We start from the raw sequence: 230,686 nt of genomic DNA, 5'->3' as shown, positions 1-230,686 counted from the left end.
CTCTAGCGCCCCCCATAATGCCACTCATTGCTGCATAAATCCCGTCAATATCCTTCATCGCCGAGCTTCCAGCAGCATAGGGATCTGAGGATACTTCAGATTTATCAGAGGATTGAGACTCCAATCCGTTGTTAAATGAAACATTGTCCTCATAAAATTGATGAAGGATTTGATAACGTTCCATTGAAGCTGCCGCTCCGCTACCTAGCATTCTAATTTTGTCCAGCAGTGCTCTAACCTCGCCCAGCTTGGATTTGGCTTCCCACTCTACTTGCTTACGTGCTTTATCCGAGCTGCGATGCTCTTCAAGAAAAGCCAAATCACTAGCGATAACACTTCCCTTCTTACCGTATTTTTTATAATAGTTGTCCACTACATGCGAAGCCCCTAGAACAGAGGAAATCATTTGGTAGGAATCGCCGTTGACTCCCAAAGCTTCATGCAACACTCCTGATAATCCTGTTACCGTCGGTTCAATGGACTCGTACGCACTTTGCTGCATAAATAAACCATTCTCCATACTACTAATGTCAGCCGAAGAGAGGATCAAGGCATCTTCCTGTTCATGCAGCTTTTTAAGTGGCTCAGCGCTTATTTCCCCCGAGTTTCCCGGAATATCCCAGTCCTTAGCAGGATCGTCTGCCAGATTTACGCCACTTATTCGGGAAGCTGCCAAAACATCTCTCATCTCGTCATTCAATTGCTGCGCTTTGTTTAACGCATCCTTCGCTTCCTCCATTGATTGTCCATGTTCTTCATGAAAGGTTGTTAATAAGGATGGGAGCCGCGACAACATCTCTGAAGTTCGGCTCTGATAAAGTGCCAACTGATAAGTGTACTTTGCAGGCTTTTTACTATCACGATATAGATCTTCGTAATATTTCCCAAGATAGTCACTATACTGTGCTGGTATATCCGCGGCTGCTTGCATGCTTCCGAGCAAATGGGCCGAGATAGAATCTCCGGGCGGATTCATAATCCATAGCAGTACTCTTCTTCCACTCTCCGCCGCTTGGCTTCTCCGCTCTAACATTAGATCCAAATTCTCTTCACGTTCATCATATAAAGGTTGCAGCTTACTAAGTAATTCAGTAGCTCTTGAGGCCTCTGCCATTACGCCCGACAGCGGCTTGAATTTACCTGCCAGCTCCAAGGCGAAATCAACCGGAGCCTTATATTTCATCTCTTCCAGTATTTGATGACGAAAAACATCATAACTTCCCAGCGGCCGGCTCCATTCCAAAGAGGAGGATTCCAGTGCAAAGGGTAAGAGATTGAACGTATCCCCCCGCCCACTTTTATGCAAATTTTCATTGAGCACTTTGGACAGCAGCATATCACCATCACTATCACCGAATGCAAATAAACCGTATCTCTCACGCAATTCAACATGATATGAAGACATAACAGAGCGGATACTGGCTCTCGCTAATCGTTCCTCCTGAACGTTGAACGCAGCGATTCGCGCATAATCAATCAGCACAGCAGTAAATAGAAAGACGAAAGCCAGCACCATGATTAGAAAAATTGTAACTGAGCCTTCTGTTTTGCCCTTAGCAGGACAACCCGTAATTATACTTTTCATTAAAACCCCCTCCCTTGAACAGAGATTTTACTTATCCTGAAGCTTGGTCAGCATAGCAGAAGCATCCTTCTTATCCATGTAAACTGCAGATCCACTACCCTCAGAGCCCCCTTTAAATTTAGCTCCAAAATAACGCATCAGGTCGACCGTACGAATAAACTCAACAGGCTCGACAATGATAGACTGGGCTTCAACAGTTGGGTTAGCCTCATCCGATAGAACGCTATCAAGCACAGGCAAGCTCAGTAGACGATTTAGCTCGGCCTTTACTCTCCGTCCTGTAAGACTGTGAGCATAACGCATAGTTCCTGGCATATTGTCCGGAATCATAGTAGACGAATGGCCCAGTTTAAGCACTGGCAATTCACTCTTCCCTGATACTTCACCGGGCAACTCTATTGTCACGCCAGCACTGCCAGCTTCTCCACCAAATAATGAGGCTAACAAGGCATCATCCCCAATTCTCCAATAAAGGGAGTCGTACTCACCAGCCATGTAAGAACCAGAGACCTCCTTGTGACTGTTGTCCCAGTTGTAAGCCGCCCGCTCAGTAGCTCCTGAGGCCACTTGCAACAGCATGGACTTCTGATAGCTATACAAGCAAAAAAACAAAAGAAGCATCGTAATAAACATGACGATCGGCAACAGAAGTGACGCTTCAATAGTAAAACTGCCTTGATCACCCTTAAGCTTGTTCAATCGAATACTTCCTGACTCTTTTCACCCGCCGTTTTAATTAAGGCTTCTACTACCTCTTGAATTTTGTCCTTAAACAAAAGAACAACTGCAATCAAGACAGCAATAATCAAAATCATCTCCAAAGTTCCTAAACCTTCCTCGTCTTCCCAAAAGTTCTTCATACTGTCCAACATTGTTGATACCATCAGCTTCAGCCTCCTACATTTTTAACATCAAAAATGCTGGCGTTCCCACCAGTACAATTACTATTAAAAAGATAACTACCATCGGAAAAACTAATTTAGAGGATGCTTGCTCTCCGCGCGTCCGGCTAAGAGCCTTTCGTTTATCCCACAACATCCGCGACAGATCACGTAGCGATAGCACAAAATCCGCTCCACCTCTGCGATAGTTCAGCAAAACTGTCGTTGTGAATACCGATACCTCCTGCACAGCGCATCTCTTGCTGAAATTTTCAAACGCCTGCTGGAAAGAATATCCGCCCTCCCATTCACTAGTCATAGTCATTAGCTCCTTATACAGAGGATGATTCGTATCCCCCCGGTGGCTTTCCACACAGCGAATAATAGCTCGTTGCACGGTCTCTCCTGCGCCAACCAACAACACAATACTGTTCAGCAGCTCTGGCAATTCGAGCATAATATTCTGCTCCCTAACTCTCACCTTTTTGTGCAGATCACTGACCATAGCGGTTGGTAGAGCAATTGCCAAAAACACACCCAATATCATACCTGCCTGTTCGCCACTAAATGCTGTAATCAAGCTTCCACCTACAAGCAACAGCCAGCTGTAACTTAGCATCTCACCCATGAACAGCAGGGTCCGCTCTGCGCTATAACGCATCCCATAACTGCGCTGTAGAGAACGCTGAATTCTGAACAACAGTGAGGGAAACCGACTGGCGATACCACTCTTCTCAATAAGCAGTAATAACGGTTCGCCTAACTTCCGAAGCCGTAATCCTTCCATAGGAAGACTGCGTAACGCGACATATCTGTTGCCGCATTGAATTCGCAGTAGAACCCAGACTATCAGCAAAATAACAGTAACCACCGCACATAGCCAGCGCATGATTTCACCCCCTTCACAGTGGAATGTCCATTATTTTAGTAGTCCAGAGATAACATAGGAATAAAGCAACAAGCGCTAATGTCGATATGGCTATACCCGCTCCTGTATACATTGGCTCCATATATTCTCCAGCCGTCAAACTCATAAACATCACCATGATCAGCGGAGCTATAAGCAGTGCCTTAGCCTCAAATTTCTTCTGAGCAATACTTACAGCAATATCCTGCTGAATATCCAGCTTCTCACCGATAATCGTTGATGTACGGCGCACCACTTCTACAAGATCACCACCAGTACGCTTACAGACCGAGAACACATCCGCGAATCGCTCGATGTCCTCCATTCCCGCTCTTTCACTAAAGTTCCGCAGCGCTTCTTCCACAGGCTGTCCATATTCCATGCGTGCACAGATAATGTTTAACTCGGAGATCATATCACTGCTTCCCTCCGGGTCGAGCATACGTAAATCCTGAACCGCCTCTCGGAATGCATTCTCCACCGAACGCCCAGCTGAAAGGGAGGAAGACAGCGAAAATAACGTCTGCTTAAATTGTAAATTCAGTGCATTTCGACGTCTTTTCAGTAGATAGTTACGCAGCATATGCGGGGCATAAGCTCCGCCAGGCATAAGCAGCAACGACAGCAGCCAATGATGATAAAAAAGATATCCAATTCCATACATCAGCAGTCCACCTGCAGTAAGGGTCAGAATCCTCTGCAGCAAGGTCAATTCGTATACCTTATAATCTGGTAATAACGAAGGACCGTCAGGATCCGCTTCTACAGGCTTTGCAGCAACAAATTTAAACTTAAGCATGACCTCCCCCCTTCTGGAATTTTGAATCTCTATTGAGCCAATGGATAGGAGTTTACACCAGCCATCCTAAGCTTCGTTGTATGCAACAATGGGTTACCACAGGGAAGCAGCCCCCCTTGCACCCTTCCCTCTCGTTCACCAGCTTCTTGAAATTCATATAAGGGATTCAAGATCACTTCCCCGTCTTTCAACCCCGCAACCTCACTGATTTCCATCACCCGCCTGGAACGATCACGGAGACGTGATAAGTGTACGAAGATATCAATTGCGGATGAAATTTGCTGGCGAACAACAGCTACCGGAAGCTCCGCAGCACTTAGCACCATCGTCTCCAGTCGGCTGACCATATCGTGTGCGCTGTTACTATGGCCGGAAGACAAGCTTCCATCGTGTCCGGTGTTCATAGCCTGCAGCATATCGAGACATTCCGCTCCCCGTACCTCCCCCACAACAATCCGGTTAGGGCGCATTCGCAGAGAAGAACGAATCAAATCTCGGATGGAAATCTCCCCTCTACCTTCCGTGTTAGCATTCCTGGTCTCCAGTGAAACAAGGTTCGGCACGGTTACAATCTGCAGTTCAGCGGAATCCTCTATCGTAATGACCCTCTCCTGTGGGGGGATATACTGAGATAATGCATTAAGAAAAGTAGTCTTTCCAGAGCCTGTCCCGCCACTAATAAAAATATTGTATTTAGCAGCCACTAAAATTTGCAGCAACTCTGCGGCTTCCAAGCTTAAAGCTTCACGACGGACTAAATCCTGCATCGTCATCGGTGTTTCAGGAAATTTCCGAATGGTCATCGCCGGGCCTTTCAGAGCTACCGGCGGAAGCACGATATTTACACGCGATCCGTCTTTTAGCCGAGCGTCAACGATAGGAGAAGAGTCATTTACAACCCGGTTCACACCGGATACAACCGTTTGGATAATATCCTCCAACCTGCTGCTGGACTCAAATTCCAAATGGAGACGACGAATCTGCCCCTCCTCTTCTACAAAAATCTCAGTATGGCTGTTAATCATAATCTCAGTGATCGCCGGATTATCCACTAAGGGCTGGAGTACATCCAATCCTCGAAAAGAATCGAACAATCTCTTCACGAGCTCATGTTTCTCCTGTGCTGTTAAATAACGCAGATTTTCGCTGTCCAAAATTGTCCTTTCAATATATTGGGTGAGTTCACGATTTCCAACTGCAGAAGTAACATCTAATCCTGCCCGGATGTCACTGCGAAGTGCCTTAAACATTTCCTCATTCATGTAAACCCTTACCAGTGAATACTTGCGGAAGCGACGGTTCTATAATCTGCTTGCACAGCTGTAAGATCTCCTTTTGGAATTGTGGTGAGTTCAGAAAAAGCTCCTCACGGTGCTGCAGCGTCCAAGATGGGATATACGGAAGTACACCTTCAACGGTAATTCCTTCCGGAGGTGCCCACACCTCTAAACCCTCTGCGGCAAAATTCACGGCAAATCTACTTTTGTCCATCACTTGGCTGGGCATACCAGAATTAGGAGCATTGCAATGGGATAGCCATCTCATGGTCTTATGAATGCTTACCTCGTCATTTCTAACTACCCACAATAGAATTCCGCATTTATGTAACACAGCTTTGGCACGTTCTTCTTCAATACTGCCGGTATCTATTATAACTACGTCAAAATTTCTTTCCGCAACCAACAGCGCCAACAAATCTAGCGTATCCTGCGTAGTCATCTGCAGCATTTCTTTTACATTAATAATTGGCCTAAAAGCAGCACTTCGAAGGTGATCATACCTAATCACGTATTGCCCCAAATCAATCGTATCGGCTCCGCCCTTATCCCGGCTGGCTTTGATTTCATAAAGGAGCCGCTCTAGTCCAGGCGTATTTCCTGCAGGGGGCCGTAAAAATAATCCACTGCTGTCCACACTTTCAAGATTCAAATAAAAGACCGAAAGCCCCAATTCACCTAGCTGCTTAGCCATATTCATAGCTACTGTGGTTTTGCCCGTGTTCCCGCTTGAGGAGACGATACCGAGCAGCAGCGTTTCATCTAATACAGAGGAACCTCTAGCTCGTTTCACTTCACATAGTTGAATAAATGCTCCCAGCAGAGAAGGCAGTGCCTGATATTTCGCAATCATGATGCCTCCAGCCAGGCTTTTAGAACTCCTGCTAAGATAAGCTCCCTCCTCACTCAAAACTGCCCAAGGCACCTTAGTTCTTCCCTCCACAAGCCAAGCCTCGATAAAAGTAACGTCACCTACAACAGCATCCGGCATATCCTCTCCCCTCATAAAATCGATAAAAGCATCCAGCCGACTAAAAGCCGTGATTCGCAGCATTTCTCCATACTCACTATGATGAAGATAGTGTAGCAATGGTTCGATATATTGGCTTTCACGCACTGCGAGTACAATCCTTGCCGCCATAAAACCTCTCTCCTTTCGCAAGAAATTTATAAATATTGTCAAAAAAAAGACAGCAAAAAAGCACCGACAATAACCGTGGATACGGTACATTGAACGGTGCTTCCGTTACTATCCCTTTAATTTACAGCTATAGTAGCATATATATAAGAAGGCAGCAATAAGTTTTTTCGCACATCAAGTGGTTTTTAGACTCTCATCGTATCTTCACGCCAATTCTTGATGGCAGACCGGATATCGGCAGGACTAAGCTTTTCCTTCACCGCCCGCTGACATAGTGCCGGAAACTCTTCATCTCCTGCATACCGAAGTGCAATAATCTGAGCTAATTCAAGCTTTGGATTTAATGCTTCGCCTGTCAATCGGAAATACCGGAACTGCTCCTCCACCCTCACTACTCGATCCTGATTTTTTGTGGCATAAATTCGAATTCGAGTAATCGCAAATAACAGGCATAGAGATAAACCAAATAATAGCAAGGGCACTGTTAAAGCACCATCATCACGTAACACCTGAACGACATAAATTCCCGACCACACAAATATAATCAGCGCTAGCGGCATAGTTACAAAATGATAAGGCCAATCAAAACGCATAAAACCTTTAGGCTTCCCCTTGTTCATCATTCATCTCCATATTTATATGACTTGTATATTGCTTAAAGCTTAGTCTCTCCGGGAATAGCTACGACAAAAGGTTCATTATTCCCCCAGTACAGAGACTGTCCTGAAACTTTAGTAGTTCCATCCGCATTAACCATTCCATAAATAATCTGACTTCCCCAAACACTCGTATAAAAAGAGGCATAGGATGGAGCTAGAACAGGTGCTTTACCATATTCCTTCGCAACTGGGTAACCGAATATCGCGGTAAAATCTTTATTTGTAGCCTCTTTGGACATATCCAGATCAGCTTCCCAAACTACTTTTACAATATTATCCTTGATCTCATAATACTTTACGAAATGTCCATACAATATAAAATAACCATCAGATCTGCCTTCAGGAAAATAATACGTCATTGACAATGCTTCATTATCACCCGTCAATTTGGAGGGTTCTCTTTCTTCAACCGGGAATTGCAGAGCAGCTATGCGGGAAACAACTAAGTCATTACTATTATAATTCTGCACAAGTTTAGCATTGGCCCGTTCCTGAACCCAGACTGTATTCGTAGCAGCATCTACTGTTACTCTCGCTCCAAGAGCCTCCGCAATAAACCGCAGGGGTACCGCTACTCTTCCATCCACTATTTTGGCCGATACATCCAGTTGTACAGCATCCGAGTTCTTCCAAGCCGTCCGTGAGCCAACCGTAAGCTTAATCTTCATAGAATCTCTAGCAATCGTAGCTTGCTTGGTATTGGCATCCCATTGAATAGAAGTATTCTTGAATCTTTCAAAAGCCTTCAGCGGAACCAACGTCTTCCCCGACACGATTTGCACACCAACATCCACACTTGAATTGTTCACCATAATGCGAAGCTTGGGGGCAGCTGAGGCCGTACCGATCATACTTAAAGATAATAACATGACTATAAAAAACAGAAGCCCTTTCCGTTTCACTATTCGTTCACCCCTAGTCATAATATGAAAAAACTATACCCATTTATAGTTTCATTATAACATTCTCCCAAATTATGGATTACAAAAATCTCCGTTTGATCTCTGGGGTAGGGAGCATACACTGCTCATCACGTCCGAACCAACGATAGCGGTTCTTGGCTACATACCGATAAAGGGCATTGCGCAATGGGCGTGGTACTAAGATGAACACGTATGCGGCAGGCCAAGGAAATCTCAATTTACGGGCAATTCTTAGCACAGCGGCCGACTCTGTATAATACACTCCGTTCTCCAGTAAAATCACTGTGTTTAATTGTCCAGGCTGAAGTCCGGACTCTTTCATTAGCTTTGCCGCAATCTCATTCTGTAATGGTGCGAATAGAAATTTAGCGTCGGGGTCACGCGGGATAATGAAACGAACTACCCCCTGGCAAAGATGACACACTCCGTCTATCAACACGATAGACTTATCTTTCATAAGGTTCAGTTCCTCGTTCATGGCTCCCCCTCCGTCTTAAAGGCGTAAATTTCTGCTTTTTTGGGTAAACAAAAACGCGGGATAACCTCCCGCGCCATCAAGTGCCGTTCTTTAATTATTCTGCGATTGCTTTCTCAATCCATTGATCCCCGATCATTTGCCCTTCGAAATCAGCAGTGAATGCCTCCATGCATTTGCAGATGAAATCTTTGCGGCAAATTGGACATGGAGTTTTAAGCAGGCGGCTGATGTTCGTCATTTTCCATTCCGGAAACCGATGATAAAACGCGCGGCACTCCGTTCCATCAGCAAGCTTGATAATGAACTCGTACAATCCTTCCTTATCGTTGCTGCTGGCTTTGGTCACATTCGTAATATTCGGTCTGTAAGACATCTTCATCACCCATTATTTAAATTTTTGGTTGTAAATTGCACACGCAGGCACATTCTCAGATACTTAGACATATTAAAGAATTTTAAGGGTGATGTCAACCAAAGACGCCTAACACGGCAGCTATTTATTACTCTTTTATGATTTACGTCTCTATTTAGCCATTATTTCCATAAAATATATACAGATACATTTAATCGACAATCTTTAATTCAACCTCTATATTACCTCTGGTTGCTTTGGAGTAAGGACAGAATTCGTGAGCCTTCTTCGCCAGTTCCTCTGCTTTGTCGTGTTCAATCCCTGGCAGCTTCACATCCATTCTCACAGCAAGTCTAAAGCCTCCATCGCTGTCATCCTTCCCAATGGACACATTACAAGTTACCTCCACGTCATGGAGTTTCACGCCCTCTTTACGGGCGATATTCGCTAGTGCACTCTCGTAACACGCTCCATAACCAGCCGAGAATAGTTGCTCTGGATTGGTACCGGAACCTCCCGGCCCTCCAAGCTCTTTAGGCATGCTTAGATTATGCTTTAACACGCCATCCGAGGATTCAATGGAGCCTTCACGACCGCCATGGACTGTTGTAGTTGCTGTGTATAATGCTTTCATGAGTCATCTTCTCCTTCATCAAGCTGTATTGGTCATGCTCATACTTTATACTTTAAACAACAGGTATGATTTGAAACGATGATGAGGAATGATTCATAATACTTTCTTATTTGGCTCCAGACCATAAATAGTGTACAATTAAATTGTTAAAAACTTAAATTAGCTATGGAGGTGTCATCCATGAGTATTTATGATTTTGAGGTCAACACTCTTAAGGGTGAAGAGGAATCATTGTCAAAGTACAAGGGTAAAGTACTCCTGGTTGTGAATACTGCCAGCAAATGTGGATTTACTCCCCAGTATAAAGGTCTTCAGGAAGTGTACGAGAAATTCAAGGACCGCGGGTTCGAAGTTTTAGGATTTCCAAGCAATCAATTTGCTGGACAAGAGCCTGGCGAAAGTGATGAAATTGCGGAATACTGCGAGATTAATTATGGGGTAACCTTCCCTATGTTCGAGAAGATTGACGTAAAAGGCGATGAAGCACATCCATTATTCAAATACTTATCCAAAGAAGCCCCTGGTGTCTTAGGCTCAAAAAGCGTGAAATGGAACTTTACGAAGTTTCTGGTTGACCAAGATGGCCGTGTTCTAAAACGGTTTGCTCCTAAAACCACTCCACAGCAGATCGAATCCGATATCTCCAAGCTTTTGAAATAATTCATTAGAAAAAGGATACTCACCACATCACACAGCCCCCTGTTGTTATGCGGTAAAGTATCCTTTTTAACTAGAAAGAACGTCATAATATCGCTATATATCAGCACCCTTTAATCTCTTGGAATATTTTATAATATTGTTGAAATATTTTTGCTGGGAGGGACAATCGGTGACTGTTCAACTGCTTGATATACCCGAACTAAATGTTATTGGCTGGGCAAATGTAAACTCATCCGGGGAGCCATACGCGAATCTTTGGGAATATGTTTTTGGCGAGCTGGATATTGATACAAAATTTGATACTATACCCACAAAAGTTCAAAGCAGCGGTTGTTATCTCGGTCTATTTCAGAACCGTACATCCGTGCCTAAACTGTGGGAGCATACCGCATGGGATATTGATTTTTTCCTTTGTGTTGAAGTCGAGCAGTTAGATTGTATCCCTGAAGGCCTTGTTCATAAGAAACTTCCTGCGTCTACCTATGCTATATTTACTGCTAACGGATTCCCTCAGTTGGCTTTTCAACATACCTGGAATTATATATATAATGAATGGCTGCCGGATTCCGGTTATAAGTTCAACCCTGATGGAGTCTTTTACATCCAATACACGGAAAAGTCCGGTCCGGATGATGAAGGATTCGAAGCCAATCTATGCGTGCCGCTTGTAAAGAAGTAGGTTGTGTGATTGAGGATTGAACAAAAAAAGAAGCCTTGCATCGCAAGGCCTCTTTCTTCATTCTGTATGCGGTAGAGAGGACTCGAACCTCCACGGGTATACACCCACTACCCCCTCAAGATAGCGTGTCTGCCATTCCACCACTACCGCGCGGTGTGTAAAACATAGAACATAAATTTGTTTGAGGTCAACATTCATTATTATAAATGTACTTTTCTCAAAAGTAAAGATGCAGATTTTAAGATTCTTCGTCGACCATTTTCTGTTTACGATATTCAGCAAAAGCTATATATTCCTTGATAAAATTCTTTTCTGCTGGAAGTAATTCATCTACTCGGCTTTCCGATAGCTGAACATCACTCAAATCATAGTCTACGCCGCTCTCTCGTACAGTATCCGGTGTATCTTTGCCGAGAATGAGCCAGTCCAGACTAACATGAAAAAAATCACCGATCTCAATCAGCTTATGTGTTCCTGGAGTAGTCTTTCCCCGCTTCCAATCTCCCATATTACCTGTGCTGATATTTAACTGCTCACAGAATGATTTTTTGGTCAAACCTTTCTGCTTAATCAGGTATTCTATACGTTCGTATATGGTCTGCATCGGTGAATCGCCCTCCATCTAAAAATAAATTACTTATTTACGTAATTGCCTATTGCAAAATAACGTAAAAAAGTATATAATTAGTATTGTTATGTATTATCCGATTATATCATATGGCTGGAGTGACGATAAGAGGCGACTCAGGTGACAAGTATCTGTAGAATACCGTCTGGCCCCCTTTGTTAACTTATCATCCTGAATGATCTCTAGGAGGGAGCGGTGACTTTTGTCAAAATGCTTATCATCTTCCATTATCCATTCACTTGAAGCTTTACCGCACAATGCGGTGGTAATCAACAGTCATGGGATTATCCAGTTCACCAACAGCAGGTGGAAGGCCTTTAGTCATGAATATGGTCTTTCTACTAATAAGAAATGGATTGGCGCGTATTACTCAGAGCTCATGCAAGATGTGATTGTCGATCCCGATCAATGGGCCAAGCTTTATGAATCAGTGAAATATATACTCCGCAGAGAGCATCAGGTTTATACTTCCGAATTCTCCATACAAACCGCTAATAAAGGGAAACGAATCTTCCGTTTGGAGATCTACCCATTTCTCTCAGATCCGCACCCAGAAGCCACTTTTATAATTTCACTATATGATGTGGGCCCCTATAAAGAGCAACCTCTTCATCCGGAGATCATAAACCTCCGTTCAACCTTACCATCATCTTTTGAGCTAATCCCAATCTGTGCTTCCTGTAAATGTATTCGTAATCCTAAGGATGAATGGATCACCATTGAACATTTCTTAAAGCATCAGCTTTCTTTGCAATTCACTCATGATATCTGCCCAGACTGCATAAGACAGCTCTATCCCCAGTATGCTGGGGCTTTTAAGAGATGACCTGACGTCACTGAATTTCACTTCTAATCTTATAAAAAAAAGTAAGAAATCCTCTGCGAACAAAGGGTTTCTTACTTTTTATTTGTATGCGGTAGAGAGGACTCGAACCTCCACGGGTATACACCCACTACCCCCTCAAGATAGCGTGTCTGCCATTCCACCACTACCGCATAATATGACCCGTATGGGATTCGAACCCATGTTACCTCCGTGAAAGGGAGGTGTCTTAACCCCTTGACCAACGGGCCATGCTTTACAAGTTATTTTCTCGTCACAACAAAAATGAGTATATCAAACCATAAGAATTTTGACAAGCCTTTTTTAAAAAAAAGTTTAAACTAAAAGAAACGCGCACCAATAAAGGTACGCGCCTCTAATCACAACGCTTATGGATTTACTTTTGCCTCAAAGGTTTGTACCCCATCTACAAACTTTAGCACCACAGCTGCTTTTACCGGGTCATGCGTTTCATTCATTGTGATTTTACCCGTGGCCAGTTGTAAATCCTTTGTCCCCGCCAGTGCATCCTTCAGCTTCTCAGGTTCTGTGGAATCCGCACGTGTAATCGCGTCTGCCACTAGTTTCACAGCATCATATCCAAGCGCAGCCATCCCATCTGGAACAAGATCACCGTTAGCAGCCTTGAAGGCATCTACGAACGATTTTACTTCTGGCGAGCTATCTTCAGGTGAATAGTGATTGGACATAAACGTATTGTTTAGGGCATCCGCTCCGGCAATCTCAGCCAGCTGAGGTGAATCCCAGCCATCCCCGCCCATAAACGGAACGGTGATCCCCATTTCGCGAGCTTGCTTTACGATTTTTCCGACCTCCTCATAATAGCCTGGAAGATAAATAACATCGGGATTAGCTTCTTTAATACGTGTTAATACGGCTTTAAAATCAGAATCTTTTTGTTGATAGGATTCTTCGCTTAAGATTGAGCCTCCGTTCTTAGTAAACGTTGCTTTAAAGAAGGTCTGCAGCCCTTTGGAATAATCGCTTGAAGCATCCGTATAAATAACAGCCGTCTTCGCTTTAAGTGTATCCTTAGCAAAGTTAGCCATTACTTCACCTTGGAAAGGATCAATAAAAGAGGCCCGGAATACCCATTCGTTCAAATCTCCAGTACGTTCATCAACTGTTACTTTGGGATTGGTGGCTGAGGAGCTAACCAGCGGGATGCCTTTTTCTTGAGCAACGGGAACAATCCCGAGTGTATTCGTAGATGTAGTTGCACCTATAATAGCTACAACTTTATTGGTAGTAATCAGCTTTTGCGCTGCGCGTGTCGCCTCTTCCGACTTGGAAGCATTATCCGCTTCAATCAGCTCAAGTTTTTTGCCGAGTATTCCACCTGCGTCATTAATTTCTTTTACCGCCAGCTTTGCCCCTTTGAGTGCAGAATCACCGAAGGAAGCCTGGCCGCCTGTAAGCTCAAGGTCTGCTCCAATCTTGATGGTCCCTCCACCAGCATTCCCACCTTCAGCAGTAGTGTTGTCTGTCTTGTTCCCACAGCCTGCCAGCAATCCACCAGCCAGCAATGCAGTCAGCAATATGGCCCCGATTTTCTTCATCCTCTTCCAGCCTCCCAAAATAAATATTTTATAGGTTCTTTCTGTGATGCTGTTGTGAACTAGCCGATGAATTAATGTCCCAGATAAGCCATTCTGATCTCTTCCGAATCTGCCAATTCCTTGGCATCTCCCTCAAGCACCACTCTGCCCGTCTCAAGAACGTAAGCCCGATGAGCAATTTTAAGCGCCTGATGGGCATTTTGTTCTACAAGAAGCACTGTTGTTCCAGAGGCATTTACTTCCTGGATGATCCGAAAAATATCCTGAACGAGTAATGGAGCAAGCCCCATCGAGGGTTCATCTAATAATAAAAGCTTGGGATGCCCCATCATCGCGCGCCCCATAGCAAGCATCTGCTGCTCCCCGCCGGATAATGTGCCAGCAAGCTGTTTTTTTCTTTCTAAAAGACGCGGGAAGGTGGAGTAGACCTTGGCAAAATCAGCAGCTAAGCTGCCCGAATCTTGTAAAAAAGCTCCTAGCTCCAGATTTTCTTCCACAGACATATTAGCAAATACACGCCTGCCCTCCGGACAATGAATAAGCCCCTTTTTTACAATAGACTGAACACTCTGATTCGTAATAGATTTATCCATGAAATCTATACTGCCTGTTTTGGGTTTCAGCAGTCCCGAAAGCGTCTTAAGCAACGTGGACTTGCCTGCTCCATTTGCGCCGATTAGAGTTACAATCTCGCCTTTTTTTACATTCATACTTAAATCCTTCAAGGCATGAATAGCCCCATAATATACATTGATCCCCTGTACGCTAAGCATGGTCCACTACGCCTCCTGTCCCAAATAGGCTTCTATGACTTTGGGATGATTCCGTATTTCAACGGGCGTACCTTCAGCAATCAACATTCCGCGATCCAGCACATAAATCCGGTCACACACCCCCATAACCAGGGACATATCGTGCTCGATAAGCAGGATCGTCAGCTCAAACTCTTCACGGATCCAGGCAATAAGATTCATTAGATCCCGAGTTTCATTCGGGTTCATCCCTGCGGCTGGTTCATCCAATAGCAAAAGCTTAGGTCCTGCTGCAAGCGCGCGCGCAATTTCCAAACGCCTTTGATTTCCATAGCTAAGATTCCCGGCACATTCATCACATTGATCGGCAAGATTAAATATTTTGAGAATATCCATAGCCTTTTGCGTAATTTCGTTTTCTTCTACAAAATGCTTAGGCAGACGAAGCATGGAAGTGAACATCGAATGTCTGGCATGCTGGTGAAATGCGATCTTAACGTTATCCAGCACCGTCATAGAAGTAAATAGACGGATATTCTGAAATGTCCGCGCTGCCCCTTTTCGGTTAATCCGATAAGGCTTCATCCCGCCTACTGCCTGATCGCTGAGGATAATATCGCCACTGGAAGGCGGGTATACACCTGTCAGCAAGTTAAAAAGGGTTGTTTTTCCCGCGCCATTAGGTCCGATGAGCCCAATCAACTCGCCTTTATTAATATGGAGAGATACCTCGTTAAGCGCCTTAAGCCCGCCAAATGCACGACTTGCTTGTTGAACATCAAGAAGCACTTCCACTGTTGATGCTGTCACTTGGCTTGACCTCCTTTTTAGACCATTTCAAGAAAGAAAAACCCGTGCTGCCAAGCAGCCCTTTAGGCCGAAAAATCATCATCAGAATTAGAATCGCCGAGTAAATAATCATCCGCAGCTCCGGATATTCCTGAAGCACCGTGAAGAGCACCGTCAGTACAATCGCACCCACGATGGCCCCGCTTGTACTTCCTAGCCCACCTAACACTACCATGACTAGAATTTCGAATGATTTCAGAAAATTAAAGCTGCCAGGATTGATGACGTAGAACTTATGAGCAGAGAGACCACCCGCTATTCCCGCAAATAATGCTCCAAGGGAAAAAGCAATGACTTTGTACAAGGTTGTATTAATCCCCATCGCTTCAGCAGCAATTTCATTCTCCCGAATCGCTATACAAGCCCGGCCGTGAGTGGAACGTATAAAGTTATTGATCACAACAATCGTGACCAATGTGAACAGAAACATAATCGCCCAAGTCGTTTGATTAGGAATGCCGCTTAGGCCTGAAGCTCCGCCCACATATTCTGTATTGAGCAGGACAATCCGGATAATCTCACCAAATCCCAGCGTAGCAATCGCCAGATAGTCTCCATTCAGCCGCAAGGTCGGAATCCCGATAAGTACACCGAAAAATGCAGCAACCAGTCCAGAGATCACTAGCGCCAGCACGAATGGCATCTCAAAGTTCAAAGTTAAAATGGAAGAAACGTAAGCACCAATAGACATAAATCCAGCATGCCCGATTGAGAATTGCCCCGTTATCCCATTAATCAGATTCAAAGACACCGCCAGCATGACATTTATACAAATTAGAATTAGCGTAGACTCCATGACATCATCAAATATTCCCGTTGTTAGAAGAATTTGAATGACGATATATAGCATGACAGAAAATACAATGCCTATCCAAAATGACTTGTTTATCTTCTTCATAGGCATCTCCCTACACTTTCTCGCGGACATTTTTACCAAATAGCCCGGATGGTTTAAAGATAAGGATTAGGATGAGTACAGCAAATGCCACACCATCACGCCAAGAAGAGTATCCCAGAGATGAAACCTCTGTCTCGACTGTGCCCAGCAGAAGTCCCCCTACCAGAGCACCAGGAATACTGCCAATGCCACCTAGAACCGCAGCCACAAAAGCTTTAAGCCCCGGAAGCACCCCCATCATCGGATCCACTGAATTATAAGTCATTCCGAAAATAACGCCTGCTGCTGCCGCAAGTGCAGATCCTATAGCGAAGGTGGCTGAAATGGTCCGATCTACATTAATCCCCATCAACCGTGCTGCTTCCATATCAAAAGAAACGGCCCGCATCGCTTTACCAATCTTTGTTCGGTGCACAATATACTGAAGGATGATCATCAAAATAACCGTCGTCCCCAAGATCATGATTTGATTGGAGTCCACCTGAATCGAGGAACCAAACAAGTTGTATTGCTGCTTATTAAGAATCTCCGGAAATCCTTTAGCCTGAGGACCAAGCACAAACACACCGCTGTATTCCAGCAAAAAAGAAACGCCAATTGCAGTAATCAACACAGCGATTCGCGAAGCTTTTCGTAGAGGTTTGTATGCTAGCCGTTCGATTGACATCCCCAGCAACGCACTGATCGTCATAGAAATCACCAATGAGATAAGTAAGACCAGTATCGGAGGAAGCCCTGCTGAAGCCAAGTACCTGGCACTGAACAATCCAATAAACGACCCAACCATAAACACATCCCCATGGGCGAAATTGATCAATTTAATAATCCCGTAAACCATGGTGTACCCTAGTGCGATCAGAGCATAGATGCTCCCTACAGAAATCCCGTTAATTAACTGTTGAATGAAATACTCCATCGCCGTCCCCCAATCCCCATATTTATTTTTAAAAACACCTTTCTTTAGCTTACATTCATTTTCATCGTTTTATGTCACTTATATTAACACAGTACTATACATGCGTCAGTAAAATTTGTGGTTTTTACTATAATATTCAATATTTAATGTTATATTACATAACATTTTGAGTTAATCCTTTGGGACGTATATAGATAGAAAGTGGGTAAAGAGAAGAAAACAGGAGAATTATGGAGATTTTTAAAGTTTGATTTTCAGAGGGGGAGTCTTTGATTTTACCTACAGATTGCATTTAATGATAAATAATATAACATTTGTCTCTTTGGATATGTGTTTTTCGAGTTTATTATGAGTTCCTGGTCAAGTTGTATCTCTATTTTTGCGAAAAAAAACTCTGTCCCACACAATAATCGAGTGAGAGAAAGCTAATTAGGGTGGTCAGCTCCATTCTTTGCACTTCCGTCACGAGTCAATTACTCATCATTTTCTTGTTTAATTCTTTAATCTGCATCATATGATGTAGGTCATGCGATATAAAATCCTTTAAATAGGACTCAAAGGAAAACCTTCCGTCCACATATTTGCCTGAGTATTTTCCCTCCTCAAGACTACTTATACAATCTAATATTAAGTTACGATACTTCACAGTCAATTCTATTAATTCGTCTTTGGTTTTTGTTTTACCATATGTAACAGCATCATTATTAAATTGATCGAAATCAATAAGTTGAAGTGTTATCGCTTTATCGTATGCTATCGGTTCGATCGTCGATTCATAGAAGTATTTATCCCATAACAAAATATGACTAACAACATCATGAACGGTCCATTTTCCTTCAGCGATGGGTGTTTTCCAATCTAAATCAATAATTTCTAGAACAAATCCATTCCATTCCTTAAACTGATTTAGCAAATCTGATCTGTTATTCATTGGCACATCTCCTTTTTTGGTAAACATCAAAATTCTAACAAAGTCTCTTTAATTCATTCCTATATAGTTCATAGTTCGCTTCATCGAAACATATAAAAACAATCTTATTTATTTCCGACTTATTATTTATAATATATTTTGAAACTTCATCTATAGCTATGCTACAAGCAAGATCTTTCGGAAAATTATATATTCCTGTACTTATATTAGGTATCGCAATACTTGTTACTTCATTAGATTCAGCTAATATTAATAAATTTTTATAGCAATTCCTTAACTTCTCTTCTTCGTTATTCTTTCCACTATTCCAAACAGGACCAACGGTATGAATAACAAATTCACATTTCAGATTTCCTCCTGTTGTTATTACCGCTTCTCCAACCTCACAACCTCCCCTTTGGTTACGAATTTTCATGCAATCCTCTAATATCGCTTTTCCACCAGCTCTATGGATAGCTCCATCTACTCCGCCTCCACCCATTAAGCTTGTGTTTGCTGCATTGACGATAGCATCAACATCTAATTTAGTTATATCTCCTTGAATCAACTGAATCATTGAGTTATTTATAATTACATCCATCTGAAATCCCCCCCGAAGTATAATGGTTGCGAACAAGCATCAAGTGCTGATTGACATTCAAGCGGCTTAAATCACCCTAGGAAACAGTCGCTAGCATTAGACTCGCGGGGTTGTCCACCTAGCTAACTCTTCTTCAAACCTTTACCTTTATCGAACCAACACCTCGTGGTCCACGGCGTGAACGTATTGTTCGCAGCTATCTAGCTTTTTCGGAGCTACTAATATGTTCTTCAGCATCCAGCTATTTTCTATATATGTAATCGATAAATCCTTGTCGTATCCATTCGCCTTCAAACTTTCTTTCCAGTACTCGATCTTCTTTGTATATTAACTGCAAATCATCAAACATAGAATCCGCCTCATGATAATCATAATAAGAGTGTATTACGAATTCATCGTCTTCTATTTGTTCAAACTGATTATCCCCCAAATCAACTCCATCGCCGACTCTAAAATCCTTTAGGGTTAAAAAATTTACAAATAATAATCCATTAGGTTTTAGAACGCGTTTCATTTCATTTATCGCTTTTTTCACATCTTGTTTTCTCATATGAAAAATAGAGTTATATGAATACACAAAACTCATCGACTCATCACTTAGTGCCAACTGTCTCATGTCGCCTTGTTGTATATTTAGATTCTGTCCTCTTTCAGTTGCGAACTGACTAGCTCTTTTAATTTGTTCGTCATTCATCTCAATACCGTATGTACTGTATCCATAGTTTGCAAACAAACTTAGTGGAGGTGAATCCCCTCCCGCCCCGCAGTCTAATATGTTTTTTTCCATACCACTTTCATTGCATAATGCCAAAAATCTGTACAAGGGGATCTGCTTAAACAGTTCCATTTTGATTCCACTCCTCTGACTTATATGGTTTTCCGTCTTCCTTGATATAAACTAATATATTATTAAATGTTTTTTATAGATTGTTAATACAAATTCTTTCTCTACAAAACTATCATCATATCCTTCTATTGGTAGGCCATTATGTAACGGTGAATTTATAAAATCTTCTAAAACTTCTCTTTTATCTCCCGTATATTGAATCGAGCAAGCAAATGGTAGTTCTTTGTTTACATCTGATATTAAGTTGAATCTCAACTGGCTAGCCATTAGATCAAACCACAGGTAAAAGATCATACCATTAGCTGAATTTGATCTATAAATCTGTTCTTGTCTATTTTCAATTACTTTATTTATAAAATTGTCGAAATCATCAATTAAATTTTCTTTCACCAAGTCAGGTTGAATTGTAATTCTCCACATATTTGTCTCAATTTCTTTTTGAATATCAGATTCTGATGCTCCAATGTATATTTGGTCTGTAATTATTTCTGCTAGATTTTTAAAGTACTCATCTTTGTTCATGTAACGTACTCCTTATATTCACGGATTCTCATCAATGAGATCCCATCTTGGCAAACACAGAGCAATAGCAACGAGCAGAAATGTTATAATGTCTCTTTTATAACTTTCTCGTACTCATCCCATTTAAAATAAAAAGGCCCAACATCAATAGCTTTTTTGCTGGGTTCCAGTTTGAAATCTCTCCATATAATAAGATCTTCTTCTCTCTCAATAAACACTGATATAAAGCCACACTCTTCATCGCCACACCAGGGACAGACTAATATTGGGTACCTGTAGTACAAATATTCATGCATTTCGTTTAACAAAAAATAATTAATCATTTTCCTTTGATGCTCTTCACTACCCCACCCGAGGGAAGGAACCCTATCATATTTTTTTAACATTTGGTAAAGAGATCTACCATCAATTATTACGTCGGCAAAAATAGTATTTTTATTCCCCTCTTGATCCGGATCAAAACTATCATATCGGCTTGACGGTTTTGTTTGTATTTGATTTATTGTTTTCATGCTCCCTCCTTTAAACTCTTCACACTTATCAATTAAACATTCGATCCCTCCACACCATTCCCCTTCCAAAATATTGAATACACCGTTTCTCAGAATCGCATATAGCAACCGAAAAATAAATTCACAAACAACAAAAAAGAGCTCCCAGAATGGAAGCTCTTCTATGTAATTCAGAACGGAGAGAGTGGGATTCGAACCCACGCACCGCTTACGCAGTCTAACCCCTTAGCAGAGGGTCCCCTTATAGCCACTTGGGTATCTCTCCATGAAAATGGCTCCCCGAACAGGACTCGAACCTGTGACAACTCGATTAACAGTCGAGTGCTCTACCAACTGAGCTATCAGGGAACATTACAAGTGAACATGAATTAATTTATCATGATTTCAAGGTCTAGTCAAGCGGGCAAAATAATTTTTGTGATCGTTTTCAAATTTATGCTATTATTCGGCCGCTTGCTAGATTTTTTAAAGAGATTTCCATCCCTCTCCGTCTATAGATTACACCATTCTCCATCCTGCGGAAGGTGTACCCGATCCCCCAACGATTCCTTCTCTAAATGAGCTTTTAGCTTATCTCGGGTAACCAAACAATGGTTAATGGCGTCCATGTGCACAGCAATCACTTTAGTAGAAGGAGCATATTCACATAGGTCTACGACATCCTGCTCATTCATTGTAATATGGCATCCGCTTAAAAACTGAGCACCACCAGCATTCACAACGGTCACCTCAGGTTTAAAAACCTCCAATGCCATTCTCACCTTATCACACCAAATCGTATCCCCAGCCACATATAGAACAGGTTCGCCTTCCGCCTGAAATACAAACCCGGATACCTTACCCATAAGTTTACCAGTCACTCCAGTGCCATGCCGTCCATCAGTACGTGTTATAGTTATTCCATTAAACGTCAGTGAACCGCTAATTTCCGTGGTATGCTCAAACCCCTGCTTCGCTAATTTATCTCCATCTCCTTCCTGACATAATAGTGGTAGATCATGCGGCAACAAAGAAATGGCAGCAGCATCCCAATGATCCTGATGAAGATGTGTGACAAGAATTGCATTAGGACTCAGCCATTGTTCTACGGCTCCCGGCAAAGGAACGAGCGGATTGCGGCGATCATTTTCAGTATTAAAAATAGGCGGATTAGCACCCTGTTCACTCAACATAGGATCAATTAAAAATGTACTGCCACCATACTCTAGCCATAGGGTCGCGTTGCGGATATGCTGTATTTTCATCGGAAGCCCTTCTTTCTTTCAGTTATCTTCTGCTACAATTAATTATAGTTGGACCTTAAAACAGAATACATTGAGATTGGAAAAAGATTGGCCTGTTCTACTTTCACGCAGAAAGGATTTTAGATAATAATGAGTTCTTATTTTATAGATGATGTGGATTTTCGCATCCTGCAGCTTCTAATTGAAGATTCCACGATCAGTCACAAAGATATTGGGCAGCAAGTGCATATGACCGGTCAGGCTGTGGGCGCACGTATTCGCAAAATGCAGGACACCGGAGTGATTGAAGGCTACACGGTCCGCTGGAATCCGGATAAGGTTGGGGAGACTATTCATGCCTTTATTACTGTTTTTTTGGGTTCGAATACGGTTCACCCAGCCTTTCAGACATTCGCAAAGCAGCATGATAGTGTAAAAGAAATACATAGGGTCAGCGGAGAAGGCTGCTACTGGATACGTGTTCGTACCGGAAGCCAAAAGGAGTTGAATAGCTTTCTCGACGAACTGCTGAAGTTCGGAAATTACAGAGTCAATCTATCGATGGGAAAACTGAAATAAGTCTGTATCGGAATCGGATATGAAGCTACTATCGGACCCAGTTGACCTTATACTCAGCATAATCGCATATTTGGCATACTATCGGACCCCATTGCCTCTATTGGCACGAAAAACACCAAATATGAGCCTCTTTCGAACGAATAGCATCACTTGAGTCCGAAACCCTGCCCAAAAGGCTAAAAACTTGCCAATAGCGTCATTGGGGTCCGCAAGCCTCAGCCAATGATAGCTCGGCGATGTTGGTGTTGGTGTTTATGCAAGTGATTGGGTTACTCAAAGTCAATGAGCTTTCGCTTGCCCATAAGCTTTTATAGCAGGCCAGCCATCGTCAAAAACGCAGAGCAGCGATTCTCCAATAACCGGAGGATCGCTGCTCTGCTGTCTTTTTACTTATGCCATATTGTAGCTTCTACCGCGGTAGCTAATTCAATAATTCAGCTGCTCTAAGCAACCGTACAAGAATTACGGCGGCTTCTGCACGGCTAGTATCACTGCTAGGTACAAAGCTGCCTGATGGTTGACCTTTCATAATGCCTTTTGCAACCAGGTCAGACACTGCTTCTTTAGCCCATGAGGAAATAGTTGAAGCGTCTGTGAAAACATCTGTAGCAACGATTGCTCTAGATCCTTCAGCTTTTAGATTCAGCAGCTTCATTGCTCTGGCTGCCATAACAGCCAGTTGCTCCCGTGTAATAGGGGCGTTCGGACGGAAGGTTCCATCCTCATAGCCTTGAACCAGTCCTAAGGCTGCAGCAGCTCTGGCGTCCGCTGCATACCAAGATAAATCGGACACATCACTGAAGGTCTTCGTCGTGTTCGCAGCTACAAGACCTAACGATCGAATCAGCATAGCTGCGAACTCGGCACGACTGACAGATTTCTGAGGTGCAAAGGTATCTGTGGATTGTCCGGTCAAGATCAGTCGGCTGGCAAGTCCCTCAATCTCATTTCTCGCCCAATGTGTAGCAATATCCCCAAAAGTCACAGGGTGCAGCGCAGCGACAAATACACCGCTCGCAATACTGCTCTTAACCGTAACCTTGGTCATCCCATTAACGGGCTCATACAATGCAGGTACATAACGGAAGGAACCCGTCTGTTCATCGTAAATAAGGACTACACCTGTCTTCGCATCCAGCGCCTCCTTAAGCATAAATGTACGATCTACATAAGTGGTACCGAACCCGCTTGCTGCTACAGAGGTTTTTCCATCCGTTACCTTTAGAGTGAAATTAGCCGGTGTTCCTTGCACAGTAAAGCCTTGCTGCTTAGCTTTGACAAGCAGTTGTTCCAATCCTTTTCCGCTTAGCGAATTTACATTGAACTCCAGTGTGCCTGCCGGCATTTGTGCGGCTTTGAGCACACTCTCCACAAGCTCTAACGGGAAGCGGTAGCTCATCCCTCCACTTTCAATAACAAGCACAGCTTTGGGGCTAAGTGCCGCCGCCTTACGTAAAGCATCTGCACTAAACCGGGCTGTGCCGTCACCGTTAGCTGATATCTCGATAACAGCCTGCCCTGCAGTCGCCTTAGCTTTTAGCTGCGCATCATGATTAGCTGCTGGCGTAGGTGCTGGTGTAGCCGTCGGTGTGCCGGGTTGAACAGGGTTCACTGACCCTGTAGGGTCTGTTGGACCAGGAGTACTTGTTGGTTCTGGAGTATTCGTTGGACTAGGAGTACTCGTCGGACTGGGAGTACTTGTTGGATCCACAGGATCGATCGGGTCTACAGGATCTGTCCCGCCAGGTGATAGCACCTCAATTGTATATCCCCTCTTATCGCTGCCCACAGTTACCGTGAAGTCTGTGATACCCGCTTTAATTCCATTAAGACTGTCGTTGGTAAATGTAGCAATCTCATTGCTCATAATATTTAGAGTAGCTTGTGCGGTAATATCTCTGCCTTCTTTATCTAGTACCTTAAGCGTAGCTGACTTACCCTGCTCTAATACCACAGGCCCGCTCTGTCCATCTGCTAGTTTGATAGAGAACGGTTTAATGGCTGAGGCTATTCCTTGATTTTGTTCTTTAATGCTTAAGTCAGGAGAGGCATTGGTCAGTAGGTTCATCCGTTCGCCACGAATAATCATGTTGTCGACCAACAGACTCCCTTTCAGATTTTTCGTAACTTCTATACCGCTTGTACCTGCACCATCAAATACATTATTCGTCAGCACAACTCCATCAATGGAAGTGAGAGTATCTCCCTCTAGATCACCTTGAGCAATCAGCCCCGAATAAGTGCTGTCCAGTGCCGTATTGTTGCGAATGAGTACTTTTCCTTTCAGATCACTCTCACCAGCATAAAGCCATAACGCACCCAGATTCACGCCGTAACCGGAATCGTAGCTGCCAGTTCTAAGCAAGGTATTTCGCTCCACAATCGTTGTTCCTTGGAATGGCTCGGCGGTGAAACGGGTGGACACTGCAATCCCGGCTCCATTAGTCACAGTGTCTTTTACCACGTTGTCCTGGACTTTGTTATCTTTCCCCCCAAAGACTACAATGTTATCCGCTAACCAAGGCAAGGATACCGTATTAAAACGTGCCGTGTTGTTATAGCTCGGTGTACGTTCCGTACCATTCACATCCGTCAACTTGCCGTCAGTAAACGACCACATTGCGATTCCATCATCCCCTGGATAGCGGATGTCACTTTGTTCCATCATGCTGTTGCCAGTCCCTACGGCAAAGTTAATTCCGTCTGCCATAAGATTGCGGATCCGCAGACCTGCCATGTACAGACCATTCGTACGCGCCTTTTCACCCATCGGCTGAGTTAACCACAAGCCTGCTTTGGTATGTTCTATCCAAACGTTCTGTATAATCGAACCTTGGCCAAAAGCACCATGAAAAGCGTTGGTGATCGCTTCATCATCCCGTTCGTTAATGCCGCCTTCAATCATCAGATCGTAAACACCAACCTTACCGCCGTGACCATAAAACTTAGCTCCATTCAGAACCGTATACCACATGCCGGCACCACGTATTTCAGCGGTATCCAGATCCAGCAGACCCTCACCGACATTAAAGGTACCCGCCGGGAACCACACACCTTTACCTGTCGCATTCGCTTCGGCAAGGGCTGCCTTGAAGGCTGCGGTATCATCTCCCTCATCATTCGCTGCCGCTCCAAAATCCGTTACGGAAATAAATCCGTCCGGGCGAGCCAACTCAGGGGCAACCTGCTCCATATCCACCAGGTCAATGACGTAAGAAGCTGCGTTGTCTCCTGTTCCCTTCTCTAAGCGAATAGTTGCTCCGGCAGGAGCATCGCCGATCAGAGCATGGATTTCGTCAAAGAAGCGTTGTCCACTGCCTTGGCGAGGGTCATTTGACCATGGGTAGCTGCCATATTCCCAAGCATATTTGGATGTCAGCTTAAGCTGCTTCTTAATTCCATCCACATATAGAGTCAAGGTTTCTTCCGCACCAGCCCCATCTGGACTATCAGGAATAGAATATCGAAGAACGATGGAGTTAGCTGATTCTGCAAGCTTGAACTCTAGATAATCTCCCGTATTCTTTAAGGCCACCGCTTGTCGTCCAGAAGCCTCGGAAGCCATGCTGAGATATTTCCGCGACGAACCAATCAACGTTCCGTTTGTTGCCGCATCCTCAGCTTCATAGCTGATATATGGAACCGTTGCTCCACGGTATGTTTTGTTTACGCTGTTTTTTACGGTCAGGCTATCAAGGGTTACTTTACTCCAATCCACGTTGTCACTGCTTAGAGAAACCGTGTTGATGCCTGCACGAAGCTGCAGTTTTACCGCTACAGTCTTCCAAGAGGCAGACTTGCCAAGACTAACCTTGCCCCCTTCGTTTAATCCATTCACCTCTAGTGCCAGATCCGTTGCGGCAGCAGCGGTATTTTTGTATCGAATAACAGCATCGTATTCCCCAGCCTGCTGGGCGTTGACTGCAAACCGTATAACACGTTCCCCTTTGAATACTTCTCCTCCTGCATAAATTGCATCAGCAGGGATAGGTAAGAAGCTCCAGAGCTCACTATCAGTTCCATTTGCAGCAGAACCAAGCTGAACAGCCGATGCGCTGTGAGAAAGAAGACCTGTTCCATTCGCACTTAGCAGAACAGCATAACCTAACTTCTCTTCCAGCTTCCATTGGGATCTTTCTGTATCTCCAGCAGCTAACAAGACCACTTGGTCCGATTCATTGAGTGAAAGATAATGTTGTGTCTGAACATTCATAATTCGTTTGCGTCCGTTTATCTCCTGCACCAGCCACTGGGATTGAGCCGCCACATCGGAAGCATCTGCATATAGGACAGCCCCCTCTTTTTCGGCCAATACTTTACCAGCCATGCCTTTCGGTACAATGGTTATGATGTTGGTATCATTTTGAACTGGAGTTGTTGTATTGTTATTGCGCAGTTCTCCAGATGGAGTAGTAAACTCCTGTGGAGCCGCCTCAAGTGTCCATAGTGCCGTACCCTCACTTTCTAGCAAAAGCGCACGTTCAGCATATCCTGTCTTATTGGCAATGTTTATTAATTCATCGTCGTATTCTCCAAAGAGACTACGAATGGTGTAATGTGTATAATCGGAAGCCAAGCTTACTTCCCAGGCGGATGCTCCGTCTACAGCAGGATCTGTACTACTGCTCTCCAAATATGAATAATCACCATTCAGCGTTAAAAAATGACCTGTTGCCCGGTTGGTGATCGTCTGTTTACCCTCCTGCACAGATACATTCCAGTGCGAAAATCCATTGTCTGCTGACGGCTGCCCGTACAGAACAACCCCATGCTCATTTTCGTATAAATACTCTCCGCTGCTTGCATTCTTGAATCTTACAGGGTAATCAGGCAGCGGCGGAGCAATCGCTTCAACCGCTTCAGCAGTAAAATGTGCACTGCTTTTTTCCGCTGTATCTGCAGCTTTACTGATTCGGAGAATTGGGTTGCCGTTATCATCAGGCGCACCATAGATATAGTGACCAGCCCATGAGCTCATAATGGTAGTCACACCGGACGGTTGCATATCAACCTTCCACTTAATGCTGGCCCATACATCGTACACTGTTTGCAAAGTCTGAACGCTAACTTTAGGATCAATCTCATCTACAGCCCCACCTATATGCTCAAGGGAGAGATAGCGTCCAGTGCCTTTATTTTTTATCTTCACCGATCCATTGCTGCCGGTTATTTCTTGCAGCTGCCAGACAAAGGAATCGTCATTCAAATCAAGTGGACCATAAGTAGCCTGGCCTACTGTTACATCCTCGTTCTCAGCAGCTAGAGGTGCAAGATTTTCGTTAGAGTGTGCAGATTCCAGGTCAGCATAGACAGCTTCAGTAACCGTCTTGGATTCTGGCAATTCCTCTAGTGCGGCTGAAGAAGTCAGCAAAGGACCATCCTTAAGATATTGATCTTCTCCATTTACAGCATCTAGCTGAAAACGGAACAAATCTTGTTTTTTCTCGGTGACCGGAACAAATCTCCACTGCGGACTGCCCCAACCTGGATTGATCACTCCGTACTCAGCATATTTAGTGAGGTTTTGAAGTGAAATATACTTCTCTGGGATTTTATTAGGTTCCTTGTCGAGAACGCTACTGATTACGTAGGTGTTGTTCCCAACATTTTTGCCTGTCCAGATGTATTCTCGTTCCACATGATTTCTGTCTGGAAGCTCTGTGACCTGAAGATGGCCATTTGGCATATTCATCGTGTTCATGTAATGGCCTGTTTTCTTGTTTTTGAACAGCTTGCGGCCGTTATATTTCTCCACGAGCCACTGATCGGAGCCGTCCTTCTGCATATTTCCATATTTTAAAAGACCATCAACACTCTCATACCAATAAAATGACTTCCAGCCATTCTGAATCCGGTAATAGGGCACTGTGCCGTCAGTCGGTGTGTTAGGATCTAAAAGCTGCCACTGAGCGCTCAAAGAAGTCGCATCCCCAATCGCACCCGCATGTTCTCCACCCAATGTAGACAAATAAATGCCTGTGCTTTCGAGATTCTGAAGCGTCTGGTAATCATCATAATCATCGGAATCATTAAAAATCCATTGATCCGACGGCTGACTTCCGCTAATCTGCAAGGCCTTTGCAGTACCTTCACTATAAGAAACATAATGATCGGTTGCCGCATTACGAATACGCTTATTGCCGTCATAATCTTCTATATACCATAGATAGTTAGAGGTGTTAGCGGCATCTGGTGTAATAATTCCATGCTTAAGCTCGCCGTTTGCGGATTCATATAAGAAATCTGTAGCCACTTGTGCATCCGTATAAGTTGCCAGACGTACAGGCTGTAATTCGGAAATAGGCACAATTCTCCACTGCGCGCTTGGATTAGAGGCTGAGCCCGGCCAGCTGTTAGATCGCACATTATTGTCATCGCTGAATTGTGGATTTAGCCATAATGGACTCCCCTCTTCAGTTAAACCACTGTTACGAAGGGTAATGAAGCCCGTCCCATCAGGGCCTGGTGCATGCTCTTGGACCCATTCACTTAGCTTCACATGATCCATATCGACTTCCTGCGAAAAAACCCCAGCCCAGGTCACTTCATTTTGCTTAATATAATGACCTGTCGCACGGTTGCGAATCATTACTGTTCCGTCATCCGTCCCTGATTCAAGATACCACTGGGCCGCTTCATTGCTGACAGGCTGTTTACCGTAAAGAACATTCCCTTCACTTTCATACATTACCTGACCGGGGCGGAGACGACTCTCTAGCCGTACAGGTGCTGCATTTGGATCTATAAAAGCCCACTGCGGACTCTCAAACGTAACATTGATATCCGAGCTTACTTGCGCATAACCAAGCTGATTCTCCTCGTGGATAACCAATTTCCCCTCTGGCACAGTCGCACTTCGGATGATCATGTATCCATTGCGATTGGAAGTATCGATTAGCCACTGATCCGCAACACTTCCTGAACCTTGGCGTTCTGCCGCCTTAAGTGAATCCTCTTTGCCGTTGTTACCAGCCATTGTAATGTAATGGCCTGTCTTCACATTCTTGATTCGTGACAGCCCGTTCACCGTCTCAACCGTCCAATGCGCTGAAGCATCGGCTGGATTGGTCATGCCATAACGCACGATTCCTGCGGATGTCTCATATAAAAAGTTGTTTTTCCACTTATTCTTGATGAGTACCGTACCTGATGGAATTTGCTCAGCGCCTGTTCCTCCAACCCCTTCTGCTCCCACGGAACCACTACCGGTTCCCATTACAGGCAAGCTTGAAAAAATCAGCAGCAGCGCGAGCAGACCCGCCATTGCGGACCTGATTCGTTTCATACATGTGCCCCCTCTAATTAATATGGACTTCCTTTTCATATTAGTTTGGGAACGCTTACAAAACGATGTGCGATTTTATCCAGAAAAAGGTGTATTTGTACGGATATCCAATCCCTACAACCTTCATGAAGATTGACAAATCGGTTTAACGCGATGATAGTTAGTTTTAGCTACCCGCAAGGAGTAAACAAACGGAGGTACATATGAATTTCAAAATTGATTCGCCAAAAATAGCAGATCCAGACTCTCTTCTTCCTGAGCAAATATATTCGCTGCAAACCAAGGACGAATTCAGCTGTTGCAGCATCAGCGATACGGTTATTGATAATCAAGAGGCTAATAAGGTCAGCTTTGATCGCGTGATTTTTAAAAATGTAACGATTACGGAGTGCTCCCTAACTGGGATCGAGCTTATGGACGTGATATTTGATCGCTGTGATCTATCTAATGTGGATTTTACGAATGGCATTATTCATCGAACTGAATTTAGAAACTGCAAGCTCATTGGCACAGACTTTACAAGAGGCAGATTCCAGAATGTTCGTGTAGTAGATTGTATCGGGGATTTTGCTACGTTTCGATTCGCTAATCTGAAGCAGGTTTCTTTTGAGAACAGCTCATTAATGAGTTCCGACTACTATCAGTCAAATTTCCAAAAAATCAGCTTCAGCGAGTGTAATATGGATCAAGCCACATTGTCAGGATCAAAGCTTAATGGGATCGACCTTAGTGACTGCGAGTTCAGTGGCTTGATCGTGGATATCAAAGATTTAGAAGGATGCATCATTTCGCCTCAGCAAGCTGTTTCTTTTGTCGGATTATTAGGTTTGGTTATAAAATAAATAACTTCAACTTGCCCGAACATTTACCGCAGCGATAACGCTTAGGGTCTACTTTTCGCTTACGCGGATACTCCATGGCACAGGCACTGCATACAAGCTTATATCGATAGGGCAGCGGCTTCCGAGCTTTTGCACCCGGCAGTGTCTGACAGTAGCGGCTTCCGCCGACTTGCGCCAGCAGGCTTTTGAAATCAGCGTCACGATGCATATACCCTCGCTTAGCCAAATGCAAATGATAATGGCAGAGCTCATGCTTTATAATCCGCTCCGTCTCTTCTCTGCCAAACATGGCAAGCTGATGGGGATTAATCTCTATATTATGGCTTTTGGTAAAATATCGGCCACCCGTTGAGGACAACCGGCTGTTAAAGCTCGCCTTATGCCTAAACGGCACGCCAAAGCTGTCCCGTGATACCTGCTCAATCCACAGCTGTAGCTCTTCGTTGCTCATAGTTTCCATAGCGTTCTATCACAAGTCCTTTCCACGGGAAATAAGATCTCTACTTGAATTGTAACTTGTGCATAGGCTAAACTGTCAAGAAGGAAGACAAGTACGGAGGGAGAATGAACAATGCCGAAAATGCGGTATGTAATTTTGCAGCAAAATCAAGAATTACAATTCGTGGAAATGCCTGAGGAATATGCGTACCAACTAAGTGCGCTCAATTTACGCCTGAACAAAGAAATCGACAAGCTGACAGCCGATAATGTTCCGGATCTGCCCTTAGCCATCGCCGAGTGCGATTCGCTGGATCTGTTACGTGAGGATTACTCCCTGGAGTCCGGTCTGGATTATATCAATAGATTGGAACAAGCCTTCGCCTCTGTTCAAGAGCAGAAGAACTACCCACTGATCTCCCTGCTTACTGAGATACGAGCACTACAGGCTCAATTGGAGCAGTGGTACGAAGAGGAAGCAGAAAGCCTACTGTAATCCGCACCTTTAGGCTTATTTCTCCATATTCTAACTTACGTAAGTTGTTAGAGGAGGGATTCGCTTGCCACAGTGGCTCTGCCATCAGCTAATGAAAGCTTATTACAAAAAAGACCGCCGTCAGATCAAGCTGCTGAATGAGTGCTGGTTCTTTTATCGTAATTCTGCGGAATCGAGTAATGAGATGAAGTTATAGCCTCGGATGATTAAGATCTAGGTCATATTTAAAGCAGCGGATACCGTCTTTTAAAAAGACGGTATCCGCTTTTGTTAAGAAAGGGGACTTATAATCATGATCAGTAGAACAAGACATATACAGCTGTCTCCGGAAAGTGAGACTGAGGAAGAGGATAATTATAATCTCTATGTCATAGTCACATTCCCTGACCGCTCCCGCTGGGCATCGGATTTCTACACCTTCAAGAACATCGAAGCGATCCGACAAGACTACATCCAAAGTGGTGCTTGTCTAAATGGGGCCTACTGGAGTGCACCTAATTATCTAACTGTCGTGGATCATATTGATCGCAAGCGAATTGAAGAAATCGTCGATTTATATATTTCGGAAGGTACATTCGAATACGCCTTTGAATACATAGGACAGGTCACGGAGCGGGATCTGAAGATTATCGATTATCCAGAAGGCTTTTTCAACCCTTTAGAAAAGCTTGAGCACAGATACGTTATGCGGCAGTTCGCTGCAATTGAGTTTATGCTGGAGAATGCTGCACCAGAAACTATAGCAGTAATAAAAAAGATCATCGCAGAGAAACAATAAGACTCCGCCTTAAGAATCAATCCTTATTAAAACTTAGGAAATACATATTTAACCAAAAAGAACAGAAAACCAAAAAATATAATAATGTAAGCAGCATATTTAATAAAGGTAGATGCGACAACGCTGGAATCCGATTTCCGTTGTACCTCCCTATGCTCCACCTCAACACTTCTATCCTTATAGCCCGGTTCCATCAGCAATCTCTCCTTTCGAATGTTCATCTTTGATAGCCTCCATTAACCCGAGGCTTTCAAGATTGAATCAAAATTCTAGATTGGATTAAAAAAAAGACCGGAATTCTCTTCAGCTTTTCGAGCTGAGAAATTCAGGTCTTCTTTCTACTTACCCTTTAACCGAACCCGCCGCAATTCCCTCAACGATACGGTTACTGAGGAACAGGAATGTAATCAGAATAGGCAAAATACTGATCATAAGCGTTGCCCCGATCGCACCCCAATCCGTCGTATATTGACCAATGAAGTTTTGCACCCCCACGGTCAGCGTCTTGTAAGAATCAGAACTAATAAATGTGTTTACAAAAATAAATTCGTTCCAGTTATAGATCATATTAATAATGGCTGTAGTCGCGATCACCGAGCTTGTCATAGGAAGTATAATTCTAAAAAACATTCTGTTCACGGAACAACCATCAATTACTGCAGCCTCTTCCACTTCGCGTGGCAGTGCGTAATAGAAGCCCAGCAAAATCATAATCGTTATCGGCATGTTAAAAGCGACATAAGACAAAATAAGTGACAAAGGGTGATCCGTTAAGCCAATCTTATTGAATATACTAAATAACGGAATAAGCGTGGAGTGAACAGGAATCATCATCGCTACCATAAACAATCCCAGTACGAACGAGCTTCCCTTCCATTTCATTCTGGTAACTGCATACGTAACCAAGCTCCCGAAGATAACCGTTAACACCGTAGCCACGATGGTAATCCATACGCTGTTGAAGAAATACACGTTGATGTTCCCTACATTCCAGACCTTCGCGTAATTCTCCCAATGAGGATTCATCGGCAACGATAGAGCAGGAAGGTTGAACACTTCCTGATTATTTTTTAATGAGAAAAACAGCAGCCATACAAGCGGAAACAATTGCAGAACAGCAACGGCAATCAACACGATATATAGCAATGAGTAGCCTAATTTACGTGTGATCTCCGCACCTGCGCCGCCTGGCTTTGGCCCGATTTCTAGCCTTCCTGCAGTTCCAGACATCATGAAGCGCCCCTCCTTATGAGTATTGGATCGAATCTTTCGTAGCAGTTAATTTGCGAATGACCCAAGTAATGACGAGACAGATGACGAGCAGGAAGAAACCAATTGCGCTCCCGTAGCCAAAATCATAAGCCCGAAAAGCCTGATGATACATATAAGACGCCATCACTTCACTAGAGCCATTAGGACCTCCATCCGTCATAACAAAGATTAAGTCAAAATACTTCAGAGAACCTACAACGGCCAGAACAATCGTAACTTTAATGACTTCCATTGCGAGTGGAAGCTTTATTTTCCAAGCGATTTGTAAGGCAGAGGCTCCGTCAATCTTTGCTGCCTCTTCCAGAGAGGTCGGGATATTCTTGAGTGCTGCGTAATAGATCAGAATATAGAAACCAGCATATTGCCACAGAATGGGAATAAATAAAGCAAACAAAACTAATGTAGGCTCTGCAAGCCATGCAGGAGGATTAGCAAAACCAATGGATACTAATAAGCTGTTCACAATTCCGTTCGTCGGATGATAAATTCTTAGCCAAAGCTGCGCAATCGCAACGGACGATAGCAGCATCGGAATCAGATATATTTTGCGAAACAAGTTAGCTCCCTTGATCCGGGCGGCTAATACCATAGCAATTGCCAAATAAATAATGAGACTTAGGGTAGAAAACAACGCTAACTGCAGAGAATGCCAAGCACTATTCCAGAAGGTTTGGTCTGTTAGCAAAGCTTTATAGTTATCAAATCCGATAAAAGTCAGAGCACCTATGCCATTCCATTTATTCAGTCCATAATAACCCGTTAGAACAATCGGAATATATACAATAGCCAGAATTAGAAGCAAGGCGGGAAATACATATAACGCGATTATTTTTTTGTTAGACATCACTTTATCCAAAGTGTCCGACTCCTTTCCTTCATAAACCGTTTGAGGAAAGGCTTATCCGGCATCACGCTGCCGGATAAGCTAATTGTCCCCTTCGCCTAGTTGTCGAAGCTTTAGTTGCCTTTGGAGATGGCCGCGTCATGCTCCTCGGAATACTTCTCTGGCGTCACCGCTTTGCCAAAAAGAGCCTGGATCATATTCAGATGCGTTTCTGCTGCATTGGCACGCATTTGAACATCTGCGAATAAAGTGATGCTGCTAGCTTTGTTCATTTCGTTAAACAAATCGATGTAGAGCTGTGGTAGATCCAGTGTGGCGGTGTCCACCTTCGTAGCTGGAATAACGCCTGCTCCAGTTACGGATTGCTCTCCCCATTTGGATACGAAATACTCGACGAATAATTTTGCTTCTTCTTTTACCTCAGAATTCTCAGCAACAAATAATCCTACACCTGGTCCACCTACCCAGCTGTTAATGTCTCCCTTCCCGCCTTCCACTGTCGGGAATTTGAAGAAACCAACACTATTACGGAATTCCAGTGGAATTTCTTCATTCGTTGTGAAGTTTGGCAGATCCCATGATCCCATCATGTACATTGCCGCCTTGCCATTTACGAACTCTGATTTTGCCTCTTCATTTGATAAACCGTTGAATCCCTTAACAAATGCATTGCTGTCTACAAGTGATTGGACCTCTGATGCCGCCTTTACTAATCCTTCATCCATAAATGAGCCTGATCCACTGATCGCACCTGCAAGTGCCTGTTGGCCTGCGATCCGATCAGCCAGATACATATACCAAAGCGATCCTGTCCAGCGATCCTTATTGCCGAGAGCAATCGGTGCAATGCCCCCATCAGATAGTGTTTTTACAACTTGCTTAAACTGATCGTAGGTTTGTGGAACCTCAAGATTATACTTTTCAAAAATAGCTTTATTGTAGTAGATAGGTGCGATGTTAAACTCAAGTGGAAGCGCATACGTTTTATCGTTAATAGCATAAGCCTCTGTAGTTCCTGCGACGAACTTGTCTTTTAATTCACCATTCAACAAGTCATCTACAGGTGCGAACAGATTTCCTTCAACGTAAGGCTGCAAAAAGCCAGCGGCCCAAGTTACCCCAACGTCTGGCAATTCGTTAGAAGCAGATAATACCTTCAACTTATTTTTGTATTGCTCGTTGTCCAGAACCTCTTGCTTGATTACAACATTGGGATGCTCTGTTTGATATTCTTTAATGATTTGATTAACAATTTTATTTTGTCCGGCAGAAACACCTTCTGGCCATAAATGCATGAAGTTAACGGTGACTTTGTCGCTTCCCCCATTTGCACTACCTTTAGATTCACCTGCATTGTTATCTTTTTGACCACAACCAGCTGTGACAAGAACGAGGCACATCGTTAAGAACAATATTGTCCATTTTTTATTGCGCACGCTTACAACCCCTTTTCTATTGTTGTCTAGCGGCCTTGTAACCGCTTAACTAGATTGTAGCTTGGATCCCATGATGTCGTAAGGTCATAAGGATTGGGACTAATACCACTATTATTGGATTCTTTCCTCCGTGGTCATGACGTTCTGCCGGTATTGCCCTGGACTAACATTTTCGAGTGCACGAAATACCTTCACAAAATATTTGGCTGTTTGATAGCCTACTTGTTCCGCGATTTCAGCAATAGACAACCGTGTGCTCACCAGTAGTTCTTTGGCTCGTTGTACTCTCCTTCTCGTTACATATTCACTGTAAGTCAGTCCCGTCTGCTCTTTGAAAAGGACGCTGAAATAGCTGGCATTCATGTGTAATTGATCCGCTATATCACGCATGGATATCGATTCGTGAAGATGTTCGTCTAAGTATTGGAGTGCCTCACGCACTTGAGTGCTATACACTTTCTCCTGCTGTACCGTTTCCATAAGCTTGGGATCGATCAGCTTCTCCATTTGTTCGATTCGATAAATATCATCCTTGCGTTTCAATGCTAATTCCACTGCTCGGACCAGCTTCGTTTTGTCGAGTGGCTTCAGTAAATATTCAACTACACCAAACTGCAAGGCTTTCTGTGCATAGTCAAATTCAGGATGCCCGGAGATCACAATAACCACTGGAGAATGAGGCATTTCGTTCAGCTTTTCAACTAATTCTAGCCCTCCAATCTCAGGCATGCGCACATCGGTAATAAGCAGATTAACTTCGTTATTTTGCAGCCATGCCAGTGCCTCAACACCGCTTGCTGCGGTTTCGATGCGATATTGACCGGATGACCAGGCTTCTAATGTTTTACGAACCCCTTCTCTTGTTCTCGGTTCATCATCTACGATGAGTATAGTTTTCACGTGTTTTTCCCCTCTCCAGGTTCATTCGGTATTTCAAAAGAGATGCTAGTTCCATAACCTTCTTCACTTCGTATTTCAAGCCCGTCCGTATTGTCTACGTAACTGAGTTTCAGTCTCCGCTCTATATTAGCAATACCAATCCCAGTCCCTTTGGAAGACCTCATGCTCCCCTTCTCCATGGTGTGATAGATAGACGATATCTTTGCTGCATCCATCCCTGGACCATCGTCAGTTACCGTAACCAATGTATATCCCGGACGACTTGAAGGTCTGACAATTAGCATGACTGTCCCCGGTCCAACCCTTTGCTCTACGCCATGAAGAATCGCATTTTCGACCAGAGGCTGGATTAACAGCTTCGGTAGCGGGACACTTCGGCAAGCTTCATCTGACTCAATCCGCCAGGATAACCTGTCGAGCATACGCATCTCCATAATCTTCAAATATCTTTCGGCATGGTCGAGCTCATCGCCGATAGTCACCCATTCATCATCATCAGTTCGATTGATGACATAACGAAAAAGCCCCGACATATCAACCACAATTTGAGCTAATTCCTCCTCACCTTTTTCATCGAGGGCCCAGTAGAATGCTTCTAATGTGTTAAATAGAAAGTGCGGATTGATTTGAGCCTGAAGTGCCTTTAATTCTGTGCGACTCTGGACGATCTCCTTCTGATAGACGACTTCAATTAGTTCATTCAGAGAGTGAACCATCTGGTTGTAAGTATTATTGAGCTCATTGATCTCCATAGTGGTAGAAGTGACTGAAATCGGTTTCAAGGTTCCAAATCGTGAACCGCGCATCACTTTTATCAAATTCAGTATGGGCCGTGTAATCATCGTGGATAAAATAAAAGTAAAGATGAGAAACAATAAACTGCCAACAACACCGGATACGATGATCGCTGTACGAAGGACAGATATCCCCTCTGTCGTATAGTCAACTGGAGTAAGGATTACTAGCCTCCAACCTGTTGCCTTGGACTGCTTCTGAATTACAATGTAGTCTTCTCCGCCAACCTCAACCTTTTCTCCTCCATGATCCAGTATCTTATTTGCATTGACATTTACGGAAAAATCGGAAGAAATTTGCCGTCCCGCTTCATCAAATAATCTCATTAATTCACGCGTTTCCGCCTGTGAGCTGTCCACCTCATCCGTAAGCTGGAAGTAACTTTTCTCAATTTGAACCATAATATAGCCAGCTTTCGTGAATGAATGATCAATCAGCCTAATATTACGAATCGCAATGACGATATCCGAATTCCGCGGGTCAAGTCCAAACCATACGAGACGTCCTTTGCCCTCGTCCACCCGGCTGATCCATTCTTCGGATACTCGATTGTTCAGGCTGGCGTCATCAACCGAAAGTAATTTCTGATAATCACCTGCATACAGCTCAATGGAACGAATCCCTGTCGCATACGCCTCATATTTACGTACTTCCTGCTGGATGGTTTGACGTTCGGCGAAGCTGATCGGCTTTCCTTCAGCCTCTTGAGCGAGCAATCGCTGAATGGAGGCGTTGGTTGCCACTTGCGCCGTCAACGTATTAATCTGCCGGATCAGTACATCCAATTTGCCCGTTGCCTGAACTGCAGTCTGTTCAATGTGCTTCTCCGCACTATTGCGTAATAGAACCGAAACTTGCCCGTACATAAAAAAACCAACCGTGGCTAGTACGATCACCATGACAAACATAAAACCCAGGAAAATTTGATTACGCAATGTGTTTAACTGTCCAAACCTCGTCAATCTTTACACTCCCTTCCGCCTGATAAACTTGATTCCTCATCAAAAAAGATGACCCTTAAATCTTCAGGAATCATCTGCAGCTCTAGTTATTTGTTAATTCAGCCTTTGGATTATATGATATCAGTGATTAGTTTCTGAGCCCATATCCATATCGCGTTTTAATTTATCCAAATCAACCAAAAAAAACAATATAGAATATATACTCGTGCCTACCAGAGTTGCACAAAAAAAAACCGTACCTCCGCTGACCCGGGTATACCGGAATAGCAGTGTACGGCTTGTATTTTTAAATGTGGAGGTTCTAATTAAAACTACGGTTGGACACCCAAGAACCCTGCAATTTACGCAGCATAATAATTTGTCCAGTATGGTAAGAATCGTGTAGGATAAGGCTCATTACTTCTTCCCCTGGCGCATGACCCGAACCGCCCCAATCATACGCGCCTTCTTCCAACGCTTCAATGATTTCTCTAAGAGCAGCATGCACGTCCTTCAGGTCTGCAACGGCTTTCGCCCATGCTTCTTCTCCTTCAGCTGTTACAGTAAAGGTATCATCGTTGCTTTCAGCATCGGGTTGTTTGGGCAACCCCTTTAGCTTTCGCAGCAAACGCACCTTATAATAAGTTAGATGGTTAACCGTTTCCCAGATAGAATTGGCCGCCCCACCCTCTGGCTTCCAGAGAGCCTGTTTGCTATCCACACCTTCCAGCGCATCGCTAAGCGGCGGAGCCCAATCCTCGATATCCATGCAATAATCCCAATTTTGGAGCAAGACCTCACTGATTTTATTTTGCATGTTCAACCTCCTAAAAATTTGTGTAAGCATAAACTTCATGGTGTAGCTTCAAAAAGAACTACTTCAAAGCGAACTAATATGTAACTACTTAAACCATAATATAGTGGTTACAAAAGAAATGTAGCATATTTCCAGATTGTATTCAAGTAACTAGCTAAACTTATTTTTAACTGTTACAATGATTTGTAATGAGCGTTGAATCGGAAAGGATGAACAGACCGTGTTGTGGGAGGATTTCATTAACAGCTACTGGCGGGATTGGCGAACAGGAGATAAGAATAAAGATCGGGACAGGCTCGATGAAGAAGAATGGGTTTTTAAATGGCTGAAGGAGTATTCTCTTTTAGAAACACAGATGCCGAACACGATAGAAATGGCGCAGCTTAAAAAGCTTCGCTCACTACTATGGAACTGGGTACAGGCTATTGTGCAAGGAAACTCGGTGTATGGAGAAATGCTTGAACAGCTCAATATCTATTTGGACAAGGGTCCTGTTACACGGCGAATTGTATGGAAAAGCGACGAGCAAGCGGAAATAAAGCTGTTGCCAATCCATAGCGGTTGGGAGCAGGTGCTGGCGGAGATTGCGGCGTCTTTTGCAGAGGCATTGCTTGAAAAAGAACCCATAAGATTCCGCATCTGCGAGAATCCCGATTGCCTCTGGGTCTATTATGATGATACACGCAACCGCTCCAAGCGGTACTGCGATGACAAAGCTTGTGGCAACCTTATGAAGGTGCGGCGCTTCCGAGCGCGGAAGAAGGCTGAGTCTGAGGGGGAATAGGCGGTTGTAGCAACGATACTCCGGTTTGCGGTGGCTTGCTACGGCAGATTATGGGCAAGTGGAAAAAGGCTGGCAGAGCTTAATGAACTCGTAAAATAACTGCATTTCATACACTTATTCCGCATCCAAAGGGGATCATCAGGACTTTAATTGTATTCTGTACACTTAAAAACTAGAAAATGTGCCCATAGAGTAATAAATCACAAAAATAGATGTACGAAATACAGTTATATCCTTTGGCGGGTTATTTGCAGGATTATAGTTGTACAAAATACAGTTAAAGGCTTCTGCACATCGCTCCCCTTGGCTCTTAATCCCCAACAGTCCCAATATCCCTCCACCCGATCATGATCTCTTCAACAATCTCATTCCTAATCTTCACTTCTTTTGTCGCAACAGATTGCCCACCCACTTTGTGGTAGAAATGAATCGCGGGATTTCCTGTTACCACCCAAGTCATGAACGAGCTATAATTTTTCTCCAATAAATTCTGTGCTACGCTTCTTATGAGTTGCCTTCCAAGACCCTTTCCTTGCTGTTCCTTAAGCAAATAGAGTGCATATAGCTCCGCATCATAGAGATCAGAGAGATCTGACCCTCTTCGCGCACCACCATTTGCAAAACCAATAATCGTCCCAGCCCCATCTTCGGCCACATACATAACCTCGTCTTTATTGGGGTTTTCAAAATTCCGAATCCAGAGCTTTCTTCTTGCTTCCACGGTGATTTTATCGAGAAACTCGTCCGAAATTAGCCCTCTGTACGTGGTTTTCCAACTCGCAGCGTGGACAACAGCGATCCCGTCTATATCACTAGCTGTTGCTTCTCTAATCTTCAATTTATTTCCCCCTCAGATTTCCGATAAAAGCTTCAGCTAGTCCAAGATTGACAGTACTTGCTTATGAATAGTAACTATTTAAGGATTCTCTAAAGACATTAATGGGCTCTTTATAATCAATAGGTTTATATATAATAGTGTTCAACCACTTATTCCTCTCAAGCAAGCTGCTGAAATCACTTTGAGCTACCGAATTGTATAGTGTTATTTCATTCATTGTTCCAAGTACACTTTTATTATTTGTACGGGATATAGTGATTTCTCCGGCCTCTAATAAATACTGATTTATGAGCTGCTTCTTAAAACCCTCCTGCAATAAATACTCCTTAAGTTCTATTCTGAACTTTTCAACCAATTTATCAGCTTGACCGCTTCTTATTCCATCCAATAATATACATAACCGGCTTGCATCATGTACAAATAAAATATGTTTTTTTCTGAGTTGCATAATATTCACATGCCAACTAAAAAAGGAGGAGATGTCTTCTACTTCTACTGGAGCTACTTTCATATCTTTTAATAATTTCTGAGTATATCTTAGTACTAACATCGATGACACGCTCCTTTGTCTTCACCCTGCCTATTAGTCTCAATAGTCCTTCTACCTCAATTTACCCTTGCAGTGCCTTTCGCACGCTTAATATATATTTCGCCTGATCAAGTGGGTTCACGCCCCGGCGGGTGCGCTCAGCAGATACGTCTGGTGGACATTCTTCATAGCCGGCAAAAAAAGAAGTAAACGTGCTGCGCCCCTTCGTGTAGGAGCTTAAGCTGACAGGATAATCGAGTGACGTTGCCAGCGGCAAACGTCCTTCGATAATCATCCGTTCGCCTTGCAGCACGGGAGGCTCGAACGTGCCGCGCATCTGCACGAGGTCGTTCATCACCCGGCCGCCATTCTCCTCAGGGACCACGATGCGAACCTGCAGAATCGGCTCCAGAAGCTTAGTGCCTACCCGAGCGAGTCCGTCCATAATTCCCATCGGAGTCGCCACAGCAAAATCCAGCGGATGGGTATGCCATACATGATGCTGTCCCTCGGTCAAGGTCACTTTAAGGTCGGTAACCTCCCAGCCATACAAACCCTGCTGCAAGGCTTCCGGTACACGGCGTGCGGTTTCGCTCTGGTATTGCGGCAGCAGATCGGAACTCCGCACTATCGAATCGTAGACTAAACCACTGCCCGGAGGTCCAGGCTCAATCTGAAACCGCAAAATCGCCCAGCACGGTTTCGGCATCGTATAGGCGATAAAACCTTCCCCTGCACGGGCTGGCGTTTCTTTATAAATGACAGAAGGCTGACCGAAAGTAACCTTCAGCGCATATCGCTCCTCCAGAACACTGTTCAGAATCTCCAGCTGAATCGGTCCCATTACTTTGATATGTAGCTCCCGCTCATCCTGCAGCCACTGCGCATCCAAAAGCGGATCTTCATCCGCCAGCTCCTGCAGCGCCCCGATAACCTTATGGTCATCCATATCTGGCTCCCAGAATACACGCACCGTTAGCAGAGGTACAGCCAGCTTCGCCTCCTCCGGAATGGCCCCCGGATGGCCGAGCACATCTCCGATGCGCACCCCGGAAAGACCATAGATAACAGCAATATCTCCCGCTTCAAGCGCTCCGACATCCTCGGTCCGACCACCTTCGACCTTGCGGATCTGGGTCACTTTTCCCTGAATATCCTGCGTATAATTCATCAGCGTATCGCGGTTACGGATCGTCCCTTCATACAGGCGGACAAACGCCATCCGTCCCATACTTTTATCACGTTGAATATTGTATACGATGCCTGACACCGGACCCTCCACATTCCCACCAGCGCGCGGAAAATACTCAACCATCGCATCCAGCAAGGCAGTAATCCCAAGCCCCTTGGCGGCGACGCCATAAACCATCGGAAAAAAGCGACCTGATGAGGCGGCTGTTTTCATATATTTTTTCCATTCAGCCAAATCAATCGGACTACCTGACATATACTTCTCCAACAGCTCTTCGTCCCGTTCAGCTAAAGCCTCTAATAATTCTGTTCGCTTGTTAGCATCAGCTTCATTCTCCCATAAATCTCTTGCTCCTATGTACTCCTTCTCTTTGCCGATGGGTTGCTGAACTGGAATAATATCACTAGACAAATAATTTCGCGCCTCTGCCAGCACAGCTTCAGGGTCAGCACCTACACGATCCATTTTGTTCACAAAAATAAGTGTGGGGATTCCCAGCTTGCGCAGCGCGTTCCAGATCATCTCGCTTTGGGCCTGCACACCCTCCACGGCTGAAAGAACAAGCACCGCACAATCCATCACCCGCAAAGACCGCTCAACTTCGGACAGAAAATCGACGTGCCCCGGGGTATCGACCAGATTAATCTGCACACCTTTCCAAGCAAAAGAAGCCAATGCCGCCCGTACGGATATCCCCCGCTGCCGCTCCACATCCATAGAATCCGTCAATGCCGTCCCCGTATCTACGCTGCCAAGCGCTCGAATGCGACCGCTTTCATACAAAATATGCTCCGTTGTTGTTGTCTTCCCGGCGTCCACATGGGCAAATATCCCCACATTAATCCGTTCTGCTCCCTGCTGCTGAATCATCTATAGTTCCCCTATCATGAGCTAGATTTATCTAAATTTATGTGAATTTATATTATTTACATCCTTATGTTCCATAGTAATATATCCATCCACGTTGTTCCACCCTCCAGTTCAAATGGTTAGATTCAGCTATGCCGGGTATGTAATTACTAATATAAGAAATTTAACGCCGAGGAGGAAATTCATCATGACAGATAAACGTTTACAGGATAAAGTTGCAGTGGTTACAGGTGCTGGTTCCGGTATTGGAAAAGCTACAGCGATACGGTTTGCCCAACAGGGAGCTAAGGTATATATGCTTGACCGCACTCCCGAGGATTCCTATGAAACTAAACGTGAGATTGAATCTATTGGCGGTACAGCAACAGTAATTGAATGCGATGTCTCCAATCCAGGTCTGGTCGAAGAAAGTATTCGTAAGGTTGGGGAGGCGGCCCAGAAGATTGATATTATTTTTGCCAATGCTGGCATTAATGGTACATGGTCTCCCATCGAAACACTAGAAATCGAAGATTGGGACCAGACACTGAATACCAACCTACGCAGCACCTTTGCCACAGTAAAATACGCCATCCCCCACATGAAAGAAAATGGCGGCAGCATCATTATCACCAGCTCCATTAACGGCAACCGAGTATTCTCGAACATTGGCGCTTCCGCTTACTCATCTTCCAAGGCAGGACAAGTTGCTTTTATGAAAATGGCTGCACTAGAGCTGGCGCAATACGGCATCCGTGTAAATGCCATCTGTCCTGGATCAATCGATACACAAATTGGAGATAATACGTATAAAAGCGATGATCTTCAAGAAGTGAAGATTCCTGTGGAATTTCCGGAAGGTAATCATCCGCTGGAAAATGCACCAGGTAAGCCTGAGCAGGTTGCCAATCTGGTATTATTTCTCGCATCGGATGAATCTTTTCATGTGACGGGAACTGAAATTTATATAGATGGTGCCGAATCGCTACTGCGTGGATAATATTTTACTTGAACCGTTATAATATTTTAAATTCTATGCAACATTTTGGTCTAATCTACCATCTAAGAGTATGGAGGTGACGCAAATGAAAAAACCATTATTCATAAATAACGCTAAAAAAATGACTATAGCCTGCGGCATTTTGGCAGCGAGTGTGTCTTTTGGGGCATCCGCTTTTGCTTTTTCAGATTTGAAAGGTGATCCTGCGGAAGCAAAAATCAACTCTTTGCATAAAGAGGGGATTATAAACGGAGTAGACAAAGATAAGTTTGCTCCTAAATCTAAAGTAAGCTTTGCGCAAGGGATACAATTCATCGTTGGGGGTCTGAATCTGACTCCGCAACCAGCGGCAGGTAGTAGTTCTTCCAAAGCGAGTGATTATTTTGATAAAGTGAACGACAAGGCCTGGTATGCTTCGGCTTTCCTGACTGCCAAGCAAAATGGCCTTTCACTCGACCGGACAGTGGATCCTAACGGAACCATCACCCGTGCTCAGTTCGCGCACTTATTGACGCAAGCGCTGCAAAGTAAAGGTAACTTCCCTGTTACGCTGATGTATGTAGATATTAAGGATGGCGATAAACTCTCTACTGAGGTTATAAATAGTCTCCAGATTCTGCTGAATACACATATTGCCACACTCGATAAGAACGGTAATTTCCGGCCAAATGATGCTATTACCCGCTCTGAAGCAGCCGCTCTGATCTATGATGCAGCCGCTTTTGCTAAACGTGTAATTGTATCTAATGGCAGTCCCACTACTCCAACCTACGAAACAGAGGTTACGTTGACCAAAGCGGGTGAAGGCGTAAATAAAGCCACCCTTACCGTTAATAATCTACCTAACCCCGGGTATGGGCTGGTGATTGAGCGAATCGAATTTGGTAAAGACAATACAGCTGTGATTTACTTTAACGTGACTGCTCCTGAACCAGGGAAAATGTACGCGCAGGTGATCACAAAAGCATCTGTTGCCACTTATCTGCCAGATGGATACAAAGCTATCGCTCAACCTGTAACTGGCTCCGCCTCTTATTCGTCTAGCGCGGCACAATAATATAAATTGAACTTGAGGGTTTTAGAGTTAAGAGTCAGTCGCAGCTGCGGTGAATATTTGGATTTCCAGCTACCGTTTATGACGGCTGAGATACGGAGAAGCTTATGCTTACGAAGATGGCTTTCCCATGGAAATCTTAGCAGCGGTTGCTATCGCTCCTACAGTCCCAAAGTTCCCCTTCGCCTCTCTTCCCTTTCCTCAGGTATCTAAGTTCATTTTTATAAACAAATAAGGGATGCCTCAAAAGCCATCATATGGCTACTGAAGCATCCCTTGTTGTTCCTTCCCCCTTTATCCCAACTCCAAACTCCGAATGATAAGGTAACGGATGCAGCCGCTATCGAACTACATAATTGCTATTGTCTTAAAAAACATCCAATATGGGCCTATTTCTAACGACTAGCTGCACTGGGCCCGAACTGTGCTCCAATCGCAATAAATTTGCAAATAACGTCGCTGGGTTCGCAAGCTAACTCAGGCTCAGAAATGCTGATTACTTAGCAGTGATGAACATCAGACTTCGAGCGATTAGATCATTTTTGTGTGCATAAAGCTACTTGACGGGGATGAACATCAAACTTCGCGAGATTAGATCATATTTGTGTGCATGAAGCTACTTGATGGGGATGAACATCAAACTTCGAGCGATTAGATCATTTTTGTGTGCATGAAGCTACTTGACGGGGATGAACATCAAACTTCCAGGGATTAGATCATTTTTGTGTGCAAGAGGCTACTTGACGGGATGAACATCAAACTTCGAGCGATTAGATCATATTTGCACGGACGTAGCTTCTATCGGACCCAGATGACCTTATTCGCAGAAAAATGCCAATTTCACGATACTATCGGACTCCACCGTCGCTATTGGCACAAAAAGCACCATAGATATGCCTTTTTCTAATGAATAGCTGCACTGGAGTCCGAAACTATGCCCTAATCGCTAAAAACACGCGAATAGCGTCATCTGGGTCCGTTAGGCTCAGCGTATATCAATGGATATGAAAATCCGCTAAAGCAGGTAGCCAAAAACAAAATACAGGTCAGCGATGCTCCAATGTTTGCGGTATGCGAACGTAGCAGATGGGTGTGTAGCAGTTAGGTATGCAGTAACTAGGTGTTCAGTAACTAGGTATGCAGTAACTAGGTGTTCAGTAACTAGGTGTGCAGCAGTTAGGTGTGCAACAACTAGGTTGCAACAACTAGGTGTGCATCAGAAGGATTTGCAGCGGATGGGGTTGCAGTAGCTATCGGACCCAGATGACCTTATTCGCAGTATAATCGCACATTTGGACTACTAAAGGACTCCATCGTCGCTATCGGCACAAAAAGTACCATAAATGTGCCTTTTTGTAATGAATAGTTGCACTGGAGTCCGAAACTGTGCTCTAATCGCTAAAAACACGCGAATAACGTCATTTGGGTCCGTAAGGATCAGCGTATACCAACGGACGTGAATAATAAGTTGAAGCAGGCAAACAGCGTCCATAATAGCGCCATCTGAGTCCGTAAGCTAAGGCGTCCATAATAGCATCATCTGGGTCCATAAGCTAAGGCGTCCATAATAGCGTCATCTGGGTCCGTAAGCTAAGGCGTCCATTGATCATGAATAATGCCGACTAATGCATGGTCTTCTCCGATCTTTTCGAAGACTAGACGCAGGCTGCGCCAATCCATTCCCTCGACAGAAGGATCGATACCAGCAATATGATATTCAACGAAATCATATTGCTCCTTAGGATACACTTCGTTTAAGTTATTGATCGTCGTCCCTTGCCCAAGCCCCTTGTTCACAGCAATTTCGGCCTTCTGAATGAAGTCCGCATCATAAACAAACCGCTTGTAGTAATCTGCGAATGTCAGCTCGATTAAATCACCGGAGCCAGCAAATGTTCGCCAGACTCTTTTGGTAGAGTCATTCATTAATCCTTCTACTTCCTCCCGGGTGAATACAAGATCATTTTTTGTATCCACGTATGCATATGGAGAGAAACGTAGCCCTTTATCCCGATGTACCCATGCCGCTAATTGCTTCATATCCTTGTTTTTAATTGACCTTATAACCGTCGTCGCTGCTTCCTCAACTGATGGCGGTAATCCCTCTAGATCCTGCGGCTGCCCCGTACTTGATGTCTCAGTCTCCTGTGGTGATTCCGTAGTAGCCGCTGACTGTGCAGTTGATGTCTGCTCTGGCGTCTGCTTTTCCGTCTGCTCTGGTGCCTGCTCGGGTATCGGCTTTTGCGTCTGCACTGGCGTCTGCTCTTGTGAATGCTCTGGCGTCTGCTTCGGCTCCGTCCCTGCTTCTGGCGTTCCGCTACATGCTGTAAGCCATAACATTGCTGCTATCAGCGCCAGCCCACCGATTTTTTTTGCGAAGTACATAAGATCCCTCCTTAGCTTCGATCCTTCACTCTTTAGACTGATTTGAACAAATGAAGGTTGCAAGCTTATACTAAAACTATCAATCATACAACTCTTATGAGAGGGCGGGGTTATCATTCATTTAACAGAAAAACTTAAAAGCCTTCCCCTAACTCCCGGTGTTTATCTCATGAAGGATAATCTCGGTCATATTATATATGTTGGCAAGGCAAAACAGTTAAAACGGAGAGTCCAATCTTATTTTCAAAACTCAAAATCTCATTCCCCAAAGGTTAAGCAGCTTGTAAGAAATATTAAAGATCTGGAAATCATCCTTACGGATACAGAATTCGAAGCCTTTATGCTGGAATGCAAATTAATTAAAGAGATCAAACCCATGTACAATAAAAAAATGAAAAATCCGCAGGCTTATACCTATATCGTAATAGGAGCGGATGAAAAAATACGTTCGTTAGAGATTACCTATGATCCTGCGGTCAAAGAAGGCACTCAGGTTTTGGGTCCCTATACAAGCAGAAGCACGGTGGAACGGGCAGTGCAAGGCATTAAAGAAAGCTCAAAAATCCTTTGCAGCAACCCTAGCTTTAAAAATTCCCTATGCCTAAACCATTCGCTTGGCCTATGCATTGGGATGTGTGCAGGCGGAGATGCCGCTGTTCAATATAATAAAATTATTGATCGGGTCATTGGCTTACTAAACGGCTCAGATTCCAGCATCCTCGAGGAAATGGAGCAACGGATGGCAGTGGCCGCGGAGCACTATGACTTCGAAACCGCCGCCAAATACAGGGATTATATTGGAGCTGTTAGCTTCCTGATTCACAAAGAGAAGGTCATCGAATTCGCTCAAGAGAATCAGAATATTGCAGTTCTTGAGGCCATGAATGAACAGACGCTTAAACTCATTCTGCTCAAGGGCAACCATATCCTGTCCCATACCAAGCTACAATATGATCAACCGGATATCACCCACCTGCAAGCGGCAATAAAGTCAGCGATTATGACCACTTTTCACAGTGAACCCAATCAGACCCCGGCAGCGATCGGCCGCCATGAAATTGACGAAGCACAAATAATATACAGCTATTTAAAAAGCAGCTCCTGCAGCTACATCATCATTCAAGAGGATTGGCTTGCAGCTGAGCAACGTTCCAATATAGAGACTTCGGTAAATGAGCTATTGCAGATTTTTTTAAATGCGCTTCCTTCTCATTCCTATAATTAAAAAGATTTCGTAACTGCGGTAAATGTTTGGACTTCCGGCTGATTATATTAAACGGCGGCCTGCCTTTGCAGGCTGCATTTTTCGGTTTTGCTTCTTCAACAATCTTTTATAGCGTTTTTGAGTGTAAAGCACCTCACCCGCCTCCATTACCGTTTCCTTCGCCTCATTAACAACCAGCTTAGTTTCCTCCACACATTCCTTCATACGATTGATCTCCGATTTGAATCCCCCAGATCTGTCCTTCGCCTGCTCCAACGTGATCTGAGTGTTTCCCTTCATCTCATCTATAGGTTCTTTCAACCCCTCTACTGATTGCTTAACTCCGTCAAGGGATTGCTTCAGGCCATTCACACTATTTTTTAATTCTTTCAATGGATTTCCCACATCTATCTCCTCCTAGTAATAAGCCATTAGTTCAACTGTTACTCTAAACTTACCCAAAGAGTGCACGTCCTTCACTTCTATAATGACAAAAAGGGTTCCAGCTGAAAATAATCAACAAGAAGCCAGTCCCCAATAATGGAGACTGGCTTCTTGTTGTCGTTCTTTGAGGATCACTGCGATCTGTCTACTTTACGCTTCCCGCCTCAACACGCGGCGGACGCATCGTCAAGCTGACCCGGCCCTTCTTCAGGTCAACCCCCATCACCCAGACGGTGACATTGTCTCCTACGGAGACAACGTCCATCGGGTGCTTCACAAAGCTGCCGCTGAGCTGGGAAATATGCACCAGCCCATCGTTTTTGATGCCGATATCGACGAATGCGCCGAAATCGATAACGTTGCGGACGGTTCCCTGCATTTCCATGCCAGGAACCAGGTCCTCGATCTTCAGCACATCGGTGCGGAAGATCGGCAGCGGCAGCTCCTCGCGCGGATCGCGGCCCGGACGCTGCAAGCTCTCCAGGATGTCGCGCAGCGTAGGCACGCCGACATCCAGCTTCACAGCCAGCTCCTCGGCATTTTGCACCTCAAGCTGTGAGGCTACTTCTTTGCTGCCAAGCTTATTCACATCGAGGCTTAGCTCACGGAACAAACGATCCACCACCGGATAGGACTCGGGGTGAATAGGCGTGCGGTCCAAGGTGTTGTCTCCACCTGGAATCCGCAGGAAGCCGATACATTGCTCATAGGACTTGGCACCTAGACGAGGTACCTTTTGCAGCTGCTTCCGAGTCGTGAACTTGCCGTTCTCTTCCCGGAATTTAACGATATTCTTAGCAATTGTTCCATTAACTCCTGCCACATAAGAAAGCAAGGCAGGAGATGCCGTGTTCACATCCACGCCAACATGGTTTACCGCTGATTCCACGACGGCTTTAAGACTCTCCTCCAGATGCTTTTGGGAGACGTCATGCTGGTACTGTCCCACACCAATAGCTTTCGGATCGATTTTCACCAGCTCCGCCAGCGGGTCTTGCACACGACGGGCGATAGAAGCCGCGCTGCGCTCCGCTACATCCAGATCCGGGAATTCCTCCTGCGCCAGCTTGGAAGCCGAATAGACACTCGCTCCCGCTTCATTAACGATCAGGTACGCCAGCTCTGGATTGCCAATCTCGGCAATCACTTCTGCTGTAAACTGCTCCGTTTCACGCGAGCCTGTACCATTGCCGATTACGATGAGCTGAATGCCGTACTTAGCAATCAACTCTTTGAACTTAGCAGCAGCTTCGAGCTTCTTGTTGTTCGGCGGCGTCGGATAGGTCACAGCTACCTCTAGCAGCTTACCTGTATCGTCTACAACAGCCAGCTTACAGCCAGTACGGTATGCAGGGTCAACACCCAGCACACAACGTCCCTTTACTGGCGGTTGCAGCAGCAGGCTACGTAGATTGCCAGAGAAGATCGAAATCGCCTGGTTCTCCCCACGTTCGGTCATCTCTCCACGAACTTCACGCTCTACAGAAGGAGCAATCAAACGTTTGTAGGCATCCTCAGTCACTGCTTCCAGCAGTTCCTTCACCGGGGATGGCCCTTTAATGATCTTCCGTGCGATATAGGCATGAATTTTATCAGTGACGACCTCAATGCCTACCTTTAATATATTTTCACGCTCACCACGGTTAATTGCTAGGATGCGGTGAGGTGGCATTTTGTGTACAGGTTCACGGTAACTATAGTAATTTTCGTATACAGATTCTTGTTCTGCATCCTTTGCTTCAGACACAAGAATACCTTGACTTGCTGTATACTGGCGAACCCAAGAGCGGATCGCAGGATCATCTGCTATGTTCTCGGCAATGATATCCAGTGCGCCTTGCAGCGCTTGGTCTGCGCTCTCTACTCCCTTTTCCACATCAATATATTTCGATGCTTCAGTCTGTGGATCCCCTTGTCTTTGCTGCTCCAAGATCCAGTTAGCAAGCGGCTCAAGTCCTTTTTCCTTCGCAACACTAGCCCGCGTCTTACGCTTTTGCTTGAAGGGACGATACAAGTCCTCTACTTCCTGAAGCTTGACCGCATTGATAATTTGCTCATGAAGCTCTTTGGTCAGCTTGCCCTGCTCTTCAATATTGCGTATAACGTCTTTTTTACGTTCGCCTAGATTGCGAAGATAACCCAGCCGTTCTTCAATATCACGAAGCGCATTTTCGTCCAGCTCACCCGTCATTTCCTTCCGATATCTGGCGATGAACGGAATGGTATTTCCCTCATCCAGCAGTCCTACCGTAGTGCGTACCTGTTTCAGACTAATGTTCAATTCCTTGGCAATCGCTACGGTTATCAATTCCTGCTCCCGCTGTGCGTTTGCCTCATCCGTAATGACTTCCGTATTGCTGTTATCTACCGCCATTAGTATCCCTCTTCCCGTACACAATCTGCTTATACATATCTTGATCTCATAATTAAAATAGTATCACAGATTCGGCTCTGCACCAAAGACCAGCCCGAATAGCGCGCTTTGTACTGAACCGCTGTGCGATAAAGCGAGGCATGGTAGAGTGGTCAGAGCCCGGATTCGGCGATTACGCCCGCTGTCCCATTCCCCGTTTTCCGGAACTCAGTGACAATACAAAACACAAAGCCAGAACGAGCGCGGCTGCCCCATATGGGAAGTTAATACTAAGATCAAACAAATACCCTGCGACGATAGGCCCAGCAATATTTCCGAGACTTGTATAAGCTGAGTTCATTCCCGCTACGAAACCTTGCTGCGATTCTCCGGCCATCTTGGAAAGCTGTGTGCCTACTGCTGGACGCAGAATATCCATTGCAAAGAACACAATAAAGGTAACCGTAATAATCGCCCAAAAGCCGCTTACAAACAAGGTCAGCAGAATAAACAATGATGAGACTATAAGACAAGTGGAGATCACCTTGTTCTCCCCGAATTTATTCAAGATCCAGCCAAACGCGGACACCTGCACCACCGCACCTGCAATAGAACCAAAGGTAATTACAAAAGCGATATCCTTAGGCGTAAAGCCAAATTTATGGTCCACGAACAATCCGAACACCGTTTCATAATTAGCCAGCCCAAAAGCCATGACAAATACAATAATTAAGCCGAAAAAATACGGTTCGCGATAAGAACGCATCAGCTGCGTCAAGAAGCTTTCCTGATTATTTTTTGATAACGTCGCTTCCTTACGTTTCTCTTCAGATAGAGACTCAGGCAAAATTAAAACTGTAATTAGAGCTGCAACTCCAGCTGCACCCGCTGCACAGAAAAAGGGTACCCGCATTCCAAGCTCAGCAAGATAACCGCCAATCCCAGGACCAATAATAAAGCCGGTGGTAATGGCTGCATTAATTAGCCCCATTCCTTTAGCTCTCTCTTCAAAAGAAGTCGTGTCCGCTACATAAGCCATAACTGCCGGCATAATTAAAGCAGCTCCTGCACCACCAAGCAATCTCGAAACGAACAAGAGCCAAGGTACATTGGCCAGACCAAAAATCAGCTCCGATATCGCAAACACGATCAAGCCTGCTACAATCACCTTTTTTCTACCGATTCTGTCGGATAATCTGCCGGCAAATGGCGATATTAATAATTGGGCAAGCGAGAAGGAGGCGACCAAGAGCCCGACAGTACTTCCGCTGATCCCAAGCTCATTCATGTAGGTTGGCATTATTGGGACTACTAGCCCAATTCCAGTAAAAGCCAGAAAAATATTAAGCATAACAAGCAGCATAGCGCCTCTGTTTCTAAGTAACAATGACATTGTATTAACCCTCCGTGTGTTTAAAGCCAAAACTTCGAATATTATGCATGTTAAGACCGACCATCCGGTCTAAATAATAATAAAAAAATAACCCTTCCTATTCCGGTGCCTTTGAGAAGCTTCAGCCTTCATGTTCCTGAATGTAAAGCTTCTTTTCATGCCCCTCGTTATCTTACCCCGTACGGATCCCTTGTAATAATAAATTTACTGCTTCCCGGTAATATTTTTTTATATCCTCCTGGGTCTTCTCATGAATCGAGAATTCAGAAACTCTTCCAATCCCTTCAAGCATGCCACTCACGATGATTACATAGTTCTCTAAGTCGCCTTTTACCAAATATCCCGTTTCAATACCTTCCTTCAAAAGATCACGACAAGCATGTGAGGCTGCTTCATAAAGAAGTGAAAGCCGCTTGCTAATCTCTTCCGGGTGGCATCTGCTTCTGGAGAATTCCTCGAGCGCATGAATCAATGGATTCTGAAAATCATTTGCGTAGTGTTCGGCTAACGCATAAAATCGTTCTTCGATCCCTACAATTTCCTGTTTCTTATCATCCCACGCTTGCAGCCACTCTAACGTATCCACTTCCACTACAAATAGAAAAAGCTCATCCTTGCTCGGAAAATGGTGATACAGACTGCCTTTACTGACATTCGAGGCTACACAAACTTCATTCATAGTTACGGCAGCATAACCCTTCTGTACAAACAGCTGCGTGGCCTTGCGCACAATTCTTTTTTTAGTTTCTTCTCCGTCTGAGCGTCCTTTGATTCTAAGCACCTCCTAAACCGACCGTACGGTCTAATAATATCAGATCATTTTCAAAAAGTGAAGACCTAACGATTCTTTATTTACTATACGCAAAAACGCACATTAAAAGACGCCCGGATTCGTACCCGAGCGCCAATCTCATGAGTTATCTATAACCTAGGGTGATTAAAAATCAATCAGACCAAGGCTGATTTGCAGCGATTCATCCACCTTTTTCATCGTTTCATCATCAAGGTGGGTGATCTTGTCAGTTAAGCGTTGTTTGTCAATCGTCCTAACCTGTTCCAGCAAAATAACAGAATCTCTGTCAAAGCCATGAGCAGCTGCGTCAATTTCCACATGTGTAGGTAACTTAGCCTTCTGGATTTGGGCTGTGATTGCAGCCACAATTACCGTCGGGCTAAAGCGATTGCCAATATCGTTCTGGATGACCAGAACTGGCCTTACTCCGCCTTGTTCAGAACCTACAACCGGCGAAAGATCAGCAAAAAAAACATCGCCACGTTTAACGATCAATGTCTACACCCCGCTTACTAAGCGGCCAAGAGTGCTGTCTGCATCTTCCTCCGCGAGGAAAGCCTCGCATGCCATGGTCAAGTTGATCTTAGCCATTTCCATGTAGCCGCGCTGCATGGACTCCCGGATGGAACGTTTCCTCCGTTCGCTCAAGTACAGCTTCATGGCCTGCCTAATCAATTCACTCCGGTTGGAATTCTCCAATTGAACAATTCCGTCCACTTCCTGCAAGAGATGATCGGGCAAGCTGATCATGATTCTTTTGGTGTTCTGCAAATTAGCCACCTTCTCTTCCACCCCCACAAACCTTCTGCCCTTGTGTTCCAGTGTTACAATATACAAGGAATTTTATACAAGGAATATATGCCGCCAGTATATCAAGTATGCTGCATCCCATTATAAACTAGAAATGGTGGTTCGTATAGGCTTTTAGTCACATCTCCTAATACGATACAATTCCTTCTATTTTCTCCCTTGTATAACATCACTGTCAAGAACTTTCAGTTTGTGAGCAGAGCATTTACTAATTTAGGAAGTGTGCCTTCACTTATATAAACGCGGGGCACCCGATGAGCCAACATGCAGATAACCTCGTAGTGAATTGTTCCAAGCTGGAGAGCCAACTCGTCTGCCGTGATCATCACGTCAGCTTGACGGCCGATGAGAACAACTTCTTCGCCTGCTTTAATTTGTTCCGCTTCTGCAGCGAAAGATTTGAGTGATACCATACACTGATCCATGCAGATTGTTCCGACGACAGGAACGCGGCGTCCACGTATTAGCACCTCCGCTTTGCCAGTTAGCATGCGGGAATATCCATCTGCGTACCCCACAGGTAGCGTTGCAATAATCTCCTCGCTCTCTGTGATGTACCTAGTGCCGTAACTGACGCCCCAACCGGCAGGCAGGCTTTTGACATATACAACCTGCGTCTTCAGCGTCAATACCGGACGTAGTTCTACCAGTTGACGGTTCACCTCTGTGGAGGGATAAAATCCGTACAAGCTGATGCCTACACGCACCATGTTGCTGGATAAATAAGGTGAATCAATGGCCGTAGCGCTATTGCCCGTATGTATGATCGGGATCTGAATGTTCTGCTCCCGCAGCGTTTCCGCCACGCTCATGAACCGTCGATGCTGTTCCAGTGTATAGCTTTTGTCTTGTTCGTCTGCCTTGGCAAAATGGGTAAACATACCCTCCAGCTCCGCCTGCGCAACAGACTGCACTTCAGAGATAAACGCAGGTGCGTCAGCTGGTAAAAGACCCAGTCGTCCCATCCCGCTATCAATCTTGATATGCACCTTCAGCCGATGTTCCGGATCTATAGGAAGCTGTCTTATAGCCTCCAGTACCTCCGGTGTGAACAGTGTTACAGTTACATGGTTCTCCCAGGCAACGGCTATTCCTTCTGGGGAAGTGTAGCCAAGCACCAGTATAGGAATCAGTATTCCCGCCTGACGCAGCTCCAATGCTTCATCCAAAAAAGCCACACTAACATAATCTGCTCCGAGTCTTTCCAGCTCCCGTGTCACTTCCACTGCTCCATGGCCGTACGCATTTCCTTTGACGCATCCCATAAACTTTGTCTCTGCCGGCAAGTAGCGGCGAAAGGCTTCGTAATTGGCACGCAAATCATCCAGATTAATTTCGGCTACTGTCGGTCGATAGCTTGCTTGCACTTCAAGTCACCTTCTTACGTTGTAGTAAAACGTCATTGCTGCATTGCATTAATCATTGTCTTAGTACCAATGGTAATGCTACAGAAGGTGGCTGTCAATGTGTGCTGGAGCCCCGGCAAATAAAGAAAAGCGGATACTACGTTGTAGAGGAAAGAATCCCACAAAACGCAGTATCCGCCTACTTTTTATTATTTACCCGATTGTGCCTCCATAGAAGCGGCAATTTGCATCATTTCATTAGCAGGAAGATTGGCACTTGTAATTCGGTACTCTACTCCCTCAGACATCCAAGTCAATGTCTGCTGCTCATCCCCACTCAGAACTCCCCATGTAAAACCAAGGTCTTTCAGGGTTCCAGGCGCCAGTGCTACCGCACGGTCCAGTGGACGGGATTCCATAATAGTGTACTGATAAATCCCATCATATCGGATGAGAACAGCATGGTCTTTGTTGCCCTCCAATTTATGCGAGTCCTTAAACTCGACACCAGCTGGAATATAATCAGGTTCAATGATCCCAAAGTCTCCAAGCTCTGCAGCCACTGGTTGCTCAGCCGGTTCTTGGCCTTCAGGAGCTGTAATTGGATTACCATTCTCATCAACCTCAGCTACTGTGCTCTCTGCGGACTTACCCGAGGCCATGTTCTTTTCCATATCAAAAGAATCCTTGGTGAAATCCGTATCGAATTTGAAGGTGTCAAACTTCACGTTTACAACTACCTTCGCTTCAGAATCCGAGACTTGAACCTGCTTAGGTTCATAAGTCTTTTTATCAAGCCAAATCTTTTGTCGTACAAGGGCATTGCTTTGATAATTCGCGGCTACCTCGAACACATAGTTATCCCCATCTTCCACAAATTGGCGATTATTATCCGAAACTATGCCACGAACCAACGTCTGATACAGATAGACCTGACCTTGATCATCCGGCCAATCGCTTTGGAAGCGGAAGCTCTTATTCATACTTGGTGTGAGTACGAATACTCCCTCATCATTACGAAGTACGATCTGCGTAATATCCTTCTGAACATTTGCCAAGCTGATCCGGTAGTAGGAAGGATTCTTGTACCATACCTCTACCTTATACTCCTGCGGCTGTTCCCCGGTATACAGGGTCATTGTGCCAGAACCTTGGTACGTTCCCTGCTTACTTTCCAACTTGTCAGCCACATTGTTCAAATCCTTGACTACGGAAGCGGCATCCTTCTTCCCGCACCCCGTCATCACCAGGGCCACGCTCATAATGATCGCGAGTACCCATGTTATCCGGCGCATGACATCATCCCCTTAACCTGTTTTGAATGCATTGATTAGTACATGTCTATGAGGGACTTGGCCGCAATATGCAGACGGGCATGACAAGCGTGCAGCATTGATTTATTTTATGAGCTCCAACAAGCCAAAAAGCCCGCGCACAGCGCTGGCTCTATACTTCATCAGAAGTTGCAATATCATTATGTAGGGTGTTTTAACCATTCTCTTCAATTCTCGTTATCACTATGTACTGCTTTATTGTACTGATTAATTAATTCATCTAATCTCATGGACTGTCTGATCACATTTGGATGCGAAAGCCCTCCATGTTGCCTCTCCATCAAATAAAGTTTGTTTCTAGCACCCTCTATTCTCTTTTGGATAATTTCCTGATCATTCATTAACACTACCTCCCTAATGAAATATTCTAGAGGTATATGTCAAATTCTTAATTTTACATTGAAGTGCATTACTAGAATTCAAAAAAAAAAGCGATACCAGATTTAATTGAGAACTCTCTTTATTGATATCTTCTATGAAACTATCACTACTAAGCACTGTCAATAACAAAGCAATTTTTCTTTTCATTGATTCTAAGCAGATTCTGGTACTCTTTCTGCGTTTCTAAAGATGCAATATGCCGAAGCTGCTCAAACATTCCGACACACTTAATTATACATGATTCGTTATTAATCCTTACAGAATTATCTAAACTATCCATTATATATTTTATACTAAGCTCATATTTTCCTCTTCTTATATAATACAATGCAATTTCAGCCATAAAAAAAGTGTATCTGTCTTCGATAATTTGTCGATTATAACATTTAAGATTTCTCTGCTGATCTCTAAAATCTGATATTTCTGGCTCAAACCGCTGAAGAATATCATCCACATTAAAATCATAGTGGTTGGCTGCCTGAAGGATTTTGAACAGGCCTGGAAGAAATTCTTCTTTTCTATCTTCAATATAGGTCACATATTCCGGAAGCATTGCTGCATCACCTTTTAAAATTTTCAGCAAAAAAATATTAGCCTGCGCCCAACCCATACATTGATTCATGAGTTGCAAATCTTCCTCCGTATCCTCACGAATCCAGCTCATGTCCATGTAAAGGTTGATATAATGCAATGCTCTATCATAATCTCCAAGCTCTCTGTAAACTACTGAACGTAACACATAAGAATATAAAATATATGAAAATAAGGGCATTGCAGGTTCCTTTTGTACCCCGTTTTTTCTGGCTCGCTCATTATTATAATTATATTGAATGGATGCTTTTTTGCCCAATTCCTTAGTCATTACCATTACCTTATCCCAATGCCTCAAAGCGCTATATGTATTCGCCAGAACCTTCAGTGCGTCAAGCTGATCAACTTCATCAAGCCGATTTACAAAGCCCTCAAACTGCACCGCTGCCCGCAAATTTACATCCTGATCGCCCCCTAGAGCAATCGTAAACAATCTGTATTGGCAAAAAGCCAGCCGCTCTGAATGCTGATACTTCTCACTCTCCGCCACACTCCGGTATAACAACGCTGCAGCTTCATATTTCCCTTGTGCAAAGAAATCTTCTGCTGTATCAAACAACGGGTGTGTATAAGATAGGCTGTCCATCATGATTCCAATCACCCGGCTTATACATTCCAGCTTATCTAGTTCAGCACAGCGATATAGAAAAGGTCGAAGACGTCTCCAATTGGGATTGGAATGTATAAAACACTCCTCCACATACATATCGTAAAAGCAGCCTTCCTCTAATCCCATACCTTTTGTAATCCGATCTAATTGCTGCATGGCTATAGGACGATTCCCATTCATAATGTTGCTAATCGTGCCTGAATTTACTTTAGATACCTCTGCGAATTGATTAATTGTTATTCCATTCTTCTTGAGGTAGTCCGCCAGTTCTGCACGAATGGTCATCTGCTTCATGATCAAAGCCACCTTTCGCCATCATGATTCATATATAGATCAATAGTATTTAAATAATAATATGTCTAATTATTCCAGTGGTCAAATACTTTTTTTGACTCAATTGATTATACATTTATTCAATTAGTGATGTATAAAATACAAATTAGCCGAATGTAAAAAACCACCAGAACACAAGGTGTATTAGACCTTTTCTGGTGGCTTTTCTAATGCTACTTCTATCCATCGTTATTCAATACATGCATTTAAATTCAACTAAGAACTAGGTTTAATCATCATGTCCAGCTTATTTATATAAGGGCCGAGCGCTTCAATTAACTTCTCTTGGTTTTGTATCTCCTCTTTCGAAAGCCGATCCATATGAACACTTCCATCTGCATCAAATACCTTGGCATCATAGCTTTGCAACTCATTTATTAATTGTTCGATCTCCGCAAACTCTTCTTTAGTAAGCCTCTGTTCTGCTTTTTCCAGCAAGCCATCCCAGAAAGTATCACGATCAACGACAGCCGCCTTTGCCTTAGGGATTTCCGTTTCATTCATTTTCTCAAAATAAGGTTTAAGCTCAACCTGTAAATCGTTATATGCCTTTTGATCCTTCGCACTTAACTGTTCCAGGTGAAAGACTCCTTCAGCATCGGCCATTTGCAGATTGTAAGCTCCCAATTCCTCTAGTAATGACATCAATTTTGTGAATTCCTCTTCGTTAAAACTTTGCTTCGCGCTCTGCAGCTTGGCTTCAAGCCTGTCATATTGTTGCTGGGTTACTCCAATCGTAGCAGCAGTTGCTTGTGAGCCATACAGGGTATCCGCCAAATAATTATATCCGGCATATGCTCCAGTAGGAATTAATAATGCAGCCGCCAAAATGCTTGCTACAAGCCATTTTTTCATTCGTCTTCCCCCTAACCTAGTCTCGGTCTGATTTAGTATTTGCTCCTTCAGTTCCGGTGGGGCACTTAGATTTCTCGCCTCTTCCTGCAGAACTGTCCGTAACTCTTCATTGAAATTCATGCAGGTCCTCCACCTTTCCCTTAAAAAGAGTATGATTTTCTGGCTTCTGACGAAGCTTATGCAGTGCAGCATGAATACGGGATTTCACCGTACCCAGAGGGATACCCAGTATCGCGGCACTTTCTTCCTGTGAATATTCATTTAAATAGTGCAGAATAATCACCTGCTTCAGCTTAAATGGAAGACGATCAACACTTGCTAGTAGACGGCGGTTAGCTAACCTGTCCACAACATCACTAGTGAAATCAGGTTCCATCCTTAGATCAGTCTGCTCTACTTTTTTGACCATTCGGAGATGCGTCCACCTCTTTCTTCGATAGGCATGAATTTGCCGCATAACCAGCCCCATAAGCCAAGGCCTAAAAGGACGATTGACGTCAAATTGCTCAAGCGACCGGTGCATCTGAATATAAATCTCCTGAACAACATCATCCACATCGGAGGTTTCGCGAACGAGAAAATGAACGGTCTGATACACATCCCGAATCGTTGCTTCATATAGTTCACTGTACGCTTCACGGCTGCCGGCTAGCGTAAGCGCAATGAGCTGAGAATATTCATTTGGATGTTTCATCCCTCTCAATCCCTCCTTCGGTCTTACACTATGTATTGGTAAATAGAAAATAAATCGTTCGATTTATTTTAAAAAAACAACCAGGCAGCGATTTTCCGGTTATTGGAGAATCGCTGCCTGGTGTTTTTACTCTGCAGCGGCTTATTGGAGTAGATGAAGTCGGCGGAAGCTGGTCTTCAGCTTTGCTTGAGCAGATTATGCGCAGGTGGAAGCTGATCTTCAGCTTTGCTTGAGCAGATTATGGGCGGTGGAAGCTGATCTTCAGCTTTTCACACCAGCTTTGGCCGGACCCTGCCGAAATCTATGAGATAACTGCATTCTGTACACTTATTCCGTATGCAAAAGGGTTTACTCTGATTTTAAGTGTATTCTATACAACTAAAAAGCAGAGAAATCTCCTATAGTGGTGTAAATCGTGAAAATAAGTGTACGAAATACAATTATATCCATCGAAGCGTTGTTTCGCAGAAATATAGTTGTACGAAGTACAGCTATATTCTCCCAATCGTTGTTTGCATGTGCCCTCAATAAAGCGAAAAAGGGGAGATCCATATGGATCATCCCCTTACCCGTATATACTCGAATAGTAACCGCCTATCTTTCTAAAAAATCAGTCAGCGGATAGACTCAGCAACTTTGATCAAATCATTCTTGTCCAAGCTAGCAGATGTTACACCGTATAACACTCCATTGGCTTCCCAGTCCAACCCTTTTCCATTAACCAATACAGCATCAACTCCGTTAATCTTCATTTTTTCGATGGTGCCATCCGTCGACATCTCATAAGCCGTTTCGGAATCCGCGTGCCGCTGCTGCATCGAGATGATCTCATCGGTAGCTTCATTAACAAAATATAAATTAATATATTTGCTGTTGATCACATCACCATTGCTATCCTTATAAAACTCTGCACGATCAAAGGTATAACCCTCTGGTAAATACGCCGGTAAGCCCACATCAAAAATCGTATATTCGTTTAGCTTGCTAGAATCCCTCTCAATCAGCAATTCCTCTTTCTCTTGATCCCTCTCAGATTGCGTAACCAGTCTGCCGTCTTCAACTCCGACGATTTTTTCCCCATCAGCATTGTAGATATCACCTGCCTCTTGAGCAGCGTCGAGGGTCACAAGCGCATTTCCTTTGCTATCAAAAATCTTCCCCTTTAAGTCATCCGGAATCACGTTGGAATCCGCAGAAAATTCTACTTCATGGGCTACAATATGGCCTAAGTTTATCGTTTGCAATACTTTCATTAACAGCTCCTGCGCAAATGACGGCTGCACAAAAGTTACACTTAATACGCTAACCACTAGCAAAGTTGCCAGCATAACAGCAGGACGTCTTAATCTATGTTTTGTATGCAATCCTTTCTCCTCCTTTTGGCCGGCATACTTTCTCCGTGCCTTATTCAGAATGGCTGTTTTGTCAGAGCCCTCGCTGAGATCTTTATGGGCCAGAACCCTGCCTAGCTCCAGCAGCTCCTTGTACTCCCCAGCACCCTTTAAATCATTTGCCGCTCCATATATACTTTCATCTAAATCTGCTGAGAACTTCTGCTGTATGTCTTTACTGTTCATAGCTGCTCCACGCTCCCTATTTCAGTCTTCAGCTTTTTCATAGTCCGGTAGAGTATCACACCGATATTGCTCTCCGAAATTCCCGTAACCTGGGCAATCTCTCTATTTCTCAGATTAGCACCAAATTTTAGAGCCACAATATTCCGCTCCTTTGAGCTCAATGTATTTAAGGCTTCGTTAAGCCTTCCACTACGTTCTCCCTGGAGGATCAAGCTTTCCGGATCTTTCCTGCTAGAAACCAGTTCCTTGACGGCATCCAGCGAAAAGAAACTTTTCCTTTTAAAACTCCGGTAATGATCATTGACCACATTTCTGGCAATGGCGAATAGCCATACCTCTAAAGGAGCTTTTTCCTGAGAATAGGTCGATAGTTTCGCCAACGTTTTCTCAAAAACGAGGCTTGTCAGATCCTCAGCCGTATAAAGAGAACTAACCCGGTAAGCGATGTAGTTGAATATTCTTTTATAGTAGGTTTCAAAAACCGTTGTGAACAAAACATCTATGTCAGTATTTTCCTGTATATTCTCTTTTACAAAAGGATGAAGCAATGCGCGCTCATGCATCAATCGAACTCTCCTTTCCCACCACATTTTCACTTAGCTAAGTAAATTCATCAGTTAATACGATACATTTCCAATTTCATTACAAGACATAAAAAAAGAAGAGTTCCAGCGCTAATTTCAGTCTTTCTAACCAAGCTACAGTAACCCGGCAACTTGACAAGCTTATTATAGCTTCTATATATTTTAGTAACTAAAGTAAATTGGAGCGAGGCAATGTTATGAGCACAAAGGAAGAGAAACAAAATGCTATCCATAAGGTCATGGAATCTATGGCAAATGTGCAGCAGAAATCCCAGTTTTTCATTGATATGATCACTAAAAAGGAAACCCTGACTCACAATCAGATCATGCTGCTGTTTCAACTCCGGCTTACCGGAAGCTTGAACATTACTGACATCTCTGAACGCTTCGTGGTTACACCCGGAGCCGCTTCTTCCATGTGCGATAAGCTTGAGGAAGCTGGACTTATTGAACGGGTGCGGACTAAAGAAGACCGCAGAGTTGTCAATATTGTCCTTACAGAACAAGGTGATCAGCGTATCCATACAATATTTGAAGCATTTCCTACCCCTGATCTGAATAAAATCTCCGGAACTTTAGAACAAATAAATAAATTGATGGAACAAATGATGCACTAACAGCCTTCATTTTGCTCCTTATCAGCTATACTATTTTCTATAAACACTGTCTGTCAGGAAACTGACGGCAGTGTTTATTTAGCTTTAACTCCCAAATTATTATATTGACTATATATTATAATGAATATATATTTTAATCATTAAAATATATTTCGAAGGACGGTACTGTAAATGTCCAATAATAACAATACTTATGAACGTACTGACATGATCGATCCACCCTTGAAGGTAAGAGGTTCGCAGTTTGTTCGAGAGAATATTAATGCGGTCACGGTTGATGTGTTTGGCCACTTAAGTACCAAAGGGAGCGTCTCGACTTCTAAACTCAAAGTATCTGGTGACTGTACAATTGGGGGGAATTGTAAGGCCAATCAGGTAAACAATCTAGGGAGTCTGCGCGTTCAAAATATCCAAGCAGATAATCTCCGCTCTTCTGGATACATGTCCGTAGCAGAAAATGCTGCAGCTGGGACTTTTTATGCTGAAGGTGCCGTGAAGATAAAGAGACTAACTGCAGATTCATCGATTGAGATCCGTTTAGGCAATAGAAGCACTGTCGAGGTTATGAGAGCTGGCGGTAACATTATCGTTAAACCCTCTTCCAAGTTGATTAATGCGCTGATGCACCCTTTTCGAAAACTTACCTGCACAACAATTGAAGGAACTAACATAACGTTATACCGGACGACAGCTGACCTTGTGTGCGGTGAAGAAATCATCGTCGGACCGGGTTGTACCATTGGGGAAATCCGCTATAGCAAAAGTCTGACGGTGGATCTTAAGTCGCAAGTTGACCGAACTGTATTTTTAAACCCATAAAGGAGAGTTTACATGGAAAAAAGCACTCATTTGTCAGGAGCCACTGTGCTCAAAAACATCGCCAAAGGAGCCATCATCTTATTCTGTGTACCAATCCTTAGTGTCTGGGCCGTGGGGAGTGTTGTCTGTGCAATCATTGCACCTATCGGTGGTGTACTAGGTATTGTTGGCATCCAAGGAATAGGACTAAATGCCTTTCCAGATTATGATTTACCGAACATTCTCAGCCTTCCAATCGGTCTCTGCCTCTCCTTACTTTTGTTCATTTCTTTCTATTACACTCGTCGTTTATTGCGTGGATGCCTGCATTTTATTAAAAACTAGCGAACTGTAACAAGCTTGTATTCTCTTTGTTAATAGAAAGTGACCTACAACGCGCTGTTTTATTCTATACTTAAGGGGACTGGACTTTATCCTGGAGGTAATTATGAATAAAATCATCGCTATCGGAGCTATCACGCTCTTTTTGGCCGGATGCGGAGCATCGGCAACCATAGATATGGATACAACAATGGCTATTAACCAAACACAAGCTACTTCAGCACCACTGAAACTAATCGTCGACGGCGAAGCCGTTCTTCCTACTCTCTCCCCTTTTTTCCTAGACGATAAGGTCTATGTACCTGCAAAAGTATTAATGGAATACTACACCTCAGAACAAAAATGGGATAATAACTTAAAGACCTTAACCATCTCTGATGGAAGCAGTAGTTATGTTCTGAAACCGGACAATGAGTATATGCAAGCTGACGGATATCAAACCTCGCTTGAAGGACCAGCTATTCTACGAAACGGTATTTTATATATTCCAGCCGATTCCTTAAACTCTCTGTCTGGTGCCACTGCGCAGCTGAATGCAGCTGAAACTGAAGTATTAATAACATCAGGGGATGTTAGTACTACCGTCAGAACACCCAGCGAACCTCTTGCTATTGCTACAGAAAATGACCAAGTGAAGCTGTATGCTGCCCTTAAAGATGGCGGTACCTATGAGGGATTTGTTGTAGAGGTGAACGGTAACAAGCATACATTTGATTGGGAAGCACCCAGATTGCTGAGTTACCCTCCTGAGATTCATTATGCCGACGTCGATCAGGATGGGCAGGAAGAAATCGTTGTCATTCTGTGGCTTGGAACAGGTACGGGCATGTCCATGCAAGAGCTTCACGTGATTAAGCCTAACCAGTGGGAAGAAGTCACTGTCCCTTCTGCAGATAAAGCTGCCTCCGCATTGGTTACGTCAAAAATTTCTAATGAAAAAGGGGACGCCCTGATTCAAATTCAAGTTAAAGGCTCAACTCCATCCATGGTGACTTTGCGATATCCAGATCGTGCTGAGGATGGCAATCTAGGCGAAGAAGCCGGCATTGGTGCTGTTACTCACTACATAGTGGAAGAGGGCAAGCTAAAGGCGGAAACAAATGTTTATATTGGATTTCTGGAGAGTATTGGCACACTAACTTTTGCCTACAAACCGGGAAATGATGGAATGGAACCCGACTCTATTCGCTTTGAGGTTCATGAGGAATTAGCTTCTTACGTGGAGGGTGAACAGTTATGATTGATGCCCATATACATTTAGAGCAATATGAACCTGAAGTTGCCGAACAGATACTGAGTGAACTGCCTGAAATGGGAGTTAAAGCCCTTATCGCTGTCTCTATGAACTTGGACTCTTGTATACGCACCCAAAGACTTGCAGCCATAAATCCCGGCGTGGTCCGTCCAGCTTATGGCTTTCATCCAGAGCAACCCTTGCCGCAGGATGCTGAGCTGGCTGCTCTACTGAAATGGATTGAGAGTCAATCTAGTGAGGATTATATTGCTGTGGGGGAAATCGGGCTACCTTACTATTCGCGTGCTGAAGCCTTAGAACGGGGCGAAACCTTTGATATGGAGCCCTATATTGAGCTGCTGGATCAGTTGCTTGGGTTAGCTTCCCATCTCAATAAACCTGTGGTGCTGCATGCTGTCTATGAAGATGCGCTTATTGCTTGTGATCTCCTGGAGAAACATAACATACAGCATGCCCACTTCCACTGGTTCAAAGGTCCGGAAGAAGCCATTGCCCGCATGATGAAGAACGGCTACTATATCTCCTTCACACCGGATATCCTGTATGAGCCGGAGATACAGGCGCTTGCCCGCCGTTATCCACCAGAACTAATCATGGCTGAAACCGATGGTCCTTGGCCGTTCGAAGGACCTTTTGCAGGGAAAATCACCCATCCGTCTATGATTCGGGAAGTCGCCGCTGCTTGGGGAGCGCTCCATGGTTACACTCCCGGTGAAGCGGAAGAGTTATTGACTGCGAATACTAAGCGATTTTATAGCTTGTAGATGCTCTATAGCTTGTTGATAGGTCTATAGCTTATAGATAGATCTATAGCTCGTAGATAGATCTATTCTAGGAGTAGAGAAAAGTCAGGGCCTTAGCTATCCTAGCCTAACGCCAGACCAACATTATGAATAAACACAGCTTGGCTTGTGAATCCGTATTTTTCATAGTGGAAGTACTGGTCACAAGCCGACCTTACTTAATCCAGATCCCCTTACCCATTTTCGTTTGATTCGGTAATATTTTCGCGTACATATTTTTGCGTATGTATTTACGTGTACGTAGTTACGCGTATGTAGTTACGTGTACTTATACATGCACGTATTTACACAAGCGTATTTACACGTACTTATACCTGTACGCATTTACACAAACGTATTTACACGTACTTATACCTGTACGCATATACACAAACGTATTTACACGTACTTATACCTGTACGTATTTACACAAACGTATTTACACGTACTTATACCTGTACGCATTTATGCGTGCTTATTTACCTGTACATAGTTACGTGTACGTAGTTTACGCGAACTTATTTATCTGTACGTATTTACGTGTACGTAGTTTACGTGCTTATTTACCTGTACGTAGTTACACGTACCCATTTACGTGTATCTATTTATCTGTACGCAATTACACGTGCATATTTACGCGTGTGAAGCCGCTATCGGACACCGCTGACCTTATATGCAGCAATTCCCCACTTTTGGGATGAGAACGGACCCCAGAGTCGCTATTGGTATAAAAAATACCCAATAAGGTGCTCTTTTTAAGGAATAACGACGTTGGAGTCCGAAACCATGCTCCAAAGGCTAATAATCTGTGAATAATGTCAACTGAGTCCGTAAGTCTCAGGTTGATGATGCTCGGGCCGCTTGTTGGCAGCCCCCAATAATCATAACTGCTCCACACCCACTAACGTTCCGCCTGTGAACTCCATTTTATAAATATCCGGCTTTGTGGTTTGAAGTAAAAAATTCAGATCATATTTGGCATCAAAATAGTTCATCATAAGCGTCATGACTGCCCCGTGAGTTCCAATAGCAACCTTTTGACCGCTGTGATTACTCAGAATTTCTGCCAGTACACTAACTGAACGCTTCTGACACGCATGAATGGATTCCCCACCAACTGGGACAAAATCCGGATCTTCAAACATTTTTGCCAGTAATGGATACAGTTCCTGATCAGTCATAATCGTACTTCCGTCCGAGAAATGGATCTCCCGCAGGTCTTCAACACTTTGAATCTCTGCTCCTAACTCCTGCGCCAATCCAGAAATCGTATGTATAGCCCGAAGGTATGGACTTGAATAGAAGACTTGAATTCCTTCCAGACGTAATTTTTCCGTTATCTTGCGGGCATCTGCCTCCCCTTTCGCGGTTAGTCCGCGAGTCCTTTCAGTTCCTCCGGGCAGTTTGGGCGACTCACCGTGCCTCACCATATAAATAAAAGTAGCCATCCTTTCCCTCCTTTACCTCTACAAATTCTAATGTTCTAACCAATCTCCTCTACACACTAAAAAAGCCCTTATGGACGAGAAACTGTCCTATCGGGCTAGGTAATATTGTAACTTATAACGTTTCGTGCAGCAGTTGCTTTAGATCACAAAGTAATAACTTATTGAGAGGTCACTTATTAAGGAGATACTTATTGAGAAATCGCTCACTGAGAAGTCACATATTAAGGCGACTATGACTAAGGAGACTCTTAATTGCACTATATACAACTATTAAGCGGTAAAAGAGGCCTCCTGAGCAAATAAGTGTACTCTGTGCAGCTAAAAATCATCTTTCCTAGACTAAAAGGGAGAAAATCAAATAATAACTGCACAAAGTACAACTAAATCCCAGTTCGATCGCTGAAAGGGAATTTAACTGCACATTCTGCAACTAAATGCTAGCGAGTCACGCTAGGTTGTATTTGCCACTCAAGCTTTCTAGTCCCGCCAGGGATCGGCTAGGGAGTCACGCTAGATTGACTCTGCCACTCAAACTTCCTAGTCTCGCTAAAGATCGGCTAGATTCTCTCTCCCACTCAAGCTTTCTAGTCCAGCTAGCTAGACTAGCGTGCTACCTGCTAGCTACCCTCCATCACCTCAACCGTCCTAGCCTGCTCCGCAGAGCTATCGCTCTTCTCTTTCTGCGTAGGCCACAGTACGCGCCCGAAGGCGATGCCCAGCACACCAATCAGAGCGATTACGATGCCAAAATTCAAAAAGATACGGCTAGGCCCAGCGGCCTGAACCATCATTCCGCCAAGGAGTGGAGCGCCAATCATAACTCCGCTAAGAATGGTACTCTGAATACCGAATACACGCCCTGTCATGTGCGGGGGGGTTTCTTTTTGCAGACAATAATTGAACGTGATAATAAAAATTCCGTTCCCAATACCTAGTAAGAACCCTAATAGCAATACAGAAATACTGGAAGCTCCTGGCTGAAGCAGTCCAAGTCCCCCGACCGATAAACCCATCAGCACATAACCCGTTCCAAGCTTCCAGCCATAACCTGTTCCGCGATTCATTTTGTTCATGACCATAATGATGAATACAGCACCACCTCCGGATGCCGCCACGAGCCAGCCCAGTAAAGATTCATTAGAAGGTGCAAGTACCCTGAATAGACTGGTGAATTGAAAATCAATCATCTGAATAGCCATTGAACAGACTATGCCAAACAGCATGGTATTTAACAGCAACCTACTATGCAGCATAAAGCTCCAGCCTTCCTTCCACATCGTACGGAGGGGGACACGCTCCTCTTGATCCCCCTTACCTTCTGTGCGAACTTGTTCTACATCACTTTTCTTAACTGTAAGTAGGAGCAAATAGGAACAGCCTCTGAGACAAGCATTGATTAATATACACCACTGTGGCGTAAGAACAGACAACGCGAAGCCGCCCAGTAAAGGTCCCGCGATTTTCGAGCCTTGATTCACAAGCCCATTAAGCGAGGTGGCTTGGAGCAGCTGATCTTCTCTAACCATACTACGGGTCATCGACTGCTGAGCAGGCACGTTTAACGTAGAAATGGCAGCACGCAACATCAGTAATGGGAGCAACCACACCATACTGGGTGCAAATAATACGAATACGGTTAACAGTGCCGTAAGCAGATCACACATTCGCATCAGCTTCAGCTTGTTCAGTCGGTCAGCCACTACCCCTGCGAACGAGCCCAGCAAAATCCCCGGCAAAGCTATGGAGACCGGAATCAAAGCCAGCATTAGCGGGCTGGCCTGCCAGCGGTACCCTACGAGTACCTGAATCGCTAAGGCATCGAACCAATCCCCAAAGGTAGCCGTCGCATATGCGCTGTACACACGCATATACACCTTGTTCTTAAGCAGGCTCGTGCCTGCTTGTGTTGAAGCATTCATTAAACATTCCTCCAAATTACAATTAAGAACTTATTAGCATGACCTTAATGTAATGGAGAATTGTCAGAGAATTATCAGGGGGCAGTCACAAGGTTCGTAAGCACGGTATCCAAGGATTGTTCTAACCGATGGAACCCCCGCTCTTCCTTCTCTCGTTCAAATAAATTCACATATTTGCGATACAAAGCTGGCTTGGGTGGAAACTCGTTACAAAAATGAACTATTCGATACAATGCATATATCCGCATCGGCACGAACCCTGACATCTCAAGCACCTGAAGTGCCTCATCCAACAGTTGCTCGGCTTCACGCCAAGACTTACGCCGTAGAAACCACAAGCCCCTTGTAACTTTATAACTACCGATCTCACGCAAATAAGGTTTCTCCAGCAAAAGTGCTTCAATGTCTGTTGCCATCCGTTCTATTACGTGATCTTCTGTTCCCATCCACAAGTGTGTAAGCATTTCTGAGGTCGCCGTTATAGGAATGAAACTCTCATACCCCGGCTCTTTAATCACTTCATATGTTAGCTTTAGTCGTTCCAGTGCTTTTTCCGGTTCCCCTGCCAGCGTGTACAAATCCAGAATATTTAGAATCTCCACTTCTCGATGCTGAGGCGGCAAAAGAATCTTTTTCTCAAGGACTAACTCGCAGAACTCTAGTTTTTTCTTAGGATCACCCAATAGAACATAACAGATTAATAAGGAATAAAACCGTTCCTCTATCCCCACCTCGGTTGTGTTCAGCAGCCAATCCAAATCTCCCTGTACAAAATGAATATAGATCGAATAAAACGGATCCATCGCATACCCCAAAACATCCTGTTGGCGTGCGAGGATTAACATCGAGCGACCTTGGCCATATAGGTGATATTTCTTGAATACTTCCCGCATCGTCTTTTGCATCTCTAAGTCATATGTAGTCGGATTGGCCATAGCAGCTGAGGGCTCCTGCATAGTCAGACTATAACCAAATCCCCGAACAGTCTTAATATCTAAGTCTTGAAGCTTGCCTAGCTTTTTACGAAGCCGATAAATATGATCATCTACCGTTCGCTCTACCGGATATTCAAGCGGCCATACTTTATCCAATAGTTGTTCTCGACTGAATGTACGCCCTCTATTTTTGTACAAGAACTGAAAAAGCGTAAATTCTTTTGGGAATAATTCTATCGTTATCCCTTCTGCGGTCACTTTATATTCACTTTCATTTAATTCCAGCTGCATGATAGAACCTCACTTTCCCCGAACCCGCTCATTGGTTACATTATAACAGTCCGTCCAAGGCCTACTCCACCTCAAAAAAGAATATACAAAAAGAGCAACCCCAGATTCCTCTGCATGATTGCTCTCTCCTCTTCTAACCCATGCCACTTACCCAGCCATATTGTTAAAAGAATCCTGTTCACTAAATACGGATATATGATCTACTGTACCGGTCGAGCTTGGAATAATAAATTTCAGCTGGTATTGGTCATTGGCTTGATAGGTGTAAATCTTATCCTCTCCGTTCACTTTGGTATCGTCTGGCTTGCCGAGTGTTGCCTCAATTTGCTTCAGCGTCAGCTTTTGCAGCGCGGAATCACTTGAACGAACATCGAAGATTAAACTTCCTTTATTAAATCCAAACACGACATGTCTGTCAGTGTAGGTAGCATAAATACCTTTTCCCGCTGACTCCTGTTGATCAGGTTTGCCCCAATCCGCTTCGACCTCATCAATAAGTCCGGTATGAGCGGCATATTTTACACCAGGCACCTTCCCTTTTTTGGCAAGCTCGAATAACTCTTTAAGCTGTTTGTCGCTATTTTGTGAATTTGAGCTGGTTGAATCTTTATCAGTCTCCGTAGGGGAGGAAGTCGCTGCTGGTGCAGTTTCTGGTGCAGTTTCTGGTGCAGTTGCTGGTGCAGTTTCTGCTGGGGTGCTTGATGGACTAACTTCCGGCTCAGAGGATGCTGTTACAGCCGTTTCTGTTGGGGCCGTTGCCTGGGATTCTGAATTCCCCGCCTCATTGTTCGAACTGCATCCAGCAAGCCCAATCATTCCTGCGAGTAGGATAGAGCCTGCTATTAATTTTATCTGTACTGACATGATGTCATCTCCTTAGTGGATTACCTTAAAGTCGACTTGCAAAAAATGAAACTGAACATACAGACGAGGTGAAAATCAAATAGTTGCAGGATAGCGGCAATACTTCTGGCTAACCCTCTTTTACCCATATCTACAAATATAAATTCATAAACACTCTATTTTTCTACATAAAACCCTTTTTTCCGACACCTAACTCAAGTAAGTTTCTCTTTTAAAATCTCCACATAACTCCATTTAACTATAAACTCGTGAACTCATAAGCTCATAAACTCATGAACCATATGACCTTAGACGTCATTCCCAGCCCCGAAGGGTTTCATTGCAGAACGTACAATAGAAAGGAGCTAATCCTGCTTAAAAAAGCAATCCATTGCATTCTGTGCAATAGATTCCAACAGTAAACCCATATCCGGCGTTCCGGCGTCCTTCTGAGTACACGAACTGTAATCGCGACATTTGTTGAAGAATTTTCCATCCAAACGCAACCTTAATCCTCCAAGCCGCATCTTATTAGTAAAGGGAGGGGAGCTGCATCTGAATATTATAGAGAGAATTGTGGCAAAAGATGAGTCAGCTCTCCGCCTGTTAATGGACGAATATGGAGATATGCTGCTACGAACCGCTTCTTTATTGCTTAAAGATAGACAAAGTGCCGAAGAAGCGGTACAAGATACTTTTATTCAAGCTTATACCAAAATGAGTCAGTTACAGGAGCCGGACCGGCTGAAGGCATGGCTGATACGGATAGTGGTCAATCGCTGCCGCATGAGGCAACGGACTTGGAGCTGGCGTAATATTTTCCCGGCGGGAGGGTCAGAGCTGCAAATTAACGAAGATGCTGACTTCACAGCCGGAGCAGAAGAGCTTTTTATGGTGGAATGGCATAATGTCAGGCTCGCCGAGTCCATGAGAAATCTTGATTATCTATACCGGGAATGTCTGACGTTATATTACTTTCATGAGATGAGTATCCGGGAAATTTCCGAGCAATTAAATACATCTGAAAATACGATCAAATCCAGACTCGCCAGAGGCCGGACGCTCTTAAAAAAGATTTTGGTGAAGGAGGGACATTTCTTATGAATACAGAACGCGATACGGTCAAAAAGCAGCTGGATGAAGAATTAAAGAACCTCCAGTTCACTGGACACGACCGGGTCATTAAGCAGACTCACCCTCCAACCTTTGGAGCCCGTTTATTGGCGCTGTGGAATAAAGAAATTGAGATCCCTGTCAAACCTATAGGTGCGATCGGTGCCATAATTCTAATCGTTTCGCTGACCCTGCATCAGCCAGAGATTAAACAACAGCCACAACAAAACACCCCGCAGCGTGCGAACCGAGAACTAATCGAAGCTGGAGGAAATACGTATTGGAAGGATATCTACGAGCAGGCGGTGAAAAAACATGAGAATTAAGATAAAAATCAAACATCTGGTGTTATTCGTGTTACTCCCTGCCTCCCTGCTTATTCTTCTGTTTAACTTCTTACCTTCACAGGCGCAGATAGATCAGAGCACAGCTATTCAATCTAACATAGCTAGGACTGATCTTCTGCAAAAGCTGGCTTCCACAACCGGGAGTAAACGTATCGAGCTAATCCGTACAAACATCCTTGATAAGGATCACAGCTATGATCCCTACAGATATGACGTTAATGTTAGCCCTTCGATGAGCCAGTGGAGTAATGATGAAACCCAGCGTTCCGGTCTGTTACCGGAGGACATAGTACCTTTACTTGAGGAATATATCCTTGAGGGGCCTTCGGATAATACACGTATATTTGCGGCTAAGCAGTTAGCTTATGAATATGATGCTCTTGGCCGAAAGGAAGATGGAGATCAAGCGCTAATCACCGCAGCGAAACAGTTAAACAGCAGCTCCTCTGTAGCTAAACAGCTGGAGCTCCTTCGAGCGGAGCGAGCCCTAAATAGTGGCGATATAACAACCGCTGAAACAATTCTTGAACAAACCCCCTTTCCATCCGAGTCTCAGGAAGAGCTAAACGCACAAAAGGCATGGCTTACCGGGCGTTTACTCTTTACAAAAGGCGAAGCGCAGGAAGCACTTGCCGTAGTAAACGATGGCTTGGAGAGCTACAAAAAATTCTGGCAGGATATTCATAAACAAATGAACGCTGCCACCAGCAGTTCGAACGAAGGCTCCAGAGACAATACAGGATCAGCAGCAGCACCAGAAGCTGGGACTTCGGATACTGAAAGACAGCTGGAATCGCTTCGAACCGCAATTCAGTCTGCTATAGATATGGGAAATACTTCAACTGCTGTCGTCTCCGGTACCCTTACAAGAAGCGATGGCACCCCAGTTCCGCGGGCTGGTATTTTTCTCCGCGCTGAAAGCGAAGTTAACCATAGCATCACTTCTGCTGAACCCTACCGAATCGTCACAGATACTGAAGGACGTTTCGAATTTCACGGTGTGATTCCGGGCTTTTATCAGTTACAGCTTGGACTTGGCTATGATCAGATCGACGGCTGGACTTGGCCTGTACAATATGACGATTGGATTGAAGTTAAACCAGATGACAGGTTGAATGAGAGCATAGTTCTACAACCTCTGCTTGAGCTGCAGTCTCCCATTAATCAGGAAACCCTAACAGGCAAGACCATAGATTTCCGCTGGAAAGCTGTTGAAGGAGCAGCTTACTATCGTTTAAGCGGTGGCGGGGAGGGGGCCGTGTTGGGCGTACAAATTCGGGATCGTATTGTAGATAACCATATCTCCATTCCTGTAGAAGAACTTTACGATGGCGGCGGTTTTTCCTATGGCAGCAGTGGAGATGGCTGGGAATCTATTGATCCCCTCTCCCTTCTCGGATTTATGAATCCCGAAGTGCGCTTTTCTTGGAATATTGAAGCCTTAGATGCAGATGGACGCCTGATTACCCGCAGTAATGGCTACAGATTGAACGAAGACACCGTCGGCAATCTGCCGTTCTTTTATCTCAAGGAAAGAGAGCTTACTACGGCTGACCAACTACTACTGGATAAAAAAACGGATCAGGCACTAGAAATGTACCAAAAAAATATTGCCGATGACCCACAGGATGTTCATGCCCTGCACATGCTAGTAAAGTTGATGCTGGCAAAATCATCTCTCACAAAGGATACAACATTAGAAGATAAGGCGATTCCCTTACTCGAAAAGCTAATACAACTACAGCCTTCTACTAATTACGCCTTCACATTATCGCAGTACTATTTTGACCATGCGGACTGGAAGTCGTATAACGAATATTATTCCTACTACAACGAACTAAACGGACCCAATACTAACGGTTATGTACTTTCTATTAACGCCACAGCCCTCATGCAACAAGGGAAGCTTGAAGAAGCTCGTAAACAATTCGCGATCGCCCTAAAGTATGATGATAGCCATCGTTTTATTGGCAGCTTTTTGGCGGCAGAATTATACGCTGGTGAATCACTCTCTTCGGTAATGACACTTGCTGAGCGTTATCCTGAACTCAGCTTTGGTCATAGTGGGTATCGCTGGCCACAAATGATTAAACAACTGTTAGCGGAACGAAAAAATCAACCTAAAGTCTTTGACCAAGAGTTAAAAGAGAAGCTTGGATGGTATGTGAATGGTCAAACTGATGAGTTAAAGCAATGGATCGCAAATGCCAAACCCTCCGCTTTGAAGACCTTTATGCAGGCAGTTTTAGAGGTAAGCTAATTCATTAAAATAAACAAAAATCCGGTCCCGCTCGACAAATTCGAGCATGGACCGGATTTTTAATTACACATAATCTTTTATTTAGATTTAGCTTCCATCATGTAATTCTGGAAATCCGTGATACTTGGGTTAGACATATAGTGGCCACCCTCTACTTCAATCGTTTGGCCTGTGATGAATTTGGATTCATCCGATGCCAGGAACAAAACCGTATTGCCGATATCATCAGCTTCACCGTGATAAGGAAGCGCGTTGAATTTTTGGAAAATATCCAATACCGCTGGCGGCATATTTCTTGCAGCGGCAGGTGTTAGGATCAGCCCTGGTGCCACCCCGTTACAACGGATTTTGTCTTTACCATATTGTGTAGCGATGTAACGAGTAAGGTTCACAACAGCTGCCTTAGAGGAGCCATAAGCAGTACGCAATGAATCCCCTGCGAATGCTGACATCGAAGCTGTGTTAATGATCGAGCCTCCGCCCGCTTTAATCATATGAGGAATAGCAAACCGGCTGCCTAACAGAACACTTTTGGTATTTACGTTCATCAGGCGATCCCACTCTTCCAAATCTATATTGACCACATCAAGGTCTTTTTGCAGATTAGTTAGACCTACATTATTAAACAATATTGTGATGGTGCCATACTGAGCAACTGTGAAGTCAACAGCTTCCTTGATCGAATCCGCTTGGGAGGCATCTAAGAAAAGACCTTCAGCTTCTCCGCCTTCATTTTTAATCTTAGATGCTGCTTCTTTGGCTGCTTCCACATTAAAATCAGCAATAACAACCTTTGCTCCTTCTCTAGCTAATAGAGTGGCAGCTGATAAGCCAATACCTGAAGCGCCTCCAGTTACTAATGCAACTTTACCTTGAACTCTTCCCATGTTCATACCCCTTTATAATGTTATTGTGCTTCTAAGATGACTTGGTTTATGTTTCAGAGCTATCAAAGCTCGTTAACAACTTCTCATAGATTTTCAAGAATTGCTGCAGTTCCTCCTCATTGAGCTTTTGGAACATTTCAGCTCTTAGCTCCTGTCCCTTAAGCTGTGCTTCCTTCAAAACGTCTTTTCCTTTGTCCGTGATAGATAGAAGTACATTCCGTCGATCATCTTCGTTATATTTTCGCTCGGCCATCTCCTGCTTAATTAGTCGATTAGCAATGTTAGTCATTGCTCCCGGCGTATATCCTAGTCTCTTAGCCAAAATAGTCTGCTTCAAGGGGCCTTTTTTATTCAATTCGCCCAAGACTAGAACTGGAGATATCCCAATATTGTGATCAAATGCGTTCATCCATCGGACAATAACTTCATTCGTAAATAATTCAACTGCATGTATTAGCTTAAAAATATCTGGATTTTCCAAGAGGTTCTCCTTTGGCATTCATGATGATCGGCTGCTTATAGAAGTATTTTAACACTAAAATATTTAATAGTAAAATATCTAATATTAAAAAAAAGAATGCTTGGTGAAAAGCATTCTTCAAATTGCGGATTTCTCAACAACATAAGTGCCAGCCAGCAAATCGTGAATCGCACGTTTACGGCGATGTAATCCAACCAACAAGTAATCCACCAGCATGATTGGACCCAGGACTTGAGTGAGGTCAAAAGCCAAATCCGACCATAAGGATAATTTGGCGGAAATAACGGTAAAGTCATAGCTGCTGACCGCAATTACCATTGAAAGAATCATACTAATCATTCGGAAAACATTTCGAATCAGAGCTTCCTTCACTGTAGGGTAATTCCCTTGCTCATTGACAATTTTTATTTTTAAAATCAGCTTCCCTGGAGTTCCGCCAAATCTAACGATCATAAAGATATCAAATGCGATAAACAAAATGTACTCCAGGATAATAGGTATCTCCGAGTGTAATGAAACAGCTAATGAATTAAGTATCAAGTATACGATAACCCCAGGTATTCCAATGACCAAGAAATCAAGAATGGAAGCCAGCACTCTTTTCCAAAAGCCTATAAAATTCTCCTGATCCAAATGCTCGGGTAGAATGTTATCCATGCAAGCACTCCTCTCTCTATCATTTACTTTGTCGCTCAATCCCTATTTAACAATCCCTTCCTCAGATGCTCTTGGATAATGGACTCCAGCTCTTTGTTATTTTTCACAATTACCCGTTTATCAGACAGAGTATCCGTTAACTCTATAATCCTATGTGCGGCCTCATGATCATATCCACGGTTCCATTCAAAAATCATCACATAGAGATTCTTAAATGACTGCTTGTAATTTGCTTGCTCTAAACCCAGTCTTGTTTTTATAAACCTTGTAAACACTCTCAAATCCCTGATCACTTTATTAGGATTCAAAATAACGATTAAGTCAGCAGCTTTAAAACTCTCTTGTCCCCATTTGTAATGTGCGCCTTCCAGAATCCATGAGGGTTTATCAAGGATTTCCTCCAACTGAGCATCCCTTGCTTCAACTGAAAAGCGCAAATTCTCGGCACTTCTGTCCCATACCAAGTTGTCAGTCTCGTAATACTCTACACCGTATTTTCTAGATAACTCCCGGGCGATATAGGATTTGCCGCTGCCGCAAGCTCCAATGATTCTAATCTTCATAAGCTCAGCCTAGCCCTATCGGCAGGATTATTAGTCCTATAGAAATTACGGTGATTATTCTTGTGGTGAGGAGCGTTAGCTTTTTATTTTTCTCTGATTTATACCAGCCCTTAAACTGAAAATGATTCCGGTACAGCATAAAAAATACAAATAAATTCCCGAGTCCCATACTCCAGTTATACACGGGCTGACCAAATATCAATTGATAGATCAATCTTTCTGCCCAACCCAAAACTAACAAAGTCAGCACAAGCAATATACACAAGCGAAGTAATTCCAATATAAAAGAGCCCAATTTCAGCAATTCTGCAACCATCCTCTCAAGATTTCTTTATCGCTAAAAAAATCCACATTCCTCCAAATTATACACCTTACACCTTACGACTCCTACCTAAAAACACAACCTGCCCAAGATAAATTTATCCTGAGCAAGGTTGTGTTTTTTATCAGCTTAGGAGGATAAGGGTTTCCCCTCGCCCCTTAGTTCCTGTATTTGTCGCTGCAAATTAACGATTTCCGCCACTAGCGCTGCATTCTCCGCCTCAGAATCCACACTGCTACTCTGAATCAGCTGATTCAGACGCAGCTGCAGGAGGGCAAGGTCATCCTCCCGAGCCTGTTCTATACCAGTAAGCAGACGGGTTCTGTCTTTTTCGAAGTATTCAGCATACGTTCCTTGAAAAAACTTTGGTGCCTGAGACGGCTCTAATATCACCAAGCGATTAGCCACTTTAGAGTGAAGATAACGGTCATGCGAGACCATTACTAACCCGCCGGGATACACCATAAGTGCCTCTTCTACTCGTTCCCTAGTGTCAATGTCCAGATAATTAGTGGGTTCATCTAAGACCAATAGATTTGCTTTTCCAAAATACAACTTGAGGAAAGCTACACGGCATTTCTCCCCCAGACTCAAATCCCCAATCCGTTTAAATACATCGTCCCGCGTAAATAAAAAGCAACCCAGAATTGTCCGCGCCTCCGTCTGGGTCATTCCCGGCAGTTCAAGCAAGCTATCCAGAATCGTAGAGTTCATTTCTAAGTTATCTAGCTCTTGTGCAAAATAACCGATTGTCGTCCGTGGATGCAGCCGCACTTCACCTTTTGTAGGCTTATTGATCCCTGCAATCAATTTCAGCAGCGTAGACTTTCCAACACCATTAGGACCCAGAATAGACAGTCGGTCTCCCCGGTTTAGCGACAAACTGAAATCCCTAAGAAAAGGCGCACTCCCCTCATAGGCAAACTCTATCTCACTGAGTGTCAGTAAAGAATCTGCCAGAAACTCTTCGCTTTCCAGCTTCATCTTCAGCTTGCCAGTCTCGCGGGGCAATTCTACACGGTTCTTATTTAACCGTTCCAGTGCAGCTTCCTTGGCATGGAAACGAGACACATTTTTCTTGGATTTCGAACGCAGAAAATCATTTTGTCCGGCAGCACGATGCGCTTGCTGGAACCATTCTGCATACCGCCTAATGCTCTCCAGCAGCTTCTCCTTTTCTTGCTCCTGCTTTTTATATTGTCCCTCCAATGTTCTCAGCTCTATAGTCTTCTGCTCCCGGTATTGTGTATATCCACCCGAATAACACCGGCATCCCTCCGGACTAAGCTCCAGCACAGACGTCGCAGTTCGATCAATAAATGTTCGATCATGTGATACATAAAACACGGTTCCAGGGTATGTGCACACCCAATGCTCCAACCACTCCATCGTTTCTCCATCTATGTGATTGGTCGGTTCATCCAGAATCAATAGCTTGGGCTGCCGGGCTAATAATGCTGCTAATTGCACCCGTGTCTTTTGCCCTCCACTAAGTGAGGCGTATGGCAAATCCCAGACTGCATGTTCAAGCTTGAGCTGCTTTAGACTTTTTTCCGCTTTGACCTCCCAGCCATATCCATCAAGCTGCAAGTAACGATCGTACACCTCTGCATATTCAGCCAACTCAGCTTCGTTATCAGCTTTCTGCTCCTGCAGTCTCTGACTGAGGGCTTCCAGCTGGCGTTTTAATTCAGGCAGCTGTGCTGACCCTGAAAGAACGTAGTCCAATGCGGTTACTTCCCCCGGTACCTCAAGCTGTTGATCGAGCACACCCCATTCTTCAGATGGCAAACCATGATAGATACTTCCCTCTTCAAAAGTAAGCCGACCGATCAGCCCCTTAAGCAGTGTGGTTTTGCCAATCCCGTTTCGTCCGAATAAAAGCACGCGCTCTCCCTCTGCTATCTCAAAGGATACCTCCTTAAATAAAGGGATCCCATTCCATTCCTTACGTAAATTCTTCACTTTAATTATAGTCATCTTTCATTCCTCCGATTTCATTGCAAATAAAAAACCGCAGCCAGCGGTCTGCGGTCGAATAGCGTATGAAGGGGGAATGTGCCCAGACATGGATAGACTACGGCCGTGTTCACCTGCTGGATGCAGAGTAAACCAACACAATAGATAGAACTATCCATATAAAAGCATCGTAAGACCCCCGACCGACGCACGTATCCCTGACCGTTATCACCCTGCGCGGGTGCTCCGTGACTTGTGCATATGCACTTCACAAACTTTATGGTCTGTTTCAGGAAACGTGTTAGTTATTCATCAGTCGGTGGCCCTCCGTAATTGTCCGTATTTTAGAATAAGTACAGTATATAACAATTTAAATCAGAAATAAAAGGCCAAGAACAATTATAACTTAATCTTTACCACCTGAGTCTGCGCATTCCACTGCACCTGAACAGCGAATAAATCAGGTAAGATACTCAGCGGAATTAGTAATCGGTTATTTTCGTTGCGTGACGGTAAAATCGTAATGGATTTCCCATTCACAATAGCCTTATTGGATAATGGCTTATGTGTCACCGTACGATTGCCGATCGTAATTATCAGTGCTCCTGTCCCCGCTTCACTCTGCAAAGTACCACCCAGTAAGGCCACGGATTCTCTCAGCGGAACAAACACACGGGAATTTTCCAATATAAAAGGATCCTTCAGCTTTGTTGTCGTCCCATTGATCTCAAAAGTCCCCGCAAACTTATTACTTCCCACAGAGTACCCGTTTTTAGTTGCAATATTCTCCATAGCCAGTGTGCTCGTTGTAATGATAACTCGAGTATTCTTGGCTACTTTTGGATACAGCCAATGAATATCATCATTATGCATTCGAATACAACCAGCGCTAACATACTTCCCTATCGATGACTCATTATTATTGCCGTGAATCGCATACGTCGTGCCATAGGTCCCGTTCACTTCCAGCCCCAGCCAGCGGTCGCCAAGCGGATTGGCCGGATCCCCACCGGGAATTTTCTCTTTGTAGTAGGGTCTGTTTTTTACTTTAACCACCATTTTGAAGCTACCTTCTGGCGTCAGTTCCTTCGACTTCCCTGTGGCAACCGGAAAAGTCTTCACCAGCTTGCCGTCACTGAAATACGCGAGTTTGTTTGTTTTTTTGTTCACGATGATCAGATCTGAGCCAGCAGCTTCCACCCTTCCAACTCCTGTAAAGCAAGCAGCGAACAAAAGTCCAAATACAAGCATCAGTTTAATGTTCCGCTGTAAAAAAGTTTGAAACCGGCCTCCCGAAAAGCATAAATTCATCTTGCTCCACCTCCGTTATATAAAGACGAAATCATTTCAAATATGTTGCGTACCAGCCTGTACCTATTCTTTTCAACTCGTCCACTCCCGCTTGACGCAGAGATTGCAATACTGTAACCAGTGAATGCATGACAAAAAGCCGATCTTTAGATACGCAAAGATCAGCTAGCGCATAAACACATAAGTTGCGGACTCCAGGGCCCCTATTTGCAACTATTGCGCTGTTTTGGGATGTTATCGGACTCCAGCGCAGTTATTTGCTCAAAACACCTCGAATTCCTTGCTCTTCACGACCAATAACGTCTCTCGGGTCCGAAACTCGCCCCATAAACCCTAAAACACGCGAATAGCTGCATCTGAGTCCGTTAGCACAGTTCTACCTTGTTCTTTCCTACGTCTCATACATTTCCGCCCTATGTCTCATACATTACTGCGTCTGCTCATTTGCCCGTTACCGTTAGCACAGTTACCTACCACATCTCCACCACGCTCCGCTCCAGCCCCAAACTAACTGCGCTGCACATTTGCCCGTATCCCATTCTCCCGAAGCTCAACGCATCAGCGCATAAGTCGCGGACTCCAGAGACCCTATTTGCAGCAAATTCGCTGTTTTGAGATGCTATCGGACTCCAGCGCAGTTATTTGCTCAAAAACCCTCGAATTCCTTGCTCTTCGGGACCAATAACGTCTCTCGGGTCCGAAACTCGCTCCAAAAGGCCTAAAACTCGCGAATAGCTGCATCTGAGTCCTTAGCACAGTTTTGCCTTGTTCTTTCCTATGTCTCTATCATTTCTGCCCTATGTCTCATACATTTCTGCGTCTGCTCATTTGCCCGTTACCGTTAGCACAGTTACCTACCACATCTCCACCACGCTCCGCTCCAGCCCCAAACTAACTGCGCTGCACATTTGCCCGTATCCCATTATCCCGAAGCTCCACGCACCAGCCCCCAAACTAACTACGGTTTTACACCAACGAAGATTAGCTAGCGCATCAGCGCATAAGGCGCGGACTCCAGAGACCCTATTTGCAGCAAATTCGCTGTTTTGAGATGCTATCGGACTCCAGCGCAGTTATTTGCTCAAAAACCCTCGAATTCCTTGCTCTTCGGGACCAATAAGGTCTCTCGGGTCCGAAACTCGCTCCAAAAACCCTAAAACACGCGAATAGCTGCATCTAAGTCCGTTAGCACAGTTACCTACCACATCTCTACCACATCTCCACCACATCTCCACCACGCTCCTGACGCTCCTGACGCTCCTGACTCTCCAGCCCAAACTAACTGCGCTGCACATTTGCCCGTATCCCATTCTCCCGAAGCTCAACGCACCAGCCCCCAAACTAACTACGATTTACCGTTGAAAAATAGCTAACGCATCAGCGCATAAGTCGCGGACTCCAGAGACCCTATTTGCAACAAATCCGCTGTTTTGAGATGCTATCGGACTCCAGCGCAGTTATTTGCTCAAAACACCTCGAATTTCTTGCTTTTCAGGACCAATAAGGTCTCTCGGGTCCGAAACTTGCTCAAAAAGGCCTAAAACACGCGAATAGCTGCATCTGAGTCCTTTGGCAAACCAGTTAGTTTCAGGTTGGTTTCTAGTTTGTTTCCAGTACATTTCTGGTTAGTTTCTAGTTCGTTTCTTATTAGCTACTACTCGTCCCTACCTCGTCCCTACCTCCTCCCTATCTCTTTGTCAGCTCGTTTCTACTCCCTTCCGTTCTTCCTTCCGCTCTTCCGCTCTTCCGTTCTCCCCTCCCGTTCTCCCGTTCTCCCGCTCTCCCGCTCTCCCTACATCCCCATTACATGCAAAAAAAAGCCTTGATTCTCTAAATAGAGAATCAAGGCTTTCTAATTCGACCTTACACCCACCACATACCCTGAGGCTGGTCATGAATAAGAATGGATTGCAAATTGGTTACTGCACGTTGGAAGCCTTCGTCAACCGTCATAAGAGGGTCTTCATGCTCGATGCTCACCACGTAATCATAACCGTAAGTGCGCAGCGCGCTCATGATATCTGACCACTCAGATATGCTGTGGCCGCAACCAACGGAGCGGAAGGTCCATGCGCGGGTCTGCACATCGCCATAAGGTTGCATATCGGTCAGACCATACATATTGATGTTGTCCTGATCCAAGTAAGTATCCTTGGCATGGAAATGGTGAATCGCACCAGCTTTACCGAGAATCTTAATGGCACCTACAGGATCAATACCTTGCCACCACAGATGGCTCGGATCCAGATTAGCTCCGATAGCATCGCAGGTTGCTTCTCTAAGCTTCAAAATCGTATAAGGAGTATGGCACAGGAAGCCGCCATGCAGCTCGATGCCGATCTTAACGCCATGCTCCTCGGCCAGCTTGCCGATTTCCTTCCAGTAAGGGATCAGCTTATGCTCCCACTGCCAGGTTTTGATGTCGCTGTACACGGTAGGCCAAGGTGTGACTGGCCAGTTCGGTGCTTTTGCCTCATCGCTGTCCCCAGCCGTTCCCGAAAAAGTGTTCACGACCTTAACACCCATGAGTGAAGCCAGCTTGATCGATTTACGGAGAATTTCATCCCCGGCGCGGGCTTCTTCTTTATCTGGTGAAATCGGGTTATTATGGCAACTGAAGGCACTGATCATAATGCCACGCTTCGTGAACTTTTCCAAATATTCTTGACGTGCTGACTCGCTCGCAAGCAGCTCATCTGTCGGACAGTGAGCATTACCGGGATTACCGCCCGAGCCGATCTCTACCGCATTCAAACCTGCGGCGGCGATTTTATCTAGCATCTCGTCAAGACTCAAGCTTCCAAATACAGGATCAAATACGCCTAATTTCATTTATACGACCACCTTTTCTTTGATAGGCTCTAAGGCTTCAGAATGTCCGTAAACCGGATAGTCACGTTTCGTTGGTGCACACCAGTTCACGCCATTGATGATAACTTTTTGAATATCCTTGTTGTAATAGGTTGGATAAGATTCATGACCAGGCTGGAAATAAAAGATCTTCCCGCTGCCTCTACGGTAGGTCGATCCGCTTGGGAAGACGTTGCCGCCTTCGAACCAGCCGACAAATACAAGACTCTCTGGTGCTGGCACATCAAAATGCGCACCGTACATTTCCTCTTGCTCCAAGTCGATGTATTCACCAATGCCCTCAGCAATCGGGTGACTTGGATCCATGACCCACAGACGCTCCTTCTCCTCAGCTTCACGCCATTTCAGATCGCAGCTGGTGCCCATTAATTTAATAAAGATTTTGGACATATGGCCCGAATGAAGCACTACAAGTCCCATACCTTGCAGCACTCGCGCATGTACACGATTTACAATCTCATCACTTACTTCATGATGGGCGATATGTCCCCACCAGATCAGTACATCCGTGTTATCCAATACCTCTTGCGTCAGTCCGTGCTCTGGTTCATCCAGCGTAGCTGTCTGAGTGTCCAGTCCTGCCTCTTGAAGAAAACTTGCCAGTTGTCCATGAATACCTTGCGGATAGACCTTAAGAATTCTTTCTTCCTGACGTTCATGACGGAATTCATTCCATACGGTTACTCTTGTCACTTGAGACACGCTCCTAGTTCATATTTATCTATGACCATCGAATTTGCTTGATTATTCAAAAAACACAGGCATTCCAGTTTCAGAGGATTTATAAATAGCCTCCAAGATGCGAGTCACAACCAACGCCTGCTCCGGCTTCACTACAGGCTCGGTGTCATTTACAATGCTGTCAATCCACTGAGCTGCCTCTATCACCGCAGGATCATCTCCTGCACCATCATAAAAGTCGACGCCACCGGCATCCAGACCGATATGCTTTTCAAAGGTTTTACCGTAGGCTTCTCCGTTAATGCGCAGACCCTTCTCCATATCTGCTCCGCCTTCAGTCCCACAAAGTACCGTTTTGGCCTCACCGACATCGAGTGTATTCAGTGCCCAGCTTGCTTCTAAGACGATGGTAGCCCCATTCTCCATAGTGATGAATCCAATGGCGGAATCCTCCACTGTAAACTTCTCAGGATCCCACGGGCCCCAAGCATTTGCAGCATTTTTACGACCGGACAGCTTATGATAAGCGTTGCCCACGACATATTTAGGTTTGTAATTATCCATCATCCACAGGGTCAAATCGAGCGCATGGGTGCCGATATCAATCAACGGACCGCCGCCTTGCGCTTCTTCATCCAAAAACACACCCCAAGTTGGGACAGCGCGACGACGGATAGCCTTAGCTCTGGCGTAATAGATCTCACCAAGCTCATTATTCTCACATACCGCATGCAGATAAGCTGAATCTGGTCTGAAACGGTTCTGATAACCGATGGTCAGCTTTTTCCCAGTTCGCTCTGAGGCCTCGATCATCGCTTGTGCTTCTGCCGTGGTTTTAGCCATCGGCTTCTCACACATTACGTGTTTGCCTGCTTCCATAGCCGCAATGGAAATCTCCGCATGGGAAATGTTCGGCGTACATACATGAATCACATCTATACTTGCATCGTTAAGAAGCTCTTTATAATCTGTGTAAACTACGGACTGCTCATCTCCAAACTCCGCTTTTGCCTTCTCGGCACGTTCAGCGACGATATCACAAAAAGCAACCATTCGCGCACCTTCTACTTTTTTTAACGCTGGCATGTGCTTGCCGTTCGCAATACCTCCGCAGCCGATAATTCCTACTGTTAAAGTCATTCTGGTCTAACCTCCACTTATTCCTGTTTTGATATCTCTATCATACAAATCTGAGGAAGGGCTTTCTTCCTGTAATCTTGCTGTATTATTCCCGAATATTGTCTTGTGGTATTTCAGCGGGGATATCCCCGTTGCTTCCTTGAAAAAATGATGGAAGGTCTTCACGCTGCCAAACCCGGCTGCTTCCGCCACGGCAGACATCGGCAGATCTTCATTGATCAAGATCCATTTGGCTTTGTTAAGCCGGTATTCGTTTAAGAACGCGATAAAGGTCATGCCCGTGTTTTTCTTGAACAATTTGGTAAAATAATAAGGGCTAAAACCCATATAATTAGCTACCTCATTCAGCGAAATAGCCTCCTGATAATGCTGCTCCACATAAATAAAAATCCGCTCTAGTCTCTCCAGTGTTTCTCTGGATTGATTCAGTGTATCTTCTGAGAACTTAGGCTGTTTATTGATCGGACTTTTCGGTACCTCACGTAAAATAACGGTCAGCAGTTCAAATAATCTAGCCTTGATTAGAAAAACATACCCTTCTCTTCGCTGTACATCTTCCTCGTAAATACTCTCAATCAGCCCTTTGACCTTCGCGGCAGTTGCCACGGGCCATCTAGAACTGGAATACTCCATAAGCGTAAAGACCTCACGAAGTGAGTAGTCATTACCGTTCAAAGCGGCTACTTCTTGAAACAAATTCAGGTCAAATTGAATCACTACCCGTTCGCTCTCAGGTGAAGAGAGAAAATAATGCACATCCCCACCATTGATAAACTGAACTTCACCCTGCTCCATGTGAATAGGGGTATCGTTAATTCCCAGATTCAGGCTTCCTTTGGTAACATAGATAATTTCAATTTCTTTATGCCAATGCGGATAACACAACGTATCACCATTGCAGAGTAAACTGCGGTAAGGAAAGTGCTTATCCACATCCGGAATCTCGAGATAAATATTCATAAATGCAACTCCTTATCCGAGTAAATCATTATAACCAGGGCTTGCATGCCATATTTAAAAATTTTACGTAAGCGTTTACTCTCTAAATGTTAGACCTCCAATATTCTTTTGTCAATTCCGATATTTCTAAGTAAATTTTTGGTATATACATTGGTTTCATTCCTATTAAAATATTACTGCTCTTGCGTAGTTTTGATCATTTTTTTATTTTTTAAGTACAGTTGACAAAAGCGCCTACCAGCATTTATATTCGGGGTAAGCGTTTACGTTCTCTTCTTTCATAACTTACTCTCATCAGCGTAAGCGTTTAATTCAAGGATAACCGTAGTTTAAGGAGCTCATAGGAATGAACCCAACGATTAAAGATGTTGCACAGAAAGCGAACGTTTCCATTGCCACAGTCTCTCGCGTGCTAAACAATTTAAGTGGGTATTCGGACAAAACGAAACAAAAGGTAAATGAGGCGATCAAAGAAATTGGTTATCAACCCAATGCGATTGCACGGGGTCTAATCAATAAGCGTACACAAACCATTGGTGTTATGTTCCCTAGTGTTTCTGGTGCTTTCTCTTCCGATCTGCTCAAAGGTATTGAAGAATTGGCCAATGACCGGAACTACAGTGTGATGGTATGCAATACCGATCAGGACGGTAAAAGAACGTTGAAGTACTTACAGCTCCTGAGAGAGAAACAGGTTGATGGCATTATTTTTTCTAGTGAAGTCCTTAAGAAAGAATATTACGATGTGCTCGAAACCATGAGGATCCCCGTTGTATTGGTCTCTTCCCAAACAGAATTCGCCAAGGTCCCTTATGTGAAAGTAGATGATTATCGAGCAGCTTTTGACGCTATCCTCTACTTAATTTCAAAAGGTCACCGCAAAATAGCCATGATTAGTGGAAACCCTAGCGATCTTATCGCTGGTGCGCCAAGAGCAGAAGGTTATAAGCATGCGCTTGAAGCAAATGGTATTCCTTTTGACAGCCGCTATCTTGCTTACGGAGATTTTTTGTATGAGAGCGGAAGTATAGCTATGGAGACTCTTTTGGAGCAAGCGCCTGATGTGACTGCCGTTTTTGCTGCTAGTGATGAAATGGCGATTGGTGCCCTCTCTACCGTTATCAAAAATGGTCTAAGCGTGCCCGAGGATATCTCCATTATGGGATATGACGATCTTGGATTAGCCAAAATGGTTATTCCGCCTTTAACAACAGTACGCCAACCGCTGTACGATATTGGAAAGATCGCCGTGGAGAAGCTCATTCAGATGATTGAAACAGGCGAGTCTGTCAACAGCCAGATTGTCGATCACACAATTGTGGAAAGACAAACGGTAAGATCGCTTACCTAAGTCTTTTTATCAATATTACGTAAACGTTTACTGTTCACTTTATTGCATACCCGTCGCTTAGAAGAACACGAACATCATTTAAGTTTGCCGTCAACGTAAACGTTTACTCTTATCAAATTCACCATAATACCAACACATTATTAGGAGGATTTATCATGAAAAAAACAATTAAACCCGTAATGGTTAGTCTACTGGCTATGTCCGTGCTTAGCGCCTGCGGTAGCAATAGTGGTAACAATGCGGCTGACAACACATCTAGCGGCGGGAACTCCTCCGGTGACAAGGTAAAAATCGAGTTTTTCCAAAATAAGACCGAAGCCAAAGCCACCTTCGACAAGCTGGTTGCGAAATTTAATGAAGCCAATCCGAACATCGTAGTCACTCAAGTGAACCCACCGGATGCCGAAACAGTGCTGAAGACTCGTGCAGCTAAAAAAGACATCCCTGACGTGGTCGGTATCGGTGCCACTGACACCTACAAAACATTATCCGGAAGTGGTCTGTTTGAAGACTTCTCAAGTGATCCACTTGCTGAAAATATCCAGCCTGCTTATGTTCAAATGCTGAAAGACCTGACAGGTTCGAGCGAGCTGAATGGTCTTCCATTCTCTTCGAACGCAAGTGGTGTCATTTACAATAAAGCGATGTTCACTGAAGCCGGCGTTACCGTGCCAACCACTTGGGATGAGTTCATTGCCGTCGCTCAAAAGTTCAAGGACAGCGGTAAAAATGCTTTTTACCTGACCCTTAAGGATTCCTGGACAACCCTTACGCCGTTCAACTCCCTCTCTACAATCATTAAAGGCAATGATTTCTTCAAGCAACGTACTGAAGGTACTGTGACTTTCGCAGACAGCTTCACCGAAATTGCTGAAAAGCTGCTTAAGCTGACGGAGTTCGGTCAAAAAGATATTTTTGGAAAAGGCTACAATGACGGTAATACAGCTTTCGCTAAAGGTGAATCTGCAATGTATCTGCAAGGGGTATGGGCGATTCCAGAAATCGTGAAGGCTAATCCATCCATTGAGCTTGGTGTATTCCCTTTCCCAGCGACAAATGATGCTGCTAACAATAAGGTCATTTCTGGCGTAGACACATTGTTGACTATCTCTAAGAGCACTAAACATAAAGAAGAAGCTAAAAAATTCGTTGAATTCCTGCTCCAGCCTGAGAATGTCAGCCTCTACATTAACGAGCAAAAAGCATTCCCAGCCGTGCAAGGTGTAACTCAAGATGATCCAACAATGGACGGCTTCAAAGCAGCATTTACCTCAGGTAACTTGGCCGACTTTGCAGACCACTACATCCCAAGTGCAATGAAAGTGGATACCATCAATCAAGCCTTCCTGCAAAAGAAAGATGTTGATGCGTACCTGAAACAGCTTGATAAAGAATGGGATAAGGTAGCTGACCGGAAATAACGAGACCTGACAAATAAGAGCCGAGAAAGAGAACGGGACTCCCCCTTCTCTTTCTCTTTTCCAAGGAGGATTACATGATGGCCAAACGCCGAGTCGCCTTTTATCTAATGACTATACCGGCATTGCTTCTTTTCTTTGCCTTTCACACCTTTCCTGCACTGCAGGGTATTTATTATTCGTTCACTAACTGGGACGGCTTCAGTGACAGCTTTGATTACGTAGGATTTAAGAACTTCATTAACATTTTTCAAGATGAAAATGTGCTGAATTCATATGTGTTCACTTTTAAATATGCCATCTTAACAACTATTCTCATCAACATCATCAGTTTGTTGATTGCGCTTGGGCTTAACGCCAAGATTAAAGCCAAAAACTTTTTCCGCGGTGTATATTTCCTGCCAAATATCCTCAGCGTGCTGATTGTCGGCTTTATTTTCAACTATTTGTTCGCAAATGTATTCCCTATCTGGGGCGAGAAGCTTGGCAGCGAATTCCTTTCGCAGAACATTCTCGGCAACTCCGATTGGGCCTGGATCGGTATCGTCATTGTAGCCGTTTGGCAGGGAATTGCTTATAACACGATTCTCTATCTGGCAGGTCTACAGACCATTCCGCAAGATCTTTACGAAGCCTCCAATCTGGACGGCGCTAGCCGCTGGAGAGAATTCTGGAGTATTACTTTTCCAATGCTTGCTTCCTTCTTCACGATCAACATGGTGCTGGCGATGAAGGGCGGCTTAATGGTATTCGACCAAATCGTAGCCTTGACAGGTGGGGGACCTGGACGTTCAACACAATCCATTGCCCACTTAATCTATACAGGCGGCTTCCAAGGCGGAGAATTTGCCTATCAATCGGCGAACGCCGTGATTTATTTTATCGTGATCGTTGTGATCTCCGCCCTTCAGCTTAAATTTCTGCAGAAACGGGAGATGGACTTATGATCAAAAAATCAAGCAACTGGCCTGCAACGATTCTTATCGCGCTAGGCTCACTACTGATCCTTTTTCCGCTGTACATGACTATTGCTATCGCGCTAAAAAATCCCGAGGAAATGGCTCAATCCATCTTTTCACTGCCGACTGGCCTGCATTTTGAGAACTTCGCCAATGCCATTAAGGCAACCAATTTCTTCAACGCCTTAGGAAATAGCGCCACGATCACAATAACATCAGTAGTGTTCATCTTGCTTACCAACTCCATGGTAGCCTACGCGATTGCCCGCAATATGAACCGAAAATTCTTCAAAGCGCTCTACTTTTATTTTATCAGCGCAATGTTTATTCCTTTCCAGATTATTATGCTGCCTGTGGTCAAAGTGACAACGGATCTGCATATGAACAACATTCTGGGTCTTATTATTCTATACATTGTTTATGGCTTGGCTTTTAACGTGTTTGTATACACTGGCTATATCCGCTCTATTCCTTATGAGCTAGAGGAAGCTGCCACAGTAGATGGTGCAACGACATTCGGAACGTTCTGGAAGATTATTTTCCCACTTCTTGCTCCGGTCAGTGCAACAATTGGTATCCTCTCCTGTCTGTCGACTTGGAATGACTTTATGCTGCCGTTGATTCTGCTAGGTGATCAGGATTCATACACACTTCCGCTTGTACAGTATGTCTTCCAAGGTCAATTCAGCACAGATTTCAACTTAGCCTTTGCTTCGTATCTGCTTGCTTTATCCCCGATGCTCGTGGTTTATTTGTTCGCGCAAAAATGGATTATCAGTGGACTAACATCAGGGTCCATTAAATAACTAAGATTTATATAGAGAGATAGGAGAGTTATACATGGATAAGAAATGGTGGAAAGAAAGCGTAGTTTATCAAATCTACCCCCGCAGCTTCAAAGACAGTAACGGGGACGGCATCGGTGATCTGCAGGGCATTATCTCGAAACTCGATTATTTAAATCAGCTTGGCGTCGACGTAGTCTGGTTATGCCCGGTATACGAGTCGCCAAACGACGATAACGGCTATGATATCAGTAACTATCAAAGTATTATGGATGATTTCGGAACACTCTCTGATTGGGAGGAACTGCTAGCTGGACTTCACAGCCGCGGCATGAAGCTGATTATGGATCTTGTGGTCAACCACTCCTCTGATGAGCACGCTTGGTTCGTGGAGTCCCGCAAATCGCAGGATAATCCTTATCGTGATTATTATATCTGGCGGCCGGGCCAGGACGGACAGAAGCCTAACGACTGGGGTTCCTTCTTCAGCGGTTCGGCTTGGGAATTCGATGAGAAGTCGGAGGAATATTACCTCCATCTCTTCTCGAGAAAGCAACCCGACCTGAATTGGGATAATCCTAAGCTGCGCCAGGAAGTCTACGATATGATGACCTGGTGGCTGGACAAGGGCATTGACGGATTCCGTATGGATGTAATCAACTTGATCTCCAAAGTACCGGAATTACCTAGCGTTGCCCCAGAAAATAACGGAGAACAGCCTACGTACCACTTCGGAGGAGACTATTTCGTTAACGGACCACGCGTACATGAGTATATGCAGGAAATGAACCGTGAGGTCCTGTCCAAGTACGATATCATGACAGTGGGCGAAGCCGTTAATGTCACTCCCGAGGAGGCTTCGTTGTACGTTTCCGAGGATCGCAACGAGCTGAACATGGTATTCCATTTCGAGCTTATGGACGTCGATTCCGGACCTGGAGGCAAATGGAATGTACAGCCTTGGAAGCTGGCGGACATCAAGTCCATCATTTCCAAATGGCAAATCGCGCTGGACGGTAAAGGTTGGAACAGTCTGTATATGAACAACCACGATCAGCCGCGTATGTTATCCCGCTTCGGAGATGATAAGTTATATCCGAAAGAGTCTGCCAAGATGCTGGCAACACTGCTGCACACGCTCCAAGGCACACCTTACATCTATCAAGGCGAAGAAATCGGCATGACGAATGTACAGTTTGATTCCATCAACGATTACAAAGACATTGAAATCTTGAATATGTATAAAGAATACTTGGCTGCCGGACATTCGGAAGAAGCAATCATGAACTCCATTTACATTAAAGGCCGGGACAATGGCCGTACGCCGATGCAATGGAACGCCGAGCCGCAGGCAGGCTTCACGACGGGCTCTCCTTGGCTAGCCGTAAATCCTAATTACAAGGAAATTAATGTGGAGCAGGCGCTGGCTGATCCTGATTCTATTTTTTACTATTATAAGAGACTTATTGAGCTGCGCAAGCAGCATGAAATTATCGTATACGGAAATTATACAATTCTGGCTGAGGAGAATGAACAGGTATATGCTTATCTGCGTACTCTTGGAGAAGAACAGCTACTGGTTGTATTGAATTTCTTCGGAGAGCCTGCGACCTTCGAACTTCCTTCTACTGTGAAGTTCCAAGCGAAGGCATTGCTTATTGCCAATTACGAAGTAAATCCAGAAGAAGAACTAAACACAATTCAGCTTCGTCCTTATGAAGCTCGTGTGTATAAGCTTAAATAAACTAGACCCCCTACATGAAACAATAAAAAGGAGCCTCACGGCTCCTTTTTACTTTCCTCCAACAGCTACCGGATTGACCTGTACCTGTCCCGCGTTCAATTTCTCAATAATCGCCAGTAAGAAGGTTTCGGCTAGGCTGTTCTTTTTAATCGCTCTGGCGGCTTCTTCCAAAGTAAACCATTCAGCATGATCAACCTCAGTACTCACCTGGCTCAAGTCCTCCGAATCTGCAACACCTATAAAATTCAGCATTAGCGTATTGGATGGTGCGAAGTACAAGCTGCGCATATATTCATAAGCGACAATATCAAGTCCTACCTCTTCTTTTACCTCACGTACGAGAGTCGTTTCCGCATCTTCACCTTTGTTCACGTATCCTGCGAGTAATATATAGTCTGGCCGATTATATTGCTGAATTAATAAAATCTTGTTTTTCTCCCTGTTTAATACTGCTGTACTAATCGCCGTGCTGAAAATAGGGAATCGAAACATTTCACACGCATTACAATAAGGTACCTGCCCTTCCCCTTCACTTTCTTTCATTACTAACTCTGTCCCACATTCCAGGCAATACTTCAAACTGATCGCTTCCTTCTATTCTAAGTTAGCCTAATTCTACTCCAATTGAGGTGGAATCCGGTGATACGTAGCTTGTTCAAACCCGTATGCTAAGGCTATGAGCGTAGGCTCGCTATAAGCTTTTCCGGAAAAAACAACACCAAAAGGTCCCCTGGTCGAATCCCCATCCGCATCAATAATGCCTTGAGATACATATCCCGCCGGAACAGTAACTAATGGATAACCTAAGCGTGCCGCAATATACATGCCATCTACATCACCAGGCAGCAATAACGCGTCTAAACTATATTGCTCCAACACATAATCTATTCCTTGCTCAAGCGCTAATTCCTTGTATTCTTGTCTCTTCTCTTCATAGGCCTCTTCAGTTAATGTTACTTCTTCTGATCTTGTCAGGGTGTCTTGCCCATATTGCAAGGCAATCTCAGCATGTCTTTCATTATAGGCTATCAATTCTTGCAAAGAGTGAATCGGAACGGAATCATCTACTTGTGCTAAATACTGGTTGAGCCCTTTTTTAAATTCATAACAAATCACATCATTATTCCAATTCTGTTGTTCAACATGTACTGTGACAGGATCTATAATGGTAGCCCCTTCATTCTTCAAGGTCAAGATAGCTGCTTCCATAATTGCAAGCCTCTCAGCGTCTAAATGCTTATAATAATGCCGTGGAATACCTATTCTTGCTTGTCGTATAAAGCTTTTATCTAAACTTGAAGTATAGTCTGTATAAGCGTATTTTTCGCTTGAAAATGTTGCTGAATCGTTGTCGTCCACTCCGGTTAACGCCCCTAAAATAATTGCCGCATCTGTAACCGTTCTAGCTATAGGCCCAGGGGTATCCTGGCTTACTGAAATGGGAATGACTCCAGAACGGCTCACTAATCCCACCGTAGGTTTGATTCCGACAAGAGCATGTTGGCTGGCTGGACCGACAATAGATCCTGCGGTTTCCGTTCCGATCGCTGCTGCTGCCAGATTCGCTGCTACGGCTGCCGCAGACCCAGAGCTGGAACCACTGACAAATACCGTCCCAGGTCCATACGGATTCAGTACAAGCCCTCCCCGCGAGCTATATCCTGCAGGCATTGTACTAGACATAAAATTAGACCACTCCGACATATTCGCCTTCCCAAGTAAAATAGCCCCCGCCAATCGAAGCTTGGCCGCTACAAATGAATCTTTTGCCGCAATTGATCCAGCTAAAGTTACAGAACCGGCACTCGTATGCATCTTATCCGCGGTGTCTATATTATCCTTCAATAAAATAGGAATACCGTGCAGGCTCCCGCGGCTCCCTTTTTCTGCTCGTTCTTTATCGAGTGCTCGCGCGATTTGTATAACCTCTGGATTTATTTCTAAAATAGAGTTTATGTCTATATCGTATTTTTGGATCCGCTCCAGATATACTTGAACTATATCCTCTGAGGTAATTAAACCTGCTTCCAGAGCCTCTTGCATTTTAATTATATCCGTCTCAATAATCCATTCCTGAAGTTTATTCTTCATACGAATAACTCCTTCCAAAAAAATAAAATTGCCTCTAGTATAAACCTACCACAAAATTTCACCTCAATAATATGGAGAGTTTAACTATAGTTATATTCAGCTATTTGACTCCCTCGGCAACAGATGATAGGGTATTTTCGAAGTTAAATTTTTCCGGGAGGGAACACCCATGACGGAAGTAAAGCTTAGTATTGGATACGACGAATTCGAAGAAGGTCAAAGAATTGGCGAAGCAATTGAGAAGTTAAGCAGCAGCCCTGAAGGTGCGTCGCTGACCAGCCTAATTATCGGTGATTGGGGGCAAGCCTACGAGAATAGCTCGGAAGAGGTTGTAGAGGCACTGGTTACGCATAGCGCCAGCTTCCCGGCTTTACGCAAGCTTTTTATTGGTGAGATGGGCTATGAGGAATGCGAGATTTCATGGATTACCCAAAGCGATCTATCACCGTTGCTCCCTGCTTTTCCAGAATTACAATCACTCACGATTCAAGGCGGGAATGAGCTGAGCCTCTCAGAGCTAAAGCATGACAAGCTGGAGGAACTGATAATTATTAGTGGCGGCTTAAGTAAAGCCGTACTTGAAAATATTGCAGCCAGCCAATTGCCGAATTTACGCAAGCTGGAACTATATCTTGGCGTAGATAACTACGGCTTTGACGGAAGCCTCGCAGATATTCTACCTCTTATAGAAGTAGGAAAGTTCCCTAAACTTACCTATCTGGGATTAAAAAATAGCGAAATACAAGATGAAATCGCCGGTGCAGTAGCAAATGCGCCTATCTTAGATCAGCTGGATACGCTAGATCTATCTCTGGGTACCCTCAGCGACGAAGGTGCTGCATTGCTTCTTGCCAGCGAGAGAATCAAGGGACTAAAAGCATTGAATCTAAGCCATCATTTTATGTCCGACGAGATGATCAGCCGGTGGCAGCAGAGTGGATTACCTGTCGATGTCAGCGACAAACAGGAAAGCGATGATGAGGAAGACTGGCGTTATCCTTCCATCACAGAGTGAGCCCCCTATGCGGCCGATGATCGTTATCGGTATTCCTGGGGATAAACGGACTAGCGGCATTCAGCAAGCACGTTCCGATCTCGGAATGCCACCTGCCATCATTTTATCGTACGCTGAATTTCTGCAAGGCCAATCGTTAGGTGATCTGCTGGAAGTGCAGAAGCAGCAGTTATCCAGCCAGCCGGCTGTTTATAACGGAATAGATCTCAGTACGGCTCCCCCGCTGCTGAGATTGGAATCGCCTGGCAGCAGCTTTGAAGTAGAACGTGCCTTAATCGCTCTTGGCGCACCTGATGCCGTTGATGTTGACGATTCGCTGCATCCCTACGCTGAAAGACCTGATCCGCGCCCACTCCGTGTGAAGGTAGCCCATCAATTGAAGGAGATGCAGGGTGTCCTGCATCATCCTTCGCAATGGTTCCGCGGTTATTGCCGCATGCTGGCTAGACTACAGCGCGAAGCCAAAGAGGTTTGTCCAGGCTCGCTATGGTTAAATGACCCCGCTGACATTGCGGCCATGACCGATAAACGGCGGGCACAACAGATTCTGAGTGAGGCAGGCATCCCTATTCCTCGTCCATTAGGCGAGGAACAGCAGCCTACCGACTATGCCTCTCTCCGTGAGATGATGATCTCCCGGCGAATGCACCGGGTATTCATTAAGCTAGCCTTCGGCTCTGCCGCTTCCGGGGTGATCGCCTATCAGCTCCATCCCGTTACAGGTGCCGAAATTGCCTTAACTACAGTGGGGGTCGAGAATTACATCACCCGACCGCCCATTTACTATAATTCCGGTAAACTGCGGCGATACACAGATACCGCCACGATCTCCGGCATTATTAACTGGATTTATCGGCATGGTGGTTATGCCGAGCAATGGATCCCTAAGATCGGCCATAACGGCAAAGCCTTCGATATCCGCCAGCTCGTGGTTCTCCGTGAGGCCTGTCATACAATTGCTCGTGTAAGTTCCACCCCAATTACGAATCTGCATTTACGCAGCCAGCGGATGTCTCCTTCAGAAGCCGGTTTATCAGAATTCATACAGGAGCAGGTACGAAATACCGCGTTGCAAGCGCTGGCGGCATTTCCCCGTTCTGGAGTTGCCGGGATAGACGTGCTGATATCTGGAGGATCGCAGCAGTGTTTTGTCGCCGATGTTAATCCTTTTGGCGATTTGCTGTACGATGTGAAATACCGTGGCTGCAGCACCTACGAATGGGAAATGAAGGTATTGACCGCCAGAGACTATATTACTCATCCCTCAACACCGCTTATAAAGGAAGGATCCTCTTAATGGATATGAACACTATCGTTGGCACCCATGACATTCTAATGATCACACTTGATACCCTTCGATACGATGCAGCTACTATGGAGGAAGCGAACTGCCCGAACCTGTGCGGAACGGGATCCTGGGAGAAAAGACATACTCCCGGCAGCTTTACTTATGCGGCCCATCACGCTTTTTTCGGCGGCTTCTTGCCTACTCCAGCTACAACGGATAAGACTGAGCATATCCGTATGTTCCATTCCCGAAATACCGGAATGAAGACGCATCCTCATACATGGCTGTTCGATACGCCGGATATCGTGTCAGGACTTGCTGCCGAGGGCTATCGCACGGTTTGTATTGGAGGTGTTATTTTTTTCACCAAAAAAAATCCACTCGCTCGTGTGTTGCCAAGCTATTTCCAGCAAAGCTACTGGCGGATGACCTTCGGTGTGACCAATCCGCGTTCCACAGAGCATCAGGTGAACCATGCCTTGAAGCTGCTAAAGGATACTCCTAGCGAGCAAAGATTGTTTATGTTCCTCAACGTCTCTGCCATTCACGGACCAAATCATTATTTTGTACCTGGTGCTAAAAAAGACTCCGTAGACAGCCAGCGCGCCGCTCTTCGTTATGTGGACGGTGAACTGGGCCGGTTGTTCGATGCGTTCCGGGAACGCGGCAATCCTGTCTTCTGCCTGGCTTTTTCAGATCATGGAACCGCTTATGGGGAAGATGGCTATCAGGGGCATCGCCTTGCCCACGAGACGGTATGGAACGTCCCTTATCGGGAGTTTATTTTATAATATTTATAACAAGGAAAGGATGGAGAACTGATATGACGTTATCGTCCTTCTCTTTAGAAGAGCTTCACAAGTGGAAAGACAGCATTACTGCTCACCCTTACCGTTCTTATCTGTATTCCTATCCACACAAAACGGCTTACAGGGATTTGCAGCCTCCGATGCCGCTAGAAACACTCTGGCGTGATGAGCCTGCGGAATCTTTCTTTCTATATATGCATATTCCGTTTTGTGGCGCACGCTGCGGATTCTGCAACCTATTTACCCTGCCTGATAAACGCGCAAATGTTCATGCCACATACGTGGATGCCCTGGAACGCCAAGCAAAGCAATGGGCGGAATTCACCAGACATAAACCTTATGCGCGTTTTGCGATCGGCGGTGGAACTCCCACCCTGCTGGCAGCAGATCAGCTCCGCCGCTTGTTCCACATTGCCGTTGATACGATGGGACTGGACACAAATACAGCCTCCATCTCAGTGGAAACTTCACCGGAGACGATTACCGAAGAGAAGCTGAATATTCTAAAAGAGTATACGGTGGATCGGGTCAGCATGGGCATCCAAAGTTTTGTCGCTGCTGAATCGGCGGCCATCTATCGCCCACAAAATCCGGATGAGGTATATCGGGCACTAGAGCTGCTGGGGAAATATGATTTTCCCATACTGAATTTAGATCTGATCTACGGGCTTCCGGGGCAGACGGTCGACTCTTGGCTATATTCGCTCAATCAAGCGATCAGCTTTGAGCCAGAGGAAATTTTCATCTATCCGCTCTACACCCGTGAGCATACGATTGTGAAGCCTGGTGATATCCAGCGTCAGGACGATATTCGCCTAGATTGCTACAAAGCCGCTGGGCAGCTGCTTAGAGCGAGAGGATATCGCCAATACTCCATGCGTCGTTTCGCCAAGGAAGACGCAGGAACAGCTAAACCCATTCTCGATTATAGCTGCCAAGAAGAAGGAATGGTCGGATTGGGCTGCGGAGCAAGATCCTACACCCGCCATGTGCATTACGCTTCCCGTTATGGGGTAAGCCGTAAAGCAACCGAGAGCATTATTGCTGATTACGTGGCGACGGATCGTTACGATACTGCGGATTACGGGATTGTGCTGAGTCTTGAAGAACAGAAACGCCGCTTTATTCTGAAGGCGATTCTACATAGCGAAGGGCTGAAGCTTGAAGATTACAGCCAGCGTTTCGATCAATCGCTCTGGAGCGATTATCCTGAGCTGTCCAACCTGCTTCATTCCGGTCTTGGGCAGGAGGAAGATGGCATCCTGCGCCTTACCACCGAAGGGATGGGTTACTCTGATTCGATTGGGGATTGGTTTATTTCTGGGGAGATCCGAGAGCAGATGGAAAGGTTCGTATTGCCATGAATGCGGTCCTCTACTACCGCGGTTCCCTCACGTCCTGCAACTATGATTGCCCCTATTGTCCTTTTGGCAAAACAAGAGACAGCGCAGCTACGCTCGCCAAGGACCGCCAGGGGCTGGAAGCCTTTGTAGCGTGGGCCTCTGAGCAAGGTGCGGCAGGTCATCGGCTTTCTATATTTTTTAATCCCTATGGCGAAGGGCTGATTCATCGCTGGTACAAAGAAGCAATGATTGCCCTCTCCAATATGGACCATGTAGAGAAGGTAGCGATTCAGACCAACCTATCTGCCAACCTGGATTTCATCTCCCAGCTGAATCGTAAAAAAGCGGCCTTTTGGGCCACCTACCACCCCGGACAAGTGCGGGAGGATAAATTTCTGGCGCAATGTTTGACTTTATATGAGAACGACGTTCCATTTAGTGTGGGAAGCGTTGGAATACGCAGTGCTTTTTCAGCTATAGCTTCACTTCGTTCTGCGTTACCAGAGAACGTGTACTTATGGGTCAATGCTTACAAAGATAAACCTGATTATTATACAGCTGAGGATTTTGTCTTCCTTAGCGAGATTGATCCACATTTTTCTGTGAATGCTATGGATTATGAAAGCCTTGGCCAAGCCTGCAATGCAGGAAAAGATGTTTTTTACGTACAGGGCGCTGGGCTTGTGAAACGCTGCTATAAGGACAGAAGGGTCATAGGCAATCTTTACCGTGATGGGCTAGAGGGTCTCTCTGCGGTTAGAAGCTGCCGAATGAAGGTATGCGATTGTTATATCGGTTATATTCATATGCCCGAGCTGAAGCTGCGGAGCATCTATGAAGCTGGACTTTTAGAACGAATCCCGTATGGCGCTATGAATAACTGATTTAAAATTCCAGACAGGGTTTCTTTACTCTCTGTGGAATATGACAAGTAGCCCCCATCTATAGGGGCATAGCAAACACTAAAGTTGGAGGGACAATAACTTATGAACAACATCATTAATTTTGCGCATCGTGGAGCGTCGGCAGTGTGTCCAGAAAATACTATGGCAGCATTTCGCAAAGGTCTTGAGCTGGGTGCAACCGGAATAGAAACTGATGTACAAATGACCAAGGATGGCGGCCTAGTCCTCATTCATGATGAAACTCTAAACCGCACAACAAGCGGAACCGGCTATGTGAAGGATCATACACTCGCAGAACTACTGGAAGTGGACGCAGGCTCATGGTTCGGACCTGAATTCAAAGATGAGCGCCTTCCATTGCTGGAAGATTTATTAGATCTGCTGCAAGGTAGAGATACCATCCTAAATATCGAGCTTAAAAATGGCACTTTTTTATATCCGGGTATGGAGGAAAAAGTGATTGCGGCCGTACGTGATTTCAAGATGAGCGATCGCGTCATTTTTTCGAGCTTCAACCATTATTCACTAGCTTACTGTCAGTCGCTGGCACCGGAGATCAGAACAGGAATTCTATACGGGGAAGGCTTGTATCGTCCTTGGGACTATGCTGCTACACTTGGAGCGACTGCGTTGCATGCATATCATTTTGCAGTACTGCCTGAATTCGTCGAAGAAGCGGCGAAGCATGGCGTTGTCTACCATCCTTGGACCGTTAACGATCCCGAGCGGATGAAATATTTAATTGAAGCTGGTGTATCAGGCATTATTACCGATCATCCAGACCTACTCGCTGGACTTCTGGCTGACAAGGGAGTGTGATGGTGTGAAAAAAGTCTGGCTGCTCGGATTCGGCTTTTTCAGCATCAGCATTACATGGAGTCTGTATAACGCATTTGTACCTTTTTTCCTCGAAAAATATGTACATAGTGTAGCCCTAATCAGCTTCATGATGACGATTGATAATTACTTCGCCTTATTCTTGCAGCCTTGGATCGGCAATCGGAGTGACCGCACGACCTCGCGTTTTGGACGCAGAATGCCTTATCTTATGATCGGTATGCCCTTCGCTGCCGTGCTGACTATGCTGATTCCGTTTCATACCGGACTATTTACACTGCTTTTATTTATGATGCTGATGAATTTAGCCATGAGTTTATACCGTTCCCCTACCGTCGCTCTCATGCCCGACATAACACCTGAAGAGCAGCGTACAAAGGCTAACGGATTAATTAATTTCATGGGTGGATTCGGATCAATTCTGGCTTTCGGCGTGGGTTCGATCCTCTATAAATCAAATCCTGCGCTGCCATTTCTCGTTGCTGGACTGATTACCCTGTTATGTCTGTTTATCGTATCGCGCTTCATCAAAGAAAAACGGGATGGTGTGAATATAAGCCCTACGCTTCTATCCGATACAGCGGGGAGCCCTTCTACGACGATAGTTAAGCCTTCCAGAGTCTCCTTTCGCGGCCAGCTGGATCGTACTACAGTCTTTCTACTGGCAGCGATTTTCTTCTGGTTTGTAGCTTATCAAGGGGTCGAAACCTTGTTTACATTGTATGGAAAAAACCATCTGGGCCTCAGTGAACAAGCAGCCTCCTTCTCCCTTACCTTCTTCTCCCTTGCCTTTGTGCTGTTCGCTATTCCGAGCGGTTGGCTGGGTGGGCGATTCGGGAAAAAGAAGATCATTATCGTCGGCGTATGTGGCCTGATGACGGTCTTTGCGCTTGTTGGGTTTGCACAGGACCTGCTGGTGCTTCGAGCGTTACTCCTGACAGGAGGAATCTTCTGGGCTTGTATCAACATCAACTCTTATCCTTATGTTGTTGCAACGGGAACTGAGGAGAGTATCGGTACTCGAACAGGGATGTATTATTTGGTCTCTTCACTGGCAGCGATCAGCTCGCCACCTTTGCTGGGGCTAATGATTGATATTTTTGATTACTCCATCCTGTTCTATGTAGCAGCGATTAGTATGGCGGTTGCCCTGCTCTGCCTCTTCTTGATGAAGGGACGCAAGCAAGTCCCCCACAAGTTTCACACACCGGGAGCCTAAAAAAAAGCGTCAGCCTTAGACATCTATTTATGTCCAGGGCTGACGCTTATATTTTACACTTAACAAACTAATTTTTATAAACTGAATAACGACCTGTACCCAGCTGTTTGGCGGTGTACATCGCTGTATCTGCTTCGTGCAGCAGCCTGAAATGATCCACCTTGCCATGACTAATGCTGATGCCTATGCTCGCAGATACAAAGAGGTTGTGCTCTCCCAGCTGATAATGTCTGGTCGTCTTCTCCAGAATCTGCACCGCTAACTGCTCCGCTTCCTTCTGATTGCAGCCTTTAGCTACAATCACAAATTCATCGCCGCCTATGCGGAAAATATGGCGTTTTCTTTTGCTGGAGAATTGACTTAACCTTCCTCCCACCTCTTGCAGCAGTAAATCGCCCACATGATGTCCTAAGCTGTCATTGATTGATTTGAACCGGTTCAAATCCATAAACAATACGGCTAGTTGCTCATTTACTTTGCAGCGATCCCAAAAGTGATCCATTCCATTCTTGTTTAAGAGCCCCGTTAAGCCATCCTTATAGGCAAGTTCCTTAAGCTGCTCTCTTTCCGCCAAAACAAGGTTCAGCCGTGTAAGCAAAAACATTAAAACAGCTATCGTAAGCGCGTATATCAATAACGGAGTGAAAATCCCCCCATTGACCTCTATAGTTTCTTCTAAGGATTTTTTGCCTAGCTGATGCATTGCCCACAATCCAACGACGATAGTTATAATGGAAAGGCCCGTGTAAACTGCTCTTTGTTTTGGTTCCTTACTAGCAACATCCCGGTAAAATCTCAATACTAAATAACCTACAACCCCTGCGATGATAATGGACATTAACGTTTGTAAATAAATCTGAACCTCTACCACCTTTAATTCGCACATCCTTCTGAACTACAAATAATAATTAGCTTACTGTACTGCGATACCAATATATAAAAAAGCTCTGAACATTATCTGAACACTTACTCTTTCTCCAAATGCCGCGCACAATTATATAACTCGCAGTTCCAGGAGCCATCCGATTCGGATTTTGTTATTCGCGTAATTGACGTATTGTTCAATAATACTGTGCCGTCCAGTTCTGGAAGTAGTCTTCTAAGGCTACTGCGTAAAATTGCACCATGGCTAACGATCAGAATATGACTGCCTGGATGTCTCGCCGCAATTTCTTCAATCACTTCGCTGCCTCTGAGCTCGCTGGCTTCTGGAGTTTCCAAACCCAAATCTAACGTCTTCCAATCGGTTCCCCATCGTTCAATCCGCTCTTGCTGCGTAGTTCCTTCAATAAGTCCCGCATACATCTCTCGAATGCCCGGCGCTAAACCCGTGATCTCAAGGCCTAATCTTTCTGCAATAACCTCTGCCGTTTGCCGCGCTCTGAGTAAATCACTTGAATATATGTAATCCCATTGTTCTGTGCTAAGACGTTCAGCCAGTAGTTGTGCCTGTTGCAGGCCTTCAGCATCCAATGAATTATCCGTATGCCCTTGCACTCTGCCTTCTTTATTCCACGCGGTACTTCCATGGCGAATTAAACCTATTGTAGTCATAAAAATCTCCTTTTAGCTATTGAGTCTAGTGGCAGTTGTGATGCTGGTTATGGTGCTAGTTATGGTGCTAGTTATAGTGCTAATCTCAGTGCAATTTCAGTGCAATTTCAGTGCAATTTCAGTGCTAATATAAATAATATAATCTATATTCTATCAGATTCACCCTATGAACATTTAAAAATAAAGGTTATCCAAGTTTTTGAACATGAGGTATAATAAACCTTGTCGTTTTTTACAACAGCTACAAGATAAGGAGTAATTGTTTATGATGAAAAAGCTAGGGTCCACTCTGTTTCTTACCTTCTTACTGCTCGTTCCACTTGTCGCCACTTGCCCATCCACTGTTGGTGCAACACCAGTTCCTAAAAACACCGTCTATGTGGACAAGAATAACCATTCATACATACCACTGCGTCTCTTAAATAGCTTCACTGGTATACAGTCTGTATGGAATCCTAACGAAAAACGTATAAGCATTACGAATGCAGACACCACCATAACGCTTACATTAGGTCAAACCGCTGCGCTCGTCAATGAAAAGTCGGTTACACTAACTGATCTTGCTTTCAGTGATAATGGCACGGTATATATCCCGTTGTCTTTTATCAGCACAACGCTTGGCATTCAATTAACTTGGGATAAGGAAGCCTCTTCATTAACCCTTAAGAGTAATGATATTGCAACCACTGTTCCTGTACAGTCCGGCGCACTAATCAAAGCGGATTCTTCACCAGTTGTCAGCGCTAGTAAAACCTTCAAAGTTGGCGGCAGATCCTTCAAAGCCCAGACGGTTACAGTGTCCCTGCTGCATCCTAAGGTGAAACTTGATGTCGTACTGGCTGGAAATACGGTCGGAAAAGTAGAGGACCTAAGCAGTCTGGCTAAACGTAATAATGCCGTAGTTGCGATTAACGGAACATTTTTTGATGCCTATACAAAAGGAGCATACAAAGCTCCATACGGGTACATTGTCAGCGGCGGAAAAATGCTTAAAAATAGCTCCGGGGATCGCCGGACGATTTTCACCTATGACAGCAACCATCTGGCGTCACTGATTCCTGGGCTGGAATTCACAAGCCGCTTCGCTTCCGGTTCTATGGAAGGAGCTCTTCAAGCCGGCCCGCGTCTTCTTGTGAACGGCAAGGTATCCCTAAATGTCGCGGCAGAAGGCTTCAAAGATCCAAAAATCTTAACCGGCGGCGGAGCACGCAGCGCGCTCGGATTAACACGCGACCATAAGCTCATTCTACTGACCACTGGTGGAGCCACCATCCCACAGCTGGCAGAAATGATGAAGCAAGCTGGAGCGTATCAAGCCATGAATCTGGATGGTGGTGCATCCAGCGGGCTCTACTACAACGGCAAATATCTTACGTCCCCTGGGCGTCAGATCAGCAATGCAATTGTAGTCAAATATCAATAAAATCTCTGGGCCAGACGGCTAGTTGCGAGTGCTGAGCTTTGTGATTTGACTCAGCTACTGCTCGACTATGGCTACTAAGAATATATGATTCTATTGTACAAAGTGCAATCAGAGGCAGTTTGCAGCGCATAATTGCTCTGGCGGTATGATTGCTGTGCGACGTATGAGATTACTGTGCAGCGTATGATTGCCGAGCTCAAACCCAAAAATCCCCTTGATGACTTACCCATCAAGGGGATTTTTCATAGTACGTTGCCAGTTTAGGTACTGCTGACAGATCCAATATCGGGGGCAGCCGGTGCAACTTAATCTGTGTGACCTGAATATTCCCACACCTGTAACCAAACTTCTGTAGTAAAGCCCAATTCCTCATAGAAAGGCTGCATAGAACCTACGTAAACTTTACTAGCTCCGAGTTGTTTTAAACGGTTAAATCCTTCGTGTAGAACCGCCCGTCCCAGTCCCAGCTTTCGATAGTTAATGGATGTGCCTACAGGCTCCAGAGCACCAATTCTATTGCTGCTGTCCCAAAAAATATTACAAAAGGAAACCACTTCGCCCGTGTCATTCACAACGCTAAGATCGAGCTGCGGATTATAGCTTGGAGCGTTACTCATATTCCCATAATGCAGCAGCGTGAGCTCTGCCTCCGCCGTTTCTGCATAGTCGAAGGCCATGATATGTCCGAGCGCTTTTGCAGTAACCTCGATCTCATCTCCGCTGCATATTCTAAAGCCAGAGGGGAGCTCCACAGGGAATTCCTCATCCAATCGCAAGGAGTTTACGCTTTCCTTACCACCCGTTTGATGATACCCCCTCTTACGAGCAACCTCCGCCGCAGAAGTCATATTCTCCGGTATTGGCACATACAGCTCTACGTAACCACCGTTCTCTTCCTCAGCTTTTTGTTCAGCAAAAGCGAACATTTCTTCAAGTAATTTTTCCGGAGGATTCATCTCAGCACACTGAAAATAGAACCCATCGTCCCTGCACACTACAGCTGCAAGCTCTCCATTCTCATACTCCCATAAGCCCACTTTTTGTTCCCACTGCTCCAGCGTTCCACTTCTCGTCTCCTGAAAAAAAATAACAAATTCCCAGCGGTCTATAAGCCAGGTATTTGGAGTCTTTAGCTTACTGTAACTTTGTATAAGAAAATGACGTACCTTTAGCAGATCTTCAGAACGGTAGCTTCTAAAATTAATGTTCATTTTCCACGCCCCTCTCTTTAATTTCATATTAAGGGGGATGCAAAATGAAGCATATATCATAATTAGTTATTATTATTTTATACTACCTAATATGATCCGTACGTTCACAAAACAAACATTTCTCGAGTGGAAATTATGAGCTCCACGCATCCGTTAACTGCATTTAGTGCAACTATTCCTCAGAAAGTTACTTAAAAAGATAGTTAGTTGTATTTCGTGCAGTTAAATTTCTGGTTTTCCTTTAATTGCACCGAATTCACCCTTTTTAGTTGCACAGAGTGCAATTAAATGGATTCTAGGGACTATTTACGGAGAAATAAGTGTACAAAGTGCAATTAGAGAAAGCTTTGGAGTGGGCGATCTTCTTCCGGAGGAAATAGTCACTGATCAAGCTTTTTCAAGCGATAATTATGAGCTCCACGCATCCGTTAACTGCATTTAGTGCAACTATTTCCTCAGAATGTTACTTAAAAAAATAGTTAGTTGTATTTCGTGCAGTTAAATTTCTGGTTTTCCTTTAATTGCACCCAGTTTACCCTTTTTAGTTGCACAGAGTGCAATTAAATGGCTTCTAGGGACTATCTATGCAGAAATAAGTGTACAAAGTGCAATTAGAGTAAGTTTTGGAGTGGGCGTTCTTCTTCGGGAGGAAATAGTCACTGATCAACTATTTCCAAGCGATAATTATGAGCTCCACGCATCCGTTAACTGCATTTAGTGCAACTATTTCCTCAGAATGCTCCTTCAAAAGATAGTTAGTTGTATTTCGTGCAGTTAAATTTCTGGTTTTCCTTTAATTCCACTAGATTCACCCTTTTTAGTTGCACGAAGTGCAATTAAATGGCTTCTAGGGACGATCTACTCAGAAATAAGTGTACAAAGTGCAATTAAGTCTGGATAATCCGCTTGAGCGAAATCTGGATTGCTTAGAGCTAGATCAGCTAAAGCTAGATCAGCTAAAGCTAGTTCAGCTAGAGCTAGATCAGCTAGAGCTAGGCCAGCTAGGCTAGACCAGCTAGACTAGGCCAGCTAGAGCTAGATCAGCTAGGCTTAGATCAGCCAAATTCCCCTTCGGTAAGTCTAGCTAGATTCTTACGTTGACCACGAATAAGAGTACTCTTTTTGCATAATTTTCCTTGTACATGTTACTGTATAACTGAACAAAGGAGTGAAAATATGGAGACGATTCTAATCATAGAGGACGATGCCAAGCTGGCAAGCTTGCTGAGCACGTACCTATCGAAATATGGGTTCCATACAATTATTGTAGAGGATTTCAACAGGGTGCTGGAGACTTTTAATGAAAGCTCGGCTGACCTTATCTTACTGGACGTCAATCTGCCTAAATACGATGGGTTCTACTGGTGCCGCCAGATTCGTTCCCTCTCACTCTGCCCGATTCTGTTCATTTCTGCACGGGATAGTGGAATGGATCAGGTGATGGCGCTTGAGAATGGCGGGGACGATTATATCACTAAGCCTTTTCACTATGAGGTTGTACTTGCCAAAATCCGCAGCCACATACGTAGAGCATATGGTTCATACTCACAGACTCAAGAAGAGCATAAACTCCAATCTGGAGGTTTAATCCTCTATCCTGAACGATATATGATCCAATACGACGGGCACACGAGTGAGCTAACCCAGAAGGAAGCGGTTCTACTGGAAGCTTTACTGCTTAAGGAAGGACGAGTGGTTAACCGGGAGCGTCTGCTCGATCTCATGTGGAAGGATCAGCATTTCATAGATGACAATACATTAAATGTCTACATAACCCGTGTCCGCAAAAAGCTCAAGGATCTCGGTCTTGGCGACATTGTGGAAACCGTAAGAGGCGCTGGCTATCGGCTTAATGTTTCTAAGGATACGCCATGAGGCTTTTTTGGAGAGACCAGATCTCACTGATCCTATTCTATCTGCTTCAGATGCTGCTTATCCCTTTGCTGTATTGGCTGTCTGGTGAGAACAGACCGATCTCTATCATGCTTTATGGAATCGCCTTGAGTACCGTAGTTCTACTGCTATATCTAGGCTACCGATACGTTCAGCACCGGAGATTGTATGCAGCATTAAGCGAACCTATGGACATGCTCCAAAAACATCTTGTTTCCTTAGGAGACACTCCTCTTTCAGAAGCTATCCATGAGTTATTGCAGCTGATTGACCGCCAGTATCAGGAGCAAGTGAATGCGCATGCGCGCCAGATGGATCAGCATATCGTATTCATGAATCGCTGGGTTCATCAAATGAAGACCCCGCTCTCTGTAATTCAGCTTACGCTAAAGGATCTTGAAGAGGAGGCTGCCGCAAGTATTCAGGAGGAACTGGAACGTCTGCGCAGAGGGCTGGAGATGGTTATCTACACTTCAAGACTTGACCGATTTGAAAATGATTTTCAAGTTGAACCGTTACTTCTGCGCAAAACCGTTAGTGAGGCGGTAGCCGAAAATCGCAGACTATTCATACGCCGGGGTATAAAAGTAGATGTACAGGTGGATGCCAATCTCGCGGTATATAGCGATGCTAAATGGTTAATGTTTATGCTGGCCCAAATCTTAACCAATGCCGTAAACTATACCTCCGGTACTGGCAAGACCGTTACCCTCTCAGCTCAGCGTGTAGGCACCGACACGATTCTGGATATTACCGATCAAGGGATCGGCATTTCTCCTGAGGATCTGAAGCGGGTCTTTAATCCCTACTTTACGGGTGACCGCGGACGACATTATCATGAATCGACGGGGATGGGACTGTATCTCGTCCGGGAGATTTGCAACAGGCTCGAACACAAGGTGGATATTCAGTCCCGGCTCGGGGAAGGAACCCGCGTGCGACTTATTTTTAGCAACAGTGATCATCTACAGAAATAATATTGAGGGGACTTCATCGTCATTATTCATGGCTTTGAAGCCTCCTTCTTCTTTATAGGCTACTTATCTCTCAACCCATTCCCCACAAGGAGAATGGCGAACATAACCTTAACGTCTCTGTAAGGAAACCTTAAGGTAAATCCATAGCAGCTAATCTCTCGATCTTATAAATTATATACATAACCCGTTCCCCGAATAAGGCGGATGAAATCATTTTTGTATTGGAAGGAATGAATGATATGAACGTATTGGAAGTCAAAGGACTTCATAAGGTATACCCTGGCAAAATAGTGACCCAAGCCCTCACCGATATTCATCTTAATATTGAAAAAGGTGAATTTGTCGGAATTATGGGACCGTCTGGTAGCGGTAAAACAACACTGCTCAATATGGTATCCACAATCGACCAGCCGTCCTCTGGCGAAGTGAATATCAATGGCAGCAACCCTTATCTTTTGAATAAAAAAGAGCTCGCTCACTTTCGCCGAAAACAGCTAGGCTTTGTGTTTCAGGACTTCAACCTGCTTGAGACATTAACCGTCGCCGAAAATATTGTGCTGCCCCTGACTTTGGATAACCGTAAGCTCTCACAGATGGAAATCTTGCTTCAAAGAGTCGCTGAACGCTTAAACATTACCGATATTCTGAGCAAACGCACTTATGAAATTTCAGGGGGACAACGTCAGCGGACCGCAATTGCCCGGGCGATCATCACCTCTCCTTCGATTATTTTGGCCGATGAGCCTACGGGTGCGCTTGACTCCAATTCTTCGCGGATGGTGATGGAATCGCTGGAGGATATTAACCACAAAGAAGGCACCACGCTAATGCTCGTAACACATGATCCACTGGCAGCGAGCTACTGCAACCGAATTGTTTTTATAAAAGACGGCAAACTAGCAGCCGAAATTCACCGGGGAGATAACCGTCAGGCCTTCTTCCAAAAGATTATCGACACACTTTCGTTCTGGGGAGGGAATAGTCATGAACTTTCCTCAATTCGCGTTTAATAATGTACGCCGTAATTCGCGCGCTTATTTTGCTTTTTTCTTAAGCAGTGCTTTTATGGTCATGATCTTTTTCTCTTATTCAGTCTTTATTTATCACCCTAGTATTACCAACATCGCGCTGGGTGCGAATTCAGCCTCCGGCATGCAAATTGCTTCTTACATTGTGTTTATCTTTGCGTTCTTTTTCGTACTATATTCGATTAGTGCGTTTCTGAAAATGCGTAATCTGGAGTTCGGCATACTGATGATTTTAGGCGCACGCCCTGGCCAGATCAACAAGCTGATTCTTATAGAAAACATGCTGATCGGACTGCTCTCTATAGTAACAGGTGTGTCTTTCGGCATGCTTTTATCCAAGTTATTCTTGCTGCTAAGCACGACAATTATGGGCATGGAGCCACTACCCTTTTATTGGCCAATGAAGGCGTTAATGATTACTTCTATCTCTTTCATTTCATTATTTCTGGTCATTTCGGTCTTCACATTATTGTTCATTCGTAAACATCAAGTTCTTGAACTGCTTAAGGGAAATGTTAAACCTAAAAAAGAACCCCGTGTCTCCTTGTTGTTCTCGCTCTTTGGGCTTCTACTGTTGACCGTCGGCGCTCTCGCGATTCGGAAGCAATTGTCCCCGTCCTCACTGTTAGTCGCCGCTGTCACAGGTATCGCTGGAACCTACTTTTTCTACTCTCAGTTATCTGTATTGGGCATTCGCCTACTAAAACTAAGACGCAAACGGTTGTGGCGCGGAACCAATCTGCTGTGGATTTCCGAGATGAGTTATAAGATTAAAGACAATGCAAGAATGCTGTTCCTTGTAACTGTGGTTACCTCGCTTGCCTGTATGGCTTCGGGAATTCTTTTATCGATTAATCAAGCGAACTCAGACCTCTATAAAAAATCCCCATTCGCTGTGAGTTATACGATTTATGATCCGAAGGATGAAGCACCAGATTTAGAGCCCATTCACACTAAATTAAAGAATGCTAAAGTCGAGTATACAGAGAATAAAGTAGATCTAATCTCTGCTTCCATTCAAGGAATCGATAAGGAAATAATACTTGGAATTGATCTGATCTCCCGCTCACAGTTCAATCAACTGGGCTTACAGATGGATGTGTCCGAGGTTGGACCCTTGTCTGAAAAAGAATCTGTATTGCTGCTGAACCCACATATGGATTCACAGAATTATGCTGCTAATCGAGCGATTCATTTGAAGGTTCAAAAAGATGAGGAACTGATGTTAAAAGAATTACGAACACCAAAGGTGCATCCAGTAGATCCAATGGCCACCTCACTTCTAATCGTAGATGACAACTTATATCATAAGATTTCAAATTCAGCAGAGAAGTACACGAGACCTTATGTGAGATATCTATACAAAATCCCTGCATGGGACGGTCCTACACCTAATGACAGCTCAGCTGAAGCTGTTGTCACCAGAGACCTTATCCAATGGAATAAAGCCGCTAACAAGGCTAACCATCAATACAGCTCTATACTGGGATCGCGAGCAGACAGCTATCTATCGACCAAACAGGGAGCCGCCATGCTTAGCTTTATAGGAATTTTTATCGCACTGATCTTCTCGCTATCATCCGCCAGCTTTCTCTTTTTCAAGCTTCATACTGAGCTCAACACAGATAAGCAAATGTATAATGCTTTGTCCAAAATCGGTTTAAGTACTAAAGAAATGTCAGCTTCTGCTACCAAACAGATTTCTGTGCTTTTCTATATTCCGATTATTATTGCCACCATTCAGACCCTTGTCGTGATACGCCCGATACTGAAACAGATTAATATCACAAATGTAACTGTGCCCGTGCTTACTACATCTGCTGTATTTCTGGTTGTGCAAACTATCTATTTCCTTATTGCGAGATCACGGTACATTCATAGTCTCAAGAAAATAATGGTGTAACACCATGTTGAAAAGAATCGTAACCCTGGATGTACTTCGCGGCTTGGAACTTATGGCAGCACCAAAAGGTTCTCTAGCTGATCAATAGGCAATTTGCTATAGTTAGTAAACTATTACTAATTAATGAGGCAAGGAGGTTCCTGATTTATGTCCAAGGCTGATCACATGTTATCCATTCTCTGGATGCTCAAGCAACGGGGAAGAACCGCCGGGGAACTAGCAGAAGCGCTAGAGATCAGTGTCCGCTCTGTCTATCGTTACATCGACGCGTTATGCATCAGTGGCGTACCCATTATCGCGGATAGTGGACCTGGTGGTGGCTATAGCCTTCCGGAGCATTTTTCCGAGGTCCCGTTATTCTTTGACTCCGACGAACAACGTTCCCTCCTGCAAGCCGCCTCCTTTGCGCGGGGAACTGGATATCCTTATGTAGAAGCTCTAGATCAAGCAATCGCCAAACTGAAACGGTACAGCAATGCGCAGCAATTAGAACAGATGGAGCGTCATGAGAGCGGGATAGAAACCATCCACTCCCCTGCTGCGCCGCTTCCCCACCTACTGCAAGAGCTTGAATTAGCGACGGCGAACGGACATACCCTCCAGATGGAATATCGGAAGGGAAACGGGGAGACGATTTCTTCCCGCGCTATTGATCCTTATGGACTTGTCCTGTGGAAAGGGCAATGGTACACCGTTGCTTATTGCCATCAGAGGCAAGAAATTCGGTCTTTCCGAGTCGATAGAATAACTGAACTGCACCGCACAGAAGCTCTGTTTGCCCGTCCTGCTGACTTCTCTGCACGTGATTTTTTGTTAAAAAGCTTGCTGCCCACACCAAATACTCCAGAGAAACTCATAGCAGTAGTCATCGCCGCCGATGAAGGAATCCTGAACGATCTATGCAGTCATTGGCTGTTTGGACATGCGCTGGTGCAGCGCATTGACGGACAAGCCCGTTTTCAAGTCGATGAGACCTCCTTACTGACTTATGCGCCTTACTTCTTGTTGCCTTATGGATCAACACTACGAATCCTAGAGCCTTTAGCTCTGAAACAAAAGCTGTCCGCTATAGCTACCGATCTGGCAGCTTATTATAAAACTTAAAATGATTATTTTAGGATCACTGACCGTAGTTGTCAGTGATCCTTTTGTATAGTGTAAATAAGTCTAAGGGAATAAATGATTGTACAAACCAAGGAGGAATAAGGAATGAAAGAACTTCACTATGAATTTTATATTGGCGGAACACCTGAGCAGGTATGGGAGACTTTGATCTCTCCCGAAGGTACTAAACAGATTTACTACGGGAGCGTAATCCAATCCACTTTTAAAGAAGGTGAATTGCTGGAATATGTTGGTCCCGGTGCAGATGGCGATGAAACGATACATGTATATGGGACTCTGCTGGAGTTCACTCCACAAAAAGCGTTTCGTTTCACGCATAAGGTCGGCCCCTCCTATCATAAGGGTACAGAAAGATATGAATCGCGTATATCTTGGCTGCTTGAAGCGGTGGGTGGAACTACTAAGCTTACGCTTATCCACGATGAATGGCATCCTGATGATCCTTCATATGCTGGCAGTATCAACGCCTGGTGGCAGGTTCTGAGTAATATTAAAACCTTGGTCGAGACCGGACGTACACTTGATTTTGGCAGCTGGTCGTAATTTTAATGTTAATTAAGAATTAAGCTCAACCCTGCGGAAAAGAGCGTACAAGCCCTCTTTCGTCAGGGGCTTTTTTTGCTTAATTTTATTTTGCCTAAGGGAAACATTCTTGTTGCAGGGACAAAGTTGTTGCCATATACTAATGTTGTGCCAGACTACAAGAAATGTTCTAATACACAAAATAAAAACCGTAGGCGGTAAAAATATAAATGAAAGAAGGGATCTCATGACTGGAACAACTATTCCTTTATCAGAGGCTGCAAAGGGTAGCACGCTGCGCATCAGCGACATTGAAGTTCAAGGTGTGCTTAGAAGAAGATTACTGGACCTCGGGTTCGTAGTCGGGAATATCGTAGAGGTGTTGCGGCGTAGTCCATTAGGAGATCCTATAGCTTTTCGGGTAAGCAATACGACCATTGCACTGCGTAGAGAAGAAAGCTCTTTAATATTCGGAGAATTAATTGGAGGTGTAGAAGCATGAGTCAGTTCACCGTCGCTTTTGCAGGCAATCCTAACACCGGAAAAAGCACACTATTCAACCTGCTAACCGGCATGCGACAGCATACTGGAAACTGGGCAGGTAAAACCGTCATTACTGCCGAAGGCGAATTCAAACACAATAACCATTCATACCTCGCGGTAGATTTACCAGGAACGTACTCCCTATACTCAAATTCCGCGGATGAAGAAGCGGCTAGAGATTATATTATTTTTGAACAGCCAGACGTGACACTTGTAGTGCTTGACGCTACTTCGCTGGAACGTAATCTCAATCTTGCCTTGCAAGTACTGGAGATTACCGGACGGGCGGTTGTCTGCATCAACCTCATTGATGAAGCACGTAAGCTGGGCATCGACATCAACCTGAAGAGTATTTCCAAACGTCTCGGCGTACCCGTCGTTGCGATATCGGCGCGCAATAAAATAGGGATCGATGCCTTATTGGATCAAGTGGAGCGAATGGCTACAGGCTCATTCACAGCGCAGCCGCTGCGGATTAGTTACAACGAAGAGATCGAACGGGGAATTGCCGAGCTTACACCATTGGTAGAGCAAACCATCGGTACCAAATATCCCGCTCGCTGGATTGCACTGCGCTTATTGGACGGTGATGACAGCCTGCTTACTTCACTTAAAGAGCATATGAAAAGCAAGGATTTACCCGAAGCAAAGGAGGTCATCGGCCATGGAGTCACTGCCTATCACTAAGGGATCTGACGCTCTAGATTCCCTATTGTCCACCGCAAAAAAGCTCGCTGACGGCGGAGCCATTCGGGATGAGATTGTCAGTGGTATATATGGCGTATCCGCAGGCATCTGCGGAGATGCAGTTACTTATCGGGATAAGAAGAAACTGAACAGCACTTATAAGCTGGATAATATCGTGACCTCCAAAATTTGGGGTTTTCCCATCATGCTCGCCATTCTCGGTGTCGTATTCTGGATTACGATTGCCGGGGCTAACTACCCTTCTAGCTGGCTCGCTTCCTTCTTTGGCTTCATCGAAGGATATCTGACAGCGGGATTTGAGGCTCTCCATGCCCCAGCTTGGCTGCACGGCGTGCTTGTGCTTGGCTTGTATCGAGGCACCTCATGGGTAATCAGTGTCATGCTGCCACCGATGATGATCTTTTTCCCCGTATTCGCTCTGCTTGAGAATTTCGGGTATCTGCCACGCGTTGCGTTTAACATGGACCGACTGTTCAAAAAATCAGGTGGTCATGGCAAGCAAGCTTTAACCATGTCCATGGGCTTCGGCTGTAATGCGGCCGCTATCCTCTCCACACGAATCATCGAATCGCCGCGTGAACGAATGCTGGCTATACTGACCAACAATTTTGTCCCTTGCAACGGCCGCTGGCCCACGCTGATTTTATTGTCTTCCTTATTTATGGCAGGAGCCGCTACGACAGGGGCGCTTCGTACATTCACCACTGCCTCCGTCCTAATGGGAATGGTTCTAATCGGCATCATTGTTACCTTAACCGTTTCCTGGGTCATGTCCAAAACTGCGCTGCGTGGGGTTCCCACACATTACACATTGGAGCTTCCTCCCTACCGCCGTCCACAAATCTGGAAGACCATACTTATTTCCTCCAAAGATAAGTCCCTTAACGTACTTACTCGGGCTATCGTCGTTGCTGCCCCTGCCGGGATTATCACTTGGATTCTAGGCAATCTGTTTATTGGCGGCGATTCTGTACTGAATCATATGGCTGCATTCTTTGATCCGTTCGCACATTTGCTTGGCATGGATGGCTTTATCATCATGGCCTTTATTCTTGGACTTCCTGCGAATGAAATCGTATTGCCTATCCTGCTTATGGGCTATATGTCCTCAGGCGCTATGGTTGATATCGACAGCTTAGGCAGTATCAAAGATGTCTTTCTCTCACATGGCTGGACCTGGCTGACCGCACTCAACATGATGCTGTTCTCCCTGCTCCACTATCCTTGTGGTACGACACTCGTGAACATTTACAAGGAAACAAAAAGCATGAAGTGGGCCGTTCTCTCAGCAGTCATTCCGCTGGGTATCGCCATCGGAGTAACCTTTGCTGTCGCTCAGCTTGCCCGGTTATTTGGGTGGGTGTGACGAGGGTGAGGTAGGCTTGCGATCTAAACTCAAGTGACATCACAACTGACTTCAACTGATTTCAACTTACATCGCAAAAATTCATCATTAACTCACTAAATTCACCTTAATCACATCACCCAAATTAACCTTGCTACACGGAATTCACCTTACTTTACCTTACAATCTAAAGTGCAACTTGCTTCACAAAATTCTGCCCTCCTTGAACTGATATTTAAGGAGATTCTCCCTCAAATTCGACTTTATAGGCGCGCGTTAAACTTTTTGCGGAATTTCTCCCTGATAATCGATCTTTATAAGCACACATTGGACTTTTTGCGGAATTTCTCCCTAATAATTAGCCAATTATAGGCAAAAAGGGCAATTTCCGCAGAATTTTAGGGAGGAATTCCCCAATTATCGCTAATAATGAGTAAAACACGATAAAATCAGGGAGGATTTCCCTAATTATTGATTCTAGATGATTCCGAGCTACACTTGAGCACCAGCACTAGACCTGCATCGCCCTTCCACACATACCAACTCTAGACCTACGCCGCCCTTCAGCACACACCAGCATTAGCATCAGTACCTTTTCGCCCACCAACATACTCCACCACTGGTCCACCAACACAGCCCAACACCAGTTACTCAAGGTCTTCTCAAACAAATAAGCGGTCGCTCGGATGTTTATCCCGAGCGACCGCTTATTTTATCACAACCCCTTATATATTCTTACGTCCTAACTTGATCCCACCATTACATTACATGACGTGACTCTACAGTTAGAGTCATTTTTTGCGCGTTCCATCATTTCTACGACGGTATAGAACAGCCCCAGCTATAGCCACTAGAACGATAATTATTCCACTAATCCCCACATTAACAAGTGGAAAGGAATCACTGTCCCCAGCCGGGTTCCCCGTTTGATCAGGCTCATTACTCCCAGCTCCTGACTCCGGTGAATTATTCGGAGTTACCTCCGGAGAAGCGGTAGGCGTTGTAGGCGAAATACCCGGTCCCAGCTCTTTTAGATCCACTGAGTCAGCGGTTAGCCGCTTAGTTCGACTGCATAAACTAGCCTCCAGATTACCAGAGTCTCCGCCGTCTCTAGCATAAGCATAGACAATGTAACTTTCCCCTTCCACAAATTCAAAGCCGCAGCTTGCAGAAGATAAAGCCGTAGTTAATGTAACTTGATTCCCCTTGACCCCTTTCCAGCTGGAATCCACCTCAAAGGTTACCTTTACTGGATCAGCAGAAGAAATTATGTTCCCCTGTGACGGCTCCTTCATATCCACTACTTTCCCGACAAAAACAGCTGTACTTTTCTCAAGAGCTTCCAGTGGCTCCGCAGGCATAACACAGGAACAGGCGTAAGTGACCGAGGGCCGTACCGTCAGCAAAGCCGTAAATATTAATAGGACACCTAGAAATATCATCATTGGACTTCGGAAATTGATCTTTCGGAAATTGATCTTTCGCACTTTGATAACCCCCTTCTTTACCTTACAGACGGAGCAAATGTGGAAAGTGTTACAGGAATTCCCAAACAAGTGATACAAGTTTATCCGGTAGCAACTCCTCTAATCCTCTTCTTTAATTACCCTAATCTTCTTTAACTCCTCATATCCTCTTCTTTAATCCCCCATACCTGCTGTACCACTCACAAACTGTGCGCGATCCCAATCAAACGCTGTATTCCTTCGCGCAGCACCCCTTCGCTTGCAAAGGAATAACTTAGGCGAAGCCTTGACTTCATTTCCCCCAGTGGATCAAATAACTCCCCAGGAACAAAAGCGATAGACTGCGCCATACTTGAAGCAAACAGGCGATCCATCGTAAGATGCTCCGGTAGTTTCACCCATAGATTTAGTCCGCCTTGCGGAGTCGTCCATTCCCAGCCAGTCCCCGCCAGCTCCTCTTCTACAATTTCCTTATGCACTTGAAGTGCAATGCGCAGCTTACCGAGATGCTGTTGCAAGCGTGGGGAGGTGTAGTAATGTAGAAATATTTTTTGATTCAGCAGCGGAGTGCCATTGTCCGCGAGTGATTTGGCCGTGATCAGACGCTCCATAAATGGATATCGGCAGGCCACCGCACAGATTCGTAAGCCAGGGGCTACATATTTACTGAAGCTGCTGATATAGATCACCCACCCCTCCGTATCATAAGCAAAAAAGGGCGGCGGCGGCTCCTCATCAAAATACATATCGCGGAACGGGTCATCCTCCACCAGTAAACAGCGATAACGTTCGGCCAGTTCTACCAACAGCTTGCGCTGTTGCACAGGCACCGTGTATCCAGTTGGATTGTGATGCGTTGGATTAATGTAGAACATACGCGGCTTATGCTTTTTCATCAAAGTTTCTACTTCCTCCAGATCATATCCCTCCGGAGTGATCTCTACCGGGACCAACCGTGCCCCCTCCCGGCGAAAAATATCCATAGCAACACTATAAGTAGGCCGCTCCACAAGCACCGTATCCAGAGGACCAATCACAATCCGGGCAATCAGATTGATCGCCTGCTGCGCACCCGAGGTAATAAGCAGCTCTTCCGAAGTTAACTGCAGCCGATGTTGCTTCCGAAAGTGGTGGCTTAACGTCTCACGCAGCTCGTTATCCCCCTGGACCGAGGCATACGTTCCCATTACCTTGGGATATAGATCGAACACTTTTTTGACATAGTCAGATAGAAAAAGATTCGGCAGCAGCCCCGGATCAATCAGCGCCTGCGAGAACTGATACTTAACTGGCACTCTCTGAATATCAGACAGCGGATTAGTGAGCGCATAAGCCGATACTGCGGCTCCTACTTCAATAGCAGGAAGCGAGATTATGGGTGCCACGTAATATCCTGATTTATCTTTTACATAAACCTTTCCATCCTCCGTCAACCGTCTGTACGCTTTGAATACGGTCAGTCGATGTACCTTAAGCTCCTCCGCCAGCAGCCGTATAGAAGGAAGCTTATCATGTGCGACCCACTCCCCTCGCTCCATGCGATTTAATAGAAATTCATAGACCTGCCGAAACAAAGGATGATTATGCTCCGCTCCCACAACCTTTTTCATCTGGCTACAACTCCTCTCCGAACAACCTTGTAATCATATTGTACACGATTTCCGAATTAATCTGTTCTACACAAGGCAATCTGTTCTGTCCTCTCCCCTATATGATTAACAAAATGCCAGCTTATAAATTCTTATATTTTATAAAGCACACAAAAGGGGACTTTCAAAATGATCTTATTTGCTTATGCACTTGTATGTCTGATCTTCGGCACGACCTTTCTAGCTATCAAAATCGGCGTAGATGCCGGTGCGCCTCCTTTCTTTTCAGCGGGCTTAAGATTTTTTGTCGCAGGCGCTGTTCTATTCCTATGGATGGTCTGGAAACGAAAAGCCAGCTTCTCCTTGCTGTTGCGCAAAGAAATGTTGTTCACCGGGTCTGCACTAACCTTTGGCACCTTCGCGGGTCTCTACTGGGCTGAACAATATGTTTCTTCAGGGCTTGCAGCTGTACTCTCTGCCACTGGACCGATCATGATCCTGCTGCTCCAAACCTCTATTCTTCGGCAAAAAGCACCCGCCATCTCCCTATATGGCTGCATCATCGGCTTCACTGGCGTACTGCTGCTGGTTCTCCCCAATCTCGCCGTTGATATTTCACCACTGTGGCTCATCGGTTGCGCCGTAGTCCTAATTGGAGAGTGTTGCTATGCTGTAGGTGCGATTTACTCCAAAAAAGTAATTAACAGTATGCCTGAGGTCTCACCGATTGCGCTGAATGCGGCTCAAATGATGTATGGCGGTGCGCTGTTATTCATTCTTTCTTTTGCCACGGAAAAAGTACATCCTGCATTTCTCTTCTCATTCGAGACAGCAGGTTCACTGCTCTATCTCACAGTTATCGGCTCCATGGTCGGCCATACCTTGTTCTACTGGCTCGTAGCTAAGACCAACCCAGTGTTTCCTTCTACCTGGCTTTATATTTCTCCACCGATTGCCGTGGGTGTAGGCTTTTTCTTTTACAAGGAGTCCGTATCTTGGATTACAATTCTTGGAGTGTTCACCATCATTGCCGGAACGATCCTAGTGAATGCTGATGCTTTAAAGCAATTACTGCAAAAAAAGAAGATCAACACTGTTGCGTTAAAAAAATCAAATATATGACGTACTATATATTGCATTTATGACCACTATTGCGTATTATATAAACAAGTTAAATTAAATACAGCTAAATATGACTCATATATGAAAGGAGGATTCGCTTAACGGCGCTTCTTTTCTAAAGAGGAATGCCTTTTTTATCGGAAGTGGAGGGAATTGTGATCGAACTGACATCACGTCAAATAGAGATTATCGATATCGTTAACAAAAGAGCTCCGATTACCGGCGAACAGATTGCCGAAAGTTTGAACCTTACCCGGCCAACAATTCGCTCGGATCTGTCTGTTTTGGTTATGCTCAAATATATCGACGCCAAGCCGAAGGTCGGGTACTTCCCAGGATTGAAATCATCCAGTCGTCAGGGAAGCGGTTATCTGCTGCAGGAAACGATGGTCAAAGAAATTCAAAGTGTACCTATAGTTATCCGTGAGACCACAACTATTCAAGATGCCGTAGTTACGCTTTTTCTACAGGATGTAGGCACTCTTATTATCTGTGACGAAGAGGGTAAACTCACGGGCGTTGCTTCACGTAAGGATTTCCTAAAGGTAACCTTGGGCAACCCCGGTGCAGTCTCCATGCCCGTAAGCATGGTTATGACGCGCCAGCCCAAAGTGGTCACAACTTCACCGGATGAGCCGGTGCTTGAAGCTGCACATAAGATGATTTTTCACGAGGTAGACAGTTTGCCGGTGGTTGTTCCCAGCGCCGCTGAAGACGGCGGTACAAAACTGGATGTGGTAGGACGTTTAACAAAAACCTCCATCATCAAACTTCTCCTCGAACTTGAAGCCAAAGGATAACAGGAGGAACCCATGAGCATCGAGCAATCTTCCAACTTAATAACGATATGCTCGGATTCTATAGGAGATACGGCAGAGGCTGTCGTGCAGGCCGTTATTCACCAATTTCAGAATCAGCAGGTCACCATTAAAAGATACGGCAATATTAGGCATGAAGACGAGCTACGCAAGCTTATGGAAGAAGCAGCTCAGCATAAAGGTTTTGTCGCCTATACATTAGTGCAGCCAGAATTAAGAGAAATGATCCGCGAGGAAGCGGTACGTCTTGATTTACGGATCGTTGATATCATGGGCCCTATGATGCAGGCCTTCATTGATACCTTCGACGATGCTCCTCAGCAACGGCCAGGTCTTCTCCACCAGCTCGACGAGAATTATTTCCGCCGCATAGAAGCTATAGAATTCACCGTCGCCTGTGATGACGGCCGTGATCTGGGTGCCATGCTCAAAGCCGATATCGTTCTGCTGGGCATGTCCCGTACTTCAAAGACACCGCTTAGCATCTTTTTGGCCCATAGAGGAAAAAAAGTCGTTAACTATCCGATTATCCCGGAGATTGGTCCTCCGCAAGAACTATTAAGCTTGCCGCCGAACCGGCTTATCGGATTAACCATGAAACCCGAGTACATGCTGAAGGTCCGCTCTGAGCGGCTTAAGGTTCTCGGATTACCGACAGGCTCCCAATATGCAAGTCTGGAGCGGATCACCGAAGAGATGGAATACGCCGCTTCATTGTTCAACAAGCTGGGCTGTCCTGTAATTGATATTACTGACAAGGCTATAGAAGAAACCGCTGGTATTATTATGGGTTATATCTAAATTTCAGTTTACAAAATATATAGAATGCACTGGAGGGAATTAGAATGGAGCGCGAACTGGCCCTTGAGATTGTACGGGTAACTGAACTAGGTGCTTTATCCTCGGCTCGTTGGATTGGACGGGGTGATAAAAATGCGGCAGATGATGCAGCCACGACTGCGATCCGTTCCATGTTCGATTCTGTGTCCATCGACGGAACTGTTGTGATAGGTGAAGGAGAGATGGATGATGCTCCAATGCTCTATATTGGTGAGAAAGTCGGGAACCAAAAAGGTCCCTCTGTCGATGTAGCCGTCGATCCTCTCGAAGGAACTGAGGTTGTTGCCTGCGGCCTGCATAATGCGCAATCTGTTATTGCTATAGCAGATAAAGGCAGCCTGCTGCATGCCCCGGACATTTATATGGAAAAGTTAGCCTGCGGGCCTGAACTTGCCGGTAAGCTTAGACTCGAGGACCCTGTAGAGATCACTCTGCAAAAAGCCTGCCATTACACTGGCAAATCCCTCTCCGAGTTAACCGTAATGGTGCTGGATCGCAAACGGCATGAGCAGCTGATTAATAGCCTGCGTGAAGCCGGGGTACGAATTAAGCTGCTTGGTCACGGAGATGTCGCTGGCGCTATTGCGGCTGCACTGCCAGACAGCGATGTCGATTTATATATGGGTTCCGGCGGAGCACCCGAAGGTGTTCTTGCTGCCGCTGCACTGAAATGCCTTGGTGGTGAAATGCAGGGCAGATTGCTCCCGGATGGACCAGTAGAGCTACAGCGCTGTGTACGCATGGGAATTGCCAATCCAACGCGAGTGCTATACATGGAAGACATGGTTGGCACGGGCGACGTCCTCTTTGCCGCCACGGGTGTAACGTCAGGTGAGTTCCTGAACGGCGTCCGTTTCATCGGTAAAGAACGCGCGGAGACACATTCGGTAATTATGCGGGCACAGAGCGGGACGATCCGCTATATCCGCAGCATTCATTTCCTGCCAGGAAAAGAAATACCGGCTGCGCTAACCGTTAGGCAAAATGCTGTCTCTCTATAAAACCACAAAAAACAGGCTATCTCACTAGCAGTATCCTTTGCTAGTGAGATAGCCTGTTTTGTTTTTTTACACTGAATGCTAATTGCTTCTTATTTATTTCCAATACGTTCACTCGCTAATGGATCTATATTAGCAACTTTCTCAAAGCGTTCTGCGTTCAGGCTGTTATACTTTGCGAAGATTTGTTTCACTTCTTGCTCCTTCTGCTCGCCTTCCACATCCGCCATTACTAGAATATGACCTTCATCCACGTAATTATCGTAGCTCTCTGCTTCCTCTTCAGGGATGCCAAGGCCAATAAGTCCGCCGACTAACCCGCCACTGCCTGCGCCTATCGCCGCTCCGGCTAGTGTTGCCGCAAGAGGGCCGGCTGCAATAATAGGTCCAATACCAGGAATAGCCAAAGCGCCAATTCCCATCAGCAGCCCCGTTACTCCACCCAGCAGGCCACCAGTAGCTGCACCTGTAGCCATACCTTCCGGGGCCACGGTTCCTGACTCGTCTCTAAGAGTTTCCTCATCCGCTTTATTTCTCGCGATAATCGAAATATCCTCTGTCCTACAGCCCTGACGCTTCAACTCCTCAATAGCTCGCGAAGCTTCGTATTCGGCAGCAAAGACACCCACTATTCTCTTATTCATCTCCATTACCTCCTATTGATGTAGTTAGCTCATACGTTCAGCTTCATAGCTTACTTAACCAAACTGGACAGGGATAAACTACGATCTTTGAATTGTCTGCAATTACGAGTTAATATTCCTTCTAAAATATGCTGTATAATAAAAGTAAGCGGGTACAACTACCTTGATTAACTCTATAGAAGAAAGAGAAGGAATCATCCATGGCGATATTTAACTATAATTCTGAGCGTCCCTTCCGAGGCAATCCCGACCTGCATCTCCATTACTGGGGGCGGGAGCAGTGTCTTCCCGGACATTTTTTTGGACCTGGGGTCCGTGACGTATATAAAATACATTTTATCCATGCAGGAACAGGTGAAGTTACTGTGGGTGAACAGACCCATTATCTTAGGCCAGGACAAGCTTTTCTCACCTATCCGCATATCGTAACTGCCTACACAGCAGACACTGCAAATCCATGGACCTATTCTTGGGTAGCTTTTACCGGGGAGCAGGTTGATTATATTTTGGCCAAAACCGCCTTGTCACCTGAGCACCCGATCTTTCCAATGGATGAACAGCTTATGCCGAAATTATACGAGCTCCTGACACAAGCAGCTGAAGCTTCGGACAGTCTGGATCTACCTCTAAAAGCAATTATGTATGAGTTCTTTTCTCTGTTACTTCGAGCGGTGCCAGCAGTTCCAGATGTACTTCCTTTACCACGTCAAAAGAGTATTTACGTCGAGCAATGCCTGCACTTTTTGCATACACATTATTGTGAAAATATTTCGGTTGAGATGATGTCCTCTTCGCTCAAGCTGGATCGCAAATATTTATCCTCCTTGTTCAAACGGACAATAGGTATGCCACCACAGCAGTATTTATTAAATTTCCGCATCGCTAAGGCATGCGAGCTGCTGACAGAGACCTTATGCACGATTGGTGAAATCTCACGTTCTGTGGGCTATCAGGACCCCTTACTCTTTTCACGGATGTTCAAGAAGGTGAAAGGTTGTTCGCCAAAAGAATACCGTAGCCGTCATCTCGAAAATGACATTGTACTATAAACTTCTTCCTTGCTGACATACGTTTGTCCGCGATCTTTCGCTACAATAAGGACGTAACGTACTAAGTAATAAGTGTTTATAGGAGGAATAAATCATGTATAACGCAAGCGCTACCAGATATGACAATATGAAATATAATCGCACCGGAAAGAGCGGTCTACTCCTGCCAGCGATCTCGCTTGGTCTATGGCATAACTTTGGCGGCAACGACTTATTTGAGAATGGCCGCGCCATGGTAAGAAGAGCTTTTGATCTTGGAATCACTCATTTTGACCTTGCCAATAATTACGGTCCACCCGCAGGCTCCGCCGAAGAAAGTTTTGGCCAAATTCTTAAAAAGGATCTGACCCCTTATCGTGATGAGATGGTTATCTCTACTAAAGCTGGTTATTATATGTGGGCTGGTCCTTATGGTGAATGGGGCTCCAAAAAATATCTCGTCTCCAGCCTAGATCAAAGCTTAAAACGTATGGGACTGGATTATGTTGATATTTTCTATCACCACCGCCCAGATCCAAATACACCACTGGAAGAAACCATGGCTGCGCTGGACCTCGTGGTACGCCAAGGTAAAGCGCTGTATGTCGGGATTTCGAATTACGGACCTGAACAAACACGCGAAGCGGCACAAATTCTGCGTCGACTTGGCACGCCATGCCTGATTCATCAGCCAAACTATTCCATGATGTCCCGCTGGATTGAAGATGGCTTGCAGGATGTATTGTCTGAAGAAGGCATCGGCTCCATTGTGTTCTCCCCGCTACAAGGTGGCATACTGACCGATCGCTATCTAAACGGAATCGCTCCTGATTCCCGTGCCGCTGGTCCAAGTGTATTCCTGTCTGAGAATGCCATTACCGAAGAGGCGATCGGCAAGGTTCGCAAACTGAACGAGATTGCTGCTGCACGTGGACAAAAAATGTCTCAGCTAGCGTTATCTTGGGTACTCCGTGGAGGCAAAGTAACTTCTGCATTGATCGGCGCAAGTAAGGTAAGCCAGATTGAAGATGCCGTCGCTTCCTTAAATGCCCCAGAGCTTAGCACTGAAGAGCTAGAGCAAATTGAGGCAATTCTGCGGGGATAAAGCTTAGTTATAACAGCAAAGACCAATGAGGTCAGGCAGCTTAAAGCTGCTCTGGCATTTCATTGGTCTTCTTTTTTATAGATTAGAGTTAATTGCTCACCCAAATATCTGCGTGATGTACACCATGATCAATAATCCAAAAATAAAAGAATACGTCGAAGGCCGCTCATAACCATGGCCATGACTCTCCGGAATCAGCTCCTTGTAAACGATAAAGAGCATAGCCCCGGCTGCAAAAGCTAGACCATAACCCACAACATTATGCAGGTAACTGGCAGTAAAATACCCGATCACCGCAGATACCATCTCCATCAAGCCGGTAAGTGTAACGATTCCTAAGGCTTTTAGCTTGCTAGTTCGCGAATTCATCAGAAAGACCGCAAGAATCAAACCTTCCGGCATATTCTGTGCGCCAATGGCAATCGCCACGGTAGGACCTAAACTGGACTGTTCGCTGGCATAACTGAAACCTGTACTGAGGCCTTCTGGTATGTTGTGGATGAACAGCGCAATCATAACAAGCAGCGCTTTTGAATCCATATTGGTATAACCGGGCTTATTCTCCACATCGATATGTGGGATGTTATTTTCAATTAAATCAAGCAGCAGCACTCCGGTAATCAAGCCCAAGGTTAAAGCGATAATCCCCGATTCTTTGATCGATTGCGGCATGAGTCCAAACGTGGAGGCGGACACCATAATCCCCGCAGTGAAGGCTACGAGGATATCTTTCCACTTCTCGGATAACCTCTTCACGAACAGGATCGGAAATGCTCCAAGAACGGTAGCCATTGCCGATACAAAGCTGCCAATAAGCGCAGATTCCAAACCTTCAACTCCTTTGGTACAAGTCGGATAGACCAACATATGTTTCAGAAAAAATAATTATTACTTTTTCATACATTTTCGAATGGTCCAATATAGTATGGATCATATCATAAAAGACCTCCCCTAGGTTCGGTTCATACCCTAAGGAGGTCTTTGTCTTACATATCATTATGCAACTCGGTTACACCAGCTTCTTCCGGATCTTGCCGGAAATCAAATCAATAATTGTGATCATCGCAATGATACCTAGCAGTATAATCCCCACGCGGTCCCAATTCCGTGAACTGAGCGCGAAGATTAACGGTGTGCCGATCCCCCCTGCTCCAATCACACCTAGAATCGTAGCCGAACGAACGTTAATTTCGAATCTATATAAGGTATAGGATAAGAATCCCGGCAGCACCTGCGGCAACACCGCAAACCACAATACCTGCATGCGGCTGGCACCAGAAGAAATTAAAGCTTCGAGTGGACCGTTGTCGATATTCTCAATCTCATCCGCGAACAATTTGCCGAGCATGCCCACCGAATGTAGTCCCAGAGCCAGCACACCTGCAAAAGAACCCGGTCCAACAGCCTTGATAAATAACAAAGCCATAATAATCTCAGGGAAGGTTCGTATAAAGCTCAACATCAGCTTGCCGGAACCTGAAATTACCTTTCCCTTGCTCATGTTAACTGCAGCCCAAAATGCAAAAGGAATACATAAAAAGGTCGAGATAAAAGTGCCTAGGATTGAAATAGCTAACGTCTCGAGCAATCCCCGCAGGAGATCCTCCCCATCTGGTAAATAAACGAAGGCCCAGTCAGGTGAGAATATCCCGGCAAAAATTGCTTTAGTAATGATCCCGGCGGTTTCTTTGAATCCATTAAACGGCACTCCCGAAAAAGCCCAAATATATAACGCGGCTAGGGCTACATAAATCAGCCAACGAAAACGATTTTTACGGGGTTTAGGGACAAGGGTATTCCATGATTTACTCATATTAATTTCTCCCGCAGCTTAGTGCTTACATAATCAATAATCAGTACTACTGCTAATGTGAACAAGATGATGGTGCAAGTCTTATCGTATTCCAAAAAGCCTAGGGTAACTTCATAATAGTGGCCGATCCCACCCGCTCCTACCAGACCTAAAACCGCCGCAGCACGAACATTAATCTCGAAGGCATATAGGACATAAGACATAAAATGAGCCTGTACCTGTGGAATGACTCCGAACATAATGCGTTGAATCTTATTAGCCCCCACTGAAGTCATTGCTTCCAAAGGTCCTTGATCAATCGTCTCCATCGTTTCATAGGTAAGCTTAGCGATCAGCCCCAACGAAAATATCGTCAATGCAAATATCCCAGGAAGCGCACCGAGGCCGAAAATAGCCACAAAGATAGAAGCCAACAGCAGATCGGGAATCGTACGGATCAGGTTCAGCAGCATACGAACCGGATAATGAAGCCAACGGCTTTGCGTAATATTGCTTGCACACAACAGCGCAACCGGAACCGCAAGAATGGCACCAAACGTTGTGCCAACCAGCGCCATCCGGATCGTCTCCAGCATCGCATCTATAATGTTGTCAAAATACCCCCAGTTCGGGGGAAACATTTCCTTAAGCAAATCAAGCATATTCGGCAGACCGGAGATCAGCTCTCCAATGGATGAATCGGTCAAGACCGCACTTCTCCACAGTAATACTACTAATATAATGGCTGTAAAATAATGCTTTATCTTCCTTGGTGGTTTGGGATGTAGCTTCTCTGCATTCACACTCATATCACATGCCTCCGCTTACAGGCTCACCTAACAACTCATCCTGATGAATCGGTCTGCCGTAAATCTCAGCAAATTTCTCATCGGTGGCCTCGGATACAGGACCATCGAAGACAACTTCTCCTGCCCGGAGCCCAATAATCCGGGTGGCATATTCTCTAGCGAGGTCGATAAAATGTAAATTCACGATGGTCGTAATCCCAAGCTCCATATTAATCTTTTTCAAATCATCCATAACCTGCTTGGTCGTCAGTGGATCCAGTGAAGCGACAGGTTCATCTGCAAGGATAATTTGCGCCTCCTGCGCAAGAACACGAGCAATAGCCACGCGCTGCTGCTGACCTCCAGATAGTTGATCTGCACGTGTGTAGGCCTTCTCAGCAATATTGACCCGATCGAGAGACTCAAAGGCTAAATCAATATCCTTCTGTGGGAATCTGCCAAGTATCGTCCGCAGTGTGGAATGATAGCCCACCCGTCCTGCCAAAACATTACGAAGCACCGTCGTACGTTTCACTAAGTTGAAGCTTTGAAAGATCATTCCGATATTCCTACGGATCATTCGTAGCCGGCTTCCTTTTGCATTCGTGATGGACTGCCCGTTAATAAGAATATTACCTTCGGAAATATCATGAAGCCGGTTAATGGAACGCAGCAAGGTCGACTTCCCTGCTCCCGAAAGACCAACAATAGCTACAAATTCTCCGGCTGGAATGGTCAGGTTAATGTTGTTTAATCCTTTGGTTCCGTTTAGATACGTTTTGGATACATTACGAAGCTCTATCATGAAATCATCCCTTTATGTGTTTTCGTATATTCGTATAAAAGAGATAGCCAGATCCGGGGGGGAATCCGGAGCTGGCTATCCTTAATGCCTGTTATACACCAACATCGTTGTATCCTTGAACGGCCTGTTCTACTCTGTTTTTACTTTACTGTTGTATTCGCGAACAATGTCAAAGTTGCTGTCTTGTGATTTCACATAACCTTCATGAGAGTAAATGTCTTTGATAATCTCATGGCCTTCTGTGTCAGCTGCGATATCAATGAATGCCTGCTGGATTTTTTCTATCCATTCTTTATTCATATCTGAACGGACCGAAATCGTATCGTTAGGAATTTTATCAGTAAAGGCGAGAACTTGAGTATCTTCAAATACTTTTGGATAATCCTTAACGACCGTGTTCCGGGCATCTTGGAAAATAGCTGCTGCATCTACGTCACCATTCAGCACAGCAAGCACGCCTTGATCATGACCTTTAACCGTAATGGCTTGTACATCCTTCAACGGATCAAGTCCTGCATCCATTAGTGTTGCAGCCGGCCATACAAAACCTGCTGAGGATGTAACGTTTTGATAGGCAATTTTTTTACCTTTCAAATCGGCAACCGATTTGATCGCAGAATCCTTCTTGACGATAATCATAGATTTATAGAAATCCGCTAATTCATCTGTTGGACCACCGGTTTCATCATTTACACCAAAACGTTGAGCCTGAAGAATAACCTCAGCTGCTCCTTTTTCTTTAGCTAACACGTAAGCAGTTGGAGGAAGGAAACCTACATCCACTTTTTTAGAGGCCATAGCTTCGATAACGGTGTTGTAATCAGTAGAGACACTTACTTCTACAGGAATACCGAGCTTGTCACCCAGTAATTTTTCAAGAGGTTTCGCTTTAGCTTCGAGCGTATCTGCATTTTGAGAAGGAACAAATTGTACAGTAAGCTTCTCTGGAACATAACCCTCTGCTACAGGAGCTGCCGTTTCCTTCGGTGCATTTGCCCCGTCCGTCGATCCTTGGTTTGCATTATTTGTAGTGTTGTTAGCGCCACAACCACTAAGCAATGTAATAGACATCATTAGCGGCAATACGAATTTACTGATTTTTCTCAAACGAAAGACCTCCACTGTTTTCTATTTTTATTTTTGAGTACTTCTAAACTATAGATGTGTTTTATTAAATCAATAGCAACCAAGCATCAAATATATGTAAAATTTATTCCAATCTCTTAAAGTTACCAAATTATCTGCTAGAATGAGGTCTGAACTTATTATCAGGAGGGGCTACCTATGAATAAAGAGAATTCAATAACCTGTGAAATCCTCGTAACAAGTGATCTACATGGACATTTTGGGCCCGTCGATTACCGCACGGGGGAGAAACGACCAGCAGGCTTAGCAACAATTGCTACCCTCATTAAACAAGAAAGATCCCATACTCCTGAGCTGATCCTTATAGATAACGGTGATCTTATTCAAGGCACACCGTTAACTTATTATGCAGCTACACATTATAGTAATGAGCTGAATCCGGGCATAGCTGCACTAAATGAATTGAAATATGACGCTGCAATTATTGGCAACCATGAATTCAATTTTGGCAAAACTCTGCTGAATAAAGCCGTTCAGGATTCCTGCTTTCCTTGGTTATCAGCTGGAATTATAGATAACACGACAAATCAACCCGCCTTTGGTAAACCCTATATCATCAAATGGGTAGATAAAATCAAAGTAGCCGTTCTAGGGGTTACGACGCATTACATCCCCCACTGGGAGAACCCTAGCCATATTGAAGGGCTTCAATTTGAGGATTCGCTAGAGACTGTAAAGCATTGGTGTGCCATTATACGGGCAGAAGAGCAGCCTGATCTGCTCGTTGTAGCTTACCACGGCGGATTCGAACGCGATCTAAGCAGTGGAGAACCTGTAGAAAGACTAACGGGGGAGAATCAAGCCTACGCCATGTGTACAGAGGTAGAGGGCATAGATGTGCTAATTACCGGACATCAGCACCGCTCCATAGCTGGAGAGTTGAACGGTGTTACAATCATACAACCTGGTTGTAATGGACTTTCCCTCGGTAAAATTTCGGTTATTTTCCAAAAAGAAAATACACACTGGAAGATTCAGCGTAAACATGCCGAGCTCCTTAACGTTAATGAGACAACAGCTGCAGATGAAATAATCCTAGAGCTGAGCAGTACTCTTGAATCAGAAACACAAACTTGGCTGGATGAGAGAATAGGAACGGTTATCGGGGACCTGTCTATTTCCAGTGCTGATGAATGCCGCTTAGCTGACCACCCTTTTATAGAATTTATGAATAAGGTACAAATGGAGGCTACTGGCATAGATATTTCTACAGCAGCCTTACTCAGTAACGATTGCAAGGGTTTCAGCGAAACCATCACACGCAGAGACATTTTATCGAACTTCATTTATCCCAACACCTTAACCGTCCTAAGACTGACAGGACAAGATATTAGAGAGGCCTTAGAACAAACCGCTAACTATTTCCAACAAGACGAAAACGGAATAATCGTTAACCCCGCCTACATCGAGCCTAAACCGCAGCATTACAATTATGATATGTGGGAAGGAATACAATACGAGCTTGATACCGCTAGACCTGTAGGCGAAAGAGTCCTCCATCTGCTGTACCAAGGTCAGCCTATAGAGGACTCTAAAGAATATGAGGTTGTTATGAACAATTATAGAGCCAGCGGTGGCGGAGATTATGAGATGTATAAGGGTAAACCGATTGTTCAAGAAATTATGATCGACATATCTGAAATTGTCACGGACTACATTGAAAAGCATGGCCAAATTGAAGCTACCTGTGACCATAATTGGAGAGTTGTTTAGGCTTTAGCGATGAACACCCCAATGTCGCTCTCTATCAGCTTCAATGCACTTCTCCAGAAGTCGACGGAGTGAACATCTAGATCCATTGTTTTTGCTACATCAACAATATTATGTTTGCTGGTATCCCTAAGGAACTGGCGATACTTAGGGGCGAACTCTTCGCCCCTCTTTAAATATTCCGCGTACAGCCCTTTAGAGAATAACAAACCAAAGGAATACGGAAAATTCAAAAATTCATTACTAGCCATAAAATATCCAGCTTTGTTCATCCACATGTACGGATGGATTGTACCCGGGTCAATGCCCTCACCATAGGCTTCCACCATACAGGCAATCATCAATTCATTTAGCTCTTGAACAGACAGCGGGCCTAATGCTCTTCTCTCATATAATTTGATCTCAAATAAATAACGGGCATAAAAGTCTACAAGATAATAACCGGCATCAGAAATACTTCTCTCCAGAATAAGCAGAGCTTCCTTCTCCGTTGAATTTGTAATTATGGCATGGTTCACTATCGTCTCACAAAAAATCGAAGCCGTTTCAGCAATCGGAATCGGGTAATCCGTATTCAGCATCGTTTCATTAGCCAGACAGGAGCTATGATAGGCATGGCCGAGCTCATGGGCAAGGATACTAATATCTATGGCATTTCCGGTGAACTGGGTCATAATTCTGCTCTCGCCAATCGGAAAAATATCAATGCAAAGTCCATACCCCCCTTTGCCTGATCTAGGTTCTGCATCAATCCATTGCTGATCAAAAGCCTTCTGAGCAAAACAAGACAGTTCCTCACTAAAGGTTGCGAAGCTCGAGATGATTGTATCTTTGGCGTTAGCGTATGTAATTTTCCCGTTTTCTACACCGACTGGTGCAAAAATATCGTAAAAAGGCAGCTTTGCCGGATGTCCCAGCAGCTCGGCTTTCTTTTTATAATAGGTATGAAAGGCTGGCAGGCTCTCCCGAAGAGCAGTGAGCATAGCGGCTAAAGTCTCACTGTCCATTCTCGAAGCGATTAACACTTTTTCCAGAGAAGATTGATAACCCCGCATGCCATAAATCGTCACCGCCTCACCACTAATGCCATTTAAGCTGGCTGCGCAGACCTCAGCAATAAGACTACAGGCTTCTGCCTCCGCTTCATAAGCAGCTTTTCTTAAGCTGGCATTATTCTCATAAGCCATACTTCTTAGCTCCGCAAGTGTCACTTGTCTAGTTTCCCCATCTACCACTAAATCTGCAAGTGCACTTGAAGTCCTCTCCATATACAGTCTGCTCCATGCTTTGGATCCGGTACTCTGCATTTTGGCTATGGCCATTTCAAGTTCTTCGCTTAACTCATAGCGGGATTGTAACAGGAGTTCTCGCAAATAAAATTGATGCTCCATTAGATAAGGTGAGCTAACGATAAGCTCATCCATATGATCACAAGTGCTAAACCAGCGCTTAAAAGCCACAACTACCCCGATGATTTCTGAATTGGCCTCCTCAATATCATCAGCAAGATTCATGGCTTCCTCGGAGCCACGATCTGCGCTGAGTGTTAACTCTGCATAAGCTAACAAGCATACATATATGCTTTTATAATCATTATAAATTCTTAAAAAGCCCTCCACAGGCATGGCTGTAACGTCTTTTACTTTCAAATGGTGCTCAGCCCACCGCTTTAAATCTTGTATATGCTGGTCCAGTAGCTTGCGATCCCTTTTTAACTGCTCCGATTCAAAGGAAGGATATAAACTATCTAAGTTCCATGTCATATTCATTCGCAAATCTCTCCCCCTTCGATTCCTATTCTTCTAAGCATAATCCATCCTGCCAGAAAAGTGCATCGACATAATGTACTTCTTCTCTTCATACACAAAAAAAGGACCCTGCCAACGTCCGGCAGGGTCAAAGTCTATATTATAAGGGGGTTATGTGATTACTATAACCCTCTTAGCTTAAAATAATATGAATAGCAGATAAAGATTGGCTTAATCTCCGAGCCCTATTGACTTAAGGTTGATGGATTCACTCTAGCCTTGTTAATCTGAATTCCCACATACACGATAAGGAACAACACCATAAACCCAGCCGAATAACGATACATTATCCCATAATCAGTTGCTGCCGAGATTGCCCCCAGAATAATGGCTCCGCTGGCTACACCCAAATCCGTTGAGTTATAGAACATACTGTTGGCCATACCATATTGTGCTGGAGTTGAGGTGCGAAGCATCCAAGCCTGGATCGTTGGCTGAATAGCGCCGAAGCCAAGTCCATACAGCAGTGCAGAAACGATGAGCATTGGCATAGAGGTCGTATAAGAAAGCACAGTTAAGCTTGCAACGACGCAAACCGCCGCCGGGATTAGGACAGAAGCAGGTCCTCTTTTATCAAATAATCTGCCGGAGATAGGTCTTATAATGATGATCGTAACCGCATTAAATAAAAAGAACAAACCCACTTGCTCCAGATGAACTGATTCGCCGAATAAAGCGATAAAGCTTAGCAATCCCCCGTAGGTAATTGCCAACATGACATTTAGAATGGCAGGCAATACTAACTTTGTATTAAACGGAACCTTGAGAGGTTTGGTGGATTCGCTTTGAGTTGGGGTAGGCTGTTTTTTCGGTTGAGCTGGAAGTGAACGAGAAAATAAAAGTACTGGAAAGGCAAGAAGTAAGGTTACCATACCGATCATAGCCAGTGTTCCAAAACCCGATTGTTTCATCACATTCAAGCCAATCATTGGACCAATCGACATCGCCAGACTGGTAGATAAACCGAAATAACCTATCCCTTCACCCATTCTTTTGCTCGGAATAATCTGTGAAACAATCGTGGGAATAATCGTGCTGGCAATCCCGAATCCAATCCCATAGCCCACACGCATCAGCAGCAGCGAGCCAATGGAATCTGCTACAACATAAAGGCCGGTAATAGCGGCGGCAATTGCTAAACCAATATATAATAATACATTGCGGCTAACCTTCCGCATCAGAAAAGCGGTCATAAAACGTGAAGCAATCGCAGTTAATGCAAAGACGCTGGTAACGAGGCTGACCATAATATCTCCGGCCTGAAATTCGCTTTTTACGTAAGACGGAAATGAAGATAACAACATCTGTAAATTCATAAATAAAAATAAAGCACTAATCGTTAAAGCAATAAAAGATTTGGTCCATAATTTCGTACGTAGTTCTTGTTGTTCTAACATAACTTGCCTTCCTACTCTCCATCTGTTATTTGATCTACATGATTGTTTATTCTTAGCAGCAATTCCATGAGCAACTCATATTCCTTACTAGAAATACAGTTCATAATCTCTTCTGTCACCTTATCTTCAATAGGAACGGTTTCCTTCACCAGAGACCTTCCTTTTTCCGTAATATAGACTTTAAAAGAACGCCGATCGTTCTCACCGGTTCTTTTGTAAATCAGTCCCTTTCCTTCCAAATGATCCAGAATTCGCGTTGTAGTTGGCTTATCCTTACCAGAGCGCTTAGCAATGTCCTTCTGAATCAAACCTTCCGTTCTGTCAATATGAAAAAGGACTGACCATTGCTCCGGTGTTATATCATGTTCTTTCAGCCCACTTTGAAATAACATGCTTAATTTACGATAAGTCGTGCCCATCATAAATCCTAACGTAAGCTCGGATTGGTTATGCTTTGTCGTCATGATCGTATCCCTTCTCAATTAACACTGTTTTAATAGTTGCTTAAACAATTATATTCCTAACAACTAATTTTGTAAAGGTGAAGCAAAGCTATAAACTAACTATTATAAAGTTGCTTGACAAAGCACACTGTGTGCGGTATTATTATCTCATCTTAAAGATACTTAACTTAAAGACAACCAGAGTTTACTACTCTTGAGATAAATAATTTTTAAAGGTTGTGTACTTCATGGGATTTCTAGACAAACTATTTGGTAGAACAAAATTTGAGGAGGAACAAACAATGTCAAAATTAAACATCGGTATTATTCTTGGAAGTACTCGTCAAGGTCGTTTAAGCCCGCAAGTAGGAGAATGGGTTAAAAAGATTGCGGATGCACGCGGGGATGCTAATTATGAGATCATAGATATTGCAGATTTCAAGCTTCCACTATTGGGTGAGGCTGATGCAACTGAACAAGCAACAGCATGGAACACTAAACTTGCTACACTAGACGGTTTCGTATTTATCGTACAAGAATATAACCACAGTATTTCTGCATCACTGAAAAATGCGCTCGATTATGCCCGTGAAGCTTGGAATAATAAAGCAGCAGGTATCGTAAGTTATGGTTCCGTAGGGGGCGCTCGTGCAGCTGAACATCTACGCGGAATCTTGGGAGAACTATCTGTAGCAGACGTTCGTGTACACCCTGCATTGTCACTGTTCACTGATTTCGAGAACGGAACTGTGTTTAAACCAGCGGATCTGCATCTTACCAATCTTAATGGGATGCTGGATCAAGTCTTGGCTTGGAGTGGCGCATTGAAAACTCTACGTTAAGATAGCGCCTTACCCCTCTGTTATGTTATGAAGTACACCCTTTAGAATAGACATTTGATAAACCTTTGGTTTGTCCGGTCGATTCTAGAGGGTGTATTTTTTATGTGTGATGAAATGAGCACCCTGTGTAGAATCTAATCTGGTATAATCGGCGGGGATTTTAATCTACAGCAAGGAGCAATGATCATGTGGTTTATGTTTGCATTATTAACAGCCTTCGCTTGGGGAGGGGCTGACTTATTTTATAAAAAGGGGACCGATAGTCAGGATCGGTATAGCCATATTAAGATTGTCATTATCGTGGGGATAGTCATGGGTATTCACGCAACAGCTTATATGCTCATTCAAGGATTAACCTTTGATCCTATGGACTTAATCCGATATTTCCCTGTGTCTGCACTCTATATCCTGTCGATGGCAGTTGGTTATATTGGACTCAGATATATTGAGTTATCCATTGCCTCCCCCGTACAAAATTCATCTGGCGCTGTAACGACGATATTATTATTTATCTTTTTCACCCATGAGCTAGGGGCGCTTGAAATCGTTGGTGTTGCCGTTATCACCTTGGGCATTATCGGGATCGCCATCTTGGAAAAGAAAGCAGAACACCAAGCGCTTCAAAACAGCACCACACAGATTGATAAAAAATATCAGATTGGCGTGATCGCCATCATTTTTCCAATCCTATACTGCCTAATCGATGGACTTGGCACCTTTGCCGATGCTATTTATTTGGATGAACTCAGCCTGATTAGCGAAAAAGCAGCTCTGCTCGCGTATGAATACACCTTCTTTATATGTGCCATCTTGTCTTTTACATACCTGAAATTTTTTAAAAAGGTAAAGTTCAACCTATTTAAAGAACGGGATAAGGGCTTCGCAGCCATTCTGGAAACGACCGGACAATTCTTCTACGTATTTGCTATGTCCAGCAACGCGATTATCGCGGCACCACTTATTGCTTCATACAGCATTTTTTCCGTAATATTATCGCGAATCTTCCTCAAAGAAAAACTAAGCAAGGCACAATATGCCATTATTATCGTTGTGATTCTAGGGATTGCTTTGTTGGGGGTTGCGGACGAGCTGTAGCTTCGGTACACAAAAAGACCTGCTAAGTAGGCTTCATTGCTTACTAGCAGGTCTATTCTATAGTTGCTTATTCCGGCCTATCTATTGTAAAAATCTCTCCAAGGGTTGCGTAATTATTTCCCGCCAAACGGCTCACAGCGTTTAGAACTCTCGGGTCAATATGCCCTTCCTGATAGATCGATTCATCGATATGGAATTGAACAATTTCGCCAATAAACAAGTCACTCCCAGGTTCTTCGCCACCTAGAGGAATTGCTTGAACAAGCTTGCACTCCATCCGCACCTTCGCCTCCAAAACGCCAGGCACAGCAACACTTGTACTTTGAATCGGTGTAAGATTCGCCAGTTCAATTTCACTTTCAGAAGCAGGTAATGTGGCTGCAGTCTGATTGATCTTCGCAACATTCTCCTCATCTACAATATGCACAACAAACTGTTGATTATCGTAAATATTACGGGCTGTATCTTTTAAACGCCCTGCTGGTCTTTGAATTGCCAATGAAACCATTGGAGGATTAGACGAAACGATATTAAAATAGCTAAAAGGTGCACCATTTAAGAGACCCTCTTCTGATTGTGTTGTGACAAAGGCTATTGGCCTAGGAATAATAGTGCCAATTAATAATTTGTAATTTTCCCGCTCACTGTTGTGCTTTGGATCCATTGAAATCAATTTCCTCAGCCCCTTCTTCACTCTTTCACAAAGTCGATCGTACTTCTAACGGTATCAATAGGACGGACTAACTTCTCAATTTGCTCACGTTTAGGTTCCAAGAAAGGTGGCAAAGAAAGCTTCTCGCCAACGGTCTCATATTCCTCATCTCCCATAAATCCTGGCCCGTCAGTGGCAAGCTCAAACAATATTTGTGGTGCTACACGTGTATACAACGACTCGAAGAAGTGACGATCTACATATCCTGAAGTTTGGAATCCAAAGCCTTCAAAACGCTCTGTCCACTCGTCCAGCATCGCACGATCCTCTACACGGAAAGCAGCATGGTGAACAGTCCCAAAACCTTGGCGTGAATTCGGTAAGAACTCATTATGCGCTACAATAATTTGTGCACCGTTTCCGCCTTCGCCAACTTCAAATAAATGATACGTCTCTTCCTGAGCAATTTCTTTAAACAACATTACTTTCTCCAATACTTCTTTGAAATAGTTGAAGTCAGCAATTCGTACAAAGATCGGTCCCAAGCCAGTTATTGCATACTCCAAAGGGATAGGCCCTTTTTGCCACGGTGTACCTGATACGACACCTTTATTCAATTCATCTGAAATAAGTTGATACTGTTGATCATCGAAATCTACGAAAGATAATGTCTTTTTGCCGAATTGCTCTTTAATGCCGGTATGCTTCACTGCAAGCCGATCAAAACGCTTAACCCAGTAGTCTAATGCTGCATCTGTTGGTACCCGGAAGGATGTTTTCGCAATCTCGTTAGTTCCATGAACCCCTTTAGGGATGTTAGGAAAATCAAAGAAGGTCATATCTGTTCCGGCGCTGCCCTTATCATCTGCAAAAAACAAATGATACGTCTGAATATCATCTTGATTAACTGTTTTCTTCACTAGACGCATACCTAACACGTAAGTAAAAAACTCGTAATTTTTCTCTGCACTGCTTGTGATGGCTGTAACGTGGTGAATCCCTTTTAAGTTTCTCATTGTTATACACTCCTAATGTTTAGTTGATTTTGACTCGTAATATAATTCCCAAGAACAAAAAGGTTTAGTTTAATTATCTTAATGTTAAGATATTACTTTAAAAAAAGATCTTTTTCTACTGTACAAGCTCTTTGGTGGATAGCATCGAGTTTTTTATCTTCACTTTAAATATCTTTAACTTAAGATAAGTTTAGCACTGAATCTGTAGGAAGTCAACGCTTTGAAGCTTTCCATATAAAAAAGGCTCCACACAAGTTCAATGAACTCGTATGAAGCCGGGATATTTTATATCATCTCATTAGGTTAAGTTATGATGCTGAGTGATGACCGCTGCTTGGCTTTGATGATCCATCTTATAACATATCAACGTAATCACACAGGCCAATATCGCCAGGATGGCAGCAGCTACAGGAAGAGAGATTAATCCTCCATGCCCGGCAACCACTCCACCGATCGCGGACCCGCCTGCAATTCCCAGGTTTGAGGCTACTGGATTCAATGAGGCAGCAAGATCCTTCGTTTTTGGTGAGAACTGCTTAGCTAAGTCAATCAAATAGAGCTGCGCAGGGGCGCTCACAATACTCGACATCATGGCTAGAGTCATTAGCACAATCATTCCTAGAATGGAAACAGATGCGGTCATACTAAAGATAACATAGACCACAGCTTGGATAAGGAACACGAATCTCAGCTTACTAACCGCATTCCCGGTCGCAACCTTGCCACCAATCCAGTTGCTGACAATCGTGGCAATTCCGTATACAAACAGCACACCGCTAACTGAGCTTTTAGGAACGTTCATGACTTGCTCCAGTATAGGTGTAATGTAAGTGTACATCACAAATACGGCTCCCACTGCCGTAACCGGAATGAGAAATGCAAGAATAACGCGGCCGTTTGTGAGCAATCCGATCTGATCCTTGAGTGAGCTAGGCACAGGTTTCGGTAATTGGCGTGGAATATAGATATAATTTAGGACTATGGCAACTCCAGCTAATATCCCATTCAGAACAAACGCTGCTGGCCAATTAAAAAACTGCCCGACGAAAGTACCGATCGGCACACCAAAAACATTCGCAATAGCAAAACCACTCAAAATTGTAGCAATCGCTTTGCCTCTCTTCTCCTGATCAACCGCTTCATTCGCTACCGTAATGGCTACAGAAAGAACAAAGCCACATAGTATGGCAGTAACTATTCTAGTCACCAGCAGCATACTGTAAGTTCCAGTTACAGCACTCCACAAATTTAGCAGTAAAATCAATACAAGTGATACAAGAATCGTAATCCGTTTCGGAACACGGCTGCACAAGGACATCATAATTGGTGTGCCAATGGCATAAGAAATCGCGAAGCCAGATACCAATCCCCCGGCTGTCGCAAGCGTAACTCCGAGGCTTGAGGATATTTCAGAGAGTAAACCAACAATAATATACTCCGTCGTACCCAGAATAAAAGCCATAAAAGTAAACGAGAAAATCAATGCGTTCTGACGTGTTGTTTTCATGGTGCTCTCCATCCTGTTTATCTCTATTTTTATATGAACATACCTTACTCATAATACTCATTTAGACTATATTGAGCAATCCTATTTTTCATAAAAAAGAAGCTTCCCACAAGTTCAAAGAACTCATGAGAAGCTTCTAGTTTAAGCCGGTGGCAAAATAATTAAGGTAATGACTTGTTCCTCGGAATAAGATCTGGCTGTTCCAGGTCCATCCGCATCTGCTTTGAACTTAATGAGATAGGTCCCGGGTGCCGGCATCACTTTATTATGAAGTTCAAAAGCGATATCCGAAACACCTATGTTACTTCCTGTGAAAGTTAACGTATGCCCATTATTGCTAATTTGATCACTCGTCGGATGTGTCCATCCACTAATGGTATAATAGTCGTTTGTGGTAAAGGTAATGCCTTCCAGCGTTACCTGAATTTCAGCATTCGTAAAGCTTTCTCCGGAGAAAAAGTCGAAGCGAATGCGCGATTGTGTAGAACCCGTTATCAGTTGTTTTGTTTTTGAACCGCCACCTCCGTCAAAGCCATATATAGAGCTAGTAACCGTAGGTGTGGTCAGAATACCATTAACAAGCTCAATCGTAACCGCATGTACAGCATTCTTCGCTGATTCATTATTGGATGAATCCTTAGCGGTAATCACGAAACGATACGTTCCTGCGTTCAGATCCCCAATATTGGCCGCACTCACAGATCCATCTGCTGCACTAGTGCCTAATGCGAGGGCTGTTCCTAATTCGTCGGCATCTACTTCACCGTTCTCATTCGCATCCGTCCACAGGTAGGCTTGTACCGCTGCTCCTTGCTCGCCGATGGCTCCCGCTAACCCGCGAAGCTGATCTTGTGTCCCGTTGTAGTTGTCGATCGCTTCGAACTTAGTTGCGTCCACTACTGGTGCACTCGTATCCGGAACTTCGTTTTTGCTTAAGGTCACCGTAACCGCATGGGCAGCGTTCTTCGCTGATTCATTATTGGATGAATCCTTAGCGGTAATCACGAAACGATACGTTCCTGCGTTCAGATCCCCAATATTGGCCGCACTCACAGATCCATCTGCTGCACTAGTGCCTAATGCGAGGGCTGTTCCTAATTCGTCGGCATCTACTTCACCGTTCTCATTCGCATCCGTCCACAGGTAGGCTTGTACCGCTGCTCCTTGCTCGCCGATGGCTCCCGCTAACCCGCGAAGCTGATCTTGTGTCCCGTTGTAGTTGTCGATCGCTTCGAACTTAGTTGCGTCCACTACCGGTGCACTCGTATCCGGAACTTCGTTTTTGCTTAAGGTCACCGTAACCGCATGGGCAGCGTTCTTCGCTGATTCATTATTGGATGAATCCTTAGCGGTAATCACGAAACGATACATTCCTGCGTTCAGATCCCCAATATTGGCTGCACTCACAGCTCCGTCTGCTTCGCTGGTGCCTAATGCGATGGCTGTTCCTAACTCATCGGCATCTACTTCACCGTTCTCATTCGCATCCGTCCACAGGTAGGCTTGTACTGCTGCTCCTTGCTCGCCGATGGCTCCCGCTAACCCGCCAAGCTGATCTTGTGTCCCGTTGTAGTTGTCGATCGCTTCGAACTTAGTTGCGTCCACTACTGGTGCACTCGTATCCGGAACTTCGTTCTTGCTTAAGGTCACCGTAACCGCATGGGCAGCGTTCTTCGCTGATTCATTATTGGATGAATCCTTAGCGGTAATCACGAAACGATACGTTCCTGCGTTCAGATCCCCAATATTGGCCGCATTCACAGATCCGTCTGCTTCGCTAGTGCCTAAAGCGATGGCTGTTCCTAATTCGTCGGCATCTACTTCACCGTTCTCATTCGCATCCGTCCACAGGTAGGCTTGTACCGCTGCTCCTTGCTCCCCGATGGCTCCCGCTAACCCGCGAAGCTGATCTTGTGTCCCGTTGTAGTTGTCGACCGCCTCGAACTTGGTACTTTCAACCATAGGTGCATTTGTATCTGAATTGCTGCTATGCTCACTTTGCGAAGAGGAAGATCCTCCAACAACAGGAGTAGGCACTGTTACCGGCTCTTTACTCGGTTGAGCAGTTGGGGTGGAGGCGGGCTGCTCAGTGTTTCCGTTCTCCTTAAACTTCAGAAACTTAGAAGCTACTAGAGCTACGGCCTGACGATCTACTTTGGCATCAGGATTAAAAAAATTATTATATCCGGTAATCAATCCATATTCCACAGCGGCAGCTATAAAATCCCTAGAATAATCAGCAATTTGGCTACTATCAGCAAATTGCAAAGTTCCAGCTTTACCCGTAGGATTGACCCCCAATGCTCTCACGAACATGACGACCATATCCTGACGTGATAAATTTTGCCCCGTACCGAAAAGATTACTGCCTGTACCCTTAATCAATCCGGCTTTGACAGCTGCCTCTACATAGCTGTATGCATAGTTGCTTGTGGGAACGTCCAGAAAGGTTGGCAGTGCAGGAGGGTTTGAAACATCCAGCTTTAATGTCTTTGCTAAAATAATTGCAAAATCCTGCCTTGTAATATTCGACGTAGGATAGAACTTACTCTCTCCGACACCGGTCACTATCCCCTGATCGAATAGCTCAACAATCGCTTTCTTTGCATATGAGCCATCAATATCAATAAAGGAAGCCGCTGCCGATCCTTTGGTCGGCATAATGATAGGGCTTGATAATACAGCAGCAGCCAATATAGAGCTTATCCATTGCTTTTTGTTCACTTGCTTATCCCCCTGTTCTTTGGATGCGTTATGTCGTTTGTCTATAATCGATTCGTTAACACGATTCGACTTTATATTACAAACTTTTCATCTACAGGATTATAACAAGTATCAATAAACAGATTATAAACAAATAGCCGTGGATGAACATTCTCATATCATTGATTCTGTGCATCAAACGAAAAAAAATGATACTATGTATGATGGGTATAGGACTTTGCTATCCTTATATCGTTTTTATATATTACAACAAGAGGAGATAATATGAGTAACGAACAAAACTTTTGGCTTGATTTACCGAAGCCGTTTTTTATATTAGCGCCCATGGAAGATGTCACAGATGTTGTATTTCGGCACGTCGTTAGTGAAGCTGCAAAACCCGACGTATTTTTCACAGAATTCACAAATACAGAAAGCTATTGTCACCCTGTAGGAAAAGACAGTGTACGTGGTCGATTAACGTTCACAGAAGATGAGCAACCGATTGTCGCTCATATTTGGGGTGATAAACCCGTATTTTTTGAACAGATGAGCATTGATATGAAAAAACTTGGTTTTCGTGGTATCGATTTAAACATGGGGTGCCCAGCACAAAACGTCGCATCGAATGGAAAAGGTGCTGGATTAATAAAACATCCTGAAGTTGCAGCAGAAATTATTCAAGCAGCAAAAGCAGGTGGATTGCCGGTTAGTGTTAAAACAAGATTAGGATACTCTGATATTGACGAGTGGCGCGACTGGCTAGGACATATATTGAAACAAGATATTGCGAACCTTTCCATTCACCTTCGTACAAAAAAAGAGATGAGTAAAGTAGAGGCACACTGGGAACTAATCCCTGAAATAAAAAAATTACGCGATGAAATTGCTCCAAATACGTTGTTAACTATTAATGGAGATATTCCTGACCGCGCAACAGGATTAAAATTAGTAGAACAATACGGCGTTGATGGAGTCATGATTGGCCGCGGCATTTTCACCAATCCATTTGCCTTTGAAAAAGAACCTAAAGAACACAGCGCGAAGGATTTTCTCAATTTACTTCTTTTACAGCTGGATCTTCACGATAAATATTCAAATGAACTCGAGCCACGTTTATTTAAACCACTTCTTCGCTTTTTCAAAATCTATGTTCGTGGATTTAGAGGCGCAGGCGAACTAAGAAATCAATTAATGGATACAAGATCAACTGATGAAGTACGTCGTTTAGTAAAAACTGTTTTAGAGCAAGAATTAGATTAAATTATACCCACAAAAAAAATGAGAGACCTCTCAAAAGTTCAATGAACTTATGAAAGGTCTCTCATTTTTGTACTATGTGGTCAAATGGTGTTTCCTCTCAAGGAAACTCATCATCGAATTGCTTCGATAATGATTTCCTTACATCATGCCGCCCATTCCACCCATGCCGCCCATATCTGGCATGCCGCCGCCTTTTTCAGGCTCAGGCTTGTCAGCGATAACTGCTTCAGTAGTCAAGAACATAGCCGCTACGGATGCAGCATTTTGAAGCGCGGAACGAGTTACTTTAGCAGGGTCAACGATACCCGCTTCGAACATGTTCACCCATTCACCAGTAGCAGCGTTGTAGCCGATACCTACTGCTTCTTTTTTCAAGCGGTCCACGATTACGGAACCTTCTTGACCAGCGTTAGCTGCGATGGTGCGAATTGGCTCTTCCAACGCGCGAAGCACGATGTTAACGCCTGTTTTCTCGTCGCCAGTTACGTCTACAGCAGCAACAGCGTTATATACGTTCACAAGAGCTGTACCCCCACCGGATACGATACCTTCTTCAACCGCTGCGCGAGTTGCGTTCAGGGCATCTTCGATGCGAAGTTTGCGCTCTTTAAGTTCAGTTTCAGTTGCAGCGCCAACTTTGACAACGGCTACGCCGCCAGCCAATTTAGCCAGACGCTCTTGCAATTTCTCTTTGTCGAACTCGGAAGTTGTTTCTTCCAGTTGAGCACGGATTTGGCTTACGCGTGCATTGATGTCCGCTTTGTCGCCGCTTCCGTCTACGATTGTTGTGTTTTCTTTAGTTACGCGTACTTGACGTGCGTTACCCAGTTGTTCAATGGAAGTGCTCTTCAGATCAAGACCGAGCTTCTCAGTGATCACTTGGCCACCAGTCAGGGCAGCGATATCTTGCAGCATAGCTTCACGACGGTCGCCAAAGCCAGGAGCTTTAACAGCAACAGCGTTGAATGTTCCACGCAGTTTGTTCACGATCAGCATAGCTTGTGCTTCGCCTTCGATATCTTCAGCGATAATAACAAGCGGTCTAGCTTGTTGAACGATTTTTTCAAGCAATGGAAGAATTTCTTGAGTGCTGCTGATTTTTTTATCAGTGATCAAGATGTATGGATTCTCCAAAACAGCTTCCATTTTATCTGTATCAGTAATCATGTATGGGGAAATGTAACCACGGTCGAATTGCATACCTTCTACTACTTCAAGCTCAGTAGCGAATCCACGGGATTCTTCAACAGTGATAACACCGTCTTTACCTACTTTTTCCATAGCTTCAGCGATCAATTGACCTACTTCATCGTCAGCAGCAGAGATAGCAGCTACTTGAGCGATAGCTTGGGAATCTTCGATAGGCTTAGCGATTTTTTGCAATTCTTCAACAGCTGCACGAACCGCTTTGTCGATACCTTTACGGATAACCATTGGGTTAGCACCAGCAGTTACGTTCTTCAGACCTTCGCGGATCATAGCTTGAGCCAGAACCGTTGCAGTTGTAGTACCGTCACCGGCTACATCATTAGTCTTAGTAGCAACTTCTTTAACCAGTTGAGCACCCATGTTCTCGAATGCATCTTCAAGTTCGATTTCTTTAGCGATCGTTACACCATCGTTAGTGATGAGTGGGCTACCAAATTTCTTCTCAAGCACCACGTTGCGGCCTTTTGGTCCAAGTGTAACTTTTACCGCGTTTGCCAGAGCATCTACACCACGAAGCATAGAACGGCGAGCTTCTTCACTGAATTTAATTTCTTTAGCCATTGTGTAATTACCTCCTAGAATTTTTTGTATATCATATTACTTTAAGTAGTTTAGATTTAGCTTATGATCGACTCTTGCTTAGTCAAGAATCGCGTGAATGTCGCTTTCTTTCATAATCAAATATTCTTTACCTTCATATTTGATTTCTGTTCCTGCATATTTTGAGAAAAGAACACGGTCGCCTTCTTTAACTTCAAGCGCTACACGTACTCCATCTTTCAAAGCTCCGCTGCCTACTGCAATAATAGTTCCTTCTTGTGGCTTTTCTTTCGAGGAGTCCGGAAGCACAATCCCGAATGAAGTTGTTTCCTCCTGCTCGCTCGGTAGCACCAATACGCGTTCACCTAATGGTTTGATCATGAAAAAATAGCCTCCTTTAAAATTATGTTATTTTGCTTCAAAACATAGTTTAGAACTTACCGGTCAAGCTTAGAATGCTGTGATGTTCTTGAAAAATATCAATGGAACCCTGCTAATCTCCAGCCCATCTCCTATTTTTCAAGAGCGTTAGCACTCAACAGCGTGCAGTGCTAACAACAATTTTTATGATACTCAACTTGAGCCCGGATTTCAAGTCTTTTTACACAAATTCGTATTAGTTTTCGCAAAAAAATACGTTTCAATGCTTGTCCAAGCACACACTCTATTACATTGTATCCACGGGTTTTGAAAATATGCGTAGGATTCCAGCGCTTTCCTCTCACCCCTTATAGATATGAACGTTGCTAGAATGGTTAGACCTTTGCATCTAATGATCCTGATCGATCGATAACAATTACTTACTAAGTGTATTCAATCCAACTAATGAAATCAACTTATAGCAAAAAAGCTGCCACATTCGTAGAAAATCTACTTAGCGGCAGCCTCTCTCCTCACTCTTGCTTCTGAACATACCGTTCATCCCGTGCCGCGTCCGCAGCAAGTTGCTTGCGATAGACAAATGCAGATAAAAATACACTGAACTCATACAAAATGAGCAGTGGAATCGTCACCAGAAAGTCTGAGATAAAATCCGGGGGCGTGATAACTACAGCAATAAAAACAAGCGTGAAATAGGCGTACCGACGCATTTTACGCAAGCGTAGCGGGTTGAGTACTCTTAGTTTGGTCAGAAACATCACCAGCAATGGAAGTTCAAACAGCAATGCCAGCGGCAATACCAGGCTGAACATGAAGTTAAAATACTGTGCAATCCCGTAGGTCTCTTCCAGTCCCATGCTTCTGGTAATTGAGATCGTGAACGAAAGTGCCATTGGAAAAACAATATAATAAGCAAAAGAAAGACCGATAAGGAAAAGAACAAACACATAGGGAACATAACGAAGTGTCGCACTTCGCTCCTCCGGCCGCAGGCCCGGACTGATAAATGCCCACAGCTGGTAGGCAATAAACGGGACAGAAATCACTAGCGAAACGGCCATCGCGATCTTCATGTACATCCCAATGCCATCCCAGAATGAGAATGCATGCAGAACAAAACCTTGCGCCAGGTCCGTGCTAATCAAATAATCGTAAATAGGCTTTGCACAAAATAAACCGCCTATTAATCCAAGGACAAATACAATTAACACATAGATAATCCGTTTGCGCAGCTCGGTGAGATGATCCACCACCGACATTTCTTCCGATTTCAGAGACATCCAGACACCATCCCATGACAAGAGTAAAAAAGATAACACTAACTTTCTTCAAAGCAGTGTCCGTTGCTGCGGAAAGCAAAGAAAAAGGGGCGTCTCCTCAAGTCTAGTAGACTCCTGAGATTGCCCCATTGAAAGATCTTCTATTATTCCGGCAGGCGTTTGTCCTGAGGAATATCTGCAGCGACCGTTTGCGGGGCCGTCGGCACAGGAGCTTCGCTCTTCTTCACCGGTTCATTATCCCCGATGATTTCACGCGCGCCTTCCTTAAATTCACGGAAGGTTCGTCCAACTGCACGGCCTAGCTCTGGCAGTTTATTTGGGCCAAAGAGCAGAAGTGCCAGTATGACCAACAAAATAATACCAGGAGTACCAATTCCACTAAACATTATTATTCCTCCTTGTCCACCTGTCCGTTCATGGTATCGTTTACTTTAATTTAATAATACCATAACTTATGTCACAGTTACATCCACTTTCTTCTATAAATAGATTATCATTGTGACGTGACAAGAAGATGACAAAGGGTTATTGGCGGTATTGGCCAGTTACCATGAGCAGTGCTTCCGGTAATTGATCCATAATAGCTGCCAGATTCTCATGAACACCCTTCGGCGTTCCAGGTAAATTGACAATCAACGTGCGACCGCGAATGCCGCATATCCCACGAAAAAGCATAGCTGCACGGTTTTTTTGCATCACTGTGCTTCGCATAGCTTCTGAGAGCCCAGGCACTTCCCGTTCTACCACTCGTCGAGTAGCGTCCGGGGTTACATCACGAATTGCCAGATCTGTGCCTCCGGTGGTCAGTACCAAATCTGCCTGAAAATAGTCTGTCAGTTCAATCAAGGCTGCGATAATCTCATCTTGTTCATCGGGAACGATTCGATATTCAATGATCTCGCCACCTAGTTCCTCTTCCACCAGCTCCCGAATAACCTGGGCGCTCGTGTCTTCCCGTTCGCCCCTGGCCCCTTTATCACTGGCCGTTAGGATTGCTGTCTTCCACGCCATAGGTTTGTCCTTCCTCTCTATATGTATAGTTGGCTGTACAGTTCAGCCTGCTCGCCTCAGCGCTTCGAACAAAAGCAGCTGATACTTATTCGAGCGCATAATCTCCGTTCTTGCCCCCGCTCTTAGATACCAGAAGCGTCGGTCCGATAATCATATCCTTCTGAATAGCCTTACACATGTCGTACACCGTTAGTGCTGAGGCAGAAACAGCGGTTAAGGCTTCCATCTCTACTCCGGTTTTTCCTGTAGTACGGACTGTTGCTTCTATATAAAGTTCATCTTCGCTGTTATCGGAGAAGCTGATATCAATACCGGTAAGTGGCAGCGGGTGGCACATCGGAATCCAGTCTGACGTCTTCTTAGCCGCCATAATCCCGGCGATCTGTGCAACAGCAAGGACATCACCTTTGCTGATCTTGCCACTCTTAATGGCGCTCAGCGTTTCAGCAGCCATCTTGATCATACTCCGCGCGACAGCTGTCCGCTTCGTAATCTCCTTCTCACTCACATCCACCATACGAGCTCTTCCCTGCTCGTTGAAATGGGTCAATTCCATGGCTCACTCTCCTTTTCGGCAGTGCACTATACCATTTTCAGTAATCAGCATGTCCAGTAAAGCATCATGCTCATCCATCGGCACCCTTGGAACCAACTGCATGCCGTAAGCTAACCCGATCCATATCGGGGGCTGTGCGCTAACGTACCCGGCTTTCTCCCAAGACGCACGTAGCCGGTCATAGTATCCTCGACCGTAGCCAAGCCTGCCGCCTTGAAGATCAAATGCTAGCCCTGGTACGAACACAACAGCAGGTAGCTTAATCTCTTCAATCTCTAATAAATCTCTGCTGGAGACAATAGGTTCATGGATTCCATAAGCCCCCGGCTCTAAATCGCTCCATGCATTCACCGCGTGGACACTCATTTCACCACTTGCTGGAATTACACGCGGCAACAGCACCTTACGCTGATCTTTCCACGCCTGTGTGATAAGTGGGCGGGTATCAAGCTCTGAACGAAAAGACACATAGGCCATTAGTGAAGTTATACCCTTCGTCTCCAGCCACTCCAATGCATAGTGGCAGACTTCAGATGATAGTTTACTTCTCTGGTCCGAAGACAGCTCGTTTCGGGCGATGGTCTTCTCCGTTCGTAATTGTTGCTTTACTTTGGAGATCTCCGACTCCTTGCTGGACATTGTCGGCCTCCCCCTCTTATTCATCCCTAGCTTATCCTTGTTTGTAAATCCAGTTTACCACTCTTCTCCCCGGTTCGCCAAGGTGGATAGAACTGTGTTATCGGACTAGGTCGTTATTCCCTCCTTACATTAGATCGAACCCTCGCTTGGGAAACGCTTTTCATGTAAACTATAGAATAAGTTGTTCTTACGGCTGAGGGATAAATACCAAGGCGAAATATGCAAGGGTGGAGGTTTCATCGTTATGCTTCTTCAAGCGACAGGAATTACTAAATCATATGGTATACAGAACGTACTGGATGGCATAAGCCTACAGGTAAATGAAAAGGAACGTGTCGGGCTAGTGGGTGTGAATGGTGCCGGCAAATCAACTTTTCTACAAATTCTGGCCGGTGAGATGTCTTATGACAGCGGTCAAATTCATAAATCAAAAGAAACAACAATCGGATATTTAGCTCAGAATAGCGGACTGCAATCTGACAAAACCATTCATGAAGAAATGATGGCGGTCTTCGCTCCGCTGATCGAAGCCGAAACTGAGCTGAGAGAGTTAGAAGTAAGTATTGCTGATCCTAAGCTCGCGGAAGACCCCAAGCGGTACGAAGAACTGCTTGAACGATATGCGCGGCGCTCGGATTGGTTCAAGGACCACGGCGGCTATGAAATGAATACACGGATTCGCAGTGTCCTACACGGCATGGGCTTCAGTGATTTCCCACCAGATACACCCATTTCTACCCTTAGTGGAGGCCAAAAAACCCGGCTCGCGCTGGCCCGTATTTTGCTTCAGGCTCCAGATCTTCTGATGCTGGATGAGCCTACTAACCATCTGGATATCGAAACGTTAACGTGGCTGGAGGATTACCTCCGCAGCTATGCTGGCGGGATTCTGGTTGTATCCCATGACCGTTATTTCCTAGACCGTCTCGTGACCACTATTGTAGAGATCGAGCGGCACCAGTCCCGGCGTTATACGGGTAACTACAGTCGTTATGTAGATTTGAAGGCTGCCGAATATGAAGCACGGATGAAGCAATATGAGAAGCAACAGGATGAAATTTCTCGAATGGAGGATTTCGTTCAGAAAAATATTGTCCGGGCTTCCACCACAAAACGTGCGCAGAGCAGACGCAAAGCGCTTGAGAAGATGGATCGTCTAGATCGTCCAATGGGTGATCTGAAGAAGGCTAGCTTCTCCTTTGAGCCAGACTTTATGTCTGGAAAAGAGGTGCTTCAAGTGCGCAATGTTGCGGTTGCCTTTAATGAAGGTTCACCTTTATTCAAGGACGCTTCTTTTGAGCTTCGTCGCGGGGAGACTGCTGCCCTGATCGGTCCCAATGGTATCGGTAAATCCACACTGCTGCAGTGTATGACCGGAACCCGTGAGCCTTCTGCCGGAACGGTGAATTGGGGCACTAAAGTAAAAATTGCTTATTATGATCAGGAACAGACCCGCCTTAATCCACAAAATACGGTTATGGAAGAACTGTGGAGTGAATATCCAATGATCGAGGAAGCCAGAATTCGTACGATCCTTGGTAATTTCCTTTTTAGCGGAGAGGATGTTCTTAAGAAGATTTCCGCACTCAGCGGCGGCGAAAAAGCTCGGGTTTCCTTATCTAAACTAATGCTCCGCGGTGCAAATATGCTAATTCTCGATGAACCTACCAACCATTTGGATCTGGTCAGCCGTGAGGTTCTGGAATCTGCTTTAATTGATTTCGAAGGCACCCTGCTGTTCATCTCCCATGACCGTTATTTTTTGAACAAAATGGCGGAAAGGGTACTGGAGCTGCATCCCGAAGGGATCGACCAATACCTCGGCAACTACGATGACTATGTCGAGAAGAAACGAGAATTAGAAGAGATTGCAAAAGATGCCGCTGAACTAGCTACTAAAAACGTCAATAAGGACGCTGCTGTACCTGAAAAAAGCGCTGTAACCTCTTTTGAAGCAGACAAGCAGGCTAAGCGTGAAGAGCGTAACCGCAAACGGCGTATCGCAGAGCTTGAGGAGAACATCGCCTCACTTGAAGAATCAATCGTATTTATAGAGCATGAAATGACTAAACCTGAAGTTTATCAGGATTATTTAGCACTTCAAGGTTATGAAGAGGACCTGAAGAACAAAAAATCTCAGCTGACAGATTTCTTTAGCGAATGGGAAATCCTTGCTGACGAATAATGTAAACCCTCCTTATAAATATTTTTTCATCGTTCTAGATTTGTTCATAAATAGTTATCCACAGCTCTATACACAGGTTTCGTGTATAACTCCCTACTTCAAAAGACCCTTCGGGGTCTTTTTTATGCGTTAAATCGGTATTTTCAAGGAAAAGGAATTATTATCCACGGATCTATCCACATTATCCACAATTCTCACAGTGTTTCATTGCCAACAAAATTGTTTATTAGAGCATTTTGAAAAAAGCCGTTATTGCTGATTTTACGCACTTTTTACACAACTCAGGCAGAATATGTGGATAACGTTGTCCACAACTTGACAAAAGACGTAACCCCATTTTACAAGACTGATTTTATGCTAAAAAAGAACCCGCTATCTCCTAAACTGACAGCGGGCACGTCGTATTTTAGACAATCTGTGTAGAGAGCAGGGCGGCATTACAGGCTGCGATATAAGCGATGCCTGCCGCCATAATTATATCTTGGTGAGTGGCCGTGCCTCTGAATTTAAGGCCCTCCCACTCCACCATCACCGCTGCTTCTGCTTGCGCATTCTCTCCGCTTCCAAGCGAATGAAGCTCGAGTCCTGCAAAGTCTATCTCCTCAGCGATCCCTTGCCCAATAGCGGCGATAATCGCTTCAAGCGGGCCTTCGCCAGTGCTGGTATGTGACGTTTCCCGGCCAGTCTGCAGATGGCGTACCGTAACTGCAGCTACACGGCGCTGGGCACTGCCCGCCAATACCTGAACCTCACCCAGCTCATAGACCTGAGCTTGTTGTCCAGTTGTACTGCTTACCATTTGCAGCAGCTGGTCATCACTGACGACCTTTTGACGGTCAGCGGTCTCTTTAAAGGACTCATAAAGTGCATCCAGCTCCGCAGGCTCCAGCGTTATTCCATACTTCGCAGCCCGATCCTTCAGCGCATGTCTGCCAGAATGTTTGCCCAGAATGATCATACTGCGGGGGATGCCCAGCCGTTCGGGATCCATAATCTCATAGGTACTACGATCCTTGAGCAGGCCATCCTGATGAATCCCGGACTCATGCTGGAAGGCATTTCTTCCGACGACCGGCTTGTTATAGGCGATTGGGAAATGCATCGCGCCACTAATCAGCCGGGAAGTATCATACAGTTTATCCAGCACGATACCTGTTTCTGCACCGATTGCATCGCCGCGGGTTTCAAGCGCCATAACAAGCTCTTCCAGTGCGCAGTTCCCTGTGCGCTCGCCTACACCGTTCACGGTGACTTCTATCTGAGTCGCCCCTCCATCAATCGCTGCCAGACTGTTAGCTACAGCCAGCCCCAAGTCATTATGACAGTGGGCACTATAGCTGACCTTGCCACCACCTCTTGCTCCCTGCCGCACTCTCCGGAACATCTCGCCATATTCATGTGGCAATGCGTATCCTACTGTATCCGGCAGGTTAATAATGGAGGCCCCTTCCTCTATAACTGCCTCAACCATTTCAATCAGATCATCAATCCCTGTCCGCGCAGCGTCCATGGCCGTGAATTCAACTACATCACAGAATTGTCGCGCATAAGCCGTCATCTCACGCGCTTTAGCTACGACTTCAGCTCTGCTCATACGCAGTTGATGCTGCAAATGAATATCAGAAGAGGAGATAAACAAGTGAATCCGCCGACGTTCAGCATCTTGAGTGGCCCGGACTGCAGCATCGATGTCCCCTTTTACGGCCCGCGCGAAACCACAAATCTCCACGTTGCGCACCTTGCGCGAAATCGTCTGCACCGCTGCAAAATCTCCAGGACTCGATACCGGGAACCCCGGCTCCATTACATCAACACCCAGATCAGCTAGCTTATAAGCCAGCAATATTTTTTGCTCAGGAGTCAGACTAGCCCCAGGGGCCTGCTCACCGTCACGCAGGGTCGTATCGAAAATTTGAATACGTTTCTTAACTGGAATAATCATCTGAATTCCTCCTAGTTTTGTTTTCATGTAATTGGATGCCTTATCTCTATCCTATGCTTCAGCGCAGAACCACACGTCGACTTGCGGTTCTGCTCATTTCCCACCCACTGCTGCCGGCAGCTGAAACAAATGAATCTCTGCACAATGTGCAGAGTGTTCACTTTTGGCGTCTTATGTAGCGTTGAGTCCATTCCCCGGACTTCTTCTACAAGAACGCAAAAACCCGCCGTCTCTAATAAAGAGACGGCGGGTTACCCCTCCGCGGTACCACTCTTTTTGACGCATCAGCTGTCACTAATAACAAGCCTCAAAGCTGCGTCCAGCTCTTCTTCCCGGTTCAAGCTGGCATGCCAGCTTAAATCCGGAAAGGTCCGATAACGAGGACAGCCGTAGGCAGCGTACTCTTGTTCCGCCGCTCCGCTCCCGGGCGAGCTTCAAGAAATCCGGTGACTGCGTCGCACCAACCCGCAGCTCTCTGTTCACCGTCAAACTCTACTACTCCCGTTCTTAGCGTGTATTATATAAATTACTCACCACTCTAAATCCATACAAAAAAGCCTGCCATCTCATTCAAGAGACGACAGGCTGTTAACCTTCGCGGTACCACTCTTGTTGATGCTCTGTATCGGCTAAGTTCCTGCCGATTCCAATTGAACATCCACTCTACGGTCCAGTATGTTAGGTACTAGACCACCCTATCACGGAGGTTACCCGTAAACGGTGTACAAACGTTCCGGCGACAATTGCCAGTAATGCTTCCACCGCTCCGCTCCCAGACGAGTTCAGGACTCCTTCGACTGCGTTGCACCCACCCGCAGTTCTCTTATCCCAGAGTATCCTTACTACTTCCGCTCATCGCGTTTGCCTTGTTTAATTGAACTGATTATACTCGTTAGCTCCAAATGATGTCAATAGGCAGATACAGACCATTGTTCCAGTGAGAATCCAGGGTCAGCTACCATATCCAGCGGTATTCCACCGTCATGCTGCCACTTCACGTATGCAGCCGCTCCAATCATCGCCGCATTATCCGTGCAATACACCGGTGGAGGAATAATAAGTTCAATGCCCTCCGTTTCACAGCGCGAAATTAATGCCGAGCGGAGTCCACCATTAGCAGCGACCCCCCCACAGAGCAATAACTGTCTGGAGTTAGTGGCTTTAACGGCGCGTACCGCCTTTTCCACCAGCACTTCAACTACGGATTCTTGGAACCCCCGGGCGATGCCTGCGACATTGGGTTCAAGACCTTTCATTTTGCTCTGATTTACCACATTCAGCACCGCCGATTTTAGACCGCTGAAGCTGAAATCATAAGAGTTCGGCTCCAGCCATACCCGCGGCAATGCAACAACTTCCGTCGCTTCGCGTGCCAGGCGATCTACATGGGGTCCGCCGGGATAAGGGAACCCTAGCGCCCGAGCCACTTTATCATATGCTTCACCTACAGCATCATCACGCGTGCGGCCGATAATTCGAAACTCACCCTCACGCTCCATATGAACCAGTTCAGTATGTCCACCTGACACCACTAGTGTCATACATGGATACTGCAACTCTGCAACCAGGCGGTTAGCATAGATGTGGCCTGCAATATGATGCGTGCCAATTAACGGCTTGCCCCATGCAAGAGCAAGGCTTTTAGCTGCTACTACCCCGACCAGTAAAGCTCCCACCAAACCCGGGCCTTGAGTCACCGCTACCGCAGTCAATTGTTCGGGTGTAACGCCTGCCTTGGCGAGCGCTTCCTCGATTACGAGCGTAATTACCTCCACATGTTTACGGGAAGCCACTTCTGGCACCACACCCCCAAAAGCACGATGTGTCTCTATTTGACTCGAGATGATGTTGGATAACACTTCTGATCCGTTTTTGACCACGGCCACCGAGGTTTCATCACAACTGGTCTCTATAGCAAGTATTAGTACAGGTTGAGCTGCGCCCGTTTCTGTCTTCATTTCAAGTCCACGCTTCCTTCCAAATAGCCATGCTCCTTATACTCCGGTAGATCCGCCCACATAATGAGTGCATCCTCGCGATTATCGGAATAATATCCTTTGCGCGTACCGGCAGAACGAAAGCCTTTTTTACGATATAAATTCTGAGCTACCTCGTTGGATACCCGCACCTCAAGCGTAATGGATTTCATGCCTACGTAAGAGGCTGTATTCATTAACTCCTCCAACAGGCGCTCCCCCCATTTACGTCCACGATAAGCTTCGAGTAAGGCAATATTCGTCACATGCGCCTCATCCACGATAGCCCACATTCCAGCATAGCCAATTATATGACCTGCCAGCTCCATGACCATGTATTTAGCAAAATGATTATGCGTCAGCTCATTCCGGAAAGCTTCCTCCGTCCACGGCATGGTAAAGGCTTCGCGCTCAATAATAAGAATGTCCGGAATATCCTCCAGCTTCATCAGACGAAAAACAAGGTCAGCCTCTTGTGCTCTCAATGATTCCACTTCCGTCATCGTTTTAAGCCTCCTTTACTACTTAACCGCAGATTGGCCTCCGCTTCCGAAATCTGAGTATAGTTAGGGATCAAGCTATGAATATCATCATTCTCTACTTGCAGCCGGGCTTCACCAAGGAAGCCTGTCCAGCGGCCCTCCAGCTCATATGGAACAGCTACAGAAGTGCCGAGTTCCGCCAGCGGATGTAGTGATTCTTCGCTGCCATGTACAGCGGTTTCTCCAACAAACCATAGAATAGCTGGTTTAGTTCCTTCAGCTGAAGCCTGTTGTAAACGTTCTGCCAAGTACTCCACCCAGTCGGCCATCAACCGGATGGCATCTGGTTCAAGGCGGCTAAGAGAACTATTCCCATCCGCTGCGAATAATCCTGTGTAGACCTGTCCCCGACGCGCATCCATCAGTGGAATGATCCAGTCTGGACCGTAGCCACTGTTCGCAGTGGCTTGTCCTGACTCTGCTGTCGTCTTATTCTTAAGGGCTGTTTCATACCCACCCCATGCCACAGCATGCAGGCTCGAAATACCAACTACCGGGACATTCCATGCCCAAGCCAGTGTTTTGGCAGCGGTAACCGCGATCCGTGTTCCCGTATAAGATCCCGGGCCCACACCAACCGCAATCCCGCCCAGATTAGCAACGGTTGTTCCCGAAGCTTGCAGCGCCTGCTCTATAATCGGCAGCAAATGCACCGAATGATTCCGTTCACCGGAAGCATTAATTTCATGCAATAATTCTCCATTCTCGGTCACTGCAACCCCCAATACGGCAGTTGATGTATCCAGCGCTAAAAGCCGCTTGCGCGGCTCTGTATTCTCGTTCGTCATTTTTATTAACCCCACTTCTGGATCAGCTCCCGGCAAAGCTCACCATAAGGCTCCCCGATTGCGGTCACCGTAATGATTCTTTCCTCCGGTCCAACTGTTTCCATGTATATATGCATATGCCGCGGCGGCATTAACTCCGTAATAATACTGCTCCATTCTACCAAACAAACACCCTGACCATAGAAATACTCATCCAATCCAAGCTCATCTGCTTCCTGAAGTGAAATCCGATATACATCCATGTGATATAACGGCAGACGACCTTCGTACTCTTTAATAATAGTAAAAGTAGGACTGTTTACGATCCCTTTCACTCCAAGATGGCGAGCATAACCTTGCGAGAAGGCCGTTTTTCCTGCGCCTAGATCACCGTCCAAACCGATAACCATGCCTGCCGTTGAAGCAGCAGCTATTGCACTTGCCAGTTGCTCCGTATCCTGCAGATTGTAAGAACGGTAAGTGAACACCGTTTCGACTGTTTTGTCCAACTACAACTACCACCTTTTAAAATATACCTGTCGAAAACCATTACATTCAATTATATCGGTATGGTCCATCCACCGCAACAACTGTCCCTGCCCATTGTTTAAGCCTAAGGAAGTACGGCCCTCTTCTTCACTTGCGTGGTTAAGCTGAATTTCGATACCGAACGCTGCGTAAAAGGCTATGTAGAATCATTCCAAGGATAATGACTAAGATTCCTCCCCATGACAATAAAGAAGGTGAAGGCGAAGACAGGATCAGCATTTCACCTAATAATGCGAATAATACCTCTAGGGATTGGATGGCTTCGACTGCCGCTAATCCGCTCATGCTGCTCCTACCATATCTGTAGCTTGAAAGAATAATACTGTGGCAATAACTCCTGAACACAGCGCAACAATAATGGACTGTCCTGCCTGATCCAATATATTGGTTTAAATCTTACACCGTCAACCTTGATGTCAGTTATGCTTCAAATCAAAAAGAGACCTTTACGCAAACTTAAGCATAAAAAGTCTCTTTTTTTAAAAACTATAATTCAGCTTTAACGTACGCTCTAAGTAGACCTTTGTTAGTGCTCTTGCTCTTCGAGTCGTTCAACACCCACAGTGTGCGTATTGGTTGGTCGAGAGCCAACTTGTACCGTAGCCATTCCGTTCTCTTCATCCACATGTTCAATCCATACAGGCTCCCCATCCAAATGTACACTTACAGTTTCTTTAGAAGCATAAATATCCTGTGCCCGTTTGACGTCCACAACTGTTCTCCTCCTTTATCTTTCCTAAAGTTTACGATTCTAAGGGTGACGTATCTTCGAGGGTTCGTTCCGCATCTAGCTTTTCCGAATCGGAAACCTGACTGGCCTCCGTGGACGCAATAATGCTCTCCCAATCCACAACTGTGGCCGGAATATCCTGCTCGCTCAGCGCATCGCTCCATTCGTTATCTCTTGGTTCCATACCTTAGATTCTCCTCCTCAACTTCACAGGTCCGAGTTTATTTTTTCCCAAGCTTCTCAAAAAATGCACCCGGCTAGAAAAGCCTTTCCTGCCTCATACTAACCCAAAGCAAATCAACTTAGATCAGGAGGTGTTTCTCATGCATACCGTTTGGAAAGGAGCCATCAGCTTCGGGCTTGTGCATGTTCCGGTTAAAATGTTCTCCGCTACGGAAGACAAGGACATTTCTCTGCGTTATATCCATAAGGAGTGTGGCAGCCCGCTGTCGTATGTACGCAAATGCCCGGTGTGCGACAAAGAGGTAGCTTGGGAAGAGATCGGTAAAGGATATGAGTATGAAAAAGGGAAGTTTGTGCTCTTCGACAAAGAGGAATTGGATCAACTATCCGATGAGACCAGTAAAAGCATCTCCATTCTCGACTTTGTAGACCTGACGGAAATCGATCCGATTTATTTTCAAAAAACCTATTATTTATCCCCGGATCAGGCAGGCTCAAATGCTTATCGACTTCTTATGGAGGCCATGAAGCAGACAGGTAAAATTGGTATCGCCAAAATTTCAATCCGCTCAAAAAGCAGTCTGGCAGCGATCCGTGTGCTTGAGGATTGCCTTGCGATTGAGACCATTTTTTATCCCGATGAGGTGCGGCCGATCTCGCAAGTGCCTGGTCTGCCCGAAGCAGGGACAGTGAACGATAAAGAGCTGGAAATGGCTAAGCTGCTGATCTCACAGCTATCCACTCCTTTTGATCCGGCAAAATATACCGATGATTATCGCCAGCGTATGCTTGATCTGATCTCACATAAAATTGCAGGCGAGGAATTTCATATCGCTCCTGCTAAACAGGAAAGCAATGTGATTGATCTAATGGCTGCCTTGCAGGCTAGTATTCAAGCTGTGCAGCATATTCCTTCAGACCCTGGTCCTTCATTAACAGGCAACACAAAAACCAAAACTAAAGCGGCTCCTGCTGCCAAAAGAAAAACAGCCAAGACCAAAACAACCGCCGCGGAACCTGCGGAGCAGCAAAACGAGGTCTCCGGGCCGACTCCAGTCATCACGCCAAAACCGAAACGCCGCAGCACGAAAAGCAAAACAACCGTATCTTAGGAGGCTCTGCGGATGAAGCTTCAGCCCATTATTCCTTTTGAACCTATACTGGCTGGGCAGCTTCCAGCAGGTGACCAGTGGATCGCACAAATTAAATGGGACGGCGTACGGATGTTGTCCTATTACGATGGAAGCACTACTCAGCTTATTAACAGACGTGGCAATTACCGTACCACGCAATATCCAGAACTTATTGATGTATCTGCTTACTGCAAGGCTGACTCCGTGATTCTTGATGGTGAGATTATCGCGCTCAAGGACGGCAAACCCTCATTTCATGAGGTGATGCGGAGGGACAGTTTGAAAAATGGTTCCACGATTTCCGTCGTTAGGCATCAGGTTCCTGTCATTTATATGATATTTGATATTCTGTTTTATAATGGCCAATCGACGATGGATCAACCATTATTCTTGCGGCAGCAGCTGTTAAGTGACATTCTGCTGCCGCATCCCCATGTTCAAGCTGTGCCAAGTTATACCGATCCTACAGAACTGTTCGCCGCCACTCAGAACCAGGGCTTGGAAGGAATCGTCTGCAAGGACATCAACAGCACTTATGCTCCGGGCGGAAAAGATAAACGTTGGCAGAAACGCAAAATCAGTTCTGATATTACAGCTGTAGCCGGGGGTGTGACGTTCCGTGACGGTATCGTCAACGCACTGCTTCTTGGTCTTTATGATGATAAAGGAAATTTGCATTATATCGGACATGCCGGTCCGGGAAAATTGACTGTGCAGGATAAACGCGACTTAACTGCGGAGGCACACCGCCTTAAGCTGGATCGGATGCCCTTTGCAGATGTTCCACAACGAGGCAAGGGTGCTTTTTGGATAAAGCCGGAGCTCGTCTTCAAAGTTCATTTTCTGGAATGGAACACCTCGGGCACTCTGCGTCAGCCTGTTACTCAAGCTAAAGTGGATCTTCCCCCGGAGGCATGCACAATGGAGCAAAAAGGATAAAAGAACGTCCTCCCAATCTGAAATGGGAGGACGTTTCTTATTGTGCTGTAAAACTTGTTACAAGGGCCTCAAGCTCTGCCTTTGTCTGCGCAGTATTTTTTGTACTCGTAAGTGTATAATCGACACTTCCATCAGCACTGGACCATACCAGCTGGACTTTAAGATCACCGTGATGAGGCCCAAAAACTGTGTAAATCGCCTCAACCCCGTTGAGGGTCAAGCTCTCATCCTGATCCCCAGGCAGCTGGGCCAAAGTCACCCCTTCCGGTAGCGTGTATGCAGGTGCAGATCTTAAATTCAACCTCTCTCCATTTCGTAGATAGGTGATAGAGGTTTCTGTATTGCTCCACTTCAAGCTTTGCGAAATCACCTTTTTACCACCAGCTTGGGCTTTAGCTTTTAACTGATCCCTAAGGGTTTTATACTCTGAGCTAAAAAACATTGGAATCACCGGATTTAAAACGACACCCTGTAACTTATAATCCTCTGGTAGAGAAGTAGGTATCAGGAGTGACTTCCCGCTTAATGAAAGTAACTTCTGCGCCGCTTCGTTTATAGAACTGAATCTATATGGCATATAGCTTATACTCAAGGTTTCATGTGGATTAGATTTCTTATCATTTACATACAGGATCTTAAGTTCGCCTGCTTGTAAGGGAACTGTATTTTCTTTGGCAATCAAAGCTTCAATCGTTGAAGATATGGGCGTATTCTGCTCAACGGGTGCGGTAGCTTTACTTTTATTATTACTCCCCGCAGGCACTGCGCCTGCTGTTCCACTCACCGCACTCATCAATACTAATAAGCTTATGGCTGTAATCGCCGCGCTTTTCTTAATCATCATTATAATATCCTCCTTTACCCCTTGGTTATTTGATCATGGTTTTAGCTACCGCCAGCATTTCATTTGTCGTCAGCGTACTGGCCCGATTGTCTGAAAGGGTATATTGTATCGTGCCTGAGTTATCCAGCCATACTAGCTTTGTGTTAAAGCTTGCGTCTTTAGCGGAATCAGTTGTAAGTACTACTTTCCTGCCGTTGACCGTTAATTCTTTCTTAGATTCCGAGGCTCTTACAAAAGGTACCGCTCCTTCCGGAAGTTTGGCGGGCGGCGACCCAGTTACAATGCTAAAATTGGCTTTTCCTTTGGCATACAGCTGCATAGACAAATTCGTCTGGTTCCAGCTGATGATTTTACTAAACAACTGTTTATTAGAATTACCAGCAACCGCTGCTGCCTTCAATTCCTGCTCTAGTTGCAAATACAGCTCTGAATCATTAGCTACAGCCGGTGGATAGATGATGGCTCTCTCCAGAGTGAAGCCTTTAGGAAGATTTCCGGGCTGCGGAATAGACGGACCCCTTAGCGCTTTAAACTTCGCAGCAAAGGATTTATAGTCCTTAAAAACAAACCCTTTGCCAGAGAAGCTGATCGCATCCTGTGGATTGTAGACTTTATCCCGTACGTAGTAGGCCAAAAGCGTACCTTCCTTCACTCCAGCTACGAGTGCCTGCAATTCCTTTTGGGTCTTCTGATCGGTTTGTGATGCAACCTGCGCTCCTGATGCCGCCGCAATTGTAAGAGACAAGCCGGGTACATCCACACCCCCGGCCACTCCTGTTCCCAGCAAGATTGCTGCAGAGAACGCGATAACTGTTTTTTTGAAATCAGAATGGAGCTTCAATTTCTAACATCCTCTCCTTCAATAAGGTAAATGTATTTTCACCCCTGTTTTTAACTACACTTCTATAACAATCCAACATTAGAAAAAGGGACATTTTTTCACAAAAAAGAGGCTGTCCCAAAAGCCATGAAATAGTTGCTTGGGACAGCCTCTTTTTTGTTCTTAACATTACAAGTGCCGCATCAAGTGACGCTCCTAATGATGCAATAAGTGAAGCACTTATAGAACAATTGGGGAATTTCTCCCTAAACTTCAGAGATTTCTGTTCATCGGACCTATAATTAGGGAAAACTTCCCTGAAATTCAGCCAATTCGGCAACGAATAAAGCAATTCTCCTGATTATTAGGGAGGAATTCCCTGATTTCGTTCATTTAGAGCAAATAGCGGCTATTTTCAGGGAGTTTTTCCCTAATTAGTTTAAAGCATTCTATACATTGCACAAACACAGAACGTATCGCCCATAGTCCACCGTCACATATACCACTAATTCCACAAATCATCTACTGCAAGCCGCACGAAAATCATACATAGCACATCGCACATCGCCCACCGTCCCAACCATTAGCATAGAACTCTACGCGTGGCATATCGTCACATGGCACAGTAAAATCCATTATTCCCCTATTCCATAAAAAAGCTGCCTCCCAAGTAGAATTCACTACTTTTGAGACAGCTTCTCCTAATGTACAGTTAGAACAGTAGCTAGTGAATAAAACTGGTGGCAATCTTTTGCCATTGCTCACGAGTCAGTTTACTCTCCTGCTTGTCGCTTAGAGAAAAAACCATCTGGGTGACTTCATCATACCAATACAATCGATTCTGAGAAGACCAAGCATTCTTCCCTTTTCCAGTACCCGCCGCGATAAATATTGCCTCTTTACCTGTACCTGTCACAGACCATTTTTCAGCAGTCTGGCCTTCCAAGATAGACACTTGCATGGTATAACCCTTAAAAACACTCTGCCTTAAGGATAGTGTAATTCTTTGATCTCCGTTGTGGTAGGTAACCTCAGCATTATCTATGGAATTTGCAGCTATCTTCTCCATAAACAAGTTTTGTCCAGTTTTATCGGTTGTAGCCTTTTTTTGAAATTGTTCAAGGATTTCTTCATATTCTGTGTCTAGCGACTTGTATAGGGGAGCTGCATTAAAAGTTCCTTGCTCGAATTCATAACCATCAGCTAACGAGGAAGGCAACCCTGGCCAGAAATCGCCAACCGTTTTTAATTCTTTTACGAAGTCTTGATATTTCGAATACACCGGCGAAATAAAAGCAAACTGCAATTGATTTCCATAGCCTAACCCTAACTCCAGCTTATTTAATTCAGCATCCTTCACATAATAAGCAGCCATTTCCCCAGTGTTTAAACGAGCAAGCACTTGCTCTTTATAAGTCATAGATAAGCTCTGATACTTTTCTATCGCAGGCGAGGTTGTCGGATCAGGCGTATTATTATGCACCGTCTTCACAACAGCCTTCCCTCCGCTGTTCACTAGTGTAATAATACCACCTTGGGGTTTTGAGATATCAATTGTAACCTGGCTACCTTGTTTCGATAAATCTCCATCAGCAGATAGCTGAAAAGCACCCAACCCGATAATCCCTAGCAATACAGCCGCGGAGACTCCAGTGAGCACTCTTTTTCTAAACCTAGACGGGTGTTGGGGCATCTCTTTTTGCTTCTGCATAATAGGATCTTCCGGTTCTGGAAACGGATTCAGCTCGATAACGATGTTCGTCCTTTCACCGTCAATCCTATTCTGTTGTTCATGAATTGCTCTTACCCGCTTCATAACAGCTGCTTTTACATCCAGCTCTTCGCAGCTCCCTACCGCATCCATTTTCTTGATCATTTTCTCTTCAACAAAGCCTCGTTGCCGCACCATTCCGTTCCCCCTTTCTGAGCATTCAGCATTTTGCCAAGCTTCGTAATCGTTCGCCTGTATTTTTTCTTCACAGCATCAGTATTCTTATCCAGAATCTCCGCAATCTCCGGGAAGCTCTGTTCCTCAAAGATTCTAAGTACTAACAGGTTTCGCTCCTCTGTCTTCAGCTTCTCGAGGGCAAAAGTCAGATGTTCGTTAAATATGTAACGGTCCATCAACTGTTCCGGGCTTTCTGCAGGCGGATCTGGTTGAAAAAGCGCCATAAACTTTATTTGGCTTTGACGTTTGCGGATCAGACTGAGGCAATGATGGTAGGCAATTTTATATAGCCATGAAGAGAAGCTCGCGATAGGGCGGTATGTGCCTATATGCTGATATGCCTTTACCAGAATTTCCTGTACTGCATCCTCCGCTTCAGTACGGCTCCCAAGCAGCCGACAGCAATAGCGGTAAATCGGCTTTTGAAAAGCCTCGACGATCAAGGCGTAGGAATCTACCTCGCCTGACTGTACCCGAACAACAGTGTGCTCGATCCCGTCCAAAATCAGCAAACTCCCCTTTCTCATTAACGTATATCCTTATAAGTCTTATGATCATCCAAAAGGGACACTTTGGGAATATTTTTTTCATGAAAAGGAGCAGACTGACACATAATACCTTCATTCCTATCACAGAAAGGAGTTTCCCCGATGCCGGCAGCGATCAAAGGTACAATTACCATCGACGGAGAAGAAATCATCATCACTAACCCAGAGAAGCTGCTGTGGCCTGAATGTGGCATTACCAAACGGATTTATCTGCAAAAGCTCGCTGCACTCTCTCCCTATCTGCTGCGTTATTGCCGAGACCGGCTGCTTACCGTCATTCGTTATCCGCACGGCATCTCTGGAATGTCCTTTTATCAGAAAAATGCGCCTGATCCTCTTCCGGCCTTTGTCCAAACCGCTGTGCACGAGAATATTAACTATATCAAGCTGCAAGGTTTACCTGAGCTGATCTGGCTGGGGAATCTGGCTGCTTTGGAATTCCACCCTTCCCTGCATTATGTAGGCAGCGAGCTGCCCTGTGAGTGGATGATTGATCTTGATCCGTCACTTGAGATCGAACCTCGCATCATGGAAGCAACTGCGATCGTTGGGGCGGTCTTAACCTCTCTTGGCCTCTCCTCTGTACCCAAAACCTCCGGTGCTACCGGGGTGCAAATCATCGTCCCTATCGAGACTGGCGTTACTTTTGATGGATTGCGGAAAATCGGGCATTTTGTGGGTCGTTATGTCACCGAAAAGCATCCCAACCTGTTCACCCTGGAACGTCTAAAAAAGAATCGCGGAGATAAAATTTATTTTGACTACCTTCAGCATTATAGCGGCAAAACATTAGCTGCACCTTACACACCACGCGCAAGACCATTTGCTACAGTTTCTACACCCTTGCTCTGGGAGGAGGTTCAGCAAAATGTATCTCCCTCTAATTTTCATCTGCTCAATATCGAGGAACGCCTTCTGCGTATGGGAGATCTTTTAGAGAAAGTGCCCCCACAGCCCGTTGAACAGCTCATTGCTAAGCTCCCATAAAGGAGCAATCCCATAGAAAAAAGACCCTAAAAACAGCAATAAGCCCGCAGCATCAACTACATGCTACGAGCTTATTTGGCGTCCCACTCAAGGACAGAAGGTATACTATATAAGAATACGGCAGGCCGAGCTTTGTTCACCGTATTTATTGCTTTTTTATCCGTAAAAATACCTTCTTTCAGTTAATGATACTTAAGAGCTACGCTAGTGGATGGATTTCTTCTTGAAGCGGCCACCTTTAACATCATGGATGTTACCTATTGCGATGAATGCATCAGAATCCCAATCTTCAACAATGGTTTTAAGCTTAGCTTCTTCCAGACGGGTGATAACTACAAAGATCACTTTCTTGTTCTCACCGGAAAATCCGCCTTCTCCATCTAAATAAGTAACACCACGTCCAAGACGCTCTGTCAGAGCTTCCCCGATATCGCGGAATTTATCACTGATAATCCATACTGATTTCGATTGATCCAGACCCTCAAGGGTGATGTCAATAACCTTAAATGCAATATAATAAGCAATTAGGGAGAACATCGCGTTATTCCAACCGAACACAAATCCAGCTCCGGACAAGATGAACAGGTTGAAGAACATAACTACTTCACCTACAGAGAAGGGAAGCTTCTTGGCTACCAAAATCGCAACAATTTCTGTACCGTCTAGAGATCCCCCGAAACGTACAACTAATCCAACACCTACACCTAGAATGATACCGCCAAACACGGCAGCAAGCATCGGTTCAACTGTAAAGGCCTCTACATGATGCAGCATTGAAGTGCCGATAGACATAAGTAAAATCGCATATAAGGTAGATAAGGCAAATGTCTTACCGATTTGCTTATAACCGATTAACAGGAACGGAAGGTTGAGCAGTGTCAATAATATACCCAGAGGAATGTCAAATAAATGTGATAAAATAATGGAGATACCGGTAATCCCGCCATCAATCATTTGATTAGGTACTAGGAATATCTCAAGTGCAACAGCCATCATGGCGGCCCCTACGGATAACATGATCATACGCTGCGCGAACTTAGCCATTTTATGGGCACCGGTCTTCTGCAGTTTGTTCTGCTCCTCTTTGGTAAACATTTGTGGACTCACATTCATAGAACTCCCCCTACAATTTAACAGTATAGTTTTGAAACATTCGGAAGTATAACTACAATCTATACTTTCTTACATTTCTTCTTATACAATTATTATATCACAAAATATGCTCTAATAATGAATGGAACACGTACTATCCTTCGAAAAATTCAGATTTAGTCCTCTTTCCGGTCATAACAGCGGTGATAACAACTGACATAGCCCTTCACCGAGTTTGACAATTCTCCCTCTCTCCTTAAATTTTACAGGATCAATGAATTCACTGTTCTTTTGATCCTTTTCAAACCCCGCGACTAGCTCTGCTATCGTCTCAGGATGCAGCAAAACCGCTGTCATTTCGAAATTAGAATAGAAGCTGCGCATATCCAGATTCGCACTTCCCACCGTACCCAGCAGATCATCCACTATCATGACTTTGGCATGCATAAATCCTTTGGTGTAGCGATAGAACTTCACGCCTGCATCTTGTAAATTCTCCAGATAAGACAAAGAAGCATGATAAACAAGCTTATTATCAGGCTTCGCCGGAATGATGATTCTAACATCCACTCCACGAAGGACTGCACTCTTCAAAGCACGACAAATCGCAGGATCCGGAATAAAATACGGTGAAGTAATCCAGATCCGTTCCCTAGCAGAGCAAAAAGCGGCAAAATACATCTCCTGAGAAGCATCGATCGCAGCATCCGGTCCACTTCCTACAATCTGCACGGCCTCTTGCTCCTTGCAAGAGTGCTCAGGGAACAAACGAGGATGACTCATACCTTCACCAGAGGCCAGTCTCCAATCCTTCAGGAAGACATACTGAATATAATAAACAGAATCTCCTTCTAAACGCAGATGGGTATCGCGCCAGTAACCCATCTTGGCGTCCTTTCCTAAGTAATCATCACCGATATTCATTCCCCCCGTAAAACCAATCAATCCGTCCACCACTAGGATCTTCCGATGATTGCGGAAATTAAACCGACGATCCAGTAAAGAACTAATCGGAGGTAAAAAAAAGTGGAACTCCACCCCGGCATTTCTCAGGGTTCGAATAAACCTACGGCTTAATCGATGACTGCCCAGTCCATCACAAAGCAAACGCACCTTTACTCCCTGCCGCGCCTTTCGAATCATAACGTCCTGAAACTGTTCTCCGATCTCATCATCACGATAAATATAAAATTGCATGTGGATATGTTCTTTTGCCTCTTCCATGGCTTCCAGCATAGCGTCGTAAGCTTCTCTTGCAGTTGACAGCACTCTGCTTTTGTTATGGCCTGTAATAGGCCCTTCCGAGAGCTTTGCAAGCAAAACCAATAAACCCTCGTTATTCTCAAACTGAGCGTTTCCAGTATCCGACGCTTGTTTTACTACCTTAATCTTACCAGTGACATACGAACGGATTTCCCGGAAGAGTGAAGTACATCTTTTGTTCAATTTTCTATTCTGTCTGTAGTCACGACCTAGAAAATAATAGAATGCCAGACCGAGCGGTGGACAACAGAAGGAAATAAACAACCATGCTATAGCCCTTTGCGGGCGTCGGTACTCCAGAAATACAATCAATGCAATCTGTATGATAAAAAGAATTAGAATTATTGCGAAAATCTTCAATTCTCTACCCCCTCAATTAATAAAAACAGATGCAATAGACTCTCTGCGATGACTCTAGTACAGGTTTTGCCGTAACTCTCCTTCTTTATTCAAACAAACCGTTGTCATGTTCCTGAAAGATATGGAATACATAGAGTAGTAGGACAATTCGGATGAGCCTAATGGAAGAAAAGTCGTTAGCCTCAGGTATCGCAAGCGGCTGCCATAAGCCGCAGAAAGGAGAAGCCATGAAGAGTCAGCCAGATCATAAACGGATTACGCTGCTTGTCGTAAGGGATGCCGGACGTCCAGTCAAACAGCTCCACATCTCCAAACCGCTAGCGTTCGCCTTACCGGCAGCAGCAGCCCTGTCTATCTCCAGTCTGGTCACCTCTATGCATTTCCATGCCTCTCAGTCCATCTCACAGCTAGAAGCCGAGGCAGCCGCACTATCGCTAACCAATCTCCGCATGGAAATGAAGGTCGCCGACAAGGATAAAGATTTAACACAGCTTCGTAGCCAGGTCAGCGAACTTTCGGAAGAGGCAGATAACATTAAAGACAAGCTGAAGAGTGTAAATGCACTGGAACAGGAGCTGCAAGCATTGATTAACAAAAGCAAAGGTGCTGCTGCCGCTACAGACACGAATGAATCTCAACCGGAGAAATCCGCAACAGAAAGATCAAAAGCTGGATCGGCCACTTCAAATTCAACATTAGGTTTATCGAACCGTCTTTCTTCTCCTGTTCCTAAAGAGACTTCCTTTAAGCAGAGTACAGAAGAGAACTCATCTTCCACTTCTCTATCCGCTATAAGTTTCCGCTTTGGGGCCATCACCGCAGCCCTTCCAAAAACACTCACCCCGCAGGTTGGTGGAGAATACATCGCGGTGTATCAGAACGACGCTACGAGCTTGGTGGAAGAAACTAAGGATGACTTTGAGGAGATTCACGGGATGCTTGATGAAATGGTGGAAAGTATCACACAGACGATCACACAGGCAGAGCATGAGAATAACGTACAGGCAAATCTGCAAGCTCAAAAGGCCCGTGCAGAAAAGGCTAAACTTAACGCTGTACCGCTCTGGCCTACCGAGTCCAAAGTCATTTCTTCAAGCTTCGGCTACCGCTCAGATCCATTCAAAGGTTTGTCTGCGTTCCATTCCGGTGTCGATATTGCTGGGAACATCGGTGATCCTGTATATGCTGCCTTAGATGGCGAGGTTATTACTGCGGAACAAATGGGCGCACGCGGAAAATACATCGTGATTAAGCATTCAAATGGATTGGAAACCTGGTACATGCATTTGAACGGAATGATCGTATCTGCGGGAGACAAGGTTAGCAAAGGGCAGAAAATCGGCTTGCTTGGAAGCACTGGCCGAAGCACAGGTCCTCATCTTCATTTTCAGGTTGTGAAGCAGAATAAAACAGTCAACCCTTTGGCGTATGTCAAACCCTAAAGGGTTGCATTTAATTTCAAAATAGGAGGAATTTATAAATGTGGAACAAACGGCAGCAGCGTGTCCCCTTTAAATCTACCGATTCCCTAATTGGGCATGGAGGAACACTAGAGGGTAAGGTGCAATGTGATACAAACCTGCGGATTGAGGGTACCTTTAGCGGTGAGATTATTTGCAGTGGTGTCGTGACTGTAGGAGAAGAAGGAACAGTGCGCTCCAGTATTAAAGCGGAAGAAATCGTGATTGCCGGCAAAGTATACGGGGATGTTACGGCTGATCGCAGACTCATTATGACCGGAACCGGAGAATTGCATGGCAATATTTCAGCAGGAGCACTTAGCATTATGGAAGGCAGCCTCCTGAATGGCTCCATTGCCATGCAAGAACAGCCCACCTCTGAAAAAGCAGGTGAGCCCAAAAGTAATATGAAAAAGGACAAGGCAGCCAAGCGCTCCTCCAAAGCTCAAGGAACACTTGAAGCCGGCTAGACTTATTTCTATGAAGCAACGTCCCTTTTACGGAAGACAATCCAGGAAATGGCCAGGAATAGGATATAGTACACCGCTAATACAGCTATGGAGAAACCAAGTGTTGAGCCCCCCGGACCCGTATCCGACAATAGGTAGCCTCTTAGATCCATATGTGTGAAGATTAAGTATTGGGCCCATTCAAACCGTTCTGGACTAAAAATAACCGTAAAAATACTCTTGGCAAACATAATAAATAAGGATAATCCAATAGCCAGCCCACTTGCGCGGAATACGCTAGATACCATGAAAGCCAGAGCAGCAGTCAGGAAAAGCTCAATGTAACGACATAGGAGATCTAGGAAGGAATATTCCGCTGGACTCCAAGCCGTAATGGATGACATCGTATCTCCCGAAGATGAGGAGAAGATTAACGAAGCACCAAACCCAAAAGCAATCAATACTGCGGTGCTAAGCAAACTGAATAACACCATGGAAATATATTTCGAGAGCAGGATCTTGGAGCGACTCCACGGGCGAATCAGCAGCAGCTTAATGGTTCCCCAGGTAAATTCGCCCGCTACGGAGTCAGAAGCCACTACAACGGTAAAGATTGTATTCAAGAAGAACGCAATACTCACCGTCATCTGAAAGTTGTCCCAAAGCCCCATAAGCGATGAATCGCCTTCGCTTGTGAAATAAATAAGCGCAGGAAGCAGCACGCTCATCACTGCAAGAATAAGCAGCATAATCCATGTGCGGACACGGCTGTATATTTTGATATTCTCATTATGTATGAGAGCTGTAAACTCACCCAATTCCTTCACCTCCTGTAACCTCTAAGAATTGATCCTCCAGCGTACGGGCAAGGGTTCTGATGTTATACACCTTAATCCCACCTGCCACTAGCTTGGCATTTAATTCTGCAATCTCCTCACGCTCTGCCTCAAGCACAAGTCCCCCACTCTTAAATACTCCACGTCCAATGAGGGCTAACGCAGCCTCAGCATTATCAACCTCGAACAAGGTTTCTCCCAGAGGCATTACAGTATTGCCTACCCCTTTCAGCTGCTTCACATCCACCAGTCGTCCATTTTGGATAATCGCAACGCTGTCACACATGAGCTCCATCTCGGAAAGTAAATGACTGGAGACGAATACAGTTGTTCCTTCTTCCTGACATAAACGGCGTAAATAGTCTCGGAGCTCGCGTATCCCTTGTGGGTCCAGCCCGTTGGTTGGCTCATCTAGAATCAGCAGCTTGGGTCTGTGCAGCAGTGCTTGAGCCACTCCCAGCCTCTGACGCATACCTAGCGAATAGGTCTTAACTTTGTCATGAATTCTTTGACCTAGTCCGACTAGCTCGACAACCTCATCTATCCGTTGCTTTGTTACCCCTGGCACCATCCGTGCATATTGGCGCAGATTCTGATAACCGGTGAGGAACTTGTACATCTCTGGATTTTCTACAATGGCCCCTATATTTGCGATAGCCTCTTCAAAATGGTTTTTAATACTACGGCCACAGATCAAGATGTCTCCACGACTAATGGAAATTAATCCTACCATCATCCGTATTGTAGTAGTCTTACCTGCTCCGTTGGGTCCCAAAAAACCGAAGATTTGTCCAGGCGGGATGTCCAGCGTTAAATCGCTCACCAGCGTTTTCGAGCCGATTTTTTTGGTGACTCCCTGCAGGCGGGCAACAGGCTCCATCAATATTTCTGTATTCGACATAGTCTCACTTCCTTTCATCTATAACCTAGTTTACCACATATACCCTTTTTTCCGAAAATCACTAGAGGATAAGAGTCTGCCAGTAAAAAAAGGAACCTGACTTCTCCGGTATTAGGAAGAGTCAGGTCCCCTTATTCATTTAGTTCCTATTTCATTCAAGTACAACAGTTTAACCGCCAACACGGGCAAGCTCGCGCATATTTGCTTCAAATGCAGCCATCAACGCAGCTTCTCCGGTCAATCCGGTTTGTTCTACCTTGCGAATTTGCTCCATCATCCGTTTGTAATCCTTCGGAATGACACGAACGAAGTTCGGCAAGCTATCTGCCCACTGATTCAGTACCCGTGCGCCAGCCGCACTACCTGTAAGCTCGGTATGGCGGATAATCAGCTCACGCAGCTCTTCGATCTCCTCAGACTCTTCCACTCTCTCGAGTAGTACCATTTCGAGATTGCAGCGGCCGATGAAGGTTCTATCTGGGTCGTAGACATAAGCGATGCCGCCTGACATCCCTGCCGCAAAGTTACGGCCAGTTTCACCAAGGACAACCACTCGGCCTCCAGTCATGTATTCACAGCCGTGGTCACCCACGCCTTCTACAACAACCTTCGCTCCGGAGTTACGGACGGCAAAACGTTCACCAGCGATACCGTTAATATAAGCTTCTCCACCTGTTGCACCGTAGAATGCAGTATTTCCGATAATGATATTGTCCTCAGCAGCAAAGGTAGCTTTCGGAGATGGCTTGATAATAATCTTACCACCCGACAATCCTTTACCTACATAGTCATTGGAATCTCCTTCCACCGTAAGCGTGATTCCCTTAGGCACGAATGCACCCAAGCTTTGACCAGCAGAACCGGTGAAATGAAGCCGAATCGTATCATCCGGCAAACCTGCGGCCCCATACTTGCGGGTCAGCTCGCTGCCAAGGATAGTTCCGACGGCACGATTAACGTTCGTGATTGGCAGTGATGCCTCAACAGCCGTACCTGATTCCAGTGCAGGTGCTGCCAGGTCGAGCAGCTGCGAAACATCAAGTGTCTCTTCCAGACCATGATTCTGGTATTTACTGCGGAAGCGTGTGCTTCCTTCCGGTAATTCCGGTGTATGCAGCAGGCTGCTCAAATCTATGCCTTTCTTCTTCCAATGCTTCGACGCCTGAGTTGCGTCTAGACAATCGGTACGGCCTACCATCTCTTCAATTGTACGGAAGCCGAGACTTGCCATAATTTCACGTAGATCCTGTGCCACGAAGGTCATAAAGTTAACTACATGCTGCGGATCACCGGTAAAATTCTTACGAAGATCCGGATTCTGTGTAGCTACACCAACCGGACAAGTATCCATTTGGCAGACACGCATCATAATACAGCCAACAGATACTAGCGGAGCAGTGGCAAAACCATACTCTTCGGCCCCAAGCAATACAGCTACAGCCAAATCGCGGCCGCTTAGCATTTTACCATCTGTTTCCAGAACTACACGGTCACGCAGATTGTTGAGCATCAATGTCTGATGGGTTTCAGCCAAGCCAAGCTCCCACGGAAGACCCGCATGACGAATGGAGTTCATCGGCGATGCCCCTGTACCTCCATCATAGCCACTAACCAAGATAATATCAGCGCGCCCTTTGGCTACACCCGCAGCAATCGTACCCACTCCAACTTCCGATACGAGCTTAACATTAATGTTTGCACGTGGATTTGCATTTTTCAGATCATAGATCAGCTCTGCCAAATCCTCGATAGAGTAAATATCATGATGCGGTGGAGGTGAGATCAGACCCACACCTGCTGTTGAGCCACGTACTTCAGCGACCCAAGGATAAACTTTACGTCCCGGAAGCTGTCCACCTTCCCCTGGTTTAGCGCCCTGAGCCATTTTAATCTGGATCTCATCAGCGTTAACTAGGTAGTTCGAGGTAACACCAAAACGTCCAGAAGCTACTTGTTTAATCGCACTGCGACGTGAATCACCATTGCTATCCGGAATATAGCGGGCTGGATCTTCGCCGCCTTCACCTGTATTACTCTTGCCACCGATCCGGTTCATCGCAATGGCCAATGTCTCATGTGCTTCCTTACTAATGGAACCAAAGGACATTGCACCCGTCTTAAACCGTTTCATAATGGATGATGCTGGTTCTACTTCTTCCAGTGGAATCGGTTCATAGGCTGACTTGAATTGCAACAAGGAACGAAGCGTCAATTGCTTCTCGCTTTCTCCTTGAACAAGGGCAGCATATTTCTTGTACATATCATAATTCCCGCTACGCACAGAGTGCTGAAGCAGATGAATCGTCTGTGGATTGAATAGATGCTCTTCCCCATCATTACGCCATTGATAATCGCCACCGGAGTCAAGCACCTTATCATTTCCGTCTTTTTCTGTAAAAGCACGGTTATGATGGATAAGCGCCTCAGTTGCCACTTCCTCCAAGCCAATACCGCCAATCCGGGAAGGTGTCCAAGTAAAGTAACGATCCACGAACTCAGAGTTCAGACCCACAGCTTCAAAAATCTGCGCACCGCGGTAAGATTGAATCGTCGAAATTCCCATTTTGGAAAGAATCTTAACTACGCTCTTAGTCGCAGCTTTAATATAGTTCTTCACTGCTTTTTCATGCGAGATTCCCCGCAATAAACCTTGACCGATCATGTCATCCAAGCTTTCAAAAGCCAGATAAGGATTTACTGCACTCACACCATAACCGAGCAGCAGCGCATAATGATGGACTTCACGTGGTTCACCGGATTCCAGCAAAATACTAACTTTCGTCCGTGTTCCTTGGCGGATCAAATGGTGATGCAGACTCGATACCGCAAGCAGAGCTGGAATCGCAGCATTCTCACTGTCCACACCGCGGTCAGTCAGAATCAGAATGTTATGCCCTTTAGCCATAACACGGTCAGCAGCCTCGTTCATGCGCTCAAGCGCGATGCGTAATCCTTCTGCCCCAAGCTCAGCCGGGAAAAGAATTGGAATAGACATCGATTTGAAGCCTGCACGGCGAACATGGCGAATCTTAGCAAAATCTTCGTTCGAAAGAATTGGCGTTTGCAGCGAGATCTGGCGGCAGCTTTCCGGTTCCGGTTTAAGCAAATTACGCTCTGGTCCAATCGTAGTCGTTGTAGATGTAACCAGCTCTTCACGAATGGCATCGATGGGTGGATTCGTTACCTGAGCAAACATTTGTTTGAAATAGTTATAGAGACGTTGCGGGCGGTCCGAAAATACGGCGAGCGGAGCATCATAACCCATGGAACCGACAGCCTCAGCACCAGTAGATGCCATTGGCTCAAGCACCTTACGCAAGTCTTCAAAAGTATAGCCGAAAGCCTGCTGTAGCTGTTGTACATTGTCATGCTTAGGATTTGGCAGTTCAGGTGCATCCGGAAGCTCATCAAGACTGATCAAATGCTCATCCAGCCACTGGCGATAAGGCTTCTCAGAGGCGATAGCCGATTTAACTTCCTCATCGGAGATAATGCGGCCTTCCTTCGTATCCACGAGCAGCATGCGTCCAGGCTTCAGGCGGTCTTTATATAGGATGTCCTCTGCTGGAATGTCCAGTACACCGGCTTCTGAGGATAAAATAATCATATCGTCTTTCGTTACATAATAACGAGCAGGACGCAGGCCGTTACGGTCCAGAATAGCGCCGATTTGTATCCCATCGGTAAAGCCCATTGCAGCAGGCCCGTCCCATGGCTCCATTAGAGTACTGTGATATTCATAAAATGCTTTTTTATCAGCATCCATACTATCATGATTGCTCCATGGTTCAGGAACCATCATCATGGCTACCTGTGGCAGGGAGCGTCCGCTCAAATAGAGAAACTCAAAGGTGTTATCGAACATTGCAGTGTCCGATCCATCCGGGTTAATAACAGGCTTGATCTTATTCAGATCTTCACCAAACACTTCGCTCTTAAACAATGACTGGCGCGCATGCATCCAGTTCACATTACCACGCAAGGTATTGATCTCACCGTTGTGGATCATAAAGCGGTAGGGATGCGCACGTTCCCAGCTTGGGAAGGTGTTCGTGCTGAAACGGGAGTGAACTAACGCGATCGCTGATTCCAGCTCTTCGTTCTGCAAATCCAGGTAGAATTGTCCGACTTGTTCTGTAGTCAGCATGCCTTTGTATACAATCTTACGGCACGACAAGCTTGGAATATAGAAGGATTCATCCTCTTCTGCACCACCGTAACGAATGGCAAGCTCTGCACGTTTGCGGATTACATAAAGCTTACGTTCAAAAGACAACTCATTCGTGACTGAAGCCGAGCGGCCGATAAATACTTGACGCACAAAAGGCTTAGCAGCTTTCGCTGTCTTGCCAAGCATTTCATCATAGGTAGGCACATCACGATAGCCGAGTACTATTTGACCTTCTTCAGCAATAATATTGCTTAAGAGAGCTTCATGCTGCGCCCGAACTTCTTCGTTATGAGATAAAAAAATCATGCCCACGCCATAATGGCCTTGTTCCGGCAAAGCAAAGCCTAGCTTCTGAGCTTCGCTTGCAAAGAAACGGTGCGGAATTTGAAGCATGATACCTGCTCCGTCACCAGAATTGGGTTCGCTACCTTGGCCTCCCCGATGCTCCATATTAAAGAGCATTGTCAAAGCATTACTTACGATATTGTGAGACGGTGTGCCTTTAATATGAGCTACAAATCCCATGCCGCAAGCATCTTTTTCGAACTGGGGATCATACAGGCCCTGTTTTACGGGCAGTTCAGTGTGTTTCATCGAACGCAACCTTTCTATTATAAAGTATGCAATGTCTTAGGAAAATTTTTCACATGAAAATCTTAATAATTATTCAATCCAGATTAGTGCTATTATTTTATCACCGAGGTATCATCAGCGCAATTTAAACTTTTTTATGATGCTGATTAACAATTGTTTTTGCATCACAGCTTTAGCGAGTAAAAGTTTAAAAAAACTTCATATTGCATAATTATGCATAAATAACGCATAAGTGCATATGCAATGAAAGCGTTGCAAGATTTTTCACTCCTTCTAATATGTTTGCAAGAAAAAGGGTTTTTATGATTTTAAATCAAAAAAAGCGTCTCCCGGAGGAGACGCTTTTTTATACTTTTTTTTCAAAAAATTTATCAGTTTATACAGTCAAAACTTGTTCACTATTCACTCCAACTTCATTCTCACGGCTACGAGTCATGAAGTAAGCGAAGGTAAGAGCAAGGAATCCAAGACCAAAGATTGCCAGGATACCTACATCTCCCCACATTGCACTGAAGTCACCTGTAGAAATTACTGCTTTGAGACCACTAACTGTGTAAGTCATTGGAAGCAGTGGATTAAAGAATTTCATCCAGTTAGGAATCAATTCAAGTGGGAATGTTCCGGCACTAGTTGTTAATTGGAAGATAAGAATAACGATAACAACGAAACGTCCCGGTTGATCCATCCAAGTAACAATCGCTTGAACTACCCATGTGTAAACTAAGCTTGTTAAGAATGTAAATACGAAGAATAGCGGTTTACTTTGTACTTCCAGTCCAAGTCCGTACAATACAACCACAGCAGCCAGCATAGACTGGATAAAGCTCATCATTGTGAAGGTAAGCGTACGGCTGATGAAACGGTTCATACGGCTAGCACCAAGGACAGCCGAATCACGCATTGGAATAACAATTGTTGAAATCAAAGCACCTACAAATAATCCAAGGGATAGGAAGTAAGGAGCAAAACCTGTACCATAATTCGGAACATGATTCACAACTTTATCCTCAACCACAACTGGTTGTGCGAACATTTCCATCATTGCATCTGTTTTGTTCACACTGCCTGTTTTTTCAGCAGCATCGCCAAGCTTAGTTGCCAGTTCTGTTGATCCAGATTTCAGATCATCCATACCATCTTTCAGCTCGCCTGCGCCATCAGCCAGTTTTTTCGAACCATCTGCAACCGCACTGATACCGGAACCTAGTTCGCCTACACCGCTAAGCAGTTTTGAGGTACCATCACCAAGTGCTTTACCGCCTTCAGCCAGCTTGCTGCCTCCAGCTGCAGCTTCTTTAAGCTTCGCACCAAATTGTTGCATTCCTGCATTCAGCTTATCGCCACCAGTTACAAGTGCAGATGCGCCTTGTGCCAGTTTTTGTTGTCCTGTCAACAGCTGTGTGCTACCAGCATTTAATTGCTTTGCTCCATCATGCAACTGAGTTACACCAGCAGCTACCTGCTGTGAACCCGAGTGCAGTTGAGTTGCACCTTGTGCCAGTTGCTCTTGCCCACTGTGGAGTGCAGTAGCACCCTGTGCCAGCTGCTCTTGGCTTTGTTGCAGTTGCTCACTGCCTTGTGCCACGGCTGCACTAGCTGCCAGCAGCTTCTGTACCGCTGGATTTTGTGCCAGCTCAGGACTAGCCTGTGCCAATTGCTCCAATCCTTGAGCTACCGCTTTAGCACCCTCAGTTACCTTCGTGCTGCCTGCGGCGGAAGCTTGCAAACCCGCTTCCAGTTTCGCGCTGCCATCTACGGAAGAAGTTAAGCCCGCTTCCAGCTTCGCGCTGCCATCAACTAAAGATTGTGTTCCTGCTTGTAGTTTAGAAGTACCATCCACAGCAGACTGTGTTCCCGCCTGAAGCTGTGTAGCACCTGTTACAGCTTGTTTCAAGCCGTCACTAAGCTGTTTACTGCCGGCAGAACTTTGTGCAACACCGTCTTGAAGTTGCGTATGTGCAGTAGACAATTGTTGCAATCCGCTTGCCAACGTGGTTGATCCTGTTTTAAGCGCCGTAGCACCTGCATTCAAATCAGTCACACCTTGTGTAAGGGGTTCTACACCATTTTGAAGTTTACCTGTACCATCTGTCAGTACAAGTAGATTATCTTTCAGCTTCAAGGCTCCGTCATCTAGCTTACCAGCGCCATCAGCGATCTTGGAAGCACCATCTCCGGCTTCGCCCAATCCATCAGATACTTCTGTAATCTGATTGAATACAGACTCAACATAAGCTTCTGTTACTTTAGCAGATACTTTATTTTTAATTTCTGCTACAGCCGTACCACCGATCTGACCAGCCAAGAAGTTATAACCTTCATTTGGCTCATAAATAATTTTTGCCGGCTGTGGTTCATCATCCATAAGAGTAGTAGCTTTAGCAGAAAAGTCTTCCGGAACAATGATCGACATATAATAAGTATTGTCCTTCATTCCTGCTTCCGCTTCTTCAAGGGAAACGAAGTTCCACTGGAAGCCGTCGGTTACCTTCAACTCTTCTATAAGATCATTACCGGCTTGTAGTTGCTTGCCTTCATAATTAGCGCCGACATCCTGGTTGACCACAGCAACCGGAAGTTCATTCATCTTGCCATACGGATCCCAGAATGCCTTCAGGAAGAATCCGCTGTACATCACCGGAATAAATAGGATAGCAATCATCGGAATCAGCACCTTCGGATTTCTAAGGGCTGCTCCAAGATCCTTGGTAAATACGGATAATGATTTCATTCTGGTTCTCTCCTTATGAGCTTATGCTCTCTTTAAAATGCTTTGTTTGCGAAATATTACGTAACACTAAGTGACTGTTTTCCCCATTCGGTCAATTCAGGGTATAAAAAAATGCCTTGCGGCTCTTCTTCAATGCCTAATCATCTTGAGAATTGTTAAGGGAAAGCGAATCGAGTGATGCTGAGAACGCCATCCCTATCCTGAATCAACCCTTACTGTGCCAATCCTTCGGCGAGAAACAAATGAAAATACATCTTGATCTGTTCCTTGTCCAAGGGAGTATGTGTTTTATTCAGTTCAGCAGTCAATACAATATATAATCTGAACATGACTACCGAGACGATTTTGGGATCGCAAGGTTTGATTTCTCCCTGTTGGAGCGCTTGTTGCACCTCCCGTTCTAAATATTCTAAAACTACGTTCTCGATCTTCTCGAGTCCTTCTCCAGCCTGCGGCGTACCGAATTCGCGATTCTCCTGGGAAAGTTTTATGAATAGCTCCTGCTCACTTCGAAACTCAAGCAGAGCATCCAGCACACGATGCAAGTTATCAAAGAAAGGTCTGTCTCGCCTGATCTCCCGTTCAGCTATCGTCTTCATTTCCATCATCATATCGCGCAGGATCTCGTCAAACAATTGCTCTTTGTTTGTAAAAAAGGTGTAGATGGTTCCCTTACCGACATTTGCAATCTTAGCAACCTGATCCATTGTAGTTGCCTTATAGCCAAATAATGAAAAAGATTTCGCTGCGGCCTGAAGCACCTGCTGTCTTCGATCCACCACTGCCACCTGTGCACACTTCCTTTCTCCAGAAAATATCGTTCCCGCTGACTTCTGACCATTTTACTAATCCGGTCAATTGGTCATTCACTACTTTATCATGTTGTTTTCTAGTTTGCAATACTTTGGGCGAACCTTTTATTTTTTTATTTATTGCAGGGTTTTAACTTTCTATTTACGTCTTACTTGTATAATGTGAGTATAGTATAGATTTCCTAGTATAATTAGAAGAAGGAAAGCATCTCTATAGAAAAGGAAAGTAGCAGGTGAACTTATGCGAAAGAAAAGAGTACTGCTGTTTTCGGAAGGCTTCGGTACGGGCCACACAGGAGCAGCCTATGCTCTGGCCGAAGGAATAAAGCTGCTGAATCCGGATGTCCAGTGCCGAGTCATCGAGCTGGGGAAATTTCTTAACCCGACGGTCGCCCCTTGGATTCTTTCCGCTTACCGCAAAACAGTTAGCAGCCAGCCTAAGCTGGTCGGCATGATGTATAAGACACAATATCATAAATCATTGAACCCGTTGACTAAAATGGCGCTTCACCGGATTTTTTATACACATGCTTCACAGGTGATCGAACAGCTAAAGCCTGATTTGATTATCTGCACTCATCCCATTCCGGCTGCGGTCATTTCCAGACTAAAGCGTCGTGGATTAAATGTGCCTCTGTATACATTAATTACAGATTATGATGCACATGGGAGCTGGGTAAATTCCGAGGTCAATCGTTATCTCGTATCTACCCCACGTGTCAAATCCATTCTGACAGGCCGTGGGATCGCTCCAGAGCTAGTAACCGTGACTGGCATCCCAGTGCATCCAAAGTTCTGGGAACGCTCCAACAAGACGCTGCTGCGCAAGGAACTGGGATTGGCTGATATCCCAACCGTACTCATTATGGGTGGAGGTTGGGGGTTAATGTTCGGCAAAGAGATTATGCATTCCCTCACCGCCAGAATGGATGATATTCAGCTCGTCTTCTGTATGGGCAGTAATGAGAAGCTAATCGCCAAAATGAAGTCCAATCCACTGCTCAATCATCCCAATGTTAAAATTCTGGGATATAGCAGTGAAATCAATAAATTGATGGATGCCTCAGACCTGCTGATCACGAAGCCTGGAGGGATGACCTGCACAGAAGGTCAGGCCAAAGGAATTCCGATGCTTTTCTATAAAGCTATTCCAGGTCAGGAAGAGAAAAACTGCCAATATTTCGTAGAGCTTGGGCTGGCAGAGGTGCTCGACTCGGAAGTAGTGAACAAATGGTTCACTATGATGCTTCGTGAATATTCAGTTCTGGAAGAGCAACGCAGACGACGTCTCGCTCCAGATAAACATCAACCGCAAAGCTGTGCGACTACTGTTCTGAAGATGTTAGGTAACCCCGTAAGCGAAGCAACTGAAATCAGAGGCTCTAGAGCGCAAGCACGTAATGAAGAACCTGTATGTATTACACCTTAAAGAATAAGCAGGTAGTCAGGGAATTTCCCCCGGCTACCTGCTTTTTTTAATATAAATCGGATTGGTTAAAATTCTACACTCTCACCAGCTTTAAGCGGGAAACCTTCCACTCCCTCTTGGTGCAGGCGATCGCAGAAATCAGCACCATCCTGAGCAATATCCGGAAATGTATTGTAATGTAGCGGGATCACCTTATCCGCCCGCAGCCAGCGTGCGGCCAGCAAGGCGTCATCCGGTCCCATGGTAAGCATATCGCCTATAGGCAGAGCTGCCAGGGCAATCGCATTCCTTTCTCCAATGAGGCGCAGATCACTGAATAGCGCGGTATCCCCCGCATGGAAAATCGTCTTGCCCTCAATCGTCAATAAAATCCCCGCGGGTTGTCCAGCATAAATCCAAGAGTCGCCCTCCTGAATGGATGAGGAATGAAATGCCTGCGTAAATTTCACAGTCATCCCGGCATAGGTATGACTACCACCTATATTCATGTGCTTTACCTGTGCACCCTTCATCCGGCAATATTCGGCAAGCTCAAACACCGCAAAGATCGGACAATCATTCTGTTTGGCAATTTCGACAGCATCTCCAAAATGGTCAGAGTGGCCGTGAGTAAGCAGAACGGCATCAACGGAAATATCGGCAGGTGAAATACCGGAGTTCGGATTGCCTGACAAAAAAGGGTCAATAATAACCTTCACGTTCCCCGTCTCTACCAGCAGAGCTGAATGTCCATAATAAGTGATTTTCATGGTTATCTTCCACCTCCAGATTCATATAGTTTAGTTTACCCTATATAGCGCTGAGGTTCACAGATCCACCAAATTTATTTATAAAAAGTATGATTGCCAATGGTTTTAACATAAGTCTGTGTATGATGTACGGTCAGATCCTGTGCAAGTTTTAGCGACAAGAAAAAGTAAGTATTATCGGGAACTTCCTTTACTCCGGAGAGTGCAGCATTCACCGCTTTAATACTATCATCGTTAGGCTTCACACGGTTAAGACGCCCGTTAGCTACAGGGCTGAACTGGCTCTTCTGATAAATAACCTTATATATCGTGTCGGGGAAATTGGCTGACCGCAGCCTATTCAGAACAACGTTGGCAACTGCCACCTTGCCCTTGTACGGTTCACCTTCCGCCTCTGCCATTACAATTTTTTGTAGCAGAAGCAGTTCTTCTTCGGATACAGCGTAGCGCCGGGTTGCTTTACTTTGCTGCTCCTGGCTTAATAGCTCTGTCCGAGAGAAGTACAATGTTGTGAGGGGATGTTTCTGAGAAGCCGAGACTGTCTTCGCTGTCGCCTGACTACTCTTTGTTGCTGTTTCCGCCAATTGCGACGCTTTTTGCGCAGCTGGCTTGGATTGTACTACATCAGCCTTCACCCGAATAATGGAAACGTTCGATGTGTTTTTTGTGTTTTTTTGTTTTAATTTTTTTACACTAAGCCATTCCACACCCTTCGCCGGTTTCCAAGCGGAACTTAAAAGACTGAATGTGTTATTAAGCTTATTGGCTTGTGTAACTTCAGTAATGCCCCTCGTAATGCTACTCGTTATACTAGACTTCGATTCATCTTGCAAAAGAGAAAGTACGGATGCACGGCTAGTGGATTGCAACTTATCCATCTGCACCCTGTCCACCTTCCCTTCCGCAACTTGTTCGGGTTGCAATAAGCTTATGGCAGAGAAACACACTAGTATAACGCCAACGAGCAACGCAATATAGCGGTTTTGTTTAAAAATTAACATGATATTCCTCCTATTTCACGGCACATTCCTATTGTATGTAACCGAAAACGGAAGCTTTGAAAACTTTATTATCGATTTTAAACTGTAAACTTTTCAATAATTTCATACATAGGAATGGCATACATTCTGGTAGCATACAACACAAAACTATCAATCGTCCAGTCTCTCTGATAGTTTTTTAGGTTCCAATCATCATCCAATTTCAGTAAATTTTCCAGCAATTTATCATCATATGAATTTTTTCCCCGGTACTTTCGAGCCACAGTAAGATGCGGTTTATAGGCCCTGGATTCGCCTGAAAAACCTAGTGGAAACGTCGCTGAATGCACTCTGGCAGCTAATTGATTTAATGCCTCTATTTCGCCGGAAACCCCTATCCACAGGACTCTTGGGGAAGCTGGAAGACCAAATGTGTCCCATTTGTCCAAAGAGAGATTGAAGGGTCTGCCTTGCCCCGCAGTCTTCCTCAAGGATTTCACTAAATCTGGAATTTTGGCCTTTGGGGTATCTCCTAAAAATTGCAGGGTAATATGATAATCTTGCGGATTTGTCCATTTAGCAAAATCAAAATTTTCAGATAGCTTTGAACATGCCTGCGCCACTATTTCTTGCAGCTCAGAAGGTAATTTCACAGCTAAAAAAAGCCGTTCTGATTCGTTCTCTGATGCTTTAGCATCCATGGTCAATTTCACCTTCTCCAATAGATTTGGTATTCTTAACCTATAACATGATCCATATCCATTAAACCACAAAGTAGGAGGAACACATCATGACTAAGTCTATAGTATGTCTACAACCACTTACATCTCAGCAGCAGGAAAGGATCAAAGCGGCTGCCCCAGGCTATACATTTACACAAGGAGACGCAAAAAATCCGGATTTGCAGCTGCTTGCAGAAGCAGAAATTGTAATTGGCTGGGCAAAAGGTATTTCGGATACACTCCTTCGCCCCGAGTCCTCCCTTCGCTGGGTTCAGTCCTGGTCTGCTGGTATTGAGAAGCTTCCCCTCGATCGTCTTAAGGAACAAGGAATCCTGCTCACCAGTGGGAGCGGGGTTCATGCCGAACCTATTTCTGCGGTAATCTTCGGGTTCATACTTCTCTTCACCCGTAATTTGCATACAGCTGTACGCAATCAGCAGAACCGTATTTGGAAATCTGATGGCAGTGAAAGCGAGCTGTTCGGTAAAACAGCCGTAATAGCTGGAACTGGAGCGATCGGCAGTGAAACCGCCAGAATTGCTAAAGCCTTCCGGATGAAGACTATCGGTGTCAGCCGTTCCGGTAAGCCAGTCGCAGACTTTGATCAAATCTATACAACAGATCGTTTATCCGAAGCTGTAAGTCAAGGAGATTTCATCATCAATACCCTTCCTATTACCGATGAGACCAAGCATTTATTTAATGCCACCAGCTTCTCCTCGTTTAAAGAAGGCTCCTATTACATTAACATTGGCCGGGGCGCAACTACCGATACAGAGGCGCTGATCGACGCATTGAATCGCGGACAACTCCGTGGCGCTGGGTTGGATGTTTTTGAGACCGAACCCCTTCCGCAGGATCATCCGCTTTGGTCTATGGAGCAGGTTATTATCACTCCACACTCCGCTGGAATTACAGATCAATACGCTGACCGGATCGTTAATATTTTTACCGAAAATGTGAAGTCTTACTTATCATCAGGCACACCTTCTCTAAATCTTGTTGATTATGACCGGCAATATTAATAATAAGCTTTACAAAACAGGAACATCTGTTCTATAATAAGAAAATCCAAAGTTATCCATAAAGAGAGGGTTAGTGCAATGAAGGTCACGGTCACAGAATTTAACGAACAATGGAGTCTAATGTTCAACGAAGAAGCTCAGAAGATTAAAGATATCTTTGCTGATGCCCTCGTTGATATTCACCACATTGGCAGCACTTCTGTTTCCGGACTCAAAGCGAAACCAATCATAGATATAATGCCTGTAGTACGAAATATCGAAGCTGTAGATGAGTTCAACCAGCAAATGACAGCACTTGGTTATGAATGTATGGGTGAGTTCGGTATCAGTGGCAGAAGATATTTCAGAAAAGGCGGAAATAGCAGAACCCATCATGTTCATGTCTTCCAAATGGATAATAAGATAGATATCGGTCGTCATCTGGCTGTAAGAGACTACCTTCGATCACATCCGGAGGCGGTTAAACAGTACGGAGATTTAAAAGATACTCTTGCCAAACAATTCCCAGAGGATATTGGAGCTTATATAGACGGGAAAGAAGAATTTGTGGTTAATCTTGAAAAAACTGCATATGAGTGGTATTTAAATCAATAATCCTTATAAAAATAGCCCCTGCTGTTCATTTAGATCATCCTAAATGAACAGCAGGGACTACTTGTCTAAGAGCCTCTAATCCAAATCATAAATCGAGCCGACCTTCAGTCCGTACAGCTCATTATATATTTTCTCTGCAAAAGCATCAGTCATCCCTGCGATATAATCAATCACCATATGCTCCCAAGTCCAAATCGGCTTTGCCTGCTTCTGATCTTTCTCAAAGCGCTGCAGCCAATCCGATGGAATAATGGCTTTAGAGGTCTGTGGATCCAGAAATGCTCCCCATAGTCGGCGCAAAATCCACTCACTACGTTTCTGCAGCCGCTGCACACGCAAATCACGGATCATAGTGACCCATGCGAAGCTTTTCAACACACTGACGGTCCGCAGCATATCTTCATCTTCTTTTCCTTCCTTTATAAAGGTGACCTTCTTCCAGTCTCCATCTTGGATCACTCCCAAGCTTGCGACAAAGGTACTTACCCAATAAGCCTTAACTTCACGTCGAGTGCGGGAATAGTCGTTTTCACAGGTTGGCATTTTTTCCTTCCAAACCCGAAGAAATGAACTAAGCACTTCCTCGACCTTCGCGCGAATGCATTCCTCTTCCCAGCCCTTCCAGAAGAAATCCTCGAGCGTGGTGATTTTCTCCACGATTAACCGCTGGATATAAGAATCATGCATAAAGTGTTCATGCACTTCAATCTTTCCGGCTTTAATCCCATCCTCCAGATCATGTGCAGAATAAGCGATATCGTCACAAAGGTCCATAAGCTGAGCCTCCAACGTTTTCTTACCTGCTGGTATTCCCCATTCTTTGCGGATCTCCGAAATATATCCCCATTCGTGCAGGTACATCCCCTTCTTCAGCGAGGTGCCGGGAAAAGGATACTTATTTATGCCTAGCAGCACAGCATCCGACAGATTTAGGCCATCAATATTTTCACGCTTCTCCAGAAACATAATCAGCCGATAGTTGTGGGCATTGCCTTCGAAATGCTCATAACGTTGCTTCATCTGCTCATGGATCAGCAGCCGATCCACACCCGTTGCGCCTGATTGCAGCGCAGCCTCGTTAGTTTTCTTTTCAATAAGCTGTTCCAAAATATTATCCAGCACTTCTTCCCCTTTATGTCCAAAAGGAGGATGGCCAAAATCATGAGCGATAGCTGCGCATTCCACTACCTCTGGATCGATAACAAGACCCGGATTCTCCGCCTTAGTGGTTTCCACTTCTGGATACGATCGCAGCAGACTTTTCGCCGCCTCACGGGCAATCTGCGCAACTTCAAGTGAGTGAGTCAGACGCGTACGGTAATAATCACCCGTCCCTGCTCCGAATACTTGTGATTTACCTTGTAGCCTACGAAAAGTAGGCGAATGAATCAGGCGTGAATAATCACGCTCATAAGCAGCTCTCGACGTTTCAAGGCGGGTAATCTCCGGATATTGCCGGTGTTCTCTTTTTTCAATAAGTGTCATATTCCCACCCCTAACCAAATGTCTGTATATAGTACTTCATTATAAGGCATTTTCATAACTATTTTCACATCAAAATACAAAAGCTAATTTAATTATAAACGGGCATGTCGATAACTATGTAATCATCAGAAGCCAAAATGAATCTCATAACCTGTACATGAAGGTATAGTAGAAAGAAGAAAGAGCACGAAAAAAGACTGGTTGTCTTTACAAAACTTAAACTATGAATATACCGACCCCCAAAAGGAGCACTCTAAAATAAAAAAAACAGGTGAAATGATGAAAACTCGCAGCAAAATTATGATGATCACCCTTACACTCTTTTTATGCTTCACGAACTCTGCTCTAGGCAGTCCAAGCAAAAACCGCGACTACTACGAAAAAAGAGGAGACATGATTTGGGAAGTACATACTAACCAAAAAGTGATTGCATTGACGTTCGATGACGGTCCTGACCCTACTGAAACCGATCAAATCTTAAAGGTATTGAATCAATACCATGCGAAATGCACCTTTTTTGCGATAGGAAAAAGAATTGCAGCCTATCCAGAGGTAGCGAAACGAGTGATTGCTGAGGGGCATGAATTAGCTAACCATACCTACAATCACGTTTATTTTAAAAGACCTATTAATGAAGCCCAATTTGAGCAGGAGCTAAAATTGACCGAAGAAGAGATTATAAAAGTCTCCGGTAAACATAGTTCACTGTTCAGACCACCAGGCGGCATGTATGACGAGACCTTAGTAGATCTGTCTAACAATATGGGCTTGAAGCCCATATTATGGTCCTGGCATCAAGATACACGTGACTGGAATCGCCCAGGGGTATACAGTATTTCGAACAAGGTCATTCGAAATGCACGTAATGGAGACATCGTTCTGTTTCATGATCATGTGCACGGGCAGTCACAAACTAGAGAAGCGCTTAAAATTATTTTGCCCGAATTAGAAAAGAAAGGCTTTCGATTTGTCACTGTCTCTGAGTTGATCAAATTATCCAGTACACAGCAGGCTGGGAAACAACAATAGCCTAATTGCACAGGACTTCAAAATAGGGTAGTCTTGTCCTAATATGAAGTTCTGGAGGCTTTTGTGATGTCCGATAATACATCCTATACGACAGAGGAAATTGCCCGCTTATTAAAAATATCAAAATTAAAAGTATATGATCTAATTAAAAAAGGGGAGCTCCCCTCCTACCGTGTAGGAAAACAAATGCGCGTGGATCAATCCGATTTGGAGGCCTACAAACAAAATACACGGAGTGGGGTGTCTACCGCTAACCCTACTACTATAATGGGCCAGACTCCACCAGCAATACCCTTGGCCTTTTCCGGTACAAATCCAGCTCAAATGCCAGCACAATCTCCTCACCTTAAAGCTGTAGGACACAGCTTGGTGATTACAGGTCAGGATATGTCACTGGATATTCTAGCTACCTATTTAGAACGGGCTCTGCCTACTGAACGTCCTCTTCGTTCTTATGCCGGGAGTCTAGACAGCCTGATTGCCATGTATAAAGGGGAATCGGACATTGTCAGCACACATTTACTCGACGGGGATACTGGAGAATACAACCTACCCTATATCCGTAAAATACTCGTCGGATGTTCTTATGTTGTGGTTCGCCTGCTAACCCGAAGTGCTGGTTTATACGTACAAAAAGGGAATCCCAGAGGTATTCAGGAATGGTCTCACTTAGAGCAGGATGGACTCACGCTGATCAATAGAGAACGAGGCTCAGGTGCACGCGTATTATTGGATGAACAGCTTCGATTGCATGGCATTCCAGCAGCCACCCTATCAGGCTATATGAACGAGGAGAACAGCCATTTGGCAGTTGCCGGTAAAGTGGCCCGGGGAGAAGCTGATGTAGCCATCGGCACCGAGAAAGCCGCCAAGATTGTCGACGGCGTTGATTTTATTCCTATGATTCAGGAGTGCTACGACCTGGTGATGATAAAAAAACCGGAGCATGAGCAATGGATCGCTGCCGTGATTGATATTTTGCGTTCACCAGCCTTCCAGAGTGAGCTTGGATCCATTCACGGATATGATCTCACGGAAACTGGTACGATAATTTATGAGACTTAATGGTCGCAGACAGAAGAAGGAAGCACTCTGCAGAAGCGTTTAACTGTATTTCGTACAACTATATTACTTCGAACAACTAGCAAATTAGATATAACTGTATTTGGTACACCTATTTCTTTTGATTTACTACCCCATAGGCGTCTTTTCTAGTTTTAGTTGTATAGAATACAATTAAAACTAGAACGTTCCCTTATGCAGACCGAATAACTGGATAGAATGCAGTTAACTCACAGACTCCATCAAAATTTGGCGGTGCTAAAAGCTGCATCAAAGTCGCCGGGTTTCCACTTGCTCAGCATCCGCTCAACCGCCCGCTCCAAACCAAAAACACCAGACAGCAACTCTCCCATAACCGGAGAATCGCTGTCTGGTGTTTTTTTTAAGAACGCCGATTCACAAACATCAGCATAGCAGCTGAAATAACAATAATTGAGCATACCCACATCCACGCGAGCGTCATATTGCCTCCATCTACCGCAACATAGATCGCTGTGGGTAAGGTTTGCGTACGGCCCGGAATATTGCCAGCTACCATGATGGTAGCACCAAACTCCCCAAGACCGCGGGCAAAGCCAAGAACATAACCGGCTGCCAGCGACCGGCCCGCAAGCGGCAGCGTGACATAACGCAGTACCTGCAGTTCACTTGCCCCTTGTGCCCGCGCTGCATCTTCAAGATCTGCTTCTATCCCTTCGAAACCCGCCTTCACTGTGCGGTATACGAGTGGAAAAGCTACAACTACAGCAGCGATAACAGCTGCCCCCCATGTGAACAGGATCGTCTGCTCCGTCATCTGTTCATACCATCTGCCGATCCAGCTTCGTCGGCCTAAAATAACTAAAAGCACAAATCCTACGACCGTCGGCGGCAAAACGAGCGGAAGCAGCATTATAGTCTCTACCAAGCTGTGGCCGGGAAACTTCCGGCCTGCCATGGCCTTCGCAGCAGCTGTTGCCAAAATGAATACAATAATGCTGGTAATCACAGATATTTTTACGGAAAGCCATACCGGGGCGAAGAAATCAGTCCAATTTATTTCCAACCTTATTCCACCCGCTTCTACTCGTAATTTCTATTTAAGGAAGCAGGAAGCCATAACTTACAAAGATATCATTAGCTTCCTTGCTCTGAAGGTAACTATACAACTCCTTAGCTGCCTTTTGATTCTTCGAGCTCTTCACGATGCCTGCCGGATAATTAATGGCTTTGTGTACATGTGGACCGACCGTCAAAGCGATTTTAGTTTTCTTTGAAGTAAGCGCATCTGTCTTATAGACAAAACCGGCATCGGCATTTCCTGTTTCTACATAAGAGAGAACCTGACGCACATCCTTGGCAAATACAAGTTTGCTTTGCAGCGGATCCCATACCTTTTTCGCTGCCAGCGATTGCTGAGCATATTGACCCGCCGGCACAGATTCAGGCTGTCCTACTGCCACCTTCTTAAAAGCTTTATCCGTAAGCTGAGTAATTGTAGTTAATTTAACCTTTGAATCTGAGGGTACAACTACAACCAATTGATTCTTAAGCAGAACCTTATGATCGGAGACAAGTCCACCTTCCACCAGTGCATTCATCTGTTTATCACCTGCCGAGAAGAACAGATCCGCCGGCGCCCCTTGCTCAATCTGCTTTTGCAGAGTGCCACTTGCTGCATAATTAAAAACCAAATCAATATCGGGATGTTTCTTTTCATAAAGGAGAGCAATCTTATCCAGGCTGTCTTGCAAACTAGCCGCTGCGGAAACAATAATTTCGGTCTTCTTGGTGGCTGCTTGCACCTCTACACCTGAACCTGCAGATAAATTTACAACCAGAAGGATTGCCAATATCCCCATCACGGAGAGTGCCCATTTCTTAAACATTTCCATTCCTCCCAATTTCGTATGTATATATTTAGATGCTATTCTAGCATACAGTTTTTCGTTTTTCTACAACTACAGTTGTGTTTGGATATGTTTAGTTATATATTGTTATAATTAGACAATATATAACGATGATTTTGGCTTTTTGCACACAAAAAAGATGCCTTTGACGCCCCTAAATAGGGCTGCAAAGACACCACACGAATGATATTAATTCTTCACGTTAAAGCCCAGTACCGTCAACATAATGGATAATCCACTTCCCCAGGAATCTCACCCGGATTAATATATTCATTTTTAAGAATCAAATGAATCTAGAGAATAGCTTTCTTCTGTATAAAATTGAACAAAGGTCAAATTCGAGGATAAAAACAACTCTATAAATCGCAATTATGTTATTTAATGTATGATGATATTATAAAAAGACTCACCAAACAAGAGAAATATTCTATAATTTTTGATTTGTAACAATATATGTAAACGAATATTTCATTTGAAGGTGAGAATCCATCTTATTTATATTGTGATATCCATTTCTCCAACTGCTGCCTGAGCACTTCCCGATAATATAACGGCTCTATGATTTCTGCATCCTCTTCGAATCTCTTAATCCAGCGGACAAATGCAATATCTTGTTCCAACGCGACTTTAAAATAACAACACCGAGCTTGACGGTCTACTTTATTCGGCTTATAGGGCAGATCCTCTCTCTTAAGCCCTTCCATGATTCGCTCCGAAAATTTCACTTTAAACTCTACCTGCAAACTATCGCGGTCAAGTGACCATTTTTGCTTCATAAAAGCTTGCAAATCAAATGATTCCTTTGAGAAGCAGCGGTTTAGTGGCTTCACGTTTGAAAAATCGTTGATATGATATGTACGAATAACACCCTGATGATGGCAAAATCCAATGAGATGATAACGATTTTCCAGTGGGACTAAACAATAAGGATCGATAGTTATTTCTTTCTCCTCCACCGCATTCTCACAATAATTCGCTTGAATACTCCTCTGCTTTAATAAAGCCTCCAAAATAGGTGTTAAAAAAGATTGATGCTCCATCTGTGCACCGCTTCTTTCCAACCAGCTTGTACCTGCTTCTCTTCTTGCACGTTCTATCGTTTCTTCCCGCTCCGCCTTTCGCTTGTATTCAGCTGCAACTACTTTTTCATAAGCGCCTTCAAAACCGATAGGCAGAACGGGTTTAATATCTTCCATAATATAGCGTAGTTGCGAAAACGCAGACGCCTCTTCTTCCGACCAATCCAAAGGATAAAGTGCAAAATTGCCAATAAAAGCATAGCCTTTTCCATGTCCAAGGTGGGTTATAGGAATATGCATGGCGCTAAGCGCGTCCATATCCCGGTATATCGTTCTCTCGCTGTTGCCGCAGCGTTCCGCCAATTCACGGGCTAATATCCCTGGCTTGGCTTGAACAAGTGTAATAATGCGCATCAGTCGGATTAATCGGTCTGTCATATTCAGTTCCCCTTGATTTATGGTTAAATAGACCCATTATTTTATGAAAAAAAGTAATAGTGTGATAGAACTTTTTTACTATGTTACCACATTTTATATTACAATTCTTCTGATTATTTTCCGCCGAACCCGCTGACAAAACAAATTTATGTATAGGTCTTTTTTCGTCAATATGCATCTTCTAGTTGTATGTCCTATATCAATTTCCAGTAGCAGTTTTCCCCCGCTTCTGATACTCGAATCCAATCTGTTTATACAACATTTCGGCCTCTTTAAGTAGTAAAGGATCTCCAGAACGTACGGCTAGTAATAGTAATTTATCTGCGTGACGGCAAAGCATTTCATGAGCTTGACTATGTTGTCCTTCATTTTGCAACGTGGTTGCCTCCTCAATCGTTTCAGCTGTTTTTAACAATTCCAGATGTTTCTCTACGTGAAAGCAGCAGGTTTCACTCAGAACCTGAGTATGATGGGTGTATTCTAGCTCAAGAACCTTTACTGGAAGCTCTTGAACACGCTCTACGGTTGGCTTTTTATATTTCCACTGTAAGGAAAGAGCTTCATATCTACCTGCAATAGTAGTAGAGATATTGAATTCCAAAGCAATAAACTTTCGTTGCCCCGTTTTTATTTTGCCAAGCTTAAGAAGTAGCGATCTGCCCTCACCGACTTCAAACTCACACCCATACGAACGCTTAAAAGTTACATGGGGTTCAAGCCAAACCCGCAGCTCAATTTCACGCGCAACTACTTTATAACTGCTGGGTCTGCTGTGCTCTGCAGGTATATTCCCTTTCCATTCGACAAGCAAAATAACCTTACGATTGCCGCCTGCAAAAATACGATTTTGACTCCATGTGAATACGGGATGAATACTTTCTATCATTATTTCCACCTCTTTCTTTTTTTGGGTCTTCTATTAATGTACCAATAATGGCGGACAACTCCATGTCATGGAATGTATGTTCGGTTCTATATTATCGACAAAAAAAGAGTCATTCTACATGCTTAGTAGACTGACTCTTGTAAAAACAACCCCTTTTGTCTTTTTATGACGAAAATTTTATGTTTTTTTCTCATCGACTCCCTAATTTAGTCTGCACTCGCTCTCGCTTGAAAAATAGTCCCAGTGCCCATTTGGCACACCACAGAGAAAATATAAAAAACAGTGTGGCCCAAAATATAGCGGGTATGGGAGTCATTCTTGCCAGATTGCTGGCATCTCCTGCACGGGACGGTGATACAGCAGCCGCGTATACCAGAAATAAACTTCCCATTACAGACTCCTCCAAGGTTAAAAAGGCCAATAACAAATAATAATATTTGCTGGCCGTCTTCCAAACCAGCAGCATTAGAATATTTAGCGCAATAAATCCGCCCAACCACATCATGCCAAAGCTTCCTCGCACGTATAGCAGGAGCATAATCAACGCCACACCCGTAGCTAAGATAAGGCCCCAATCATGGCGTCCCTTACTGTATAAATAGAAGAGCAGAAGTGCAAATAAGGAGGCTAGCAAATAACCCGAGAGGGAAACTAATATTGCCTTGCCCCCTTCTTGAATGGCTGAATAGGTTACACCGCTATGATCGGCGTATAATTCAATCCTCAGCACACTACCCGACAGTAGTAAGGTCATCAGAGCATGCCCAAATTCATGAATCATCGTGTCTAAATTCCGAAACAAAGATGAAAATGGGATCAATCTAGTCAAAAAAGCAGATCCGATCAGAAGCAATATTGTTTTAAGCCATTTGTTCAATCGACAGCAGCCCCTTTCGTCCAAAGTATACGATAAATAGTACCTCTTCTCAATCGAGATAATCACGGACTGATCGTGTTTAATAATGAGTAAACGAAAACCTTAAGGAGGTAAAAATTACTTTCATTATAAGCATTACCAGTCCCATGGCGTACGCTGTCAGAAGCTGTCAAGCTGTGTTAAAATAAAAGAACTACAAGCCTAAATTGGGTGGTGATTATATAGATGAAGCGACATAAATCCCGAGCATATCTACAGCTGTTATATTCGCTCCTGTTCTTGCTGACGCTTACTGTATGCCTGCCAGCTCCTGTAGCAAAAGCTAATATATTCAGTGATATCTATAATGGAGTTAAAAATTTCTCCGAGCTGCCAAACGAAGTGAATGAATTAAAGGAAGGTTTTCAGCAAACCGCTGAAGAGCTTCAGCAGGCAAAGGATAAGCTCGCGAATACCACGCAGGAGATAGAAGCTTACCGGATACAGAACGAAAACCTGCAGGAACAGAATCGCCAACTGACACAGATGGTTGATGAATTAAAAAATGACCGGACGGCACGCGAAGAATATTATCATAAAATCAAAGTGACTATTTTTACAGGGATTGGACTAATCCTAGGTTATTTTATACTGATCCGTTTTATTCGTTTCAGCATGCTTTACCGTTCGCGAAAAGGCGACCGTCTGCGTTAGTCTTACGTATTCATTGAAGATCACAGTCACAGCATGAGGGAGATGAACTATGAACATCGATATCCAAGATGAAAGCGACATTGGAAGCGGACAAGCCGTAGCCTTCTCCCTTGGGGAGAAGGAAGAGGTTCATGTACTCCATCCACAACAAATTATCGCTTATCAAGGTCCTTCCTCAGGACGAGCGGACAGATTTATGGATGTGAAGGGCATATACCGCAAGCGAAAGTTGATTCGTTCCGATATGGCAGGTCCTTGCCATTTCGTCGCCGCCCTTCCACCAGGCTATCGCATAAAAATCCTGCAGCTCGATGGCAAAAGCGATCTGCTGTACGACTTTAAGCATCTCTTCTTCTACAGTATAGGTATTTCACTGGAGACCCGGGTGCTAAGCATGAAGAATGTGCTCGTTACACGGGACATTGTAAAAGTGAAATTCTCGGGCAATGGCATGATTGGCATACTGACGGAGGGTACGGTCTGTGAAGCTGTACTGCACCCGACCAACCCCCTTTATGTCGATGCAGGCAGCATTATTGCCTACCCTGAGAATGCCAAGCTGGAGCTCACCGTTTACGGCAACCATTTGGCTAGCCAGCATATGAGCTATCACTGGAAGATGACAGGTCACGGGCCTGTGCTGTTTCAGGCAGGACGTCAGAACCGCCGATTCGAAAGAGATAACAACGATGATGGAATTGTTAAACGATTTCTACGCGAGGTAGTTCCCTTCGGGGGTGTGTTTATTAAATAGTTGTGTTCAGCAGTAAAACAACAAAACAAAGAGCGCCATGCGTAGCCTATACGCAGGCGCTCTTTGTGGTTCTATCCTTTATAAGAATGTTGTCTTAGGCGATAAAAGCATTCAACATCCAAGCATGTTTCTCAATGCTGCTTCTAATACCAATCAGCAGATCCGCTGTGGGTTGATCAGCCAGTTCTTCTGCAGTAGCAATCGCAGCCTGCAGTTCTTTAGAAACAGTTGTAAAGTCTCTAACCAGCTCCATTACCATACCCTTGGCATCTTCGCCGCCACGAGCTTCCTGTAAATCGGAAAGCTCCAGATATTGTTTCATAGAGGAGGCAGGTTGTCCACCAATAGCAAGCAGGCGCTCAGCCAAATCATCTGCATAACCAGCAGCTTCATTGTAGAGTTCTTCAAACTTCTCATGCAGCGTGAAGAATTGGGATCCGCTAACATACCAGTGATAATGATGAAGCTTTACCCCAAGCAGGAACCAGTTCGCGGTCTGGCGGTTCAAAGCAGCGTGCAGTTCAGTTTGGCTCTTTAGTTGTGTACTCATTAATAAAACCTCCTATGGTTAATTTATTATATTGTATTTAGACTCGTTCTAAATCTATATACAATTTAACACATCCTTTTGCTTTTTGCAACCACTCTGAAGATTTGCATGTTGCCGATTCTAGCATAACTTTTGTTATAACGCCTATTATCTCTGTCACACTCTGGATAACGTCCTCTTTCTAGACTTAAATCAAAGATATATTTTCCTCCGCCGTCTTCCCTTTCTGACTCCGGAAAAAAGCCCTCATCTCATCGCGTTTGTTCTTTGGACTTAAGACATATACAGTATCCCCTGGCTCAATGACGGTACTGCCATGGGGGGTGACAATGCTTTTATTCCGGATAATAGCAGTAAATAAGATATCATCTGGCAGTCCGATATCGGAGATTTTCTGCCCGGCAATGGGCATGTAAGGTTCAATTCCTATGTGGTTGAACTCGGAATCCGTCTTGCCAAGGGCGACCAGCTCCATCAGGGATGGCTGTGCTGAATCCTCTTGCCCAACCAGCTTCAACCGGGAAGCCAGCGGTGAAATGCTTGTTCCTTGAATCACTGCTGAGGTCAGCACGACGAAGAATACCACATTGAAGAACAGTCGGCCGTGGGGAAGATTAGCTAGCAGCGGATAGGTTGCCAGCACAATTGGAACGGCTCCGCGCAGGCCGGCCCAAGAAATTAGTGTTTTTTCACGAATAGAGAATCTGGAAAAGAGCAAGCTTATAAACACTCCTATTGGCCTTGCCACAACCATCAGAATGACGGACAGCAATATACCTTGCCAAGCCACCTCTGCCAGCTCCTGTGGAAATACCAGTAGACCCAGCAATATAAACATAAATATTTGCATCATCCAAGCAAAGCCATGACTAAAATTCATAATGGTTCGATGATACATCAGCTCGGAATTGCCAAGGGTAAGACCCATTACATAGACAGCCAGCAAGCCGCTGCTATGAACGAGTGCAGATAAGCCGTAGGTTAGGACAGCAAATCCAATTGCCAATACCGGGTAAAGTCCCGTAGAATCCAGGTTAATTCGATTAATAAGATATACTGCGACTTTACCAAGTACAATCCCTATCACCAAACCAACTGCCATCTCCCATATAAAGGACAGCACAAGTCCCCATATCGCCATATCCGGATGCTGAATCCATTCGATCAGCGATACTGTCAAAAATACCGCCATAGGATCGTTGCTGCCTGATTCCGCTTCGAGTGTCGAGGTCAGTCGTTTGTCAATATTCTTACCGCCTAATACCGAAAAGACCGCAGCAGCATCAGTCGAACCCACGATAGCTCCGAACAGAAAACTTTCTGCCCATGACACCTCAAGAATCAGCTTAGCGAACACCCCAACGATAGCTGTCGTTAACAATACGCCTACCGTGGATAAGGATAATGCCGGCCGAATAATAGGCTTGATATCCTTAATACTGGTCTGCATCCCACCTTCGAACAAGATAACAACCAGCGCAAAAATCCCAGCCATTTGTGTTAAGGAAGCATTGTTAAAAAAGATAAATTGACTCAGTACCATCCCCGCAGCAAGGAAAAGCACTAGAGCTGGCATTCCAAATTTAGTGGAGAATTTGGTGGAAAACACACCTACAAGTAAGAGAGCTGCCAGCAATAATATGATATTATCTGCAAGTTGGGTCACCGTTTATTCACTTTCCTTTCGCTTCTAGCTTAAAATATAAGCTTCCTTATTTATGTACGTTATTACCCTTATCCACCTCCTTTTGAGACATTGAATAATATAAGCAGGATTGAAGATTTCATCCGCTGGGGCTTATACTTAAAATAATTCCTTTCTACCCTACTCGTATTTACATATAAGGAGGCTGACTGTATATGCAATTGAGATTAATAACACCTGCGGAGCTGGAGCAAGCCGCTCTTCTAGCCCATTCCATCTTTCGTAAAGCTGGCGACACTTCTATGAAAGAGCTGTTTCCGCTGATTTTTAGCCCTGGTTACACTCACTCTTATGCAGCCGTTGCCGAGGACGGTAACATCGCTGCTTTTATGGGATTAGTGCCCTCCACGATCCGCACTGGAGAAGCTCTCCTGAACGTGTTCTCCATCGGCGCGGTTTGCACAGATCCTGCTTATCGCGGACAGGGACTAGCCGGTCAGCTTCTACAGCTATGCCAGACCCATGCTGCGAATGCCGGCGCATCGCTTATCTTTGTCTCGGGTGACCGCTCGCTGTATACCCGAGCGGGATGCGTACCATTCGGCGGTACGCAATTGGCCGAGCTGAACGCAAGCTCGGCTCACGCACTTGCTGCCGCAGCAGGGGAAGAATGGACGCTGCGGCCCATGCAGCCGGGCGACTTCTTCGCCGTCAACCGGCTGCTGAATGAACGCGAAGCCGGACAGGTGTACAGTCCGGGTGAGCTGGCGCTGCTGCTGGGTGCCGAGGCTTACGCGGGTGTGCTGGGCTTGTCCCAGCGCACACTCGTAGCCGTGCGGGACGGCAGCATCGAGGGGTTCGCCGCGATGGCTGTGCCCGCGGCGGATGTGCCGGCGCCGAGCCCAGCGACGGCGGTGGAATGGGCCGGCCAGCCGCAAGCGGTAGCGGCGTTGCTGGCCAAGGCGGCTCTGTGCGGCGGCGTTGGCACGCTGCAAGTGCCTGTGCCGTGGCAGGAGCGCAGCCTGCTCGCGCTTCTGCGGGACGCCGGCGCCTCCTTAAGCGCCGGCGCGAACAGCGGGACGGTCTGCATCGCAGACCGGGAAGCGCTTTTGCGGCAGACGGAAGTATGCCGCAATCGTAGCCTCGACTTGTCGTCCGTGGACGACAAGGAGCTGATCTCGCTGCTGTTTGATCCAGCGAGCCCGCTTCGCACCTCTGATTCCTCAGGGGAATCTGAGGCAATCCCTTTACCTTATATGTCAGGCCTCCATTTTATTTAAAGCACAAAAATAACCTCAGCGGGAGAAGGATCCCGCTGAGGTTATTTAGTATGCTCTATTAACAGTTATATAAATTCAAATAATTGCTTATTCTCTGGAGTACACCTGTAGCTCTTGAATAGACCAATAATTCCCGCCGGCTCCGTTCTGTACAATTTTGACATACCTCGTCTTCACTTTAGAAAAGGATATCTTAGTAAGCTCTTTCGTACCTTTTCCAGACGTGAGTTTTTTCCAGTTTTGAGCATCGTCAGAAATATAGACTACATAGTCTCTTGGATAATCAAACGGTGATAACGTGCTATCCAAATCTATTCTTTCAATTTCATGTGCTTCACCCAGATCAATCTGAAAATACTCTCCGGATACCTGATGTTTTCCCGTATCCCAGCGCGTGCGCCGATCCCCATCGATAGCCAGACTAGGAGCTGATGCTGCCGTATTCACATTTGAGGATACCTTCCATTTAGTACGATCCAGAGGAACCAGTCCGGTGGCTGTAATCTGAACTTTATCGGACAGTAAATTAGAGCCGGATACCCTTACCGCGTAGGTATATAACGTCCCTTCACGTAAATTATGATCCGTATATTCTGTAAGCTTCACATCGGTGGCCACCACCTTCATTTCCCCGCCGCTACCTTCAGCGCGAAGCAGCTCATAGCTTGCTCCTGGTGCCTCCAACCAATTTAATTTTACAGCTAAACCTTTTGTTGCTGCGGCTTTGAATCCTTTAGGTGCCGACGGCTTTACTTCAGAGGAAGGCTGCAAAATATACTGCACAGCCTCTCCTGGAGCAAGGGTCTCCGTAAAGGTTAACGTAGGAGTAGCCTTTTTACCTGTTACATAACTTCTTGCTTTTTCATACGTATCCCCGTTTCCAAAACGTTCCCCTTCATACACCCCGTTTTTCGGCATAGTCACATTTACACTCACAGTTTGTGGAGTTGACTCAAAGTTAACGAAATTAACCAGCACCTTATTTGAGGTCGCTCCGCTTCCCGCAAGAGGCTTCAATGTAGAAGTATCCACGGCCCGAACATATACCAGCTTGTCGGCTAACACATCTTTGTTGGCAATTTGATAAGTTAGCGGAGCTCCATGTGTAGCATAGGCAAGACTGAGCCTTCTCATGATGCTGACACGTGAATCCTCATTTTCTTTTGTATAATAAATCTCTGTGGTCGCCGGATCATGCTCTTCTAAATTAAACCCGTATTTGAATAAACTGAAATCCTTAAAAAAAGCAGCATGCTGCACAAACATATCCGCATAACCAATATGTGCACGCATGATCCGGTCGAATACAGCCGCTGTCCGCTCCGTTGCCCCGTATTGATAGGCATCCACATGACTGTCCGAGGTACCAAATTCAGTGGTCAGCATTTTTTTGCCGAGTCCATTGTCTGCACCAGTGAAGGTCTTCAAATTCTCAGTAAAGCTTCCTCCATTACTAAAAATATAAGAGTCGCCGTAGGAATGTCCATTGGTCAAATCCGTAACCTTCTCCAGCTCCATACGTTGCTCTGGATCACGTTCCCAGCCATCCGGATCTCCACATTCCTTCCCAGTTCCCTTCTGATTACCGCAAGAATCCTCACTGTAGCTCGGCCAATATGCCCAGCCCGGAGCAACAGTTTGTAAATGGGGCGCGATTTGCTTGCCCTTTTTATTCAGCCAGTCCGCAATCGCCAGGTTCACTGCCTTAGAACGATTGAATAATCCCGGCTCATTATCTACCTCATAATATTGAAAATAGGGGCTATATTGCTCAAAATAATCTGTCAGCTTTTTCTCCGCGTCAGCAGGCAACGATCCATCTGCCTTAAGCTTAATATCACCAGTATGCAAATACAAAGCAACCGCCTGCATGTTGTAATCCTGCAATACCTTGTAATATTCCATCATATCCGAGCAGGATCTCCCGACATCACTGGCACAGCTAGTACGCATCACATTCCCGCTATAAGCCATCCCTAGCCATTTGATAACATAAGGCAAGTGCGTAACTGCACCTTCATCGAAATAAAATTGTTTATTATTCACTACTGTTCCCGTCAGTGTATAGCTGCCATGGATAGGCTCAGAAATTGGAGCGTTAAGAGATTCTAAACGGAGATTATCCCAAGTCCACCAGGAATATTCGTCTTCTTTGTCACTGCAATATAAACAGCGAACCGTTTGCAGCTTCAATTCATTCGTTCCTATCTTCAATTGCTCCTTGGGAATATATAATTCATAGGTCTTTTGAAAGTTATATTCGCTTTCTGTGCCAGCAACGCCCGCAATTTGAATGATCCCCGACAATTGATGATTGGAGAACACACTCATTTGCGGCACGGATTTATAAGCATCCAGAATACCTACGCTAAATAAGACCCCATTCTCCGGGATCTTATTTAGCTGATAGGTGATCGTTAATTCCGGCTGGGTCTTTCCATTCAAGCCTGCAGGCAAGCTCTGAAGAGCCGATGATTTGAGCACCGAAGAAGTAACATTAAATTCCTTCTTGCTGCCAGAAGTGCCACTCGCAGCGAATTCAGCTGCTGAGCCATCATGTTGTCCCAGATTCCAGATCACAGTACCATCCGGTATTTCTGCTGCAGCATCAGTTCCTGCAGATAGTCTCGGTATATTGGCACCTACCTTATAATCGTTTGTCCTATTCGTTCCGAAGACAGAGACAGACAACAGAAACAAGACGGTTAATGCGGCGAATTTTAGTAATAACAGTAATGGTTTGTTTGCAGATATCTTATTTTTTCTATTAGATATTCTCCTCGTTATTCCCATCCATAGGTCCTCTCTTTCTTCCGGAATGTCTTACCCTATCATTTCATTAGATTAAGGAAGGAACAATGCCCCTTGTGGAATTACCTGCTGCTTCTGGCTGGAACTCTCCCATAGCAAACGAAGATTGGCATCTCCTTCATTCTCATAATATTCAATTTGGATATCATAAAGCGTTCCGGCTGTGAGTGGGATACTTCCTTTATGAAGGGTTGCACTTTGATTTTTCCAATTGTCGATGATCAGCTTTCCGTCAATCCAGACACGGACTCCATCATCAGAGGATGCCGAAATCGTATATTTTTCACTGAATTTGGGTTTGAGTTTCCCTTTCCAGCGTACAGAAAAGTGATCTTCATTTATCTCTGAGGCAGGAGACCCACCATGCCAATTAAAATCAATCTTACGGTCATTGCGGATAAGTACCGCTTCTCCCTCTAAATCAGTATTGTTATAGTATTCTCCAGTTAAACCCGTTAGGGTTACCGGAGTTACGGGTGCTATCGAAGGATCTCCTGTTGTGAGAACATAGTCCTCTCTTGATACTATAAACGAGTCTTTCATAAAGCTTTTAATTGACTGTAGCGTATTATTTTCTGTCAGTAATTTTCCCCAGGTCATCATATAGACCCATTTATTTTGTTTCTCAGTTAATATATCCGGGTTCGGCAGTTGCCCACTCTCCCCGATTCCGATAGGTTTACCCTCGGCCAATGCGAGCAGATCCTCATAGTAGGACTGTTTATAATCGTTATTGTAGATATCCGCAGCCAGAACATCGAGTTTATCCCCACCGGGATAATATGCAGCATATGGATCTGACCATTCATTCGGCGCATTCGGATTCCACACCCACAGTAGATTATTTAGCTTGTGTGTGTTTACAAAACGATCATAGACAATACTCCACAGCTCTGAAAAATTGTCCTTTTTCCCCCACCAAAACCAACCACCATTCATTTCATGGTAAGGTCGCCATAAGACCGGAACTCCGGCATCACGCAGCTGACCCAAATATCCAGCAACCTCGTCTAGATCTGAGATTAGCCTCTTATACTGAGCTGTCCCAGGTGTAACATAAGCATTAAATTTCTCTTGACTGAGACTTCTGTTTACATTGGACCACTCTGGAGAGGTTCCCGGTAAGCTCTGATGGAAGGTCATCGCTACAATGCCACCCTCTTGATGCCATTCAATTGCACTGTCTATAACAGCTTGCCGCTGTTCTGCGATCGTCTCTTCGGATTGATTATTAATCGCCCCTAATTCATAACCATGTAGAACAGCATTTTGTCCCGAAGTATTCTTCAGCTTATGAACCAGTTCATCTGGACTTTCTAGATAATCATGCTGGCCGGACAAGATCCCTTTGCCACGTAGATTTACCAAATTACTTAGCAGTTGCTTGGCTTCTTCAGAAGCCGAAGGATTACTTGGTATAGCTGGAGGTAGGGAGGAAGAAACACTCATAGCCTTCGGAAGACTTTTAACCTCTCCCCAAGGCAGCAAGGAAAAAATAATAAAGACCGGTAACATAGTAAACAACAATCTGTTTTTCTTATAATATTTACGCAAATAAATCCTCCTTTCGGTAGCTGTACTGCCTCCACAGGTGTTAAAAACATACCTGTTATCGGACAATCGTCTTCTGACCTAATGAGGACTATAGCTTAGTAGCTCTGCAATAACGCAGAGCCACTAAGGATCGACCTTTAATTTTCATCAATCAGGAGACATCCGGAAGAAAAAGTGCACTTGCTGGAACTGTCTCTTTAGCTTGACTAGCACTTTCCCACATCAAGCGGACTCTCGCATCGCCTTCATTCTCGTAATACTCCACCTTGATATCATATAGCTGGCCAGCCTTCAGCGTTATAGTGCCCTTACGCTCAGTACCACTTTGCTTAGTCCAACTATCAATCACGGATTCCCCATTCACCCAGACACGGATACCATCATCTGAGGTAGTGTAAAATGTATATTGCTCATTATATAATGGCTTAATTTTACCGCTCCAACGTATGGAGAACCGATCAATCCCGAGGGCGGCATCCGGGGAGCCTTGCCGCCAATTGAAATCGATTATTGCATCAGTTCTGTTAAGAGCTGCTGCTCCCGACAATTGCATGTTGTTGTAATACTCTCCTGCAAGCCCCTTCGCGAGAGGAATTGCTGCCTCCCCCTCTTCTTCAGAAGGTGCCGGCGCTGGTGCGGCGCTAGGTGTCGGTGCCAGACCAGTATTTAATTTATCTCTGGTCAGGGTATAGTTGCTATTCATAAATGTTTTGATTGTGTCTGCACTGTTATTCTCGTAAAGCATTTTTCCCCAGCTCATCATATACGTCCATTTACTTTGCGATTGCTGAAGCTTCTCCAGATTAGGCATTTCACCATTTTCCCCGATCGCAATCGGTTTGCCTGCGGCTAGACTCAATAAGCTGTCATAGTATTTTTGCTGGTAATCATTTTCGTATATATCTGCTGCCAGAATATCTACTTTATCAGCACCTGGATAAGTTAGCGCATAAGGATCTGACCAAACATTGGGAGCATTCGGACTCCATACCCATAACAAATTATTTAATTTATGAACGTTAACAAAACGGTCATACATAATATTCCATAGTGTAGAAAAGTTATTTTTCTTCCCCCACCAGAACCAGTTCCCGTTCATTTCATGATAGGGTCTCCAAAGCACCGGAACATTGGCATCGCGCAAGCTTTTTAAAGAGACGGCCACCTTATCAAGCTCAGCGATCAGATTGTTATATTGCTTGGTACCCGGTGTAACGTAACTATCGAACTCACTCTGGCTAAGTGTTTTTTTCACATTATCCCAGTCATAAGAGGTGCCCGGCAGGTTAGCATGAAAAGTCATAGCTACGATCCCGCCCGCTTTATTCCAGTTGATGGCGCTATTCACCACATTTTGACGTTGCCAAGCCATCGTTGCTTCGGACTGGCCACTGATCGCACCCATTTCATAACCGTGAAGAGCCGCATATTGTCCGCTGGTTCCCTTCAGCATATTGTTAATTTCATCTGGACTTTCTAAATAGTCATGTTGACCGGCAATAATACCTTTTCCTGAGATCGAGTAAAAATAGTTAAGCAGCTTTACGGCTTCAGGTGAGGCACCTGGGGTAACTGGCGTTCCAGAATTTGAAGCAGCTATGACAACAGACGGCGAAATTCCAACAGCAAGCGGAAGTGCAGTCAGAAACAGGACGAGTGACAGAAATGCACCAAACAATCGATACGTACGGTAAGCTTTCAAAATAATCTCCCTTTCGGTAGCCAGGCTGCCACTCTTTCGAAGGCCCTATAGCTTTGCGTCCCTACCTTTCGATAGGTTTGCCTTTTCAATTTAAGAGAAATAATCTCTCTTACCGTAAGTATCGACGACAATTAATGATATATTTAGTGTTTTTATGACTTTTTTTGATAATTGAGTCAATTTACCTGTTTCAAGAAAATTTGAATTGGTTAAATAGATAGGTTAGACCTATGAAATGAATTGTTGTAGTTCTATATCATTCCAGTCTAAAGTAATACGTATGTTATCTTCTTCTACTAATTCAGACCCCGTCTGTACCTCTATAAACTCAACATCCGTCAAAGCAAGGATCGCGTGCTTCGTTCCTTCCGGTATACGTACCACGTCCCCAGCCTTCACATTATGTTTTTTCTCATTCAGCACAATACTAGCTTCGCCGCTGACGATTGTCCAAATTTCACTACGCTTGCGATGTAATTGATAGCTGATATTATTCCCCTCGGATATAAAAATCCGTTTGGTCAGCACTTCATTGCCTTCATCATATTTCACATAATCAATAACTTTGTAATGACCCCAACGGCGTTCCTCGTACATCGGTCTTTGTTCAAAGGTCTTCAGCACTTCTTTAATCCGTGGGCTCTCAGCTTTATGGGTAACTAGAATCCCATCCGGGCTAGCCGCAATGATCAGATCCTTCGCACCAATTACCGTTATCGGAATGTCCAGCTCATTAATCAAGCAAGTCCCCTCAGAATCCGCCGTCACAAAACCTTTTCCTACATGCTTGCTGCTCATTTCCTCTGTCAGCGTATTCCACGTTCCAAGATCCTTCCAGAATCCATCATACGGCTGCACCACAATATGTTCTTCTTTCTCCACCACTTCATAATCAAAGCTGATGGAAGACAATAGCTTATACTGCTTCTGCAATTCTTCATATCCTAAAGGCAACCCTTTACGCTGCAAAATATCTAACAAGTACCCTAAGCGGAAGGCAAACACTCCGCAATTCCACAAGGCATTTTGTTCGATGAGCTGTTCTGCTTGTATGCGGTCTGGTTTCTCTTGAAAGTGACTCACCTTCATAAAACCATTTTCCCCCGCCTCTTCGGTGGTAGGAATAATATATCCGTATTTCTCTGAGGCATGTTCAGGAACAACACCCATTAGAGCCAGATTTGCTCCACTTTCCAGCATGGTCTCCTCAAGCATAGCTATGGTATCGAAAAAGGATGCTTCTACATAAGGGTCAACAGGCAATATTGCTACCGTCTCCGCTGGAGAAACACCTGCCACTGAATAAAGATAGGTAGCTGTTAAGGCGATAGCCGGAAAAGTATCCCGACGCTCCGGTTCAACGATAATCGGCACATGACTTCCCAGTTGGCTTTGTATCATTTCTACTTGGCCGCGGCCGGTGGCCAGATAAGATGATTCTGCCATCCCTGCTTCCTCCAGCTGTCTCCAGACACGTTGTACCATGGATTCTGGTTCACCTTGAGGGCTTTCAAGTACCTTTAGAAATTGCTTTGAACGTGAGTCGTTGGACAACGGCCATAACCGTTTACCTGAACCGCCTGATAGAAGTACCATTTTCATAGAATGAACCCTCCTTGAATTATGGAAATCGAGCATATTTGAATTGTTATCAAAACGTCAGCTTCCACTTAGCCTTATTTCGAGCGGATGCACTAAAAAAATTTGTTAGGTAGAAACCACTCCAAGGGATTTTGGACTTCCGATCGCTGTTATCCTCAGATTTCCTGATTGAACCGCTTCTCGCGGTAGAAATCCGAGGATAGCATATGCTTTCGAAGCTAGCTTTCCTACGGAAATCTTTCGGGCGAACACTCCGTTTCTACAGTTCCAAATTCCCTTTCCGTTCTTCACCTAACCAACTTCTTCTTAATACTTGATCCGTGCGTACCGGACTGTACCAGCCGGAAGCAAGCACGTTTTTCTAAAGATTTGCTTCTGCTCCGGGGGAGGCAGCTGCAACTGCAAGAACAACTGCAACTACAAGAGCAAGACTAATTGCCACCACAGAGACAGAGACAATGACAACTACAACTACAAATGCTACTGCTACTGCGGTATATAATCAGAGTACCTAACTTTATAAATTGCTTAGAACCTTAAAATAAGGGAACGAAGTGGCGGAGGGGAATTTTGGAACTGTAAGAGCGATAGCGTCCGCCTTTGTCTGCGGATTTCTACCGCTATCAGCGGTTAAAATCAGGAAATCTGCAGACAACAGCGGCTGGAAGTCCAAACATTCACCGCAGTTGCGACTGACACTTAACACAAATCATTAAACTGCTCCAGCCACACTAGCAGAATAACCGCTCAATCCACCCATCTGCGGGCGGCCGACAGAATGATAAACGAGGCCGGTACCCTCGATTTGCTCCTTGGAATACACGTTGCGTCCATCGATCAGCACCCCATTGCGCATGCTTTTCGACAGCTGATGCAGATCAATGTCCTTCAGTAGGCTCCAATCGGTCAAGAGGCATACGGCATCGCTGCCCTCAGCCGCCTCCTCTGGCAGATTGCACCAGCGAAGCTGCGGATGATCGTATTGCTGCCTGAAATTTGTAGCTGCGATTGGATCATATAGCTTGACTGTTGCCCCTTCAGCCACCAGTGCCTCAACAATCTCTCTGGCTGGAGCTTCGCGGACATCATCAGTGTTAGGCTTAAAAGCAAGCCCCCATATCCCAATTGTCGAACCGCGCAGGCTGCCAAGTGATTCATGCAGCTTGGAGATGATCATAAACCGTTGTCCCTTGTTCACTTCGACTACAGATTTCAATAATTTGAATTCGTAATCGACGTTGCCCGCAATTTGAATGAGCGCATTAGTGTCTTTCGGGAAACAGGAGCCTCCATAACCGATACCAGCCTGCAGGAAGGATGACCCGATTCTTTGGTCCATACCCATTCCTTGTGCTACCTCGGTTACATCAGCTCCCACTTTTTCACAAATATTGGCGATCTCATTAATAAAGGAGATCTTCGTGGCCAAAAATGCATTCGAAGCATATTTGATCATTTCAGCACTGCGTATATCTGTTACAAATACATTTTCTGTGAAACCCTTATGAAGCTCGCGCATTGTTGGTTCCAGCTCTGGATTATCAAGGCCAATGATAATTCTATCAGGATGGAGCGTATCGCGAATCGCTGACCCTTCACGTAAAAACTCAGGTGCAGACACGATATCAAAAGAATGTTGGGTATACTTAGAGATCATTTGAGAGATTTTTTCATTTGTTCCTACTGGAACTGTAGATTTAGTCATTATAATTTTGTGCCCTTCCATCGCTTTGGCGATTTCAGCGGCTGCACCCTCAATGTAGGTTAAGTCTGCTTCACCGTTAGGCAATGATGGCGTACCTACAGCAAGAATGATAATATCTGAACGGCGCACCGACGCTTGAAGATCTGCAGAAAAAGATAACCGTTCCTCACGAAGATTCAGTTCAATCAGTTCCTCGATTCCCGGCTCATAGATGGGCGATTCCATCTGTTTCAGCTTCTTAATCTTTTCCTCGTCCTTATCCACACAGATGACATGATGTCCGCCCAGTGCAAAGCACACGCCAGATACAAGACCCACATACCCAGTACCGATTACTGTCAGCTTCATATAATCATCCTCCTTTTAGAAAATTGACGTACGCCTGCTCAACATACTGCTTGAACTTAACCATAAACGCCTGCTCATCGAATTTACGTGCATGCTCCATAATTTGATCGATATCCCAAGCGTAGGACTCTACTTCATAAATAGCCTTAAGTAGATCCTCCACTTCTTGATGCTGAAAGAACACACCATTTACATAAGGAATAATAGTATCTAGTGCCCCACCTGCTTGATAAGCAATTACCGGTCTTCCTGCAGCGTTCGCTTCCAGCGGTGTAATTCCAAAGTCCTCTTCTCCTGGAAAAATAAATGCTCTACACTGTGCCATCATTCCAGTTACTTGTTCATCTTCTAGCCGGCCCAGAAACGATACATTATCCTTAGCCATGCCTTCGAGACGCTTGCGATCCGGTCCATCCCCTACGATATAAAGCTTAAGACCGTTACGATTGAAAGCCTCTACTGCCAGATCAATCCGCTTGTAGGAAACAAGCCGGGAGACAATTAAATAGTAGTCACCAATGGTAGAAGAGCTTGTAAACCGGGCTGTATTAATCGGTGGAAATATGACATCTGCATCCCGGTGATAATAATTCTGAATTCTCGTCTTCACTACTGAAGAATTGGCTACGAACTGATTCACATTTTTGGAAGTCCGTTGGTCCCACGTTTTGAGCTGCTGCATGTATACCTTAAGCATTTTTTTGAACAGCCCGGAATTCGACTGACGTTCCATGTAGGTGTCATAATCCCATGCGAAGCGCATAGGCGTATGGCAGTAACAAAGATGAAACGTATGTTTAGGAACTTGAATACTTTTCATAAAAGCACTGCTGGAACTCAGGACGATATCGAAACCGCGAAAGTCCAAATCACGGATGGCCATTGGATAAAGTGGCAGCACCCCTTTAAAATTGGTCTTTACCCCCGGAATCTTTTGCAGCCAGGAGGCACGGATATCCGCATCTTTGAGATTGTCAGTAAGGCGGCTTCCGTTAAAAACCGTTGTGTAGATTGGAGCCTCGGGATACATGTGATGAAAGACTTCCACCACTCTTTCCGCGCCGCCCATTTGGATTAAGTAATCGTGCGCTATCGCAATTTTCATGTGAATCATCCTCAAAGTTTTATGGAGCATCATCTTCAGAATTACCGCGTCATATCATCATCTGTCAGGTGCCCGCCAACAAACCTTTATAGTAGTCAACGATGTCCTTGACCGTATTCTCGATAACAAAATGCTCTTTCACTCGTTTCATCCCATTGTCCGCCATCCGCCGTCTTTCCTCTGGGTGATCCAGCATCCATTTAATGGAGTCTGCCAGTATCGCCGCGTCACCAGGCTCTATCAGTAGCCCTGTCTCACCTTGAACTACAATTTCTACCGGCCCGCCTTCATTGGAGGCGATCACCGGCAATCCCGCTGCCATTCCTTCAACGATAACTTGGCCAAAAGGCTCAGGAGTTACCGAAGTGTGAATCAGTAAATCAGCAGTATTCATAAGGCCTTGAATATCATCCACATGCCCTAGCATGCTTACATTAGTAAGCTCGTCGTTTTTTATCTTTTGCAGCAATTCCTGCTTATAAGCCTCTTCTCCAAACAGAGCGTCTCCGGCCAGCCAGAATTTCACACGAGGTTCGTTCTTAAAGCTTTTTGCGGCTTCCAGCACAATATGCTGACCTTTCCAATGCGCCAATCGACCAACTAGCAGTACGTTAAAATCCTTCTGGTCCCGCATACCGATCCCATTACCAATCGCTTTAGCGAAAGCGGAGTATACGACCAGCGTTTTTTTCGAACGCGGCAGCTCCAAAGCATTCAGCGTAGAATGTGAATTTGCGATGACTCCATTGGGGAGCAGACGCGACAGCAAACGAATTCCTTTGGCAACGATTGGCTTTAAATAAGGAGCTCCAATATGATCCCGGATGTGCCAGATCAATGGAACGCCCGCTATTTTTGCAGCGATGGCTCCGTATAATGCAGATTTCAGGGAATTGGTGTGCACGCAATCTACCTTCTCCGCTTTTAAAAGCGGCGCAAGCTTGCGGCCATAAGCCAACAGCTTGAAGGCTGCAGCAGGTGCTCCCAAGTTGACTGCATTTCTACCACGACTTCTGATGCTCTCATCCAGCGGAATAATACGGACATCCATTCCTTTTTCACGTAGCCGTTCAGCCAGGGCACCATCCTCAGCCAGGATTACCAGGGGATCGATCTGTTCTCCAATATGGGTAAGGATGTTAAACAGGGCAACTTCTCCACCACTCCATTTAGCAGTGTGATCTATATAAGCCACTCTAAGCATTACGTGGTCACCTCCTCTCCTAAAGCTTGTAGGAACACGGATTCTACTTGATCCGTAACATGCTCCCAGGTATATCTCTCCAGTACATGCTCCCTACATTCATCCCGGCTCGGAAGCAGTTTTCGATTGCTAAGCATATGGATCATGCCTTCAGCCATGTGGTCGCTACTTGAACTCTTAAATAGCAGCTCCGGCCGGAAGCCTTGCAAAATTTCCTTATTGCCGCCAATCGGTGTAGCCATCACTGGCAATCCTGAAGATAAGGCTTCAACGGTAATCAAACCAAAGCCCTCCAATGCCTGTGAGGGAACCACGAACATGTCCGCTGCCTGATAATAAGAGGCCAGTTCATGATCAGGAATGTAGCCTAGCAGTCTTACCTTGTTGCTTAAGCCATAGTCGGCGATTTTTTCTTCCAGTTCCCCCCGCAACGGCCCTTTACCACCAATCAGCAGAATTGCATTCGGGAATCGCTCCGCAACTTGCTTCCAGGCTTCAAGCAGCTGGAGTAGTCCCATCCGATTGACCAAACGCCGGACAGTCAGCACGGTTGTTGCTCCCTCAGGTAAATTCAAGGTCCGGCGAATCGCCAATCGATTCGTAGCGGGAATAAAACGTTCCACATTAGCTGCGCCTGGAATCACAATAATTTTGTGTAGTGGCACTCCGTGCAGCTTATGGAGAATATCGCGGAACGTCTCACTAAGCACGATGAACTTATCCGCAAGCTTATAGGCTCTATGTTCAATGGATTTGGCGATGGTTGTTTTGACCCGGTGCTTAATGCCTTGGCCTTCGATTTTCATTTCTTCATTCCATGGGCCATGAAAAGTCATCACTACAGGAATCCCACGTTTCTTTGCTTCCAGGGCTGGACCAATACCATAAGGAGCAAAGTGAGTGTATAAAATATCTATACGGCCACTGCCCTCTCCCATCAGATCGGCCGCCTTACGCTGGAAAGCATCCTTACGTTTCCAGATTCCATCTTTTGGATCTCCGGCATTGTGAATAATCAATTCCTCAGGGGTAGCAGGCGTCTCTTGACTGCAAATCAGCGCATGCACCCGATTACGTGAGGAGAGTTGCTCGCAAACGGATTTGAAATACGTGTTAAGCCCACCCGGCTGTAGCGACGGCCAGCTAAGGCCTGTCGTCATAATGTTCAATCCGTCACTGTACGGCATAGCTTCTCTCTCCTTTATTCTCCTTCTCGGTCTGACTCGTCTTCGCATTGTGCTGAGTCAGCTTTCCCGATCTAATTAATTCGTAATGCTTGAAGCCGACCATGAATTCATACATGACCCAGAATACGGATACTCCGAAACCTGACATTCCCTTCTTGAACAACCCGTGTAAGAAATACTTTTGCAGGAAACGGGCTGGTGGTCTTAACAGCAGATGACTGACCCGAAATCGTTTGCCCTTGGCATACGCACTTTCAGCTTCCAAGTCAGTGTACTTATTGAAACGTGCCACATGATCGTTAATACTGCGGTAACCATAATGCCAGAGGGTTCCTGTCAAACGTATGGTTCGCTCTTCAGAGACCTCGGGCATCTCGTGCACCAAGCTATTTCGAATTCCATACGCTTTGCGGTTGTAAAGGCGCACTAGATATTCGCCACGATCCAGCCATCTGCCCATAAAATCGCCAATCCGGTAGATAGAATAGGCAACCGATTGATCCATAAGCCCCGGTTTCAGTTCAAGAATACTCGCGGCCAACTCGTCGCTGACCACTTCGTCAGTATCAATAAGGAAGACCCAATCATGAACCGCGCGTTCTACTCCGAACTCCCTCTGTTTCGCATATCCGGGCCAAGGGTTGACGTATACACGACAATTCAAGCTTTCAGAAAGCTGTACTGTCCCGTCTTTGCTGCCTCCGTCAATCACAACCACCTCGTCGGCGAATAACCTGCAGGATTGTATGGCCTTAGATATTCGAACTTCGTCATCCTGAGCGATGATGACAGCCGATATTGGATAATTGCCTTGGCCGCCTACCACGCTTTTTACTGAATCCATGAAGGTTTCCTCCTTTATCTTTCGCATTATCCATTCATATCCATAGGTTTCTTGCGAATGTAAGAATTCATCGTCGTCTTCATCCACTGAATGTCCTCCCGGGTAATGAGCAACCGCGGAAGTTTAACTTTTAAGGTGTACTTTATATTGAGAACAATGAAGAAAAATCGCAGGATTGCTGATGACAACATCGCTATCCCTGCTCCGAGTAAGCCAAATTTAGGGATGAGCAGGAACAACATTGGGATAACCAAAAGTAAGCCGAAACCTTGAAGCATCGAAACCACTTTTGGCTTGCCTAACGCCATAAAGGCCTGCGCCAGAATGATCGTCCCTCCGCTAATGGTCACTTCAAGGAGCAATAAGCGAAACACGGTTAATGCCGCATTGAAGTCTTTGCCGTACATCAACGGAATTACTAAAGGGGCTAAGAGCATCAGGAATACCCCGCCAAGCATGGTGAAGGTCGTACTTATTCGGAAGGCTTTGAATGTTAACTCAACTGCCTGTTCTTTGGACAGCTCAGAAGCCTTAGGAAACAACACGATCGTAATTGAGCTTGAGAAAAAATTAACCATTCGTGATAGACTCACAGCCACTACATACAGCCCCAAATCAGCAGGTCTTAACAAACCGGCAATAACGATCTGATCGATATAGGTAGAGAAATTGCCAAGCAAGTCATTGCCGTAGGAACCAAGTCCGTAAGTAAACAATCTTTTTAAATTCTGATAGGCCCCTCTCATCTTCACCTTATAGGTACGAAGCAAGGAAATCGTCATTCCGATAAACAGCGGCGCTCCCGGAAGAAGATAGGCAACTGCAGTTGTAAATGGATTCATCTGATCCAGCGCGATCAATATCCCGATCATCGTCAGTGTAAGCAACGGCACTAGATAGCGAATCCAATTAAACCTCTTGTATTCACCTCTGAATTGAAAAGCTGCATTGTTAATTTGAGAGATCACTATAATCGGACACAGAATCATAGACCACTGAGCAAAGGTCACGACCTCCGGACTGAAGGATTTCAGCCAATAAGGCAAGACCACGATACCTATAATCATCGCTATGACCCCAAAAATGGTACCGAGCAGCAATGCCATACGATAAAGCACTCCGGCATCCTCCGGATTTTTCTTAGCGTTATAGATGAGAGCTGAAGGAATGCCAAAGCTCATGCTAAACGCCAGAAACTGTGACCAGTTAATCATTGCCGTCTGTTCCCCACGACCTGTCGGTCCAAGATAACGTGCGGTCAGTACACCAGTTAACATGTTAATCAATAGGATCATGACACTGACAAACATAGTTTTTACGGCTGCCGAGCTGTTGTCCTTGCTCTTGGCGAACAATCTAAAAGATGACCAGATCGTTCTAGCGGGGAGAGATTTTGCATTCAACTGCTGCATACGGTGTTCCCTTCCTTCTACTTTGAGTAATCTCCCTTGCGCTGAGGCCAAGACCGATCAGCATCCAGATTAAGTATCCCTTGAGTCCGGGAAACCCATTATCTGAAACTAGACTGACAATCGCACCGGTCCAAGTAGCTAACGCAAGTCGGGCGTAGGGCTGCAATTGGTCCCTGCTGATTACTCTAGCGAATATCTGTTTGACAACTGCGCCTAAAGCTCCGAAGAAGAAAACAGCACCCAGAACACCAAAGGTAAGCAGTAAAGCGATAACTCCGTTATCCATAATTCCGTACTCTCCAAGCTCGCCGTCATTACCAAGCTTAGTCCCTTGGCCTACACTACCAATTCCCTGACCTACTGGATTGGCGGCAACCATCGGCAGCATGTTTTGCCATAAGCTTAGCCGTTCATTATAAGAGTGATCTTCCTGAACAGAAGAAAGTGTCTCTACCCGAGCAACCAGTCCTTCGGCACCAGGCAATTTCGGCACAACCCAGAACAACGCAGCAGCCACAAAAACTAATTGGATCAAGGTTTTCCACTTTCCCTTAGAAGGAGAGGTTCCAATATACATGAGCAGCATCACCAGGAGTATCAGCCATGCCGCACGTACCAAAGTAGTCAGCAGGCAGATTACAACTAGCAGAACGCCGATCCAGCGCAATGTTCCCCGCCATTTTTTCTCCAGTATCATCGGAACTAAAGCAAACGCTAAGAAGGTTGCAGCCGGTCCGGGCGAATTCAGCGTAGAGAATACTCGGATTTCCAATGGATATGGATTTCCGATGGACATCATATCCGCATGTTTCATCCAGAACACATCCCAAGGTGGCACCGTCAAATACTGAACAATCCCGTAAATGGCAACTAGGACTGCAATATTGGCAAAAGCGGTAAGCAGTCGATCGATATCCTTCGGCTTGAACTTCGTGACGGCAAAGTACGGCAATAACAGCAGTGGCACAATATAATTCGCTAAGTCATAAACTGAGCCCATGCCATTCTTAGCCAAACCGATTAAAGCACCATAACCCAGCGCAACTGCGAACATTAACATGATCCGCGTGGAGGCTTTTTGAATATTATGAATCTCCTTCAGCAGCGGAATGATCAAGGTTACACCGGTTAACAAGGGAGCTAAGCTCAGCAAGGATACAGAGTGATACACTCCTTCTGACCAGTCAGCAATGCGGCGCAGCTCTGGAGCTACGGCCCAGATTAGCAAGGTATAAGCAACCAGCATTTTCGGTCTAAGTATGGCTAACAAGAAAGCTGGGAATAGGATGGCTGAGAGAATGGCTCCCTGCAGACTGTTCGATGAACTCAGCATCGCACTGGAGAAGCCGATGATCAGCGGAAGAGAGACACCTACAGCAGCAGTCCCCCCTATTAATCCAACTGTCTTGATGAACCTAAGTGATGGGGGCGTAAATACACTCATTCCAAGCCTCCTTCCTTCACCTTATCCCGCTTACGCAGTTCCTTAAGTAATAAAAGTAGAAATTGTGCATCGTCCACAAGATATCTTTTCCAGAGCCGGCCCGGCTCCTGGCTAAGCCGCCAGAACCATTCGAACCCTGTTTTTTGCATGAAGCTAGGCGCTCGTTTCACTGAGCCTGACAGAAAATCAAAGGTCGCTCCCACTCCGATCGATATCGGAGCTTGATAAGAGGTATAGTGGCGGTAAATCCACTTTTCCTGCTTAGGTGCTCCTACACCAACAAACACGATATCTGGCTGGCACTCTGTCAGCATTTCTATAATGCGTTCATTCTCCTCCTCATTGTGCTCGAATCCATAGGATGGAGAATAACAGCCAACCACATTTATTCCGGGATGTGCTGTTTTCAAATTCATCGCTGCCCGTTCCGCCACGCCTTCAGCTGAGCCTAAGAAGAACAGCCGGTACTTCCTTTGCTCAAAGGCGTTGCCCAATCGATTAAATAGATCCGCGCCGGATACCTTCTGCTTAAGCGGCTTGCCTAGCATTTTGGATGCCCAGATCAGTGGCATTCCGTCAGCAACAACTGCGCCTGCCTTCGAATATACCGTTTGAAATTCTTTATCCTTACGAAGCTTGATCACATGATCTACATTGCAAGTGAGGATATAAGACTGATTCCTCTCCTGAATGGTTTTATCAATGTAATCAAGCAAATCCATGAAATCATAGTTATCAAAATTGACATCGAACATATTCACTTGACTCATCGTATCACTTCTTTTTGTGGGGAATCGGTTGGCTGTGAAGATCGATACAGGCAGTTCAGGTACCAACAGAACGGAATAATAAATTGGACCGTCGACAGCGTGTTATCGGAGAATGAGTAGATTAAAAACGCTGCAATAAATAACAGATAATAAGGTTTGATCGGCGGAGCCAATGCTCTGTACACCAGAATAAATACAGCCAATAAAGAGAACATCAACAGAATAGCGCCAATATATCCCCCATCGAAGTAAAAGCGGATATACTCGTTGTGCGGAACTACAAAACCCTTATACAATGTTCCATCATTTGCTACCGTCACTGCTCCAAGCCCTCTACCAGACCAAGGAGAGTCCGCAGCCTTGTTTAAGAAATACTCCCATGCCTCTGACCTTCCTGATAAATCAACAGCCGTATCTGTCTGTCTCTCAAAGGAACGTTTCTCAAAATTATCGAGCTGCCAGAAAACGGCGACCATAATCAGGAAAAATGCACCCATCAACGGAATTAGCAGATAGGTTCTGCCCTTCAAATATTGGCGGAGAATATCATAGAAGTAATAGAGAACGGTAAGTCCAAGTGCCAATATAGGCCCTCTTGTTCCTGTTCCAATCAAGATAAAGAAATTTAGAACTAACATGATATAGAAAAAGCGTGCTTGCTGCGGATTCCGCTTCACCTCTATAAATGGAATCGCTACTCCCATAAAGGCCAGCATCGCTAAATGCGCAGGAATATTAGCCCCCTGAATCCGTACAGCGCCTGTATACTCGATGTTGAGAAAATTATGAACATGCGCAAGCTGCAGCAACAAACCAACCACTACACTAACAAGGGGAAGCATACAGATAATTTTGATTTGCAGCTCGGCTACATTCTTTTTCCAGTTGATTAATAAAAATACGAATGGAATGGATAGACCGATAAAAGCTTTAACTGCAATGGATGAGGTCATTTCCGGCAGCCAGATCGAAGACCCAAAGGTAATCACCAGCAGCGCTACCATTGCCCACAAGGGGTGACTCAGACGAAACCGCAAGCCATTGACCAGAATACAAGGAACAAGCAGCATCACGATAACCAATTTATAAAGGGACAGTATCTCCATTCCGAACATGCTGCCATCATATAAAAAGTTAATCGATATTGCCGTCGTGATTAGAACGAAATAACTGATCAGTTCAGGCCGTGAAATCGAGATTCCCAGCAAAATAATCAGAAGCACGGCAGCTATCGCAATCATCGGCTGGTAGATGACCGCCGTTCCAAAGAACAGGGCCGACATGAGATAGAGCATCCCGTATGGCAAAACATTTAATTTGGAGCCCCACTCAAAATTTGTCATGTTAATCCCTCACCCCGCTGCGGAATGCCTCTCCCGATTGAGAATCATATGAAGCGTTCCACGAATACTCTCCAGCCTGCATTTGTTCAAAAGCCTTCTTCCTTTACTTCTTGAGAGGATAGAATCAGCCAGGATATACACGAGCTTAGCGGCTGTCTTTCCCACTAGAAGCAGCTTGCCTTTTAGTCCTTCGCTTTTCATAGCGTTAGAGATACCTTGGCTATAATAGCGCCTCATAATCCAGTCTTCCGTCAAACGGGCCGCCGGCACGAAATGGTCAACCGCCATTTCCGGATGGTAGAGGATGGAATGCCCTTCTTTTTGAATCTGTCCGAATAACCAGGTCTCTTCACCGGAGAGCAGAGAATCACCCTTTCTTCCGAGATCTAGGGGAAAAAGACTGATGTCGAATACGAGCTTCCGCATCGCCATATTGGCCCCACAAGGATGAAGTTGCTTGGGATATTCCTTAATCCGGCTACCTAAATCAACAATCGTGTACGGAAGCTCAAAGGGTTTAATCAACCAGTCCGGACGTTTACTTTCAAATATCGGAGCGATTTTGCCTCCCATAGCCATGACCTCCGGTTTACTCTCGAAAGTACTGACAATCATTGTTATCCAACGCTGGCAAGGTATCGCATCATCATCCAGAAAGGCAATCAGCGGCGATTTGGAAGCCAGAATTCCTGTATTTCTAGCCGCTGAAAGCCCCTGCATCGGCTCCATCATGTAGCGGATATCCACATCAGCTCCATGCTTTCCTATAAACTTTTTGACGCAAGCTTCAGTATCATCCTTGGAACAATTATCCACAACAATGATCTCCGCCTGCTCTAAGTGATCCAGCTTTAAAAGTGACTGAAGCGTCTTGATCAATAAAGGTGCTCTGTTGTAGGTACAGATGATAATGGAAAGCTTAGGAACGTCTCCGTATTCACGCATCGGCATTCACCTAATTTCCACATTATTAATAAGCATCTTTTGAACCGAGTAACATCAGTCCGGTTTTAGCAATGATTTTTAGATCCAGCATGGTGCTCCGAATATGGATGTAGGTTAAGTCCAGCTGTACCATTTCGTCGAAGCCGACACTGTTTCGGGCATTTACTTGCCAATATCCGGTACAACCTGGAGTAACCGTCAAACGCTGTTTGTCATAATCCGTATACTGAGCCACCTCTTCTGGCAGCGGAGGACGAGGACCGACCAGACTCATTTGACCTATCAGCACATTCCACAGCTGAGGTAGCTCATCGATGCTCGTCTTGCGCAGGAATCTCCCTATTTGTGTGATCCGCGGATCGTTCTTAATCTTGAACATGGCACCGCTCACTTCGTTATAGGCCATCAGGTTTTCTTTTAACTCCTCAGCGTTACTGACCATGGATCTGAACTTATACATCGGGAATTGCTTTTCATTCTTCCCAACCCGGTTTTGCCGAAAGAACACCTTTCCTTTCGGATCCTCCAGCTTGATCAGAATCGCCACGACAACAAATAATGGCATTAACACGAGAAGACCAAGAGCGGAAAAAAAGATATCGATCATCCGTTTCATTATCAAATAGGACTCTGCTTCTTTCCTTCTCTCATCGGTATGCAGCATGTAAAGTTTCGGCAGGACCGCCTCGTAGTCTTCCGGCAGTTTTTGCATGCTCATCCTCCTCATCTAAAATTTTGCGAACTCAACTTAACTACTCAAGCTGGTTTGTCCCATTTTATTCAGCCATTCCGCCATTGCATCCATCACCGGATAGCGCAAATCTTCGCTTTGCAGTGCAAATTCAAGTGTTGTCAAAATATATCCAAGCCGCTCGCCGACATCATATCTTGTTCCGTCAAAATTATAGGCATATACCCGTTCGCTCTGATTCAGCTTCTGAATGGCATCTGTCAATTGGATCTCTCCGCCAGCGCCTTCTTCCATCAAATCGAGATACTTAAAGATCTTCGGCGTAAACACATACCGGCCCATGATCGCAAGATTGGAAGGTGCCGTACCTAGTGGCGGCTTCTCTACAAAATTGTTAACCCGATACAATTTACCGTCCTGCAAATCCGGTTCAATAATACCGTAACGATTCGTGAATTCATCAGGAATCTCTTGAACTCCGATAACCGAGTTTTGTGTTTCTTCATATTGATCGATCAGCTGCTTAAGGCAAGGTACGGCTCCTGTGACGATATCATCGCCTAACATGACACCAAATGGCTCATCTCCGATAAACCGTCTTGCACACCATACGGCATGCCCCAGACCCTTCGGTTCTTTCTGGCGGATATAGTGAATTTCTACCTTAGCTGAACGTTGAACCTCTTTAAGCAGATCCAGCTTTCCATCTTCCAGAAGCCTAGACTCGAGCTCAAACGCATTGTCAAAATGATCCTCAATGGCTCTTTTACCTTTACCAGTAACAATGATGATATCTTCAATACCGGAAGCAATAGCCTCCTCAACAATGTATTGAATGGTTGGTTTATTGATAATCGGAAGCATTTCTTTAGGCATGGCTTTCGTTGCAGGAAGAAAGCGCGTACCTAGTCCTGCCGCGGGTATGATTACTTTTTTTACCTTTTTCATCGCACTTTACCTCCTAAAAGTTTTGTGAGCATTAGCTTCAATGATTTGACTTCGTACAAAACTCACTTCGAAAGCATAAACTTAAGTTTTGTGAGCATTAGCTTCAATGATTTGACTTCGAGCAAAACTTACTTCGAAAGCATAAACATTTACTTCGCCTGGTTCATGGCAATTCCGATTAGATTAGAGCCGGTCTGTTCAAGCAGCGTCTTCGCTTTGCGAATCGATTCCCGTTTGGACTTTCCGTATCTGGCCACCAGAATCACGCCGTCCGCTTGAGGTGCCAATATACGAGCATCACTGAAATCGACTGCCGAAGGAGAATCCAGCAGGATCAGATCGTAGTTTTCTTTTAGTTCCTCAAGCAAAGCGGTCATTTTGGGGTTCCCCAGCAAATCCGGCGGACTAACATGAGTTTTTCCTGCCGGGATGACTGAAAGATTGGCTAAGTTTCCGAGGACTGCGATGTTATCTGCTTCCTCTTGCCCACTTAAATAAGCCGCAAGCCCGTCACTCCCCTCTACTTCAAACACGGTATGAAGACCGGGATGTCTCAGATTGCAGTCAACCACCGCTACCTTCTTGCCGTCCTGGACGAAAGAAACCGCGAGATTCGACAAGATTGTCGTCTTGCCTGCCCCAGCTTCTGCTGATGTAAAGAGCAGCACTTTTCCTCCGCCGCCCTGCGCTAGTTCAAGCTGACGTATATATGTGCGCAGTGATCGGAACGATTCGGAGATATGCGAGGATGGATTAACGTCTGTAACCAGACTCTTATTTAGCCGCAACATAAGCACCCTCCTTCACTCTGGTGTCGCCTGCCGCCTTACCCAAATCACGTTTGCGAATGGTTGCGATCGAAGCAATTACCGGTAGACCAAGGTCATATTCCGCTTCCTTTTCAGACCTTAATGTGCCGTTAAGTGTTTCCATCAGCAAAATAATTCCTAAGGCAGCCATAAGGGATACAACAAAGCTAATGATGAGATTCATCGCAAACCCGCCGTTCGAGGGCCCTGGAACATCAGTCGGATCGGCCGGTGTCAGCAAGGTAACATTGTCTACCCTCATCAGCGACGGCAATTCACGAATGAATGTCTGCGATACCGCATTTACGATCCCGGCAGCTTTGGTGTAGCTTTCATCCTGAACATTGAGGTTGATCACCTGACTCTTCTCTGAAGTTTTAATCTCAAGCTTCTGACTTAGTTCATCGGCCGTGAGACCAAACTCCGGGTGATTTTCTATTACGCTTTTCATGATGGTTGGTGATTTCATAATTTCCTTGTAACTCTCAATTAAATTCAGGCTAAAGCTCAAATCGTTAAGATTGTTGCTCTCGGGAGCTTTGGCAATGTTGTTGACAAGCAGCTGTCCGGAAGCGGAATAGACGGGTTCAACGAAGTTTTTGCTAACATAGTAAGTCGTAGCACAGGAGATCAAAACGAACACCATGATGAGCCAAAACCTTTTTTTTATCAGGTTAATGTAATCCAGAATCGTCTTTTCCACAGTAACCCTCCTTCCGCTAAAATTACATTCTGAAAGCATTCATGAAAGTTTCAGTTGTTGCTTTAATTCTATCAATCCACACCATTCGCCACATGGCTCATACCATCACTTTCCTCTTCACTTTGGAGTAAGACGTTATACCTCTTAAGAGGGGGATTAGGTATACTTTAGTGCCATATATAGGGCTAATTTAAGTTTTAACGCACAAAAAAAACACGGACAACCTGTCCGTGTTCATGTACAATGCTTACGAATTATTTCAATTTTCACTCGTATGACATTTCATATTTGGTTAATCCGACAGCATTTGCATAAAGCGCTGCCTGTGTACGATCAGCCACCTGTAATTTTGCTAAAATCTGACTGACATGCTTTTTCACCGTAAATTCGCTAATGAAAAGACGTGAAGCAATTTCTCTGTTGCATGCGCCCTGCCCCAGCTCGATCAGGACTTCCTTTTCTTTGGGTGTCAATTCATCCGTTGGGCTGCTTCCACTCATGCGCATTTTATCTTCCATCAGACCAGGATCGTAATACTTTCTTCCCTTATGCACCAATTGGATAGCAAACAGTAACTCCTCAGGCAACGCCTCTTTCAGTACATATCCATCTACCAGTACTTCTTCAGCCTTCAGGAAATCCTCTCTGCTCGCAGATGACGTCAACAGAATGAACTTACTAACGATACCACGAGCACGTGCTGTCTTAATGACATCCAATCCCGATTCATCTGCTAGCTTAAGATCAATCAATACAAGATCAGGCTGCGTCTCCTCAATCACAAGAAGCGCTTCTTGGCCATTCGTTGCCTCACCTGCAAACTGCACATTCGGCTGCATTGAAATGACAGATGCCAGTCCTCTTCTAACTAAAGGATGATCATCTACAATGACGATTTTCACAGAAACGACCTCCCGCCTAAAGTTTATGCATTCTTTAATTCAGCTACACCGACAGGAATCGAAATCATAATTCTTGTTCCTGTGCTCTCATTACTGGACAACTGAAAGTCGCCGCCGAGCGACTGGGTCAAATATTGCATATTCTTCATGCCAAGTCCGCTTACACTATCTTCAGATTCAATCCATAACAAATCAGTATCAAAACCAACACCATTATCACAAATCAATAATCGAATCCAAGTCGGCTTCAGAGACAGTTCTACATCCACTCGACTGGCAGCACCATGCCTGATGGCATTACCAGTGGCTTCGGAGATAATCCGAAAAAGCGCTTTGTGGTAAGGATAAGGGAGACTGAAATCATCGCCCGTTATTTTTAAATCAATATCAACATCATTTAACCTGGATAAGCTCTTCAAATGTGATCTTACCATGCCCAACCAAGTAGGACCGCCACTCTTCTTGGAGCTAAGACTGTAGATCGTGATCCGCAGTTCTTTAGCAACCTTTGTAGCAGAATCATGAATAAGCTCAATTTGTTCTTCTAGCTCATGATCTGACATTCTCTTCCACGATTCCTTCAGCGAATGCGTCGCATACACAATACCAAAAAGGCTCTGCGATACACTATCGTGCATTTCATCCGCAATCCGGTTCTGTTCGTTCGTGATGATCAACCGGTTCTCGATCACACCAAGCTCATGTCTTTCAAGAATATTCGCACTTAGCTCAGATAAGAATATCAATTGTTGAATATACCATCTGCGGCCTTCCAGCCCCTCTGTAGACTCCAGCTTGAGTCCAATCATCCCTACAAAACGGGTGCTCATCCGTACAGGCATCAGCAGGAAATCTCCTAATCCCGGCAGATTTCTAAAAATAGGCTCTCGCTGCAATCTCCATTCATGCTCATGTTTTCCCAGTTCTGAGAATAGGAACTGTTCCTCTTCCTGCTGCCAGCCGGTCTGCCTGCTCTGCGGAGCTGGTTCTCCGCTTTTCTTGGCGAACCAAAACAAAGCCTTATCCAGCTTCGTTAGCTTAACAACATAATCGGTGATCACTTGACCGATATTCATGAAATCATGTTGGCTTGAGGTTTCCACGATATGGTACAGAGATTTGATATGCTCCATCGTCTCTTTCGTGCGAGCATTCGATTCTTCACGTTGCCGCTTCATCCGATTAACGATCTGCATTATTATAACCGTAAGTACCAGTGTTAGAAACAGATTCCCATTTATAAATACAATTTCCAGAAAATTTCTGTTCGCAGAATTGATAAAAAAATAACAGAGCACCGCAAAAATACTGATGTAGCTTAAGAGCAACGACCATCCAAAATAAATGGACAATGAGCCTGCAGCAATCAATACAGGATTTAGCACATAAAGCCTAAAAGAGCTTTCGTACCCACCCGTAAACAAGGTCAATGCGATAATTCCCACCATCTCTATACTAACAGCCAGGACGAGAGTCTTCGGCCTGCTGCGTAGCCTTCGATAACAAAATGAGAACGTTTGTGCAAACATAACAAGTATAGCAATAATAAGTGATTTATAAATTATGGAAGGTCCCGTCTGATCTAGAAGATACATGAGTGATGTGAGGGACAATGAAAAATACCTGTAATACGCAATCAGTTTGTCTTCTGCAGTTGGTTTGATTTTCATCCCACCACCCTATTCTCCAGTTTTTTGGAAAATGTAAGATTGTACTGTGCTCGATAAAAGCATCATACATGAGAAAAATCACAATAACAAGTTGACATTTCCCATGTTTGCGCTTCCATTTGAAAAATAGTTACAAAAAATTTATTATTTTTTTAGTAGGTTTTATCACTAAAATTTGGAATTTTATCCACTATAGTTAATAAGAACTAACGTATTTATGTAATATTAATCCATAATTTTCAACATATCTTATAAAACGACAACAATTATACAAATTATAACAATTGCTGTTGGGACTCTAGTAGGATGATGTCGATTTAAATGTTATTCCGGCAAAGCTGGGGTGCGATCCCCATATATTTTTTAAATAAACGAGAAAAATAGAACGGATCATTATAATGAAGCATACTAGAAATTTCCTTAATTTGTAATGATGTGTTGAAAAGCAACTTTTTGGCTTCCGCCATTTTTAGACGGTGAATATATTCATGAAGCGGGTATCCACTGCTGCGCCGAACAAGACGACGAAGCGTAGACATCGAAACATGATGTTTTGCCGCTATTTGTTCTAGGTCCATTTCACCATAAATGCATAAGTTCAGGTCTTCCCGAATCTGACGCATATAATCAGCCTGAGAATTCCAACTTTTTTCTTCTATTATAAAAGAACACTCCAGCAGCATTCTTTCGAGCAATAATGCTGCCCGATCCGCATCTACAGGTTCTCCGCTCTCCATCCGTTCCAGCACTTCTTCAAATAAGGTAGTAAGACCTACTATAGATTGGGCTTGAAAAACATTTCCCCCGGCTATGAGGCCCGATTCCAGCCATTCCGATACACGCGTGCCATTAAAGTTAATATAATACTCATCCCAGCTGCCTCCCGGTGGTGGACCAAAGTTATAACTGTAACCTGGGCGGAAAAAGTATAAGCTGCCTTCACGCACCTGCTGCTCTTTTCCCCCAATCTCCATGTAGGAGCCACTACCTGACACTATGTAAACAATGGCCCAGTGCTCAAAAACTACACCTGAACGGAATAACGTTCTTCCTGGCAGATGTCCTGCCTGTCCCACCCTTATATTCTTGAGCTTCAGCTTGGAGGATTCAACCTTGGGATCAATAATTCTTATTGGATATGGACTGATCATATAATCCATGTGCTTGGACATTATAGGCATTCCTCCCCTTGTTTAGTAGTGATAAGGTTATTGTGAAGATGATCATATTCTACATGAATAAGAGGTGTCCACGCTATGCTTAATCATTCTACACTACTGCTTTTCCCTAATCCGCGTGAAATCACATTGTCACAAGGCTCCTTCCATTTCCCAACAAGCGGAAGCATCGTGCTTCCTAATATGGAAGAACAATCTGCCATGCCAGCTGCACGAAAACTACAGGAAGTAATTGCACAAGCATTGAATCTGCAGCTGACTTTATCCATTGGCTTACGTCCAACCGTTGTATCTGTCTGTAACTTTAACTATGTGCCATTATTGTCTGCACAGGCCTATGAGATTGTTGTCGAACAGAAGGGTATCGTTGTCTCCTATAGCTCTCCTGTAGGCGCTTTCTACGCAGCAGCAACCCTGAAACAAATCATAGAACAAAGTGGAAAATCTATACCTCAGCTGCATATTCGCGATGAACCTGATTTTGGAGCCAGAGGCCTGCTCATAGATATCAGCCGCAATAAAATCCCGAAGCAAGAAACCTTGTACCGGATCATTGACCTTATGGCTGATTTGAAGATGAATGAACTTCAGCTATATATAGAAGGTGCTCCGTTCGCTTATGAATCCTTCCCTCAAGTCTGGGAGCTTGAAACCCCAATTACCGGAGAGGAAATCCTGCTTCTGGATGCCTATTGCAAAGCACGTTATATAGAGCTTGTTCCCAATCAGAATAGCTTTGGGCATATGGAGGGCTGGCTTTCTCGTCCAGAATTCAACGCTTTAGCTGAAATTCCCGAAGGCTTTATGCTTCCGAAGAATTTGTATGCGCAGGACGTTTATCCAGAAGGCTTATTTATGCACCCTGGTACTTTTGATACCGAAGATCCTGCTGTACTACCTCTGCTAGACAAAATGTTTGACGATCTGCTGCCCTACTTTAGCTCCAATCAGTTTAATGTAGGCTGCGATGAGACCTATGAACTCGGCCTTGGTAAAAACAAAGCTCTGGCTGAAACACAAGGCAAAGGTCAACTCTATTTATCATTCCTGCAAAAAATTTATGAATTGGTTACAAAACGTGGCAAAACGATGCAATTCTGGGGCGATATCATTATCCAGCATCCCGAACTGATTCCTCAGCTTCCTAAGGATATTATTGCTATGGAATGGGGTTATAGCGCGGAGCATCCCTTCGAGTCCGATACGCTCAAATTCCGTGAAGCAGGTATTCCTTTTTATGTCTGCCCAGGCACCAGCTCATGGAACTCCATTACAGGACGCACGGACAATATGTTAGCCAATCTGCGCAGTGCAGCTATTCATGGCAAAAACAACGGCGCTATCGGTTATCTCATTACCGATTGGGGAGATTTTGGACACTGGCAGCATCTGCCGGTCAGCTATGCCGGCTTCGCCTACGGCGCAGCCCTATCCTGGAGTGTAGATCATAATCTGGAAGCAGATACTGCACAGTATTTAAATAGATTTATTTTTGCAGATCGTTCTGAGGGAATTGGCCAGCTGCTCCTGGATCTCGGCAATTACTATCAGCTTGAATCCAGTATCAACCGTTCGAAT

The 230,686-nt window shown here is 44.8% G+C and carries 211 protein-coding genes, 5 tRNA genes, 1 pseudogene, 1 riboswitch and 2 other annotated features (2 of these 220 cut by a window edge); of the genes and pseudogenes, 67 read left to right on the top strand and 150 right to left on the bottom strand.

Features of this window, described 5'->3' with window-relative positions; genetic code table 11:
* From MHB37_RS05790 to MHB37_RS05735, 12 genes are all read right to left on the bottom strand, one after another.
* Nucleotides 1-1,585, bottom strand: partial view of a hypothetical protein gene (locus MHB37_RS05790; protein ID WP_340950398.1) — the 5' portion only. Its footprint begins 644 nt before the window's first position; 1,585 of the gene's 2,229 nt are visible here — the first part of the coding sequence; its start codon is at nucleotides 1,583-1,585; its stop codon lies beyond the left edge, outside the window.
* 27 nt (nucleotides 1,586-1,612) lie between these two features.
* Nucleotides 1,613-2,284, bottom strand: a complete 672-nt coding sequence (locus MHB37_RS05785) for a TadE family protein (RefSeq protein ID WP_405169031.1) — start codon at nucleotides 2,282-2,284, stop codon at nucleotides 1,613-1,615.
* Nucleotides 2,281-2,469: a Flp1 family type IVb pilin gene (locus MHB37_RS05780; RefSeq protein WP_036681690.1), complete on the bottom strand. Its 189-nt coding sequence runs from the start codon at nucleotides 2,467-2,469 to the stop codon at nucleotides 2,281-2,283. Before MHB37_RS05780 ends, MHB37_RS05785 begins: the two co-directional genes overlap by 4 nt.
* 13 nt (nucleotides 2,470-2,482) lie before the next feature.
* On the bottom strand, nucleotides 2,483-3,358 hold the full coding sequence (locus tag MHB37_RS05775; RefSeq protein ID WP_076099049.1) for a type II secretion system F family protein: 876 nt from the start codon (nucleotides 3,356-3,358) through the stop codon (nucleotides 2,483-2,485).
* Nucleotides 3,359-3,368: 10 nt separating this feature from the next.
* Nucleotides 3,369-4,172, bottom strand: coding sequence for a type II secretion system F family protein (locus tag MHB37_RS05770; RefSeq protein WP_076099050.1), 804 nt, complete (start codon nucleotides 4,170-4,172; stop codon nucleotides 3,369-3,371).
* Between the two features lie 29 nt (nucleotides 4,173-4,201).
* On the bottom strand, nucleotides 4,202-5,434 hold the full coding sequence (locus tag MHB37_RS05765) for a CpaF family protein (protein WP_076099051.1): 1,233 nt from the start codon (nucleotides 5,432-5,434) through the stop codon (nucleotides 4,202-4,204).
* On the bottom strand, nucleotides 5,427-6,590 hold the full coding sequence (locus tag MHB37_RS05760; protein ID WP_076185824.1) for a hypothetical protein: 1,164 nt from the start codon (nucleotides 6,588-6,590) through the stop codon (nucleotides 5,427-5,429). The genes MHB37_RS05765 and MHB37_RS05760 overlap by 8 nt, the downstream gene beginning before the upstream one ends.
* A gap of 185 nt (nucleotides 6,591-6,775) precedes the next feature.
* Complete coding sequence (locus tag MHB37_RS05755; protein ID WP_256716522.1) at nucleotides 6,776-7,213, bottom strand: DUF6526 family protein; 438 nt, start codon at nucleotides 7,211-7,213, stop codon at nucleotides 6,776-6,778.
* 32 nt (nucleotides 7,214-7,245) lie between these two features.
* On the bottom strand, nucleotides 7,246-8,151 hold the full coding sequence (locus MHB37_RS05750) for a copper amine oxidase N-terminal domain-containing protein (protein WP_076099054.1): 906 nt from the start codon (nucleotides 8,149-8,151) through the stop codon (nucleotides 7,246-7,248).
* Between the two features lie 79 nt (nucleotides 8,152-8,230).
* The gene (locus MHB37_RS05745; RefSeq protein ID WP_076099055.1) at nucleotides 8,231-8,650 is read right to left on the bottom strand and encodes a thiol-disulfide oxidoreductase DCC family protein; all 420 of its coding nucleotides are present in this window, start codon (nucleotides 8,648-8,650) and stop codon (nucleotides 8,231-8,233) included.
* 94 nt (nucleotides 8,651-8,744) lie between these two features.
* Nucleotides 8,745-9,023 (bottom strand): hypothetical protein, encoded by a 279-nt coding sequence (locus MHB37_RS05740; RefSeq protein ID WP_036681678.1) that lies wholly within the window; start codon nucleotides 9,021-9,023, stop codon nucleotides 8,745-8,747.
* 190 nt (nucleotides 9,024-9,213) lie between these two features.
* Nucleotides 9,214-9,636: an organic hydroperoxide resistance protein gene (locus MHB37_RS05735; protein ID WP_036681676.1), complete on the bottom strand. Its 423-nt coding sequence runs from the start codon at nucleotides 9,634-9,636 to the stop codon at nucleotides 9,214-9,216.
* Between the two features lie 180 nt (nucleotides 9,637-9,816).
* Here MHB37_RS05735 and MHB37_RS05730 point away from each other — a divergent pair, with 180 nt between their 5' ends.
* Nucleotides 9,817-10,296 carry a glutathione peroxidase gene (locus tag MHB37_RS05730; RefSeq protein WP_038569095.1) on the top strand — a complete coding sequence of 160 codons (480 nt, stop codon included), beginning with the start codon at nucleotides 9,817-9,819 and terminating at the stop codon, nucleotides 10,294-10,296.
* 169 nt (nucleotides 10,297-10,465) lie between these two features.
* The gene (locus MHB37_RS05725) at nucleotides 10,466-10,975 is read left to right on the top strand and encodes a GyrI-like domain-containing protein (protein ID WP_076099056.1); all 510 of its coding nucleotides are present in this window, start codon (nucleotides 10,466-10,468) and stop codon (nucleotides 10,973-10,975) included.
* A gap of 67 nt (nucleotides 10,976-11,042) precedes the next feature.
* Here the strand turns inward: MHB37_RS05725 and MHB37_RS05720 are convergent.
* Together MHB37_RS05720 and MHB37_RS05715 are read right to left on the bottom strand one after the other, a co-directional pair.
* Nucleotides 11,043-11,125: transfer RNA gene (locus MHB37_RS05720), tRNA-Leu, on the bottom strand.
* An 88-nt stretch (nucleotides 11,126-11,213) separates the two neighbouring features.
* The gene (locus MHB37_RS05715) at nucleotides 11,214-11,579 is read right to left on the bottom strand and encodes a helix-turn-helix domain-containing protein (protein WP_036681672.1); all 366 of its coding nucleotides are present in this window, start codon (nucleotides 11,577-11,579) and stop codon (nucleotides 11,214-11,216) included.
* A 226-nt stretch (nucleotides 11,580-11,805) separates the two neighbouring features.
* Here MHB37_RS05715 and MHB37_RS05710 point away from each other — a divergent pair, with 226 nt between their 5' ends.
* The gene (locus MHB37_RS05710; RefSeq protein WP_405169030.1) at nucleotides 11,806-12,429 is read left to right on the top strand and encodes a hypothetical protein; all 624 of its coding nucleotides are present in this window, start codon (nucleotides 11,806-11,808) and stop codon (nucleotides 12,427-12,429) included.
* An 87-nt stretch (nucleotides 12,430-12,516) separates the two neighbouring features.
* On the opposite strand, the gene MHB37_RS05705 is transcribed toward MHB37_RS05710, so the two are convergent.
* The 15 genes from MHB37_RS05705 to MHB37_RS05635 form a co-directional block, all read right to left on the bottom strand.
* Nucleotides 12,517-12,599, bottom strand: a tRNA-Leu gene (locus MHB37_RS05705).
* A 6-nt stretch (nucleotides 12,600-12,605) separates the two neighbouring features.
* Nucleotides 12,606-12,677: transfer RNA gene (locus tag MHB37_RS05700), tRNA-Glu, on the bottom strand.
* Nucleotides 12,678-12,815: 138 nt separating this feature from the next.
* On the bottom strand, nucleotides 12,816-14,006 hold the full coding sequence (locus MHB37_RS05695) for an ABC transporter substrate-binding protein (RefSeq protein WP_076099058.1): 1,191 nt from the start codon (nucleotides 14,004-14,006) through the stop codon (nucleotides 12,816-12,818).
* Nucleotides 14,007-14,077: 71 nt separating this feature from the next.
* Complete coding sequence (locus MHB37_RS05690; RefSeq protein WP_340977316.1) at nucleotides 14,078-14,779, bottom strand: ABC transporter ATP-binding protein; 702 nt, start codon at nucleotides 14,777-14,779, stop codon at nucleotides 14,078-14,080.
* A 6-nt stretch (nucleotides 14,780-14,785) separates the two neighbouring features.
* Nucleotides 14,786-15,568, bottom strand: a complete 783-nt coding sequence (locus MHB37_RS05685) for an ABC transporter ATP-binding protein (protein WP_340977317.1) — start codon at nucleotides 15,566-15,568, stop codon at nucleotides 14,786-14,788.
* Complete coding sequence (locus MHB37_RS05680; RefSeq protein ID WP_340977318.1) at nucleotides 15,537-16,505, bottom strand: branched-chain amino acid ABC transporter permease; 969 nt, start codon at nucleotides 16,503-16,505, stop codon at nucleotides 15,537-15,539. Before MHB37_RS05680 ends, MHB37_RS05685 begins: the two co-directional genes overlap by 32 nt.
* 10 nt (nucleotides 16,506-16,515) lie before the next feature.
* On the bottom strand, nucleotides 16,516-17,343 hold the full coding sequence (locus MHB37_RS05675; RefSeq protein ID WP_370511630.1) for a branched-chain amino acid ABC transporter permease: 828 nt from the start codon (nucleotides 17,341-17,343) through the stop codon (nucleotides 16,516-16,518).
* 547 nt (nucleotides 17,344-17,890) lie between these two features.
* Nucleotides 17,891-18,352, bottom strand: a complete 462-nt coding sequence (locus tag MHB37_RS05670) for a DinB family protein (RefSeq protein ID WP_340977319.1) — start codon at nucleotides 18,350-18,352, stop codon at nucleotides 17,891-17,893.
* A 34-nt stretch (nucleotides 18,353-18,386) separates the two neighbouring features.
* A complete protein-coding gene (locus MHB37_RS05665; protein ID WP_405169029.1) occupies nucleotides 18,387-18,932 on the bottom strand; it encodes an O-acetyl-ADP-ribose deacetylase in 546 nt (181 codons plus the stop codon).
* Nucleotides 18,933-19,173: 241 nt separating this feature from the next.
* Complete coding sequence (locus tag MHB37_RS05660) at nucleotides 19,174-19,779, bottom strand: class I SAM-dependent methyltransferase (protein WP_076278193.1); 606 nt, start codon at nucleotides 19,777-19,779, stop codon at nucleotides 19,174-19,176.
* Nucleotides 19,780-19,830: 51 nt separating this feature from the next.
* On the bottom strand, nucleotides 19,831-20,301 hold the full coding sequence (locus MHB37_RS05655) for a hypothetical protein (RefSeq protein WP_280752569.1): 471 nt from the start codon (nucleotides 20,299-20,301) through the stop codon (nucleotides 19,831-19,833).
* Between the two features lie 83 nt (nucleotides 20,302-20,384).
* Complete coding sequence (locus MHB37_RS05650) at nucleotides 20,385-20,813, bottom strand: oxidoreductase (RefSeq protein WP_405169028.1); 429 nt, start codon at nucleotides 20,811-20,813, stop codon at nucleotides 20,385-20,387.
* Nucleotides 20,814-20,989: 176 nt separating this feature from the next.
* Nucleotides 20,990-21,078, bottom strand: a tRNA-Ser gene (locus MHB37_RS05645).
* A gap of 7 nt (nucleotides 21,079-21,085) precedes the next feature.
* Nucleotides 21,086-21,161: transfer RNA gene (locus tag MHB37_RS05640), tRNA-Asn, on the bottom strand.
* Nucleotides 21,162-21,304: 143 nt separating this feature from the next.
* Entirely contained in the window at nucleotides 21,305-22,057 is a 753-nt protein-coding gene (locus MHB37_RS05635) for an MBL fold metallo-hydrolase (protein ID WP_076145443.1), read from the bottom strand.
* A gap of 129 nt (nucleotides 22,058-22,186) precedes the next feature.
* On the opposite strand from MHB37_RS05635, the gene MHB37_RS05630 reads away from it, so the two are divergent.
* Nucleotides 22,187-22,615 carry an Lrp/AsnC family transcriptional regulator gene (locus MHB37_RS05630; RefSeq protein ID WP_038569079.1) on the top strand — a complete coding sequence of 143 codons (429 nt, stop codon included), beginning with the start codon at nucleotides 22,187-22,189 and terminating at the stop codon, nucleotides 22,613-22,615.
* Nucleotides 22,616-23,036: 421 nt separating this feature from the next.
* On the opposite strand, the gene MHB37_RS05625 is transcribed toward MHB37_RS05630, so the two are convergent.
* Nucleotides 23,037-29,900 carry an S-layer homology domain-containing protein gene (locus MHB37_RS05625; protein WP_405169027.1) on the bottom strand — a complete coding sequence of 2,288 codons (6,864 nt, stop codon included), beginning with the start codon at nucleotides 29,898-29,900 and terminating at the stop codon, nucleotides 23,037-23,039.
* Between the two features lie 203 nt (nucleotides 29,901-30,103).
* Between MHB37_RS05625 and MHB37_RS05620 the strand changes: the two genes are divergently transcribed.
* Nucleotides 30,104-30,742, top strand: a complete 639-nt coding sequence (locus MHB37_RS05620) for a pentapeptide repeat-containing protein (RefSeq protein ID WP_076129517.1) — start codon at nucleotides 30,104-30,106, stop codon at nucleotides 30,740-30,742.
* Here MHB37_RS05620 and MHB37_RS05615 read toward each other — a convergent pair.
* Nucleotides 30,732-31,193 (bottom strand): SprT family protein, encoded by a 462-nt coding sequence (locus tag MHB37_RS05615; protein WP_081383508.1) that lies wholly within the window; start codon nucleotides 31,191-31,193, stop codon nucleotides 30,732-30,734. The genes MHB37_RS05620 and MHB37_RS05615 overlap by 11 nt on opposite strands.
* Before the next feature lie 120 nt (nucleotides 31,194-31,313).
* Between MHB37_RS05615 and MHB37_RS05610 the strand changes: the two genes are divergently transcribed.
* The 3 genes from MHB37_RS05610 to MHB37_RS05600 all read left to right on the top strand — a co-directional run bounded on the left by MHB37_RS05610 (nucleotide 31,314) and on the right by MHB37_RS05600 (nucleotide 32,454).
* Entirely contained in the window at nucleotides 31,314-31,676 is a 363-nt protein-coding gene (locus MHB37_RS05610; RefSeq protein WP_036686808.1) for a hypothetical protein, read from the top strand.
* Between the two features lie 64 nt (nucleotides 31,677-31,740).
* Complete coding sequence (cmpA, locus tag MHB37_RS05605; protein ID WP_094903512.1) at nucleotides 31,741-31,872, top strand: cortex morphogenetic protein CmpA; 132 nt, start codon at nucleotides 31,741-31,743, stop codon at nucleotides 31,870-31,872.
* A gap of 96 nt (nucleotides 31,873-31,968) precedes the next feature.
* Nucleotides 31,969-32,454, top strand: a complete 486-nt coding sequence (locus MHB37_RS05600) for a hypothetical protein (RefSeq protein ID WP_248547872.1) — start codon at nucleotides 31,969-31,971, stop codon at nucleotides 32,452-32,454.
* 26 nt (nucleotides 32,455-32,480) lie between these two features.
* On the opposite strand, the gene MHB37_RS05595 is transcribed toward MHB37_RS05600, so the two are convergent.
* The 7 genes from MHB37_RS05595 to MHB37_RS05565 all read right to left on the bottom strand — a co-directional run bounded on the left by MHB37_RS05595 (nucleotide 32,481) and on the right by MHB37_RS05565 (nucleotide 39,459).
* The gene (locus MHB37_RS05595; protein ID WP_036686806.1) at nucleotides 32,481-32,675 is read right to left on the bottom strand and encodes a hypothetical protein; all 195 of its coding nucleotides are present in this window, start codon (nucleotides 32,673-32,675) and stop codon (nucleotides 32,481-32,483) included.
* A gap of 121 nt (nucleotides 32,676-32,796) precedes the next feature.
* On the bottom strand, nucleotides 32,797-33,687 hold the full coding sequence (locus MHB37_RS05590; protein ID WP_076129520.1) for a carbohydrate ABC transporter permease: 891 nt from the start codon (nucleotides 33,685-33,687) through the stop codon (nucleotides 32,797-32,799).
* Between the two features lie 13 nt (nucleotides 33,688-33,700).
* Nucleotides 33,701-34,582 carry a carbohydrate ABC transporter permease gene (locus MHB37_RS05585; RefSeq protein WP_036686803.1) on the bottom strand — a complete coding sequence of 294 codons (882 nt, stop codon included), beginning with the start codon at nucleotides 34,580-34,582 and terminating at the stop codon, nucleotides 33,701-33,703.
* Between the two features lie 101 nt (nucleotides 34,583-34,683).
* Complete coding sequence (locus MHB37_RS05580) at nucleotides 34,684-36,006, bottom strand: extracellular solute-binding protein (RefSeq protein ID WP_038569072.1); 1,323 nt, start codon at nucleotides 36,004-36,006, stop codon at nucleotides 34,684-34,686.
* 111 nt (nucleotides 36,007-36,117) lie between these two features.
* Nucleotides 36,118-36,906, bottom strand: a complete 789-nt coding sequence (locus MHB37_RS05575) for a response regulator (RefSeq protein ID WP_339246747.1) — start codon at nucleotides 36,904-36,906, stop codon at nucleotides 36,118-36,120.
* The gene (locus tag MHB37_RS05570) at nucleotides 36,903-38,663 is read right to left on the bottom strand and encodes a sensor histidine kinase (protein ID WP_038569068.1); all 1,761 of its coding nucleotides are present in this window, start codon (nucleotides 38,661-38,663) and stop codon (nucleotides 36,903-36,905) included. Before MHB37_RS05570 ends, MHB37_RS05575 begins: the two co-directional genes overlap by 4 nt.
* A gap of 301 nt (nucleotides 38,664-38,964) precedes the next feature.
* On the bottom strand, nucleotides 38,965-39,459 hold the full coding sequence (locus MHB37_RS05565; protein ID WP_036686798.1) for a DinB family protein: 495 nt from the start codon (nucleotides 39,457-39,459) through the stop codon (nucleotides 38,965-38,967).
* Nucleotides 39,460-39,679: 220 nt separating this feature from the next.
* Between MHB37_RS05565 and MHB37_RS05560 the strand changes: the two genes are divergently transcribed.
* Nucleotides 39,680-40,243, top strand: a complete 564-nt coding sequence (locus MHB37_RS05560) for a CGNR zinc finger domain-containing protein (protein WP_405169026.1) — start codon at nucleotides 39,680-39,682, stop codon at nucleotides 40,241-40,243.
* A gap of 310 nt (nucleotides 40,244-40,553) precedes the next feature.
* Here MHB37_RS05560 and MHB37_RS05555 read toward each other — a convergent pair whose 3' ends face one another.
* The 3 genes from MHB37_RS05555 to MHB37_RS05545 form a co-directional block, all read right to left on the bottom strand.
* Nucleotides 40,554-41,081, bottom strand: a complete 528-nt coding sequence (locus MHB37_RS05555) for a GNAT family N-acetyltransferase (protein ID WP_405169025.1) — start codon at nucleotides 41,079-41,081, stop codon at nucleotides 40,554-40,556.
* A gap of 61 nt (nucleotides 41,082-41,142) precedes the next feature.
* Complete coding sequence (locus MHB37_RS05550; RefSeq protein WP_036686793.1) at nucleotides 41,143-41,631, bottom strand: DUF6933 domain-containing protein; 489 nt, start codon at nucleotides 41,629-41,631, stop codon at nucleotides 41,143-41,145.
* 61 nt (nucleotides 41,632-41,692) lie between these two features.
* Entirely contained in the window at nucleotides 41,693-43,672 is a 1,980-nt protein-coding gene (locus MHB37_RS05545; protein WP_076145470.1) for a translation factor GTPase family protein, read from the bottom strand.
* Nucleotides 43,673-43,859: 187 nt separating this feature from the next.
* On the opposite strand from MHB37_RS05545, the gene MHB37_RS05540 reads away from it, so the two are divergent.
* Both MHB37_RS05540 and MHB37_RS05535 read left to right on the top strand, forming a co-directional pair.
* The gene (locus MHB37_RS05540; RefSeq protein ID WP_339246740.1) at nucleotides 43,860-44,651 is read left to right on the top strand and encodes an SDR family NAD(P)-dependent oxidoreductase; all 792 of its coding nucleotides are present in this window, start codon (nucleotides 43,860-43,862) and stop codon (nucleotides 44,649-44,651) included.
* 85 nt (nucleotides 44,652-44,736) lie between these two features.
* On the top strand, nucleotides 44,737-45,708 hold the full coding sequence (locus MHB37_RS05535) for an S-layer homology domain-containing protein (protein ID WP_076129528.1): 972 nt from the start codon (nucleotides 44,737-44,739) through the stop codon (nucleotides 45,706-45,708).
* A gap of 1,587 nt (nucleotides 45,709-47,295) precedes the next feature.
* On the opposite strand, the gene MHB37_RS05530 is transcribed toward MHB37_RS05535, so the two are convergent.
* Entirely contained in the window at nucleotides 47,296-48,090 is a 795-nt protein-coding gene (locus MHB37_RS05530; protein WP_339246737.1) for a hypothetical protein, read from the bottom strand.
* 169 nt (nucleotides 48,091-48,259) lie between these two features.
* Here MHB37_RS05530 and MHB37_RS05525 point away from each other — a divergent pair, with 169 nt between their 5' ends.
* Nucleotides 48,260-49,315, top strand: a complete 1,056-nt coding sequence (locus tag MHB37_RS05525) for a GIY-YIG nuclease family protein (RefSeq protein ID WP_405169024.1) — start codon at nucleotides 48,260-48,262, stop codon at nucleotides 49,313-49,315.
* A gap of 42 nt (nucleotides 49,316-49,357) precedes the next feature.
* Here the strand turns inward: MHB37_RS05525 and MHB37_RS05520 are convergent, their stop codons facing one another.
* The 14 genes from MHB37_RS05520 to MHB37_RS05455 form a co-directional block, all read right to left on the bottom strand.
* Nucleotides 49,358-49,699 (bottom strand): hypothetical protein, encoded by a 342-nt coding sequence (locus tag MHB37_RS05520; protein WP_405169023.1) that lies wholly within the window; start codon nucleotides 49,697-49,699, stop codon nucleotides 49,358-49,360.
* Between the two features lie 184 nt (nucleotides 49,700-49,883).
* Complete coding sequence (locus MHB37_RS05515) at nucleotides 49,884-52,112, bottom strand: Tex family protein (protein WP_076129532.1); 2,229 nt, start codon at nucleotides 52,110-52,112, stop codon at nucleotides 49,884-49,886.
* 172 nt (nucleotides 52,113-52,284) lie between these two features.
* Nucleotides 52,285-53,484, bottom strand: a complete 1,200-nt coding sequence (locus MHB37_RS05510) for an MFS transporter (protein WP_076100052.1) — start codon at nucleotides 53,482-53,484, stop codon at nucleotides 52,285-52,287.
* A 172-nt stretch (nucleotides 53,485-53,656) separates the two neighbouring features.
* Nucleotides 53,657-54,265 carry a TetR/AcrR family transcriptional regulator gene (locus MHB37_RS05505; protein WP_081383506.1) on the bottom strand — a complete coding sequence of 203 codons (609 nt, stop codon included), beginning with the start codon at nucleotides 54,263-54,265 and terminating at the stop codon, nucleotides 53,657-53,659.
* Nucleotides 54,266-54,421: 156 nt separating this feature from the next.
* Entirely contained in the window at nucleotides 54,422-54,772 is a 351-nt protein-coding gene (locus MHB37_RS05500) for a type II toxin-antitoxin system PemK/MazF family toxin (RefSeq protein ID WP_036686777.1), read from the bottom strand.
* 3 nt (nucleotides 54,773-54,775) lie between these two features.
* Complete coding sequence (locus MHB37_RS05495) at nucleotides 54,776-55,057, bottom strand: CopG family ribbon-helix-helix protein (protein WP_025698676.1); 282 nt, start codon at nucleotides 55,055-55,057, stop codon at nucleotides 54,776-54,778.
* Nucleotides 55,058-55,272: 215 nt separating this feature from the next.
* Nucleotides 55,273-56,454 carry an alanine racemase gene (gene alr / locus MHB37_RS05490; RefSeq protein ID WP_076303358.1) on the bottom strand — a complete coding sequence of 394 codons (1,182 nt, stop codon included), beginning with the start codon at nucleotides 56,452-56,454 and terminating at the stop codon, nucleotides 55,273-55,275.
* Between the two features lie 188 nt (nucleotides 56,455-56,642).
* A complete protein-coding gene (locus MHB37_RS05485; RefSeq protein ID WP_076129533.1) occupies nucleotides 56,643-57,728 on the bottom strand; it encodes an outer membrane lipoprotein carrier protein LolA in 1,086 nt (361 codons plus the stop codon).
* 206 nt (nucleotides 57,729-57,934) lie between these two features.
* A complete protein-coding gene (locus MHB37_RS05480) occupies nucleotides 57,935-58,108 on the bottom strand; it encodes an aspartyl-phosphate phosphatase Spo0E family protein (RefSeq protein ID WP_076129534.1) in 174 nt (57 codons plus the stop codon).
* A gap of 149 nt (nucleotides 58,109-58,257) precedes the next feature.
* A complete protein-coding gene (locus tag MHB37_RS05475) occupies nucleotides 58,258-59,643 on the bottom strand; it encodes a helix-turn-helix transcriptional regulator (protein WP_076303359.1) in 1,386 nt (461 codons plus the stop codon).
* Nucleotides 59,644-59,898: 255 nt separating this feature from the next.
* On the bottom strand, nucleotides 59,899-60,657 hold the full coding sequence (locus MHB37_RS05470) for a DUF3600 domain-containing protein (RefSeq protein ID WP_076303360.1): 759 nt from the start codon (nucleotides 60,655-60,657) through the stop codon (nucleotides 59,899-59,901).
* Nucleotides 60,644-61,231: a sigma-70 family RNA polymerase sigma factor gene (locus MHB37_RS05465; protein WP_076303361.1), complete on the bottom strand. Its 588-nt coding sequence runs from the start codon at nucleotides 61,229-61,231 to the stop codon at nucleotides 60,644-60,646. Before MHB37_RS05465 ends, MHB37_RS05470 begins: the two co-directional genes overlap by 14 nt.
* A gap of 614 nt (nucleotides 61,232-61,845) precedes the next feature.
* Complete coding sequence (locus MHB37_RS05460; protein WP_076305351.1) at nucleotides 61,846-62,808, bottom strand: DUF4367 domain-containing protein; 963 nt, start codon at nucleotides 62,806-62,808, stop codon at nucleotides 61,846-61,848.
* Complete coding sequence (locus MHB37_RS05455; RefSeq protein ID WP_076305350.1) at nucleotides 62,805-63,371, bottom strand: sigma-70 family RNA polymerase sigma factor; 567 nt, start codon at nucleotides 63,369-63,371, stop codon at nucleotides 62,805-62,807. Before MHB37_RS05455 ends, MHB37_RS05460 begins: the two co-directional genes overlap by 4 nt.
* Nucleotides 63,372-63,589: 218 nt before the next feature.
* Between MHB37_RS05455 and MHB37_RS05450 the strand changes: the two genes are divergently transcribed.
* The 5 genes from MHB37_RS05450 (at nucleotide 63,590) to MHB37_RS05430 (ending at nucleotide 67,168) form a co-directional block, all read left to right on the top strand.
* Entirely contained in the window at nucleotides 63,590-64,009 is a 420-nt protein-coding gene (locus MHB37_RS05450; RefSeq protein WP_076129540.1) for a MarR family winged helix-turn-helix transcriptional regulator, read from the top strand.
* A gap of 171 nt (nucleotides 64,010-64,180) precedes the next feature.
* Complete coding sequence (locus MHB37_RS05445; protein ID WP_076305349.1) at nucleotides 64,181-64,828, top strand: hypothetical protein; 648 nt, start codon at nucleotides 64,181-64,183, stop codon at nucleotides 64,826-64,828.
* 12 nt (nucleotides 64,829-64,840) lie between these two features.
* Nucleotides 64,841-65,152 carry a hypothetical protein gene (locus tag MHB37_RS05440; protein ID WP_076129542.1) on the top strand — a complete coding sequence of 104 codons (312 nt, stop codon included), beginning with the start codon at nucleotides 64,841-64,843 and terminating at the stop codon, nucleotides 65,150-65,152.
* Nucleotides 65,153-65,255: 103 nt separating this feature from the next.
* Nucleotides 65,256-66,389: a copper amine oxidase N-terminal domain-containing protein gene (locus tag MHB37_RS05435; protein ID WP_076305348.1), complete on the top strand. Its 1,134-nt coding sequence runs from the start codon at nucleotides 65,256-65,258 to the stop codon at nucleotides 66,387-66,389.
* On the top strand, nucleotides 66,386-67,168 hold the full coding sequence (locus MHB37_RS05430; RefSeq protein ID WP_076305347.1) for a TatD family hydrolase: 783 nt from the start codon (nucleotides 66,386-66,388) through the stop codon (nucleotides 67,166-67,168). The genes MHB37_RS05435 and MHB37_RS05430 overlap by 4 nt, the downstream gene beginning before the upstream one ends.
* 899 nt (nucleotides 67,169-68,067) lie before the next feature.
* On the opposite strand, the gene MHB37_RS05425 is transcribed toward MHB37_RS05430, so the two are convergent.
* From MHB37_RS05425 to MHB37_RS05410, 4 genes are all read right to left on the bottom strand, one after another.
* Complete coding sequence (locus MHB37_RS05425) at nucleotides 68,068-68,634, bottom strand: histidine phosphatase family protein (RefSeq protein WP_076305346.1); 567 nt, start codon at nucleotides 68,632-68,634, stop codon at nucleotides 68,068-68,070.
* A gap of 617 nt (nucleotides 68,635-69,251) precedes the next feature.
* Complete coding sequence (locus tag MHB37_RS05420) at nucleotides 69,252-70,553, bottom strand: MFS transporter (protein WP_405169022.1); 1,302 nt, start codon at nucleotides 70,551-70,553, stop codon at nucleotides 69,252-69,254.
* A 74-nt stretch (nucleotides 70,554-70,627) separates the two neighbouring features.
* Nucleotides 70,628-71,779 carry a winged helix-turn-helix domain-containing protein gene (locus MHB37_RS05415; RefSeq protein ID WP_076316919.1) on the bottom strand — a complete coding sequence of 384 codons (1,152 nt, stop codon included), beginning with the start codon at nucleotides 71,777-71,779 and terminating at the stop codon, nucleotides 70,628-70,630.
* A 147-nt stretch (nucleotides 71,780-71,926) separates the two neighbouring features.
* On the bottom strand, nucleotides 71,927-72,643 hold the full coding sequence (locus MHB37_RS05410; protein WP_405169021.1) for a DUF4309 domain-containing protein: 717 nt from the start codon (nucleotides 72,641-72,643) through the stop codon (nucleotides 71,927-71,929).
* A 555-nt stretch (nucleotides 72,644-73,198) separates the two neighbouring features.
* Here MHB37_RS05410 and MHB37_RS05405 point away from each other — a divergent pair.
* The 3 genes from MHB37_RS05405 to MHB37_RS05395 are packed head-to-tail and all read left to right on the top strand — an operon-like array spanning nucleotide 73,199 to nucleotide 76,342.
* The gene (locus MHB37_RS05405; protein WP_341143899.1) at nucleotides 73,199-73,726 is read left to right on the top strand and encodes a sigma-70 family RNA polymerase sigma factor; all 528 of its coding nucleotides are present in this window, start codon (nucleotides 73,199-73,201) and stop codon (nucleotides 73,724-73,726) included.
* Nucleotides 73,723-74,061, top strand: coding sequence for a hypothetical protein (locus MHB37_RS05400; protein ID WP_405169020.1), 339 nt, complete (start codon nucleotides 73,723-73,725; stop codon nucleotides 74,059-74,061). Before MHB37_RS05405 ends, MHB37_RS05400 begins: the two co-directional genes overlap by 4 nt.
* Complete coding sequence (locus MHB37_RS05395; protein WP_405169019.1) at nucleotides 74,051-76,342, top strand: hypothetical protein; 2,292 nt, start codon at nucleotides 74,051-74,053, stop codon at nucleotides 76,340-76,342. Before MHB37_RS05400 ends, MHB37_RS05395 begins: the two co-directional genes overlap by 11 nt.
* A gap of 77 nt (nucleotides 76,343-76,419) precedes the next feature.
* Here MHB37_RS05395 and MHB37_RS05390 read toward each other — a convergent pair whose 3' ends face one another.
* The 11 genes from MHB37_RS05390 to MHB37_RS05340 all read right to left on the bottom strand — a co-directional run bounded on the left by MHB37_RS05390 (nucleotide 76,420) and on the right by MHB37_RS05340 (nucleotide 88,174).
* The gene (locus MHB37_RS05390) at nucleotides 76,420-77,229 is read right to left on the bottom strand and encodes an SDR family NAD(P)-dependent oxidoreductase (protein ID WP_076129551.1); all 810 of its coding nucleotides are present in this window, start codon (nucleotides 77,227-77,229) and stop codon (nucleotides 76,420-76,422) included.
* A gap of 46 nt (nucleotides 77,230-77,275) precedes the next feature.
* On the bottom strand, nucleotides 77,276-77,710 hold the full coding sequence (locus tag MHB37_RS05385) for a MarR family winged helix-turn-helix transcriptional regulator (RefSeq protein ID WP_076129552.1): 435 nt from the start codon (nucleotides 77,708-77,710) through the stop codon (nucleotides 77,276-77,278).
* Nucleotides 77,711-77,827: 117 nt separating this feature from the next.
* Nucleotides 77,828-78,367: an RDD family protein gene (locus tag MHB37_RS05380; RefSeq protein WP_076194832.1), complete on the bottom strand. Its 540-nt coding sequence runs from the start codon at nucleotides 78,365-78,367 to the stop codon at nucleotides 77,828-77,830.
* Between the two features lie 35 nt (nucleotides 78,368-78,402).
* Complete coding sequence (locus MHB37_RS05375) at nucleotides 78,403-78,930, bottom strand: hypothetical protein (protein ID WP_076129554.1); 528 nt, start codon at nucleotides 78,928-78,930, stop codon at nucleotides 78,403-78,405.
* Nucleotides 78,931-78,934: 4 nt separating this feature from the next.
* A complete protein-coding gene (locus MHB37_RS05370; protein WP_081386495.1) occupies nucleotides 78,935-79,234 on the bottom strand; it encodes a hypothetical protein in 300 nt (99 codons plus the stop codon).
* A 147-nt stretch (nucleotides 79,235-79,381) separates the two neighbouring features.
* On the bottom strand, nucleotides 79,382-81,232 hold the full coding sequence (gene abc-f / locus MHB37_RS05365) for a ribosomal protection-like ABC-F family protein (RefSeq protein ID WP_405169018.1): 1,851 nt from the start codon (nucleotides 81,230-81,232) through the stop codon (nucleotides 79,382-79,384).
* Between the two features lie 378 nt (nucleotides 81,233-81,610).
* Entirely contained in the window at nucleotides 81,611-82,522 is a 912-nt protein-coding gene (locus MHB37_RS05360) for a L,D-transpeptidase family protein (RefSeq protein WP_076129557.1), read from the bottom strand.
* A gap of 1,863 nt (nucleotides 82,523-84,385) precedes the next feature.
* Nucleotides 84,386-85,354, bottom strand: a complete 969-nt coding sequence (locus MHB37_RS05355) for a sugar phosphate isomerase/epimerase (protein WP_036680409.1) — start codon at nucleotides 85,352-85,354, stop codon at nucleotides 84,386-84,388.
* Entirely contained in the window at nucleotides 85,355-86,086 is a 732-nt protein-coding gene (locus tag MHB37_RS05350; protein WP_076186759.1) for a ThuA domain-containing protein, read from the bottom strand.
* 51 nt (nucleotides 86,087-86,137) lie between these two features.
* The gene (locus MHB37_RS05345) at nucleotides 86,138-87,214 is read right to left on the bottom strand and encodes a Gfo/Idh/MocA family protein (protein ID WP_076129559.1); all 1,077 of its coding nucleotides are present in this window, start codon (nucleotides 87,212-87,214) and stop codon (nucleotides 86,138-86,140) included.
* Between the two features lie 6 nt (nucleotides 87,215-87,220).
* Nucleotides 87,221-88,174 carry an AraC family transcriptional regulator gene (locus tag MHB37_RS05340; RefSeq protein WP_076129560.1) on the bottom strand — a complete coding sequence of 318 codons (954 nt, stop codon included), beginning with the start codon at nucleotides 88,172-88,174 and terminating at the stop codon, nucleotides 87,221-87,223.
* A 346-nt stretch (nucleotides 88,175-88,520) separates the two neighbouring features.
* Here MHB37_RS05340 and MHB37_RS05335 point away from each other — a divergent pair, with 346 nt between their 5' ends.
* The 5 genes from MHB37_RS05335 to MHB37_RS05315 all read left to right on the top strand — a co-directional run bounded on the left by MHB37_RS05335 (nucleotide 88,521) and on the right by MHB37_RS05315 (nucleotide 94,431).
* A complete protein-coding gene (locus MHB37_RS05335; RefSeq protein ID WP_036680403.1) occupies nucleotides 88,521-89,525 on the top strand; it encodes a LacI family DNA-binding transcriptional regulator in 1,005 nt (334 codons plus the stop codon).
* Between the two features lie 155 nt (nucleotides 89,526-89,680).
* Nucleotides 89,681-90,946 (top strand): ABC transporter substrate-binding protein, encoded by a 1,266-nt coding sequence (locus MHB37_RS05330; RefSeq protein WP_076129561.1) that lies wholly within the window; start codon nucleotides 89,681-89,683, stop codon nucleotides 90,944-90,946.
* A 77-nt stretch (nucleotides 90,947-91,023) separates the two neighbouring features.
* On the top strand, nucleotides 91,024-91,890 hold the full coding sequence (locus MHB37_RS05325; protein ID WP_038568998.1) for a carbohydrate ABC transporter permease: 867 nt from the start codon (nucleotides 91,024-91,026) through the stop codon (nucleotides 91,888-91,890).
* Nucleotides 91,887-92,708: a carbohydrate ABC transporter permease gene (locus tag MHB37_RS05320; RefSeq protein ID WP_172628781.1), complete on the top strand. Its 822-nt coding sequence runs from the start codon at nucleotides 91,887-91,889 to the stop codon at nucleotides 92,706-92,708. The genes MHB37_RS05325 and MHB37_RS05320 overlap by 4 nt, the downstream gene beginning before the upstream one ends.
* Before the next feature lie 34 nt (nucleotides 92,709-92,742).
* Complete coding sequence (locus tag MHB37_RS05315) at nucleotides 92,743-94,431, top strand: alpha-glucosidase (RefSeq protein WP_076219686.1); 1,689 nt, start codon at nucleotides 92,743-92,745, stop codon at nucleotides 94,429-94,431.
* 48 nt (nucleotides 94,432-94,479) lie between these two features.
* Here the strand turns inward: MHB37_RS05315 and MHB37_RS05310 are convergent, their stop codons facing one another.
* A complete protein-coding gene (locus tag MHB37_RS05310; RefSeq protein ID WP_076195176.1) occupies nucleotides 94,480-95,010 on the bottom strand; it encodes an NAD(+) diphosphatase in 531 nt (176 codons plus the stop codon).
* Between the two features lie 36 nt (nucleotides 95,011-95,046).
* Nucleotides 95,047-96,522, bottom strand: a complete 1,476-nt coding sequence (locus tag MHB37_RS05305; RefSeq protein ID WP_405169017.1) for an amidase family protein — start codon at nucleotides 96,520-96,522, stop codon at nucleotides 95,047-95,049.
* 169 nt (nucleotides 96,523-96,691) lie between these two features.
* Between MHB37_RS05305 and MHB37_RS05300 the strand changes: the two genes are divergently transcribed.
* From MHB37_RS05300 to MHB37_RS05270, 7 genes are all read left to right on the top strand, one after another.
* Nucleotides 96,692-97,537 carry an STM4015 family protein gene (locus tag MHB37_RS05300; RefSeq protein ID WP_405169016.1) on the top strand — a complete coding sequence of 282 codons (846 nt, stop codon included), beginning with the start codon at nucleotides 96,692-96,694 and terminating at the stop codon, nucleotides 97,535-97,537.
* Between the two features lie 7 nt (nucleotides 97,538-97,544).
* Entirely contained in the window at nucleotides 97,545-98,834 is a 1,290-nt protein-coding gene (locus MHB37_RS05295; RefSeq protein ID WP_076129566.1) for an STM4014 family protein, read from the top strand.
* The gene (locus tag MHB37_RS05290; RefSeq protein ID WP_076129567.1) at nucleotides 98,834-99,616 is read left to right on the top strand and encodes an STM4013/SEN3800 family hydrolase; all 783 of its coding nucleotides are present in this window, start codon (nucleotides 98,834-98,836) and stop codon (nucleotides 99,614-99,616) included. Before MHB37_RS05295 ends, MHB37_RS05290 begins: the two co-directional genes overlap by 1 nt.
* A gap of 32 nt (nucleotides 99,617-99,648) precedes the next feature.
* Nucleotides 99,649-100,998 (top strand): STM4012 family radical SAM protein, encoded by a 1,350-nt coding sequence (locus tag MHB37_RS05285; protein ID WP_076305647.1) that lies wholly within the window; start codon nucleotides 99,649-99,651, stop codon nucleotides 100,996-100,998.
* A complete protein-coding gene (locus MHB37_RS05280) occupies nucleotides 100,995-101,861 on the top strand; it encodes an STM4011 family radical SAM protein (RefSeq protein ID WP_339246682.1) in 867 nt (288 codons plus the stop codon). The genes MHB37_RS05285 and MHB37_RS05280 overlap by 4 nt, the downstream gene beginning before the upstream one ends.
* A 102-nt stretch (nucleotides 101,862-101,963) precedes the next feature.
* Nucleotides 101,964-102,701, top strand: coding sequence for a glycerophosphodiester phosphodiesterase (locus MHB37_RS05275; RefSeq protein WP_076129570.1), 738 nt, complete (start codon nucleotides 101,964-101,966; stop codon nucleotides 102,699-102,701).
* A gap of 4 nt (nucleotides 102,702-102,705) precedes the next feature.
* Entirely contained in the window at nucleotides 102,706-103,938 is a 1,233-nt protein-coding gene (locus tag MHB37_RS05270; RefSeq protein ID WP_339246679.1) for an SLC45 family MFS transporter, read from the top strand.
* A 67-nt stretch (nucleotides 103,939-104,005) separates the two neighbouring features.
* Here the strand turns inward: MHB37_RS05270 and MHB37_RS05265 are convergent, their stop codons facing one another.
* On the bottom strand, nucleotides 104,006-104,824 hold the full coding sequence (locus MHB37_RS05265; RefSeq protein ID WP_081387703.1) for a GGDEF domain-containing protein: 819 nt from the start codon (nucleotides 104,822-104,824) through the stop codon (nucleotides 104,006-104,008).
* Between the two features lie 80 nt (nucleotides 104,825-104,904).
* Nucleotides 104,905-105,492 (bottom strand): histidine phosphatase family protein, encoded by a 588-nt coding sequence (locus tag MHB37_RS05260; RefSeq protein ID WP_038568983.1) that lies wholly within the window; start codon nucleotides 105,490-105,492, stop codon nucleotides 104,905-104,907.
* 268 nt (nucleotides 105,493-105,760) lie between these two features.
* Between MHB37_RS05260 and MHB37_RS05255 the strand changes: the two genes are divergently transcribed.
* Nucleotides 105,761-106,915, top strand: a complete 1,155-nt coding sequence (locus tag MHB37_RS05255) for a phosphodiester glycosidase family protein (protein ID WP_076219736.1) — start codon at nucleotides 105,761-105,763, stop codon at nucleotides 106,913-106,915.
* Between the two features lie 305 nt (nucleotides 106,916-107,220).
* Here the strand turns inward: MHB37_RS05255 and MHB37_RS05250 are convergent, their stop codons facing one another.
* Nucleotides 107,221-108,126: a GNAT family N-acetyltransferase gene (locus tag MHB37_RS05250; protein ID WP_340012005.1), complete on the bottom strand. Its 906-nt coding sequence runs from the start codon at nucleotides 108,124-108,126 to the stop codon at nucleotides 107,221-107,223.
* A gap of 1,176 nt (nucleotides 108,127-109,302) precedes the next feature.
* Between MHB37_RS05250 and MHB37_RS05245 the strand changes: the two genes are divergently transcribed.
* From MHB37_RS05245 to MHB37_RS05205, 9 genes are all read left to right on the top strand, one after another.
* Nucleotides 109,303-110,001 (top strand): response regulator transcription factor, encoded by a 699-nt coding sequence (locus MHB37_RS05245; protein ID WP_076303434.1) that lies wholly within the window; start codon nucleotides 109,303-109,305, stop codon nucleotides 109,999-110,001.
* Nucleotides 109,998-110,996: a HAMP domain-containing sensor histidine kinase gene (locus MHB37_RS05240; protein WP_076187328.1), complete on the top strand. Its 999-nt coding sequence runs from the start codon at nucleotides 109,998-110,000 to the stop codon at nucleotides 110,994-110,996. Before MHB37_RS05245 ends, MHB37_RS05240 begins: the two co-directional genes overlap by 4 nt.
* A 239-nt stretch (nucleotides 110,997-111,235) precedes the next feature.
* The gene (locus MHB37_RS05235) at nucleotides 111,236-112,006 is read left to right on the top strand and encodes an ABC transporter ATP-binding protein (RefSeq protein ID WP_036679832.1); all 771 of its coding nucleotides are present in this window, start codon (nucleotides 111,236-111,238) and stop codon (nucleotides 112,004-112,006) included.
* Entirely contained in the window at nucleotides 111,981-113,927 is a 1,947-nt protein-coding gene (locus MHB37_RS05230) for an ABC transporter permease (protein ID WP_341164657.1), read from the top strand. The genes MHB37_RS05235 and MHB37_RS05230 overlap by 26 nt, the downstream gene beginning before the upstream one ends.
* Nucleotides 113,928-114,074: 147 nt before the next feature.
* Nucleotides 114,075-115,031 (top strand): YafY family protein, encoded by a 957-nt coding sequence (locus MHB37_RS05225; protein WP_076280460.1) that lies wholly within the window; start codon nucleotides 114,075-114,077, stop codon nucleotides 115,029-115,031.
* A gap of 105 nt (nucleotides 115,032-115,136) precedes the next feature.
* The gene (locus tag MHB37_RS05220; RefSeq protein WP_076195143.1) at nucleotides 115,137-115,595 is read left to right on the top strand and encodes an SRPBCC domain-containing protein; all 459 of its coding nucleotides are present in this window, start codon (nucleotides 115,137-115,139) and stop codon (nucleotides 115,593-115,595) included.
* A gap of 226 nt (nucleotides 115,596-115,821) precedes the next feature.
* A complete protein-coding gene (locus tag MHB37_RS05215; protein WP_036679839.1) occupies nucleotides 115,822-116,076 on the top strand; it encodes a FeoA family protein in 255 nt (84 codons plus the stop codon).
* On the top strand, nucleotides 116,073-116,804 hold the full coding sequence (locus MHB37_RS05210) for a FeoB small GTPase domain-containing protein (RefSeq protein WP_341164658.1): 732 nt from the start codon (nucleotides 116,073-116,075) through the stop codon (nucleotides 116,802-116,804). Before MHB37_RS05215 ends, MHB37_RS05210 begins: the two co-directional genes overlap by 4 nt.
* Nucleotides 116,782-118,191 carry a nucleoside recognition domain-containing protein gene (locus MHB37_RS05205; RefSeq protein WP_076220490.1) on the top strand — a complete coding sequence of 470 codons (1,410 nt, stop codon included), beginning with the start codon at nucleotides 116,782-116,784 and terminating at the stop codon, nucleotides 118,189-118,191. The genes MHB37_RS05210 and MHB37_RS05205 overlap by 23 nt, the downstream gene beginning before the upstream one ends.
* Before the next feature lie 770 nt (nucleotides 118,192-118,961).
* Here the strand turns inward: MHB37_RS05205 and MHB37_RS05200 are convergent.
* Both MHB37_RS05200 and MHB37_RS05195 read right to left on the bottom strand, forming a co-directional pair.
* The gene (locus MHB37_RS05200) at nucleotides 118,962-119,657 is read right to left on the bottom strand and encodes a hypothetical protein (protein WP_405169015.1); all 696 of its coding nucleotides are present in this window, start codon (nucleotides 119,655-119,657) and stop codon (nucleotides 118,962-118,964) included.
* Between the two features lie 179 nt (nucleotides 119,658-119,836).
* Entirely contained in the window at nucleotides 119,837-121,246 is a 1,410-nt protein-coding gene (locus MHB37_RS05195) for a PLP-dependent aminotransferase family protein (RefSeq protein WP_076305594.1), read from the bottom strand.
* Between the two features lie 168 nt (nucleotides 121,247-121,414).
* Here MHB37_RS05195 and MHB37_RS05190 point away from each other — a divergent pair, with 168 nt between their 5' ends.
* The 4 genes from MHB37_RS05190 to glpX all read left to right on the top strand — a co-directional run bounded on the left by MHB37_RS05190 (nucleotide 121,415) and on the right by glpX (nucleotide 125,006).
* Nucleotides 121,415-122,347: a DMT family transporter gene (locus MHB37_RS05190; RefSeq protein ID WP_076130627.1), complete on the top strand. Its 933-nt coding sequence runs from the start codon at nucleotides 121,415-121,417 to the stop codon at nucleotides 122,345-122,347.
* A gap of 125 nt (nucleotides 122,348-122,472) precedes the next feature.
* The gene (locus MHB37_RS05185; RefSeq protein WP_051490920.1) at nucleotides 122,473-123,147 is read left to right on the top strand and encodes a helix-turn-helix transcriptional regulator; all 675 of its coding nucleotides are present in this window, start codon (nucleotides 122,473-122,475) and stop codon (nucleotides 123,145-123,147) included.
* Nucleotides 123,148-123,159: 12 nt separating this feature from the next.
* Entirely contained in the window at nucleotides 123,160-123,966 is an 807-nt protein-coding gene (locus MHB37_RS05180) for a pyruvate, water dikinase regulatory protein (protein ID WP_076220444.1), read from the top strand.
* A 44-nt stretch (nucleotides 123,967-124,010) separates the two neighbouring features.
* Complete coding sequence (gene glpX / locus MHB37_RS05175; RefSeq protein WP_076278048.1) at nucleotides 124,011-125,006, top strand: class II fructose-bisphosphatase; 996 nt, start codon at nucleotides 124,011-124,013, stop codon at nucleotides 125,004-125,006.
* An 89-nt stretch (nucleotides 125,007-125,095) separates the two neighbouring features.
* Here the strand turns inward: glpX and MHB37_RS05170 are convergent, their stop codons facing one another.
* Nucleotides 125,096-125,647, bottom strand: coding sequence for a general stress protein (locus tag MHB37_RS05170; protein ID WP_076220788.1), 552 nt, complete (start codon nucleotides 125,645-125,647; stop codon nucleotides 125,096-125,098).
* 200 nt (nucleotides 125,648-125,847) lie between these two features.
* Between MHB37_RS05170 and MHB37_RS05165 the strand changes: the two genes are divergently transcribed.
* Both MHB37_RS05165 and MHB37_RS05160 read left to right on the top strand, forming a co-directional pair.
* On the top strand, nucleotides 125,848-126,696 hold the full coding sequence (locus MHB37_RS05165; RefSeq protein ID WP_076220789.1) for an AraC family transcriptional regulator: 849 nt from the start codon (nucleotides 125,848-125,850) through the stop codon (nucleotides 126,694-126,696).
* Between the two features lie 94 nt (nucleotides 126,697-126,790).
* Nucleotides 126,791-127,780 carry an aldo/keto reductase gene (locus tag MHB37_RS05160; RefSeq protein ID WP_405169014.1) on the top strand — a complete coding sequence of 330 codons (990 nt, stop codon included), beginning with the start codon at nucleotides 126,791-126,793 and terminating at the stop codon, nucleotides 127,778-127,780.
* 96 nt (nucleotides 127,781-127,876) lie between these two features.
* On the opposite strand, the gene MHB37_RS05155 is transcribed toward MHB37_RS05160, so the two are convergent.
* The 5 genes from MHB37_RS05155 to MHB37_RS05135 form a co-directional block, all read right to left on the bottom strand.
* On the bottom strand, nucleotides 127,877-128,608 hold the full coding sequence (locus tag MHB37_RS05155) for a ZIP family metal transporter (protein WP_076309221.1): 732 nt from the start codon (nucleotides 128,606-128,608) through the stop codon (nucleotides 127,877-127,879).
* 181 nt (nucleotides 128,609-128,789) lie between these two features.
* Nucleotides 128,790-129,593, bottom strand: coding sequence for a phosphonate ABC transporter, permease protein PhnE (phnE, locus tag MHB37_RS05150; RefSeq protein ID WP_036676480.1), 804 nt, complete (start codon nucleotides 129,591-129,593; stop codon nucleotides 128,790-128,792).
* A complete protein-coding gene (gene phnE / locus MHB37_RS05145) occupies nucleotides 129,590-130,381 on the bottom strand; it encodes a phosphonate ABC transporter, permease protein PhnE (protein ID WP_340012000.1) in 792 nt (263 codons plus the stop codon). The genes phnE (MHB37_RS05150) and phnE (MHB37_RS05145) overlap by 4 nt, the downstream gene beginning before the upstream one ends.
* A 1-nt stretch (nucleotide 130,382) precedes the next feature.
* Nucleotides 130,383-131,165 carry a phosphonate ABC transporter ATP-binding protein gene (phnC, locus tag MHB37_RS05140; RefSeq protein ID WP_405169013.1) on the bottom strand — a complete coding sequence of 261 codons (783 nt, stop codon included), beginning with the start codon at nucleotides 131,163-131,165 and terminating at the stop codon, nucleotides 130,383-130,385.
* Between the two features lie 129 nt (nucleotides 131,166-131,294).
* On the bottom strand, nucleotides 131,295-132,272 hold the full coding sequence (locus tag MHB37_RS05135; protein WP_038568963.1) for a phosphate/phosphite/phosphonate ABC transporter substrate-binding protein: 978 nt from the start codon (nucleotides 132,270-132,272) through the stop codon (nucleotides 131,295-131,297).
* 177 nt (nucleotides 132,273-132,449) lie between these two features.
* Here MHB37_RS05135 and MHB37_RS05130 point away from each other — a divergent pair, with 177 nt between their 5' ends.
* Entirely contained in the window at nucleotides 132,450-134,024 is a 1,575-nt protein-coding gene (locus tag MHB37_RS05130; RefSeq protein ID WP_076309560.1) for a bifunctional UDP-sugar hydrolase/5'-nucleotidase, read from the top strand.
* Here the strand turns inward: MHB37_RS05130 and MHB37_RS05125 are convergent.
* The 3 genes from MHB37_RS05125 to MHB37_RS05115 all read right to left on the bottom strand — a co-directional run bounded on the left by MHB37_RS05125 (nucleotide 134,021) and on the right by MHB37_RS05115 (nucleotide 137,690).
* Nucleotides 134,021-135,790, bottom strand: coding sequence for a M3 family oligoendopeptidase (locus MHB37_RS05125; RefSeq protein WP_405169012.1), 1,770 nt, complete (start codon nucleotides 135,788-135,790; stop codon nucleotides 134,021-134,023). The two genes, MHB37_RS05130 and MHB37_RS05125, sit on opposite strands and share 4 nt — an antisense overlap.
* 224 nt (nucleotides 135,791-136,014) lie before the next feature.
* On the bottom strand, nucleotides 136,015-137,226 hold the full coding sequence (locus tag MHB37_RS05120) for an MFS transporter (protein WP_038568957.1): 1,212 nt from the start codon (nucleotides 137,224-137,226) through the stop codon (nucleotides 136,015-136,017).
* An 11-nt stretch (nucleotides 137,227-137,237) separates the two neighbouring features.
* Entirely contained in the window at nucleotides 137,238-137,690 is a 453-nt protein-coding gene (locus MHB37_RS05115) for a MarR family winged helix-turn-helix transcriptional regulator (RefSeq protein ID WP_036676493.1), read from the bottom strand.
* A gap of 281 nt (nucleotides 137,691-137,971) precedes the next feature.
* On the opposite strand from MHB37_RS05115, the gene MHB37_RS05110 reads away from it, so the two are divergent.
* Both MHB37_RS05110 and MHB37_RS05105 read left to right on the top strand, forming a co-directional pair.
* The gene (locus MHB37_RS05110) at nucleotides 137,972-138,511 is read left to right on the top strand and encodes an NADPH-dependent FMN reductase (RefSeq protein ID WP_036676495.1); all 540 of its coding nucleotides are present in this window, start codon (nucleotides 137,972-137,974) and stop codon (nucleotides 138,509-138,511) included.
* 186 nt (nucleotides 138,512-138,697) lie between these two features.
* Entirely contained in the window at nucleotides 138,698-139,606 is a 909-nt protein-coding gene (locus tag MHB37_RS05105; protein ID WP_405169011.1) for an EamA family transporter, read from the top strand.
* Nucleotides 139,607-139,673: 67 nt separating this feature from the next.
* Here the strand turns inward: MHB37_RS05105 and MHB37_RS05100 are convergent, their stop codons facing one another.
* The 4 genes from MHB37_RS05100 to MHB37_RS05085 all read right to left on the bottom strand — a co-directional run bounded on the left by MHB37_RS05100 (nucleotide 139,674) and on the right by MHB37_RS05085 (nucleotide 145,505).
* The gene (locus tag MHB37_RS05100) at nucleotides 139,674-140,279 is read right to left on the bottom strand and encodes a flavin reductase family protein (RefSeq protein ID WP_076187301.1); all 606 of its coding nucleotides are present in this window, start codon (nucleotides 140,277-140,279) and stop codon (nucleotides 139,674-139,676) included.
* Between the two features lie 17 nt (nucleotides 140,280-140,296).
* Nucleotides 140,297-141,274: a ring-cleaving dioxygenase gene (locus MHB37_RS05095; RefSeq protein WP_405169010.1), complete on the bottom strand. Its 978-nt coding sequence runs from the start codon at nucleotides 141,272-141,274 to the stop codon at nucleotides 140,297-140,299.
* Between the two features lie 298 nt (nucleotides 141,275-141,572).
* Nucleotides 141,573-142,781 carry an MFS transporter gene (locus MHB37_RS05090; protein ID WP_405169009.1) on the bottom strand — a complete coding sequence of 403 codons (1,209 nt, stop codon included), beginning with the start codon at nucleotides 142,779-142,781 and terminating at the stop codon, nucleotides 141,573-141,575.
* A gap of 141 nt (nucleotides 142,782-142,922) precedes the next feature.
* Nucleotides 142,923-145,505, bottom strand: coding sequence for an S-layer homology domain-containing protein (locus MHB37_RS05085; protein WP_405169008.1), 2,583 nt, complete (start codon nucleotides 145,503-145,505; stop codon nucleotides 142,923-142,925).
* 264 nt (nucleotides 145,506-145,769) lie between these two features.
* Between MHB37_RS05085 and MHB37_RS05080 the strand changes: the two genes are divergently transcribed.
* Nucleotides 145,770-146,747, top strand: coding sequence for a tRNA-dihydrouridine synthase (locus tag MHB37_RS05080; protein ID WP_076129221.1), 978 nt, complete (start codon nucleotides 145,770-145,772; stop codon nucleotides 146,745-146,747).
* A gap of 138 nt (nucleotides 146,748-146,885) precedes the next feature.
* Here MHB37_RS05080 and groL read toward each other — a convergent pair whose 3' ends face one another.
* The 7 genes from groL to MHB37_RS05045 all read right to left on the bottom strand — a co-directional run bounded on the left by groL (nucleotide 146,886) and on the right by MHB37_RS05045 (nucleotide 152,363).
* The gene (groL, locus tag MHB37_RS05075; RefSeq protein WP_036676504.1) at nucleotides 146,886-148,517 is read right to left on the bottom strand and encodes a chaperonin GroEL; all 1,632 of its coding nucleotides are present in this window, start codon (nucleotides 148,515-148,517) and stop codon (nucleotides 146,886-146,888) included.
* 78 nt (nucleotides 148,518-148,595) lie between these two features.
* Nucleotides 148,596-148,877 (bottom strand): co-chaperone GroES, encoded by a 282-nt coding sequence (gene groES / locus MHB37_RS05070; RefSeq protein WP_036676506.1) that lies wholly within the window; start codon nucleotides 148,875-148,877, stop codon nucleotides 148,596-148,598.
* A 512-nt stretch (nucleotides 148,878-149,389) separates the two neighbouring features.
* Nucleotides 149,390-150,157 (bottom strand): twin-arginine translocase subunit TatC, encoded by a 768-nt coding sequence (tatC, locus tag MHB37_RS05065; RefSeq protein WP_038568942.1) that lies wholly within the window; start codon nucleotides 150,155-150,157, stop codon nucleotides 149,390-149,392.
* 143 nt (nucleotides 150,158-150,300) lie between these two features.
* Nucleotides 150,301-150,543 carry a twin-arginine translocase TatA/TatE family subunit gene (locus tag MHB37_RS05060; protein WP_036676510.1) on the bottom strand — a complete coding sequence of 81 codons (243 nt, stop codon included), beginning with the start codon at nucleotides 150,541-150,543 and terminating at the stop codon, nucleotides 150,301-150,303.
* Between the two features lie 139 nt (nucleotides 150,544-150,682).
* Nucleotides 150,683-151,168, bottom strand: a complete 486-nt coding sequence (locus tag MHB37_RS05055; RefSeq protein WP_036676512.1) for a molybdenum cofactor biosynthesis protein B — start codon at nucleotides 151,166-151,168, stop codon at nucleotides 150,683-150,685.
* Nucleotides 151,169-151,253: 85 nt separating this feature from the next.
* A complete protein-coding gene (moaC, locus tag MHB37_RS05050; protein WP_405169007.1) occupies nucleotides 151,254-151,724 on the bottom strand; it encodes a cyclic pyranopterin monophosphate synthase MoaC in 471 nt (156 codons plus the stop codon).
* 3 nt (nucleotides 151,725-151,727) lie between these two features.
* Entirely contained in the window at nucleotides 151,728-152,363 is a 636-nt protein-coding gene (locus MHB37_RS05045) for a 5-formyltetrahydrofolate cyclo-ligase (RefSeq protein WP_405169006.1), read from the bottom strand.
* 244 nt (nucleotides 152,364-152,607) lie between these two features.
* On the opposite strand from MHB37_RS05045, the gene MHB37_RS05040 reads away from it, so the two are divergent.
* Complete coding sequence (locus MHB37_RS05040; protein WP_076129226.1) at nucleotides 152,608-154,548, top strand: ABC-F family ATP-binding cassette domain-containing protein; 1,941 nt, start codon at nucleotides 152,608-152,610, stop codon at nucleotides 154,546-154,548.
* Between the two features lie 406 nt (nucleotides 154,549-154,954).
* Here the strand turns inward: MHB37_RS05040 and MHB37_RS05035 are convergent, their stop codons facing one another.
* The 8 genes and pseudogenes from MHB37_RS05035 to MHB37_RS05000 form a co-directional block, all read right to left on the bottom strand.
* Nucleotides 154,955-156,490: a 2-isopropylmalate synthase gene (locus tag MHB37_RS05035; RefSeq protein WP_036676518.1), complete on the bottom strand. Its 1,536-nt coding sequence runs from the start codon at nucleotides 156,488-156,490 to the stop codon at nucleotides 154,955-154,957.
* Between the two features lie 236 nt (nucleotides 156,491-156,726).
* Nucleotides 156,727-157,008: a binding site (T-box leader), on the bottom strand.
* 52 nt (nucleotides 157,009-157,060) lie between these two features.
* Nucleotides 157,061-157,355, bottom strand: a binding site (T-box leader).
* 43 nt (nucleotides 157,356-157,398) lie between these two features.
* Complete coding sequence (gene tsaD / locus MHB37_RS05030) at nucleotides 157,399-158,448, bottom strand: tRNA (adenosine(37)-N6)-threonylcarbamoyltransferase complex transferase subunit TsaD (RefSeq protein WP_076099403.1); 1,050 nt, start codon at nucleotides 158,446-158,448, stop codon at nucleotides 157,399-157,401.
* Nucleotides 158,445-158,969, bottom strand: a complete 525-nt coding sequence (gene rimI / locus MHB37_RS05025; protein WP_036676521.1) for a ribosomal protein S18-alanine N-acetyltransferase — start codon at nucleotides 158,967-158,969, stop codon at nucleotides 158,445-158,447. Before rimI ends, tsaD begins: the two co-directional genes overlap by 4 nt.
* On the bottom strand, nucleotides 158,966-159,796 hold the full coding sequence (tsaB, locus tag MHB37_RS05020; RefSeq protein WP_076276850.1) for a tRNA (adenosine(37)-N6)-threonylcarbamoyltransferase complex dimerization subunit type 1 TsaB: 831 nt from the start codon (nucleotides 159,794-159,796) through the stop codon (nucleotides 158,966-158,968). The genes rimI and tsaB overlap by 4 nt, the downstream gene beginning before the upstream one ends.
* 5 nt (nucleotides 159,797-159,801) lie before the next feature.
* Nucleotides 159,802-160,284, bottom strand: a complete 483-nt coding sequence (tsaE, locus tag MHB37_RS05015) for a tRNA (adenosine(37)-N6)-threonylcarbamoyltransferase complex ATPase subunit type 1 TsaE (RefSeq protein ID WP_076274402.1) — start codon at nucleotides 160,282-160,284, stop codon at nucleotides 159,802-159,804.
* Nucleotides 160,285-160,423: 139 nt separating this feature from the next.
* Nucleotides 160,424-160,704, bottom strand: a pseudogene (locus tag MHB37_RS05010) (multidrug resistance efflux transporter family protein).
* A gap of 146 nt (nucleotides 160,705-160,850) precedes the next feature.
* The gene (locus MHB37_RS05005) at nucleotides 160,851-161,036 is read right to left on the bottom strand and encodes an H-type small acid-soluble spore protein (protein ID WP_036676525.1); all 186 of its coding nucleotides are present in this window, start codon (nucleotides 161,034-161,036) and stop codon (nucleotides 160,851-160,853) included.
* A gap of 31 nt (nucleotides 161,037-161,067) precedes the next feature.
* A complete protein-coding gene (locus MHB37_RS05000; protein ID WP_175617343.1) occupies nucleotides 161,068-161,238 on the bottom strand; it encodes a hypothetical protein in 171 nt (56 codons plus the stop codon).
* 139 nt (nucleotides 161,239-161,377) lie between these two features.
* On the opposite strand from MHB37_RS05000, the gene MHB37_RS04995 reads away from it, so the two are divergent.
* Both MHB37_RS04995 and MHB37_RS04990 read left to right on the top strand, forming a co-directional pair.
* The gene (locus MHB37_RS04995; RefSeq protein ID WP_076185058.1) at nucleotides 161,378-162,349 is read left to right on the top strand and encodes a Ku protein; all 972 of its coding nucleotides are present in this window, start codon (nucleotides 161,378-161,380) and stop codon (nucleotides 162,347-162,349) included.
* 12 nt (nucleotides 162,350-162,361) lie between these two features.
* Nucleotides 162,362-163,309, top strand: coding sequence for an RNA ligase family protein (locus tag MHB37_RS04990; RefSeq protein WP_076305006.1), 948 nt, complete (start codon nucleotides 162,362-162,364; stop codon nucleotides 163,307-163,309).
* Between the two features lie 37 nt (nucleotides 163,310-163,346).
* Here MHB37_RS04990 and MHB37_RS04985 read toward each other — a convergent pair whose 3' ends face one another.
* The 5 genes from MHB37_RS04985 to MHB37_RS04965 form a co-directional block, all read right to left on the bottom strand.
* Nucleotides 163,347-164,153 (bottom strand): hypothetical protein, encoded by an 807-nt coding sequence (locus tag MHB37_RS04985; protein WP_076305005.1) that lies wholly within the window; start codon nucleotides 164,151-164,153, stop codon nucleotides 163,347-163,349.
* A 25-nt stretch (nucleotides 164,154-164,178) separates the two neighbouring features.
* A complete protein-coding gene (locus MHB37_RS04980) occupies nucleotides 164,179-164,994 on the bottom strand; it encodes a hypothetical protein (RefSeq protein WP_076305004.1) in 816 nt (271 codons plus the stop codon).
* Complete coding sequence (locus MHB37_RS04975) at nucleotides 164,978-165,313, bottom strand: hypothetical protein (RefSeq protein WP_405169005.1); 336 nt, start codon at nucleotides 165,311-165,313, stop codon at nucleotides 164,978-164,980. Before MHB37_RS04975 ends, MHB37_RS04980 begins: the two co-directional genes overlap by 17 nt.
* Before the next feature lie 384 nt (nucleotides 165,314-165,697).
* Nucleotides 165,698-166,882, bottom strand: coding sequence for a hypothetical protein (locus tag MHB37_RS04970; RefSeq protein WP_076276845.1), 1,185 nt, complete (start codon nucleotides 166,880-166,882; stop codon nucleotides 165,698-165,700).
* Nucleotides 166,846-167,448, bottom strand: coding sequence for an RNA polymerase sigma factor (locus MHB37_RS04965; RefSeq protein WP_248547910.1), 603 nt, complete (start codon nucleotides 167,446-167,448; stop codon nucleotides 166,846-166,848). Before MHB37_RS04965 ends, MHB37_RS04970 begins: the two co-directional genes overlap by 37 nt.
* 123 nt (nucleotides 167,449-167,571) lie before the next feature.
* On the opposite strand from MHB37_RS04965, the gene ligD reads away from it, so the two are divergent.
* Nucleotides 167,572-168,456: a non-homologous end-joining DNA ligase gene (gene ligD, locus MHB37_RS04960; RefSeq protein ID WP_076276844.1), complete on the top strand. Its 885-nt coding sequence runs from the start codon at nucleotides 167,572-167,574 to the stop codon at nucleotides 168,454-168,456.
* Nucleotides 168,457-168,660: 204 nt separating this feature from the next.
* Here ligD and MHB37_RS04955 read toward each other — a convergent pair whose 3' ends face one another.
* Nucleotides 168,661-169,500 (bottom strand): YitT family protein, encoded by an 840-nt coding sequence (locus MHB37_RS04955; protein WP_248547977.1) that lies wholly within the window; start codon nucleotides 169,498-169,500, stop codon nucleotides 168,661-168,663.
* A gap of 240 nt (nucleotides 169,501-169,740) precedes the next feature.
* Nucleotides 169,741-171,171 carry a cardiolipin synthase gene (gene cls / locus MHB37_RS04950; protein ID WP_076129238.1) on the bottom strand — a complete coding sequence of 477 codons (1,431 nt, stop codon included), beginning with the start codon at nucleotides 171,169-171,171 and terminating at the stop codon, nucleotides 169,741-169,743.
* A 161-nt stretch (nucleotides 171,172-171,332) separates the two neighbouring features.
* Between cls and MHB37_RS04945 the strand changes: the two genes are divergently transcribed.
* Nucleotides 171,333-172,613 (top strand): M23 family metallopeptidase, encoded by a 1,281-nt coding sequence (locus MHB37_RS04945; protein WP_076308898.1) that lies wholly within the window; start codon nucleotides 171,333-171,335, stop codon nucleotides 172,611-172,613.
* 38 nt (nucleotides 172,614-172,651) lie between these two features.
* Nucleotides 172,652-173,101 carry a polymer-forming cytoskeletal protein gene (locus tag MHB37_RS04940; RefSeq protein WP_038568928.1) on the top strand — a complete coding sequence of 150 codons (450 nt, stop codon included), beginning with the start codon at nucleotides 172,652-172,654 and terminating at the stop codon, nucleotides 173,099-173,101.
* An 8-nt stretch (nucleotides 173,102-173,109) separates the two neighbouring features.
* On the opposite strand, the gene MHB37_RS04935 is transcribed toward MHB37_RS04940, so the two are convergent.
* From MHB37_RS04935 to MHB37_RS04915, 5 genes are all read right to left on the bottom strand, one after another.
* Complete coding sequence (locus MHB37_RS04935; RefSeq protein WP_076185050.1) at nucleotides 173,110-173,898, bottom strand: ABC transporter permease; 789 nt, start codon at nucleotides 173,896-173,898, stop codon at nucleotides 173,110-173,112.
* Complete coding sequence (locus MHB37_RS04930) at nucleotides 173,891-174,817, bottom strand: ABC transporter ATP-binding protein (RefSeq protein ID WP_232061156.1); 927 nt, start codon at nucleotides 174,815-174,817, stop codon at nucleotides 173,891-173,893. The genes MHB37_RS04935 and MHB37_RS04930 overlap by 8 nt, the downstream gene beginning before the upstream one ends.
* A 169-nt stretch (nucleotides 174,818-174,986) precedes the next feature.
* On the bottom strand, nucleotides 174,987-179,582 hold the full coding sequence (gene gltB / locus MHB37_RS04925; protein WP_076302844.1) for a glutamate synthase large subunit: 4,596 nt from the start codon (nucleotides 179,580-179,582) through the stop codon (nucleotides 174,987-174,989).
* A gap of 376 nt (nucleotides 179,583-179,958) precedes the next feature.
* Nucleotides 179,959-182,313, bottom strand: coding sequence for a YhgE/Pip domain-containing protein (locus tag MHB37_RS04920; RefSeq protein ID WP_339281736.1), 2,355 nt, complete (start codon nucleotides 182,311-182,313; stop codon nucleotides 179,959-179,961).
* Between the two features lie 212 nt (nucleotides 182,314-182,525).
* The gene (locus MHB37_RS04915; protein ID WP_076129243.1) at nucleotides 182,526-183,101 is read right to left on the bottom strand and encodes a TetR/AcrR family transcriptional regulator; all 576 of its coding nucleotides are present in this window, start codon (nucleotides 183,099-183,101) and stop codon (nucleotides 182,526-182,528) included.
* 265 nt (nucleotides 183,102-183,366) lie between these two features.
* Here MHB37_RS04915 and MHB37_RS04910 point away from each other — a divergent pair, with 265 nt between their 5' ends.
* Complete coding sequence (locus tag MHB37_RS04910) at nucleotides 183,367-184,554, top strand: MGDG synthase family glycosyltransferase (protein WP_076129244.1); 1,188 nt, start codon at nucleotides 183,367-183,369, stop codon at nucleotides 184,552-184,554.
* 65 nt (nucleotides 184,555-184,619) lie between these two features.
* Here the strand turns inward: MHB37_RS04910 and MHB37_RS04905 are convergent, their stop codons facing one another.
* The 3 genes from MHB37_RS04905 to thpR all read right to left on the bottom strand — a co-directional run bounded on the left by MHB37_RS04905 (nucleotide 184,620) and on the right by thpR (nucleotide 186,984).
* Nucleotides 184,620-185,303 carry a metal-dependent hydrolase gene (locus tag MHB37_RS04905; RefSeq protein WP_076185047.1) on the bottom strand — a complete coding sequence of 228 codons (684 nt, stop codon included), beginning with the start codon at nucleotides 185,301-185,303 and terminating at the stop codon, nucleotides 184,620-184,622.
* Between the two features lie 74 nt (nucleotides 185,304-185,377).
* Nucleotides 185,378-186,304 carry a cell wall hydrolase gene (locus MHB37_RS04900; RefSeq protein WP_076185046.1) on the bottom strand — a complete coding sequence of 309 codons (927 nt, stop codon included), beginning with the start codon at nucleotides 186,302-186,304 and terminating at the stop codon, nucleotides 185,378-185,380.
* Nucleotides 186,305-186,381: 77 nt separating this feature from the next.
* The gene (gene thpR / locus MHB37_RS04895; protein WP_076194205.1) at nucleotides 186,382-186,984 is read right to left on the bottom strand and encodes an RNA 2',3'-cyclic phosphodiesterase; all 603 of its coding nucleotides are present in this window, start codon (nucleotides 186,982-186,984) and stop codon (nucleotides 186,382-186,384) included.
* A gap of 89 nt (nucleotides 186,985-187,073) precedes the next feature.
* Between thpR and MHB37_RS04890 the strand changes: the two genes are divergently transcribed.
* Both MHB37_RS04890 and MHB37_RS04885 read left to right on the top strand, forming a co-directional pair.
* A complete protein-coding gene (locus MHB37_RS04890; protein ID WP_076307050.1) occupies nucleotides 187,074-188,030 on the top strand; it encodes a D-2-hydroxyacid dehydrogenase in 957 nt (318 codons plus the stop codon).
* A gap of 78 nt (nucleotides 188,031-188,108) precedes the next feature.
* The gene (locus tag MHB37_RS04885) at nucleotides 188,109-188,624 is read left to right on the top strand and encodes a GrpB family protein (RefSeq protein ID WP_076307051.1); all 516 of its coding nucleotides are present in this window, start codon (nucleotides 188,109-188,111) and stop codon (nucleotides 188,622-188,624) included.
* Nucleotides 188,625-188,699: 75 nt separating this feature from the next.
* On the opposite strand, the gene MHB37_RS04880 is transcribed toward MHB37_RS04885, so the two are convergent.
* Nucleotides 188,700-190,109 carry a deoxyguanosinetriphosphate triphosphohydrolase family protein gene (locus MHB37_RS04880; RefSeq protein ID WP_076185043.1) on the bottom strand — a complete coding sequence of 470 codons (1,410 nt, stop codon included), beginning with the start codon at nucleotides 190,107-190,109 and terminating at the stop codon, nucleotides 188,700-188,702.
* Between the two features lie 279 nt (nucleotides 190,110-190,388).
* Between MHB37_RS04880 and MHB37_RS04875 the strand changes: the two genes are divergently transcribed.
* Together MHB37_RS04875 and MHB37_RS04870 are read left to right on the top strand one after the other, a co-directional pair.
* Nucleotides 190,389-191,138 (top strand): polysaccharide deacetylase family protein, encoded by a 750-nt coding sequence (locus MHB37_RS04875; protein ID WP_076129284.1) that lies wholly within the window; start codon nucleotides 190,389-190,391, stop codon nucleotides 191,136-191,138.
* Nucleotides 191,139-191,204: 66 nt separating this feature from the next.
* Entirely contained in the window at nucleotides 191,205-192,203 is a 999-nt protein-coding gene (locus MHB37_RS04870; RefSeq protein WP_405169004.1) for a substrate-binding domain-containing protein, read from the top strand.
* Nucleotides 192,204-192,582: 379 nt separating this feature from the next.
* Here MHB37_RS04870 and modB read toward each other — a convergent pair whose 3' ends face one another.
* The 5 genes from modB to MHB37_RS04845 all read right to left on the bottom strand — a co-directional run bounded on the left by modB (nucleotide 192,583) and on the right by MHB37_RS04845 (nucleotide 197,309).
* Nucleotides 192,583-193,239: a molybdate ABC transporter permease subunit gene (gene modB / locus MHB37_RS04865; RefSeq protein ID WP_172628881.1), complete on the bottom strand. Its 657-nt coding sequence runs from the start codon at nucleotides 193,237-193,239 to the stop codon at nucleotides 192,583-192,585.
* Between the two features lie 40 nt (nucleotides 193,240-193,279).
* A complete protein-coding gene (gene modA, locus MHB37_RS04860; RefSeq protein ID WP_405169003.1) occupies nucleotides 193,280-194,074 on the bottom strand; it encodes a molybdate ABC transporter substrate-binding protein in 795 nt (264 codons plus the stop codon).
* 506 nt (nucleotides 194,075-194,580) lie between these two features.
* Nucleotides 194,581-195,546: a YafY family protein gene (locus MHB37_RS04855; protein ID WP_076185040.1), complete on the bottom strand. Its 966-nt coding sequence runs from the start codon at nucleotides 195,544-195,546 to the stop codon at nucleotides 194,581-194,583.
* Nucleotides 195,547-195,745: 199 nt separating this feature from the next.
* The gene (locus MHB37_RS04850; protein ID WP_076185039.1) at nucleotides 195,746-196,432 is read right to left on the bottom strand and encodes a hypothetical protein; all 687 of its coding nucleotides are present in this window, start codon (nucleotides 196,430-196,432) and stop codon (nucleotides 195,746-195,748) included.
* 190 nt (nucleotides 196,433-196,622) lie between these two features.
* Nucleotides 196,623-197,309, bottom strand: a complete 687-nt coding sequence (locus MHB37_RS04845; protein WP_405169002.1) for a M50 family metallopeptidase — start codon at nucleotides 197,307-197,309, stop codon at nucleotides 196,623-196,625.
* 225 nt (nucleotides 197,310-197,534) lie between these two features.
* Between MHB37_RS04845 and MHB37_RS04840 the strand changes: the two genes are divergently transcribed.
* Together MHB37_RS04840 and MHB37_RS04835 are read left to right on the top strand one after the other, a co-directional pair.
* Nucleotides 197,535-198,002, top strand: coding sequence for a hypothetical protein (locus MHB37_RS04840; protein ID WP_280753489.1), 468 nt, complete (start codon nucleotides 197,535-197,537; stop codon nucleotides 198,000-198,002).
* Between the two features lie 49 nt (nucleotides 198,003-198,051).
* Nucleotides 198,052-198,756 (top strand): AIM24 family protein, encoded by a 705-nt coding sequence (locus MHB37_RS04835; RefSeq protein WP_405169001.1) that lies wholly within the window; start codon nucleotides 198,052-198,054, stop codon nucleotides 198,754-198,756.
* 94 nt (nucleotides 198,757-198,850) lie between these two features.
* Here MHB37_RS04835 and MHB37_RS04830 read toward each other — a convergent pair whose 3' ends face one another.
* Both MHB37_RS04830 and MHB37_RS04825 read right to left on the bottom strand, forming a co-directional pair.
* Nucleotides 198,851-199,306 (bottom strand): Dps family protein, encoded by a 456-nt coding sequence (locus MHB37_RS04830; RefSeq protein ID WP_036676579.1) that lies wholly within the window; start codon nucleotides 199,304-199,306, stop codon nucleotides 198,851-198,853.
* 187 nt (nucleotides 199,307-199,493) lie between these two features.
* A complete protein-coding gene (locus MHB37_RS04825) occupies nucleotides 199,494-200,972 on the bottom strand; it encodes a potassium/proton antiporter (protein WP_405169000.1) in 1,479 nt (492 codons plus the stop codon).
* Nucleotides 200,973-201,166: 194 nt separating this feature from the next.
* Here MHB37_RS04825 and MHB37_RS04820 point away from each other — a divergent pair, with 194 nt between their 5' ends.
* A complete protein-coding gene (locus tag MHB37_RS04820; RefSeq protein ID WP_405168999.1) occupies nucleotides 201,167-202,231 on the top strand; it encodes a GNAT family N-acetyltransferase in 1,065 nt (354 codons plus the stop codon).
* Nucleotides 202,232-202,318: 87 nt separating this feature from the next.
* On the opposite strand, the gene MHB37_RS04815 is transcribed toward MHB37_RS04820, so the two are convergent.
* The 21 genes from MHB37_RS04815 to MHB37_RS04715 form a co-directional block, all read right to left on the bottom strand.
* Nucleotides 202,319-205,024 (bottom strand): discoidin domain-containing protein, encoded by a 2,706-nt coding sequence (locus tag MHB37_RS04815; protein ID WP_081383792.1) that lies wholly within the window; start codon nucleotides 205,022-205,024, stop codon nucleotides 202,319-202,321.
* A gap of 51 nt (nucleotides 205,025-205,075) precedes the next feature.
* On the bottom strand, nucleotides 205,076-206,596 hold the full coding sequence (locus MHB37_RS04810; RefSeq protein WP_405168998.1) for a glycosyl hydrolase: 1,521 nt from the start codon (nucleotides 206,594-206,596) through the stop codon (nucleotides 205,076-205,078).
* Between the two features lie 151 nt (nucleotides 206,597-206,747).
* On the bottom strand, nucleotides 206,748-208,298 hold the full coding sequence (locus MHB37_RS04805; protein WP_081387948.1) for a glycosyl hydrolase: 1,551 nt from the start codon (nucleotides 208,296-208,298) through the stop codon (nucleotides 206,748-206,750).
* Between the two features lie 12 nt (nucleotides 208,299-208,310).
* Nucleotides 208,311-208,390, bottom strand: a riboswitch (cyclic di-GMP riboswitch).
* A 136-nt stretch (nucleotides 208,391-208,526) separates the two neighbouring features.
* The gene (locus MHB37_RS04800) at nucleotides 208,527-209,900 is read right to left on the bottom strand and encodes a sugar phosphate nucleotidyltransferase (protein WP_076194192.1); all 1,374 of its coding nucleotides are present in this window, start codon (nucleotides 209,898-209,900) and stop codon (nucleotides 208,527-208,529) included.
* A 712-nt stretch (nucleotides 209,901-210,612) separates the two neighbouring features.
* Nucleotides 210,613-211,953 carry a UDP-glucose/GDP-mannose dehydrogenase family protein gene (locus MHB37_RS04795; protein ID WP_076194190.1) on the bottom strand — a complete coding sequence of 447 codons (1,341 nt, stop codon included), beginning with the start codon at nucleotides 211,951-211,953 and terminating at the stop codon, nucleotides 210,613-210,615.
* 4 nt (nucleotides 211,954-211,957) lie between these two features.
* Nucleotides 211,958-213,058 (bottom strand): glycosyltransferase, encoded by a 1,101-nt coding sequence (locus MHB37_RS04790; RefSeq protein WP_036676592.1) that lies wholly within the window; start codon nucleotides 213,056-213,058, stop codon nucleotides 211,958-211,960.
* Nucleotides 213,059-213,122: 64 nt separating this feature from the next.
* Complete coding sequence (locus tag MHB37_RS04785) at nucleotides 213,123-214,262, bottom strand: glycosyltransferase family 4 protein (protein WP_036676593.1); 1,140 nt, start codon at nucleotides 214,260-214,262, stop codon at nucleotides 213,123-213,125.
* The gene (locus MHB37_RS04780; RefSeq protein ID WP_036676596.1) at nucleotides 214,262-215,449 is read right to left on the bottom strand and encodes a glycosyltransferase family 4 protein; all 1,188 of its coding nucleotides are present in this window, start codon (nucleotides 215,447-215,449) and stop codon (nucleotides 214,262-214,264) included. Before MHB37_RS04780 ends, MHB37_RS04785 begins: the two co-directional genes overlap by 1 nt.
* Nucleotides 215,436-216,293: a glycosyltransferase family 2 protein gene (locus MHB37_RS04775; protein WP_038568901.1), complete on the bottom strand. Its 858-nt coding sequence runs from the start codon at nucleotides 216,291-216,293 to the stop codon at nucleotides 215,436-215,438. The genes MHB37_RS04780 and MHB37_RS04775 overlap by 14 nt, the downstream gene beginning before the upstream one ends.
* Before the next feature lie 26 nt (nucleotides 216,294-216,319).
* On the bottom strand, nucleotides 216,320-217,705 hold the full coding sequence (locus tag MHB37_RS04770) for an oligosaccharide flippase family protein (RefSeq protein WP_076129264.1): 1,386 nt from the start codon (nucleotides 217,703-217,705) through the stop codon (nucleotides 216,320-216,322).
* The gene (locus MHB37_RS04765) at nucleotides 217,671-219,149 is read right to left on the bottom strand and encodes an O-antigen ligase family protein (RefSeq protein WP_076129265.1); all 1,479 of its coding nucleotides are present in this window, start codon (nucleotides 219,147-219,149) and stop codon (nucleotides 217,671-217,673) included. The genes MHB37_RS04770 and MHB37_RS04765 overlap by 35 nt, the downstream gene beginning before the upstream one ends.
* Nucleotides 219,146-219,919, bottom strand: coding sequence for a WecB/TagA/CpsF family glycosyltransferase (locus MHB37_RS04760; protein WP_036676606.1), 774 nt, complete (start codon nucleotides 219,917-219,919; stop codon nucleotides 219,146-219,148). The genes MHB37_RS04765 and MHB37_RS04760 overlap by 4 nt, the downstream gene beginning before the upstream one ends.
* Nucleotides 219,916-221,262, bottom strand: a complete 1,347-nt coding sequence (locus MHB37_RS04755) for an O-antigen ligase (RefSeq protein ID WP_036676609.1) — start codon at nucleotides 221,260-221,262, stop codon at nucleotides 219,916-219,918. The genes MHB37_RS04760 and MHB37_RS04755 overlap by 4 nt, the downstream gene beginning before the upstream one ends.
* Before the next feature lie 9 nt (nucleotides 221,263-221,271).
* Nucleotides 221,272-222,207: a glycosyltransferase gene (locus MHB37_RS04750; RefSeq protein ID WP_076179880.1), complete on the bottom strand. Its 936-nt coding sequence runs from the start codon at nucleotides 222,205-222,207 to the stop codon at nucleotides 221,272-221,274.
* A gap of 25 nt (nucleotides 222,208-222,232) precedes the next feature.
* Nucleotides 222,233-222,925 carry a sugar transferase gene (locus MHB37_RS04745; RefSeq protein WP_076129267.1) on the bottom strand — a complete coding sequence of 231 codons (693 nt, stop codon included), beginning with the start codon at nucleotides 222,923-222,925 and terminating at the stop codon, nucleotides 222,233-222,235.
* Between the two features lie 30 nt (nucleotides 222,926-222,955).
* The gene (gene galU / locus MHB37_RS04740; RefSeq protein ID WP_042185171.1) at nucleotides 222,956-223,846 is read right to left on the bottom strand and encodes a UTP--glucose-1-phosphate uridylyltransferase GalU; all 891 of its coding nucleotides are present in this window, start codon (nucleotides 223,844-223,846) and stop codon (nucleotides 222,956-222,958) included.
* Nucleotides 223,847-223,995: 149 nt separating this feature from the next.
* Nucleotides 223,996-224,637 (bottom strand): CpsD/CapB family tyrosine-protein kinase, encoded by a 642-nt coding sequence (locus tag MHB37_RS04735; protein WP_076129268.1) that lies wholly within the window; start codon nucleotides 224,635-224,637, stop codon nucleotides 223,996-223,998.
* Nucleotides 224,621-225,358: a YveK family protein gene (locus tag MHB37_RS04730; RefSeq protein ID WP_076129269.1), complete on the bottom strand. Its 738-nt coding sequence runs from the start codon at nucleotides 225,356-225,358 to the stop codon at nucleotides 224,621-224,623. The genes MHB37_RS04735 and MHB37_RS04730 overlap by 17 nt, the downstream gene beginning before the upstream one ends.
* A 266-nt stretch (nucleotides 225,359-225,624) precedes the next feature.
* Nucleotides 225,625-226,260: a response regulator transcription factor gene (locus MHB37_RS04725; protein ID WP_036676623.1), complete on the bottom strand. Its 636-nt coding sequence runs from the start codon at nucleotides 226,258-226,260 to the stop codon at nucleotides 225,625-225,627.
* Nucleotides 226,261-226,283: 23 nt separating this feature from the next.
* Nucleotides 226,284-227,930 carry a sensor histidine kinase gene (locus MHB37_RS04720; protein ID WP_076137153.1) on the bottom strand — a complete coding sequence of 549 codons (1,647 nt, stop codon included), beginning with the start codon at nucleotides 227,928-227,930 and terminating at the stop codon, nucleotides 226,284-226,286.
* 317 nt (nucleotides 227,931-228,247) lie between these two features.
* Nucleotides 228,248-229,102 (bottom strand): AraC family transcriptional regulator, encoded by an 855-nt coding sequence (locus tag MHB37_RS04715; protein ID WP_038568894.1) that lies wholly within the window; start codon nucleotides 229,100-229,102, stop codon nucleotides 228,248-228,250.
* Between the two features lie 84 nt (nucleotides 229,103-229,186).
* On the opposite strand from MHB37_RS04715, the gene MHB37_RS04710 reads away from it, so the two are divergent.
* Nucleotides 229,187-230,686 carry the 5' portion of a glycoside hydrolase family 20 zincin-like fold domain-containing protein gene (locus MHB37_RS04710; RefSeq protein ID WP_076194184.1) on the top strand. The gene runs 432 nt beyond the window's last position, so only the first 1,500 of its 1,932 coding nucleotides appear in the window; it begins with the start codon at nucleotides 229,187-229,189; its stop codon lies off the right edge, out of view.

The organism is Paenibacillus sp. FSL H3-0286, from assembly GCF_045040705.1.
Taxonomy (GTDB): Bacteria; Bacillota; Bacilli; order Paenibacillales; family Paenibacillaceae; genus Paenibacillus_AQ; species Paenibacillus_AQ odorifer.
This window is presented reverse-complemented; position numbering and strand designations above follow the sequence as displayed.

Excerpts from the sequence above, each read along its gene's own strand:
- MHB37_RS05780 (WP_036681690.1), bottom strand. The coding sequence starts at position 2,469 with ATGGTATCAACAATGTTGGACAGTATGAAGAACTTTTGGGAAGACGAG.
- MHB37_RS05770 (WP_076099050.1), bottom strand. The coding sequence starts at position 4,172 with ATGCTTAAGTTTAAATTTGTTGCTGCAAAGCCTGTAGAAGCGGATCCT.
- MHB37_RS05765 (WP_076099051.1), bottom strand. The coding sequence starts at position 5,434 with ATGAATGAGGAAATGTTTAAGGCACTTCGCAGTGACATCCGGGCAGGA.
- MHB37_RS05760 (WP_076185824.1), bottom strand. The coding sequence starts at position 6,590 with ATGGCGGCAAGGATTGTACTCGCAGTGCGTGAAAGCCAATATATCGAA.
- MHB37_RS05755 (WP_256716522.1), bottom strand. The coding sequence starts at position 7,213 with ATGATGAACAAGGGGAAGCCTAAAGGTTTTATGCGTTTTGATTGGCCT.
- MHB37_RS05745 (WP_076099055.1), bottom strand. The coding sequence starts at position 8,650 with ATGAACGAGGAACTGAACCTTATGAAAGATAAGTCTATCGTGTTGATA.
- MHB37_RS05740 (WP_036681678.1), bottom strand. The coding sequence starts at position 9,023 with ATGTCTTACAGACCGAATATTACGAATGTGACCAAAGCCAGCAGCAAC.
- MHB37_RS05735 (WP_036681676.1), bottom strand. The coding sequence starts at position 9,636 with ATGAAAGCATTATACACAGCAACTACAACAGTCCATGGCGGTCGTGAA.
- MHB37_RS05730 (WP_038569095.1), top strand. The coding sequence starts at position 9,817 with ATGAGTATTTATGATTTTGAGGTCAACACTCTTAAGGGTGAAGAGGAA.
- MHB37_RS05715 (WP_036681672.1), bottom strand. The coding sequence starts at position 11,579 with ATGCAGACCATATACGAACGTATAGAATACCTGATTAAGCAGAAAGGT.
- MHB37_RS05695 (WP_076099058.1), bottom strand. The coding sequence starts at position 14,006 with ATGAAGAAAATCGGGGCCATATTGCTGACTGCATTGCTGGCTGGTGGA.
- MHB37_RS05690 (WP_340977316.1), bottom strand. The coding sequence starts at position 14,779 with ATGCTTAGCGTACAGGGGATCAATGTATATTATGGGGCTATTCATGCC.
- MHB37_RS05680 (WP_340977318.1), bottom strand. The coding sequence starts at position 16,505 with ATGAAGAAGATAAACAAGTCATTTTGGATAGGCATTGTATTTTCTGTC.
- MHB37_RS05675 (WP_370511630.1), bottom strand. The coding sequence starts at position 17,343 with ATGGTTTACGGGATTATTAAATTGATCAATTTCGCCCATGGGGATGTG.
- MHB37_RS05670 (WP_340977319.1), bottom strand. The coding sequence starts at position 18,352 with ATGAATAACAGATCAGATTTGCTAAATCAGTTTAAGGAATGGAATGGA.
- MHB37_RS05665 (WP_405169029.1), bottom strand. The coding sequence starts at position 18,932 with ATGGATGTAATTATAAATAACTCAATGATTCAGTTGATTCAAGGAGAT.
- MHB37_RS05660 (WP_076278193.1), bottom strand. The coding sequence starts at position 19,779 with ATGGAACTGTTTAAGCAGATCCCCTTGTACAGATTTTTGGCATTATGC.
- MHB37_RS05655 (WP_280752569.1), bottom strand. The coding sequence starts at position 20,301 with ATGAACAAAGATGAGTACTTTAAAAATCTAGCAGAAATAATTACAGAC.
- MHB37_RS05650 (WP_405169028.1), bottom strand. The coding sequence starts at position 20,813 with ATGAAAACAATAAATCAAATACAAACAAAACCGTCAAGCCGATATGAT.
- MHB37_RS05635 (WP_076145443.1), bottom strand. The coding sequence starts at position 22,057 with ATGAAAATACAGCATATCCGCAACGCGACCCTATGGCTAGAGTATGGT.
- MHB37_RS05630 (WP_038569079.1), top strand. The coding sequence starts at position 22,187 with ATGAGTTCTTATTTTATAGATGATGTGGATTTTCGCATCCTGCAGCTT.
- MHB37_RS05625 (WP_405169027.1), bottom strand. The coding sequence starts at position 29,900 with ATGAAACGAATCAGGTCCGCAATGGCGGGTCTGCTCGCGCTGCTGCTG.
- MHB37_RS05620 (WP_076129517.1), top strand. The coding sequence starts at position 30,104 with ATGAATTTCAAAATTGATTCGCCAAAAATAGCAGATCCAGACTCTCTT.
- MHB37_RS05615 (WP_081383508.1), bottom strand. The coding sequence starts at position 31,193 with ATGAGCAACGAAGAGCTACAGCTGTGGATTGAGCAGGTATCACGGGAC.
- MHB37_RS05610 (WP_036686808.1), top strand. The coding sequence starts at position 31,314 with ATGCCGAAAATGCGGTATGTAATTTTGCAGCAAAATCAAGAATTACAA.
- MHB37_RS05600 (WP_248547872.1), top strand. The coding sequence starts at position 31,969 with ATGATCAGTAGAACAAGACATATACAGCTGTCTCCGGAAAGTGAGACT.
- MHB37_RS05595 (WP_036686806.1), bottom strand. The coding sequence starts at position 32,675 with ATGAACATTCGAAAGGAGAGATTGCTGATGGAACCGGGCTATAAGGAT.
- MHB37_RS05590 (WP_076129520.1), bottom strand. The coding sequence starts at position 33,687 with ATGATGTCTGGAACTGCAGGAAGGCTAGAAATCGGGCCAAAGCCAGGC.
- MHB37_RS05565 (WP_036686798.1), bottom strand. The coding sequence starts at position 39,459 with ATGCAAAATAAAATCAGTGAGGTCTTGCTCCAAAATTGGGATTATTGC.
- MHB37_RS05550 (WP_036686793.1), bottom strand. The coding sequence starts at position 41,631 with ATGTTAGTACTAAGATATACTCAGAAATTATTAAAAGATATGAAAGTA.
- MHB37_RS05545 (WP_076145470.1), bottom strand. The coding sequence starts at position 43,672 with ATGATTCAGCAGCAGGGAGCAGAACGGATTAATGTGGGGATATTTGCC.
- MHB37_RS05540 (WP_339246740.1), top strand. The coding sequence starts at position 43,860 with ATGACAGATAAACGTTTACAGGATAAAGTTGCAGTGGTTACAGGTGCT.
- MHB37_RS05535 (WP_076129528.1), top strand. The coding sequence starts at position 44,737 with ATGAAAAAACCATTATTCATAAATAACGCTAAAAAAATGACTATAGCC.
- MHB37_RS05530 (WP_339246737.1), bottom strand. The coding sequence starts at position 48,090 with ATGTACTTCGCAAAAAAAATCGGTGGGCTGGCGCTGATAGCAGCAATG.
- MHB37_RS05525 (WP_405169024.1), top strand. The coding sequence starts at position 48,260 with ATGAAGGATAATCTCGGTCATATTATATATGTTGGCAAGGCAAAACAG.
- MHB37_RS05515 (WP_076129532.1), bottom strand. The coding sequence starts at position 52,112 with ATGGCGGTAGATAACAGCAATACGGAAGTCATTACGGATGAGGCAAAC.
- MHB37_RS05510 (WP_076100052.1), bottom strand. The coding sequence starts at position 53,484 with ATGTCATTGTTACTTAGAAACAGAGGCGCTATGCTGCTTGTTATGCTT.
- MHB37_RS05485 (WP_076129533.1), bottom strand. The coding sequence starts at position 57,728 with ATGCGCCGGATAACATGGGTACTCGCGATCATTATGAGCGTGGCCCTG.
- MHB37_RS05480 (WP_076129534.1), bottom strand. The coding sequence starts at position 58,108 with ATGAATGATCAGGAAATTATCCAAAAGAGAATAGAGGGTGCTAGAAAC.
- MHB37_RS05475 (WP_076303359.1), bottom strand. The coding sequence starts at position 59,643 with ATGAAGCAGATGACCATTCGTGCAGAACTGGCGGACTACCTCAAGAAG.
- MHB37_RS05470 (WP_076303360.1), bottom strand. The coding sequence starts at position 60,657 with ATGAATTTCAATGAAGAGTTACGGACAGTTCTGCAGGAAGAGGCGAGA.
- MHB37_RS05465 (WP_076303361.1), bottom strand. The coding sequence starts at position 61,231 with ATGAAACATCCAAATGAATATTCTCAGCTCATTGCGCTTACGCTAGCC.
- MHB37_RS05460 (WP_076305351.1), bottom strand. The coding sequence starts at position 62,808 with ATGAACAGTAAAGACATACAGCAGAAGTTCTCAGCAGATTTAGATGAA.
- MHB37_RS05455 (WP_076305350.1), bottom strand. The coding sequence starts at position 63,371 with ATGCATGAGCGCGCATTGCTTCATCCTTTTGTAAAAGAGAATATACAG.
- MHB37_RS05450 (WP_076129540.1), top strand. The coding sequence starts at position 63,590 with ATGAGCACAAAGGAAGAGAAACAAAATGCTATCCATAAGGTCATGGAA.
- MHB37_RS05445 (WP_076305349.1), top strand. The coding sequence starts at position 64,181 with ATGTCCAATAATAACAATACTTATGAACGTACTGACATGATCGATCCA.
- MHB37_RS05440 (WP_076129542.1), top strand. The coding sequence starts at position 64,841 with ATGGAAAAAAGCACTCATTTGTCAGGAGCCACTGTGCTCAAAAACATC.
- MHB37_RS05435 (WP_076305348.1), top strand. The coding sequence starts at position 65,256 with ATGAATAAAATCATCGCTATCGGAGCTATCACGCTCTTTTTGGCCGGA.
- MHB37_RS05430 (WP_076305347.1), top strand. The coding sequence starts at position 66,386 with ATGATTGATGCCCATATACATTTAGAGCAATATGAACCTGAAGTTGCC.
- MHB37_RS05425 (WP_076305346.1), bottom strand. The coding sequence starts at position 68,634 with ATGGCTACTTTTATTTATATGGTGAGGCACGGTGAGTCGCCCAAACTG.
- MHB37_RS05420 (WP_405169022.1), bottom strand. The coding sequence starts at position 70,553 with ATGAATGCTTCAACACAAGCAGGCACGAGCCTGCTTAAGAACAAGGTG.
- MHB37_RS05415 (WP_076316919.1), bottom strand. The coding sequence starts at position 71,779 with ATGCAGCTGGAATTAAATGAAAGTGAATATAAAGTGACCGCAGAAGGG.
- MHB37_RS05410 (WP_405169021.1), bottom strand. The coding sequence starts at position 72,643 with ATGTCAGTACAGATAAAATTAATAGCAGGCTCTATCCTACTCGCAGGA.
- MHB37_RS05400 (WP_405169020.1), top strand. The coding sequence starts at position 73,723 with ATGAATACAGAACGCGATACGGTCAAAAAGCAGCTGGATGAAGAATTA.
- MHB37_RS05395 (WP_405169019.1), top strand. The coding sequence starts at position 74,051 with ATGAGAATTAAGATAAAAATCAAACATCTGGTGTTATTCGTGTTACTC.
- MHB37_RS05390 (WP_076129551.1), bottom strand. The coding sequence starts at position 77,229 with ATGGGAAGAGTTCAAGGTAAAGTTGCATTAGTAACTGGAGGCGCTTCA.
- MHB37_RS05380 (WP_076194832.1), bottom strand. The coding sequence starts at position 78,367 with ATGGATAACATTCTACCCGAGCATTTGGATCAGGAGAATTTTATAGGC.
- MHB37_RS05375 (WP_076129554.1), bottom strand. The coding sequence starts at position 78,930 with ATGAAGATTAGAATCATTGGAGCTTGCGGCAGCGGCAAATCCTATATC.
- abc-f (WP_405169018.1), bottom strand. The coding sequence starts at position 81,232 with ATGACTATAATTAAAGTGAAGAATTTACGTAAGGAATGGAATGGGATC.
- MHB37_RS05360 (WP_076129557.1), bottom strand. The coding sequence starts at position 82,522 with ATGAATTTATGCTTTTCGGGAGGCCGGTTTCAAACTTTTTTACAGCGG.
- MHB37_RS05355 (WP_036680409.1), bottom strand. The coding sequence starts at position 85,354 with ATGAAATTAGGCGTATTTGATCCTGTATTTGGAAGCTTGAGTCTTGAC.
- MHB37_RS05345 (WP_076129559.1), bottom strand. The coding sequence starts at position 87,214 with ATGACTTTAACAGTAGGAATTATCGGCTGCGGAGGTATTGCGAACGGC.
- MHB37_RS05340 (WP_076129560.1), bottom strand. The coding sequence starts at position 88,174 with ATGAATATTTATCTCGAGATTCCGGATGTGGATAAGCACTTTCCTTAC.
- MHB37_RS05335 (WP_036680403.1), top strand. The coding sequence starts at position 88,521 with ATGAACCCAACGATTAAAGATGTTGCACAGAAAGCGAACGTTTCCATT.
- MHB37_RS05330 (WP_076129561.1), top strand. The coding sequence starts at position 89,681 with ATGAAAAAAACAATTAAACCCGTAATGGTTAGTCTACTGGCTATGTCC.
- MHB37_RS05325 (WP_038568998.1), top strand. The coding sequence starts at position 91,024 with ATGGCCAAACGCCGAGTCGCCTTTTATCTAATGACTATACCGGCATTG.
- MHB37_RS05320 (WP_172628781.1), top strand. The coding sequence starts at position 91,887 with ATGATCAAAAAATCAAGCAACTGGCCTGCAACGATTCTTATCGCGCTA.
- MHB37_RS05315 (WP_076219686.1), top strand. The coding sequence starts at position 92,743 with ATGGATAAGAAATGGTGGAAAGAAAGCGTAGTTTATCAAATCTACCCC.
- MHB37_RS05305 (WP_405169017.1), bottom strand. The coding sequence starts at position 96,522 with ATGAAGAATAAACTTCAGGAATGGATTATTGAGACGGATATAATTAAA.
- MHB37_RS05300 (WP_405169016.1), top strand. The coding sequence starts at position 96,692 with ATGACGGAAGTAAAGCTTAGTATTGGATACGACGAATTCGAAGAAGGT.
- MHB37_RS05295 (WP_076129566.1), top strand. The coding sequence starts at position 97,545 with ATGCGGCCGATGATCGTTATCGGTATTCCTGGGGATAAACGGACTAGC.
- MHB37_RS05290 (WP_076129567.1), top strand. The coding sequence starts at position 98,834 with ATGGATATGAACACTATCGTTGGCACCCATGACATTCTAATGATCACA.
- MHB37_RS05285 (WP_076305647.1), top strand. The coding sequence starts at position 99,649 with ATGACGTTATCGTCCTTCTCTTTAGAAGAGCTTCACAAGTGGAAAGAC.
- MHB37_RS05280 (WP_339246682.1), top strand. The coding sequence starts at position 100,995 with ATGAATGCGGTCCTCTACTACCGCGGTTCCCTCACGTCCTGCAACTAT.
- MHB37_RS05275 (WP_076129570.1), top strand. The coding sequence starts at position 101,964 with ATGAACAACATCATTAATTTTGCGCATCGTGGAGCGTCGGCAGTGTGT.
- MHB37_RS05265 (WP_081387703.1), bottom strand. The coding sequence starts at position 104,824 with ATGTGCGAATTAAAGGTGGTAGAGGTTCAGATTTATTTACAAACGTTA.
- MHB37_RS05260 (WP_038568983.1), bottom strand. The coding sequence starts at position 105,492 with ATGACTACAATAGGTTTAATTCGCCATGGAAGTACCGCGTGGAATAAA.
- MHB37_RS05255 (WP_076219736.1), top strand. The coding sequence starts at position 105,761 with ATGAAAAAGCTAGGGTCCACTCTGTTTCTTACCTTCTTACTGCTCGTT.
- MHB37_RS05250 (WP_340012005.1), bottom strand. The coding sequence starts at position 108,126 with ATGAACATTAATTTTAGAAGCTACCGTTCTGAAGATCTGCTAAAGGTA.
- MHB37_RS05245 (WP_076303434.1), top strand. The coding sequence starts at position 109,303 with ATGGAGACGATTCTAATCATAGAGGACGATGCCAAGCTGGCAAGCTTG.
- MHB37_RS05240 (WP_076187328.1), top strand. The coding sequence starts at position 109,998 with ATGAGGCTTTTTTGGAGAGACCAGATCTCACTGATCCTATTCTATCTG.
- MHB37_RS05235 (WP_036679832.1), top strand. The coding sequence starts at position 111,236 with ATGAACGTATTGGAAGTCAAAGGACTTCATAAGGTATACCCTGGCAAA.
- MHB37_RS05230 (WP_341164657.1), top strand. The coding sequence starts at position 111,981 with ATGAACTTTCCTCAATTCGCGTTTAATAATGTACGCCGTAATTCGCGC.
- MHB37_RS05225 (WP_076280460.1), top strand. The coding sequence starts at position 114,075 with ATGTCCAAGGCTGATCACATGTTATCCATTCTCTGGATGCTCAAGCAA.
- MHB37_RS05220 (WP_076195143.1), top strand. The coding sequence starts at position 115,137 with ATGAAAGAACTTCACTATGAATTTTATATTGGCGGAACACCTGAGCAG.
- MHB37_RS05215 (WP_036679839.1), top strand. The coding sequence starts at position 115,822 with ATGACTGGAACAACTATTCCTTTATCAGAGGCTGCAAAGGGTAGCACG.
- MHB37_RS05210 (WP_341164658.1), top strand. The coding sequence starts at position 116,073 with ATGAGTCAGTTCACCGTCGCTTTTGCAGGCAATCCTAACACCGGAAAA.
- MHB37_RS05205 (WP_076220490.1), top strand. The coding sequence starts at position 116,782 with ATGGAGTCACTGCCTATCACTAAGGGATCTGACGCTCTAGATTCCCTA.
- MHB37_RS05195 (WP_076305594.1), bottom strand. The coding sequence starts at position 121,246 with ATGAAAAAGGTTGTGGGAGCGGAGCATAATCATCCTTTGTTTCGGCAG.
- MHB37_RS05190 (WP_076130627.1), top strand. The coding sequence starts at position 121,415 with ATGATCTTATTTGCTTATGCACTTGTATGTCTGATCTTCGGCACGACC.
- MHB37_RS05185 (WP_051490920.1), top strand. The coding sequence starts at position 122,473 with ATGCCTTTTTTATCGGAAGTGGAGGGAATTGTGATCGAACTGACATCA.
- MHB37_RS05180 (WP_076220444.1), top strand. The coding sequence starts at position 123,160 with ATGAGCATCGAGCAATCTTCCAACTTAATAACGATATGCTCGGATTCT.
- glpX (WP_076278048.1), top strand. The coding sequence starts at position 124,011 with ATGGAGCGCGAACTGGCCCTTGAGATTGTACGGGTAACTGAACTAGGT.
- MHB37_RS05170 (WP_076220788.1), bottom strand. The coding sequence starts at position 125,647 with ATGAATAAGAGAATAGTGGGTGTCTTTGCTGCCGAATACGAAGCTTCG.
- MHB37_RS05165 (WP_076220789.1), top strand. The coding sequence starts at position 125,848 with ATGGCGATATTTAACTATAATTCTGAGCGTCCCTTCCGAGGCAATCCC.
- MHB37_RS05160 (WP_405169014.1), top strand. The coding sequence starts at position 126,791 with ATGTATAACGCAAGCGCTACCAGATATGACAATATGAAATATAATCGC.
- phnE (WP_036676480.1), bottom strand. The coding sequence starts at position 129,593 with ATGAGTAAATCATGGAATACCCTTGTCCCTAAACCCCGTAAAAATCGT.
- phnE (WP_340012000.1), bottom strand. The coding sequence starts at position 130,381 with ATGAGTGTGAATGCAGAGAAGCTACATCCCAAACCACCAAGGAAGATA.
- phnC (WP_405169013.1), bottom strand. The coding sequence starts at position 131,165 with ATGATAGAGCTTCGTAATGTATCCAAAACGTATCTAAACGGAACCAAA.
- MHB37_RS05130 (WP_076309560.1), top strand. The coding sequence starts at position 132,450 with ATGAATAAAGAGAATTCAATAACCTGTGAAATCCTCGTAACAAGTGAT.
- MHB37_RS05125 (WP_405169012.1), bottom strand. The coding sequence starts at position 135,790 with ATGAATATGACATGGAACTTAGATAGTTTATATCCTTCCTTTGAATCG.
- MHB37_RS05120 (WP_038568957.1), bottom strand. The coding sequence starts at position 137,226 with ATGTTAGAACAACAAGAACTACGTACGAAATTATGGACCAAATCTTTT.
- MHB37_RS05115 (WP_036676493.1), bottom strand. The coding sequence starts at position 137,690 with ATGACGACAAAGCATAACCAATCCGAGCTTACGTTAGGATTTATGATG.
- MHB37_RS05110 (WP_036676495.1), top strand. The coding sequence starts at position 137,972 with ATGTCAAAATTAAACATCGGTATTATTCTTGGAAGTACTCGTCAAGGT.
- MHB37_RS05105 (WP_405169011.1), top strand. The coding sequence starts at position 138,698 with ATGTGGTTTATGTTTGCATTATTAACAGCCTTCGCTTGGGGAGGGGCT.
- MHB37_RS05095 (WP_405169010.1), bottom strand. The coding sequence starts at position 141,274 with ATGAGAAACTTAAAAGGGATTCACCACGTTACAGCCATCACAAGCAGT.
- MHB37_RS05090 (WP_405169009.1), bottom strand. The coding sequence starts at position 142,781 with ATGAAAACAACACGTCAGAACGCATTGATTTTCTCGTTTACTTTTATG.
- MHB37_RS05080 (WP_076129221.1), top strand. The coding sequence starts at position 145,770 with ATGAGTAACGAACAAAACTTTTGGCTTGATTTACCGAAGCCGTTTTTT.
- groL (WP_036676504.1), bottom strand. The coding sequence starts at position 148,517 with ATGGCTAAAGAAATTAAATTCAGTGAAGAAGCTCGCCGTTCTATGCTT.
- groES (WP_036676506.1), bottom strand. The coding sequence starts at position 148,877 with ATGATCAAACCATTAGGTGAACGCGTATTGGTGCTACCGAGCGAGCAG.
- tatC (WP_038568942.1), bottom strand. The coding sequence starts at position 150,157 with ATGTCTCTGAAATCGGAAGAAATGTCGGTGGTGGATCATCTCACCGAG.
- MHB37_RS05060 (WP_036676510.1), bottom strand. The coding sequence starts at position 150,543 with ATGTTTAGTGGAATTGGTACTCCTGGTATTATTTTGTTGGTCATACTG.
- MHB37_RS05055 (WP_036676512.1), bottom strand. The coding sequence starts at position 151,168 with ATGGCGTGGAAGACAGCAATCCTAACGGCCAGTGATAAAGGGGCCAGG.
- moaC (WP_405169007.1), bottom strand. The coding sequence starts at position 151,724 with ATGGAATTGACCCATTTCAACGAGCAGGGAAGAGCTCGTATGGTGGAT.
- MHB37_RS05045 (WP_405169006.1), bottom strand. The coding sequence starts at position 152,363 with ATGTCCAGCAAGGAGTCGGAGATCTCCAAAGTAAAGCAACAATTACGA.
- MHB37_RS05040 (WP_076129226.1), top strand. The coding sequence starts at position 152,608 with ATGCTTCTTCAAGCGACAGGAATTACTAAATCATATGGTATACAGAAC.
- MHB37_RS05035 (WP_036676518.1), bottom strand. The coding sequence starts at position 156,490 with ATGATTATTCCAGTTAAGAAACGTATTCAAATTTTCGATACGACCCTG.
- tsaD (WP_076099403.1), bottom strand. The coding sequence starts at position 158,448 with ATGAAGACAGAAACGGGCGCAGCTCAACCTGTACTAATACTTGCTATA.
- rimI (WP_036676521.1), bottom strand. The coding sequence starts at position 158,969 with ATGACGGAAGTGGAATCATTGAGAGCACAAGAGGCTGACCTTGTTTTT.
- tsaB (WP_076276850.1), bottom strand. The coding sequence starts at position 159,796 with ATGACGAACGAGAATACAGAGCCGCGCAAGCGGCTTTTAGCGCTGGAT.
- MHB37_RS05000 (WP_175617343.1), bottom strand. The coding sequence starts at position 161,238 with ATGGAACCAAGAGATAACGAATGGAGCGATGCGCTGAGCGAGCAGGAT.
- MHB37_RS04995 (WP_076185058.1), top strand. The coding sequence starts at position 161,378 with ATGCATACCGTTTGGAAAGGAGCCATCAGCTTCGGGCTTGTGCATGTT.
- MHB37_RS04990 (WP_076305006.1), top strand. The coding sequence starts at position 162,362 with ATGAAGCTTCAGCCCATTATTCCTTTTGAACCTATACTGGCTGGGCAG.
- MHB37_RS04985 (WP_076305005.1), bottom strand. The coding sequence starts at position 164,153 with ATGATGATTAAGAAAAGCGCGGCGATTACAGCCATAAGCTTATTAGTA.
- MHB37_RS04970 (WP_076276845.1), bottom strand. The coding sequence starts at position 166,882 with ATGGTGCGGCAACGAGGCTTTGTTGAAGAGAAAATGATCAAGAAAATG.
- MHB37_RS04965 (WP_248547910.1), bottom strand. The coding sequence starts at position 167,448 with ATGAGAAAGGGGAGTTTGCTGATTTTGGACGGGATCGAGCACACTGTT.
- ligD (WP_076276844.1), top strand. The coding sequence starts at position 167,572 with ATGCCGGCAGCGATCAAAGGTACAATTACCATCGACGGAGAAGAAATC.
- MHB37_RS04955 (WP_248547977.1), bottom strand. The coding sequence starts at position 169,500 with ATGGCTAAGTTCGCGCAGCGTATGATCATGTTATCCGTAGGGGCCGCC.
- MHB37_RS04945 (WP_076308898.1), top strand. The coding sequence starts at position 171,333 with ATGGAAGAAAAGTCGTTAGCCTCAGGTATCGCAAGCGGCTGCCATAAG.
- MHB37_RS04940 (WP_038568928.1), top strand. The coding sequence starts at position 172,652 with ATGTGGAACAAACGGCAGCAGCGTGTCCCCTTTAAATCTACCGATTCC.
- MHB37_RS04930 (WP_232061156.1), bottom strand. The coding sequence starts at position 174,817 with ATGTCGAATACAGAAATATTGATGGAGCCTGTTGCCCGCCTGCAGGGA.
- gltB (WP_076302844.1), bottom strand. The coding sequence starts at position 179,582 with ATGAAACACACTGAACTGCCCGTAAAACAGGGCCTGTATGATCCCCAG.
- MHB37_RS04920 (WP_339281736.1), bottom strand. The coding sequence starts at position 182,313 with ATGAAATCATTATCCGTATTTACCAAGGATCTTGGAGCAGCCCTTAGA.
- MHB37_RS04910 (WP_076129244.1), top strand. The coding sequence starts at position 183,367 with ATGCGAAAGAAAAGAGTACTGCTGTTTTCGGAAGGCTTCGGTACGGGC.
- MHB37_RS04905 (WP_076185047.1), bottom strand. The coding sequence starts at position 185,303 with ATGAAAATCACTTATTATGGACATTCAGCTCTGCTGGTAGAGACGGGG.
- MHB37_RS04900 (WP_076185046.1), bottom strand. The coding sequence starts at position 186,304 with ATGTTAATTTTTAAACAAAACCGCTATATTGCGTTGCTCGTTGGCGTT.
- thpR (WP_076194205.1), bottom strand. The coding sequence starts at position 186,984 with ATGGATGCTAAAGCATCAGAGAACGAATCAGAACGGCTTTTTTTAGCT.
- MHB37_RS04890 (WP_076307050.1), top strand. The coding sequence starts at position 187,074 with ATGACTAAGTCTATAGTATGTCTACAACCACTTACATCTCAGCAGCAG.
- MHB37_RS04885 (WP_076307051.1), top strand. The coding sequence starts at position 188,109 with ATGAAGGTCACGGTCACAGAATTTAACGAACAATGGAGTCTAATGTTC.
- MHB37_RS04880 (WP_076185043.1), bottom strand. The coding sequence starts at position 190,109 with ATGACACTTATTGAAAAAAGAGAACACCGGCAATATCCGGAGATTACC.
- MHB37_RS04875 (WP_076129284.1), top strand. The coding sequence starts at position 190,389 with ATGAAAACTCGCAGCAAAATTATGATGATCACCCTTACACTCTTTTTA.
- MHB37_RS04870 (WP_405169004.1), top strand. The coding sequence starts at position 191,205 with ATGTCCGATAATACATCCTATACGACAGAGGAAATTGCCCGCTTATTA.
- modA (WP_405169003.1), bottom strand. The coding sequence starts at position 194,074 with ATGGAAATGTTTAAGAAATGGGCACTCTCCGTGATGGGGATATTGGCA.
- MHB37_RS04855 (WP_076185040.1), bottom strand. The coding sequence starts at position 195,546 with ATGACAGACCGATTAATCCGACTGATGCGCATTATTACACTTGTTCAA.
- MHB37_RS04850 (WP_076185039.1), bottom strand. The coding sequence starts at position 196,432 with ATGATAGAAAGTATTCATCCCGTATTCACATGGAGTCAAAATCGTATT.
- MHB37_RS04840 (WP_280753489.1), top strand. The coding sequence starts at position 197,535 with ATGAAGCGACATAAATCCCGAGCATATCTACAGCTGTTATATTCGCTC.
- MHB37_RS04835 (WP_405169001.1), top strand. The coding sequence starts at position 198,052 with ATGAACATCGATATCCAAGATGAAAGCGACATTGGAAGCGGACAAGCC.
- MHB37_RS04830 (WP_036676579.1), bottom strand. The coding sequence starts at position 199,306 with ATGAGTACACAACTAAAGAGCCAAACTGAACTGCACGCTGCTTTGAAC.
- MHB37_RS04820 (WP_405168999.1), top strand. The coding sequence starts at position 201,167 with ATGCAATTGAGATTAATAACACCTGCGGAGCTGGAGCAAGCCGCTCTT.
- MHB37_RS04815 (WP_081383792.1), bottom strand. The coding sequence starts at position 205,024 with ATGGGAATAACGAGGAGAATATCTAATAGAAAAAATAAGATATCTGCA.
- MHB37_RS04800 (WP_076194192.1), bottom strand. The coding sequence starts at position 209,900 with ATGAAAATGGTACTTCTATCAGGCGGTTCAGGTAAACGGTTATGGCCG.
- MHB37_RS04795 (WP_076194190.1), bottom strand. The coding sequence starts at position 211,953 with ATGAAGCTGACAGTAATCGGTACTGGGTATGTGGGTCTTGTATCTGGC.
- MHB37_RS04790 (WP_036676592.1), bottom strand. The coding sequence starts at position 213,058 with ATGAAAATTGCGATAGCGCACGATTACTTAATCCAAATGGGCGGCGCG.
- MHB37_RS04785 (WP_036676593.1), bottom strand. The coding sequence starts at position 214,262 with ATGCTTAGAGTGGCTTATATAGATCACACTGCTAAATGGAGTGGTGGA.
- MHB37_RS04780 (WP_036676596.1), bottom strand. The coding sequence starts at position 215,449 with ATGCCGTACAGTGACGGATTGAACATTATGACGACAGGCCTTAGCTGG.
- MHB37_RS04775 (WP_038568901.1), bottom strand. The coding sequence starts at position 216,293 with ATGGATTCAGTAAAAAGCGTGGTAGGCGGCCAAGGCAATTATCCAATA.
- MHB37_RS04770 (WP_076129264.1), bottom strand. The coding sequence starts at position 217,705 with ATGCAGCAGTTGAATGCAAAATCTCTCCCCGCTAGAACGATCTGGTCA.
- MHB37_RS04765 (WP_076129265.1), bottom strand. The coding sequence starts at position 219,149 with ATGAGTGTATTTACGCCCCCATCACTTAGGTTCATCAAGACAGTTGGA.
- MHB37_RS04760 (WP_036676606.1), bottom strand. The coding sequence starts at position 219,919 with ATGAGTCAAGTGAATATGTTCGATGTCAATTTTGATAACTATGATTTC.
- MHB37_RS04755 (WP_036676609.1), bottom strand. The coding sequence starts at position 221,262 with ATGACAAATTTTGAGTGGGGCTCCAAATTAAATGTTTTGCCATACGGG.
- MHB37_RS04750 (WP_076179880.1), bottom strand. The coding sequence starts at position 222,207 with ATGCGTGAATACGGAGACGTTCCTAAGCTTTCCATTATCATCTGTACC.
- MHB37_RS04745 (WP_076129267.1), bottom strand. The coding sequence starts at position 222,925 with ATGAGCATGCAAAAACTGCCGGAAGACTACGAGGCGGTCCTGCCGAAA.
- galU (WP_042185171.1), bottom strand. The coding sequence starts at position 223,846 with ATGAAAAAGGTAAAAAAAGTAATCATACCCGCGGCAGGACTAGGTACG.
- MHB37_RS04735 (WP_076129268.1), bottom strand. The coding sequence starts at position 224,637 with ATGTTGCGGCTAAATAAGAGTCTGGTTACAGACGTTAATCCATCCTCG.
- MHB37_RS04720 (WP_076137153.1), bottom strand. The coding sequence starts at position 227,930 with ATGAAAATCAAACCAACTGCAGAAGACAAACTGATTGCGTATTACAGG.
- MHB37_RS04715 (WP_038568894.1), bottom strand. The coding sequence starts at position 229,102 with ATGTCCAAGCACATGGATTATATGATCAGTCCATATCCAATAAGAATT.